Raw genomic sequence first — 230,686 nt, forward strand, 5'->3', positions numbered from 1 at the left:
CAGCCGGCGACCATAATTATTCTGACACTTATTGGCGCGAAAGTTACCTTACTCGTCCTTATTATCAAGAAGCTCAGCTTACTACTCCCGATCTCGATTATGACCGAGACTTTTCGACAGCCTATGAATTAGGTCATCGTGCACGTGCTGAATCGGAACAAGGCACTCAGTTTGAAGATGTCGAAGGCGGTTTGGAACAAAAATGGGAAGAACTCAAAGCTGAATCTCGCTTAAAATGGGAACATGCTAAACAAGCAATTAAAGATGCATGGAATGGAAGATAAGTTATTTATATAACATTCTCTTTTAGTCCAAATTAAGAGCTTATTTTCGATCGGCCCTCGGAAATAAGCTCTTTTTTTATATGTTACTATTTAGCTTTCTTTTTTCTTAAAATATTCAATAATTTCTTCTCCATTATTAACTGGTTTTACTGGAGACGAATGTATTTCTTCATAGGCGTAGTCAGATAAAGCAACTTTAGTCTGAATTGGCGGTAATTTTTCTTGTCCGCCTGTAGTAATTCTTTCAATAAAACCTGCAAGCCACAGCACAAATTCTTGTGTATTTTTACTCTTTGGAATAAGGCTTAAATCCACTTTAATTTTAGATTCCTGTAATGGTTTAATCAGTAATTCAGCAAAATCAATATAATTGTATAAAAGCTTAAGCTTTGTCCCCTTAAGCTCATGTCTGAGTTCAATCATCAAATTGTTAAGATCCTCCATAGGCTCATCTGTAAAGCCTTTTTTTTCTTTAACATTTTGATAGATTTTCTCAGCTATTCTTAAGTACTGGGGCATATCCTTACCTTTATAAAACTGTTATCACTAAAATGAATTTTGGATGAATATAAGTAACTTGTTGTGTTTATTTTATTAATTTTTTGAAACTATAATTTACTAGAAAAACAATTCATTAACAGCAAATTATCAAAAAGACAATACCAACTTAATCCATTGATTAATTTAATATTTTTATAAAATTATCTTTTTTATTGTGTTACATATTTTATAGAAAATAACGATAAGAAAACTCACGTAAAAGTGAGTTTTCTTAGATGAAATAATTATGAGTTTTTATTCATTTGTTGGGGAACGGTTGGATCATTAGAGCCATGTGTTCCATCATCATCTGTTGAATTTCGATCTTGGCAAGCACTCATACCCATCGCGATTGCAAATACCATACTCACTGCACAAAAAATTCTTAACATTGAGATCACCCTGATTAATCTTAAGATGTAAGCTTATGAATAACATTATCTTCTGTTGACCTACCGCAGTGGTTCTCTTAACTTTTGTAGATTATGCAAGCTTTTGTAAAAATCAAAATTAAATAAATGATCAAAAAATATCATTCTTGCAATTGATATTTTAATTAAATTTTGGCATTAGCTAATTAATTCAGATTGTCATATTCATGAAAGTAAAATTATTCATCCTTTCCGAGTTCGTGTTTTATTAAGTCAATGATTGCAAACAATATATAAATTAACAATTAATAAATATTTGATATATAAACATTAAAACTCAATTATTAAGATTAGGTATAATAATTAATCAATCGCTTAAATTCCAAATAATCAGTTATTTTATTAATAAAAATTTAAAAATATTAATATTTGTTTATATAAACCAATCTTTTATTTTTGCAATTGACCCGCTTTAATGCTCAGCTTATGATGCTCCGGCTGACCTATTTTGTCAGTCGGTTTTAGCAGACCGTCTACCTAAGAGCACTAAAAACACGTTTTTTGGTGTGGAGCCCCTCGTGCCTTTGACGGAGGAACGGGAGTGGGACACCTTCGGGTGTGCTGGTTTCTTAGGTATCAGTCTGCTAACCCTCTTTCGTTTCACCACCATAATTAATAGCAGTGATTGGGCGTAACTTCTTTTATCAAGGAGTCTCTAATGACTATTATTTTATATCATTTTATTTTTCTTAAAATTTATTATCTTATCGTTCAGCTTAAAACACTTTTAAAGAATTCCTACCATCTTTTTACCTATCCAAACTTTTATCTTTATACGGAAAAAATCTCAAGATTTAACGCCAATTAAAGATTAGAACATCTCTATACCAAATCGAACGATAACAACAACCAACTAAGAGCAATTATGATGTTTTTTTTATATCGTATTGTTTTAATGTGCATCCTATTAATAAGTTCTATAAGTTTATTAGGTTGCAGATCTATCAGTAAAAATGAATTTAACAGACATTGTGTTTGGGCAGGACGCGCACTTTCACAATGTAATTGTATTTATAACTCTTTAGAAGAACATTATTCGCCACAATTTGTAGAAAACTTACCTAAAGTAAGCTTACAAAATATTGATGCGGATATGCACTTTGTGGAAACGATGAATGAAACCATGCACCAATGTCAGTTAAGTGCCAGAAAAAACTTAATTAACTAATCTTTGCCTGCTCTACCAAGAAATCTAAAAATGCCCTTACGCGTTTAGGGACATATTTGTCATGCCCTATCCAAACAGCATGAAATTCTTCAGAAGCATTGATATTCCAGTCTTCAAGAATTTTAACCAATAGTTTCTGCTCTAGCGCTTTTCGGACTTGGAATTCATTAAGTTGTGCAACGCCAAGACCTGCAAGTGCTAACTGTAAGATTGCTTCTCCATGATTTACTCTCAGAACTTTAGTAGGTGCAAGCGTGATTTCTTGCTCGTCTCTTTTAAAGAACCATGTTTTATTCTGGCGCTGATAACTTACATCTAAAAGCTGGTGTTCATAAAGCTCTTCTGGGTGCTGCGGACAACCATACTTTTCAATATATGCAGGTGAACAGACGTAATGTTTCTGCGTGCTTCCGAGTGAGCGAGCAACCAAATTTGAGCTTTTTAAAGGCCCTGTACGAATTGCAACATCAATCCGTTGCTCAACTAAATTAATAACTTCATCACTCAAATGAGCCTCTAATTCAATTTGTGGATAACACTCGTTAAATAGCGAAATACAAGGCAATAAAAAATGCGTCCAATATGAAAGACTAGTATGAATTCTAATTCGCCCTTGCGGCATATGATTTGCAGTAACTGATTGTTCTAGTTCATCTAAGTTATTGAGTATGTGAATGCCTTGCTCATAAAACTGACATCCTTCACTGGTAAGCTGAAACTGGCGTGTTGAACGGTTCAATAACCTTACACCAAGTCTTTTTTCCAACCGAGAAATTAACTTACTGACCGCAGACGGCGTCATGTCACAAGCTCTTGCAACGGCAGAGAAACTCCCAAGCTCAACCACTCGAATAAAAATTGCCAACTCGCCAGACCGATTAATATCAAAATATGACATAACAAAAGCTATTTATGAATTTCATTCACAAATCTTATTCCGCTTATGTCGCTATAACAAGCCACCAATTTGTTTCAAGATAACTTTAATTCATTTTAAAGAGTTCACGAGATGAAACTTTATCAACCCGCCCTATTCTCTCTCGTTTTATTTACGAGCTTTGCACAAGCAGAAGTACAAAAGAGCGAATGGATTACCACTTGGGCAGCCAGCCCCCAAAAAGTCTGGAATAAAGATTTCGTTTTCCCGACCAATATTCCAGAGCAAATATCTAATCAGACCATCAAACAAATCAGCCAAATTAGTTTAGGTGGTGAAGCTGTTAGGCTTGTCTTTACAAATCAATATGGGAATCAACCGTTATCTATTGATAAAACAACTGTGGGAATATTCAAAGGACAAAGTCTAAAAGCTAAGAGTGCTTATCCTGTTTATTTTTCTGGGAAACTTAAAGCACAAATTTTACCTGGCAAACAACTGATTAGTGATCCAATCCAATTATCAGTTCCCGATCATGCGCAGTTAATGGTAAATAGCTTTATTCAAAAGCCGACTACATTTAAAACTTTTCATTGGGATGCGAAACAAACCAGTTGGATTATTGCTGGCAATCAGACCGCGAACTTAAATACGCCCAGCAGTGCCAAAACAACAACTGCACGGTTATTATTATCGGCTATTGAAGTAAAACCTAAGCATAAAACACATGTTGTTGCAGTCATTGGAGACTCCATTACCGACGGCGCAACTGCAACTTTAGATGCAAATACGAGATGGACTGATTTTTTAGCTAAGCGCTTATCGCCCCATCAAGTAGCGGTTATTAATAGTGGAATTTCAGGGAATCGGTTACTTACAGACGGTATGGGTGACAGTGCTTTAAAACGTTTAAACAGTGAAGTGTTCCAATACTCAGGTGTTAAAACTTTAATTGTTTTAGTTGGTATTAATGATATTTCATGGCCTGGTACTGCTTTTGCACCTAAACAACAAATACCGTCGTTTGAAGCCTTAACCGAAGGTTATAAACGTGTTGTAAAGGAAGCTCATGAGCAAGGCATTCAAGTGATTGGCGCGACGCTACTTCCATTTTCAGGTGCCTTACCCAATACCCCTTTAGATAATTATTACCAACCGAATAAAGATGAATTACGCCAGCGCATTAACCACTGGATGAAAACCAGTAAAACATTTGATGGTGTACTTGATCTTGAGCAAGGCTTAAAAGATTCAAAACATTCAGACCGATTAAATCCAATTTATGATTCGGGAGATCATTTACATCCTAATGATCGCGGTAATCAACAAATGGCAAATCTGGTTGATTTAAACCAGCTAGTTAATCAATAAAACGCCAGATGCAGGTAGGAATTTGCTCCCTACCTGTATCCATATGGATTAATTACCCTCTAACTCGGCGGTAAGTTTTGGTGTAATCGGCTGTTTTTCAGCTGCATAACTTCTTAGAACCATGACAGCGAAAAGCGCCAAAATTGCAGGAATTGCGATCATCACAAAATTCATTTTATGTGGCAATTCTAAACCCAATAACAAGCCCGTTAAGATTGGACCAACAATTGCCCCAATTCGACCAACACCAGAGGCACAGCCAATTCCAGTAGAACGCACACTTAATGGATAATATTGTGCAACGTAACTATAAAGAAGAATTGAAGTACCAATCGTTGCCGCTCCTGCAACAGTCACCAAACCATATAAAACATAGGCTGGTGACTTAAAGCCTAAACCGATTAATGCTAAAACTCCTGCTAGTAACATTCCCATAATTACAGGTTTTAGATGGAATTTATCAGACAAAATACCACCGCCAATTGAACCGATCATTGCACCAACATTTAGGGCAAGCAAGAATAAAATACTTTTGCCCAATGAATACCCTGCTGCCAGCATGAGTTTTGGTAACCAGCTACTTAACGCATACACCATGAGTAAGCACATGAAGAACACGAGCCAGAACATGAGTGTATTGAAAGCACGGCCTTGTTGAAATAATCCTTTTACAGAACTGCCTGTTGGAACATTATCTTCATTAAGCACTAATTGCGTATGTGTTGTTAGGGTTGGTTCAGATGAAATTTTTTGAATAATGCGCTGTGCCTGTTCAGTTTTTCCAGTTTTAACTAAAAAGGTTAAAGACTCGGGTAAAAACTTCCAGATTACAGGTAATAAAAATAATGGAATACCAGCAATTAAAAACATGATTTGCCACCCTTGACTTTCAACCAAATAGCTACCGATCAATGCTGAAAGAATTCCCCCAATTGCATAACCACTAAACATACTCCCCACCAGCGTACTTCTTATACGTTTAGGTGCATATTCTGATGTAAGTGCAACTAAATTTGGCATAACCCCACCAATGCCTAGTCCCGCCAAGAACCGAAGTATCCCAAACTCAAGTGGGCTTGATGCAAAAGCACCTAAAAAGGTGAAACCACTAAAAAAAGTCACACAGATTAAAATTACTTTTTTACGGCCTATTTTGTCTGCCAATGTTCCAAAGAACATTGCCCCAAACATCATTCCACATAGTGCCGTACTTGCTAACATCCCCGCTTGTACAGCTGTTAACGACCACTCTTGCATTAGCAAAGGCAGTACAACGCCATAAATCACCAGATCATAACCATCAAAAACAATAATTAATAAGCACCAAAGCAAAATGCTCCAGTGAAAAGGGGTAAATCGGGCCTGATCAATAACTTCATTTACATTTAATTTAGATGTTGTCATTTACTCACCTCCTCTGTGAGATAAATTCATATTTAATTTTTTAAAACGACATACTGTACCCTAAAGAAAAAACAGATTATTCAAGGTCTTGTTGAATAAATTAAAAGTCATAACTCGCCATCATATTGAAGCGGTTATCAATCCCGTTACGGCCATCAAAAGTTTCTCGTTCGCCATACACATATTCGACCCCCAAGGTAATTGGTTTGTATGGGTTATAAAGTGCATTCACCCAGCCCTGCCAAAGCTCTTTATTTTGGGTGGTGCTATTACGTTGTAATTCAGCAAAACGGTTATCATCTTTGGCTTTCATATAGCCATAAGCTAATGTTGAACGAATTTGTGGCGTAAATTGATGGGTAATACCGAAAGAAACAGTATCAAATTCATTGCTATGCATATTGTTTTGATCATCTATTGCATAGCCGCTGTTACTCCATAGTAGGAAACGCCCATCTCCTTTGACATGGTAATAATCCGCTTTGAGTAAGGTATCAGGCGTAATTTGATATTTACCGCCGAAGCCCACACCCCATGCGACTTGCTCATCATTATTAGTTCTTTTTTCAGCAACTAAACTACGGGCAGATAACATCGAACCATTGGCAAATTTATGATTTAAGCGTCCTACCAAAGCTGGTAAGCGCATTTTATTGTCAGGGTCAGTTGTTGCAGTATATTTCGGGTCTTCAACCGATATTGCAAAACTCGTATTGGCAGTTAAGTTATCGCTATAACGGACGAGCGGTGATCTTAATAATGCACTGCCTACAAATGTGCCTGCATCAATCGTTTCCGGATAATATTCAGGTGCGATAAATGTTGACCACGTTTGACCAATGAGCCATTTATCAAACGTTAAATAAGCATGGCGTATCCGAAACTGATCCCGAGTAGCAGCCCCAAAGAAGTCCATTTCCAGTTTCCCACCCACATCACCCACAGCCGTTGGGGTTTTAAAATTCAACCCAAAACGTGTCACATTAACGGTACTGTGTAATTGGTCTTTTTGAGCAGATTCTTCAGGCGTATTTTCGAGTGGAACCCCACTAATATTGTTATACATGGTAGATGCGCCCTTCATTTGATAAGAAGCATCTGCCCGTATATAACCGTATAAATTAAATTCTGCACCAGACTTAGTTAACACTTGTTTTGTAGGCTGAGCAGCTTGGGGCATTGCAGAAGTTGCTAGCTCTACTCTTTGTTGCGATAAAGATTTCTGAGCTTGCATGTTGGCTTGTAGCATAGCCCGTAGTTCTTTCACTTCTTGGCGAAGTTGTTCTATTTCAGAATCTGTTTGACCTGCAAAAGCAGAAGACACAAACAGGGTCACAGAAACTGCCAATAGGCTTTTTTTAACCGTTGTATTTAAAGCATTTATCATAAAACTTTCCTTTTTTGATCTTTAATTAGACTTAAAGATCTCGACATCCTTTTTGTTATGTACCTATCTAAAACAGGCTCTTAAACATCAGACTTTCTTCCTCTAGAAAGTCTTCCTCATATTTTTTAGACAAAACCTCCCTTAAGCAGCATTGAGGCCACTTTTTAATGTGTTATAGGTAAAGCTAGTTCTTCTAATTTTTTTCGTTTTTTATATTCTCATCCTCATTGAGAATATTTAGGTGTTAAGACAACATTCCTTTGTCTCTACTGACATTATTTTTTTGCAATAAAACCCTGATAAGTCAAAATTTGCGTATACGGCTGTACGCTCTCGAAACCAGTCTTTTGCAAAAGTTTGATATATCCTTCAGTGGTTAAGCTAAAAAAGTCTTGTGCCATACGCTCTAACATTTTCTGACATTGCTCTTCCGTTAAACCTTGAGCCAAGCATAAATAACGTAGTGCTTGAAGCTGCTGTGGGTTTACACACGTCATTAAATCGTAAGTAAGTAAAACCGCTTTTTCCTTTAAGCGAGCATAAATATCTTTAAAAAAAACAGGTTTTATCTCATCTGCAATAAAATGAGCCACGAGAATAGAAAGTGCAGCATCAAAGCAATTTTCCAGAGGCAAAGCCGAAGTTTCACCATGTACAAAGGTAACTTGTGAAGATTTATCTAAAAGTTCAACCTGTTCCTGAGCTTTTTGCAGCATGGTCAAAGATGGATCAACTGCTGTAAATTTCCAGTTCGGATGTCGTTTAAGTAAATATTCGAGTTCATAACCCGTACCACAGCCTACAATTAAAATATGAGCATTAGGTTTCAACACTGATTGCAAAATGGCATCCACCTGTTGATGGATCACTTCATAACCTGGAATTAATTTACGAATATGTTCGTCATATCCTTCGACTACTTTTGGGTTATTAAAGTCTTTTGCCATTTTGCTTATCCTCTATTTAAACTGCCTTTCAACTTATAGTTTGCTGCACTTTGAATGGGCTTACGACTTCTTTAGTCAAAAACATTTCCAGTTAAATTAAGTTCAGCTCGCATAATTTCCTGCAATTTAAACTTTTGCGCTTTGCCTGAAGCAGTCATTGGAAACTCATTAAAGAATCGGACATAACGCGGTACTTTATTATGAGAAATGTGCTCTTTGCAGAATTGGCGAATACTGTCTTCATCAATTTGATGATGTTCATGCAAAATAATACAAGCACAAAGTTCTTCACCATATCTCGCATCTGGTAAGCCAATCACTTGAACATCGCTTACATCTGGATGGGTATATAAAAAGTCTTCAATCTCTTTTGGAAACAGATTTTCCCCACCACGAATCACCACATCTTTAATACGACCTTTAATTTTAATAAAACCGTCTTGGTCCATTTCGGCAATATCACCCGTATGCATCCAGCCAGCCGCATCAATCACTTCACGGGTCTTTTCTTCTTCGCCCCAATAACCCGCCATCACGGAATAACCGCGGACGCATAGCTCACCCAAAGTCCCTTGCGGAACAATCTGCCCTTCTAAATCGACAATTTTAATTTCAACATGCGGATGAACATGCCCAACCGTGCTTACTCGTTTATCAATCGAATCATTTACCGAACTTTGTACACTTACTGGTGAGGTTTCAGTCATGCCATAACAAATGGTGATTTCAGACATATGCATACGGTCTATGACACGCTGCATAATTTCACGTGGACAAGGGCTACCTGCCATGATTCCTGTTCTTAAACTCGATAGATCAAACTCATTAAACTGTTCATGCTCTAAAGTGGCAATAAACATAGTAGGCACGCCATAAGCCGCCGTACAGCGTTCTTGATGAATCGCTTTTAAAGTTTCTAAAGGATTAAATACCGCCGATGGATATACCATGGTTGACCCATGTGTAACGCAGGCTAGATTCCCCATCACCATGCCAAAACAATGAAACAAAGGCACAGAAATACAGACTTTATCTTGAGGGGTTAAACGTATCCCTTCACCGACAAAATAACCATTATTTAAAATATTATGGTGGGTCAACATAGTCCCTTTAGGGTTACCTGTTGTGCCTGAGGTAAATTGAATATTAATGGTTTCATCAAACTGATGTTGCTTCGCTAATTGTTTTAATTGTTCTAGCTGTTCAGAAGTTGGTTTAGTGACTAAATCACTAAAACGATAAATACCCGTATGTTGTTGGTCATCAATTTTAATGACAAATTTTAAATGTGGCAGTCGCGCTGAACTGAGCACTTTATCTGAACTGTTGGTTAACTCAGGGGCAATTTTTGTGAGTAATTCTTGGTAATCAGTGGTTTTGAATTGAGAAGCAATAATCAATCCTTTGCATGAGACTTTATTCAACACATATTCAAGTTCATGGCTTTTATAAGCTGTATTCAGATTGACTAAAATAATCCCTGCTTTAAAAGCTGCAAATTGGGTTACCGTCCATTCCACACAGTTAGGTGACCAGATGGCTAATCGATCTCCTTTTTTTAATCCCAATTTTAAAAGGCTACACGCAAAAGCGTTTACTTCATCCTGCAAAGCTTTATAGGTTAATCGTCTGTTTTGGTGGAAACTGACGATTGCTTCCTTTTCAGAATATTGCCGACAGGCCTGATCAAATTGTTCACCAATAGTCATACCCAATAAGGGCTGTGTGCTTGGTCCCGAGGCGTAGCTTAACCGTTCTTGTTGCATTGAATCATTCTCCTTGATTCTTCTAATTCTCTTCTTACCTGATCTAATTGTTGTTACTGCAACTACTTTTCCAAACCGCCTACCTTGTAATGTTTATCCTTTATATGCCCTATTTCTTCTGCACAGCATCTACACAAAAGTCAGCAATCTGTTTTGAAAAATAGTCTTTGTGCGCATGATCAAACTTTGTATTTTGAGCTGGGTCTAGGGGTTCAACCACCACATAGGTCATGGCACCGACAACACAAAGTGCGGCTGTGTTTAAATCATCCAAGACAAACTCACCACTTGCATTTCCATCCGCAAGTATTTTTTTAATACTTTGTTTAATCAATTGCTTCACACGAAAACGCTCATGTTCAACCGTTGAATCGACGGGTTCAAACATGAGTGAATATGCAAGCTGAGGACTATTCAGTGCCCGTTTTACAAAGGTTGCCACCGCCTTGTGTAATTTCTGCTTTGCCGATAACTCACTTTCGGTAATCGAATCAATCACCAATAGTTCTGTATTAATAGCCTCGGACAAAACTTCAATTAGCACTTGGCTTTTATTATCAAAGTAGCGATAAACCAGTCCACTAGATACACCCGCTTGCTCTGCAATTGTTTGTATTTGCGCGTCTTTAAATCCTCCCTCTGAAATTATTTTTCTGGCTGAATTCAAAATCGATTTACGATTTTGCTCCATCCGCTCTTGCATTAAAGATGATCGTTTATAGCTCATAATTTATTCTCTAACAAATAAAATGAATTGTAAATCATTTTATGAATCTGTATTCACTTTTTCAAAAAATCATTGTATGTTACTTATCAAATACCCACAAAATATTTTATGGACAACAAATATAACCAATAGGATGAAAATATCATGAACCTACGCAGCTTGAATTTCGGTCTAGATGAAACTTTAATTGCGCTTCAAGATTCGGTAGCCGCATTTTGTGCAAAAGAAATTGCACCAATTGCCCAACAAGTTGATCAAGACAACAAATTCCCTGCACATCTCTGGAAAAAATTCGGAGATATGGGCCTTTTAGGCATGACGGTTTCTGAAGAATATGGCGGTGCCAATATGGGTTATTTAGCTCATATTATTGCCATGCAAGAAATTTCTCGTGCTTCGGCAGCCATTGGTTTGTCTTACGGTGCTCATTCTAATTTATGTGTAAACCAAATTAACCGTAACGGTAACGAGCAGCAAAAACAGAAATATTTACCAAAATTGATTTCCGGTGAATATGTTGGTGCCCTTGCGATGTCTGAACCAAATGCGGGTTCTGATGTCGTCAGCATGAAATTACGTGCAGAGCAAAAAGGTGATCACTTCATTTTAAACGGTTCAAAAATGTGGATCACTAACGGCGGTGATGCAGATGTATTGGTGGTTTACGCTAAAACTGATCCACAAGCTGGCGCGAAAGGCATGACCGCTTTCTTAATTGAAAAAGGCATGAAAGGCTTTAGTCACGGTAACCATTTAGACAAACTCGGTATGCGTGGCTCTAACACTTACCCGCTGTTCTTTGACAATGTAGAAGTACCTGCTGAAAACGTACTCGGTGGTGTTGGTAACGGCACAAAAGTACTGATGAGTGGTTTGGACTATGAACGTGCAGTTTTGAGTGCTGGGCCTTTAGGCATTATGGATGCCTGCCTAGATGTGGTAATTCCATACTTACACCAACGTGAACAGTTTGGCCAAGCTTTAGGTGAATTCCAGCTTATGCAAGGCAAACTTGCCGATATGTATTCAACTTGGTTGGCATGTAAAGCTCTTGTTTATGCTGTTGGCGCTGCATGTGATAAAGCTGACCATGACCGCAGCCTACGTAAAGATGCTGCAAGTGCCATTTTATATGCTGCCGAAAAAGCAACATGGATGGCTGGTGAAGCAATTCAAACTTTAGGCGGCAACGGTTATATCAATGAATTCCCTGCTGGCCGTTTATGGCGCGATGCAAAACTTTATGAAATTGGTGCAGGAACTTCTGAAATTCGCCGCATGCTGATTGGCCGCGAACTTTTCAATGAAACCAAATAATAATTATAAATAAGGACGCATCTTATGAACCAATTACAAAGCAAGATTAATGTTCGAAGTGAAGACTTCAAAACAAACCAGCAAGCCATGCAAACATTGGTCACAGATCTAAAACAAGTTGCCCAGCGTATTGCTTTAGGTGGTGGTGAAAATGCCCGTCAGAAACATTTGGCTCGAGGTAAACTTTTACCCCGTGAACGTATTGATCAACTCATTGATGTCGGCACGGCATTTTTAGAAATTGGTCAATTGGCAGCGTACAACGTTTATGAAGATGATGTTCCTGCCGCAGGTGTGATCGCGGGTATTGGTCAAGTCAACGGCATCACTTGCATGATCGTTGCCAACGATGCAACAGTTAAAGGCGGAACGTATTATCCCCTTACGGTTAAAAAGCATTTACGCGCACAAGAAATTGCTGAACAAAATCACTTGCCTTGTATTTATTTAGTGGATTCTGGCGGTGCTTATTTACCAATGCAAGATGAGGTTTTCCCAGACCGTGATCACTTTGGGCGTATTTTCTATAATCAGGCACGCATGTCGAGCCTAGGTATTGCCCAAATTGCTGTGGTGATGGGTAGCTGTACCGCAGGTGGTGCTTATGTACCTGCCATGTCGGATGAAACGATTATTGTCCGTAATCAAGGTACAATATTCTTAGGTGGCCCTCCTCTGGTAAAAGCTGCAACTGGCGAAGTGGTGAGCAGTGAAGACTTAGGCGGTGGTGATGTCCATACACGGCTTTCGGGTGTAGCTGACCATTTAGCTGAAAATGATGAACATGCGATTGCCATTGCACGAAACATTGTCGCTAACCTAAATAAAAAGCCAAATGACTTAAATAAACAAGTTGATGAACCATTGTTTGATGCATCAGAACTCTATGGCGTGGTGCCAAGTGATGCGCGTAAACCTTTCGATGTACGTGAAGTGATTGCCCGCATTGTAGATGGCTCTCGTTTTGATGAGTTCAAAGCACGCTTTGGTTCAACACTGATTACTGGTTTCGCTTCACTCTATGGTATGCCAGTCGGCATTATTGCCAATAACGGAATTTTATTTTCAGAGTCTGCACAAAAAGGTGCGCACTTTATTGAGTTATGCACCCAGCGCAATATTCCATTGTTATTCCTACAAAACATTACGGGCTTTATGGTTGGTCGCCAGTATGAAAATGAAGGGATTGCAAAAAACGGCGCCAAATTAGTGATGGCAGTTGCAACCGCAAATGTACCAAAACTTACCCTGATTATTGGTGGTTCGTTTGGTGCGGGTAACTACGGCATGTGTGGCCGTGCTTATTCACCACGCTTTTTATGGACTTGGCCGAACTCTCGTATTTCAGTGATGGGCGGCGAACAAGCAGCAAGCGTGCTGTCAACTTTAAAACGTGATCAGATTGAGCAAAAAGGTGCTGAGTGGTCAGCTCAACAAGAAGACGAGTTTAAACAACCAATTCGTGAACAGTACGAGCGCCAAGGCCATCCATATTATGCATCTGCCCGCCTTTGGGATGACGGTGTAATCGACCCAGCGCAAACTCGCCAAGTACTCGGTTTAAGTCTTGCATCTGCGATGAATGCTCCAATCCAGCCAACCAAATTTGGCGTATTCCGCATGTAAGAGGTGTATATGAGCTATCAATTTTTACAACTCGAACAACAAGGTCAGGTTGCCTATGTTTGGCTGAACCGCCCTGAATTGCACAATGCCTTTAATACGACAGTCATTGAAGAGCTGCATGCCTGCTTTAAACAAATCAATACACGTGATGATATTCGCGTTGTGGTTTTAGCAGGTCGCGGCAAAAGCTTTTCAGCAGGTGCTGACCTCAACTGGATGAAACAGGCAGGTCAAGCATCTTCAGCAGAAAATGAAGCAGATGCATTAAAACTTGCGCAAATGTTGGATGCACTTGCAACGCTAAAACAACCGACTATTGCTCGTGTACATGGCATAGCCTTTGGTGGTGGCATGGGTTTGGCATCGGCATGTGATATTTGCATTGCCAGCACTGATGCCAAGTTTGCAACCTCTGAAGTTCGTTTAGGACTTGCTCCATCTACCATTAGTCCTTATGTGATTCGTGCGATTGGTGCAAGACAAGCCTCTCGTTACTTCTTAACTGCCGAGCGAATTTCAGCACGTGAAGCTAAACACATTGGTTTGGCACACGAAGTAGCAGATGCCGAAGATTTAGATAAAAAAGTTCAAGAAATTATTGATGCTCTATTACTTGGTGGCCCGCACGCTCAAGCGGCTTCAAAACAACTCATTCAAATGGTGAGCAACCAGACCATGAGTAATGACTTGCTGCAACAGACAGCACATCATATTGCTCAAGTTCGTCAAGGTAGCGAGGCAAAAGAAGGTCTGAGTGCCTTTTTAAATAAACAACAGCCTGCTTGGGTTTCTAACTCGAATAACAACAATTAAGGACGATCATCATGTTTGAAAAGATTTTAATTGCGAACCGTGGCGAAATTGCCTGCCGTGTAATTCGCACAGCTAAAAAATTAGGTATTAGAACGGTTGCTGTTTACTCCGATGCAGACGCAAATGCACAACACGTCAAACTTGCAGATGAAGCGGTTTATATTGGTCAGTCCCCTGCAACACAAAGTTATTTGCAAGCCGACCGCATTATTCAAGCAGCGATTGATACAGGCAGCCAAGCAGTTCACCCAGGCTACGGTTTCCTTTCTGAAAATGACCAGTTTGCACTCGCTTGCCAACAACACAACATTTGCTTTATAGGCCCACCAGTGGATGCCATTTTAGCGATGGGCTTAAAAGCGACCTCGAAAGCTTTAATGGAAAAAGCTGGTGTCCCTTTAACACCGGGTTATCACGGAACCAACCAAGATGCCGACTTTTTAAAACAACAGGCAGACCGAATTGGCTATCCTGTTTTAATTAAAGCCAGTGCGGGCGGCGGTGGTAAAGGCATGAGTCTGGTTGAACGCAGTGAAGATTTTCTGCATGCCTTAGCCTCTTGTAAACGTGAAGCAAAATCAAGCTTTGGTAATGATGACGTCTTAATTGAGCGTTATGTGATTCAGCCTAGACATATTGAAGTTCAAGTGTTTGGCGATACACATGGCAACTATGTTCATTTGTTTGAACGCGACTGTTCTGTACAACGCCGCCACCAAAAAGTGTTAGAAGAAGCCCCTGCTCCACAAATGCCAAGCGAAAAGCTCGATGCAATGCGCCAAGCTGCAATTGATGCTGCACGTGCGGTAAATTACGTTGGTGCCGGTACGGTTGAGTTTATTGTGGAACAAGACGGTACGGCGTATTTCATGGAAATGAATACCCGCCTACAAGTTGAACACCCTGTCACTGAAATGATTACAGGTGAAGACTTGGTTGAATGGCAACTTCGTGTCGCTTATGGCGAACCTTTACCTAAATTACAAAATGAATTGCAAATTCACGGGCATGCGCTCGAAGCACGTATTTACGCCGAAGAACCTGAAAAAGGTTTTTTACCTGCGATCGGTAAAATTGACTATTTGCGTTACCCAACTCAAAACCAATATGTACGTGTAGACAGCGGTATTGTTGAAGGCGATGAAATCACGACCTATTACGACCCAATGATTGCCAAACTCATCGTATGGGGTAAAAACCGTGAAGCTGCGCTTATTCAAATGCAAAATGCTTTAAGCCAATTCCATGTCGATGGTTTAGGCAACAATATTGCTTTTCTTGAAAAAATTGTTCGTAGCGAATCATTTAAACAAGCCAAGCTTGATACCAACCTGATTCAACGTGAACAAAACTTCTTGTTTAGTCCTGAAGAGATCAAACCTGAACTTGTGGTAGCAGCGGCATTTATTGAGTTTCTAAGTAAACTTAATAACAATAGCTCAAGCCAAAAACAGCTTTGGCAGGCTCAACCACTTTGGCGTTTAAATATTGCTTATCAGCACAGCATTAAACTGAATTATTTAAACCAAAATATCCAAATCAAATTTGCCTCAAATGAAGATGGCTTCACCGCAGAATATAACGGTCAAAGCTACCCGATTTCTGGACAATTGATTGATGCGCATACGGCCTCTGTTCAAATTGCTGGGACTAAGCAAAAACTGTCTTTTAACCAAAGTCAGCAAGGCATTACCTTATTCCAAAATGGACAAAGCTATAAGTTTGCTTATATTCGCCAAGACTTTAACCAGGCAGATAGCCAAGCTGACGAAGGCCACCTAAAAGCACCAATGCCGGGTGTAGTCACACAAGTGCTAGTAAGTGCAAATCATAGCGTGAAGAAAGACGATATTTTAATGACGCTTGAAGCGATGAAAATGGAATACACCATCCGTGCCCCTAAAGATGGCGTGATTGTGGACTCCTATTTCCAAGTTGGCGATCAGGTTAAAGCTGGCGATGAGCTTGTAGAATTTCAGCCCGCTCAGGAGGAAGTTGCATGAGTGAGTTTGTCAAAATTGTGGAGGTCGGTCCGAGAGATGGCCTCCAAAATGAAAAGCAGGCTTTAACGGTTGAACAACGCTTAAACTTTATTAATGACTTGATAAATGCGGGCCTAAAATCAATTGAAGTGGGTTCATGCGTTTCGGCAAAATGGGTGCCGCAAATGGCTCAAAGTGACGAGCTATTTAAGCTGTTACCCCAAACAACCGATGTGCAATTTAGCCTGCTCACTCCCAATATCAAAGGTTTTGAAACTGCTCAAGCGGTAGGATGCAAAGAGGTTGCGGTGTTTACCGCAGCTTCTGAAAGCTTTACCCGTAAAAATATCAACTGCTCAATCGATGAAAGCTTTGAAAAATTTAGCGATGTTCTGAGCGCAGCAAAAGCACATAACATCCGTGTGCGTGGTTATGTCTCTTGTATAGTCGATTGTCCATATGAAGGCGCAATTGCTCCTGAACAAGTGGTAAAAGTTGTTAAACGGCTCTATGACATGGGCTGCTATGAAGTGTCTTTAGGTGAAACCATTGGCACCGCAACACCAGATCGCGTTCAAAAGGTTTGGCAAGCATGCCTCGCTGAACTCGACAGCAAGGTTTTGGCTGGGCATTTCCATAACACCTATGGCATGGCGATTGCCAATATTTATCAGTCTTTACAACAAGGCATTCGTGTTTTTGATTCGTCTCTTGCAGGACTTGGCGGTTGCCCTTATGCCAAAGGTGCTTCTGGCAATGTATCGACCGAAGATCTATTTTATTTGCTGTCACACATGGGCTTTGAAACTGGCATTGACTTAGAAAAGCTAATGCCAGCCAGCCAAAATATTAGCAATGTATTAAACCGAAAAAGCTTGTCGAATTATGCAAATGCTTATTGGCAAACCAAGTGTGCCTAGTCATCAATTAAAGTAGCTCAGCATCTGGTATAAGGCTTAATATTAGGCCGAGTACCAGATTATCACGTCTAATCTTTATCTCATTTCGTTCAAGAATTGGGACTAAATCCCTCATGTAATTTTTTTAAAATTTATCATTCATCTCTGTATTAAATGCCTCTCTCAACAGAAGCATTTTCTACCCTATTTTTATTCTAAATCCGTATTATTGTTCATCCTTTTCTATCTTAGTCCTTAAAAAATTTATCTCATTATTTATAAAAATAAGATGCATCCATTTCAATTCTTGGGGAAATATATTCTTCCACCCAATCTAACCATGCACGCGTTTTAGCATCAATAAAATGGCGTGAAGGCAATAAGGTATAAACTCCTATATCAGGCGAACGCCACTCTGGCAAGATATGACATAATCTTCCATTCTGAACTGCATCTAAAGCCGAAAACATCGGCAATAACGCCACGCCCATATCTTGTTGCACCACATCTAATAATAACTCAGGGTTATCTGCAATGAGTTGCCCGCCAGTATCAATTTGGTAAGACTCACCCTTTGCATTTAACAAGTGCCAATCTGGTGTAATAGATGGGTTTACTAAGCGTAAACAGGCATGGTTTTTTAAGTCTTCTGGGGACTTCGGCACACCATGTTTTTCTAAATATGCAGGTGATGCACATAAAACAGAAAAAATGGTCCCAATTCTGCGTGCAACAAACCGAGAATCTGTTAATGATTCAGTCAGATAAAGACTGACATCCACCCCTTTTGCCAATAGGTCTGGAACGTACTGTGAAGTCGTATATTCCACGGTTAGTTCAGGGTAATGCTTACAAAACTCGGCCATGACGGGAAAAACATAATGATGCCCAAAGCTTCCCATACTTAATACGCGTAAACGCCCTTTGGGTTTAGATGCCGTTCCTGTTACTTCTGATTCTGCTTCATCCACCATTGAAATGACTTGGCGACAGCGCTCTGCATAAGTCGCACCAATATCGGTCAGTGCCTGCTGGCGCGTTGAGCGTTGTATGAGTTTTGTACCTAAGCGTGTTTCTAGCTCGCTGATAAGACGTGAAACCTGTGCTGTGGTCAGATCCATCTGCTCAGCTGCTGCTGTGAAACTCCCGCTATCAATCACTTTCAGGAATGCATGCATTGCATGCAATAGTCCACCATCGAGATTTTTGCGCATAACGTAAATATGTTTTCCTAAATTACGGATTGTTGCACCAGTTTAGTTCAACCACAATGACTAAATGTACATACATTGGCACTAATTCTTTTTAAGAAGAGGAACCGATCTTTTTTTATTTCGTATGTCACTTGCTCCAAATATTCAACTGGATGTTGAAAAAGAAAGTAGTCCGAGCTACTAAAAATTCTAAGGAGATATAAATGAATATAGCTACAAAAGTCACTCCAAATATTATTGCAACAAAGGATGTGTCACTTGAAGATAAATATGTAAGTGATAACGGTACAGCATATATGACCGGCATTCAGGCACTTGTTCGCTTGCCTCTTGCCCAAACTCGCCGTGACGCGATTAATGGTTATCATACTGCTGGTTTTATTTCTGGTTATCGCGGTTCTCCTGTTGGTAACTATGATAGTTTCCTTTGGCAAGTTCAAGGATTACTTAAATCCCATAATGTCGTATTTCAACCTGGTGTAAACGAAGACTTGGCTGCTACCGCTATTTGGGGTACCCAACAAGTTAATCTTTCAGGCCAAGGCAAATATGATGGAGTGTCTTCATGGTGGTATGGTAAAGGCCCGGGTGTTGACCGTTCAGGCGATGTACTCCGCCATGCTAACTTAGCTGGTACCTCTGAACGTGGTGGTGTCGTTGCTTTATTTGGTGATGACCACTCATGTAAATCTTCTACAATCCCTCACCAGTCTGAACATGTCATGATTGGTTGCGGTATTCCAATTTTCTACCCAACATCCGTTCAACAAATTTTAGACTTTGGTGTTCACGCCATTGCAGTTTCACGTTTTTCAGGCCTTTGGTCTTCAATGAAGCTAGTCAGTGAAATTGTAGAAACTTCTGCTTCTGTACATGTTGACCTAGACCGAGTGACTCCGGTTATACCAGAAGATGTTAACTTTCCAGAGGGCGGCGTCAATATTCGTTGGCCAGATCATGGCATTCAGCAAGAAGAACGTCTTTATAAATATCGCTTACCTGCTGTTTTGGCCTATGCCCGCGCGAATAAAATCAACACCGTTACATGGCCTTGTGAAAATGCCCGTATTGGTATTGCTGCAAGTGGTAAAGGTTATTTAGATACCATTGAAGCACTACGTATTTTAGGTATTGAAGATGAAACTGCCCAACAGCTTGGGCTACGTGTTTATCAGGTCGGACTGATTTGGCCGTTAGAACCTCAAGGCGTTCGTGAATTTGCCGAAGGTTTACAAGAACTGATCGTTATTGAAGAAAAACGTCCAATTATTGAAACACAAATTAAAGATGAGCTGTACTCACTGCCTGATGGCAAACGTCCACATGTGATTGGTAAAGCAACTGACGGCAAAGGTGAATGGAGTACTTCTATTGAAGAAGCACCGCTCATTGGACACTATGAGTACCAGCCTGAACCTATTGCAAAAATGCTGGCTGCTCGCTTCTTAAAACTCGATATTCCAGAAAGTTTAAAAACACAAATCCAAAGCAGAATCGATTTACTGCTAAAAGCAGAGCAAGAATCAAAACGTGTTATTGATCTTGCTGAACGTAAACCGTATTTCTGTAGTGGTTGCCCACATAACTCTTCAACCGTAGTTCCTGAAGGTAGCCGTGCATTAGGCGGTATCGGTTGTCACTATATTGCAGTTTCACTTGACCGTGGTACCGAAACATTCTCGCAAATGGGCGGTGAAGGTGTAAGTTGGGTGGGTGCATCACCATTTACCAATGAAAAACATATTTTTGCGAACCTTGGTGACGGAACTTACTTCCACTCTGGTTACTTAGCAATCCGTCAGTCCATCGCTGCAAAAACTAATATTACCTATAAAATCCTCTACAACGATGCAGTCGCTATGACAGGTGGTCAGCATGTAGATGGTCATTTGAGCGTTGCACAGTTAACTCGTCAGCTCGCTGCTGAAGGTATTAAAAAACAAGTTATTGTTACTGATGAAGTTAAACTATTAAATGAAGAAGACGGCATTGCACCAGGTGTAGAAATTCGTCACCGTAATGAGCTCGATGCAGTTCAACGCGAGCTTCGTGAAGTTTCAGGTGTAACCGCTTTAATTTATGTCCAAACCTGTGCCAGTGAAAAACGCCGTCGCCGTAAACGTGATGCCTACCCTGACCCAGCTGAGCGTTTATACATTAACAGTGATATTTGCGAAGGCTGTGGCGACTGCTCGAAAAAATCAAACTGCTTATCGATTGAGCCAGTAGAGACTGCTTTAGGTACTAAACGTCAAATTAACCAAAGTAGCTGTAACAAAGACTTCACTTGTGCCGAAGGGTTCTGCCCTAGTTTTGTGACTGTTCATACACGTGATATGAAACGTCCTGCTAAATTTGAGGGTATTGGTGCAGGCTGGCCTACTTCACCTGTCATCCCTCAGTTATATGATGTTCCAAGTCGTATTATGGTTGGTGGTATTGGTGGTACAGGTGTTGTGACTATTGGTGCACTGCTTGGTATGGCGGCTCACCTCGAAGGTAAAGCAACACGTGTTATGGATATGGCAGGTCTTGCGCAAAAAGGCGGTACAGTTTATTCATACGTACAACTTGCAGCAACTGATGAACAAATTTCTTCTACCAAAATTCCGGCGGGTCAATGTGAATTATTGATTGGTGCCGATGCTGTAGTCGCTGGTGGTAGCGCTGCTCTTTCTCGCTTAAAAGATGATGCTTTGGTTATTGTGAATGAAGACAGCACACCTACTTCTGAGTTTATTAAATCTCGTGACTGGTATGCACCGATTAGCGATTTAATTGATCGTCTTCGTGGTCGTGTTCGTCAAGGACAACTGGTTTCTTTGCCAGCCGCTCGCATTGCAACACAACTCTTAGGTGATTCAATTTATACCAACCAGTTATTACTCGGTATGGCATGGCAATCTGGCCGTATTCCATTACTACGTGAAAGCATTGAAAAAGCAATTCGCCTAAATGGTACGGCTGTTGAAAAGAACCTCGAAGCTTTCCGTGTGGGTTGTCATCTTGCAAGTGATCCAACTTTAGCTGCACGTTTAGTTGCGGCAATGGCAAAAACTAAAACTCCGCAAACTTTGGCTGAACTTGTTGAAGACCGCTCTGCTCGTCTAACAGACTACTGGAATGAAGCTTATGCAGCTAAATACCGTACGCTTGTAGAGCTGGCTGCTAAAAAACTACCTGAAGAATTAACAGGTACGATTGCAACTCAGCTATACAGAGTCATGGCATATAAAGATGAATATGAAGTTGCTCGTCTTTTAACAGGTAAGAGCTTCAAAGAATCAATTGAAACCCAGTTCGGTAAAGGCTTACGTTTAACATATCATCTTGCTCCACCAGCGTTACTTGGTGGCCTGAAAAATGTTCGTAAACGTGCGTTTGGTTACTGGATGCGCTTCCCAATGATGATGCTTGCTCGCTTACAATGGCTTCGTGAAACTTTCCTTGATCCATTTGCACGTCAAGAAGAGCGTCAACACGAACAAGCATGGCGTGACCGTTACATCTCATTTGTTGAAGCACTTGTTGAAGCACCAGACAATCATAACTTGGCAGTTGCTGAACAAATTGCAAAATTACCAGCAGAAGTTCGTGGTTATGGGCACATCAAAATGAAAGCAATGGATGCTGCAAAACAGCGTTGGGATGAACTTACACCAACACTGCTAAAAGTCCGTAACTAAAAATTAAATCTCAAAATAAAAAAGTCATCCTTAGGGATGACTTTTTTATTGGCTTAAAATTTATTTAGCCATTTTACGTAAAGTTAAAATCTGCTCGCTTCGTCCAAATGGACCATACACATCATGTAAAACTGCACTAGTTAAACCAATACCATCTGAGCCATATTGCTGAACAGTTTCCAAACCTAACCATTTACCTTTCGGATAACGGTGCATGTGAACTTGTAAATCAAGATTTGGAAAGCCCCACGTAAATTCACCTGCTTGTCTGGGTACAATTCCGTTTGCGGTATCTATCATGCCAATCAAATGGGCAAAATCTGTCGTCGGCTGCCCTTCAACCATTTCTTTATCATTATTGAGCCAAACAATGCCTTTACCTGCGCGATGCTGATCATCAGTTTTAGTCACGAGTGTCTGGATAAAACCACCCGGCCATCTTTTCATACCAGTCCACTCAGTAAAGGTATCTGGATGATGAACTGGCTGATCCTCAAGCCCAGCAATATCGGAACTATCTTGAGTACACATGCGCCATGCTCTAGCCACAATGCAGGTTTTACCTTGTGCCTGCATTTCAGCTTCAATCAATTCAATGGTTTTGCCAGCGCGAATGACATGTGTCTTAACCGTAAATTCACCAAAAGCAATCAAACCAAAAATATCAAAACTAATTCGGCCAATTCGCATATCTTGTCGTGGTGAAAATTGCTCTAACTCTGCTGCGATTACGCCACTTGCAGGTGCCATGTGCTGTTCATGAGGGTTCCAAGCCCCTTGTGCATGGACAGTTGAGCAATAATGAGCAATAACTTCACCTTGAGGACCAATTGTTCTATTCAGTAATTGATAATAAGCATTCATGATTTTCTTTCCGTAGTCCTTATCCAACATCAATATTTGATGAAAATTCACATTTTAATGCTTATGTTAACCCTCTATTTATTTGGCTCAACTGGTTTTTCCTACCAAAAACTGATGAGTCTAAAATTACAAATTTAATCACCAGGTAAAATTTCGCATGTCAATTTCACCCAGTGATCTTAAAAATGCCTCTTCATTAAAATGCAAAAGCATCTGGATCGAGTTCCATGATCGATTCAGCGCCAGACTCAATAGAAGCAGCATGGCTCTGTGTACGATGTAAAAGTTTTTGATAGAAAAACTTAGCTGTCTTTAACTTTGCTTTATAAAAAGCTTCTTCTTGTGTACCCGATTCTAATTTTGCATGGGCAACTTGTGCCATTCGAGCCCACAAATAAGCGAATACGACGTAACTGGAAAAATAAAGATAATCCACCGAAGCTGCCCCTATTTCTTCAGCGTTGTGCTTGGCTTTCTCTGCAATCGTTTTAGTCAGTGACAGCCATTGTTGCTTAAGCTCAGCTAATTTTTCTAAATAAGGTTTTAAGACTTCATTTGATTGCTGTTGATTAATAAATTGATCAATTAGATCGGTCATATTTTTTAGAAGTTTGCCTTCTGACTTAAGGACTTTACGTGCAAGTAGATCTAAAGACTGGATTTCGGTTGTTCCCTCATACAATGTTGAGATACGCGCATCACGTACAATTTGCTCCATACCATGCTCAACAATAAAGCCATGACCGCCAAATACTTGAACACCATGCTTTGCAGATTCATTGCCTGATTCTGTTAAAAAAGCTTTAGCAATTGGTGTTAAAAAAGCCAGTAACTCATCAGAGTGTTTTTGCTGTTCCTGATCGTTTGAACTTTCGACAATATCGACATGCTGAGCTAGAAAGTAAGCCAGTGCACGACCACCTTCGGAAAAAGCTTTTTGCGTCAATAACATTGAGCGTACAGCGGGATGCACAATAATTGGGTCGGCATTTTTCTCAGGATATTGAGGACCTGATAACGATCGCATAGCAAGACGCTCTTTGGCATAACTTAATGCGCCCTGAAATGAAATTTCAGAAGCAGCAAGCCCTTGTACTGCCGTTCCAATACGTGCGGTATTCATAAAGGTAAACATACAATTAAGCCCGCGATTTTCAGGACCAATCAAATAACCTTTCGCACCATCAAAATTCAGTACACAGGTGGCATTGCCATGAATTCCCATTTTATGTTCAATCGCGCTACAAACGACTTTATTACGGTCCAGCACCTGACCGTCGTCACTCACATTAAATTTAGGCACAATAAATAAAGAAATACCTTTAGTCCCTGCGGGTGCCTGAGGCAGACGGGCTAAAACAATATGAATAATATTTTCAGAAAGATCATGCTCACCTGCCGAGATAAAAATCTTTTCACCCGTAATTGAGTAACTACCGTCTGGATTTGGCTCTGCTTTCGTTCTAATTAACCCAAGGTCCGAACCCGCATGAGATTCGGTTAAACACATCGTTCCGGTCCAGATACCACTAATGAGCTTAGTTAAAAACTTCTGTTTTTGTTGCTCGGTGCCATGGTGCTCAATGGTTCTCATTGCCCCATGAGACAAGCCCGGATACATTGCCCAAGCCCAATTAGAACCACATAACATTTCAGAAATAGCGATCCTCAATAAGGTCGGTAAGCCTTGCCCGCCATATTTGGGGTCAGCAGTTAATGAGGTAAACCCAAGCTCAGCATATTTTTGGTAGGCTTCTTTAAAACCTTTCGGAGTTGTGACTACGCCTTGATTTAAATGACAGCCTTCCTGATCGCCATTTTGGTTAATCGGTGCCAATTCATTTTCACAAAAATCTGCTCCTGCCTCTAAGTATTGATCAATTAATTCTCGATTTACGCTTTCCTGATATTTACTTAAACCTTGATAGTTCTGTTCTGTTTGAAGCATTTCATGCAGCACAAATTGCATATCGCGTAATGGAGCTTTGTATAATGGCATAGTTTTTTCCTTTCACCTCACTGCCTGTGTCATGGGCAGATATCATTTTTCCTTAAAATGGACTTTTATTGTTTCAATCTCACCAAAATATCAAAAAATTTCTTATAGCAAAATATATTTTCACTAATTTAATAAAATTATCATAACTTAACCATAGGAATAAAATATAAATATATGTTTTAAATACAGATATAAGATAAAAAGTTATTAGTCTCGTTTTAAATAGAATAAATTTATATTTTGTATTGCAAAATTTTATTCCGTAAAAATTCAATTTATAGTATGGTTAATAGACTGCTTAATCATCCAAGGACGATTCATGGAAAGCCCGAAATACACAGGTCTTGAGTTTTTAACCGCTTTAAAAAATGGTGAAGTTTCTCCATCACCTATGGCTCACACCATACCGATGGAACTTGTTGAAGTATCCAAAGGTAAAGCAACTTATAAAGTTACCCCTCGCAAAGAACATAGAAATATTCAAGGCGGTGTACACGGCGGCTTCTGCGCTACAGCTTTAGATACAGCTACTGGCAGTGCAGCTCATACATTGCTCGAACATGGCATCGGCTATGGAACCATTGATTTAAATGTAAAAATGATCCGCCCCATGCAGGTTGATACATCTTACTATGCGACAGCCGAGTTGATTAATGCGGGCCGCAATATTATTAGTACCGAAGGAAAAATCGTAGATGAAAACGGCAAAGTGTATGCCTTTGCCTCGGCAACCTTAATGATTATTCGCAAATAATAAAATATTGAAGCTCCTGTTTATGGAGCTTTTTCTTGCTTTGCAACCTTATTCATTTCATAAAAATCTAAGCGATCAATCATAAAACTTAATATTGCCATCGCTAAACCTAAAGCAGCACACGCTTCCCATCCCCAATGTTTCCATGCGTACACCGCAATAAAAGAACCCAAGGCGGCTCCACCAAAATATAAGGTCATATAAATTGAGTTAATACGCGAACGAGCCTCGGCCGAAATTCGATAGACCAGATTTTGATTAAGTACATGAAATGCCGACAAACCGAAATAAGCCATAACAACTCCAACAGCGTAGGCAACCAGAGACTGCTGTGCAAAAAATAGTGGTATCCATGCACTTATTAATAAGCCCATACAAATCACTGCAATTTTATTCTCAAGGCCTGCTGCAATTTTCTTACCTGCCCATGGAGTCGCAAATACACCTGCCAGTCCAACAATCCCAAATAAACCAATCTGGAAATCGTTAAAGTGATAAGGCTCATTCGCCAAAATAAAAGTCATAGTGGTAAAAATCAGAGCCAAAATTCCAAAGCCAATTCCCCCTGCCAAACCACGGCGCAGTAAATGAGGCTGATGAGCTGCTAATGAAAATAATGAACCATAAATCTGTAGAATATTGAGTTGATGAGACTTACGTGCAACTGGCAACTTCACCCACATTACCCAAGCAAATACCAAAATGACGATTCCGCTAATTAAATAAACCGCATGCCAAGACCAAACTGTAGAAAGTAAGCCTGCAATAGAACGCGCCAACAATATTCCCAAAAACAAACCACTCATGAGAGTACCTACAACTTGAGGGCTTTTTTTAGGACTAGCTAAACCTGCGGCGAAAGGAACTAAAACTTGAGTCGCAATCGAAAAGAATGTGGCTAAAAAGGTAAAGCCATATAAAGCTGGCAAGGTTTGACTTAAGGATAGTCCTACTTGGGCAAGGCCGGTACAACACATGAGCAAGCAAATATAACTTCGCTTTTCAAAGAAGTCGCCTAAAGGAACCAATATAAAAAGGCCAACTGCATATGACAGTTGGCTAATAACAATAGTTAAAGCAACTTGATCAGCATTAACTTTTAATGCTTCAGCAATCGAATAGATTAAGGGCTGGTTATAATAGTTTGAACCCGCACAAATTCCACATGTCATTGCCATGATAAAAATAAAGCTTTTTGACAGTATATTTTCTGCATTGGGCTCAACTATTTTTTCCATTTTTAACTACGCCCTATTTTAAAATTTATACATCGATACAAAGTTTACGCGTGATACATCAGCGGTTCTGCCATCAAATACTTCTCGTTTGCCTTGATGATATTCCATACCAATATCCATTTGCTCAATCGGTGAATAAAAGACGTTAGCTGCGTAGTCCGTTAAGCGTTTATTAGCATCTGGGTTGAGTTTGGCATAAGCCGTGTCGTCATCATAATCAAACATTGAAGCCGATAAGTTTGCACGCCATTGCTCATTGAATTTATATGAATAACCAATATTGATGCTATTCAACTTATTCATAACCAAATCTGTTTTGTCTTCGTTTAAGGAGAAATCTCCCGCAGCATTTAAACTTGTTGAATTTGCCAGTCCACTTTGAGTGGTGTACGGCATAAATTTTTGATCGCCGACAATATATTGATAATTTGCTTGTACCGATTGTTGTGGCGTGAGTTGATATTTTAAGCCGCCTCCAGCGCCCCAGCTTACTTTCTTAACCGTGGCAGTTGCGACATCTGCGGATTTTTCATTAATAAACCCTTGAGCAAGTGCCGTTACAGGCCCTTGTTTAAAGCTATAGCGACCCGTTAAAGTTGGAAATGCAGAGACTCTCGAACCTGTATATTCCAAAGCTACTTTTAAATCATTATTGGCATCAATTTTCCAGTCATAGCGAATTTGTGGAGTACGTGTATAAGAAGTTCCCACAAATTGGGTGTAATCGACAGCTTCGGTACGGGTTTCCATGTTAGACATGAGTGACCATGTTTGACCAAAAGTCCAATCTTTATAGGTAAAAAATGCATGGCGAATACGGAATTTACCATCGCCCGTTCCCATGTTAGAGCTATCAAAGAAATCGGCTTCAATATTTCCAGTCACAGCTTTATTAGGACTATTAAAATAAACACCTAGTCGGCTTGCATTAATCATGGCATCGGAACGTGCATGATTTGAACGCTTTTCACTTTCAAAAGGTGTTCGGTACAAACTACTGGTCGTTCTACCACCCGAATCAGGTGATGATTTAAAATCGACCGCTGCATCAATACGGGCAATACCGTAAACCTTAACGTTATCCGTCCAAGTGACCCACGAAGGAGCAACAGGCTTTTCTGTTACAGTCGCTTTAGTTTTTTCAATGTTCTCTTCGATCTTTACCTGTTTGACCTGTAAATTATTTTGAGTTTGTTTCTGAGCAGCAAGTTCTGCTTTTAATTTTTGCAGCTCGGTTTCTAGCAAATTGATTCTTTGTTCTGTGGTATCTGAAGAATTTGCAAAAATAGTCCCTGAAGCCGCAGCACAAGCTGCAGCTAAAATTAATTTTTTCATCTTTTAATCCTTAAAGAAGCGTTTTTTCCGTGTGTATTTAGGCTACACGTGCATCGATTAGTTCACAGTCAGTGACTGCCTGTAATTCATCAAAAGTTAAGCCGTCTACCATTTCCTTGACGTAAGCTTTTTGGTCCTTGAGTTCAATAATGCATAAATCAGTGTAAATACGGTTTACACACTGCTCACCCGTTATTGGATAACTCAGTTCTTTTACAATTTTGGGCTCACCTTTTTTAGTCACATGCTCCATATAGACATAAATCGTTTTTGCACCAACTGCCAAATCCATAGCACCGCCAACTGCAGGTACATCATCTGCTTTACCGGTATGCCAGTTTGCCAAGTCTCCATTGACCGCAACTTGGAATGCACCAATCACGCAAATGTCCAAATGACCGCCACGCATAATGTCAAACGAGTCACCATGATGCATAAAGCATCCACCATCTAACAAAGTGACAAGTTCTTTTCCGGCATTTACCAGATCTTCATCTTCCTCACCCGGTTGTGGTGGAGGCCCAAAAGCCAAAACACCATTTTCCGAATGTAAAAAAATTTCTTTGTCTTTTGGCAAGAATTTAGCAACGTTGGTCGGTAAGCCAATGCCTAAATTGACATAAGAACCTTCCGGAATGTCATTGGCAATGAGTTTGGCAATATCTTCACGAGAACGCTTTTGAACTGACATTAGATATCTCCTACTTTTACAACGTGCTGAACAAAAATTCCCGGTGTAATAATGCACTCTGGGTCAAGCGTTCCTAGCTCTACGGTGTCATTCACTTGAACAATCGTGGTCTTGGCGGCTTTTGCCATGATTGGACCAAAATTGCGGGCCGCTTTGCGATAAGTTAAATTGCCCCAGCGGTCGGCTTTATCGGCATAAATCAGTGCAAAATCAGCTTCAAGTGGATATTCAAGCACATAGTTTTTACCGTTGATGGTTCGGGTTTCTTTGCCTTCGGCAATTTTAGTGCCATAACCAGTCGGAGTAAAAATAGCACCCAAACCTGCCCCTGCGGCTTGAATACGACATGCCAAATTACCTTGCGGAACCAGTTCCAACTCAATTTTTCCCGCTCTATATAAGTCTTGAAAAACGGTTGATCCTGCAGATTTCGGAAATGAGCTAATCATTTTTTTGACACAACCGGCAATAATCAGCTTGGTTAGACCACGGTCACCCGAAGCTGCATTATTGTTTACAATGGTGAGTTCTTTTTTCCCTAAATCGATTAAGGCTTCAATTAATTCAGCAGGTTGCCCCGTCACACCAAACCCGCCTGTCATGATGGTTGCACCATCAGGAATAGCTTTTAAAATCGGTTCAATGTCACTGGTGATTTTATTTATCATCTCACTTGTCCCTTTTCATCCTTAATTTAAGGTGACAGATTGATCTGTCACTCTGCCTTTTGCGGGTTAAATAGTCGGTCTTTAATAAATAACAATGGGATTACCCCGCAGATAAAATAAGCCGCAGCCATCACCAAAAGCCCTAAGCCAATAGAACCATTTTGCGATAGAAAACCAATTGTTAATGGAGAGAAAATAGAAAGTACTTTGCCAATGTTATAAGCACCGCCTACTGCCGAACCTCGAATTGAAGTCGGGAAACTTTCCGTCATATAGGTGGCATTAATTGCGTATGGAATACCGTAAAGGAAACCGAAGAACAGCATCATCCATAAAATGTTGGTTGGTGTATTTAAATAGACAATGACCGGAATAAATAAGGCTGTACCAATGGTTCCGAAAGCGAATACAGCGCGGCGCCCTAATTTGTCGGCAACAATCCCTGCAATCACTTTGGCAAACATCATAATTAGGAAAGTACCGACCATATACATGGCCATTTCTTTAAATTTGATGCCAAGATCAGACTCTAAATAAGCTGGTAACCAGTTACTTACGCCGTAATAACCAAACTGCAATGCACCTGTACTAATGATCCAAAGTACAAACATGGTGCCGTGTTTCTTATCTCTTAAAATTTCAAGATATGGGTTTTGACGTTTTTTAGGCTGGCTACTTTGAGCGACTTCTAGCGCTTTTAATTGTCGCGCTTTTTTCCAAGACTCAGGTTCAGGTACACAAAAGTGCATTAAAATTGACAACACTACAGGCGTAATTGCAATCCAGTATAGGAAACGCCAGCCGTGTTCAGGAATAATATGTCCTGCTAATAAGGTCGCTAGCAAGGAACCTAAGGTATAACCCGTCATAAGGGTAGCCAAAACAGTCGAGCGATGTTTTGTTGGCACCATTTCTGACATTAAAATATTACAAGCAATATAGAGCGCACCTAAGCCCATCGCTCCAAAAGTTCTTAAAACTGCAAATTGCATATAAGAATCAGTAAAACCCAGTGCGCTGGTTAAAACTGAAGAATAAGCAATAAAGAATACGATAATGCGGACCCGCCCAAAACGGTCACAAGCCCAACCACCAATCAAGCCACCAATTGCTGAACCTAAAAGTGTTAAACTGCCTAATGTTCCGGCTTGTACACCCGTTAAATGAAATTCTGTTTTAAGACTGGTCAGGCTTAATGCCAAAAAACCTAAGTCTGCCCCATCACACAACAATGTTAAAAAAGCGAATATAAATGCGGTAATCCAAATCTTTTTTGGTGTCTGGATAGCTTCACTGCTAGCCGTATTTTGTGCAACTGTTTCTGTTGTCATGTCCATATCCTCAGAAGGAACATGAGGCATCCAATGCCTCATGGCATTTGTTTTTTATTAGGTAGTAGCTTCCCTAATCATGTTTTTGGCAATAATAATTTGTTGAACTTGCGTGGTTCCTTCATATAAACGGAACAAACGCACATCGCGATAAAAGCGCTCAATGGCATATTCACTGATATAACCCGCTCCACCGTGAATCTGTACACAGCGGTCAGCAACGCGTCCGCACATTTCAGTTGCAAACATTTTTGCGCAAGACGCTTCTGTACTAATGTTTTCGCCATTATCACGGCGGCGAGCTGCATCTAAAACCATACATTTAGCTGCATAAATCTCGGCCTTTGAGTCAGCAAGCATCGCTTGAATCAGCTGGAAATTCGCAATAGGCTGACCGAACTGTTTGCGCTCAATTGCATAGTTCAGTGCGTCGTTTAACATACGCTCAGAAACACCCACGCTATATGCACCGATGTGTAAGCGTCCTTTATCAAGCACTTTCATGGCCGTTTTAAAACCAACACCTTCTACCCCACCAATGAGTGCAGAAGCAGGTACACGGCAATTTTCAAAAATCACATCACAGGTGTGCGAACCCTTTTGCCCCATTTTTTGGTCAATTTTGCCCAATGTAATGCCTGGTGTATTGGCCTCAACTAAAAAAGCTGAAATGCCACCAGACCCTTTAATTTCAGGATTGGTTCGAGCCATTACAGTGAAAGTTGCAGCATGGGGCGCATTGGTAATAAAACGTTTGGTACCGTTTAACACATAAAAATCACCATCTTTTACTGCACTGGTTTTTAAAGAGGCAGCATCAGAACCAGATTCAGGCTCGGTTAAACAAAATGAACCAATAATTTCGCCACTTGCGTAACGAGGTAAATATTTTTGCTTTTGCTCTTCTGTGCCATCAATCAAAATTGCACTTGAGCCAATACCATTATTAGTGCCAATTAAAGAGCGAAAAGCCGGTGATGTTTGTCCAAGTTCAAATGCAACTCTGACTTCCTCTTCCATAGTAATGCCTAGGCCGCCATATTCTTCGGGAATTGTGAGACCGAACAAACCAAGCTCACGCATTTGCTGCACAATGTCATCTGGAATTTTGTCTTTCTCTACCACTTCGTTTTCACGAGGGATCAATTCATTTTTTACAAAATCTCGAATTGTTGAAAGTAACTGCTCCAACATCCCTTCATCACGGATCATCTGTGATCTCCCTTTTTATGTATTTCCATCGCACCCATCAGCCATCTCCAGCTTGTTTGGATACCATGTTTTAAATCTTGTTTACTGCGGATGTGTTTCATAGTACGAGAACGAAAATACAAATTTCAAGCTTTTTTGAAAATTAATTTCGTTAAACGAAATTTAAAAAATTACCATTACGTAATATCAATCACTTAGCTTATTTAATAAATCATAATTGCTCTAATGGACTAAATAAGACTTGAAATAAATTCCAAAATAAGCATCATAAAAGGAATATAGTTTTGATGTGCGAAACAAGGAATTCAAAAATGAGTGTATCAATAGGGAATAATTTCGTAGAAGTCGACTTTTCTAATCAAAAAATAGCGGTTGTTAAAATTAACCGACCTGAAGCAAAAAATGCATTGAATACAGAGGTTCGCAAACAACTAGCGCAAGCTTTTACCGAATTAAGTTTTAACGATGAGATCAATGCAGTTGTGCTCACAGGTGGTGAAGAAGTCTTTGCCGCAGGTGCAGATCTAAAAGAAATGGCAACCGCAACTTCCACAGAAATGTTATTGCGTCATACCGAACGTTATTGGAACGCGATTGCTCAGTGCCCTAAACCTGTGATTGCTGCTGTAAATGGTTATGCATTAGGTGGTGGCTGCGAACTTGCAATGCACGCTGACATTATTATTGCAGGTAAAGGCGCAACCTTTGGCCAGCCGGAAATTAAAGTTGGTTTAATGCCAGGTGCTGGTGGTACACAACGTTTATTCCGTGCTGTGGGTAAATTCCATGCTATGCGCATGATTATGACGGGTGCCATGGTGAAAGCCGAAGAAGCTTATACCATTGGGCTTGTTTCACAAGTCACAGAAGATGACCAAACTATTCCAACTGCGATTCAAATGGCGCAAAGCCTTGCAAAAATGCCTCCTATTGCCCTGCAACAAATTAAAGAAGTTGCGTTGATGAGCGAAGATGTTCCATTAAATGCAGGTTTAACTCTAGAACGAAAAGCATTCCAGTTACTGTTTTCTACCGAAGATAAAAATGAAGGCGTTCAAGCTTTTATTGAAAAGCGTAAACCATCTTATCAAGGTAAATAACTCAAAACCATAATAACAAAGGAATGAATATGACCAGAAAAGTATTAATTAGTGCAGGTGGTTCAGGGATTGGACGATGCATTGCTGAAGCATTTTTAAACAATCATAATGAAGTTTTTGTTTGCGATATTAATGCTAAAAGCCTAGAACAATTTCAACAAGATTATCCAAAGCTGCATATACATGCCTGTGATTTGGCTGACCATGAACAAATTAAACTCATGTTTAGCCAAGCAATTCAGAAACTTGGCGGTATTGATATTTTAGTCAATAACACAGGCATTTCAGGCCCGACCGTTGCAGCAGATGAGCTAAGTTTTGAAGACTGGAATACAGTTATTAATTTAAACCTGAATAGCACTTTTTTAATTACCCAGTTAGCCATTCCCTATTTAAAGCAAGCACAGGCAGGTGTGATTATTAATATGTCGTCTATTGCTGGCCGCTTAGGCTATCCATATCGATTGGCCTATTCCACTTCAAAATGGGGGTTGATCGGTTTTACCAAAACGCTCTCTATGGAACTGGGTGCAGATAACATTCGGGTTAACGCTATTCTTCCTGGAGCGGTAGATGGTGATCGAGTTCAACGCGTATTACAGGCCCGTGCCGATGTAGCGCATACCTCACTTGAAGAAGTGACCCAAAATGCACTGAAAAATCAGTCGCTCAAATATTTTGTCAATCCAAAGCATATTGCAGATTTATGCCTGTTTTTAGCATCAGACAGTGGTCGCTCAATTTCAGGTCAAATCTTACCGATTGATGGTGATAAACAATGCTTAAGCTAAATCACCAAACCCTATTTTTCCGTTTAATTTCAAATATTGATTAATCATCAGGATGATCGACATGACTTATGATATTAAAAGCATGGCTGTGATTGGTGTCGGTATTATGGGCAGCGGTATTGCTCAAATTGCTGCGCAGTCAGGTCATACCACTTATTTATATGATGCCAAAGCAGGTGCAGCGGAACAGGCTAAAGAAAAACTGGCTGCTACATTTCAAAAGTTAGTCGACAAAAATAAAATTACACCTGAGCAAGCAGCTCTGGCAAATAGCCATTTAGTTGTTGCTCATCAAATTGAAGATTTAAAAAATTGTGACCTCATTGTAGAAGCAATTGTTGAACGCCTCGATATCAAACAAAACTTGATGCAACAGCTTGAAGACATTGTTTCGGATAATACTATTTTAGCCTCAAACACCTCTTCTCTTTCTATTACAGCCATTGCGGCGAACTGCAAAAAACCTGAACGTGTTGTGGGCTATCACTTCTTTAATCCCGTTCCACTCATGAAAGTGGTCGAAGTCATTCGTGGTTTAAAAACAGATCCACTTATTATTGATGCTTTAAACGATTTATCTCGTGCATTTGGTCACCGCCCTGTTGTAGCGAAGGACACCCCTGGATTTATTATTAATCACGCGGGCCGAGCTTATGGCACCGAAGCACTCAAAATTTTAAATGAAAATGTCTGCGACATCAGTGAAATTGACCGAATTTTACGTGACGGCGTTGGTTTTAGAATGGGTCCTTTTGAATTACTCGATTTAACTGGTCTTGATGTTTCTCATCCAGTTATGGAGTCGATTTATCATCAGTACTATGAAGAAGCCCGCTACAAACCAAACCCGTTAACCAAGCAAATGCTTGATGCCAAACAACTTGGACGTAAAGTCAATCAAGGTTTTTATAACTATGAAACCGGTTCAAAAACAGGTGAACAACCTGCCAAATTTGTAGAGCGTTTAGCACAATATCCAAAAGTTTGGGTAGCTGCCGATTTCCCTGAAGATAAGAAACAACTCGAAGATTATTTAACTCAGCAAAATATTGCCCTAGACGCTAATCCTGAACCACAAACAGATAGCTTATGTTTACTTGCTTGTTACGGCGAAGACACAACCCAAGCGGCGACCCGCTTAGGAGTTAACCCTGAACATGCTGTTGCTATAGACATGCTTTATGGCATTACAAAGCATCGAACCTTAATGCCATCACTTATTACCAAACCTGAATACCGACAAGCCGCTCACTCTATTTTCAATCTAGATGGAAATCTGGTCAGCATGATTAATGAAAGTATTGGCTTTGTTGCTCAGCGTGTTTTAGCGATGGTGATTAATCTAGGCTGTGATATTGCCCAGCAAAATGTTGCAACAGTAGATGACATTAATGCCGCGGTTCGTCTTGGCTTAGGCTATCCATTTGGTCCAATTGAATGGGGCGATCAAGTCGGCAGCCAAAAAATCTTACTCATTCTGAACCGTATAACAGCGCTTACGCATGACCCACGTTACCGCCCTAGCCCGTGGTTACAGCGCCGTGTCGCACTTCATTTACCTCTTACTTTTACTCACGAGTCTTGAAAAGGAATTTCTCAATGTTAAATGCATATATCTATGATGGTTTACGTAGCCCATTTGGCCGTCATGCAGGTGAACTTGCCTCAATTCGCCCTGATGATTTAGCCGCAACTGTCATTCAAAAACTACTAGAAAAAACTGGTGTTCCGGGTGCTGATATTGAAGATGTGATTTTAGGTGATACCAATCAAGCAGGTGAAGACAGTCGTAATGTGGCGAGGAATGCTTTATTACTTGCGGGATTACCAGTCACTGTGCCAGGCCAGACAGTAAACCGCTTATGTGCTAGTGGTTTAGGTGCTGTGATTGACTCAGCACGTGCTATTACTTGTGGTGAAGGCGAACTCTATATCGCAGGTGGTGTAGAAAGTATGTCACGTGCTCCCTTTGTAATGGGCAAAGCCGAAAGTGCTTATAGCCGCGATGCAAAAATTTATGACACCACCATTGGCTCTCGTTTTCCAAATAAAAAAATTATTGCTCAGTACGGCGGCCATTCAATGCCTGAAACAGGTGATAACGTTGCAGCCGATTTTGGTATTAGTCGTGAGCAATCAGACTTATTTGCAGCTCAATCACAAGCCAAATATCAAAAAGCCAAAGAAGAAGGTTTCTTTGCTGATGAAATTACTCCAATTGAAGTTTTCCAAGGCAAAAAATTACCGCCCAAACTCGTTTCAGAAGATGAACACCCTCGCCCAAGCTCAACTGTTGAAGCACTCACAAAGTTAAAACCACTCTTTGAAGGTGGCGTGGTCACTGCTGGTAATGCCTCAGGTATTAATGATGGTGCAGCAGCCCTCTTGATTGGTTCAGAAGCAGCAGGTCAAAAATATGGCCTAAAACCAATGGCAAAAATCTTGTCAGCTGCGGCGGCTGGTATTGAACCACGCATTATGGGTGCAGGCCCTATTGAAGCCATTAAAAAAGCAGTTGCGCGTGCGGGGCTTACTTTAGATGACATGGATATTATTGAAATTAATGAAGCCTTTGCTTCACAAGTTTTATCTTGTTTAAAAGGCTTAAATGTTGATTTTAATGACCCGCGTGTGAACCCGAACGGTGGTGCAATTGCCGTTGGTCATCCACTTGGTGCCTCTGGCGCTCGTCTTAGCTTAACAGTAGCTCGCGAGTTAATTCGCCGTAAGAGGAAATATGCCGTGGTGAGTCTCTGTATTGGTGTAGGTCAAGGTCTTGCGATGGTGATTGAAAACGTTTCATAACCATTGATTCAGATATCCATTCATCACAACAGCGCAGTGATGAATGGATTTATTTTGCATAGCGAAATATAATGGCAAAACTATTTTGCTTTAATTATATTTGAGGATCGAATGTCTCAAAACACGGAAACTGAAAAACCAATAAATTTTGATGAGATACGTTTAGATCCTATTTCGCATATACATCGGGAAAATAACCCGCAATTTATTGCTTCTTTAGCGCGCGGTTTAGAACTTTTAAGATGCTTTTCTGCAAATAATCAGGTGCTAGGTAACCAAGAATTAGCAAAAATGACAGGTTTACCTAAACCGACCATTGCACGTATTACCAATACCCTTGTGTCATTAGGCTATTTAAAACAATTGCCTAACTCAACCAAATACACATTAGACATTGGTGTTTTATCTTTAGGATACGCAGCACTATCTAACATCTCGATTCGTAATATTGCTCATCAATATATGGAAGAGCTGAGTCAGTATGTTCAGGCCCCTGTGGCAATGGCAACGCGTGACCGATTAAATATGGTGTATATCGATGTTGTGCAAATTGAAACTGCATTAAATATGCGCCGTCCAATTGGTTCGACTTTACCACTGCATAGTAGTTCAATGGGGCGAGCATGCTTGGCTGCGACCCCTGAACGTGAACGCAACTTTCTACTTGATGCATTGAAACAAAAGAATCCCGAAAACTGGCCAGCTATAAAACGTTCTTTAGAACGAGCTTTCCGTGATTACCAAGATTATGGATATTGTTTGTCTTTAGGCGAGTGGCATAAAGAAGTAAACTCAGTAGCTGTACCTTTGGTTAGCTCTAAACACGGTCTTTATGTCTTTAACTGTGGTGCGCCAAGTTTTCATTTAAATCCGGAAAAACTTGAAGGTGAAATTGGACCACGTTTAATCCACATGGTGCACAATATTCAAGATGCCTTGAATGAAACGCACTAATGATGAATAAATTTATTCTATCGTCTTTATAGTATAAGCTTCTATAGTTTACTTTCCATGAGCTATCGAAATTTATAGTTATATGATGAGGCATAACCCAACTAAAATTAATAATTTGAGTTGGGTTTTTTATAAAATTAAATAGAACTAGGCTCTTTCCAAAACCAAAGCAGATTGAGTAATTATAAGAATTAATTAAATCTTATTTAATCGATTTATCTTCTATATAATTTTTTAGACTTTTTCAAAAACACACAACCACAAAAACACCCTTAATTCTTTAAATTTATTAATAACATTTACAAAGAAAATTAATTTAGTTAAATTTTTATCATTAAAAACAACTCCACTACAATGTGTTGTTAATAAAATTTAAAGAATACTTCCATAATAAAAAGCACACTTAAATTCAACTTAATATTTAATATAAATTAAAAATAAATCAAATACATTAACTTTATATAAAATATAAATATTCTATATAAATTACTTGCAATATTAAAAAAATAAAAGTATTTTGAGTAATCAAAAATCAACCCATATCATTACTAAAAGATTTATTCCTCAAGGAGACAGAATAAATATTTTTATTATTACAAAGTAAAACATTCAATAATCATTTCTTCATGTATTAGTTTGAAACATGGGGATTCTTAACAAATAAAGCTATTACATAGAGTATCTATAATGGTTAAACTTTATCAGGAAAAAATTAATAATACAGAACCTGCATTTCTTCCTATCCCAAGTACTATATTAAAAGATATACATCTTAAGGATCGCCAATGGTTTACTAAATTAGTCCATCTTGAGGAGGTTTATCCGTATCTAGGAATTATTTGGAAAAATTTATATTTTTTATTTTCAAAAGAAATTAAAACTAACCCTAACAACTTATCATATGCTCTTGCTGAAAGTCAGTTTACTACTGATAAAGATATACTAAAGCAACCAAGCGAATATATAAATATATTAAAAAACAAAGCTTATTATCAATTTTTTTATACTCAATTTAGTCCTTTATTTAAGACAATTGGTAGTTGGCTTACAGGTATCTCCTCTATTAATTATGCATGGAAAGAAGAAGGTGGAATACTACTTAAAATTCATGCAGACATGGTTGGGAATGGAAATATTTCTCATAGTTTATCCCATAAATTTGAGTTAGACGCCAGTACGGTAGACTTAATTTTCCCTGATGTATTTAATAATAGTTTTACACAAAATCTTAATATTCAAGATTATGCCTTTAATCTTCCAGTATTCTTACTTAGTATTTCCCAATTTCCTGAAAAACTATATCCAGAGTCTTTAGGTGTTAATTTGGCAATGGGTAGATACATAGATAACTTAAGTACAATTAATCAATATGATAAAAGTATTTTTAGCCATTTGAAACAGAAGGATTTTACTAGAAGGTCTATTTTAGCAATTAATCAATATATTAAAGATAATGATGCATTAGACAAGATTAATAATGGCTACAATACAACACTAAATATTATTAGAAAATTTGAAGATTCTATTTTTTCAGATTTAGTAGATCCTAAACAATTTAGTAATGATACAGCCATGTTATCTTTAATACAGAAGTTAGGAAAATATGGTCATGGATACCATAAACGTGGCAAGTTATCTGAAAAACCAATTGATGATTGGCTTATATCAGATAATTTTTCTCCGAAGCATCTTCTTAATGTATTAGCTTCTTCCAGATATGTATCACCTGGCCACCCCGAGAAAAGTACTTTTGTAAAACTTATCAAAAATCCTAAAGGTGCAATGTTTGGTGTATTTTCAGAACAAGACATTGACATAGTGGAAACATGGATTAGAGATTTAAACAATCAAGATACCGCTCAAAGTAATTTTTTTGCTAATAATTATAATAATAAAGATAATTCAACACCTATTAAAGATTTGGATAAACAAATAATAGAACAAGCAAATCTTAAAGCCTTAGATAAATATAGTAACTTCACTCTCCAAGAACTGTATCCATTATTTTTACATGCTGGATGTTATCCAGATGTACTACCTACAGCAAAACATTTTGCTCAAAATTGGCTTACAGCACATAAACAAGCTTTAAAACAAGAGGGACTACCATTTTATCCATATAGTCATGAACGACTAGATAACTGGCTAGATGTTCAACACTTACACCAGGTGAATAGTTATATTCCCTTAGAAGGAATACCAGAAGAAAGTCGAGAGGATATTATTAATGATGCCATAGGTTTAGCACCATTAACTCTAATTGATGGGGCATGGCTGCGTAATACCTCAATTCCTGCACGAGTCAATACATATATTGGAGCATTACAATACCGAACACTTCTTGATGAACTCGGAGGTGGAGATATAAATCTCCATCATGGAAATATCTATAAACAACTATTAAAAAGTATGGAAATAGATATTGGGAAATTTACTGATAAAAAATTTGCCACTTCTATCTTATTTAATGAAGAAAACCTCAAAGTTCCAACTTTTTGGCTGGCCATATCTTTATTTCCACATTCGTTTTTACCTGAGACTCTTGGTTTGAATCTAGCAATGGAGCTTTCTGGTGTGGGTGGAGAATATCGTCGATCGGGAGATATCCTAAGTTATTACGGTTTTAGCTCACTTTTCACCAGTCTTCACAACACTATCGACAATGTAGTAACAGGACATTCAGCTTGGGCTATAGATGCTATTAAGCATCACCTCGACAATATTTTTCAACAAGGTGGTGAACAAGCGAGAGAACAACACTGGGAACGTATATGGACAGGTTATCGTTCGCTTAACCATCCACCGAAAGACAATTGGTTCCGAAGCGGTATGAACCATCTTCTACATCGTACTCTCAAAAAAGCATTTAATGGAAAAGCACTTAATGAAAAGGATAAGTAATGAATTATAATTTTTTATCTTTTGTTCTCACAGCATTAGTAATTAATTTAGCACCCGGCCCTGCTATGTTTTATGTAATGAATCAATCATTAAAATATGGAGTAAAAGCAGGGTTAAAAGCAGCGGCAGGAGTTGAATTTGGCGTATTCTTCTATGTTTTGTTATCAGCATTTGGATTAATGTTTATCTTCCAACAAATTCCGTTGCTATACAAAATTATTCAATTCATTGGCGCTTTATATTTACTGTACTTAGCTTATGCATCTTGGCCCAAGCGTAAATCAGTAGAAAGTTCAAATGTTCTTTCACAAAACTCTACAGAATCAGGCCGCTACTCATTTAGCAAAGGTATGTTGATTAATCTATCTAATCCTAAGATAGGTCTATTCTTTGTTAGCTTATTACCACAATTTATACCTGCAGGCTCCCACCCAGCTTGGCTATATTTTCTCTTATATGGCCTAATTTTCAACTTCGGCGGTATCTGTATAAATATGACTGTTGGTGTGATGGCTCGCAAATTAAAGTCGATTATACAAAGAGCATCTTGGTTTGATTATATACCGCCCCTTCTATTCTTATCTATTGCTATTTTAACTATCACACGGGAGGGATTATGAGTTACATTCTAGGCATTTCCGCTTTTTATCATGATAGCGCTATTACCTTACTTAAAAATGGTGAGATTATATGTGCATTACAAGAAGAACGTTTTTCTCGCATTAAGCAAGACAATCGCTTTCCCCGCCAAGCATTACTTGCTTGTTTTAAGCAAGCTGGTATTACTCTTAAAGATATTTCTTATATTGCCTATTATGAAGATCCAGAAATCAAATTTGAACGTATATATACAACTTATAAAAAGAACTTTCCAAAAGGTGCATTAAGTTTTGCAAAACAATATAAACGTTTTATTGCTAAAAAAAATATTATTTCTCTCATAAAAAAAGAACTTACAGATATTTTTCAAGAAGATGTTTTACCTCCATTTTATATATGTCAACACCATCAGAGTCATGCTGCATCGGCGTTCTATCCCTCACCTTATGCTAATGCTGCTGTGCTATGTGTTGATGGTGTTGGAGAATGGTCAACAACTACAGCTTGGCATGGTTGTGGTACAGAGTTACGCTCTTTATTTGATATTCGTTTCCCACATTCTTTAGGACTTCTATATTCTGCCTTTACCTATTACTGCGGTTTCAAAGTGGATTCAGGTGAATATAAATTGATGGGACTTGCCCCCTATGGTACCCCACGCTATGTTGATATTATTTTAAAAAAACTAATAACAATCAATCAGGATGGCAGTTTTTACTTAAATCGTGAGTATTTTGATTATGAAGTCGGGAATCGGATGATCACCGATAAATTCGAAGTATTGTTTGGAGGAGCTGCCCGAGAACCTGAAAGTATTATTACAAATAAGGAAATGGATCTCGCTGCGTCAATACAAGTTGTTACTGAAGAAATTATGTTGATGCTAGCCAAAAAAATTAAGTCTCTTACTCAAGCTGAAAATCTTTGTCTGGCTGGCGGTGTTGCGCTTAACTGTGTAGCGAATGGCAAATTGCTACGTTCTGGTTTATTTAAGAATATTTTTGTTCAACCTGCATCTGGAGACTCAGGTGGATCTCTTGGAGCAGCATATCTATGCTACTACAAGCAAATGCAAGCAACTAGGAAAGTTGATGAGTTCAGTGACAATATGCAAGGTGCCTATCTTGGGAATGCCTATAAAAACTTTGAGATTCAAGAAGCCTTAAATCAATGGGGTGCTAAATATCAATATCTTGATGAGAATACATTACTACAAAAAACAGCAGAATTATTGGCAAATAATAAAGTAATTGGTTGGTTCCAAGGGAGAATGGAGTTTGGTCCTCGTGCATTGGGAGGACGTTCAATATTAGGAAATCCTCAATCTGAGACAATGCAAAGTGTTATGAACTTAAAGATTAAAAATCGTGAATCATTCCGTCCATTTGCACCTGCTGTACTAGCAGAAGCTGCAGAACAATGGTTTGACCTCAATTGTTCTTCTCCTTATATGCTCATAGTCGCTCCCATACATACCAATAAACGCAGAACAGTTAAGAATGAACAAAATTACTCCGGTATAGAGAAGTTAAAACTTACCCGTTCTGAGATTCCAGCTGTAACTCATGTTGATTTTTCAGCTAGGATTCAAACTGTAGATGGAAAACATAATTATCGCTTTAAACAATTGATAAGTAAGTTTTCTACAATTACAGGTTGCCCAATATTAATCAATACTTCGTTTAATGTCCGAGGGGAACCTATCGTTGAGAGCCCAACTGATGCATATCGTTGCTTTATGCGAACAGAAATGGATGGTTTGGTTATTGGTGACTTTCTTTTAATAAAAACTGAGCAACCTGAATGGCAAGAAAAAACCGATTGGAGAAAAGAATATGCGCTTGACTAATAAACCTATACTTGACCATAAACAAGCCGTTCAAGAAGTCTATCGTTGGACTCCACAAATTCGTGATTATGATAACTTTATGCACATAGGAGCCAGATGGGTCCCCTATACAATGTATTTTCATGAAAAAAACTTTCGCTCTGAAACAGTTAACACTGATTCATTAGGGTTTCGCTATAGCCTTTTAAATGGGAATCGTTTTTCTGTCGCTGAGCGTCCGTCAAATGGCCGTGTAAACTTATTGGTAGGTGGATCCACTGCATTAGGTGTTGGAGCTACTTGTGATGAAAATACAGTTGCATCGCGTTTGAGCGAGATTACTGGAGAACGATGGTTGACTTTCGCAGGCCGTGGCTATAATGCAACTCAAGAACTACTTTTATACTTAATGAATCAAGAACAAGTTGGAGAGATTGGTCATGTGGTCGTTTTTAGTGGTATGAATACCCTTGCTCTAGAAGGTATCCCAGATGAGTTTGCAAGTGAATATGGGCGCTATTATTATTCTTTCGAATTTCAGCATTACATGAATAAATTTAATGAGGATATGAAACGCAAAAAAGATTCTTTTGATACAGCAAATGGAGATTCATTTTTTCAACGTTGCAAAAAAGCATTTTCCAAAAGTAATCCAGCAGATGAGATTATTACAGATGCAGGTGTTTCATTAGATGACCGATTAATTCGTGCAGCAGATGCAATCACAATTGCTTTGCAGCAATGGAAACTGTTACTGGCAGCTCATGGAGCAACTCTAACATTTATTCTCCAACCATTATCACATTGGTGTCGAGATTTTCTTACTCCAGAGGAAGATGCTGTATTTCATGCTATAGAAAGTTGTCCAAATAATTTCTATCGATTATTCAGTGGGGTTTTGGGTAAAGAAGTTCACATCCCATTCTTTTCTCATATCCAGAATAGAGCTAATGGTATACCTTGTTTTGATATGAATGCACTATTAAGAGATTCTCCAGCTTTTAACGACACGATTTTTGTTGATCGTGTGCATTTTAATGATCTTGGTAATGACCAATTGGCCCAAATTATTTCAGCAAAACTATAAAATTATTTAAAAAGGAGAAAAAAATGAGAATCATCAAAAGTATTTTAAGTCTTTTTAAACGTAAGAAAAAGAAAAAAGGAGGTTCTATCTATCCATTACGTTAAAATAAACTTTATAAACTAAAAAAATAGCTAATCGAATTTATAAAATAATGCCCATTGAATTTATAAAATGGGCATTTTAACAATCCTAATTAAAATAAATAAAAATCCTATAAAAGCCCTAATAATCGACCACGAATAATGTCTTCTGCATCTTTAACAATTCGGCTAACCAGTTCATCGCATGTCGGAATATCATGAATCAAGCTTGCGACTAAACCGCATGACCATGCACCCGCATTAACATCGCCATCAATCATGACTTTTGGATAGACGCCAGCAACTTCTTCAATAATATCTTCAAATTTAATGTTATCGCCTAGCGCTTTTTCTTTTGCTACGATTTTTTCTACGGCCGCATTATTCATGACACGTTCTGTGTTTCGCAAAGCACGCATAATTAACCACGTATCTCGTTCGGTGGCATTCAAAATCGCCTGTTTCACATTTGCATGTACGGGAGCTTCCTGAGTCGCAATAAAGCGCGTTCCCATGTTAATTCCATCTGCTCCCATCGCTAAAGCAGCGGCGAGTGAGCGCCCATCTGCCATACCACCTGAAGCAACAAACGGGATTTCTAATGCATCGGCTGCTAAAGGCAATAAAATCATATTTGGTACATCATCCTCACCGGGGTGACCACCACACTCGAAACCATCTACAGAAACCGCATCGCACCCAATTTGCTGAGCTTTTAAGCTATGTCGAACCGAAGTACATTTGTGAATTACTTTAATGCCAGCAGCCTTTAAATATGGCATGACTTGTTCAGGATTACGCCCCGCTGTTTCTACAACCTTGACTCCACCTTTAATGATTGCTTCTACAAAACCCGGATAATCAGGGGTATTTACCGTAGGTAAAAAGGTTAAATTTACCCCAAAAGGCTTGTCGGTCATTTCCCGGCAACGTGCAATTTCTTTTGCCAGATTTTCAGGTGTACGCTGAGTTAAGCCAGTAATAATGCCTAACCCACCCGCGTTAGAAACCGCAGCAGCCAGCTCTGCAAAACCAACATAATGCATACCACCTTGAATAATTGGATGCTCGATTTCAAATAATTCTGTAATTTTGGTCTTCATATTATTTCCACTCACCGTTCTATAACTAGCTTCTCATTTCCTTAGCAGAGCTAGATGCTTATTTACGCATAAATTCTGTAATCATTTAATTGATTTAATGTTAAAATTTCACAATACAAAATTTTATACCACAATACAAAACAAAATAATTGATATCGGAATTGTTTTTCGATAGCATTCTTTTAATGAGTTTATTTTTTAGACGGAAAGTTATTTAAAGGAATGAATAATGCAGCAGGACAATAAAACCCAAAGCGAGCTTAAAACAGGCACAATTCAACAACATTTAGATAGAAATATACTAACGCTCACCATGAGCAATCCCACTAAAAAGAATGCAATTAATTATGAAATGTATACATCCCTAAGTCAGGCATTAAATCAAGCCGCAACTAATCAAAATGTTCATGTCGTTGTGCTTGCTGGTGAAGGTTCTTCGTTTACCAGTGGTAATGATGTCAATGCATTTGAAAAACGCGACGCATCAAGTTCAGAACCACCCGCTTCGATTGTTTTCTTAAAAAGCTTAGCAACGTTTCCAAAACCAATTATTGCTAAAGTAAATGGTGTAGCAATTGGTATTGGCAGTACTATGCTTCTACATTGTGACCTTGTATATGCAAGCCAAAACTCTATTTTCCAATTCCCCTTTGTGAATTTGGGGCTTGTACCTGAAGCGGGTTCAAGTTACATCTTGCCAAGACTATTGGGCTTTGCTCGCGCTTCGGAACTTATTTTACTCGGTGAAAAATTTTCGGCAGACCAAGCAAAGAATTATGGTCTGGTCAATGAAATATTTGAGGCAAATGAGCTGGATCAGGTGGTTGAAGATATCGCAATCAAACTCGCCCACAAGCCAAGCCAAGCCTTACAGCTGAGTAAAAAGTTACTAAGAGATATGCCAATCGATGATCTACTCAATCGTATTGATCATGAGTCGACTATTTTTTCACACTGTTTACAAGGTTCCGAGTTTAAAGAAGCATTAAGTGCTTTCAAAGAAAAACGGAAACCAAACTTTCACAACCAAACAGTCTAGATACACCTACTAAAAAGCCAGCATTGAAAATCAAAGCTGGCTTTTATAAGTAAATCAGATTGGTTTAGCTAATCTCAGTACGAATATTATTCACCATGTGTAAAAGACGCGGTGCAATATCTTCTTCGAGTTTTTCACGGTTCATAATAAAACTTGGGCCGCCACAGTTGAACACCAGCAAACCATGTTGTCCATGAATCAGTGGAACTGCAACTGAATTGACATCTTTATGCCATTCGCCGATTGAAAAACAGTATCCAAAATCTTGATAGTCTTTAAATGCCTTATCTAAATCACGGTTAATTTTGATCCAGTCTTCTTTGTGCTTGCTACGAATGGCATCAAGTAAAAACTCTCGTTCATCTTCAGGCATTGCAGCTAAACAGGCACGTCCCATCGAACTTAAATGGATCGGTAAATAGGTTCCAACTTGACGGCGCATGGTCATATTGCCTTTACCTTGTACCACATCAAGGTAAATCATATTCAGTCGATCACGTGTTGCCATTGCAACAGCAGCGCCCGCATAGTCTGCCAAATTTTTCATATATGGATGAGCAATAGAGCGAATCGACACGTTAGACAGCATGGAATAACCAAATGCAAGAACACCCACTGAAAGCTGGAATTTGCTTGAGTTAGGTACTTGTTTGATATAACCCAAACGCGACAAGGTATGTGTAAGGCGAGTAATGGTTGGTTTTGGCAAACCTGTCATTTGAGCAAGTTCTTGGTTGCCCAAATGCTGATGCTTAGGCGTAAAACAACGTAATAGCTCTAAACCACGTGCTAATGCAGTAATAAATTGGCGATCATTTTCATCCTGCATGTCTTCAATCGGATGTAATAATTCATGCCTTAATGGCGCTAATAATTTTTCTGTCGGTTCTGCATCAACTGCATCATTCATTGTCATACCAATCCATATTTTGTTTCGCACTGCGAAAATTATAATCTATTTTTTCTATAAATAGCAAAAGAGCAAACATCCGAGTCTGCATCTAAAAGATAACCTCATTTAACTCATTAAAGCGAAAGATTAAATATTTTATTTTCTGATTTTAAATATAATTTTAACCTTCCGCTTTTTAAATCAATTACCCAATTACGCCCTTTTCTTTGAGCTCGGCTAACTTGTCTGAAGAAACCACTCGACCTAAAACCACCTGCGTATGTTCACCCAACAACGGAGGAGCTGTTTTGTATTCAACTGGCGTTCTAGAAAGTTTGATTGGTGAGCCAATTACCTTCAACTTTTCACGTTGAGGATGGTTCATCTCGACTAACATTTCTCGGGCAATGACTTGTGGCTCTTGAAAAGCTTGTTCCAAGTTATTAATCACACCGACCGGAACTTTAGCCGCATAGATAGAATCTACCCATTCATCTGCTGTTTTTGTTAAAAAGTGAGTTTGTAAAATTCCGATAATTTCATCGCGATGCTTAATTCGGTCTGCATTTCGGGCAAAGCGAGCATCATTTGGTAAATCGGGTAAACCTATACTTCGACAGAGTTGTATAAACTGAGTGTCATTTCCACACGCGATAATAAAATCACGGTCAGAAGCTTTGAACACTTGATAAGGCACAATATTAGCGTGTGCATTGCCATAACGCTTAGGGATATTTCCTGATGAAAGATAGTTCATTCCCTGATTTGCCATTGTAGCAATTTGAACATCAAGCAAAGCCATATCAATGTATTGACCTAAACCTGTCACATGGCGGTTGAGTAAAGCAGCCTGTATGGCAATCGTAGAATAAAGTCCCGTGGCTAAATCGGAAAATGCGACCCCTACTTTTTGTGGTCCACCACTAGGCAAATCATCACGCTCACCTGTAACTGACATTAGTCCGCCCATGCCCTGAATAATAAAGTCATAACCGGGCTCTTCTGCTCTTGGGCCATTTTGACCAAAACCTGTAATTGAGCAATAAACCAGTTTAGGGTTAATCTCAGATAAAGACTCATAGTCCAAACCGTACTTTTTCAAAGAACCCGCTTTGTAGTTTTCAATCACGACATCGGTGTCTTGAATAAGGGCTTTAATCAATTCTTGGCCATCAGGACTCGCAATGTCGATAGCAACGGATAGTTTATTGCGGTTAGTGGACTGATAATAAGCAGCTTCTTGAGTATCTTGGCCTGAGTCATCTTTCATCCAAGGTGGCCCCCAAGAACGGGTGTCATCACCGACTTTCGGTCGTTCAATCTTGATTACTTCTGCGCCTAAATCGGCAAGAATCTGTCCACACCAAGGCCCAGCCAATACCCGACTTAAGTCAAGTACCCGAATTCCATTTAAAGCACCCATCTTCATCCCACTATATTTTGTGACTTATTTCCTATAGGAAAACTTATCCATTTAAAATTTCGCATAGCGATATATATTTTTAATATACACACCTCTTTTTAAAAATCAAACTTTAATTTTCCACTAAAAATAATGATTTTTTATAAGAAAATATAGCTTAAATAAATCAATAAATTAGCCAAATATAAATCAACAACAAAGTATCGCATTGCGAAATTAATTTTCAAAATATATTGTTTTGCGTTCATCCTTTGATTACTATCGCTTCAAATATTGGTGATTTTACGAACATCACATTGATGTTTTCTGCATGTAGTAAAAGGACGAGACTATGATTCGAGATCAGGAAACCTTAGATCAACTTGTTGATATGATTCGACAATTTGTTGAAGGTGTATTAATTCCTCATGAGAATGAAGTCGCTGAAACGGATGAAATTCCTCAAGATATTGTTGAGCAAATGAAAGCTCTCGGTTTATTTGGTTTAACCATTCCTGAAGAGTACGAAGGTCTTGGACTAACAATGGAAGAAGAGGTCTATGTGGCTTTTGAGTTAGGTCGTACCTCTCCTGCATTTCGCTCTCTCATTGGAACCAATAATGGCATTGGTTCAAGTGGCCTAATTATTGATGGGACCGAAGCACAAAAATCATTTTTCTTACCACGTTTAGCACGTGGTGAAGTGATCAGTTCTTTTTGCTTAACCGAACCAGATGCAGGTTCTGATGCTGCATCTTTAAAAACCAGCGCGGTAAAAGATGGAGACTTTTACATTTTAAATGGTACTAAACGCTTTATTACCAACGCTCCTCATGCTGGCGTATTTACAGTTATGGCTCGTACAAGCTTTGATATTAAAGGCGCTGGCGGTATTTCTGCGTTTATTGTCGATAGCCAAACTCCGGGCATTTTTCTTGGCAAACGCGATAAAAAAATGGGGCAAAAAGGCGCCCATACTTGTGACGTTATTTTTGAAAATTGTCGCATTCCAGCTTCAGCGCTCATTGGAGGTATTGAAGGTGTTGGTTTTAAAACTGCTATGAAAGTGCTGGATAAAGGCCGTTTGCATATTGCTGCTTTGAGTGTCGGTGCAGCAACACGAATGCTAGATGATTCTTTACATTACGCTATCGAACGTAAGCAATTTGGACAACCAATTGCAGAATTTCAACTCATCCAAGCCATGCTAGCTGACTCGAAAGCTGAAATTTATGCGGCCAAATGTATGGTCTTAGACGCTGCACACCTACGTGATGCAGGACAAAACGTTAGTACTGAAGCCTCATGCGCAAAAATGTTTGCAACCGAAATGTGTGGCCGCGTTGCTGATCGCTGCGTACAAATTCATGGCGGTGCGGGTTACATCAGTGAATATGCCATCGAACGTTTTTATCGAGATGTTCGTTTGTTCCGTCTCTATGAAGGGACTACTCAAATTCAACAAGTGATTATTGCCCGAAATATGATTCGCGCTGCGTCTTAATCAAATTTAAAGCACTTCAAAACGACTTGAAGTGCTTTTTATCAAATGTAGGTAATGGATTATGGCTACAAATTACAAAGAAGGTCTTTCTCGTATACAACCTCATACGTGGAAAATAGCTTTTATTTTTGCATTTCTAGCACTATTGGTAGATGGAGCAGATTTGATGCTGCTGTCTTATAGCTTAAATAGTATTAAGGCAGATTTTGGATTAAGTTCAGTACAAGCAGGTATGCTTGGCAGTTTTACATTGGCAGGTATGGCTGTTGGTGGAATTTTTGGGGGATGGGCGTGCGATAAATTTGGTCGTGTACGCATTGTTGTTATTTCTATTTTAATTTTCTCACTCCTCACCTGTGGCTTAGGTTTTACCCAGAGCTTTCTTCAATTTGGTATTTTAAGATTTTTTGCATCACTGGGTTTGGGTTCTCTTTATATTGCCTGTAATACGCTCATGGCCGAATATGTACCAACACGTTTCCGTACAACTGTACTCGGCACGCTACAAGCTGGCTGGACCGTAGGCTATATTGTTGCGACTTTGCTTGCAGGTTGGATTATTCCTGATCATGGCTGGCGCATGCTGTTTTATGTTGCGATTATTCCCGTTGTTATTGCTGTGCTCATGCATATTCTTGTACCAGAACCAGAAGCATGGCAAAAGTCTCGACTAAAACAACCTGTTGTGGCTCAGAATGCTCAAAAAACCTCGGCATTTAAGCTTATTTTCCAAGATAAACGAAACCGTAATATGTTTATCCTATGGGCGTTAACAGCAGGCTTTTTACAGTTTGGCTACTATGGTGTAAATAACTGGATGCCGTCATACCTTGAAAGTGAACTGGGCATGAAGTTTAAAGAAATGACTGCCTATATGGTAGGTACATATACCGCCATGATTTTAGGTAAAGTTCTTGCGGGCATGATGGCTGATAAATTAGGGCGTCGTTTTACCTATGCTTTTGGTGCAATTGGTACTGCTATTTTCCTACCACTCATCGTTTTTTATAACTCACCAAGCAACATTCTATATTTATTGGTCACCTTTGGTTTCCTCTACGGCATCCCTTATGGCGTAAATGCAACTTATATGACAGAAAGCTTTGCGACAGCCATCCGTGGTACAGCCATTGGTGGAGCTTATAATGTCGGACGTTTGGGCGCTGCATTAGCCCCTGCAACGATTGGATTCTTAGCCTCTGGCGGGTCTATTGGTTTAGGTTTTGTCGTCATGGGTGCTGCCTACCTGATTTGTGGTGTGATGCCCGCCCTATTCATTAAAGAAAAATTATATGACCCTCAAAAGTCATAAAAAGATCTATCACATAGGTCATAGACCTATATGGTTGATAGTTCTAATCATTTAAACAAGTGTTTTAGATGGTTAGCAGGAAATAAGGAATCTACTCATTAAAGTTACTCCTTATTTCCATATATGTAGAGTTTATTACTCTTCATTTTAATTTTTTAGGTAAGCTTAGCTCCCAAGGGAGCTAAGCTTAAAAATATATAGACCTAGACTTGGTTTAAGGTCGTTCCCCTTGCCCTAAACGGCGTTCAATATCATCTAAAACATTTGGCAAGTCAGCGACACTATCAATCACATAGTGAGCGCCCGACGCATTCATTTTTTGGTATGCCTTATCTTTTAGAATAATCTGTTCATCAGCCGATAATGCACTCCACTCTTCAAAGCTTAAACCGACTTCGTTACCGCTAATCGCAAGCCCTACCGTCCAGCATCCTGCGTTTAAACCTTCATCAATCCCCACCACAGTATCATCTACTTTTACAACAGTTTTGATATCAGATACATCAAGTTGAATTAAGTTTTTCCATAGCATTTCAGGATATGGACGGCCAAATTTCACGTCGCTGGCAGTAACGATACAGTCTGGACGGTAGCCTTGATCGGCAGCATCTCTAATCAATCGTCCAATCATCATGGATGCATAACCAGTGTTACTACCAATTTTTGCGCCACGCTTTTTAATATTTTCAAAAGTCGCCAATGCACCCGGAATTAAAGCCGAGCATGTTGGAATCGAATCTAATTGATAAGGAATAAAGTCCTTATATAAACGGTCAATATCTGCTTCTGTTGCCGCTTGACCATAAACTTCCTGCCATGCGGCAGCTACGCGCGGCATTTTTAAAACAGCGGCAATATGGTCACGTTTTTCTAAACCCATTGGAGCACGCGCTTCTTCAACCGTAATTTCAACTTTATTGTCTTTAAATAACGCCATAAAAGCTAAAATTGGTGCACGTGAACCAAAATCTACAGTTGTCCCTGCCCAGTCAAAAACAACAGCCTGAATTTGTGTATTGTTGGTCGTCATGGTGTATTTCCTTTAATTCAAATATTTTAATAAAAGTTATGCTGTTACAGCTTGATTTAGATCGCTTTTGTAGTAACTCTCAATCGCAGCAAGAAGCCCTTCAATGTCATGAATATAAACTTCGCCAATATTGCCAATACGGAAGCAGTTAAGATCTGTGACTTTGCCCGGATAAATTACGTAGCCTGATTTTTTCAGGGTTTCATAAAATGACTGGAAGCTAAATGTTTCAACTGTCGGGTAAAGGAATGTGGTAATAATTGGTGATTGCGGTGCTTGATTACCTAATACCAATTCAAAGCCCAGTTGTTGCATACCTTTAGATAAGGTTTGCTGGTTTTGTAAATAACGTTGATAACGTGCAGCTACTCCGCCCTCTGTCTCAAGCTCAAGCAATGCTTGATAAAATGCACGTACCACATGGGTTGGCGAGGTAAAACGCCATTTACCGTTATGCTGTTCCATGGTATGCCACTGGTCATACAAATCGAGGCTAACTGAACGAGCTAAACCTTTACATGCCTTTAGGCAATCACGCTTCGCCAAAATAAAACCAAAGCCCGGAACACCTTGAATACATTTATTTGCACTTGAAATTAGAAAATCAATTTCAAGCTCAGCCATATCCATTGGTACACCGCCAAATGAACTCATCGCATCTACAATCCAGCTTTTTCCTGCTGCTTTCACTAAACGACCAATGTCTTGAATCGGGTTTAAAATTCCTGTGGTGGTTTCACAGTGCACACAAGCGACATGGCTAATGGTTTGATCTTGTAAAACACGCTCAATTTCTTGTAAATCTGGTGTTTGGGTTTCTAAATAGTTCAGTTCTACAACTTCAATATTTAGGCAACGTGCCATTTGCACCATACGTGCACCATATGCGCCATTATTAATAATTAAGATTTTGCCATCACGCGGAATAGCTGACCCAAGTACAGACTCCACAGCAAAACTTCCACTGCCTTGCATTAACACAGCCGTATATTTTTCAGGTTGGCTGGTCGCCAAGTTGACCAGTCGATTACGAATATCCTGTACCAGCAAGTTATATTCTTGGTCCCAAGTACACCAGTCTTTTTGCATGGCACGGCGTACTGTTGTCGATGTTGATAATGGTCCTGGGGTAAGAAGCAAATACTTGTTTTCTAAATCCATATCGAGTTGGGGTTGCATGTTCATAATGTTGCTCATTTCTTTCGTGTTAATTTCAATATACATCAATCTGGTTTAAACCAGATGACAAATTAGTAAATATTTTGTTCTAATATTTCTTTCATAAATCCGGCCCCTGTGGTCATGCCTTTACCGGCAATCGCACTCACCAGAAAGATGTTTTTTTCAGCTTCAGTGACACAGGCCAACTCATGTTCATGGGTCAGGTAATAACCATTCCAACGTTTTTGAATTGGCGGTAAATTCAGGCCTAATTTTTCGTGGCAATACGTTTGAATAAACTCATTAATCTCTTCACGCTGCTCAAACTGAGGCGCTTCATTAATCGAATGATATTCGTGGCTATCACCTACGATGAGTTCACCAAATTCGTTTTGTTTAATCAGAATATGAATACCGAATTCTTTAATGAAACCTTGTTGTGACGCTTTAACCAACTCCGCATGACTTGGGCAAATTTCAAAAGCTGGATAACGTGAAATAGATAAGCCTGAATAAAGAGAAGCATTTAATTTTTGGTGAAACCGTTGAGTCAGGGCCATTTGTAAGCCACAGCGTTTCAGATTCAAGCTTTGTAAGAGATCTGGATATAAAACATCGATGATTTCACCGTGGCAGATCAAAACTTTATTTGCCCGATATGCCTCGCCACTTGCCAAGCGAACCTGACAAATTTCATGCTGATATTGGGTTTGAACGACACAAGCATTGGTATAAATCTTTACGCCTTTTCTTTCGGCATATGCCAATAGTCGCTGCCCAACCACATGCGGTTCGACCGAATAGTCTTCTTCAAAAACTAAGCCGCCTTGAAACTGCTGCGCGGGGTTTAAATAAGAAAATTGGGTGACCAGTTCCTCATGCTTTAGCAAATGAACTGGAATTTGATAGTTATTTGCACGCTCGGCAAACTCATTTAAAACCTGCCATTCAAGTGCAGTGTTTGCGAGATAAATACCTTGGCTTTGAGCAAACGAAATATCGTTTTCAGCTTGAATACGCTGATAAAAAGAACGCGTTTCAAGCGCGTACTTTCGCCACTGTTGCTCTGGATGGGTTAATGTCGAAGTTCCGACCATGCCGAAATTACGACGAGTTGCCCCCACAGGCTTGGCATTTTTCTCGAAGATACAAACTTTTAAGCCTTTTTCTTGCGCTTGTATGGCAGCGGATAGACCTAAAATACCGGCTCCGACAACAATTAGATCAAACTGTTCGTTATTCATAAGACTTCCAATTTGCGAAATTTAGGATGAACAGACCCTTGCCTTGTTGAACAAAGCATTTCGTTTCAGTCGGTTAAATAAAAATTGTGTTTAGCTAAAACTTAATGAGCGCTTTCGCGCCATTGCTGACTTCTTGCCATAATTTTTCGGGTAAATAACCAATGAATGAGTTTTACAACACATGAAGTGGTCAAAATCAAAATACTCATCGCAACAGCAGCAACCGTGTCTCCCGCATCATCCATATTTAAAACAGCTACCGCAGCTAAACTGGTGTCTGGTGAATAGAGGAAAATGGCAGCCGACACAGTGGTCATGGCATTGACAAAAACATAGACCGACACATCGCATAGCGCTGGAAAGCACATAGGCAAATACACTTTCCAAAAAGTTTTCCACTTCGATGTTCCTAGAGTTTCTGCTGCCTGATCGAGTTGTAGCGGAATTTGTTTAATGGCATTGGTTAAAGTGAGGTGTGGCACAGTGTAATAATGCACAATGGTTGAAATCACCAAAATGGTCATGGTTCCATACAGCACATTTAACGGGTTGCTTTGCTGGTTAAAAAACAAAATGTAGGCAATACCTAGAACTAGCCCCGGTACAGCAAGGGGTAATAAAACTAAAGCTTGCACATAATTTTTAATGACAGGATGTGCTTTAAAACGTTCGGTTAATAGCGCCACCATAAAAATGAGTGCCGTTCCAAAAACCGTACTAAAGAGTGCCATGCGAACCGAGTTAAAGTACGCAGCCCAACCGCCGCCATCGACATATTCAAAACTATAATGTGCTAAGGTTAAAGACAAATCATAAGGCCAAGACTGAATAAATGAAGCTAACACAGCCGTTAAGATAATGAGTAAAATCGCACTTGAAACCAAACCACAAAATAGGCTCAGAACGACTTCAAGTTTTTTATTCGATGTTGAGATATAAGGTTTAGCCTGAAAAGCTTGAAAACGTGCATGACGCTTACTTTGTATGCGATCGAAAATGAATACAAAAACTGCTGGTAGCAATAACAAGATGGAAATGACCGCACCCATGCTCATGTTCTGCTGACCAATAATCTGTTTATAGACATCAAGCGCCATCATGTTAAATGAACCGCCAATGACTTTTGGAATCCCAAAATCGGTCAGTACATAAATAAAAGCCACTAAACTTGCGCTGATGAGTCCATAGCGAATTGCAGGTAGCGTGACATGGTAATGTGTCTTCCAGATATTTTTGCCGAGCGACAAAGATGCTTCAATTAAACGCTGATCGACGCTGCGAAAAGACACCATCATCAACATCAAAATTGCTGGAAATAGCCAAAAACAGTAACTGATTAAAATACCGATTGGGCCATAAATTTGTATATCGGCCAGTAAAGGTTTTAATACACCTTGCTTACCAAACAAGTAAACCAGTGCCAAAGAGGGCAAAAGTGACGGCGCTAAAATGGGTAAAAAAGCGACCACTTTAAAGAAGCCTTTGCCTTTCATATTGACGTTGGTAAGTGCAAAAGCATAAATACTGGCAAGCAACACTGTAATGACAGTGGCAGCACAAGCAACCCACACCGAGTTAAATACAGAGCTGAGTAAAGCTGGACTTGAAAAATAGTTATAAAAATTTTCAAGGCCAACAAATTTTTGATTTTCATCAAAAAATGCAGTTTCAAATAGCATCATTAAAGGAGCGATAATCGCTAAAGTCAAAGCAATTGCGACGCTAGCCAAAGCAATATTTGATCTTAATGAATAGTCAGTTTTCCGACGCGGCTGTGTTTTTAAAACCGCTGAAGCAGCTTCATTTAACATAGTGCGTATCCTTGTTCGTCAAAGACATGAATGAGCTGATTAGGCACTTTTATAAACATGAGTTCTTGCAAAGATTTGAACTTGGTATTTTCAATTTCAATTTGCAAAAGGTGTTTTGCCTGCTCAATTCCATCGATATGAATAGTGCAAAACAAACGACGTTTTGCGCCTAAAAATTCAGTGCTTATTACTTTAACTGGCAAATACAACGACTCTTTATCACTACCAAAATCATCAACCAACTCGACAGCTTCGGGTCTAAAACCAATGCTGAAGTTTTGCCCTGCTTTAAGTTTTTGCTGCTCCAAATTTAAAGGAATAAAACCTAAAACCTCGAGCTGATTGGTGACTGAACAAGTAGCTTTTAAAAAGTTCATAGTGCCAATAAACTTTGCAACGAATTGGGTTTGAGGCTTGTAGTAAATATTGTGCGGCGTATCAATTTGTTCAATGACACCATGATTCATGACAACCACACGGTCAGAAATGCTTAAAGCTTCTTCTTGATCGTGTGTGACCATAATGGTTGGCAAATTAAGCTGTGATTGAATTGAGCGAATCTTTTGTCTTAAGTTCAGACGTACCTGAGCATCGAGTGCAGACAAGGGTTCATCGAGCAGTAAAATATCAGGATTCGGTGCAATTGCCCGAGCAAGCGCAACACGTTGCTGCTGCCCGCCCGACAATTGATTCGGATATTTCTTAGCAATATCGGGTAATTCAATGAGTTCTAATAACTGTTGAACCCTTTGGCTACGCTGTGCCTTATCCCACTTTTTTTTGTCTAAGCCAAATGCAATATTTTCTTCTACATTTAAGTTTGGAAATAACGCATAGTTCTGAAATACAATGCCACAGTGGCGCTTTTCAGCACTCAACAAGGTAATGTCTGTGCCCTTTTTTATGACTTTTCCATAATCAGGTTTTTCTAGACCCGCAATAATGCGTAGCAATGTGGTTTTACCACAACCTGAAGGCCCCAAAAAGCTTACAAACTCGCCAGCTTTAAGGTTTAAATTAATATGACTTAGGGCCTGAAAATGTTGGAACTTCTTTTGGATATCCACCACTTCTAAAACCGAAGGGCCATGTTCAGGATATTTATAAGTCGTTAATGTCGACAATAAATGCCCTGCTAACTCGCCCTTTTGGTTTTGACCCAGCAGCGATGATTGCAATGACGAAGGAATTTGCATAATGAGGCCCTTATCCAAAAGATCACTTTTCAAAACGCTTTGACCATTCAGCCAAAATACGTTCACGCTGCTCGGCCGCCCAATAAAAATCATTTTTTACGAGCATTTGGGGAAGGTTTTTCGGGAAGTCCATAGTGGTATTTTCAATGCCTTTATAGGCCACCATTGAAAAGTTATGAGCATAGGCTTCGTTTGCCGCTTTGCTTACCGACCAATTTATAAATTTCTGCGCACTATTTAATTTCTTGGTTCCTTTCACAATTGCTGAGGCTTCCATTTCCCAGCCTAAACCTTCAATTGGATAAACCACTTCTAAAGGTGTACCCTCTGCTTTTAATTTAAAGGCTGGATAACCGAAAGAAATTCCAATTGGGATTTCGCCCTGTGCAGCCATCTTGCAAGGTTTTGAACCCGAATGAGGATATTGTGAAATGTTTTTATCTAAAGCCTGCATATAGTGCCATGCCTGCTTTTCACCCCAGATCTGCATCCAAGCTGTCACATCTAAATACCCTGTGCCACTTGAGGCTGGGTTTGGCATGACAATCAGATTTTTATAAATCGGGTTGGTTAAATCTTTCCAAGTTTTTGGAATAGGTAATTTACGTTTTTCTAGTTCAACTTTATTGACACAAATTGCAGATTCCCATGCATCCATACCCGTCCAAGTCGGTACAGTTTTTTGGCTGACAAATTCTGGTTTTAAATTTTGGATGCCTTCTGGTTTAAAAGGCTCAAGCATGTCTTTCTTTTCCATGACCAGCAAACTGGTTAAAGCCACACCAAAAACTACATCCGCTTGAGGATTTTTCTGCTCTGCCAAAAGTTTAGCGGTAATCACACCTGTTGAATCACGTACCCATTTTACTTTGAGTTCAGGATAGGCTTTATGTAATTCCTCTTGGTATTGCTTAAGCTGGTCGGCTTCCACTGCCGTATAGACTGTAATTTCTTCTGATTGTTTTGATGTTGCTGATGAACATCCCATTTGAATAGCGACCACCACACCTAAAACTGATGCAGTGCCGAGTTTAATTGTCTGTTGAACATACTGTTTCATCTGCAAACCATCGAATGCAATTATTTGATGATTGTATTTCAACAGCTTTATATGACAGTTTGATTAATCTGGTTTAAACCAGATTGTATTTTTATGCTCGAGCTTCGAAGTGCAAATCTAGAACGTCGTGTAGCCAATATTCCTGGTCAACATCGGTAATCACGCCTTTTTCATTTCTGTTGCTACGACAAATATATAAACCGAGTGCGCCCGTATTTACATGCAATGCTTTAGCCTGTTGGTCAGATAAAGCTGTTGGATACAGGTTAATATCGGCTCTTGTGATATGGCAGTTATATTGATTTGCCATAAGTAAAGTAATGGATTGCTTGAGATCATGAGTTAAAAACTCAGGAAAAAGCTCAGCATTCACACGTAAATGTTCAACCAAAACAGGTCGTCCATTAATGCAACGACGTCGCCAAACTGAATAAATCGGATGCCCTTTTTCAACTTTTAAATGCTTGGCATCCCAAGAAGTGGCTTGTGTCAGTTCACTCGAAATCACTTCGGTCGAAGGTTCATAGCCTTGTTCAATCACAAACTGGTTAAAGTTTTTTGTCGATTGTGGGTGGTAAATAATACGAGGAGAACGAACATACCAACCACGGCGGTCCAAGCGATAAATCAAACCATCAGTTTCCAAAGCCAGTAAAGCTTCACGTGCAGCCACTCGAGTGGTTTGGAATTGTTCCGAAAGCACTCTTTCTGATGGGAGTTTTGCGTGGGCTTCTAATACACCAGATTCAATATCATGGGCAATTGCATCGCGGATAGGAATATATTTAGGTATGCGTGCTTGGTCCTGTTCCATACAAACTTAGAATTTATAAATAAAGAAATTAATAGCAATATACTGAAAAAATGTGACAAAAGCTTTTATTAATGCTGATCTTTTAAGCAAAACAATCTCTTAAACTATTACGTCCCACTTAAGTTTTTATATAAAAAAAGGACATTTTCATGCCCTTTTTATTTTTAACTAACCTTTAACTTGCGTGCTTAAAACTATCAATTTGCTTAATCTCATAAGGCAAACCGACATAGTTTTCAGCCAATGTGGTTTTACCCGCAATTGAGCCAAGTACATAACTTAACTCGGCTTGTTTAATTTTATGATCAAACTCACTTTCAGTTTCAAAGCGATGTAATAAATGAGTCATCCACCAAGAAAAACGCTCTGCTTTCCATACCCTTTGCAGGCATTTCTCTGAATATTCATCAATCCCTTGCTCGGAACCTTCGACATAATATTCAACAAGCGCACTTGATAAATAAGCGATATCAGAGGCAGCGAGATTTAGGCCTTTTGCTCCTGTCGGTGGAACAATATGCGCAGCATCACCTGCTAAAAATAATTTTCCAAAGCGCATTGGTTCGGTCACAAAGCTTCGTAACGGCGCAATACTTTTTTCAATAGAGGCCCCAGTTACTAGCTTTTCACGGCTTTCAGGATCTAGGCGATTTTTCAACTCATCCCAAAACTTTTCATCTGACCAGTCCTCTACGTGATCGGTTAGAGGGACTTGTAAATAATAACGGCTACGCGTTTCAGAACGCATACTGCATAAAGCAAATCCACGCTCTGACTGTACATAAATGAGTTCATCAGCTACAGGTGGAACATCTGCCAATACCCCTAACCAGCCAAACGGATAAACTTTTTCAAAGGTCTTAATTTTATCTTCTGGCACGCTGGCACGGCAGACACCGTGGTAGCCATCACACCCTGCTATAAAGTCACACTGAATTTGAAAAGATTTACCTTGGTACTCAAACTCAACTTTTGGTGCAGTGTAAAAATCTTTCACTTGTACATTTTGAGCTTCATAAAATGAAGTGAGCTGCTCCGCTTCACGCGCAGTCATTAAATCTTTGGTGACTTCGGTCTGACCGTATACGGTTACTTGTTTTCCACCCGTGAGTGCGGCTAAATCAACTCGATGCAATTCACCATTGGTTAAGATTTCAATGCCCGAATGCGGTAATCCTTTTTCTTTTAAGTTTTGGTCAACGCCTGCTTGTTTCAGTAAGTCGACTGAAACTTGCTCTAAAATTCCTGCACGAATCCGTGAAGCCACATATTCAGCACTACGTTGCTCAACAATAATATGGTCGATACCAGCTTTATATAGAAGTTGCCCAAGCAATAACCCTGCTGGTCCAGAACCAATAATTGCAACCTGTGTCTTTAAAATGTCCATAACTTCATCCTTGTTTCATCCTGACTTTTAAATTACTGGCTTTAAGTTTTGTGCACTATGTATCCAAGACGAAAATAACCGTTTATCATTTAGTTTGTCCGAATAGCGGACAGAAACAACCAAAATAACAGGAATGAAAGGATGCCTTCTCTCGATGCTTTTTTAGAGCACCCAAACTCGCATGAGAAAATTCGTCAAGAAGACTATATTGCAGGATTAGCAAAAGGCTTGGCTTTACTGGAAGCTTTTGGAACAGATCGACAACGGCTTAACGTCACTCAAGTGGCTGAGCGAACTGGTATTAGTCGTACCGCGGCAAGGCGGTATTTGAAAACTTTAAAATACTTAGGCTATTTAGAGACAGACGAACATTACTTTTGGCTCACTCATCGTGTGCTGCGCTTTTCGAGTTCTTATTTAAGCTCTGCCCACCTGCCTAAAGTTGCTCAATCCTTTTTAAATCTTTTGTGTGCGCAGACGTCTCTGACTTTTTCGATTGTAGTTTTGGATGATAACGAAGTCGTGCCGATTGCCCGTAGTTATTTACCGCAGCAAGATAATTTGCGCGTTAGTCCTTATGGCATGCATTTAGGAAACCGACTCCCTGCCCATGCCACGTCTACAGGTAAAGTATTGCTGGCAGCACTGCCCGAAGAAGCGCAGCACACATGGGTAAAAACTTATGGTTTAAAGCGCTTAACCCCTTTTACCATTGTAGATGAGTCAAAGTTTTTTGAAGTGCTTAAGGACATTACGTTATCGGATTATTGCCTTTCCAAAGAAGAACATGAGCTTGGCGTAATTGCGATTGCAGTTCCTGTATTTAACGCGCAAGGTCAAGCCATAGCGGCACTTAACTGCATGTCTCAAACTAACCGTGTACAAGAAGATTATTTGGTTCAGCAAATTTTGCCATTGCTACGCAACACGGCAAATGAACTTAGAAATGTGATTTAAATAGACTTAGAAACTCTTGTCTTCTAATCATGAATACAAGAGTTTCAGCTCATGATTTTAAATGGCGAATTCTTTGACTTGCTGATTTGCCAAATCTAAAGCATTGCTGCGATAAGCTTGCATATCTAAGCCTTCTGCATAAATAAATTCAACGCCATGAATACCCATTAGTCCTAACACCGCTTTGAGATAAGGCGTGACTGCCTCAGTTTCTTGGCCGACATGAATGCCGCCCCGACTACTTACGATCACAGCTTTTACCCCTTCAACCAACCCTTGAGGATAAGTTTCGGTGTAGCGGAATGTTTGTCTTGCTCTTGCCACCAAATCAAACCAGTTTTTGAGTTGAGTCGGGACATTTAAGTTGTACATGGGTGCGCCAATAATGAGTAAATCAGCACTTTTTAGTTCAGCAATTAATTCATCAGACAAAGCGACGATTTGTTTAATGTCTTGATTGTTATTTTCAGCCCCACGCAGCGCTTGGAAAATTTCCAAATCTAATATAGGCAGATTCATTTCCGCTAAATTGCGTATGGTGATGTCATCTTGCAAACCTTGGCCTTTACGGTGCTCAAGCATGACATCGATTAGGCGATTGGTCTGTGAACCCTCACCCATAATGCTGGATTTTAATACCAATATTTTAGCCATGACCATCTCCACATTTTTGATGAAACCATATTAACTCCACAATAAATTCAACAGTGGTGATATTATTTCTTTATATTGGTTCCTTTTAGGCAACAATCATGCAACATGAGCTAAGTGCAATTTCTATATTTGTGACTGTGGTTGAAGCTGGAAGTTTTGTAAAAGCTGCCGAGCAATTGCATTTAACCCGCTCAGCCATTAGTAAAAATATTGCTCGCCTTGAAGATCAGCTTGGTGTTGCTTTATTTAAAAGAACAACACGTTCGCTTAGTATGACTGACGAAGGTGCTTTGTTTTATGAGCATAGCCGCCGAGCGTTAAGTGAAATACAAAATGCAGCGGCTTTATTAGACCAAGGGAAAATTAATGCAACAGGCCGTTTACGAATGTCTGTGCCAGTGCTGTTCGGTCAACTCTTTGCTGCCCCGCTCATGGTTAAATTTGCTCAACAGCATTCGGACTTACAGCTAGAAATTTCATTTAATGATCGAACTGTAGACTTGGTCGAAGAAGGTTTTGATTTATGCATCCGAATCGGAACGTTACCTGACACCACGCAGTTGGTTGCCAAACTGATTGGTCAGCATCGAATGCTACTTTGTGCCTCACCTGACTATTTAAATGAATCAGGTCCCCTAGAACATATTGAAGACTTAGACCACCACGCCACAATTGCCGATCCGCATTTTGGTCAAATAAAAAAATGGCAACTTCAAAAGGAAAATAGCGAGCCTTTAGTTATTAAACCCAAAGCAAAGCTTCTTTTAAATGACTTGCAGGCCATTAAAAATACAGCGCTTGCTGGAGCTGGTATCGCTTGGCTGCCCGATTGGCTTATTCAAAATGAATTACAGGATGGTAAGCTAGTACAGGTGTTAGAAACCATGTCGAGCATTGCTTTTCCGATTCATTTGGTATGGCCTACGCTGCCTTTTATGCCACTGAAAACCCGCCTTGCAATTGATTATTTGGCGCAGCATTTACCACCTGAGCTGAACAAATAAGTTTAAAGTAAATAAGGCCTTGTCCATTTCATCAAGGTTTTTTTAATACACGAAGCCAAAGTTTATTGCTTATATTCAAACGCTTTGACCTTCTAATTAGCATTAAGAAAACAATCCAGCACCTTTTCCCGCTCATCTACTCCATCTGAGCTTAAAAGCTGAATAATTGCGCCTTCAATCATATATAAAAATAGTTTTGCATCCTGAAAAGTCTCATCGGTTTTTAGTTTTATAAGCTGGCTATAAATTTCATTGATGAGCCATGTTCGATACCTCACCGCGATTTGATAGGCTTTTGGATAGCTCAGTTTCGTTTCAAAAATAGCTTTAAATAATAGGTAGTACATCCCGTCTACATCGGTGTGTAAAAGATAAAGTTTCTTGAGTTTCTCCCCCACACTTTCGCCTTGATGGGACTCAGCAATTGAAACCACTTTTTCTTTTAATCGTTCTTTCTGCACAGTCAAACAGATTTCAATAAAACGCTCTTTCGAGTGAAAGTAGTTATAAAACGTCGCTTTTGGAATGTTTGACTCTTTCACAATTCTATCGACCCCAACAGTATGAAACCCAAAATGGTGAAATAAATGAATCGACGTATTAATGACTTGCATGGCACGTGCAGGGAGAACTAAATTTGGCATGGTTTTACCGTTATAAATTCTTGTTGTTTCTAAACGAGATACTTTTTTGGGAGAAAAAAAGGCACAGCAAAGCCTATAAAGACTGTGCTTGGCACATCTCAAGTTTTGTGTTGCTAAGTTTTAAATAAAAAAGTCTTAAAGCCTGAAAACCTTAGGGTGATCAAGCTGCTTTAAAAATTTTAAGCTGTATCGTTATAGCTTTTGGCATTGAAAGCCAAGAAATAATGGATGTGCAAAGCCAACTCCTTTTTATTTGGAGTTCTGCCGACATGAATAGAAATTATGGTGGCAGAACGGAAGAGGGTTCGCGGACTGGTTTCGACTCCAGCACACCCGAGGGTGTCCCTCTCCCGTCCTACCGCAACGGGAGGGAACGAGGAGATGCTCACACAAAACTATTCCTCAGAAGAAATAATCCTGATGTGGTCGAAAAAACCGGTCCGCGACGACCGTCTGGCAATGTGGCCAGCAGGCAAAGGATAGTGCCCAACCCTATTGCAGTCAAGCACGCAAAATGCCATTTGTTTTAAATTAAATCATTAAAAAAGTAAGGCTAAATAATGAGGGAGTTATTGTTAAGTGGGGAAATAAAAACAGCCTTGGGAGGCTGTCTTTATTTTTGGGGATAAATAAATGTTTAATATGAGTTTCAGGAAAATTTAAAGTCTATGTTTATACAATCATTCTTTCAAATACATTTCAGCTTGCTCTTCTAATTCAGCTTGTTTTTTTAAAAAACCTTTTTCTATCTCTTCTTGCTCTCTAAGGTGCCTTTCAACTTGCTGTTCTAATTCAGCTTGTTCTTTCTCTATCTCTTCTTGCTCTCTAAAATATCTTTCAATTTGCTCTTCTATATGAGCTTGTTCTTGTATATATCTTTCATTCTCTTCTTGATCTTGTATATATTTTTCAAATATATCTTGTTCTCTAATATATTCATCAATCGGTATATCTCGCCAGTCTTCATGTGTTTCAAAGGATTCTCTAAGGTATTTTCTTACACGTTCTGATTTTACTTTCTCTAAGGTATATTTTTTTCTCAACTTTTCTGCATGTTGAAACTGTAAATGTTTATCTTCTTCTAAAGAAAGTTTAATATTTTTCAGAGTATCTTCTTTTATTTTTATATTTAAATATTCATCAGTTTTCTTCATAAACTCTTCTATTTGATAAATTAAGAAATTTTTAACAGAAGCTTCCCTATAGAGTTCTCTTTTTAATTCCGGCCTTGCTCCTAAAACTTTTCTTCCTTCAAATTCTTCAACACTTCGCCAATCTTCTTTTATATCTTCAGAAATAAAAACAATATTTTTAATATTTTTTTCCTTAGAAAATTCAATAATCTGTTTAAAAATAATTAGATCCCCAAATTTACTTTTGTAACGCAATCCATCAAAGAAAAACTCTTCTTCTTTTAATATATCCTTATAGCCAGGAGGAATTCCATTTGCATAACGTCTTTCTCCCTCTTTATATAAATGATCTAATTTTTCTTGTGTATCAAATGTATTAAAACCAATCCTTTTGTCATGAAATAATTCGTCTATTTCTTTTCGAATAAAATCATCAGAATTAATAAAAATTTTATCTTTATCCAAAATTTCAACTTCATCTTTAATTTCTTGGAGATGTAATTTTAAGTTAATTTTCAACTCATCAAATAGCTTATTAATTTCAGAAAAAGTTGAATCTAACTTTTCTTGGACAGATTGATAATTCTTTTTTAAAGAGAAAAGATTTGAAATAGCAGTAAAAGGTTTTTTATCAAATTTTAATGTATCTATTAATTTATCAATATCTTTATTTAATTCATGGAAAGTATTCCTTCTTTTCTTTATTACAATTAGTCTGTTTTTTTGAAATTCCAATCCAACATGGAATGGAATCCATATACGATTTTCTATCTTAGATAAAATTTTAAAAAAGTCTTGACGACCTTCTGGTTGAAAGGAATATAAACTTAATAAAACATTAGTATCAAAAATGAAAACTGTCTCAGGATCTTCCCAAATATTTTTCAATTCAGTGTTTTCAGTTGGATGATAAAAACAAGAAAATTTATTTTGCATTGCTATAATGAATAAAATTATAATTTCTTAATTATACCTATTAATTAAACAAAAATCAGAGTTTTTCAAGCTTTTAGCCTTTATACTTAAAGAAAGCTTTTTAAATAATTAATACACTTCCTTTCCTACTAACTCTCTACTTTTTATTGTTTTTATTATTAGTTTATATTACACACTCTATAAGCAAAAAATTTCAGATGCCCCTTTGATAAGCTCTATCAATCTAAAGAATTCAACGGAATTAATATGAGTATTTTTCTCATCAGACATGCTGAAAGTAAAGCCAATATCAATGGAAAAGCCCTTTCACATGCTTCGATTGCTTTAAGTGAAAATGGGCATAAACAAGCCCAAGCACTCTGTTTAAAACTGCCTGAGATTGATCATGTGATTGTGTCTCAATATTTACGTACACATCAAACCGCCGCCCCACTATTAGAAAAATATCATCTCACTTTTGAAGTAGATGAGCATTTGCATGAATTTAGCTATTTGTCTGAGCGTAAATGTGCCAATACCAATATGGACGACCGTAAAGCTTGGGTAAATGCATATTGGGAAAAAATGGATTATCAGCATAAAGATGCCGACGATGCAGAATCTTTTGAAGATCTATATATGCGAGTTCAAGCTTTTCTTGAGAAGTTAAAAGCTTTGAATGAAAACTATGTCCAAAAGAATTTGGCTGTATTTAGCCACGGACAGTTTTTACAGCTTTTGATGATGCAAATACAACAACCTCAACCAATTTCCAAAGATTTAATGCGGCAATTTAGATACAATCTGGTTTATCAGCCAATTAGAAACACTCAGGTTTTTACTTATTGAACTGATAAATTTCATACAAGGTATATAATTTTAGAAATTCTTTAAAATAATGAATAGAGAACTTATGACTCAATTTCCCGATTTACTTAAGAAGTTACACCAACTAGATTTTGATTATGCTGATGGAGATGGCATTGATTTTGAGCCATACCAAGATTTCTTATCACCTGAAGAAACAGCTGGATTTTTAACAGCTTGGACTGGGAATCCTCAAGCTGATGCTAGTACATTATTATTTTTTGGCCAAGATGGTACAGGTGGGTGTGCTGCTTTTTGGATAGTAAATAAAGACAAAAATATATTAGATCAACCAATTGTATTCTTAGGATCAGAAGGAGAAATGGGAGTTGTAGCGAAAGATTTTAATGATTATCTTTGGTTGTTGTCACAGAATCATGGTCCATTTGAATCTATCGAATATCCTGAAGCTAACACTCAAATTAATAATGATTTTCTGACTTTTGCAAAACAGAATTCTAAATCTAATTCTAGATCAGTTACTGAAATTTTAAACGATGCTCAAAGTTCTTATCCTAACTTTAAGACTTGGATAGAAGATATGATTCGGTAATGAAATGCCTATTAATACAATGGGTATTAGATAAAATAAAAGCAGCCTATTGAGTTTAAGCATCGCTGCGCAAGCTCAATTCAGGCTCGTGAGGCTTAATGTTTAAAATAAAATGGGGCACCTCGCCCCATCTGATTATTTAGCACTCAATTGCATTAACAGCGAGGCCACCTTTTGAAGTTTCTTTATATTTCTCAGACATATCTCTGCCAGTTTCTTTCATGGTCTGAATGACTTTATCGAGCGTCACAAAATGCTCACCTTCATCATGAAGTGCCATTTGTGCAGCATTAATGGCTTTTACGGCTGCAATTGCATTTCGCTCAATGCAAGGAACTTGAACCAAGCCACCAATCGGGTCACACGTTAAACCTAAGTTATGTTCAAGGCCAATTTCAGCTGCATGTTCCACTTGTTCAGGTGATGCACCTAAAATCTCGGCTAAACCAGCCGAAGCCATCGCACAAGCTGAGCCTACTTCGCCCTGACATCCCACTTCTGCACCAGAAATAGAGGCATTGAGCTTACATAAAATGCCGACTGCTGCTGCACTCAAAAAGAAACGAACCACTTTGTCTTCGGAAAAATCTTTAGAAAAAGTCACGTAGTAATATAAGACCGCTGGAATGATTCCAGCTGCACCATTTGTAGGAGCTGTGACTACTCGGCCGCCAGCGGCATTTTCTTCATTTACCGCTAAAGCAAATAAATTGACCCACTCCATGGCATGAAAAGTCGTCACAATCAAGTTTGAATTTTTCTTATTTAATAACTTATCGTGAATTTTTTTAGCTCGACGTTTTACGTTTAATCCACCCGGTAATATTCCTTCATTAATTAACCCGTTGTGAATGCACTGTTGCATCACCTTCCAGATGTCCAGAATTTTGGTGCGAATCTCAGTTTCACTGCGCCAGCTTTTTTCGTTTTCAAGCATTAATTCACTGATTGATAAACGATGAGTTTTACATAAGCTTAAAAGTTCAGCTGCACTGTGAAATGGATATGGAACCTTAACGTCACTGGTTTCAGATTGGGTTTGTGTTAATTGTCTTTGACTAACAATAAAACCGCCACCAATCGAGTAATAGGTTTCTTCATATAAGATTTCTTCCGCCTCGTTATACGCAATCAACTCCATTGCATTTGGGTGATAAGGCAAAGATTCATCTAAAAAAAGCACATCACGTTTATAGTCAAAAGAAATACTCTTTTGCTGCTTAAGCTGGATAGCGTTATTTTCAAGAACATCTTCAATCAAGTTTGTAGTTGCTTGAGTATCGACATGTTCAGGGTCAAAGCCCATTAAGCCTAACAGAATAGCCTTGTCTGTCGCATGACCAACACCCGTTGCTGCAAGCGAACCGTATAACTTCACCTGAACTCTAAGCGTGTTTTGTAGATCATTTTGTTTCAATAAATCATCCACAAAACTGTATGCCGCTCGCATGGGTCCAACTGTATGGGAGCTAGATGGACCAATACCAATTTTAAAAAGATCAAATACACTAATAAACACGGGGTCCTACCTTCAATTCATTATTATTCGTATGTTCGTCGTTATTGTGTCCTTTCGGATAACTCTAAAATTATCATTAAGCCATCCATAAAGCACTGAAAATAAATGGGTCATTGCCTAAAAACAACACAATCAATTTCTAATTCAATATTTTCCAAAAAATGGAATTTTCCATTAATTTAAATGGTAAATTACTCAACAAATATTTAAGAATTGTTCTTTTTAACAAATAAAATAGCGAACCTTTCCCAATTTTTTATAAAAAAAATTTGGTTTTCAAGCTATTTACTTAGAATTTAAATTATTTAAACAAAATTAAAAACAATAACTTACTCAATATTCAGATCACTCTTCGCCATTAAATAGAATAAAAATTCCCCTATTTACCAATAACCATATATCGTATACGATATATGAAAGAACAATAGTTCTGTCGTTAAGGAAAACGTAATGACAAGTCAGTTTAAAAAGCAGTTATCTCTAATGGATCTTACATTCATTGGCTTAGGCGCCATTTTCGGTTCTGGATGGTTATTTTCAGCAAGTCATGTGGCCTCTCAAGCCGGCCCTGCAGGTATATTGTCATGGATTATTGGGGGCTTTGCCGTTTTAATTCTGGGAATTATTTATTGTGAGTTAGGTGCAGCCTTACCACGAGCAGGCGGTATTATCCGTTATCCCGTATTTTCACATGGTCCTTTACAAGGATATTTACTTGGTTCTGTGACCGTCATTGCCTTTTCAAGTTTAATTGCAATTGAAGTCGTTGCTGCTCGTGAATATGCAGCGGCATGGTTCCCTTCACTTACAGAAATACATGATGGCATCCGATCTCCAACTACCATTGGTTGGTTGTTTCAGTTTGCACTTTTATGCGTATTTTTTGCTTTGAATTATTACAGCGTAAAAACCTTTGCAATTGCCAACAACCTCATCAGTGCATTGAAGTTTGCGGTTCCAGTTTTAGTGATGGTTGCACTTCTCTATCACTTTAAACCAGCAAATTTTTCAATGACCGAGTTTGCCCCAATGGGTGCTCACGGCGTACAAGGTGCCGTCTCTGCTGGCGGTATTATTTTTGCGTACTTAGGCTTAACGCCGATTATTTCGGTAGCCAGTGAAGTAAAGCGTCCTCAATTTACCATTCCTTTTGCACTCATCTTATCTGTCGTTTTAGCAACGATTATTTATGTCGTGCTTCAAGTTGCTTTCTTAGGTGCTGTACCTACCGATATGTTAGCAAATGGTTGGTCAGGACTCAGTGACAAGTTCCCATTACCTTACCGCGACATTGCCATGTTATTAGGTTTGGGATGGTTAGCGCTTTTAGTTGTTTCAGACGCTATTATCTCTCCGTCTGGCTGCGGCAATATCTATATGGCTGCAACTCCACGTGTCATTTATGCATGGTCGAACAGTAATACGTTCTTCCGTATTTTTACTCGTGTAGATCCAAAATCAGGCATTCCACGTTATGCATTATGGTTAACATTTGCACTTTCTGTATTTTGGACTATGCCGTTTCCATCTTGGGATAAATTAATTTCTGTAGTTTCGGCAGCGTTAGTTTTAAGTTATGCCCTAGCTCCTGTTACAGTGGGTGCCTTACGTCGTAATGCTCCTGAGCTTGAACGTCCATTCTATGTAAAAGGTTTTACCGTTCTTGGCCCACTTGCCTTCGTGATTGCCTCTTTTATTGTCTATTGGTCTGGCTGGAATGTCATTTCATGGTTATTAGGCGCACAAATCGTATTGTTTGCACTCTATGTCATTTTTAAACGCTATGTGCCAACCCAAGAAGTCAGCCTAGCCCAACAATTAAAGTCATCAGCTTGGCTTCTTGTTTACTACATTTTAATGATTATTGTTTCTTACCTTGGCAGCTTTGGTGATGGTGCATCACACCTATTGGCAGCTCCGTTTGACACACTTTTAGTTATGGTGATTTCTCTTGGTTGTTACTACTGGGGAATACATTCAGGTTTACCAAAAGCACTCATTAAAAATGATGATGAAGCTTAGCAATCACTTGCTTAAACACATATAGGTTGGAGTTTTCTTTTGATTAATAACGTATACAAAATACTATATTTCTCAAAAGTAAAACCTAGGCTTCGATAATTCTCCAACGTCAGAAGAACTACTTTTGACGTTCACTCTAAAGTGAGGTTGATAATGTTAAATATTACTGGTCAAAATTTTATTGCAGGTCAACGTTCAAGTTCGGGCAGTAAATTTGTCTTAAGTTATGATGCTGCAACAGATGAAGCATTACCCTATCAATTTGCTCAAGCCACTCCTGAAGAAATTGATCAGGCAGCTCAAGCAGCTGCATTGGCTTATCCAGCTTTTAGACAGACTACACCAGAACAGCGCGCTGTTTTTCTAGAAACAATTGCCAATGAAATTGATACGCTTGATGACCAGTTTATTGCCACTGTCTGTCAAGAAACTGCTTTACCTGAAGCTCGTATTCGCGGTGAATGTGGGCGAACTACTGGCCAATTACGTCTGTTTGCTCAAGTATTACGCCGTGGTGATTATTTAGGTGCCCGTATTGATTTGGCTTTACCTGAGCGTCAACCACTTCCACGTCCAGATTTACGTCAATATAAAATCGGTGTTGGGCCAGTTGCTGTATTTGGCGCGAGTAATTTCCCTCTTGCCTTTTCTACTGCTGGTGGCGATACCGCTTCAGCACTTGCGGCTGGATGTCCTGTCATTGTGAAGGCGCATAGCGGCCACATGGCAACCGCCGAATCAATTGCAAATGCGATTTGTAGTGCAATTGAGAAATGCGCTATGCCAAAAGGCATCTTTAGCATGATTTATGGTCAAGGTGTCGGTGAACCCCTGGTAAAACACCCTGCAATTAAAGCAGTTGGATTTACAGGTTCACTCAAAGGTGGTCGTGCTCTCTGCGATTTAGCTGCTGCACGCCCTGAACCAATTCCTGTTTTTGCCGAAATGTCGAGCATTAACCCAATGGTTTTATTACCCGAAGCCCTAAAAGTGCGTGGTGATAAAATTGCAGCCGAACTTAGTGGTTCAGTGGTTTTAGGTTGCGGTCAGTTCTGTACCAATCCGGGTTTAATTATTGGAATTAAATCAGCTGAATTTAGCCAATTTCTTGAGCAGTTCACGGCTGCAATGGCTCAGCAGCCACCACAAACCATGCTTAACAAAGGCACTTTAAGAAGCTATGAACATGGCCTTAAAGCATTACTCGCACACGACAAAATTGAGCATTTAGCAGGTCAACCACAACAAGGCCAGCAAGCCTATCCTCAGCTCTTTAAAGCTGATGCAGCTCTTTTACTAGAGCAGGATGAGTTACTTCAAGAAGAAGTATTTGGCCCAACGACGATTGTGATTGAAGTTGAATCAGCAGAGCAACTTGCTCTAGCGTTAAACGGACTTCGTGGTCAGCTTACCGCATCATTAATTGCAGAGCTGCAAGATTTTGAGAACTTCTCTACCCTTATTCCATTACTTGAAGAAAAAGCAGGACGTTTACTTCTAAATGGCTATCCAACAGGTGTTGAAGTCTGTGATGCCATGGTACACGGAGGACCTTATCCTGCAACTTCAGATGCACGTGGTACTTCGGTAGGAACCTTAGCAATTGAGCGTTATTTACGACCAGTATGCTATCAAAACTATCCAGATCACTTACTGCCACTCGCCCTTCAAAATGCCAATCCGCTTGGTATTGCGCGTTTAGTAAATGGTGAAATGAGTAAAGCTGCTCTTTAATATTTTTAAAGGAGTTTATCTAAGTGATGAACTCCTTTTTATTTAGATCAAAACCTCACAACGTAACCGCACATTATTTAAATAAAAAAGTGCAAAAAATGAATAGCAAGATGCTCAAACAAATCATTGCGTAACATATTTTTTAATAAGGATATTGGTATATGACGACAACACTAAAAAAGGTAGTCGCGGCCTCTATGGTCGGCTCCGTAGCTGAATGGTATGAATTTTTCCTTTATGGAACCGCTTCTGCCCTTGTCTTTGGCGAACTTTTCTTTCAACAAACGGGCAACGCTATAGATGGTATTTTGGCGGCCTTTGCCCTATATGCCGTTGGCTTTTTAGCAAGACCGATTGGTGGCCTCGTATTTGGCCATTACGGCGATAAAATTGGACGTAAGAAATTATTGCAAATTAGCCTGATTATTGTTGGTATCACTACTTTTTTGATGGGCTGTATTCCGACCTTCCATCAAATTGGTTATTGGGCACCTACACTATTGGTTATGCTGCGTTTAATTCAAGGCTTTGCTTTTGGTGGTGAATGGGGCGGCGCAGTTATTTTGGTTTCAGAGCACAGTCCAGATGATCGCAGAGGCTATTGGGCAAGCTGGCCACAAACTGGTGTACCGCTCGGCAATTTAGTAGCCACACTGGTTTTATTACTACTTTCAAAAAACCTCTCACCCGAACAATTCCTAGATTGGGGATGGCGCTGTGCATTCTGGTTTTCGGCGGTCGTGGTACTGATTGGTTTATGGATTCGAAAAAATGTAGACGATGCCGAGGTGTTTAAAGAAGCACAGGCCAAACAACAGCTTCTTGCAAAACAACAACTCGGGATTATTGAGGTTTTAAAATATCATAAGAAATCTGTTATTGCGGGTATCGGTGCCCGATTCGCAGAAAATATTTTGTATTATATGGTGGTTACTTTTTCGATCAGTTATTTAAAGTTGGTCGTCCATAAAGATACTTCGCAGATCTTACTGCTTATGTTCGGCGCTCACCTGATCCATTTCTTTATTATTCCTGTTATGGGGCATTTAAGCGATATATTTGGCCGTAAACCAATTTACCTTATTGGAGCTGTACTCACTGCATTTTGGGGCTTTGTCGGCTTTCCTTTAATGGATACAGGCAATAACTGGCTCATCATGTTAGCGATTGTGCTCGGTCTATTTATTGAGTCGATGACCTACTCGCCTTACTCTGCTTTAATGACTGAGTTATTTCCAACTCACATTCGCTATACGGCACTTTCATTTTGTTATCAAGTCGCACCCATTATGGCAGGTTCACTCGCTCCATTAATTGCCTTAACCTTACTCAAAGAATTTAATAGCTCGGTTCCAATTTCTTTATATTTAGTTGCCGCAAGTCTGATTTCTATTGTCTCGATTTTGCTGGTGAAAGAAACCCAAGGCCGGTCATTGGCTTTCAAAGATTAGTCTTTAAGATATAAATTAAGCGCTTAACGATGATTGTGGGTTGTCCTAAACAACCCATTTTTTTCATCTAAATATTTTTGATAGAGGCACGATACAAGGTAGGTGACATCCCTGTATGCAGCTTAAACTGACGACAAAAAGCACTATGGTCGGTATAACCACAGCGCAAACCAATTTGAGTAATGGGTAAATCTGTGGCCAATAGTTCAGTTGCGACTTGAAGACGAATTTTGCTAATCATTTGCCGCGGCGTTAAATGGTATATTTTTTTGCAATAGCGTTCTAACTGAGCCACCGACACACCAGCAATTGCGGTCAAGTGTGCCAACGTAATCGTTTCGGCATAATTCTTTTTAATATATTCCTCAACCTGAACCATTTTATAAAAAGCAGGATGTGTATTTTCAGGCACATTTAAATCATTAGAAATACCCGCTATTCCTACTAACTTTCCATCCGCATCAAATAAAGGTTCTTTATAAGTCAAACACCAGCCCGACTGGTTCTTTGCATATAAATGCAGTTCTAATTGCTCTGTTAACTTTTTACCACGGCGAATGACTTGCAAGTCTTGAGATGTATATATTTTTCCAAGAGAGTGAGGAAAGACTTCTTCCGAGGTCTTTCCAAGTAACGCAGTTTTATCTTTTAGACCACAGCGATTTACCAATGTTTGATTAACAAAGACATAGCGTGCTTCAGTATTTTTGATGAAAAATACCACCGAAGATAAAGCATCAAATAATGGTTCAATACTTTCCAGATTTTTTAAGAAATCTTCCAAAGTTGTGGTTAGTTTCGGAATTTGAACCAAAGTCATGAGCTAGAGCGGACAAAGTAATAACTTGTCTACTCTAGAACATTTCATTTTTGATTTAAAGGAGAAGTAGACATCGCCATGAGGCTTTTTACACGGGTAGGCAGTAATGGCGGTCGAGAGTTAGGTAGCTGCCAATCAAACAGGCAGGCGGCAGCTGTTGCACAAGTGCTTCCCTGACATGCTCCCATTCCACAACGTGTATGTAATTTTGCATCAATCCAACTACTACGCTCGGCAACCTTATCAAAAGTCACATCTTCACATCGACAAAAAATAGTTTCTGGACGAGCAAGCGTTTTTAACTCCGTACGTAATTTGAAGCTTTTCTCAAGGAGATCTGCAAATAAACGATACCGTTGTCTGTGAGCAAATAATTGACTGGCTTTTTCATTTTGGCCTATAGCTGCATAACCTGCGATGCTACCTTCAACCATCGCCAGCTCACTTCCGCCAAAACCTGTACACTCACCTGCTGCCCAAACCTGCGGCTGTGATGTACGTTGATAGTCATCGACCGCAATCGCATTGTCCTTAATTTGACAACCCATTAACTGCCCTAATTGAGTATTCGGTACTAAACCAAACCCACAAGCGAGTCGATCACACTCGATTTCAACAATTCCTTTCGGCGTTTGTAGTCTTACTCGTTCAAGACGCTCCTGACCAATCGCTTCAATCACATAACTGTCAGGGTGATATAGACGATAAGGTAAAGATAACGCCTGTATTATTTTCGCAGGCCAGCGCCAAAGTTGTAGTGCAAATTTACGAACGGAAGATGAAGCTGCCTGTTCAGCAACATAGAGAACTTGAGCACCTGCTTTTTTTGCTGTGTCCGCACTTGCTAGGAGTAATGGTCCGGAACCAGCAATCACAACACGTTCATTTTTTACAGGTGTACCTGCTTTAATTAAAGCTTGTAAACCACCTGCACCCGTTACTCCAGATAAGGTCCACCCAGGAAAAGGTAAAAATAGTTCTCTTGCACCCGTACACAATATAAGCTGGCGATAAGACAAATTTAGGCTGTCATGAGGTCGCTCAACGAGTAATTGGCCTACAAAAGGTGCAGCGACAATCTTGGCACCAAACATAAATTCAATATTAGGATAAGCCTTGATTTGTTGATATTTCTGCTGCGCCATTTCAGGTACAGGAAAAATCGGTCCAGCACGCCAGATTTGACCGCCCGCCTGTGGGTTATTATCTAATATTAAAATTCGCCCACCACTCTCGGCGGCCGCAATAGCAGCTGATAACCCAGCAGGGCCTGCTCCTACAACTACTACATCGTATTGTTTTTCCATTATTGTGTTTCCACCTTCATGTCTTGCTGGCACAGCGTCTGACAAGCAAGCACTCTGAGTCCATTAATATTGACACGGCATTCCTGACAAACTCCCATTCCACAAAATGGAGTACGTTTTTCACCACAAACAGATAGACGACTGTAAGACTTTGCTTGTGCTAAAGCAGCAGCAACACTGGTGCCCTCAATCACAGAAACTGATTGTCCGTTAATAAAAAGCTGAATCATCTATGCAGCTCCTATAAAACGATGTGGTAAAAAAGGTTCAGGATCTATATCAAAATTTAATCCACATATGTGTGAGACAATAAGTCTTGCTGTACCTGTTGCTGTGGTTACACCTAATCCTTCGTGGCCTACCGCTAAATAAATCGATTGAAATGCAGGATGTCGTCCAATTACTGGAATACCATCTGGAGTGGCTGCACGAAAACCAGTCCATGCCCGAATAACATTAAGATCAGCCAAAGCTGGAAAATAATCAGCAGCCTCTTTAAGCACCCGCGTAAACACTTCTGGCTCTACGGTCGGATCAACCGTATTAAACTGACGAGATGACCCAATGAATAGCTGACCTGTCGGTCTAGGTTGAATATTACAAGCGACCGAAATTCCACTTGTCGCTTGAGTGCTAGCTGCATAAGCCAAAGCCACTAACGTATGTTTTACATTTAATTCGGGATAACGGTCGGTAATAGCCAAATGACCTTTTTTAGGTTCAATCGGTAACTCTGGAAAAAAATCTATCGCATGAATGCCATTAGCCAAAACGATATGCGCAGCTTCGAGCCATGCTCCATCACTTAACTGAACCCGATTTTCTTCAATATGAATAACTTTAACTTGTTGAACCTGAATCTTTTGCGGGAATTGTTTTAACAACCATTCAGCAGCACAGGGTGCATATAAAATGCCATCATCAAAAACTTCCAACCCACCGTAGAGACCATGCTTTAAGTGAGGTTCAAGCTGACGGATTTCCTCTGCATTTCGAAGTTGGCAACGGACACCTTGTGCAGTGAGACGTTGATATTTTTCCTCGGCAATCTGCATTTCTTCTGAGCTACTTGCCAGCCATAAAGTTGGCGTTTGGCGATAGGCACATTCTTCCGAAAGCTCGTGCCCTAATTCATGCCATAACTGAACTGACCAATGGCTAAGTTTCAATTCGGCTTCCAAGTCATCCATAATGACCAAATGCCCCATGCCCGCAGCTGTTGCCCCACCGATACGAGCATCCAAAACTTGTACATTTAACCCTTGCCGAGCCAATTCATAAGCACATGCCGCACCTACAATGCCTGCCCCAATGACGATGGCATCGGTTCTCATAGCTGAATACCCCAAGCAAATGGGTCATTTTTATCCATAAATAAAGTTGCTTCGGCACTCATGTAAGCTTCACCACGAATGGTTGGAATAACATATTCCCCTGCTTGCTCATACGAGGCAATAAACTGGCTACCGATAATGCTGGCTTGTTTCCATAACTTTCCTGGTTCAAGTTTGCCATCTGAAGCTAAGCAAGCAATTTTTGCACTGGTTCCAGTTCCACATGGTGAACGGTCATAGGCCTTGCCTGGGCAAAGTACGAAATTTTTACTGTCCGCTTCGGCGTCACTTGCAAATAACTCGATATGGTCAATTTCTTGTCCATCTTTACCAGTTATTCCTTGTGCCGTAAGTGCCTGTCTGACTGTCCACGCATAGTCAGTCAGTTGATCCAAATTATCACTTGCAACACGTTGACCATGGTCATTAATCAAGAAGAACCAGTTACCGCCCCATGCAATATCACCAGTAACTTTTCCATACTTTTCAACATCAACTTCGACCGCTTTTTTATAACGATATGCTGGTACATTTCGCACGCTAACTGAATGATCTTCATGCAATGTCGCCTCAACATCGCCGACTGGAGTTTCAATTAAATGTGTGCCTACTTGTATTTTTCCCAAATGTGCTAACGAAGCCACTAACCCAATCGTGCCATGACCACACATGCCGAGGTAACCTGTATTATTAAAGAAAATTACGCCTGCACTCGCTTTAGGATTCACTGGCTTACACAATAATGCGCCAACCAACACATCATTACCTCGCGGCTCTAACATGGTTGCTCTACGGAAATGGTCATATTGTTCTGATAATATTTTTCGGCGGCTTTCCATATCTCCTGTGCCTAAATCAGGAAAACCTTCAAGTACTAATCGTGTTGGTTCGCCACCAGTATGAGAGTCCAAAATTTTTACTGTTTTCATAGAAGTATCCTTACATTTTTTTCTAGGATGACTGATCTCAAAACAGCAAGCTTGATCGTTTTCTTATGAATCGATGACGAAATCAGCATAGTGAAAACTTGCTTCACCTAAACTAAAGACAAAAAAAATTAGGCCATTGGCCTAATTTAAATAACACTGAAATGATTAAGAATGGAGCGCTTATTTTTTCACATTTTTATGGTGAGGTAGATGTTCATAAAGTGATTGGCAAACACCATTAATATGCTCTTCAATTAATTTAACCGCTAAATCAACATCTTTGGCTTTGCAGGCTTTCACGATTTCTTTATGTTCATCATTTGCACGTGATTTGCCTTCTGAAACATTCATTTGTAATCTTAAATAGCGCTCAATTTTATCGTAAATAGAACGAATTAATCCAAGCATGTAAGGCCGTTGTGCTGGTTCATAAAGGCATGCATGTAACTGCCAATTGAGTGTGGTCCAGCTTCCAATATCCATGTTATCGATAAAGGCATTACAAATTTCATCTGCCTTTTTATAAGTTTCCTCCGTCATATTCGGCACGGCGAGCTGAATCAGCTTCGTTTCCAACATCACTCGGACTTCAAAAATCTGTGCCAACTCTTCTTCAGAGATGCGGGTCACAATTGCGCCACGATTTTTTATAAACTCAACCAAGCCTTCAGCTTCAAGTTGCTTTAAGGCTTCACGTACCGGAATTTTGCTGACATTAAAAAGTTTGGCAATTTCATCCTGACGAATCGGTTCGCCTTCAGCAATATGCCCTGCAATAATTGCTTCTCTAATATATTTGACAATAACTTCAGATACCGAAGGCATTGCACCAAGATTTGATACATTAAAAGATGGTAGCGTCACGAATATTCTCTTAACCTCAAAATATGACACAAATAAAAGGATGATAATTTTTATTCATCCGCCATAATGAAATCATTGCTTTTCAAGCATTATTTTCGGCACGGCTTACCTTTATTTTAATGCTGCTAAAACTCATTTTCTCTATTTATTAGAGCTAATAATTTTTAACTGCATTAATAGCTAAAGTATACTTTATACCATTTAATTCACAAAACTATTATTAGACTATGCTGAAATCGTCATCATTTTATTGTATCTAACCAAGCAAATCATAATAAATAGCAGCATACTACCCTGTTCTCTTGATGGGCAACTGTCAAAAAAGATTCCTATCCATTTAGCTGAGTTATTGCCTGCAAGATAAAATTTTTATCTTGTAAAAATCATGCTGCATAAAACTTTTAAAGTTTGAGTCACTTCATATGAGTACGCCAACAGAAGCAAAATTTTCCCTGAATTATTATACGGGTTTCTTATCTGTACTATTTGCTGCTTTTCTATGGGGTACGGCAGGTACAGCGGCATCTTTTGCAAAAGGCATTAGTCCACTTGTAATTGCTACCATTTCTGTTGGCTTCGGTGGATTAATTCATACGTTTTTAAGCTTAAAAGCCATTAAAAAAAATTACCAAAAACTATTTAACTATAAATCCCAAGTTTTTATTGCGGTCATTGTTTCAATTCTTTGTCCATTTGCATTTTATTCATCTGTCTCTTTGGCTGGTGTTTCTATTGGCACCGTGATTTCTATTGGTTGTGCGCCTTTGTTTTCAGTGCTTTTGGAATGGATTTTAGATAAACGAAAACTTTCTTTAAAATGGCTCATCAGTTTTATTCTCGGTTTTTTAGGAATTATTTTACTCTCTTATGCAGGTGATCATGCGCAGCACCAAATCGTACAATCTGATCGTATTTTAGGGGTATTTTTTGGCTTACTCTCTAGCCTGAGCTATGCAACATATTCTTGGATAATGAGAAACCTAATTCGCCAAGACGTCGACTCAAGAGCTGCCATGGGAGTGATTTTTGGTATCTCTGCAGTGCTTTTACTACCTACATTATTCATTACGGCACAAAACCTTTTTGTTTACCCAACTAACATTTGGGTTGCGATTTATATTCCGATTGTTCCTATGTTTTTAGGCTATTTATTTTTTAGCTTTGGTCTTAAACGAATTCCCGCAAGTCAGGCTATGACACTAGCTTTAGTTGAGATTCCAGTTGCAGCATTATTAGCAGTTGTTGTAGTGGGTGAAAGTTTAACAATGCATAGTTATTTAGGTTTAATTCTCATTTTCCTATGCGTTATTGTTTTGACCAAAAAGTAATCCATAGAAATAAAAAAAAGAGGCTGAATTGTTAGCCTCTTTTTTATGGATACTTACTTAGATTTCAGCTGACCAGTTACGGTACCACGTACGGAATAACTCATACTGAGTTTCAACATATTTACGTTGCGATTCGCTCAATGCATCAGTCTCATTAAAGTGTAAGGTATATTCTTTATCACCGTTAAGTACCATTAAGTATTTATAGTAAAGAACAAGATCCGTTCCTTCATCAAAAGAAGATAAAACTTCTAATGCACTTGATAACTCTTGTGCTAAGCGACGGGCTTTTGCATCACCTGCTGCAGCTTTCTTACTAAGGTCAACCAACAGTAAAACTTCTTTAGGTAAAGCATTACCAATCCCTGTAATCGCACCAGTTGCATTACAATTGACGAAGCCATGGAAAACTTGAGTGTCTACACCAGCCATTAAGGTAACTGAATCATCTTGTGAAGTAATGAACTCAGCTGCGTAACGCATATCGGCAGCGCCACCAAACTCTTTAAAACCAATTAAGTTTGGAAACTCACGGCGTAATTCAAAAAATAAATCTGCACGAGTTGCAAATCCATAATATGGACTATTGTAAATCACCGAAGGTAAGCTTGGAGCTGCTTTTAAAATGGCAGAAAAGTGAGCTTTTTGTGCAGCTGGTGATGCCCCGCGTGATAGTACACGTGGAATAACCATAAGCCCTTGTGCACCTACCTTTTCTGCATGAGCTGCATGAGAAACTGCTTCTTTTGAATTAACTGCACCAGTACCAACAATTGTTGGAATGCCAGCAGCAACAAGTCGTGCTACACCTTCTTGGCGTTGAGCTTCTGTCAATAAAGGCCAATCACCCATAGAACCACAATACACTACCGCACTCATGCCAGCTTCAATCAGCTCATGCCCTTTTTTCACAAGCGCGTCAAAATCTGGCTCACGGTTAGGAGTACATGGAGTCATTAGCGCCGGGATACATCCTGTGAAGATATTACTCATAATTATTCCTCAGTAATACAAATAAAACTCTTGGTAGTCGTACTTTCGAGTTAATCCATCTCAAAAGTTATGGAATGGGATTAATAGCTGCTTAATCATTCTTCATATATCGTATACGATATACAACAAAAAGAATAGTCTTCCTTTCCAAATTCTTTACCGACGAAAAAATTCATATAAAACAAATATTAATTTTAATAATCGAATTAAAAAGCAAAATTTAACTCATATTTTTTTAAAAATTGGATGTAAAAATTTATGGAATTTAAAAATTAGTGCTCAGAATAGAAACTAAATCTGAGTTTATAGGTGCTTAAGAAACGACCACGAAACATTAGCCATTAGTCGCACCTCCCTATTTTTATTCATTTTTGCTGGTAAAGTGCTTTACATGGTTTGATACAACCTACTTAACTCAGATGCATAATTCACCTGTTCTTGCATCTGATGTTTTTCTGCCTCTAGTCCGCTAGGGGCTTTTTTTTATTATTGATTTAAATGCTGATATATTAAATTTCTAGACATAATTAAAGACAAGAAAAATGGATCGAATTTTCAAATTAAGTATTTTTAGTTTTCCGGTTTTATTGTTAAGTGGTTGTATTGGCTGTTATAACCCGACAGGCTGTAACCGTGATACTTCGCCTTATTTCTATACAAAACAAATCACTCAAGTCAAAGGCGTAACAGTTCCTGTTGGAACAAAACTGGTTTATAAATCTCAAAAGTCCAAACAGAAAGATGAGCAAACTGCCCCCCTTAAAGAAGAACATATAACAGGAATAAAGTTACCAAAAGATAGCGCTATGCTTTGGGGAGGAATGCCCACCAATCATCTCCTTCAATTTGCTAACTCTGAAATGCAAGGATTTACAGCCTATCGAGCACAAGAAGCTCCCGCTGTATATTCCAATCAATTTTTAAAACTCTGGAAAGAATGTGATAGTGATTTAGATATCTCGATCAAAAATAAAAATGACTGGAGCTTTAATCCCGCAAATATGAAAATTATTGGATGTGGAATTAACTATCAAGAAAGAGCTTCATACAACACCAACAATCCAAGCCAAGATAAAGTTGATATTTTTCTCATCAAAATTAATCAGGCTTTGCAACAACTGCCTCAACAAAAAGAGTATCCAGTCATTCATTATTCCCAAAATTAAAGTCATAAAAAAGCCTGCTGAAATGCAGGCTTTTGTACTTCAAGATTTGGTTTAGCAAACTTTAATTAAACAAATTAACCACAAGTTGCCTGAGTAATTTTCTTAGAAGCAGGATCAATAGTAACTGTAACTCGGTTTGTACGATAATCCATTGTCATTGGTTGACCTGGAGCTACTGTGCGCACAATTTCTGATTTAGTTTTTTGTTTAATTTGATCATCAGTCAGGCCAGATTGCCCCACTAATTTTTGAGCTTCTTCTGCTACACAGTTCGCTTGGTTATCACGGAATAATTTCCATTCTTCAACGACTTGGCCATTTGGTAAATGACAATACCCAACCTGACCATTTGCTTCATTTCTAATTTCTAATTTCCCACCTTGTTCAACACAATATTGACTAGCTGGGTTTGGTGAACCAATTTTTGGTGGAGTTGAATCTTTATGTTGTACAGACGAACAAGCCGTTAACGAAACAAGCGCTAAGCCAAGAAAGATAGTTTTTTTCATAATTTTTTGCTTCTTACTAAAAAAACTAAAGATATCAAAAAAATTCATGTTTCATATGACTTGTTTACAATAAAAAACTCACTTGAATGTTATAGCAAAATAAATTTAATTTATTGGAAATTAAGATATTCCCAATTAAAAGCCATTTTTGAACTATTCTATTCAGGTCTTTCTAAAATTCGGGCCCCTGATCCGTCTTGTCCTAAAATATCTTCAGGATTTCTTAATGGACATTGCTCTAACGATAAACAACCGCAGCCAATGCACCAGTCCATCTCATCTCTTAACCGAGTTAACTTTTGAATTCGATCATCCAAATTTTCTCGCCAATGACTCGATAAATCCCTCCATTGCTTAGCTGTTAATTTGCTACCAATCGGATACTGACTCAAAGCTTCTTTAATCTCATTTAAAGGAATACCTACTCTTTGAGCAACTTTAATAATCGCAATATATCTTAAAATAATTAAGGGATAGCGACGTTGATTACCATTCGTTCTTATACTTTTTATAAGGCCTTTTGCTTCATAAAAATGAAGGGTTGAAACAGGAACCCCGCTCCTTTTTGCAACTTCACCCACAGTCAAAACGCGACTAGGGTCTGCTTTTTTATTTTCACTCATCACAATTGACCTCAACTTTACTTGAGGTTTATAAGAGTACGTCTTTGTTTTGTCAAATAAATAACACGGGTTTTGTTATATGTATGTGCCGCTTTTATCAAGCTATAGTTCTTATCTGTAAAAGCAAAAGACAAAAAATGTATCTGATGATTAATCCAGTTAGATCTATAAAATAACTTACTATCAATCAAATTTAAGAAATTAGTTTTGTAGAGTACACGGACATCCACAAATCCAAAACATGTTGTAAACGAAAGGCATTGGGGCGCCTAATGGATAGACTTTAATTTGCTCGATCTTATAAGTTTTTTTACGTGATTCAATGTGAAGTATATTATCGTGACGTGCAATCACAATTCCCTTTTTATATAATTTTTTCCTTTCATTCTTTGCATCAAATTTATATACCAAAAAGTAAACTTTTTCTCCTACGCTAATCTTTGAATGATTAACCATAATGTAACCGTTACAATACTTACATTGCCAATCTTTCATATCTCAAATTATCACACGCTTAAATTAAAAAAACACACTGAATTTTATAGTATAAATTTATTAAAGATATAAATCTAAAGAAATACTTTAATTGAAAAAATAAGGTTTATTTGTGACACATATCACAATAAAAACTTAAAATTATATTCAGATACATCAATCACTTATCAAAAATATTTAAGGTTTATTATTTTTTAATATATAAAATCCACCTATAATTTATTTAATCATATAGTATATTTAACAATAATTTTAAGGTTAATTATAAAGATGACTTCAATATTTGACACAATATTTATTTCATTATATTTAGCATAGTATTAAACATATTAATAGATAACATTAAATTAATTTCACAGTAAAATTGAAAACAATTCATTTCACATTATATAAAAAATAAATATATAATGAATTGCATTACAATTTAATTTTTTTATTATGTCAACTCAACGTTTAAAATTAGAACTCCCATCTGGACATGATCAATTATTACTTCACTCCTGTTGTGCTCCTTGTTCAGGAGAAGTTATGGAAGCATTGATTGAATCAGACATTAAATTTTCAATATTTTTTTATAATCCTAATATTCATCCAGTAAAAGAATATCTCATCCGTAAAGAAGAAAATATTCGTTTTGCCGAAAAGCATAATATTCCATTTATTGATGCAGACTATGACACTGACAATTGGTTTGCTCGAGCAAAAGGTATGGAAGATGAACCCGAACGTGGTATTCGTTGCACTATGTGCTTCGATATGCGATTTGAACGAACTGCCCTTTACGCATATGAACACGGCTTTAGTCTCATCAGTAGTTCGCTAGGAATTTCTCGCTGGAAAAATATGGCGCAAATCAATGACTGCGGAATTCGTGCTGCTGCACACTATCCTGAAATTCAGTACTGGGATTACAACTGGCGTAAAAACGGTGGCTCAAGCCGTATGATTGAAATCAGTAAACGAGAAGAGTTTTATCAACAAGAATATTGTGGCTGTGTATATTCTTTAAGAGATACTAATCGCTGGCGCATGGGTAATGGGCGTGATCGTATTAAACTGGGCGTTAAGTTTTATAGTAATGCCATGGAAGAAGATTAATTTTTATTTCTCTTTAAGAATTAATTAAGTTATTCGGAACTATATTTATTTTTGATAAAAAAACGGCCACATCTGGAGAATGTGGCCAAAAGGTGTACTAAATAAGCTTTGATGTAGTTAGATTAATTGTGCTAGCTTAAAATAATATTAATTAAAATTAATTTTTAAAAATTTTAATAATATCTCTATTTTCATATAACCAATTGATCATCATAGAAATTCGTATTTAAGCATTTAAAGAATGATTAAATTTATCTAAATAACAAAACTTAGGCTATTACTTTTCTTGTAAATATTGTGCAATTTTTTGAATATTTTCAATAATTTCATTAGGTGTGTGGGCCGCATAGCCAAAAAGTACCGCGCCCTTTTTGTTTGGCCTCTGACAATATCTTGATAATGGCTGAACAGCCAAGTTTAGAGCTGAACACGGATCAACAAATTCTTGCTCTGTCCACTTATCTTTTAACCAGCACACTGCATGGATACCTGAATCTGTGGGTTGAACACTAAGTACATCTGAAAGATGCTCATCAATCGCTTTAATTAAGGCTTGTTGGCGCTCATAGCAAGCTTTTCGAACTTTACGTACATGCCGAGCATAGTGACCTTTTTGTATAAATTGAGACAAAGCCACTTGCTCTAAATAAGAACTTCGAACATCGGTATAGTATTTAGCTGCACTAAACGTTTCGATCAATGCTTCAGGCACAACCATGAACCCTAAACGAAACTCTGGAAACATCATTTTGCTAAAAGTACCAGAGTAAATGACTCTTTGCTGCTGATCTAAACCTTGTAAAGCTTGAATAGGATGTGTGCCGTAGCGAAATTCACTATTATAGTCATCCTCAAAAATCCATTTCCCTTGTTGAGATGCCCAATCGAGTAACGAAAAACGGCGGGCGAGACTTAAGGTTCCACCTACAGGAAACTGATGTGAAGGCGCGGTATAGACCAGTTTGCTTTTTAAATAACGATGAATAATGTCAGAGACTTGCATTCCCTCTTCATCACTTTCAATTAAATTTACCTGTGCACCAAAACTTCGGAAAATGTTAAAAGCCGCATCATAACCCGGCTCATCTAGGCACACTTCATCATTTGCTTGAAGTAAAGCATAGGCCGTTAAATGAATAGCTTGCTGCGTCCCATTTACGATAATAATTTGCTCTTCGTTGCAGTTCAGCCCTCGGGTGGAGCGGACATATTCACAAATTGCCTGACGTAGAGGTAGATAACCACGCGGGTCGTGAAATTGACCAAGCTGATAATACGACTGTCGCCAAGCTTGATTTAATAACTTTCCCCAAAGTTGATGAGGAAATAAATCAACACAACCTACACCTACATGGAACATTTTTTTCTTTTGACTTGACCACGACTGCTCTCGCCATGAAGTTAATAATGCTTCCATATTCGGATTAATATTTAAGGATTGATGATTATTTTTAGACTTTTTTTCTGAATTTTCTTGGACATGTATTAAATGATCTGGCACAACCTCAGCAACATAGGTACCCGAACTTGGTTTGGTAAATAAATATCCCTCATCAAGTAATCGTTCAAGAGCTGCCAATACAGAATTTCTTGAAATTGACATCACCTCTGCTAGGGCACGACTTGAGGGTAATTTTGTTCCAGCAGATAGCCTTCCATCTAAAATAGCATCACGCAAAGCCGAATATAGCCCATCTTTAATCTGACCTTTTGGCAAAATCAAATGTGGGAAAGATGCCGAAATCGAAGCTGCCATAACAAACTGGTACTGTAAAAAATATCAAAAGTGTACCTTATAAAAATACCACTATCAAAACTACACTCTAGTTGTCCATTTTCCATTACTTTAAAATAGAGTGTAATTATTATGCAAAATCAAGATATTCAAATCATCCCTGTTCAACAGCAGGACTATTCACAATGGGAAAAATATTGGCTTGCTTATCAAAATTTTTATCAGGTAAATTTACCTCTTCATGTCACAAAAGTGACTTGGGAACGCTTTTTCGATGAAAATGAACCCGTTTATTGTGCTGTTGCCAAACAATGTGAGCAAGTTTTGGGAATTGTGCATTATGTTATTCATCGTTCAACATGGGCAGAAAATAATTATTGTTATTTAGAAGACCTCTATGTTTCACCCGAAGTTCGTGGACAACACATTGGTAAGCAACTTATTGAATATGTGCAGAAGCAAGCAATTGAACACAACTGTGACCGTTTATATTGGCATACTCAAGAAACCAATGTAACAGCACAAAAGCTTTATGACTGGATTGCACAAAAACCAGGGATTATTGAATATCGTATGTCCTTGAACTAAAAAAGTGAAAACACCAAAAGCTGGTGTGCTTTTGGTGTTTAAATTTTTGTACGAATAAGCTTAATCACTTTGTCATTAACAGTTAAACATTGGTTAAATGCTGCGAAACGTTTGAGCTCTTGATCTAGTTCAAAAAAGAAATGCTCTTTATCTTTGATTGTTTTTTCTAGATGCAAGCTAATCACTTCTAATTCTTTGATAGACCGATGAGCTTTACAATCTAGTCGGCCTACTAACTCATCTTGATAAAGAATAGGTAAGCAAAAATAACCATATACCCGTTTGGCTGCTGGTACATAGCATTCAATCCGATAATCAAATTCAAATAAAGAAGTTAAGCGGTCACGATGAATAAGCGAGTTATCAAAAGGCGAAAGTATTTTTAAACCAAAATCAGTCTCCACTTTTTGTTCTATTGCAGCTACATCCACATATAGGGTTTGACCATCGGCAAGTTTAACCACTGATACAACACCAGCATCAACCTGCTCTTTTAGCACAACATGCATAGCCTCTTTTAGATCATTTTTCTTTAAATGAACTAATTGTTTCCATGTAAATGCTCCATGTGCTCGAAGCGTATTATTAAATAAATACTGCGCATATTCATAAAGCGTGGGCATTCTTAAATCAATATTTTCAGGTAGGCAGCGTTCGGTCAAATCATAGACTTTTTCCATTCCATTACGCTCACAGATCATCAAGTCACCCTGCATATATAACTGCTCAAAAGCACGGCGACCTGGACCTGTATTCCACCAATTTCCCAAACTCTTTTTATTATTCTTATCAATATCACGGAGACGAATTTTTCCTTCGGCATGAACACGCGCCAAAATTTCATTCATAAGGTGTTGATCACCTCTATTGAAATAACGGCTTTCTCCGTTTCTGACAGACATCATAGCAGGCAATGCATAGCGATAATCTTTCATAGGAAGATAAGACGCCGCATGATACCAATATTCAAAAATCTGGCGCTCACGAACCAAACTATTTAAATGATTTAAATCATAGTCTGGCACTCGGCTCCACAATATATGGTGATGAGCTCGCTCTACAACCGATATGGTATCAATCTGTACATATCCTAAATGCTCAATCGCCTGTAAAGTGCCATCCACACCTTTTGTAAATCGACTGGTTTTTCCTAAGCCTTGATTAAATAAAGTGAGCTGTTTTAAAGAAGAAGTCATAGAAATCAAATATTGTTATATTCATTTAGAAGCGGAAAAATTTCAGTTCTATCCTATCACTATTTCCTAATTTGCTTGTGCTTTAGCATCAGTAATTCTTTATAAAAAGAATCTCGGCCAACTCAACATTTTACAGATTCATCTTAAAATAACTTTTGGGAGCCAATCTACTCACTAAAATAACAACCAATATCACACTGGCTAAATGAAAAAGCCATCCTGCTTTGTAAGCTCCCGTAAGATCATGCAAAATTGCAATAATCCACGGCGGAATTGCTGCCAGTAAAAAACCACCGCCTTGCATCAGTGCTGATAAAGCACCTGCATGAATGGGTTCATCAAAATGGTCTAATGCAACTATAAGCGTTAATGCAAAACATCCTCCTAAGCCAACGCCTAAACAAATTGCCCAAAGCATAGCGGCAAACTCAGGCATAAAAGCCATTCCTGAAAAACCAACCATTTGCATTACTAACGTAAACCATAGCCATGGACGTCGGTCTTTATATTTCCTAGCTAAAATAGGCAAAATGAGTGCTGAAGCTGCTTGGCTCAAGGCTAGAAAAGCAAGTAATTTCCCACTTTGTGCTGCGCTCCAACCGTGATCTTGAAAAGAAGGTGCTAACCAAGCCACGACTGATGAATAGCCACCATTTACAAGCCCAAAGCAAGTCATTAATAACCAAGTTCGAGGTTGCTTTAATAATTTTCTTACAGGCGCACGATGAATGGATGAACTAGCTTTTGTAGGTAAAAAAGCCAGCGCCAATATAAATGTAAACAAAGCTGGAATAGCAAAAAAAGCCAGTCCAATAGACCATAAGCCCGTTATATTTGAAACTACAGGCGCTAACCATGCTCCTAAGGCACCACCTCCCATAAGCATGGCTGAGTAAAGACCCATCATCGGACCAATATGTTGGCTAAATTCTCTTTTGATCATGCCGGGAAATGCCGCTTGTATCATCGCGACTCCGAATCCAATCACTATGGCACTAAGAATTAATCCTTCGGCAGTAGGAAATAAAAATCGGAAAGTACACCCCGCACAAATGGTCAGCAATGCACCAAGAATAGCCCTTCTTTCACCGACAAAGTTTTGCAATATTGGCCCAACAAATGCAACGATTCCCATAAGCATCATCGGTAACAAAGTGAGCAGTGCCACCCCTTCTAAGCTTAAGCCAGTGGCTGTACGAATATTGGCAATCAATGGTCCAATACTTGTGATAAATGGTCTTAAATTAAGGCCCACCAAAGCTACCGTTACAACAAGCATGGGACGAGTCAAAAAGACGCCAGACTGCTTCATTATTCTGAGCCTGAATGATTGGTTTGATAATTCTTCCAATGCGCATAAAGATCAGTGCGGTTTTCAACTCTGATCGGTATATATTGAATTTTCATTGATTGCTCAGCAAACGGCTTGGCAAGCTCAATATATATTTCGGCTGTAGACAGACCAAATGGTGTTCCGTCTTCATTAGAATAAGCATAGCTAACTGACTTTATACCGGCTAAACGCATTGCTGCCATACACATTGGACATGGATGACCACTTGCATACACAGAGCAGCCTTCTAGGTTGGCAGATCCTAAAATTCGACTGGCTGCACGAATCGCCAATAATTCAGCATGTGCAGTTGGGTCATTCGTTGTCAGAATCTGATTTACGCCTGAAGCAATAACTTCTCCATTCTTTACAATCACAGCGCCAAATGGCCTGCCACCTTTTTCAATATTGTTATAGGCAAGCTCAATCGCATTACGTAAAAACTGTTCACCTTTTTCCATCACATACTCTCACTTTCTATTTTGCACCAGCTGCAAGAAGTCTTCTTTCAATTTCGCGGTATTCTCTTGAACGCGCATGTTGTAAGGGAGTTATCCCGTCTTTATCTGCCAAGTTCGGATCAGCACCTGCTTTCAATAAAAGCTCTACAATGTGTTGATATTTAGGTTCTCCATTTCCCAAAATGATGGCCTCAAGTAATGCCGTCCACCCCAAATTATTGACATGATTAACATCTACACCAGCGGCAATTAATGTACGAACTGTTTCGACATGGCCTCGTTCCGCTGCTGGAATGAGCGCAGTCCCACCGTAACGGTTAATACTTTTTAAATCCGCACCATGCATGAGTGTCATTCTTAGAATTTTTAAATATCCCTGTGCACCAGCATATAAATATGGACTGTCTTGAATATTGTCTTTTACATTTACATCAGCGCCAGCCTCTATCAGCATATGGGCAGCATGTACATTATTTGCTCTTGTTGCGACCATCAAAGCAGTTGAACCAGTTTCATCTCGCTCATCAATTAAAGTCTTTTGCGATAAAATCTGTTTGATAGATTGAGTGTCATTATTTATCACTGCCTGATGTAAAGGATAATCACCCATTGCATTCGTCATATTTGTAAAACCTAAAGTCCCCAGTGCGACAATCAGATTCATCCATATCAGTGACTTACGCATGGTGGCCTCCCAATAGAAATTTATGGCAAAACATTTTGCAATTAGAATAAGCTTCACCAAAAGTATTTGGAAATTAAATTATTTAATCGATACTATTAAGATTATGAATACTTTTTTATCAGCTTTTAAGCGTGGCAGTACCTAATAATGTTTGATCCTCGCCTTTTACGTGCTTTCGTCACTATTTTTGAAACCGGCAGTTTTACCGCAGCTGCCGATCGATTACACCTGACTCAATCAACAATTAGTCAGCAGTTAGCGCGACTTGAAGAATCAGTGGGACATGCGCTTATAGATCGAACAGCACGACCTTTTAAATTGACGGTATCTGGAGAATATCTCATTGGTTATGCGCAAAGGATTTTGAGCCTTCAACAAGAAGCTGAAGCACTACTTAAAGATCCGGCAGGAAGCATTCCTATTCGTATTGGTTTACCAGAAGATATGATGAGTCCAGCAATGGCTGAAGTTTTTGGTATATTTGCCAAAGAGCATCGTTCCATTCGTTTAGACGTAACCTCTGGCTTGAGTCGCAACTTAACAGAACGTTATCGGAATGGTGAATTCGATATTATTATTGTCAAAGAACCTGCTGCCAGTGCTGATCACCACGCTACATTCCCAGAAGAAATGGCATGGTTTCAAAGTGAGAATTCAACAACGACATGGTCTGATCCCATGAGTTTAGTGACCTTTCCTCAAGGCGGACTTTATCGGGATGAGATGTTCGCAACGTTAGAGCGCGAACGGCGACGTTGGTATATTGCCTTTACGGGTAGTAGCCTAGAAAGCGTGTTAGTTAGTGTTGAAACTGGATTAGGATTATCTTTATTGCCTGTGGCAACAACCCGCGGACGTCGAGTACGTCGATATGATTCATTAGGGACTGCCCCCCCTATGGTTGTTTCAATTTATACATGGGAAAAAGCTGGGATCATTTCCCAGCTTGTAGACAAGATGACAACTGTTTTACAAGAACGTTTTCAATCGTCAATAAGTGTTTAACTTACTTCATTCAAACTTTCAGCGATCAGTTTTTCAGCCATTTCCTGTGTTTTTCTTAAGCCCGGCATACGGAACTCGGTATGGCCATAATCTTGAATAGATTTCCAACGTCCACCCCATGTAAGCCCAACCGATTCAGCAACTTGCCCATATAAACGATAGCCTTGCATAGCCCAAGGGTCTCTTTCAGAAATAACCACTTTTCCATTTCGTTTAAAGGCGACATCTGCTGCCAAACCAAATTGATGATAACTCTGATACCCTTTTGCTTTTGTCGTGTTCGGATTACCTGCCAACATATTCTGACGTACAGGACTACGATATCCCTCTAATAGAACCAACTCATAGCCATATTGTTCTTTCATGATTTTAAAAACCATGAGTAAACGTTGCTTATAACGGGGGTTCATTTTGCTCCATTTACGATCTACTAAACTGGTATCTAAAATAGCTCGCCCATCAAAACTCGTATTATCAATAGGTGAAGAATTAATGGTTCCACTATTTTGAGCAGAATATTGTTGCTCTAATTGTGTAGCCTCTACAATTGCGGCTTCAATTAGGCTTTCATCTACTTCTGGTGGCGGTGATAGTATTTCACCGTTCAAAAGCGCGTAGATTTGAGGATCTGTTTTTTTGAGATATTCAGCTTCAATTCGAGTTGAGCTAATAGGTCGAGTAAAAGCAAAAACTAATATACTGGCAAACAAGAAAAATCCTGCAATAACAATCCACCACTGCTGTAAATGCCAATGGGATTGCAGCTTTTCAGGCGCAGCCGCCTGATTCATTGTTTGAGCAAATTGTCTAACCTGATTAAGCTGTTTACGGCCTTGCGGCAGTAATGACAAAACAAAATCTTTGCTTCTCGTCCTTAGCTCATAAGACATTAAAAACGCTAAACCAATTGCTAAGCATGTAAAGCAAAAGAAAATGAGAAAAATCATCATTTGTTCATTAATTCACAGCAAAAGGACTTCGTGTAATTTTAATATCTACCGATGCTTTAGGTGGTTCAACCTCAGCTTCGGGTTCGGCTGGAGCTTTATTCTCAACAACAGGTTTAGCCTGTGCCACTTGTTGCTGCGGTGTTTTAGTCACTGGCTTTTGCTGAGCCGGCTGTACCTTCGGTTGAGCCGTTTTAGCTGCACCCGTCTGTGGTTGAGGCACAACCTGAACTTTCTTTTCACCCGTGAGCTGTTCGTCAAATGGAGAAACTCGCTGTTGATTGACAGTAGCAGGCTTATGCTGAGCAGGTTTAAAGATATTACTTAATTCATTATCTTTAGGTTGTTCAAAACCATCACGGCTCATTGAATCTGTTTCGTTGTCTTGACTGACAGCAACTTGATTTTGTTCATCAGAAGAATGAGCAGTTTCTTGATTTAAAATCTGTTCTTCTGTTGATTTACTCTCAATTGCTGTTGATTCTGACGAATGCGGTTGAGACAAGAACAGGAATAGCGAGATGCTGACAAACACCCCGGCAATAACACCAATGACAATATAAAGTATTGGTGATTTCGGCTTTTTTTTATTCGATTGTAAAACTCGAATAGAAGTTGGTTTTTCCTGAGCCATTTCGTACCATCATCAAGGTAAATAAATTGTAATATGTGCTTGCTCTTGAGGAGCAGAAATCACATTTTGATAATTAGATAATGCTTTATCATTTTGATTATTCAGCATAAATCTTAGCCCTGCAAAGGTAAGCAATGCAAAAATCAATAAAAAGATCAAAATCCAAAAGAAAGGTACTTCCCGATGAATAATATTTCGTATCTGATCGGGAATGGCCGAGAACGGCGAAAAGGCAACTTTTTTCCCTTTCAAATAGTCAATTTCGTCACCGACTCTTGATACTAAATGGTTGAGACTTTCCGTAGATTCGATTCGGTACTTACCCTGAAAACCTAATAAAAGGCAGTAATGAAATACTTCTAAAGCAGCTAGACGTTCTTTTCCACGGCTACGTAATTGCTCCAATATTTCAAAGAAGCGATAACCCGCTAACTGAGAACCAAACAAGCTCAATTGTAACGGGCTAATTAACCAAGCATTTTGCAAATTAAAATAACTTGGGTCTTGTTGCGTTACGATCGTTTCATCAATCAAAGCACAAAATGCATATTTAGCATCATGAATATCATCAGCTGAAAATTGTAACTTTTTAGCTTGCTGCTCAAATTGATTGAGTAAATTTAAGATTTTTTCACGAAACTGCTGAGCATCTGCTGGCACATACTGATTTCGAATCAAGAAAACCAAATAAAAGCCGTCATGCAATAAATCAATAAGATTGATTGCCTGTAGTTTTGCTTGAGACTGGCTATTATTGTTCCCACCCGTTCCAATCTGCCCATCATCAAATAAAGAAGGAGCACCTGTGGATTGTGACATTTTTCTCTCCTTTACCCTTAAGCGTTCATGACCGCAATCAGTTCAATACTGATATCTTGGAAACCAGCCGGAACATAAATACAAATCGTTTCTGAATCTAACATACGCTGATAAAGCTCATGATGTGGTTCAATCTCGAAATAACTCACACCAGAACGTACTGGTATTGCAGTTGGAACTTGAATTAAGTGATGCAATGGAATCGCAGGCAATGCCGCAACTACACGTTGTTCTACATCTAAAGTGCTACCGATCTTGAATCGTAAAGGCACAATCTGGATTAACTCATGTGTCTGCATTGCACTACTTGATACTGCAATATAAAGTCGAGTGTCTCGAGTAATCTTATCGGTCTCAAGACTTCCCACCCAATATGACGGTCGGATTTCTTTAAGCGCAATGCTGATATAACGACTCGAAATAATCGTATCGAGCAAATCACGTAGAATCGTGTCTAACTGCGAAAAACTTTCTTGTAAATTATGGTGTTTATAGGCAGGCAACTGATCGACATCATAAGCCGTCGAGAACGTTAATAATGAACCTGCTAAACGCAATAATTCGAAGAACAAACGCTCTGGATGAATTTGTGGATATTGCACAAAATGATTTAGACCAGCATGAGCTGTATTTAAGGCATTTACCAACCAGAACGAAACGATATCACCAGAACGGAATTCAATTAATTTCTGTTCATTTTCTCGGTTATTGGTTTGAATCGTCTTAATTTTTGCCTTAATAACGTTCAATGTTCTTTTTAAATTTGAAATAAGTGTTTCTGATGCATCCACATGCAAAATTGGTGGAATAAACTTTCGATCAATTTCAAAAGCGCCCGAACTTTGACGTTTAATCTTTCCAATCGGCAGATATAAGAAACCATCCAGATTATTGTCTGGATTACTATGTACATCTAATAATTTAAAAACAGCACGGCGGCGTAGCAAACTAATATCTGCTTCAGTAGCATTCGTAAATAGATCATGCGTTTCGACAAGATGTGATTGATATCTGCCCTTTTGTGCTTGATTTTGATCAATTAGATTTTGCTTATTTGCTTGTAAGAGTGGCAATGCTAAATAAATTAGCATCTCACCGCGTAAATTAAGATCATCCAATAAAATTGGCTCAGGCAATAGATCATATGCAGGCGCCTGATAAATTTCACCGTCTTGCCAGATCATCTCTACAGACTCAAGAGCAAGAATATGTGTGCTCAATTGAGCCTCATCGAAACTTAATTTCTGAATACCATATGAAAAAGGTACGACCGCACGAACCGTATGGTTCAAGCGTTGTTCATGATAAGTATCTTGAATTTGGAAATGTTGAGGTCTTAAAAATAAACCTTCGCCCCACAGGACTTTTTCAGCTTTAAACATATGTCTTTACCAATCTTTATTCGTATTCATTTTTAGGCTGCACACCTAACATTTCCTGAACCATTTGTAATGGATGCTCATCTTTAATGACTTGTGCTAGCCATTCATGTAACGGCATTTGACTCCATTTAATGGTTTTTTGAAGCATATAACTCACAGGACTATGAGGCTCGTTTGCCTGAAAGTAATCCGCAATTTCTTGCAGCACTTTCATTGCTTGCTCACGGTTCGCCAAGTGTGTTTGAGCTTGAGGCTGAAAAGCAGGCTGGTCTGAAACAACTTGTACAGGCACTTGATTTTCCATAGATGAACTCGTGATGACAGTCGCCTGCTCTTGGACTGGCGTAAGTCCAGTACCGAAAGCTTCTGCTTTATAAATCTTGCGTAATGTGCTGTGAATGGTTTCAAATGCTGAATCAATTGCACCAAAACTTGGTGAGTCGAGTCCCATTAAATGGTCAAGGGTTTGCTTTAAAACATCCCACTCGGTTAAGACTGAGCTAAAATCTTGATAATTAGAATATTGAAAAGTTTTAGACGTATTAAAAATAGCTTGATCGAACTGCTCTAACTCCGATGGTCCCGACTGACTATCGTACTCTTCAGTTTGCTTACGACGAATGTTCTCGTGATATAGAAAATTATCGTAATCAAGCAAATTATAAAAAGGAACAGTATTGGTTAAAGAGACTTTCTTCAACAAGCCAGGCAACTGATTAATTAAACCCTGTAATAAACCAATGCGTTGATCTAAGTCATCATCTTCAATAACAGGATGAATTTCCTGCCAGTATTGATTAAGCATGGTATGGCTTAAAGTTAAGCCTTTCGCCATACCTTCAAAACCGTAAAGATGAGTCCAAGCCTCTATGAGCCAAGTTAATAGACGAATATCTTTAGTATTCTCTGTTAGCAAAACACTCGTTTTATTTGATACAAAATCCCAGTCAGCTTGTTTTCGCTCAGCAACCCAATCGCCTTGATCTAGCAATAGATCATCTTGTGTTTTCGCCTTTTTGATTTCATGAAATTCATTAGAAAATGAAAAGTCATCACCACAAGGTAAGCTATCACTAATGGGTTCAAGGAGTTCAGAAATATCAATATTCATCTAATTTTAGCTCTATTCAATTTTAAACTTCTGACTTCAACTTTTTACTGGTCCTTTTTTTAGCAGCTTTTGCGACCGGATCTAGTAAATATTGAATTTCGTCATCTTTAGCATCAATCATGATAATTTTTGGCAACTTTTGCTCTGCTAAAGCCACTAAAATTTCTGTAGCCAATGCAGGTAACACCGTAGAATTTAAAATATTATCAACATTACGTGCACCACTATCGACTTCTGTACAGCGGCTTAAAAGCAGCTCTACCAAATCTTCAGAATACTGGACTTGTGTACCGTATTGTTTTTCAATTCTTGCTGTGATCTTGCCTAACTTATGTTTAATAATTCGTACAAGTAGATCGTCATGCAATGGGAAATATGGCACAACTCTCATCCGACCTAAAAATGCAGGCTTAAATTGCTTATATAAACTTGGTTTTAAATGGTCAATCAACTCTTCAGCTGTCGGCCAGTCTTCGACTGGTGTATTTAAGCAAGCTTGCATGATCGCGCTTGAGCCAGCATTAGAAGTCAACAAAATAGTGGTGTTTTTAAAGTCAATTACTCGTCCTTCGCCATCTTCTAAAGTACCTTTATCAAATACTTGATAGAACAGTTCCTGAACATCACTATGTGCTTTTTCAATTTCATCAAGCAACACAACACTGTAAGGGTTGCGGCGAACAGCTTCTGTTAAAACACCACCTTGACCATATCCCACATACCCAGGAGGTGCCCCTTTAAGCGAAGATACAGTATGTGCTTCTTGATATTCAGACATATTGATGGTGATTAAATGCTGCTCGCCACCATATAATTCATTTGCCAACGTTAATGCTGTTTCAGTTTTACCGACACCACTTGGTCCCACCAAAAGGAAAACACCTTGTGGCTTATTCGGATCTTCAAGTCTTGCTTTTGAAGTTTTAATGCCTTGAACTAATTGTGTAAGTGCATAATCTTGCCCCATTACACGCTCGCCCAATTTATCTTCAAGCGTTAATATCTGTTTAATTTCATCATTAACCATTTTTCCAACAGGAATTCCAGTCCAATCAGAAATAATTTCATTAATGATTTGAGAATTTACTCTTTCAAATACTAATGGTTGCTGGCCTTGAATTTCAGCAAGATCTTTACGCAGTAGATTAATCTGATCATAAGCTTCAGATTCATTAGAATGATTTTGTGCTTCTAATTCCTGAATTTTATGAACAAGTTCTAATTCTTTTTTCCACTGCTCTTCAGTTTCATGAATCTCTTTTTGCAAAGATTCTAAATTAGCTTTTAAAGTTTCTAATCGTTCATGATGAATTGGAATCTGACGATGTTCATTTTCTAAAATTTGCTGTTCAAGCTTTAAGTTGTGCTCTTGAGCCTTTAACTGATCAAGCTTTACAGGTTGGGCATTTTGGGTCAACGCAACACGTGCTGCTGCCGTATCAAGAACACTAACTGCTTTATCCGGGAGTTGACGACCACTAATATATCGATGTGAAGAGTGAACCGCTGTAACAATCGCCTCATCATCAATTTGTAATTTAAAATGCTGCTGCATGACAGGAATCATCGCACGCAACATATCTACGGCAACTTCTTCGGTTGGCTCTTCAACTTTTACCACCTGAAAACGTCGACTCAATGCAGCATCTTTTTCAAAATATTGTTTATATTCTGCCCAAGTAGTCGCAGCAATGGTACGCAACTCACCACGCGCAAGTGCTGGTTTTAAAAGATTTGCAGCATCATTTTGCCCAGCTTGTCCGCCTGCACCAATTAAAGTATGCGCTTCATCAATAAATAAGATAATAGGATGAGCAGAAGCTTGAACCTCTTGAATCACTTGTTTTAGACGATTTTCAAATTCTCCTTTAACACTTGCTCCAGCCTGTAAAAGTCCCATATCCAATACATGTAAATGCACGTTTTTTAAGGCGTTTGGTACTAAACCTTGAGCAATTTTTAAAGCTAAACCTTCGACCACAGCTGTTTTACCAACGCCTGGCTCTCCAGTTAAGATTGGGTTGTTTTGGCGTCTACGCATTAAAATATCGAGCATTAGGCGAATTTCATATTCACGCCCAATAACTGGATCTATACCGCCTTTTTTCGCTTTTTCAGTTAAATTAATCGTATATTGATCAAGTGCTGGTGTTTTAGCAGTTTTAGTATTTGGTACATTCGCGTCTGTTGCTTCAGCTTCACCTAAAGATGCTTTTGTTTCATCTTGTTGTTCAACACTCTTCTCACAAATTTCAAGAAACTTATGTTTCATTGAATCAATTGGTAAGAGATCAAATAAACTCGAAGCACGAGTCGCAATTTGATATAAATCAGGTGCAGTTAATAACGCAACTAATAAATGACCACTGCGAATAACTGGATTTTGCTCAGCCGAAGCCAATAACCATGCTTGTTCAAACAAACGAACAATAGATTTAGCAAAAATAGGAGTTCTTGAATTACCTTTCGGTAATTGAGAAATTGTTTCTTTTAAATCATCAGCCAAAGCTTCAGATGAAATTTTATATTTCTTTAATAAAATCTTTAAATCATTCTCTAAAGATTGATTAAGTAACTCTAAGAATAAATGCTCAATTTCAATTTCATAATTTTGTTGAATAACACAAGCATTAGCCGATTTTTCTAAAGCAGTTCGCGCAACTGTAGAAAGTTTTGTAATTAAAATTTTTAAATTACTCATCATTACTCTCAATATTTTTAAATAATTTAATGCTTAAAATCATAATGCCTGTATATTAACAAAATTCAGCTTTATCAGACAAACTACTCATCATTTCAAGCGTTAATATGTTTTGGTAGATATTTATATGTATATAAAAATATCTCGGCCCTTATCCTTGATTAACTAAACTCTGTTTTGGCAATAATTTACAGCCGCATGATAATGAATCATTTACACGCGCTGCTGATTTACCCATGACAAGCATATTCGGATCTCCAGATACAATCGTTGCAACTATTTTGTGTAACGGGCAAGTCGCCTTGTCTCCTACACAGGCAATTGCAATTCCATCAATTAAAAATGTACTGTTTCCTGAAATGACTTGCCCTCCACCAGTTGTTGGGCATCCAATCGTAATGTAAGGGCTAGCCATGTTCTTCTCCTTATATTTATAGAACAGTAAACTCAATTCGACGGTTTTTCTTTCTGCCTTCTGGAGAAGTATTATCTGCAACAGGCTTAGATGAACCTAAACCTTCCGCAGATAAATGGTCGGCAGGAATACTTTTACTAATCAAATAGTTTTTTACTGCTAACGCACGATCTTGGCTAAGTTTCAAATTTTTAGTCGCATCACCTGAACTATCTGTATGTCCTACGATTTTGACTTTTTTGCCTCCTACTTTATTCAAGGCAACAGCCATCTCGTCTAGAATTTTTTGACCCGCATCAGTTAAAACCGCACTACCAGATTCAAACTCAATAATTCGATTTTTAAGTGCGTCATCAATGATTTTCTGCTCAGCCTGATTGACTGATAACTGTGAATACAGTTGATATGGTGGCTGTACTAACCCTTGAAAAGATTGAATAGTAGGTTGAATATCTGCTGGATTCAGCATTTTTCCACTTAGCTCAAATCGAGTACCATTTACGCTTAATTTGCCTTGCGAAACTTTTTTTAAGTCAGGTGTAATAACTCGTGTAACAGAATCACTCCACCCATTTGGAGCAGCGACGGGTCTCACCTGTATTTTATCTACAACCTGATCAGCACCATAAACAGATTGCATTTTTAATAAGATAGCCTGTTTACTCGCCTCATTTGGAACCACACCTTCTACAACAATAGGCTGAGCCAAAGCATAATTAGCAATCGCATAGATAAAACAGCCTTTTATGAGCTGTGTAAGTTTAGTTTGATTTCGTTGATTCATTATTATTCACCCAAAAAAGTCTGTCTAAATAGTTTTAAGCCTTGATTTAAACTTAATTGGCGTTGGCATAATGATTGTTCTAGCGTAGCTAAACCAGCATTTTGCTCCAAATAAGTATCAATCCACTGAGCTTCTATTAAAGAAACCCAATGTTTACTATCCATATTCTGAGTAAAAATATCGCTCAGGGCTAAAATATCAGCCCCTTGAAAACCGAAGAACAATACGGGTTGCTCTCGATGTAACAAACCTATCAACACCTCAGTATTATGTTCCTTTAAAAAGCGACAAATAATACTGACCCAAAAGGCTGCTATTTCATAACTGTAAGCAGGATTATTAATAGGCAAAATTAAAACTTTATTTAAGCGACTAGTTCCATTTTGTAGAATTGGCTGAAGTAATAATCCTAGCCCAATCATACTTTGCGCTAACTCATAAATACTGAGTTTCATTAATTGAGCAAATGAATGCATCGTATGATTTTCATAGAAACCTACACACTCGCGTTCAGTTAAAACCTGAATTTGATTTTGTAAGTGACCTAATTTTCCAAGTAACAGATCGGAATCTTTAATTCCTTTTAAAGTACGATTGTTTTGAAATAAATCAACAAGTACATGTTTATAGCTATATGGCGCATATAGCAAATTATCATACGGTAAATCAATTTCTAATAAATGGCTGAGTACCATTGGAAAAGATCGACCCGAACTATCTTCACTTGCGAGAAGGTTCGCCGCTAAAAACATATTTTCTTTAGGATTCGCAATAAAGAAGTCGAGCGAAGGCAACGTGTTATAAGCTTCTTTAAAGCTGCCCGATTGCATTGCATATTCCAATGCTTCAGTAATCCACTGATCAAGCAACTGTATTAAAGCATTCTGACCTTTTGTTTTTAAGAAGTCGCCTCGTGCAGGACTTTTGCCGTAATACAAAGGAGTTGTTTTTAATGTTTGCATGATTGCTCCTCCTTTCGCATAGAGGTTATTTTCCATGTCATGGTTTAACTCCCGCAGAAGGCTGAGCAAGTGCTGAAACAGGATTTTCTGTTTTTGCTGGAGCTGCTGCTTGAGCTGGCGCCTGCTGAGCAGACACCACGCGAGCAGCTTTGTCGGCAGTGACTTTATCCACTAGTTGCATACCTGCATAACCACGGCTTGAGCCAATACTGCCTGAATTACTGCTGATCAGACGGAAATTCATTTTTACAACTAATGATGGGTCGGTTTTACTACGCCAAAGCATTTCAAATCCGCCATTTTGTTCTTTACGCTGAGCACTATCAATTAAGCGATTAATACCATATTCACCCGGCTCATCAAAAATCGTATGCGTTTGACCTTGTAAATCTACAGCGGTAATTCGAGCACCTGGAATACTGCCTTGATTTGGCCAAATGAAGTTCACCCACTGTTGCACACCATTCTCATAAGTCATGCGTTGACCATCAATATCCACGGTATATGAAAGCAATTGTGGATTTGGAATTGGGTAGAACTGGAAGTTAGATTGATTAGTTGCAGGCGCAGCAGGAGCTTGACTATTCAACTCACCTGTTGCCATACCATTAGATGGCGTAACGTATCTTTGGAAATTCATGACGAATTGAGGATTTAAACTAATTCCTAAATCCTTCCATGTCTTAGACGTTAATGTATAGCCACGACGAATCACAAATGGATCAAGATTTTCTTTTACAAAACGAGAAATGCTGCCGTTTTCACCTAAGATTTGTCCAATTTCACTACTTGTTGCCTGTAAAGAAGCTGATGAATTAAATGGATATTTCTTAGCAAGATTTGCTGTAAATGGCTGATAGGCTTGCATGACCCATAATTTATTAATTTCGTCTTGTGTTGGCGTAATTAAGCTCTCGAAAGCCTGTGTCAGTGGGCTAACTACTAATTTTTGTAGTAATCGCTGATCAATTTCACTAAAACCAACCGCCATTTTTTCATCTACAATTTTTTGCGTTTGGTTAAATACAGAAGTTTGCTCATTCAGGGTTTGCTTGACTAATGTCATCGCATTAGGCCCGACTTCACCTGCATTCTTAAGCTCATTAAACTTGCTACGAACAAGGGCTAAATTTGTCATATATTCATCAAGTAATGATTTACCTTGTTGATCATCACGTTTGCGAACCAACTGATAGAACATTTGGTATTCTTGAGAAATAGCGCCCTGAGCATTAGTTGCCACTTGATTAGCAGTCTTATCATCATGATTTAAAACCTTACGCTTAAACCATGCAATAAATCCTTTTTGTGGAGCCGCCAACTCAGCTTGTACAACTGGATTATCCCAGTTTGTTTCAATTGCCACTCTTTCAATTAATGTTCTAATTGGAGAGTTCTGCGGCTCACCTAAAACATCAATATTTTTTACTTGCTGAGCAAATTGGCCAGCTTTAGCATAATGAATACCACTTAAGAATTTTCTCCATTCCGCAATATATTCTTGCTTATAGAGCGCTGTCAGTTGCTTTCTAATTTGCTCTGGACTACCTGAGAAAGTTAAATCATCAGATTGACGGCTATTTAGCACCCAATCTTTACTATCTGTTGGCTTATCTGCCGCTTCTTCAATTGCTTTTTCTACATAGTCATTCCATGCCTTTTGGGTAAACACACCCGGTAATGCATAACTACCTAATACAACATTTTTATTAGCCTCACCCACAATCTGACTTACAGTCAACGCAGGGAAACGTACTGCTGCACGCATTTTTATTTCGTTATAAACACGATCACGCGCAGGCATTCCTCGAACAACAGAGAGCAATACTTGACGTGTTTGATCAACAATTTGAGAGTCAGCTTCTAAAATTGGGAACTGTTTATCATTTGCCAAAGTCATTGCGTACGACAAGATTTGTTCAGCTTCCTGAATCATATCTGCACGTGGCATTTGACCTTTATTTGCGTCTAACCAAGAACGCCAGAAACGCGTAACCTGATCACTCAGATGACTTGCATCCATGTATTGTGGATTACTCATCATTAAATACGCTTTTAATGCATTATAAGCATCTTGAGGATTGGTATCTGAAGGTTCTAAATATTGTTGAGACTGAGCAGTTTGCTTGATCTCCACATTCGTATGATTCGCTTTTAATGTCGCTTCATTATTTTTTACACGCTGCAAATATTGAGCAATATTTTGCTGTGTCGGTGTCAATACAATTTGCTTAACACCTTTTAAATATTCGGCTTTTAGCTTTTCACGAAGCTCATTGCCCTGATATAGACCAAAACTAAACTTAAGTGGTCTATTTTCATCAAACTCGTCTAACTGCTGTAGACGTCTTTGAAGAATCAGTAAAGCTTCTAATTGAGTAGACAGCTGCTGACCTGAAGCTCTTTCTAATTGAACAACCTTATTTAAATCAGCTTGAACTTCACCAATCAATTGTTGGTTATTACGATATGACCAAACCCATACGCCAAGAATAATGGAAACGCCCGCTAAAGCACCAATAAATGCAATGTAGCGTTGACGTTTTCTACCCGTATTTACATGCTGCTTAACAAGATCTTTATCTTTTAAAATAACATCTGAAAATAGACCATTTAAGAAATAGCCATGGTTAGGCGTAATTTTTGAATGATCTTTTAAATCACTTTGAGCAATTTGAGTGAGCTGGAATTCTTGTGCAATTTGTTCAGTCATTGGACTTTCAATGACACCTTCCTGCAAGGCACTGGTGAAGTAAAAACCACGGAAAACAGGTTGGAATTGATATGGATTATCTTCAAAAAGTGTACCAATAAAGCTTTTTAAAGCTGGTTTTAATGTTTTAAATTCTAATGGAAAAGTCATTACACTTGGTGAGATATTTTGCGAATGACGGCGACTTAAATGAGTCGAACTTACCCCTTTTAGACCATCATAAAGAATGGTGTAATGTTTTTCGAACAAATCTACCGCGTTATGAGAAGAACTCTGCTCATATGGAAGCGTTGCTCCCCAAGCTTGGTTATATTCTTGAGCTTCGTAAAATTCAAAAAACTCGGTAAAACCTGCAATCAAGTCCATCTTTGAAAAGACTAAATAAACAGGCACAACTACTTCTAAACGTTCGGTTAGATCTTGAATACGAGCACGTAAATTTTTAGCTAGCTTTAACGAGTTTTCAGGACTTTGACTAATTAACTCAGCAATACTAACAATTAAAATCAAACCATTAACGGGAGCTTTAGAACGGTTCTTTTTTAAAATATTTAAAAAACCTAACCACTCAGAATGATCTTCGCTATAAACAGAATAACGGCCCGCTGTATCGAGCAAAATACCTTCTGTAGAGAAAAACCAATCACAATTTCGAGTACCGCTTAAACCAGCAGATACCATTTTTTGATGCGTTTCTTCGAAAGGAAACTTTAAACCAGAATTATAAATAGCTGAACTTTTACCCGCGGCTGGGTTACCAATAACCATATACCAAGGAAGCTCATATAGTGCAGCATTCCCTTTTTTATCACCCAACTTAGATTTACGAATCAGTTGAATTGATTCTTTCATTTGTTGACTAACAAGCTGAAGCTCTTCTTTATCTTTATTTTTGCCATATTCAGCTTGGTTGTCTTTTTCAATTGCTTCAGCTAGCTCTTCGCCCTGAGCAGCATGCTTTCTTCGTTGAATAAGCCAATAGATACCATAAACAATAAGACCCAAAGCATAGGCAGTTGCTAAAGCCCAGAATATATGACGAGGAATTGAAGTATATGAAGACATCAATGCCACGAACAATGACAAGGCGATAATTGCTTTAGGATTCGTGATGTACTGCCACAAGTAGCCTAAAATTGTATGCATTCTATTCTCGTTCTAAGTCCAAAGTTTAAATTAGTTATTCAACACCATCACATCATCTTCTGAATTTTCAGTGACACTTTGCACAAATGTATGTGCTGACACTGTATTTTCACCAAAGACAAAAGGAATGATATGTTCAGGGAAATGCATGCTCAGCATAAAGCCATAAATATCAGCTAAATGTTGGGTATGCCCTAATGAAGATTTCACATAAATATAGTGATGTGGTTCTACAGGTGTTTGAAGAAAGTGCTGCTGCATTTTTTTCGAAACTTTTATATCGGTCTGATCTGACAATATCAACACATAAGGTTCCTCACCTTCATGCTGAGGTAAGTCATGAAATTCAAAATTAGTAAAAAGCTTTGCCGTATCTTGTTGGCCTACAACAACTTTTAGATTTTTTGTAGGTTCTAATTCTTGAATTTTTACTAAAGGATCAGCAAGTAAACAGCTTGCTGCAAATTCAGCAGGAATATAATCTTTAATCATCCAAGACTTTTCATCGACTAGATCCTGATCAATTTCGGAATCGGCTACGAGCAAAAAGAATATCTCGTGTTCTCTTTTATGAATACCCTTTAATAGGTGTATCAGCTCTTGATAAGCCAATTGCTCTCCAAAAAAATGATATTCAATATGGATCTTTTGAGCAGGAATGCCGATCTCAGCAAAAAACTCTAAAATTAATTCATTACTTTGTTCATCATTCCAGATATGTAATAAATCCTCCGAAAGAAGGATATGTAGATTTAAGCGATTTAAACGATAAACTTCGACTATCGGCATTTGAACATCATCATATTCAGACTCAGGATCAACCCATGCCGGGTGCATATGATATTCACGTGCTTGCTGCGACTCATAAAATAAAGTTGAACGTTTTAAATGCTCTGCTAGAAAATATAAGTTTTCTATATTTTGTTCTAATTGCTGTTTTATTAATGACATCATACGAACTTGTCGTGGAGATGCATACTCGCTCTCCTCATGATTATCTTCATCAAAGTCTTTAATTCGGTAAGATAAAAGAGGCAATCCGTAAGAATTTAACAGTTGATCATCCAGCTCTGGACTTTTAAAGTTTTGTAGCTGCTCAATAATGCTTTCATTCTCACCGAGTGCATGTACAGCAAAAGAAGAGTAAATATTAAAATCTAGCTGTTCGAGTGGTGCATCAGTTACCGCAGTTTGTTTTTGGTTAGCATCACCTTTATCTTGATTTATAGCTTGTTCTTTCTTTTCTTTATAATTTTTATAAGCGCTATAAACTAACCATGGGGATAAGATCACCAAGGTAATAATTGCTGGTAATAGCAGGAAATAAAGGAAAAAATCACCCTTATCAGGGTTATATTGAACATCACGCCAGTAGAAAATAATAAATCCACTAACTAATGCAAAAATAGCGATGAACGAGAGTAATATTTTTTTAATCATATTCGCTCTCCAATAAGGCTATAGCAAGTTTCATGACTATGTACTTTCGGTTCTCGTGATATAAGAAAAGAACCTTGCCCCAAACCATTCTCATTATCGTGAGTGAGACAAATAGGTTCTATTTCTGACTCATCCAATACGAGTCGAAGATCTATTGATAAAGTTGGACTGCACCAAGTTTCTACAATTTTTTTAAGCTTTAAACTTAATTCTTGATTTGGTAAAAAACTGAGATATTGCTGACGCTTTAATGGCCCAATTTGAATTTCAATTTTCCCATCAATTTGCTGAATAGTTTCGCCACAAAATGTATTAACACCAAGTAGGCTCGGCTGAGTTCCACCTAAAGTTGTTAATTGGTCACTCGCCAACTTAAAAGACTCTTGTATGAACTCCTTAATCGTAATTTCGTGTTTAAAAATACACGACAACATCGTTTTTAATGCATGAACTGTATTATTCTGGCCCTGCATTAATCCAGAAAACTCTGCAAAATAGTCATCAAGCTCTGTTTGCTGATGTTGCGACCGTACATAGCCATTTAACGCATGCAGAATATCCAGATAATCATTTTTATGCTCAATCTCATATCGAATCGGCAAATTATAGGTAATGCTCGACTCTACATATTGAGCAGTAAGCTTATGATTAAATAAGCTCAGAAACTCTTTAGTTACAGCTCTTTGCTGACGCGGGGCCTGCTTAATTTTATTCGTATATGTATAAGGTAAAGCGCCTTGTATGCCCGTGAGACCAACAATTAAATTCGTGATATAAATCCGCTCGTCCGTTAATTCTAAATTTTCAATTTCTGTAGCAGGAAAATTTAAATTAAAGGATGTCTCAAACTTAAAATGATCACTCCAAGATGTACCAGCTGTGCGACTTGAATCGTGTCTTAATAGCCGTGTTGCTTGGATAAATTCAAAAGACTTTGGCTTTGTAAAGAGCTCAGCTGTTATAGAAGAGTCTTGCCACCAACGTTCTGACTGCATTGGTATAACTCCTGCTGAGATGAATAATCCTTAACAACCAAATCAACGAAACTATTAATTTGAACCTTTAAATTAAAAACACGACTTAACAATTGGCTAAAAATGTATAGGCTATGCCCTCTAAATACAGATGAATCAATTTGCAATTCGGCCTTCACACCCCTTACAAACATTGGAAATGGCTTTCCATCTACAAGTTTGTGAGTAAGTGAAAATTCAAGATGCTTAATTGATTCAATAATTAAATAATTTTCTTTTGATAATGGTAAGTTGTATAACACAAGTAACTCTTTAATATGAGATACCGCATCACCTTTCATTAAAGCTAAACTATTCAATGAAAGGTGCGAAATAACACGCCACTGCTCGCTCTGACTTTGACCAAATTGATATGGTTTTGTAGGTCTTTTTAAAACAATAGCACGACGAGCCAAACTACTATCATTGAGGTTCAATATATTATTAGACTGGCCCAATGCTTCATGTGGTAAGTCACGATTTGAGCATAATAATTTTGTGCTAATAAAATCCGAACGTGTTGACGAAGGATTTAGATTTTTAGAAATAATTGAATATCCCATTTCGACGAAATTGGGCTGTAATTTTTGATAGTTCACTGAATAGAAAAAACGAGCCTTATCCGCATGGTAGTGACTCATCGCGAAAAAAGGTAGCACAGGAACATAGCTTTCTTCGTGACTAGTTTTTTCACGCACCATATTCATTTCAGTAATTGAATAGACTTGATAAAACTCAGGATGATGTGCGTCTGTAATCAGTGGGTACTCTAATTGCTTGTGTACAATTTTTTGAGGTTCAGCATATTTTTCAAATAAATTAATGACTGGTGTAGTAAACAATTTAAAATTAGCGATATTTAATTCAGAATAATTTCGGACTACAGCTTGATCATTTAAATTTAATTTAAAATGTATAAGCAGCTCAAAACCACTCTCTTCTAAAGATAGAAGCTTTAAAAAACTTAAATCAAGTTTTAGATAATTAAATTTTTCAGGAAAACAAAAATATTCCATCAGCAATCGATAGGCATGATGAGTATGCTGATCGAGAGGCAATAGACTTTCCTGCTCTGAAAAGCCAGTTAATTCAAATGGATTTTTATTAAGCTCAACAACTTTCTGCCCTATTTTAATAGCAAAAGTTGTTCCCTTCTTAAAAATGCTGTCTAGTACTTGAAGTGGAAAATTAGAAATTGCATCTAAATAAATAGGTAGTTTTTCATCTTTTAAACATAGATGAGCATTGTTAAAAATTTCGAATTTAAAATTTAAAGTCGCATTTTGACTTAAATGCATATGTGCACTAGGTGTGCTTTTAAACTCTAGCGCTTGCAAGCTTATCGGGAGTAATTTGACTTCTTGTGTAGTATTAAACTCACATTGAACCCCTTTAAAACTACGCGACTTCAAGACGGTGTGTGCAGGAACAATATGGGCTTCTGTGAGCTGCTTTATCTTATTTATATCTTCGAAACTGACCACCGAACAAGCAGGAAAGTGACGTAAGTATTGAGGAAACATCACCTCAAAGAGACAACGCGTAAATACGTCATAACTATCAGCAAGCTTTTTATCAATGCGGGCAGCAATTAATGAAAATGCCTGTATAAGACGCTCAATATGCGGATCATCAATTTGCTCTTGATTTAAAGATAAGCGCTGAGCAATTTTCGGATATTTTTGCGAAAATTCACGAGATTGCTGACCAAATTCTTGTAGTTGTTTTTCGTAAAACGGTAAAAGCTCTTCTATCACAACACACCCACTACGCTTAGGTTCTCGCTGAAATTACATATTGCTGCGTTGTCGGTTTTAGCAATGCATCAAAAACGACAGGTTCATACAGTGGATGAATATTAAGATAGGCCTGAATACTTAAACATAGTGCCCCCATATTATGTCCATCCAACAACATCTCTACCCGTATTTGTCTTAATCTAGGTTCATGAGCTGCTATTGATTGTTCAATGGATTGGCAAATCTTGTCTCGATCTAGCGGATTGGCTGTAGAAAGCCCCACAAAATCAATAATCCCGAACTGAAGTATAGATTTTTTAACTAGCGGATAATCATCAACCACATGATCCAATTTAGCGACTCGACTATTCAGCAAGTCTTCTAAATCTTTTGCTACCGATTCTCTTAACTGCTGAATAGAAAGACCCTTTGCATAATCTTCATTTTCAGGAATTAAGCGATCAAACAAAGTTGAACGAAATCCATATGGATAAAGCCGATCTAAATTCATTCGAGTTCACAACAAGCATGCTTAAAGACAGCAGAGGCTAACTTTATGTCAGCCTCCACCAAATATTCACTTAGATAATTATGCTGCGTAAGAAGCAGTATTATTAGAAAGTGACCATTTCTTAGTAACAGCACCTTTAGCAGTACCGTTAATATCTTGTTGGTTATAAGTCCACTCAACAGCTGCGTATTTCAAACCAAACGCTTCAGTTGGTACACCTTCTTCGTTAACAGTTGGAGTTACACTAGAAACTAGAACATGCTTCAATTTAATTTGTAAGTACTTGATACGTTTATCGCCATTTGCACGATAAAAATCAATTTGTACTTCATCAAATGTATAACCAGCTGAACATGCTTCCCATAATTTCGGGCTAGTTGCATCTAGGTCTTTAATAAAAAGCATATCTGAATGTTCAACACGTTCAGCAGTATGGCCACCAACACTACTTGAAGTAGCAGATTTAGGTTGGCGAATGTTGTGAGACCAAGAGTTAACTTCTAACCAGCCTTTGTGCTCAGAGTCACGAGACTCGCCATCAACTTTATATTTACCGCGAAACTCAACGTATATATCTTTCATTTAGAACTTTCCTATTTGTAATTTAAAGTTATTCTTTCGCTGACCTTTATTAATTTGAGGACTGAGGTAACTCAGTAACAAGTCGCAAAGAAACTGACAACTCATCCAGCTGGAAGTGTGGTCGCAAGAAAACCACAGATTTGTAGTGACCTGGTTGAGCAGGATCTTCTACAACTTTTACAGACGCTTCGCGCAGAGGGTACTGAGCTTTCGCTTCTTGAGAAGCGCCATCATCAAGTAATACATACTGTGACAACCACTCATTTAAGAATGCTTCAACATTTCCAGCAGAAGCAAAGCTACCCACTTTGTCTCTCATCATTGCTTTTAAATAATGAGCAATACGTGAAACGGCCATGATGTACTGAATTTGACTTGATAAAGCAGAGTTAGCATTTGCTGTATCATTGTCATATTTTTTAGGTTTTTGAGTTGATTGCGCGCCAAAGAAAGCAGCGTAATCGGTATTTTTACAATGCACTAAAGGAATAAAGCCCAAATCGCTTAATTCTTTTTCGCGGCGATCAGTAATCGCAATTTCTGTTGGGCACTTGAATACCACTTCGCCATCTTGTGTTTTAAACGTATGAACAGGTAAGCCTTCGACTAAACCACCGCCTTCAACACCACGAATTGCAGCACACCAACCATGCATATCAAATGCATTTGTTAAACGAGTACCGAAAGCATAAGCAGCATTCATCCACAAATATTCGTTGTGGTTTGCACCCGAAACATCTTCAGCAAAGTTAAACCCTTCTGTAGCAGTTCCTTCTTTTGGATGATAAGGAAGACGACCAAGCACATGCGGCAAGGTTAAAGCGACATAACGAGCATCTTCACTGTCACGGAATGAACGCCATTGAACATATTCAGCTGTTTCAAAGATTTTCGACACATCTCTAGGGCGGTCAATATCTGTAAATGATTCAAGACCAAGAATGCTTGGACTAGCCGCCGAAATAAACGGTGCATGAGCCGCTGCAGCAACATGAGAAATTTGCTCAAGCAAATACATATCAGAAGGCGTACGGTCAAATTCAAAATCACCAATCAGTGCCGAATATGGTGCACCACCAAAAGATCCATATTCTTCTTCATAGATTTTTTTGAACAAAGTACTTTGATCAAAGTCTGTAGCACCTTGAAAATCTTTGACCAACTCTTTTTTAGTCGTATTCAACATACGAATTTTAATGAGAGGATTAGAAGGTGTTTCTTGACAGAAGTAGTAAAGACCACGCCAAGTTGACTCAATCTTTTGGAATTGTTCATTGTGCATGATCTGACTTAATTGATTTGAAATCAGAGCATCAATTTCTGCAATACGTTTATCGATTGATAAAGTCATATTTTCAGAAACTGTAATTGTGCCTGCCATTACTTCTTTGGCAAGTTCACCGATTAAGCTTTTTGCACGCGAATGTTCTTCTTCATTTCGGGCAATACGGCTTTCTTCAACAATCGAGTCTAAAAGATTAACTTGTTCATTTTCAACAAGAGGCATTGCTGCCGATTGAGCATTATTCATGATCAGCCTCCGCACTTAATTTACGGATTTGATCAGTACTCTTAAGCACTTCATCAAGTAAGTCTTCTAAACGCTCACTGTTAGAAATCTTATTTCTTAGATCTGTTAAACGCTCACGTGCTTCAACAAGTTTTTTTAATGGGTCAACCTGTTGAACAACATTTTCTGGGCGAAAATCTTCCATTGATTTAAATGTTAAATCAACTGCAATTCTTCCACCCTCTTCAGTCAGCGTATTATCTACTTGAAAAGCAGCTCTTGGAGACAATGACTCCATAACTTCATCAATATTATCTAAATCGACATTAATGAATTTTTTATCTTTTAATTTTGTACGTTCAAGCTCAGAAGCTGCCGAAAAATCACCCATCACACCAACAACAAATGGTAGTTCCTTCGCTTCTTTTGCATCACCAATTTCGACATCATATGTAAGCTGAACACGTGGAGGTCGAATTCGCTGAAGCTTCTTTTGTACGCTTTCTCTCTTAGCCATAAGATTCTATTCCTGATTATTTAATTAAAGGGTCAAAAGGCGAACTTTTTGATTTATTAACATTGGCTACAGGGGCAGTTTTTGGTTTAACCGCAGTTGCTTTTGCTGGAGTTGCTACTCGTTTTGTTGCTGCTCTGGAAGCAGTAACTCTGTTGCGTGTTACAGTTTGTTTTTTATAACTTCTTCTTTCATTATCAACTGAGCCACCTTCTGTAGCCGCCTTAACATTTGAAGTATCTGGTGCAGGCATTGAAGTATGGATATTTTCAATTAATTGTTTAGCAGGTGGATAAGTTACATCGTTGCTTAAATAACGCATTTCCTGACTTCGCATTTGCTGCAAAGAGTTATTTGCAATGCTTACACCAGATAAAAATAAAACATCTGTTATTAATGAACCGCGTATATTTTGACTTTGCAATTGACTTGCTAAATTTAATGCTTTAACTGGTTGATTGGTTTGATAAAAACGCATAGCTGCTTTAGCTAATAAATCATTTTTTTGAGTCGTATTATCACTATCACAAACTTGTTTAAAAATATTCAATAGCTCAGGGTCATTCTGACCTTCTGCTAAAGGATTTTTTTTAATACAACTTTTTTTAAGTTTTACAGGCTCAAGTTCTGCTGCATGAGCACCTGATAGACCGATAATGTTTCCAGTCAGAGAAAGTATCAAAATACTTCGTTTCAACACAACTTTTATTCCTCTGTTTTCTTATTTATTCAAGGCTTTACTGAAAAGTTAATATTGATAAAACATTAAAAAATCAGTCTAAAAACCTTATATTCAAAAAATTTACGCGCAGTTTATCATATAAACAAACATATTTTATATAAAAATCATATCAACTTAAACTAAAAGTAAATAGTTAAGATGGTTATAAAATATAGCTTAATAAAGTTATTCTTATAAAAATATAATATTGTTATTTTTTGTAATTAAAAATAAGTTATTGATTGTTATGCATTAAATAAAAATTAAAACTAATTTATAAATTATTATAAATATCATTCATTTAGTTTTTATGAAACATTTGCTTAACAATATTTAAGTTTATATTAACTAGAAGGTATTTCTATTTGGTTATGAACACATCATCAAAACGTAAAGTAAAAATTAAAGTGCAAAAAACACAAAACTTGTCAAGACTAATCTGTCTATCTATTATACTTATTTATATAAATTTAATTTTCTAGCTAAAGGTTAAAAAGTGCCACACCCTGCTCTAAGCATGCTTTTTCTTCGACAAATTATCAAAAAATAGAAGAAAAAATTTAAGTTTGTTTTTTGTAAATACATCATTAAGAATTATAAATCCTCCTTTAACTACCCAATTGGTTCATATCTGATTCCCTCCCCAAAAGATCATCTAATCTATATTTCACTTATAAAATATCTGAATTCATTTTAATTTTTCATAAACTCTGATGACTATTCACTGAGTTGAATAACAAAACCGCTCTTTATATCTTTTATATCTCTTACTAAAATAGTTTTATCAATATTCAACGTAATGATTTCCAACAAAATGATGAAACAGAATATAGCTATTGTTTTATTTTCAAGCCTTGCTTTAAGTGCGTGTGCTAAATCTACTGAAACAAATCATAAGTCATCAAAGCCCTCACAAGAACTTCAACAAAAAATTCAAAAATTGGTTGAGAAAACCAAAAAGAATATGATCTTTGTTGAAGGTGGTAGCTACCTAATGGGTGACTTTGGACTAGTAACTCCAGAATTAGAAAAAATGGTTCCAAACAGTATGGCAGTGAAGAACCCGAAAGGTAATACTGAAAAACCTAGTAACCAACCATTCTCTCCAGGGGCCGATAATAAAACACTTCATAAAGTTTCCCTTAGTAGTTTTAATATGAATGCTTATAAGACCACCTTAGAGGATTTTAATACTTTTACTGAAGCTACTGGACAAGTTGCGAGTACGGATAATAAACGTTATGGTTCAAATATTGCTCACGAAGTAGCAACTGGTATGGCTTGGCAACAAGCCAAAGAATACTGTCAGTGGCTTGGGCAACAAGTAGGTACACCGATGGACTTACCTACTGAAGCGCAATGGGAATATGTAGCCCGAAATAAAGGACAATATACTTTATTTGCAACAAATACAGGTAAAGTAGAACCAAAGAAAAACCTATGGGGATTAGATCAATATGATAACTACAGACATTTACATGACTTACAAACTGTCGCGAATATTCCGGTTATAGGTCAAACACCACCAAACCCTTTAGGTTTTTATGATCTTGTTACTAATAATTATGAATGGATGAATGATTGGTACGATAAAGATTATTACAAACACTCACCTAGCAATAACCCAATAGGACCAAAAACAGGTACTGAAAAGGTTTTACGAGGTACTCTAGCAATGGGAGCCGATAACTTAATGATGGCTGATGGTTTTAATATAGCTAGAAGTAAAGCCTTACCTATTCCAAATGATGAAAGTAAATCAAAGTATCGCTTATATTCCGTTCGTTGTGTTGCCAATATCCAGCAACCGATTAAATAACTTTAAGCCATATATGAACCATCAGAGTTTTGTTGATAATTTGCTGCAATAAACAATTCTGCATCAGTACCATCGACTTCAAGTGATGGTACAGCTTCCGTATTTAAAGCAACTAAAGTATCCGCATTAACAATACTTGGGTCTTCAGCCATTTTCTCTCTTAACTTTTTCAACTCCCTTGGATTATTCATTGGTGCTTTTTCATGTAAAGGAATTGTTTTTACAACTTTTGAGCGTAATTTTTCATATTGCTCTAAATATTCACTTCCACGTCCAACTGTATCTGAATTAAAAGCATATTCTTTTACAATATCTGAGACCTGAGACCAAACACCATCATGTAAAAAAACCAAGAGTTGTTTTTCTAATTTTTTAATACTATTAGTTGATTTTGAACCATCAAAAGACATTCTTTGGAGAACATTTAACCATTCATTTTCTGTTGTAATAGTTTCAAAAATTGCAATAACAGCTTGCTTATGGCTAGGTAAATATGGAGACGTTAAAGATGTCGGGTAGTCAGCTAAATGAGTAACTTTATTGTGTCTAGTCATTTGGTAGATTAGCATTCCCTTGGCTTCAGGGGTTGCTTGTTTTAGCCACTCCGGTTGTCTTTTAATTTTATTGGCTAAATCAACTGAATTTTTCGCATCGGAATACTTACCATTAAAATTATCAAACTCCTCAGCAATGTCATTGAGAGTTTTAGCAGTTATAGAGTCATTACCCAGAGCAATTACAGCCAATTGACTTAAATTTCTAAAAGCATCTTCCGCAATAAAACCTAATATTGTGAATTGAGCGCGTATAAGCTGGTAGTGCACCCATTTCAACACTTCAAGTACCTGACTAAAATCAATAACGAAATCTAATGCACCTTTTGCCCCCAAACCAACACATAAGGCTGCTTTGGCCCTAAAACGGAATTGATTTTCTTTTGCCCAATAAAATAGTTTAAAATTAACTCCCGCTCCCAATCCAGCACTAGCAGCAAAATCCAATGCCAAACTCGCCAAAGCCTTGAAATCTTTAGCTTCCGGTGAAAGCCATTGAAATTCACCCGATGGTTTGATACCTGCCTCAGCGCCAGCAAATGCCTCAATTTGCCCCTCAGAACTTGCACCACTACCAGGAATAATGGTTTCATCTCGATCCATTGGGACAAATCTTGGGCGGTTTTCTCCCATATTATTGGCGAGTGAAGGATTTCGATTTCTTCTACCATTAGCAGCCAATTGTTGCTGCCCATTTTTACTATAGCTTATCTCTAAACCAATCCCTGCGGCCACTTTTGCACCTGCAAAGCCGTAGAGTTCCATGCCAATAATAAATCGAAATGCACCTAGATCAATGTCATCAAAGTTGAGCATCCAACCTTTATCACATGGAATTACATAGGTGGTTTTTGCCTTCCCTTCAAATAACACTAGTTTGCCTTGAGCATTAACATTCGCCTTAGCATTCACCTCACCACTTTCGGGTTTCCAGCTTGCACTTGTCGATAAGCCAGCGCCACCAACACATCTTAACCATTGTGATTGAATATCAACCGTTAAGCTGTCTGAAAGCTTAATTTGTTCGACAAAACCCGCACTAAAAGCAGAGAAATCCCAAACTTTAGTTCCCGTTTGCTTAGAATATTTCGCAAGATCTAAACTAACTTTTTTAAATTCATTATGGATAGTCTCTTGGTTAATTTTCTTAAAGTCTTGTTTTATATCTTTAAGTTTCTTTAACTCTGTTCCTAAAACCGTTACCTTAAAGCTCTCTTTGTTCTTTTTCTTTTGTTGTAACTGCATATATCGGTCAGTACGCAGATATCGACGTCTGAAATCAAACTCTTGCGTGTTGCCATTCGGATTTTTCTTTTGACGCGCTTCAAAAGTAATGACTTCTGTTAGATCAGCCGCTTTTTTAAAGTTTTTATTTAACTCCTCTTCGATCTTTTTCTCTGCTTCTTTTATTTCTTCTTCTGCTTTTTTAACATTAGAAACACTACCAGATTTTATTGCTTCTGCTAATTTATTTTTAGCATCAAAAGAGTTTCCAAATAATTTATCTAGTTTCGAACTTTCCTTTTCAAACTCAGCATAATCCTCTGCTGAAAGAACTATCATTTCCTCTCGATGCATATTTAAAATAACAGGCGGTTTTCCATTGCCCTGCAAAGTTACTGTCGTATTCTTATCTTGCTTTGTTATCTTCGCAACAGACTTCAACTGTACAGTGACATAATTCTTTTTACTCATAGTTGCAAAATGCTGTATGTCTTTTTTATCTGGTTGAGCAGACATATTTACGAATTTAAATTTTACGAATATAACTTCACCTTTTGGCGAATATAAAGGTGGAGTAAAACCATTCTTATCTACAACACTCATTTTTACATTAGGTAAACTAATTTTCTTTTCCTTACCCTCTTTGTCAAAAGTAAAAGTTTCAAATGGAATATTATCAGATAGTTTATTCCCCCTAAATCCTTCTATTTTATAGCGATAATATTGTTTGATTTGATATTCTATAGTAGTGATTCCTTGCTTTTCTTCTTTTATATGGAGACCTGAACTACCATTAATATTAATGGCTTTCTCCCACTCTGAATCCGTTCTTTTAATCCAAAGATCATACTCACCAGCTGGCAGATCCATTTCTTTAGTAAAACCTTTCATGTCAGTTTTAGCTTCTCGGTTCTGACTCAAGCTTGGACCTTCATGTACATCTTTATATCTCGCCATATTTTGGGCGATCGTCTGAGCTGGAATAGGTTTATTTTTATAAATGGAGTTAAAATCCAACGGCTGCACAAGAGGTTTAGGATTCTTTGCACTCCCAATAGCTATCGCAAGTTTATTTACCTGTCCTGGCCGTTTTCCCTTTTCAGTTACAGAATAATCCATTCCATGGCAAACAATCGTATCATTATCAGGCAATACATTAATAAATAGTTTTAATTTAATCTTATTCATCATTTATTCTTCTTCAAAAGTTACAAAACCATCATGAACGTGATCTTCTAAACTAATTTGGATTTGCTGAGGACCCTTGGTTGTGATCTTCTGTGTTTTACCTTGACCATCTGTCACACCACTGACCATTTCCCCATTCGGTAAAATCATTAAATATTTTTTATTTTTCAATGGATTTCCAGTTATATCTTTGGCTATATAAGTTAAATGGTAATCTGGCAACATTGCCAATTCTGGGTTTTTCGTTGCCACCTTGGCTCCCCCCATAAATAAATGCTGCCCTGCTTTCACCTCAAGCTTACCACCCGTAACAGGGAAAATACCCGAACCATTCAACTTAACTTGAGATCCACTTGCAGTCAGATTAATTTCAGTTGGGCTAGTAATAAAAACCGTGTCTTCAGTTGAAGTAATTTGTACACCCTTTCGAGCAATCACATCTAAGCCATCACCTTGTGCCTGAATTTCTACTTTACCTTGACCAGCAAAAAGTCGAGCACCCTCCTGAGCGGCAAACAGACTAATCTTTTGGCTCGCATGACCCACTATACTTTTTTGTGTACTGAGATTAATACTGTCACCAGCACTTTGAGTGAGCTGACCATTTGCACTGAGATAGATATCTTCATTACTACTTACAGCAATACTTTTTGGAGATGCCAAGAGCATCACTGCCGATTGAAACTCAGCAGCCTTTTTAGGGTCGTCTTGTTTAAGAACCTCTAAGAAAGTTTGAATGTTCTCAAGCATATCTAATGGATCAGTTTGCTGGTTTTTAGCAACTTCATTGAGTGCCTTAGCATTATTTAGGCTGCCTTCTATTTGTTTTTTTGCTTCGTTTGCATCTAGGTGTACACCTTGAGCTTGATCCTGCTTGTGGGTACTAAGGAGTAAACCACTGCCTGCTCTTACTGCACCCCATTGGTCTGTTCTGAGTTCGAAACCTTCACCACGGCCTTCGCTCTCCGCCTTATCTTTTGGATGGCTTAAGTTCCCCAAGTTTAGTTGGCTTACCGCATGGCTACTTTTTAGTTGGGCACTGATTTGCCCTGTGGTGTCATCAAAACGGAGTTGGTTAAAGCCTTTGCCGTTGACTTCTTCGGAGCGGATACCACTGAGCTTTTTAGTGTCGGGTAGTTGGCCTTTTTGGTCGAATTGCGTTGGGTGACGTTCAGCCTCATGAATACGACCCACCACAAACGGGCGGTCAATGTTACCGTCAAAGAAGTCGATGACAACGATTTCACCCACACGAGGTAAGAAACGTGCGCCATAACCCTCACCTGCCCATGCGGTTAATACATCGACCCAAGCCGAGTCGGTGTCATTGTCATTACTTCCTGCACCACCATCATGGCTATGGTCGTCAGTTCGGGTAAATAGGAAGCGAACTTTAATGCGCCCCCATTGGTCAACATGGATACTTTCGCCTTCCAAGCCCACCACTCTAGCGCGCTGCGGGTAAACTGCTGGTCGGTGCTCTAACGGATGGTACTCAGGAACAGTTTTAATATTTCTACGCGACAAAATGAGCTCATTACCCTGACGCTCAGTCTGGTCATTTGACCCTAATTGATTGTTTTGCCATTGGCTTTGACTAAAAAGTTGATTGATTTGCTGTTGCAAATCTTTAGGCAAATTATTTTGCAGATAGAAACTTTTCCCAACAATCAGAAACTCTTTGTCTGATCCACTATGCGTATCTATTTCAGGATGTTCATCCAATTCAAACCAATAGCCAACTTGCGCATCACGTACCGTAGTTTGTGCACGGAAATATTTTGATTGAAATGCATAATAATCAGATAGATTCTGATTGAGTTTTTCTAACTGCTGGTGACCCGATGCAGTGGCTTGGTCTTCCCCATTTAAGTCTTGCATCCAAGCAGGACTGACATGCCATGCATGTTCTAGACTTAAACTCGCATTATCCTGATTAGCACTATGACTATGCTTTGACTGAACACTACCCATGCCTTCTTCTTGACTTAAAGCATCAGCCTGCCAGCGTTGCACATGCACGGCTGTAGATTGCAAGCTTCGAGTTGGCACAAGGCTTGTCATACTGTCTTGTTGTTCAACAGCGCTACTACGGTGATAACGGATATTTCTTCGGTCTAATGCTAAATATGATTCATTATTATCAATTAAACGTAATTTTTGCGGTTGAATCTCAACTGAGCTATCAATGGCAAACAACGGAGCTTCATCAATTAACCAGTTAATGCCTTCACTACGCCAAAGTCGAGTTAAAAATTCATAATCCGTTTCATTACTTTGCATTATAAAAGGTCGAACATCGTAGTCTTCGGTTAGACCTTTTAAATCCAAAGTTAAACCAGAAGCAAACAACGGGCTTTTGTTCTGCCACTCAGTAAATAGAATTTCAGTAATGTCCCGTACACTTTTATTCATAAATACACGGCTATTTCGGCGTTTATGCCATAGCGCGGTCGGGTCTTGTAATCTCAGTTTATACAATGTTAATGAACCATCACTCTGCCCCTGACTGGCTTCTGTAATAATTCCTGTAGTTCTAAATAGCTGCCCCTGATCAGTTACTTGATCGACTGCAACCTGACAACCAATAAATTGTTTTAATGAAATATGGGCACTGGTAGAAAGACAAAATAAATCGGCAGTTAGTGCTTCATTTAGCTGATGCTGTCCTTCAATACTTTGTAAAAAGACTTGAGTATTCAACGATGGATTAGAAAACTGAACATGAAGCACGCGTTTTTGCGAGCTGATACCCAAATCTTCTAGAATTCTATGTATATGAGATAACATCTTTTTTTATGAAAACTTTGTCAGGATTGGCATTATTTTATAAAATACAGAAACATCTGTCTATTTTGTCAAGGGAAACTTAACCATATGAATACACGAATGAATGGGGATGCTATCCGTGATAAATATAAAAAAATGAATTAAACGCCCACAAGTATAAACACCATTATTGTTAGAATTATCTTCATCTAATAATTTTTGTCGAACTTTAGATTGACCACTTCGAGATCCTCCACCAATTTTACTATCTGCTAATTCTTGAGCAGTAGCATTATGACTATCTTTTAAGGCATATTTAGATGTTTTTTTCTTTACTAATCCTACTGGATTCGGTAAATAAGCATAAATATATATCCACCTAACACCCCAATCGGGTCTTTACTAATGAACCGATCTACATACGGCGAATAATAATGATAACGGTTGTAATGAAGCCCTGTTTCGCCATCAAAATACTGGCCTTGGAAGTGGATGTTTTTTGAAATAATTTCACTATTTTCGAAGAAATTAGATTTTGCTTTTTCTTCTTTGCCATTTCGAGCATAGTTCTTCGTGCAAAGCCTTGCTTTGTTGAAACGAACTATCCCAATCTTATATTAAGTTTTACAGATCATTTGACATGGGGAATCACTCATTTCCTGAGACGTATCCAAATGAAAAATATATTAGAGAAAAGCTATTAAATAATGATCTATCTGATTTAATAATATTTAGATATGGATATATCTAAAATTCTCAGACAACAGAGAATTCCAGATATATTTTAATGACTTTCTAATATTTTCTATCAAAACAAACAGAAATATCTTGAAATATCAAACCATTCAATTCCCCAGAAAAATTAAAATCACCATTTATTGATTTTATCAAAATACCATTCATTTAACTAATAATTAAAGATGATTTCTAACTTTTTCGACCACTCTATTAGATGATTAAAGATAACTTTCACAAGAGTTCTAATAATTTTACCCCACATCTTCAATAGAATTTATTTTTGCTATAATCTCATCTTTAGTAAGTGAAAATTCCCCCGCTTCGCCTGCATCCATTCCAATCAATTCATCAAGCAAATTTTGTAAATCCTCATTGAGTTCTAAATAATCCATATCAAGACGAATTAAATATGCTTCTCTAGCAACTATCCGATAATCAAATATTTCATTTTCTAAAATTAAATGAAGTTTATCTAATACTATTTTATCAATATTACGTAACATTATAGAGGACACCCTTTTTTTATAGCTCGCCCTGATGGAGTTGCTTTACCTTGATCTATATCTGCTTTTGTTGGTGGATAATGTGGAATATCCACAACCTCACCGTTTATCATCTTAGGATGTACCCTATTTACATTACCATTATGATCATATGTTTCCTCCCATACTCTAACGGTACCAGTTTTAGGATTAATTTCTGTAACATGGGATCTTCCTCGAGTTGGACCTTGAGTCTTAGCTAAAGCCTCTTTTTCATAATATCTTATTCTACCATCACTTAGCTCTCGTGTTTTAACAGCTTTATTTTGAGCAGACTCTACAGCCGATAATTTTCTTTTTAATTTTTTTTGGTCTGTCTCATTACTTAACCCCAAAGGATCAATCCACCCAATAGGACTAGGACCATATTGATAAAGGTTATATCCTCCCAACAATCCAATCGGGTCTTTACTAATAAATCGACCTACATACGGCGAATAATAACGATAACGGTTGTAATGAAGTCCTGTTTCCCCATCATAATACTGACCTTGGAAACGAATGTTATTACTAATAATTTCTGAATTTTCAAAGAAATCTGATTTAGCCTGTTCTACCTTGCACTCACCCCAAGCCTTATATTGAGCTTTCCAGACAATGGCGCCTGTCTGGTTACTCATTTCTTGCGGTGTGCCTAAATGGTCGCAGTGATAAAACCATACATCATCAAAACCTTGGCTTTGTTTTACGGTATTCCACAAAGGGTCTTTATAAATGCTATATGTTTTTTCTGTCCAGTCTTGGGTTTGGTGTAGCTCAATTGAGTGATGATACACCGCTTGCAACAAAGGCACGAAACTATCTTTTTCGTGGAAATAGTGTTTAGTTATATCAGCGCTAGATTCATAAGCTAAAGTATCACCATCCCAACCATAAATAATGTTCTGCTCTTGCCCTGTATGGTGATTTTTACTTCTTTTTTGAATACGTCGGCCTAAGGCATCATAACGATACTCTGCCGTATATTGATTATTTCGGCTACGAACAAGACGTCCCAACACATCCCACTCAAGATTTAAATCACCTTGTGATGACTTTTGTCGAATCAGTTGCCCAAAAGCATCATATTGATATTGTTGGTCAAGATATTCCTGCACAACGTTATTGACTAAGCGGTTATAGCTATAACCTTTTTCAGTGACAGTGGGTTGTGCGGATTGCTCTTTGGTACTGTTATATCGATCTAAAATATTACTTGCCGGGTCAAAATTAAAAGTCTCTTTCCCAAGTTTACTGGTCGCTTCTAATAAACGCCCAACAGGATCATATTTATAATGAATAGCCCCACGACGAGTATCCTTAATGAGCGTTAACTCACCTGTTTTATCATAGTGATATAAGCGTTCAATCAATTGGTTGGTATGCTGGATGGCATTATTTTGAGTTTGGGCCTGATAGCCTTTGTCATGCCCATTCAACATTAATTGCTGAGTTAAGCGCCCGACTTCATCATAACGTTGTTGTTGGCTAAGACCATTTGCATAGTGACGTAATGTCTCTCTATGTAAATCATCACGTTCAAAGCTAACAACATCTTCACCATTTAAAGCTACGCCATAGACATGTCCACTTCCATAAGTGAGCCAATCTACTTTCTGTCCATCTGGTCGGATGGTTGTAGTTCGATTATTTAATTCATCATAGACATGTTTCCACACAGCAGTTTTCTGAGTCACAACGTCTTGATGATGTTCTTTAACTAAATTGCCTGCTGCATCATAAAACCATTGCAAGTTAGTTTCTGCATTTTTAGCTTGAACTAAATGACCTAGGCCATCATAAGAAAATTCTTCTGTTTGCTTTTCTTCAAGCTCTTGCCCTTGATAACCATACCCTGCTGTACGTTGTTCTAAACGTCCCATGCTGTCAAAAATAAATTGCTGAATACGGTCTTTAGGTGCAGCACGATCTTTGAAATCTTGACCATAGGCAGAAGCGACCTCAATGCTACTAGTTAAACGACCATTATATTCATCGTACGTATAAACAGTTTCTTTGCCATCAAAATCAATTTCTTTTACTAATCTACCCGCCGCATCATAGACAAACTCGTAACTTGCGCCATTTTCATTAGTTAAACGTTTTAAGCGACTCAAGCGGTCCCATTGATATTTTAAGGTTTGATTTAATGGGTCAATACGCTTAGTAATTAAACCAGCCGCATCATATTCATAACGTGTCTGCTGGCCTTTAGGGTCAATATGAACTAATAATCGGCCTTCTTCATCATGAATAAAATGCTCTTCAGCTCCATCAGCGTGTTTAATTTTCTCGAGTTGTCCAAAAGCATTCAACGGTAAGCCTTTTGCTAGAGGCTGTCTTGGTTCAGCAGTTAATTCTGTATAGAAATATTCAACTTTTTGCTTTAAAGCATTTTCAATAAATTTGACACGCCCGCGGTCATCATAGCGCCAGTGCATTTCTTTACCGGAACAATCTGTATAAGTAACCAAGTTCCCTTGATCATCATATTTAAGTGTCTTTTTACCGCCTTTAGCATCTTTAATGGAGGTCACCAATCCCATCGCATTATAGGTATAGGCTGTTTCATGCTTCAGCGGATCAATTTCTTTAATTATATTTCCTGAAGCATCGTATTCTTTAAACCAACGCCCCTGTTCAGCGTCAACAAAACCAGTCAGATTATCTTTTTCGTCGTATTCATAATAGAAGGTTGAGCCATCGGCCTGAACCATACTTAAGACATTACCGCGTTCGTCGTAGGTATACGATGTTTCTGTTCCATCTGTAGCAATATGCGATGTTATATTTTTTGCTTGGTCTCTAAAGAACCATTCTTGCAAATTGTCTGGATAAATAATTCGATAGGTGTAACCCGTAATACCATAATAGTATTCAGTCACGTTACCATCGATATCCATGACTGAAGTTACTCGAACATTTTCATCCCAATCTAATTTAGTAGCGGAACTATAATCATCGGCCCATTCTTCAATCGCTTTTGAGCTAGGTAAAATGCCATCCCACTTTAAGTTCATTCCTCTTTGAGTAAGATCAGTATAACGAGTCAATAAGTGAGCTTGGTATTGATATTCATAAGAAGCAGCAAACTCATTAGTTGCCTTAATTAAATCGCCTTGCTCGTTATATTCATATGCTGATAGCTGTCTTAGAAGTTGACCATCTTCAACCAACCAAGCTGCAACAACTTTCTGCACATCATTAATCTGTAATGCTACATGCGCCAAAGTTTGTTGTTGCTGTTTAAATATAATGTCGGATAAATAGCTATCACCATTTTCTAATTCATAGTCGTAACGTAGTCCGATACTAAATCCATTTAGACGTTCTATGGAGACTAAACGAAACTCATTTTTATATTTTTGATAGAAGCGAGTTTCTGAAACACCATATGAAATTGCTCTAATTTCAGGTGAGACAACTGTATAAGTAAAAGTTTCTACTTCATCATAGTAACTCTGCCCAACTTTTAGCTCTGGTAAGCGAACAGGACGACCATCGCTGCCAATGTACTCCCAACCTTCTTGCTCAATCGGTTCTTTAGGTTCATTTATGTTGTAACTAGAACAACGAGCAATCTTGGTTGTAAAAGGTGTAATCCACCGCGCTCCGAAAATTGAGTGATCATACTGATATAAGTTTGATACATACGTTCTCGAAAATTGCTCTACCAATAATGGATGAATTTGTGCATCGGTATGGTTTAAAAACTCAGTACCCATGGCAAAAGTAATCGATCGTTTAGTCGCACCACCTTTACAGTTTTTACCTGCATTCGCATTATTAGTCGCTGCATGTTCAGTATTCGCCTTTTCTAATTTATTATTTTTCTTGTCATGTTTAACTTGTGTAGTTTGAGTTGGCTTAACTTGAGCTGCTTTCTTTTTCCTAAATTTAGAAGCACTTATTCTCAATACATCAAATAGCCACCCAATTGTTTGCGGCTGCGCTGCATTTCCCAAGCCTTTAATTTTAGTATTGGCAGTAATACCAATTTTATTAATCGTTGCACCTACATTTAATATCGGCTGCTTTAGATGTGCAGGAACTAAAGAAGTAACAACTTTAGCATTGGAGTTTGCTCCTGTTTTAATAAGAGCCTTCCCCCAATTTTCGGTCATGTAAACTAAATTTTTTCCAGCTCGCGTTAAGTCACCACTTTTTATTCCTTTAATAACACCAGCAGCTTGCTGCTGAGCTCGGTTTGCATTTGACCCTGCATTTGTAAATACTTGGCCTTTTGTTACAACTCGAACAATTCCGCCATTAATTTGTGTCGTGGCACTTTGGACGGTTCCACCACAAGTGGCCAAAATTGAATTTAGTTTATTTAACCCAGTTTTGCAGAATTTTTCTATGTCCCCTGCAACCTGATCATTTAAATGGTTAGAGATAACCACAATAACTGCTTCACCTAAAGCAGCTTTACCAACACGTTTAACTTCTTGACGGACTAGAAACAGGGCTGGACGAGCAGAAGTACGGATTGCTGTTGTTCCCGGAATAGGCGCAATCCCAATAAGGTCGATACCCATTGTGGTCCAATCCATAATATCGGCATTTTGAAAACCTTTATCGTAGATATAACAAATGTCGGAAACCACATCGATGGCAGCCATGACATTGCCAATAATTGGAATTGTTCCCATTACACTTGCAACCAAGTCTAACGTTACAATTTTATGCGTATGACTTTTTAACCAATTATCTATTTTTTGTTTTGAATGACTAACATCTTTAATAGCAACTTCTGATAATGGTTTAACAACTTCTGTTTTTCCAGACATTTTATTTCTCTACGAATTCTTTTTAAAAGGGCTTTGCAAATATTGAGGAAGAGCATTAGTTATCAAGCTACCGCCATCAACAGAACTTAATTTGCTGAAGTCATTTATTTTTTGAATTGATGCAAGATCAATGTTGTTCCCTATTTTTTGGCCTAGTTCTGAAATGGGTAAAAAGCTTTTCACTTGATCAGTCACTAATCCCTGCGCCTCTGTTTTTAACATTGGCATTAAAGCCTTTGCCCCTTCAGATTTTATACTTTGTGCAGTTTGAATATTTTTCATAATATTCGCAGGATTGGTTAATTGTTTAGATAATTCACCAAGCTTGGACTGGGCTGTTTTACTCATTTGTGCAATTAATGAATCTGATTGTTCAGTATCTGCATCATTCTTATTCGGCCACTCAACTGGACGTTTAAAGTCACTTGCTGCATCCCAAGGATCACGGTGATCTGGTTCAAAGAAGACTTTTACTGCACCTGTTGCCAAACCTGAAACACGAGCAAATCCGTTATCGTCCAACTTGCCAGTGACTTCTTTTCCTAAGTTGTCAACAACCGTATAACTTCCACCTTTAACAAACTCACCGTGCGCATAATCATGGATGAGCTCTAAATTTCCTGGGCTACGTTTGGGCGGAGGCGGTAGTGAAGAACTGAAATTCGCACTTCCGCCCCCCATAAACAAATGCTGCCCAGCTTTGACCTCAAACTTACCGCCAGTGACAGGGAAAATTCCTGAACCATTAATCTTGATTTGAGATCCGCCCGCCGTGATAACGATTTCTTTAGAAGCACTAATTTCAATTTTGTCTTCTGTTGAAATAATCTGAACAGCTTTACGGGCAATTAAATCTGCGCCATCGCCTTGTGCTTGTATCTCAACTTTGCCTTTGCCTGCATATAATCTCGCCCCTTCTTGAGCTGCAAAAAGGCTGATTTTATTTTGGGCGTGTGCAATCAGGTTCTTTTGAGTAGACAGGTTAATACTATCGCCCGCAGTTTGGCTTAACTGAGCATCTGCGCTGAGGTGAATGTCTTCATTACTGGCTATGGCAATGCTGTTAGGTGCAGTTAATATCATCAAGGCTTGCTTAAAAGCGGCAGCTTTGTCTTGATCTTTTTCTTCAATTTGTTCTATGAATGTTTTTAAGTTCTCAAGAACTTCCAATGGATCAGTTTGCTGATTTTTGGCAACTTCACTGAGTGCCTTGGCATTGTTGAGACCGCCTTCTATTTGTTGTTTGGCCTCATTTGCATCAAGGTGTACACCTTGAGCTTGGTCTTGTTTGTGAGTACTAACGAGTAAGCCACTGCCTGCTCTTACCGCTCCCCACTGGTCTGTTCTGAGTTCAAAACCTTCACCTCGGCCATCACTTTCCGCTTTGTCTTTTGGATGGCTTAAGTTACCCAAGTTGAGCTGGCTTGCTGCATGGCTACTTTGCAGCTGGGCACTGATTTGGCCTGTGGTATCATCAAAACGGAGTTGGTTAAAGCCTTTACCGTCGACTTCTTCTGAGCGGATGCCGCTGAGCTTTTTAGTATCAGGTAACTGCCCTTTCTGGTCAAACTGGGTTGGATGGCGTTCAGCTTCGTGAATACGGCCCACCACAAACGGGCGGTCAATGTTGCCGTCAAAGAAGTCGATCACAACAATCTCACCCACACGAGGCAAGAAGCGTGCACCATAACCTGCACCTGCCCATGGAGTCAGCACATCGACCCAAGCCGAGTCAGTGTCATTGTCGTTACTTCCTGCTCCACCATCATGGCTATGGTCGTCAGTTCGGGTAAACAAGAAGCGGACTTTAATACGACCCCACTGGTCGACATGAATACTTTCACCTTCCAACCCCACCACTTTAGCACGCTGTGGGTAAGCTGCTGGTCGGTGTTCTAACGGGCTATATTCAGGCACAGCTTTAATGTTGCGTCGAACAACGTTCAGTTCAGCAAAGTGGCGCTGCTCAGGGTTTTGGTTGTCGAGTTCGGCTGCGTTGAGCTTGTCTTTTGGTAATAGTCGCTCAAGTTGCTGTTGTAATTCTTTCGGTAAATTATTCTGGTTATAGTAATGCTTGCTTAAGATCAAGAACTCTTTATCAGCACTGTCATGTTGGTCGAGTTCAGGATGGTCATTCAGTGCAAACCAGTAACCGACCTGTGCATCACGGACGTTACCTGAAACGGTAAATTGTTTAGAACTTAGGTGATGGTAAGCATTGATATGCTGGTTAAGCTGTTCAATCTGGCTATTACCAGAAGCGGTGGCTTGGTCTTCACCGTTTAAGTCCTGCATCCAAGCTGGGCTAACGTGCCATGCATCTTCAAGGTTTAGGCTGGCATTGTCATAGTGTTCGCTGTGTTTCTGCGTGCCTTGTACGCTGCCACTGCCTTCTTCTTGCTGGAGGGCATCAGCTTGCCAGCGTTGCACATGAACCGAGGTTGGTTGTAAGCGGCGCTCAGCTTTAACTTGGGTAAGGGTATCGAACTGTTCTGTCGCACTGCTGCGTTGGTAGCGTAGGCTTCGACGTTCAAGGGCTTGATAGTTTTGGTTATCGTCAATTAAACGTAAGACTTGTGGCTGAATAGAAGCATTTGGGTCAGCGATCAAAAGCTGAGATTCATCGACTAGCCAGTTAATGCCTTCGCTACGCCACAGACGGGTTAAAAAGTCATAATCGCTTTCGTTTGACTGCATCACAAATGGACGCACATCATAATCTTTGGTTAAGCCAGATGTGTCGAGTGTTAAGCTTGCGGCAAATAACGGGCTTTTGCCCTGCCATTCCTTAAACAGAATTTCGCTAATATCGCGGACGCTTTTATTCATAAACACGCGGCTATTACGGCGTTTATGCCAGAGTGCAGTTGGATCTTTTAAGGTTAAGCTATAAATAGTCAATGAACCGTCGCTTTGCCCTTGGCTTGCTTCAGTAATAATGCCTGTGGTTCTAAAAAATTGGCCTGTGTCCGTCACTTGATCAACAGCAACCTGACAGCCAATAAATTGTTTTAATGCAATATGCGCGTTCGTCGACAGACACAGTAACTCAGCAACGCTACCTTGGTTGAGGGTATGTTCACCCTCAATGCGCTGTAAGAAGACTTGATTGTTTAATGATGGGTTGGAAAATTGCACATGAAGTACACGATTCTGTGCGACCAAACCTAAACTATCTAAAATTTGAAATATTTTATGGGACATCATTATTATAAAACTGAGTCATAATCATCGATATTTTATAAAAAACAGACAGAATTGTCTATTTATATAAATTAGCTTATCTTCCATGACTTAGATATTTTTTAGTTTAACTGAAAGAAAGATTGGCTATTAAATAATCTATAAATGCTCTCGTTTTGGCCGGTAAATTAGAAGTATGAGGATAAAGTAATTGAATGCTTTGTAGCGGTAACGAAAAATCAGGAAATAACCGAATTAGGCGATTTTGTTGAATATCTTCATCAACTAACCATGCAGGACAAATCGCCACACCTAAAGATGAAAGAGCCATTTGATGAATGGCTGTTACCGAGTTTGATTCATACTGACTTCGAATAAAAGGTAATGAATATTGCTCCCCTAAATTGTTTTGCAAAATATATTGTGAATCTTGCCAATTTAATAAGGTGTGGCCAATCCAAGGAACATTCGCTAAATCAGATATATTTTTTATAGGATGGTCTTTTATAAACTGCGGAGTAGCCACAAGATAAATTGGATATTCTCCGATTTTTCGAGTTTTTAGAGATGAGTTTTTTAAATTCCCTAGTCGAATAACCAGATCTAATTTTTCAGTCACTAAATCATCAAGCGATGAATTAAACGAATACTGTAAACGTAAATCTGGGTAAAGCCGACAAAACTCAGGAAGTAAAGGCAGAATGAAACGTTGGCCAAACTCATTGGTAGACGAAAACCGTAAAGTGCCTGTAATGCTTGTACCTAAGTGTTGGCTTCGTTCAAATGCCTCATCAATCTGAAGTTGGATTTGTTTAAAATCCTCATAAAAATGCTGACCGATTTCAGTTAATGCAATATTACGGGTGTTGCGAATTAATAGGCTTGTATTGAGCTGCTTTTCTAATTGTTTTATATCAATACTCACCATTGATCGGCTTAAGCCTAAAATTTCAGCCGCCTTGGTAAAAGAGCCGGAATCAACGACTTGTAAAAAACTGGTAATTTGTTTGAGGTTTTTTTGCACAATTAAGCCAATTGTTTAAAATTATCAAACAATGATTTTACTTCGCTTGCATCGACAATAAAAGAGCTGGATCTTACCCTGCCTGCACGGAGGTAGGTATGTCTTATCGATATAAAATAGCAACAGTGTTTTTACTTGGGTTCTTTATTGATTGCATCAACATTTTTATGTCTGCAATTGCATTACCTAATATTGCATCGTCATTTTCAGTTAGCCAATCCATGGTCGCTTGGGTAACAAATGCGTATATTCTCGGCCTCATTTTAATTATGCCTATAAGTTTATGGTTAGCCACCAAACTTGGGAACCAAAAATTATTGTGTTATTCAATGCTGTTATTTTCGATAAGCATTTGCTTTATTGGCTTTAGTGAATCGATTTATAGCTTAATTTTTTGGCGATTTATTCAAGGTGTAGCTGGAGGCTTATTAATTCCAGTCGGGCAAGCTATCGTATATGCCTTATTCCCGAACCAAGAACGCCAACGCATTTCTACCATGATTATGGCAATTGCACTGATTGCGCCAGCTTTTTCACCTGCGATTGGCGGCATGATTATTGATTCATTTGACTGGCGATGGGTATTTTTATCAAACCTTCCTTTTTCTTTACTGGCAGCAGCTCTGGCATGGTTATGGATTAAAAAAACAGAGAATGTATCGAGTGAAAAACCAGACATAAAAGGCTTGGTTATTTTTAATATAAGCCTATTATCTTTATTACTCTCCTTTTCATTTTATAGTGATTACCATAACGCCTTATTCGCTATAACGAGTTTTCTAATTTCAGTCGGAATGCTCATTTTTTATATTCGACATGCGAAAAAAATTTCCCATCCTGTTCTTAATCTTCAGTTATTAAAAAATAAAAATTTACGTAATGCATTTATTGTCTATTACGCTGTTCCGGGTATTTTTACTGGCGTTAACTTACTCAATATTTTTAATTTACAGCTTAACTTTGGCTTTAATGCAAAACAAACTGGTTTATTCATGTTGCTCTATGCAACTGGGGCACTCGCAGCCATGATTAGTGGTGGCCTGCTCTATCAACGGTTAGGTAAAAAGTCTCTTCTTATTATTGGAATAACCCTACATAGCCTTGGCATATTTCTTTTGTTTTGTATTTCAAGCACTAGTCCAATCAGCTTTTTAGTTGTTGCTTATTTATTGATGGGTATGGGTGGTGGTCTAAGTGCCAACATTGCCCAAATTAGCTCACTGATTGATTTTTCAGGCCAAGATTTATTACAAGGAAGTGTGCTCTGGAATATTAATCGACAAGTTTCATTTAGTGTCGGTACTGTTGTTCTCATTTCCATATATAACTTGATGTCTGGCTCAAGCGATCTGCTTCGCTATCAACATACTTTTTTAATTGCAGCTTTGCTCTGCTTACTTTCACTCATGCCCGTTTTAAAGGAGAAAACCCATGTCTAAACAAATGGATCAAGCCATTCAAAGTGTCATTGACCTACATGTTTTAATAGAAAATGTATTTACAGGAAAAAATGCAGAGCAAAGTCTGAGCCCGCTTTTAGATAGCTTTGATCAAAATTTTAAGATGGTAACGGTTCAAGGTCACAGCATTGGTTTCGCAGAAGTGAATAGTTTATTTAGTCAGAATATCGGAAAAAAACCTTCTTTAAAAATCGACATTATTAAGAGTACAGCTTTATACGAATTTGAAAATTATTGTTGGGTGCAATATCAGGAACATCAGCAAACTGATGAAACCGAGACAGTACGTACCTCTACAGCCTGCATTAAAGTATACGGCGAAAAATGTTATTGGGTTTATTTACATGAAACTTTAGTTCCCTCATCTTCTTAACTCATCTAAAGCACCTTAAAGATGGCACCTATTTTGCTTAACAATATTACGTTTTATGAAAATCGTAATACTGATCATAATGGGGAGCTCTCGATATGGGTTATGTTGCAAAGGAATTTACGCGAAAGAACAAGCTGATTCTCAGTATTTGTTCTTTCGTTATTCCAATATGTCTTTGGTGCGCAATCAGTTACTTACCTTTTGTTTGGCATCCTCAAGTACAAATCACGAGTTCGGGAAGTGTTTCTTACTTACAAGTAGGAAGTCGCATTGATAAAAATGTGTTCTATCTCGAAGCACAAAATGCAGTCAATCGAAATTCTGCACCACCACAAGGTCTTTTGGTCAATCCGATTTATTTACCTGCTCCCCATGAGGTCGCTAAGGCTTTAATCACCGCCTTTACCACGCCACCAGAACAACCTGATTCCCCGTGGTTTCACCAAAGTTTATGGCACAGTATCAAACTGGTTTTTTCAGCCTTTTTTATCTCTTCCCTGATTGGGATTCCACTGGGTATTTTGTGTGGTTTTTCTAAGCGAATATCACTCTTAACAGAACCTTTTGTTGAGTTTTTCCGTTACTTACCAGCTCCCGCCTTTGGAGCACTTGCAGTAGCAATTTTAGGGATTAATGATGCACCTAAAATTGCCATTATTGTGATTGGTACGCTATTTCAACAAATTCTCATTATTGCCAATACCACCCGTATGGTAGATCGAAGCTTAATTGAAGCTGGCTATACGCTTGGCACCAATAAGCTCAAAAGTTTATTTCATGTGGTGATTCCTGCTGCTCTACCTGATATTTACCGTGATTTACGTGTGTTACTCGGCTGGGCTTGGACCTACTTAATTGTTTCAGAGTTGATTGGTACGACCTCGGGTATTACGTGGTTTATTACCCAACAGGCTCGCTATCAAAACTTTGACAATGTCTATGCAGCTATTTTGATTATCGGGGTGATTGGTCTGGTCTGTGATTGGCTATTAATGAAGTTAGGTGAGCGGATGTTCACTTGGAAAGTAGGAGCAAAATAATGAACGATTCAACATTTAACGTGCATGAATACTTTCAAAAAATTTATGAACGCCCTGTTATTTTAGAAGCCAAACAACTGAGCCAAGTCTTTAAGCATGGTCACAGCGAACGCACTGTTTTAAATAAGCTCGATTTAAAAATTCATAAAAGAGAATTTATTTGTGTGATTGGTCCTTCTGGCTGCGGCAAATCGACACTGAGCCGTGTTATTGCAGGTTTAGACCCATACCATAGTGGAGAAGTTTTAGTAGACGGCGAATGCATTACGGGTCCATGTCCTGAACGCGGCATGGTGTTTCAGGGCTATACCCTTTTCCCTTGGAAAACTGTAAAAGAAAATGTGATGTTTGGTCCGCAAATGCGTGGGGCTAGCCAAATGACAGCCGAAGCTCAAGCACGCGAATGGATCAATATTATTGGTTTAGAAAAATATGAAAATCAGTATCCACATCAACTTTCTGGTGGCATGAAACAGCGGGTTGCGATTGCTAGAGCTTTGGTTAATCAACCTAAAATTTTGCTCATGGACGAACCTTTTGGTGCACTCGACCCACACACTCGTCAAAAAATGCAAAAGCACTTAATGGATTTATGGCAAAACATTGATATCACCATTATTTTTGTCACCCATGACATGGATGAAGCTATTTTACTGGCAGACCGAATTGTGGCGCTCAAAGCCAATCCCGGTGAAATTAAGGAAATTATTGAAGTTAATTTACCGCGTCCACGCTCACTCGACTTGATGAGCACACCTGAGTTCAAACAACTTCGGGCACGGGTAGATTATTTAGTTCACGCTGAAGAAGATGAGCTTGACCCTGCTTTACAAGACTTACCAAAAATTCCACGTATGACTCAGGTCAGTACAGAAAAATAAGTCAGACATAAAAAAGCCCAAGTTCATCTTGGGCTTTTTTATGTCTGGAGTTTATTTAAGTTGTTCTATGAGTGTTGGATAAATCAACCCATCTACATTTTGTTCAGTTTTATAAATACCGTTTTCAACGTTAAATTTATTGACGTGATAGCTAGAGCCATAAATTGAGTCAAAACCTTGAGATTTAGCAAATACTTTTTTATTGGCACTGATATCTAATAAATGCGTACCGCTGACCATCAACTCATATTGCTTTGGATCAACCCCTGAACGGTTTGCCATAATTTTAACCGCATCGGCATGGGTTATAGGGTCATTAATATATTTAACTGTTTTATCCCACACTTGAATGATTTTTTTCCATTCCTCTTGATGAGCAGTTAAGTGGCTCATGTTGACTGTTAAGGTGTCATAAATTAAACCCGGCTTGTCTTTAGAGGTATAGATAATTTTAGAGCCTGCCACTGCTTTTAATGCCTGACCTGCAACAGGTTGCCAAACAGCAATCGCGGAAATATCAGGGCTATTAAACACTTGAGGTAATTGGTTAGTGGCTGAGTTTACTAGCTTCACCTCATTCGCTTTAATGTTATGGTCGGTTAAAGCTGTCGCTAGTAAAAGATGATCAACCAAGCCTTTTTCAACACCGATTGATTTTCCTTTTAAATCTTGAATGGTATTAATGCCCTCCTTCGCAATAATGACATCATTGCCCGCAGAATAATCTGTTGCCATGATCATCATGCCTTGCGTACCGCCCGAAGCTGTTACCAAGTTATCGCCATTGGTGACCAACACAGCATCGAGCTGATTTGCCGAAAAGGCTGAAAGCGAAGCCGAATAATCAAACCATTTAAACTCTACATTTAACCCTGCTTCTTTTAACCAACCTTTTTCAATGGCTACTTGCCAAGCCACCCAGCCCGGCCAATCACTATATCCAATCGTAATTGGTTTTGTATTTGTGGATGCCTGAGTGTCTTGTTTAGCCTCGGGCACTTTAGCAGTATTGTCACACCCACCCAATACAACTGCCGATAAAATAGATACGGATAACAACGCTTTTTTAATCATATAGAAACTTCCCCAACATTTTTATTAACAACACTTTGAGCGGTTTGATTGAGTGACTGTATATAGGCTCGCCAGCCTCCAAAATGGCTAATATCGATTGCATCTTGAATGGCATAAGCTTCGCAAATAAAGCCTTTGACCCATGTACCATCTTTTAATTTGAGGTTCCCAATGCCAAGAGGTGCAGGTACTTCAGCCACAATGGCTCCAAAATTTGCTAAAGGAACATCCCATACTTCGACTTCAATTGATGTCCCTGCTGCATCGTATTGCAGGCCAGGTTTTGGTGGCGTGGTATTTTTTAAGGCAAAAAGTTTATAAGTGTCTGCTGTCTGGGTTTTCTTAAGCAAAGTGGCCTTGCGACTAGTCAGCTGAAAATTAAGCGGCATACCTGTTAAGTGTGCTCCCACAACAGCTAGCTGCACTGAATGATTCGACTGGATGTTTATACTTTTTTGATAATGTTGAGTTGATTTACCTAAACTCAGCGATGTTTCGGCTTGCCAAAGCTGCGCAAAATTAGCAAGTGCCTGATCGTGCCAAGCTGGTGCAATAAAGGTTACGCCGTTTGGTAGGCCGTCTTCACGAAGTAGATTAGGTAAAGCTAAAGCAGAAAGATCAGCAAAATTAACGAAGTTGGTATAGGCCCCCATGTGCGCGTTTTTAGTCAATGGGTCGGCTTCAACTTCGGCAATGGTGTAAATGGTTGGCGCTGTCGGCACCATCAAGGCATCAAAAGGTTGTAATGCCAAATTAATTTTTCGAGCTAATACGGCGCGGTTATATTCTGCTTGAAGTGCATCTGATGCCTTGAATTTATCTGCCTGCGCAATAATTTGAGCAATGACTGTATGAGCCTTTTCACGTGTTGTCATGCGTTCAACGGCGACTGTTCTTTCCGCCACCCAAGCATCGTTATACAGTGCGGCAGCAAGCTCATTAAACACGCTGAAATCAATACTCTCAACGTCATAGCCCAGTTTTTTTACACGCTCAATTGCAACAAAAAAAGCTTTTTCAGATTCCAGATCGCCATAAAACTCAAGTTGAGCTGGAATGGCAATTTTTCGTTTAGAAAACTGAGTCGGTACATTGGCTGGATGCATTCGTGAATATTCATCTGTTTCATCGTAACCCTGCATTAAACTGGCAACGGTCCAAGCGTCATCAATATGCAGTGCAAAAATAGAAATGACGTCAATAGTCCGACAGGCTGGAATTAAACCTATGGTAGAAAACCAGCCCTTTGTCGGCTTAAGACCCACAATATTGTTATGGCCCGCAGGAACACGGCCTGAACCCGCCGTGTCTGTACCTAGACTAAAAGGCACAATGCCGTTGGCAACCAGTACTGACGAACCCGAGCTTGAACCACCGCTAATATATTCAGGGTTAAAACTATTTTTTACTGCACCATATGGAGAGCGAACGCCAACCAGCCCCGTTGCAAACTGATCGAGATTAGTTTTACCAATCACAATCGCCCCTGCTTTTTTTAGCTTGGCAACTACGGCAGCGTCTTGCTTAGCTAAATATTGAATCCCTTTACAGGCAGCAGTCGTGTGAAAGCCAGCGACATCAATGTTGTCTTTAACTGCAAATGGCACACCGTATAGAGATAAGTCAGCAATACTCTGGTCTTGTAAAATATCAATTTGTGCCTGAATCTGCTCATTCGATGCAATTTCAATCCATGCATGGTCATCATTTTTAATTTCTGCAACATAACTAATCAGATCTCTAAGATGGATTTGCCCGTTTTGATATGCTGTTTTCCAGTCTTGGATAGTCCATAAATTTTTCAACACGCTACTCCTCATTTAGTCATTTTGCTGTATAGGTGGCATGACGGCATCCATCAGTTCTAAATGCCCTTTAATCACACCTTTAAGCACAATAAATTGCTGGCTAATTTGTCTGAGCTCAGAACTAGCCCCTTGCATTAACATGACTTGCAATATCTTTTGTTGGTCGAGCTGAATATGAAGTGAGCTAATTACCTGCGCTAAAAACTGTTGCTGCAAATCGACCAATTGATTACGCAAGGTCATTTGGCTAGCGTCATAAAGCAGCGTTAAGGTGCCCACCATGACTTCATTGGCCTGCGCCTGCTCTGCAATTAAGTGTTTATTAATCATATCGACAATAGCTTGCGAGCGACTTTCATAGTTCTGCTCGACAATTTTTTGATCGAGTGCATTGAGTGTCGTTTCAGGTACGGTAATACTGATTCGAGCCAACTTTTGTTTTGCCACAGTCTTATCCTTTTGTTTTAGGCGGCTGATTGTTTTGCTTGATATATACGCCTGCACGTACGCTAAGCAATTCGACTAAAAAGGCTTTTAAAGTTGGCTTTGGTTGAACCACAGGTTTTACATCGTTCATATCGCACCTCTAGCTTGGTATTACCAAATTCAGTTTTTGTATTACTGATAAGAGATGCAGAAAATGTGCCAGTTTTTAAGCATCGTTTTGCTGGGCTTTATGGGTATTTATGAGTGATTTTTGGGCAAAAAAAAGCCCCATGCACAGGGATGGGGCTAATTGAAGTGAGCATTAAAAAATCAATCTTTTATATTAATTATAATAATTGTGAATCGAACTTTTATTCTGAAACCTCAGATAGACTAATCAAACTATGAGCCCATATATATAAAGAATCTAAAACTGGCCTAAAAGTTTTTCCAAAATCTGTCATTTCATAGACAACTTTGATCGGTGCTTTTTCACCATAAACCGTTCTAGAGATTAAACCGCTTTGCTCTAACTGCTTGAGTTGAAGACTTAACGTCATTTCAGTAATTGTAGGAATGAGTTGCTTGATTTCATTAAAGCGTTTCGGCTTATCTTTTAAATAATACAAAATCACACATTTCCATTTTCCACCCACCAAGTCCATAGCCATACTAATATGACATGGATAAGTTTTTCCATTTACCGTGACTTCACATGTATTTTCAGTATTTGCCATTTTTAAACGCTACCTATCAACTTTGATAGTTATTGTACGCCAATACTATAAAAATTATAGTGACTATTATTTTTATAGTTTAAAGGCACTCTCATGGCTTTACTGATTTTAGCTCATCCCTACTACGCTCAATCGATTGCAAATAAAACGATTGTGAATGAACTCGTAAAAACCTATCCAGACCTTGAAGTCCGAGATATTTTCCAACTTTATCCAGACTACCAAATTGATGTGAGTGCTGAACAAGAAGCCTTGTTACGCCATGACACCATCATTCTGCAATATCCAATGTTCTGGTTTAATATGCCGGCAATTTTGAAATTATGGTTTGATGAAGTTTTTACTTATCAGTTTGCTTATGGCTCTCAGGGCGATAAATTAAAAGACAAAAAAGTCATTATTAGTATGACGGTCGGCCAAACAGAAGCCAACATGGTGAACGACCAAGAAAACTTAATCGATAGCTTTTTAAAAGCGGTTCAATATTCAATTCAATATACGCAAATGCAGTTAAGCGCCACTTACTTGCTTTATGACGTTTCGCCTTTATCAGGTAACCCAGAGTCGAAAATTAAATTAGAAGCGGTTGAACATGGTCATAAAGTATTAAAGCATTTGACCGAAGCATAATAAAAAAAGAGAGCATCAATATTGATGCTCTCTTTTGGTTTAAGCGACAGGTGCTAAGGTAAATAGCACTTGTCCTGTTTTTACGGTTTGCCCTTTTTCAATGGTAATGGTTTCTACCTTCATACGTTCCGGCGCAATAATTGGAATTTCAATTTTCATTGCCTCAATTACCGCAAGGGTTGCACCTTCTTCAACAATATCACCCGATGCACATTCGATTTTCCAGATTGACCCCGGCATGTGTGATTCGACTGTACAGCCTCCTTCAGGAATAACCACGGTTTGACCTTCATCAACCGCATCTAGGCTTTCAGAAATATATTCTTGCAGGCCTGCTTCGTGCCAACGGCGGCGTTCAGCCTCAAAGTTAGCTTGCTGTGTATCTTTAAAGGCTTGAATACTGTCTTGATGCGTCTTTAAAAACTCGTTGTATTCTTTTAAGTTGAGTACACCATCTTCAATACGAAGTTGTAGACGACCTGCCTTAAAGTCTTCACGCATTTGCAGAAGTTCAGCCTCAGAAACTTCATAAAACTTAACTTGGTCAAAAAAGCGTAATAACCACGGTTTGCCATCTTCGAAGTCGGCATTTTTACGATAACGACTCCACATTTGAGTGGTACGACCAACGAATTGATAGCCGCCCGGCCCTTCCATACCGTACACACACATATACGCACCGCCAATACCTACAGCATTTTCAGGTGTCCAAGTTCGCGCAGGGTTATATTTTGTGGTGACTAGACGTTGGCGTGGGTCGAGTGGTGTTGCAACGGGCGCACCTAAATACACATCGCCTAAACCCATCACCAAATAGTTTGCGCTATAGACCACATCTTTAACTGCTTGCTTGGAAGCCAATCCATTAATACGGCGGATAAACTCGACGTTATCTGGGCACCACGGCGCATCTGGCCGAACAATTTGTGTGTAGCGCTCGGTGGCAAGTTGAGTTTGTGAATCTTCCCAAGCCAAAGGCAAATAGACAGTACGTGAGGGCACCTGCATATTTTGAATGTCAGGTAACTCGGCTTCTGCTTGCTGAAGTTTCTGTAAAAGCTCAAGTTGATCGAGCTGGATTGAATCAAAATGAATTTGTAGTGAACGGATGCCTGGTGTTAGGTCGATAATGCCCTGAATGTTTTGATCTTTGACCCATTGCATGAGCGCATGAATACGGAAGCGTAAATTTAGATCGAGTACTAACTCGCCATATTCCACCAATAAATTGCTATTTCCAGCTGGTCGATAGGTCACGCTTGGTAAATCAGTTTCACCTTCTAAAGTGGCCAAAACAGCATCTTTTAAAGTGTCGGGTTCTGCTTGAATGGCTGGGTTGAAATCGATCTGAGTTGTATCGGTCGCGGTTAAGCTTTGATGATAATTTTGGTCGAGTGCTTTTGCTTGCGCATAACTCACAGGCACAAATTTGACTTTATCACCTGCTTTTAATTGCCCGATTTTCCAAAGCTCGGAATGAATGACTACCGCAGGGCAAACAAAGCCGCCTAAGCTCGGACCATCCGGTCCCAGAATAATTGGCATATCGCCCGTAAAATCAATTGCCCCAATGGCATAAGCATTGTCGTGAATATTGGAAGGATGTAAGCCTGCCTCACCACCGTCTTCACGTGCCCACTCAGGTTTTGGTCCAATTAAACGAATGCCTGTACGGCTTGAGTTATAGTGAATTTCAAACTCATTGGCAAAGAAGGTATCAATATCTTGTTTGGTGAAAAAGTCTGGTGCGCCATGTGGCCCATACATGACTGCAATTTCCCAGTTTTGGGTAAAGCTAGGAATTTGCGCTTGAGCTAAGGCGATGGTCGATTGAGCGGAATATTCAGTAATCGGCAGCATATCACCAATTAATAAATTACGGCCCGCGTGTCCACCAAATTGACCCAAAGTAAAAGTCGCCTGTGACCCTAAATAGTCAGGAACATCGAAACCACCTTTAACACCAATATAGCTACGGCAACCTGAACGGATAAGCCCACATTTTAAAACTTGGCCTTTTTTTACATTGATGGTTTGCCACATCGGCACAAGTTCACCATCAAGTTTTGAAGGCATATCACCGCCTGTAATGACAATTTGGCTGTCGCAGTGAAACTTTAAGGTCGGCCCTTGTAAGGTGCATTCAAGCCCTGCGGTATTTGGTTCATTGGCTAAAAGCTGGTTTGCCACAGTTAAACTGAGTGGATCAATAGCACCTGATGGCGGTACACCGACATCCCAATAACCTAATCGACCTGTTACGTCTTGAATGGCAGTTTGAATACCAGACTGCAATACTTCAATTTTTTGAGTTTTCCATTCAAACGTATTTAAAAATCGGGTGGTTTGAGTACCCAAAGCAAACACATCGCAAGCAATAATGTTTTGCAAATATTCCAGATTGGTTTCGATGCCTGCGACTTGCGTATTTGCAAGACTAGCACTCATTGCCTCTATGGCTTGGTGCCGTGTTGCAGCAGTTACAATGATTTTGGCAATCATTGGGTCATAAAAAGACGACACCGTTGAACCTGTTTCTACCCATGTTTCGACTCGGGCTTGCGGGTCAAATTTAACATGTGTGAGTAGACCTGCACTCGGCTGGAACTGTTTAATCGGGTCCTCGGCATAAAGACGAACCTGAATGGAATGTCCTGTTGGCTCTAACTTTTCAGTGGGTGCTGACCAGTCGCCACTTGCCAAAGTAACCATCCATTCGACTAAGTCGACACAAAATACTTGCTCGGTCACACCGTGCTCGACTTGCAAACGCGTGTTGACCTCTAAGAAATAAAATTCTTGGGTTTCGGTGTCCATGACAAACTCAACCGTGCCTGCCGAGCGGTAGTTCACCGACTGCATGAGTTGAATCGCAACTTTTTGTAAATACTCACGTTGCTGTTCATTTAAGTGTGGCGCGGGTGTTTCTTCAATGACTTTCTGATTACGGCGTTGTACCGAACAATCACGCTCACCCAACGCTAAAACTTGCCCTTGCCCATCACCAAAAATTTGAACTTCGATATGGCGCGCATGTTGTACAAATTTTTCTAAATATAAACCTGCATCTTTAAAATTGACTTGCGCTAAATAAGATACGGTTTGATAAGCATCTTTTAACTCGGTTTCATTCCAGACCAGACGCATACCAATACCACCACCGCCCGCGGTACTTTTCAGCATGACCGGATAGCCAATACGTGCTGCTTCGGTTAAGGCCTCAGCTTCATCTGCAAGTAGTGAACTGCCCGGAAGTAAAGGCACATTGCTTTGAATTGCGAGTTCACGTGCAGTATGTTTTAAACCAAAATCGAGCATTTGGCTTGAAGTAGGCCCAATAAACGCAATACCTTGGCTTTCGCACAAATCACAAAACTCGGCATTTTCAGATAAAAAACCATAACCGGGATGGATGGCTTCTGCTCCCGAGTGTTTTGCAACCTCAAGGATTTTTTCAATATTTAAATAACTTTGATGTGCAGGCGCAGGACCAATCAAGAAAGCTTCATCGGCTAAAGTCACATGTAATGAATCTCGGTCGGCTTCCGAATAAACAGCCACCGAAGCGATCCCAAGTTTTTTAAGGGTGCGAATGACGCGACAGGCAATTGCACCGCGGTTAGCAATTAGAACTTTTTTAAACATGCTTACACCCCTTCCGCTTCACGGACAACCAGTTGAATTTTGGTTGGGTTATAGGCATTACATGGGTTATTGAGCTGAGGACAATTGGAAATTAAAACAATTAAATCCATTTCTGCCCGAACTTCGACATATTTCCCCGGACCTGAAATTCCATCATCAAATTTAAGCTGACCGTCTGGCGTAACGGGCACATTCATAAAAAAGTTAATGTTTGGACCGATATGACGGACATTTAAACCATGCTTTTTTGCAATCGGGTGTTTTGCCAAGGCATACATAAAGTTGTTACGGCAACTATGCATAGAATACGTTTCATGTGCATAGCGAACTGTATTACTTTCACATGAACAAGCACCGCCAATAGTGTCATGGCGACCACAGTTATCATCATGAATAACGGCTATTGGACGGCCAAAGTTACTGTAGAGCTTGGTGCCCTTTTCTAAATAGATTTGTTGGTTGATGGCCAAAGTATCCATTGCGCTATAACGCTCAGTTGGGTTTTCGGCGCTCATAAACAAAGTATCGACGGCTTGGTTTCCTTCAAGGTCAATAATTCGAAAATATTGGCCCTTTTTAACCTCGCACATCCACGCTTCACCCGCAGGACAAACTTCATTTAAAACTGCTTTTTCAAATGATTGTAAAACTGTCATGATGCTTCTCCTGATTTAAATATTGCTAAGCGCGTAGTAGCGGGCTGTGTTTTGAAACGCGCGCTGATTTTGCGAACATGCATCACGACAAATATCGCTGTCTGTTAGAGAATTTGCTTTAAATAAACTAAGTTGAATATCGGCAGGTTGATAGCTTGGGCTGGTTTCTAAACCATGCGGTGCAGCAGATAAAAATATTAAGCAGTCCATTTCAAAGCGCAGTTCAATGCTTTGATCGGTGTTGTCAGAACTGACATAAGACAAAGCACCGTTTTCATCTGGCACAACTTTAGAAAATAGATTAATGGCAGCACTCAGGTCTTGGCTGGCAAGTCCGTATTTACACATTTCAATGAGTAAACTGTCTAAGCCATTTTGGTACATATCATTGCGGGCATCTTGAAATGTACGCTCACCGAATTGCTTTTCAATTTGCTCAGGTCGGCTTGGGCCACAAAGCGCATCATTCCAACCATGATCGTCATGAACAATGGAAGCCATCACACGGCCTAGGTCTGAATACAGTACATTGGAAGCTTTTAAATAAGCGGTATGTTGTCCTTTTAAACTGTCGGGCATGTTAAAACGTTCAAGCACATCGGCAGCATTTACACAAAACAAAGAAACATTTGCCTGAGCGCCAAGCGAAGTAAATCTAAGAATGGTTCCTTTTTGAATACGACCTGACCAGTGATGTCCTCCGGGTAAAAGTTCGGTCCAAATTGCCTGATTGTTATGATAACTTGCAGTGTTCATAGCTACTCCTGTCGGATAGTTTTAGACTTCCTCCCGGGCTTTTATCCCTCCGTGTAGTTCGCTAGGAACCGTGAACTCTCGGTCCAGACATACTGTAAGTATCGGAACCCTAGATCACTTTTAATTAATTATGACTATGCAAAGGACATGCCAGCTTAGTATTACGATTTTGATTAAAAGTAATACTAAACTTGAGCTGTTTGGGTGCGGTTTAAGTCCAAAAATAAAAAACTGCACTCAAAATTGTGCATCTTGAAAATAAAAAAGCCCCTTTCATTAAGAGGCTTAAAACTAAATTATAAGATTGAGAATCTTAAGGAAGCAGAATTACCTTACGGCAGTCCTCTTCTCTTTCATTAAAAATGCGATATCCCTCTGCGGCATCTTCTAATTTCATTCGATGGGTAATAATCGTTTCAGGTGACAAATCACCACGCTCAATCAATTCCAAGAGTTGCGGCAAATATTGATGTACATGGGTTTGGCCCATTTTAAAAGTTAGTCCTTTATCAAAAGCATCGCCAAATAAGAAACCATGAATCGGGCCTGCATATACACCTGGTACGCTGACCACACCACCACGGCGAACAGCAGCAATACATTGACGCAGTGCTGCACCACTTGAACCTTCAAGCTTTAAATTGGTCAGGACTGTTTCAATCACACTGCCTTTTGCCTCGAAACCAATTGCATCAATCACCGCATCGACACCGTGATAATTGTCGGTATGTTGAATAATAAATTCAGCCGCATCGACTTCATCAAAATTAACTGGAATGGCACCGTATGTTGCCGCTGCATAGTTCAATCGATAGTCATTGTGATCGACCATAAATATCTTTTCTGCACCAAGCATCTTGGCACAAGCGGCACTTAATAGTCCGACTGGCCCTGCACCATAAATTGCAACGGTTGAGCCACGTTTCACTTGGGCATTGGTCACGGCTTGCCAAGCAGTCGGTAAAATATCAGTCAAGAAAAGTACTTTTTCATCTGACAGTGAAGTTGGCACTTTAAAAGGGCCTTTATTGGCTTTTGGCACACGCACATATTCCGCTTGCCCGCCCGGTACACCGCCGTAAAGATGACTATAACCAAACAAAGCTGCGCCTGGTGGAATCTGCTTTTTATTAATAATTGCGCCGCGCCCTGTATTCGTGGTTTCGCAGGCAGCGGTCAGGTCTAGTTGGCAAAAGAAACATTCGCCACAGGCAATCACAAAAGGAACAATCACTCGATCACCCTTTTTGACTGCGGTGACGGCTGGGCCGACTTCTTCAACCACACCCATAAACTCGTGCCCAAAGATATCGCCTTGTTCGGTTCTAGGGATTTTGCCTCGATATAAATGTAAATCAGAACCACATATCACTGTGGCAGTCACTCGTAAAATAATGTCATCCGGTTCTTGAATAATAGGGTCTGCTACTGTTTCTACTCGAACATCTTCTGCACCGTGGTAAGTAAGAGCGCGCATATTGTTATTCCTCTATTTTCTATGATGTCCTTTGATTATGAGGAGGCTTTCTTTACGGTTTGCAACGATTCTTACTCTTCACGTAAGACATATAGTTCAAGTGCAACGCGATAGGAATTTCAGTAACATTTAATGTATGTAGGATTATTTCAGCTAGGCATGTTTTTGTTATTTGGCCCATTAAAAAGCCAATCATCCCTGCAATAAAATGATTGGCTCTACTCTAAGAGTTTGAATTAATCTAACTTAAGTTGCTGTCTAAGCTTTAAGATATCGACCAGACCTTTATCTCTGGTTTGATATAAATCGATATTTTTATATTGGGTTAAAAGCTGGTTGGTTTCTGCTTCCAACAACTCTGTTGTCTCATCTGAATGTTGAAATGCATGCATATCGTTCCACCATTCTATCATTGGTGGGCCTAAATGATGAATTGCCTCTTTAAACCCCTTTTGGTTGGCAAGCTGCATATTAATGTAGGGACCAAATAACGCCCATCTTAAACCTGGGCCACTAGTAATCGCGACATCGACATCTTCGGCAGAGCACACGCCTTGTTCAACCAATGAAAAAGCTTCTCGCCATAGTGCAGCCTGCAAACGATTTGCGACATGCCCTTTTACTTCTTTATTTAAAATGATTGGATTTTTGCCCAGCTGTTTATAGAACTCAGAAGCCTGTTTCAAAATTTGGGGATCTGTCAAATTACCGCCAACGATCTCGACCAAAGGTAAAAGATGAGGCGGATTAAAAGGATGACCTAATAAAATACGTTCAGGATGTTGCGCCTCTTTTTGAAAATCAGACACTTTTAAGCCCGATGAGCTTGAAGCAATAATAGTATGTTCAGGGCAATACGCTGTGATTTCTTGATATAAGTTTTGTTTTATATCGAGACGTTCAGGGGCATTTTCTTGAATAAAATCTACATCTGAAACAGCATCTTTTAAATTATTAAAAATTTCCAGATGAAGCAGCACATCTGATAAAGAATGAGTGTATTCAGCGTTCTGATCTAAAGCCAATAAATCATTTAAATTTGCAGATATTCTATTTTTAAAGACCGCTTCATCTATAGGATACGGGTCGTAAACCTTAACTTTAAATCCTTTATATAAAAATAAGGCCGTCCAACTTGCACCTATTACACCTGCTCCAACAACACCAACCGTTTTAATGACTTCCATATTTTCCTCGTAAAAATGTTGTTTTATTCGAAATTTCTTTACTCAATTGAATGCTAAATAAACATAGCAGATTCAACCAATCAATAAATTTAATTGTTTATATTTTATATAATTTGTCCTATATTCCTTAGCTTGAAAATTGATTCCTTTCATTAGTACAGCTTAATCTTTTACCATTTTTTAACCGTTATTTACTGAATTTTATGTCAAAAAATCTAGCAACATTGATTGGTTTAAGCGCCATTCTCATGTGGGCATCTCTGGTCGGTCTGATGAAGCAAGTCAGCGCCGCCCTTGGACCTGAGCTAGGTGTTACGCTTATTTATTCTTTAAGTGCGCTACTGTTGCTTGCCATTTTCAGAGTTCCAGACTTTAAACAGATCTCTAAAAAATACTTAATATTTGGCACAATCCTGTTCGTGGCTTATGAAGTGTGCTTTTCATTTGCGATTGCTTATTCTCAGACAGCGCGACAAGCAATTGAAATTAGTATTGTTAACTATTTGTGGCCGAGTTTAACGGTTTTGGCTTTCGTTATTTTTAAGGAATTAAAGTTTAATTTTCTTATTATTCTTGGCTTACTTATTTCAATTTCTGGCATAATTTTTATTCAAACTGGAAGCGGTGATTTTAGTCTAAATAGTCTTGTCGATAATTTTCACAGCAACCCACTCAGCTATATTTTGGCATTTACAGGTGCCATCATCTGGGCTTTTTACTGTGTAATCACTAAAAAAATGAGCAATGGGCAAAACCCAATTTCCATTTTCTTTGTTGGTGTCGCTCTCACTCTCTGGCTCAAGCTGCTTGTCTCGGGGCAATTCGCCATTCCATCAATGGATATTCCAGCTCTCCTCACCCTTTTAGTGGCATCTGCTGCCATGGGTTTTGGTTATGCTGCTTGGAACATTGGCATCATTCATGGAAACATTACCATACTTGTGGTGGCCTCTTATTTCACCCCGATTATCTCGTCTATTTTGGCTATGTTTGTTTTACAAACTCAATTATCGATGAGCTTTTGGCAAGGAACAGCAATGGTAACGACGGGTTCCTTTATTTGCTGGGTTTCAACCAATTGGTCTGTGATTCAGCCCTTCTTTAAAAAATTAAGAAAAGACCAAAAAGCATTGTAAATTTATCGCAATGCTTTTTTCGGACTTAAGATAACTCCGACGAAGAAGAATTCCCCCATTACCCAAAGCATGCTAATATCCAAATTCTGACAATCGTCCATGTCAAAAGAATTTACAGAGGGAATAAGATGTTAAAAACTCAAAAAATCAACATCGTACAAGAATTTGATGCACCCGTAGACAAAGTCTTTGCAACCTTAAGTGAGCATGAAAACTTAAGCAAACTTTTCGCTCCTGCTAAAGTGACTCGTATTAGCAACGGCAAAGACGCCCGTAATGGTGTTGGCTCTGCTCGTAAAATGTCTATTCCACTGACTCCTTCATTTGTAGAAACAAATTTAGTCTACAAAGAAAATGAACTTATTGAGTACGCGATCACGAGCGGTATTAGTCCAATTAAGGGTCACCGTGGTGTAATGAAATTTACTGACTTGGGAAATAATCGTACTCGTTTGGATTACACCATTAGCTTTAAAGGTCGCGTTCCTTTTATTGGCCCGATTATTAAAGCAGCCTTACAAAATGGCGTGAGTCGTGGGCTTAAAAAACTCAAGTTTTAATTAAGATATAAAATAAAAGCCCTTTATCGGGCTTTTATTTTTAAGTAGATGTATGGATGAACTGCTGCATCAATTTCTACAAATAGGAAATTTGAGGACCTAACCACAAAAACAAAAGCCGACTCGTTAAAGTCAGCTGAATACAACAGTTTGAGAAAATTGCTTAAATAGTTTTTGTTCGTGGCAATCTTCTATCTATTTTCTTTTTCTAAAATTAATTTAACCCTTAATTATGACTATTTGATTAAAAAGAAATCAAAAATCTTTAGTAAAAAGTAAAATAAATCACTATATGTAAAATTAGTGCAATTTAAATCACATTTATCAAAAGTAATGTATATCAACTAGATCTTTAGAAACTTTCTAAAGTTTAGTATGCTAAAAATAACTTACTAATTAATAGAAAATAATCAATCCAATGGAACATCAAAGTTTGTTAAAGGAATTAAATTCACTTATTGAATATTATTCCAAAAGAACAGATTGTCCGCCTACCCGAATTCGCATAGGTTACAGAGCCTATGCAAAACTCATGCAAAATCCAAAGTTTGCTGATGAAGTGTCAAACTCTGCTTTAGACCCAAACAAACGTAAATATAAAAAATTGAAAATTAAAGTCACTAAAGATGACGATCAGCTTGAACTCGAATAAATAAAAAGCCCTGTTACGGGCTTTTTTCCTTTTAGAAAGTGTTTGAATTTATCGCTAAGACAGCATTATTAAAAAATATTCGAGTAGTTTGTCTCGCTCATCTACACTGTTTTCACTTAAAAGCTGAACCATTGCCCCATCAATCACAAACAAAAACATGTGAGCGTCATTCATTGAAGCCGTAGTTTTGATGGTTAAAAGTAGTTTATAAATTTCTTTGATTAGCCAAGTTCTATACTCAATCACCACGCTGTAGGCTTTTGGGTAGAGCTTTTCAATTTCAAAAATTGCTTTAAAGGGTAAACGATAAAAGCCATTTAAATCGGCATGTAGAAGGTAAATCTGTTTGAGTTTATCAAGCACCATTTCTTCACGGTAAGATTTGAGAATTGAAAACACTTTTACTTTGAGCGCGTCTTTTTGAAAAGTGAGACACATTTCGATGAGTCGTGCTTTTGAGTGAAAGTCGTTATAGAAAGTAGCTTTGGGAATTTTGGCTTCTGCAATAATCCGGTCGACACCAACTTTATTAAAACCATCCTGATTAAATAGATCTTTTGCTACGTGAAGCACGCGCAGTGCTCTAAATGAAGATTCTAAATTTTTCATGTATACCACTTAAAATAATTTTTTGTTGTATCTAAAAGAGATAGAAATGCCGTCACTCTTAAAATGAGTGCTAAAAACAAGCATGCAAAAGCGGCACAAGAGGTGTGCTCGCCTATCTCAGTTTTATTGTTGCTATGTTTTAGTCGTAATGATGTTTAGGCGTAAAAACCTAGGGTCGGTTAAACCTATTTATAAACTGTTTAAATGGCATAAATAGAGAGACTTTGGCAAAGGCCAAAAATTGAGAAGAATTAGTACGCATAGCGGACTCCTTTGTTAACAAAAGAAATCCTACCGATCACTGCTAAATGATGGTGGCAGGACGAAAGAGGGTTAGCAGACTGGCAACAAAGAAACCAGCACACCCGAAGGTGTCCCCCTTCCGCCCTACCGTAGAGAAAAAGGGGGCGAACGAGTTCACGATACACAAAACTAGGTTTCGAATATCGTCTTTGTTAAATAGGGTCTGCTAAAACCCGCTAGCAATGTAGGCTAGCCCGCAAAGGATAGTATTCGCTTTTGTTGTCGTCAAGCGTGTGAAATGACAATCGTATTAAAATAGATCATTAAAAAGTTAGGATAAATAATTCAAATTTTTGTTAAAAATTGGTTTATAAAACAAAGAAATTGACCATCAAAAATGGACTGATATTTATAAAAAAAGAATATAGCTTTCATGCTTTATTAATTTAATAGCTCTACATAGCAAACCATAGATTAGCTTTAGAGATGAATTATGTATTGGCTTATTTTAAACATAAGTCTTTTTAGCGTAACGAGAATAGTAAAAAGGGATATACTTTAAAAAAAAACTAGCCCTTATTAGAGCTAGTTTTTCAATCTTCACACAAATAAAAACTTATCAGCCTACCAGATCATTTACCCCTAGATGGGCAAATTTACCATTTATGGTACGACCATCATCTAACTGCACATTTTTAAATTCAATGGTTCCTTCTGATTCATTGACAGTTACACCGGTACAATGATCATTTGTCAATTTACAATTCCATTTCAAATGAATATTTACATTCAATTGATCCTTTTTAGGTCTTTGATACGCTACATTTGCTTTTTTAGTAATAGTATCGTATTTCACCGTAAACTCGAGATCAGATTTATGATCTCTACTCATAAAACGAAAATATTTACTTTCATTTTCTGCATATGCAGCTGCCGCAACTGTCTCATCAATTTTAAAAACTTCACTTCCTACTGTAACTTGCCCATAAGGAATTTTTTTCTCGAAACCACCTGAGACCTTTAACTCTGGAGATGCAACATATTCAATAGGGTTAGTAAATGAATTATTGATAAATTTAAAGGTAGTTAGTCCATTTTCATAATCTGTATTTAATGTAAAATCCCGATTAAAATATCCTTTGTATATATAAACTTCTTTAGGCTGTTCATTACTAAAATAATTTCCCTCTGTTAATATGAACCTATCATGTTCAAGATCCAGAGGATTAGAAAAGTTAAAATAATATTCTTTATCTGTGTTAAAAGTTAAGACAGAACTGGTTGTCCAATTCATAAATCTTTGTATTGTCGCCAGCTTACCATTAACGACTAAATCTGATTTAGCTGGATATTCATTAAAACGTTTCGTGTTCCATACTGGCCAATCAGAATTCACTTCGAATTTAATAGAGCCTTTAATTTTGGCAGTCGAAGCAAAGTCAATATTATTTAAACGCCCTGATACAGCACCATTTGCGATTATAATAAAGTAAGTTTTACCATCACTTTGTTTTTCGAACTTATAAGAGAATGTATCACTACATGAGTTTCGGCATTGGACAGCCAAATGCCCTTTATCATTCTCTGAATAGCTGAAAACCCCAACTTTATCACTTTTGGGATAAAAATAAAGACCAGCCAAATTGTTAATATGCGCAGATAAATCATTACTTGGAGTAAGAATCTCTAAATCCCACATACTATTATTTGAAGCGGATGCCTCAATTACACTGTTTGTATGAAATGGTGAGAACTTAATAGTTGAGTTATTAGTAACTCCTGAATTTTCAATTTCAAAAGAGCCATGTGCCAAATCTGGGCTTAATACAGACGCTTCTACAATAGGTTTCGGTATAGGTGTATCTGATGTCGCTGAACTACCCCCACCACCTCCACCACATCCAGCTAAAAGAATAGAAAAAAGTGCTAAGGGTAATAATTTTGTTTGATTATGAAGCATATAAATCCTTATTAAAAAATAAAAAACTAACTATTTATTTTACAAAGTTAATGTTTAGTTATTTTTATATACTTTAAGATTATTCCGCAAGGTATAAGTGCTTACTTATTGTACTAATAAAAACTTTTAATAATAAAGATTAGAGCGCTGAAATTATTTTATTCTCAATATAGATACAATATTATTTATATACCATGGCTGACAAAGTGGTGAAAAGTCAGCTTTAAAAATATCTAACTCTCTAAAATTAAAATTTTCATCAATCAGAAAAGTAATATTAACAGGGATATGATCAATATCTTGATAGTTGATCTATATACCACCTGCTTTCAGTAAGACCTCCCTATTTGAATCCTCATATAATATTTTTATTGAGCCCATACCTCCCATCATCTGTCGCTTCACAATAAAGATCAGTTAAGGGCTTTAGCAGCCTAACAGGCAAATTAGATTGACCTATTAATTTGTTAATAATATACATTTGTTGTTCTGTTAATTTTCTCATATTTGAATTAACTCTTAATCTACAATTTCTCGGCTAGATGCCAATGAATATTATATAAATTCAACTCATCAAGATAAGTAAATTAGCTTTTTTACTATGATACAACCCACGATAATTTTATAGTTTTAAGAGTCATGTACATCTTTACTCTTTGATAATTTGTGCGGTTGCCCGCAATGAGAGCATTGTTTTCTGAAGATAAAACTTAGCCCATTAACAAAAGAACCTAGATCATTCATGAAAAAACCACATTTACACCAAGGGCATATATCGTTAGCTAGCAGCTTAAACATCAAAAATAATATGATAGGAATCATGGTTATCGGAAAATAAATAGATAAGTACTTTTCATCTACTCTTGCTAGCATCAATACAATAATAACAACTGATGGAAATACTAATACTGAGAATACAAAGTTTCTACGTAAACGCATTAATCGCAAGTATTTCTGCATTTTCTCATCGACAAATTGCTTTTCCATTTATATTCTCAATTATTTTTTACTTCTAGGGTCATTAGGACTAAATTGGCAGGTATCTTTTTGATGATCCCATGCCCCTCCAGAGTCAGCACATGCATCTTTCGTAGCTGCATTGTCAAAGAATTTATTTGCAATAAATTCGATCATACCGAACAAGATAACAAACATTAGAAATAGGACAAGAAGCCATTTAAGTATTTTTAATATTGTTTTTATTATTTTCATTTCAATCACCAGTTACAGATAGAATAATTCAAATTCAATTACTTAAAACTTATTTTCATTACTTAATCTAAGCAAAAAAACACCTACCAATATTCCAACAAAATATGGTCTATAGAAATACACCCAATTTTCGTCAGAGATAACCAAAGAAAAGACATTGCCCCATAGCGCGAATAGGAAAACAGAAGCTATTGCAAAAAGCATCGAAACTATTGAAAGGAAAGGATTAGTTAGAAGGCCTTTAAGAAGTATATAAACTTTATCATATAAAAAGACAAAGACTGGTCTATAGTAGCGCCCAAAAATAGCACCTGAAAAAGCACCTAACAAAACGATCATAGGAATGGACTCAATCATTTTACTGTTCCAAATGAGAGAAGACTTAGCTCTTTAATACAAATATTAGATTGTCTAAGATTTTTTAATCTAAATAATTTACATGACATCATGTCGAATAGCCCATGCAACCAAAACTAAAATAAAAGTAATAAGTAAACTTAAAGATGAAGATATTAATAAATACAGAAGTGCTAAGTGATTAGGACCACCTATAGTAAAAAATTGTGCATTGGTCCAATCTTTAGGAAATAAAATTGCTAAAATAAATAGAGTGATAATAAAAAATGATAAAAACCATATTGGCGCTAAATAGCGAAGCTTCCACCGTGCTTTAACTACAAAATAGCCAATGCCATATACGAATATAAAAAAAATAGCAAAACCCAATATAGACATAGTACCTTCTTTTAAATAATAACTTACTTGTCAAAACGTTAATTTAGAAAACCTTATTACGAATACTCCACACTACAATAACTAGTAGTAATGTTAATAAAGTTGAAGACATACCTGCCACAAAAAACAAATCTACTGCTCGCCAATTCAAAGATATCCTTCCATCCACAAAAAATTGGACATATCTTCCTTTAAAATAAAGTAGTAATAAAAAACCCAACCAAACAATTATAAATGTTGTAATAAAAGATAGGGCAGCCAAATGCCGAATCTTCCATTTAGTTTTAGCTATAAAGTATCCAATGACATGTGAAATTATAAAAAAAATAGCGAAACCTAATATAGACATAGCACCCTCTTTAAGATTATTTTTTATATTAACTACTTATCCCTTATTTAAAATTATTATCTTCTGGATGAAATCCAAAAAATATTGCTCCGACTACCCATCCAGATAAATATATAAGCTTACCCAGTTCTGTTATTCCACCACTAAGAATGTGCCACAACATCAATCCTCCTGTTAAATAGATAGAGAAAAAGAGAAAGCAAAAAACAATTGAAAGTAAAAGAACTAAATATTTATTTAAAAATTTATTAACAACATATAAAAAAACAGATAAAGACTTTTCAATTAAAAAAATAGTGTATCGCCCAACAAGCAAACCCACAAAAAACGTAAGTATTAGAATAAATATTGGCACAGTTTAAGTTATTCCTTTTTTAATATTAAAATAATTTTCTATTTCTCATTATAGTTCCCAACAAGAGATAGAACTTCATTTCTTTTCATTTGCTTATCAATTTTTATTAAGCATTTAATATGCCAATTTTTATCATTGTTATAAAAAAAAGAGAGTTAATAGGAGTTAAGCAATTTGAAAACACTCAACTCCTTACAAAGCCTTAATCAATCCATCAGCTTTTTACGGCGATATAATCCACAATCCCCTGAAAATAGCGCTGCTAATAAACAAGTAATGATGGCATAAGTGGCAACATTCATTCCAAATAGCTCAACAGCTAAAATAATAGACGTTAATGGTGCCTTACTTGCCCCTGAAAACAGACTCACCAAACCTAAGCCCGCAAGTAATGAAAGTGGTAAGTTTAAAACCGCCCCTAAAGCATTACCTAATGTCGCGCCAACATAAAACAACGGCGTAATTTCACCACCTTTAAAGCCTGAACCTAAAGTAATGGCGGTAAAAACGGTTTTGTTAAAAAAGTCGTAAAACTCAATCGGCACATAAAAAGATGCAATGATTTTATCTGTACCCAAACCATTGTATTGCTGATGTGCAGTGAACAACGTAAGTAGCATAATGACAATACCACCGACCATGGTTCTTAATGGTAAATAGCGAATGTATTTATAAAAGACGTCACTCGCCAAATGAATAGCAGCAATAAAGAAACGTGCAGCTAAACCAAAAACTAACCCTGCCGCAATTAAACTCATGAGCGTGCCAAAATGAATGGCTGGAAACTCACTAATGACATAATAAATATGCGGATGAACAATATCGAATAGTTCAGGGATGGTCGATGCAATAAGCGCCGACACAAAGCACGGAAAAATGGCTGAGTATCGTAAGTTACCTAAAGCAGTAATTTCTAAACCATAGATTGCACCTGCCAGAGGCAAGCCAAACACCCCAGCAAAGCCAGCACCAATACTCGCGATTAAACAGATTTTTCGGTTGTCTTCCGAGATTTTTAATATATGGCTTAAGTGGTCAATTAAGGCACCCGAAAGCTGAACCGCTGGTGCTTCACGCCCTGCCGAACCACCAAATAACTGGGTTAAAATTGAAGTAATAAAAATGATGGGGCTCATTCGCTTTGGAATGAACGACTTCGGTTGGTGAATTTCATCAATCAGTAAATGAGTTCCCCGTTCAATCGGCGAACCATATTTTTTAATGAGATAACCAATGCCAAACCCAATAAAAGGTAAGAAATAGATGAGCCAGTGATGCAGACTTCTGACTTTGTTTGAAATATCAAAGGCAACAAAAATTAAAGTCGAGGCTAACCCTGCCACGACTCCAATCACAATCGAGATGACGAGCCAATAGACACTGTATTTTAGAATTTGATCATATTCAGATGAAGGTAGAATTTTCATTCGCGTTCTTCAATTAGCCTTTAAAATGGATGATAAATTCTCAATTTTTTTATGCAGCCAGCTCATTAAGTGAGAAATGCTTAAACTGGGCTAAAAATTAAAGCTCGCACAAGCGAGCTTTCAATACAGTGATTAATTTTGATATCACCAAACAGGGCGAAATATCTCATAACCCTTTCTGGCTTTCAAGTTGAAAATGGTTAACGAGACTGTGAAAATAGCGGACTGAGTTAATAAATAAGCATTTGATTTGACCCGATCAAACTAAAAACAAAATCAGGCCAAATCATTTATTCAAAACTTAATTAATGCTACCAATGACAGTTTCTGCATGGCAGGTCGTGCCTTTCTCTGCACTAATCTGAATAACGCCACTGCGATGTGCCAGTACCTGCACTTCCATTTTCATGGCTTCCATAATGGCAACCACTTGGCCTTCGGTAACTTGCTCACCATTTTCGACTTTCCAAGCACTAATCACACCATTAATTGGAGCAAGTAAATGCTCGGCACTCACTTCTGGCTCGGCTGTTTGGGCTGGAGCTGCGGTTGCTGGGCCTTGTGCAAACATACCCGCAGGTAAACCTAAACGATGTAACTTGCCATCAATTTCAATATAACTGAGCAACATCGGTTGCTGATGGTTTGGAATGCCGCGTTTAGTCGGTTTCAACTCTTGTTTAAAGTCGTTTTCGATCCAACGCGTGTGTACATTAAACTCATCTGTAAAGTCAGGTTCATTAAGTACCGCACGGTGAAAGTCTAAAACTGATGCCACGCCTTCAATTTTGAATTGCTTCAAAGCACGTTTGGCACGGGCAATTGCAATTTCACGGGTTGGGCCAGTTACAATCAGCTTTGCCATAAGTGAGTCAAAATGGCTAGACACTAATGATCCAGTGCGAACACCTGTGTCCACTCGTACACCGTTACCAAATGGTGCTTCAAATAAACTCAACACACCAAACGCCGGAATAAAACCACGTGCTGGGTCTTCGGCATTAATTCGAAACTCAATGGCGTGGCCTTGGGCTTTTGGTGTTTCTTTAATAGAAAGCACTTCACCTTGCGCAACACGAATTTGCTCAACCACCAAATCGACTTTTGAGGTTTCTTCGGTCACTGGGTGTTCAACTTGCAAACGCGTGTTTACTTCTAAGAATGAAAGCTTACCATCACGACTCAGTAAATATTCAACTGTTCCTGCACCTACATAGTTTGCAGCCTGACAAATGTTTTTTGCCGAGCTTAAAATTTGCTGGTAAATCTCATCGCTAATAAATGGCGCCGGTGCTTCTTCAACTAACTTTTGGTTACGGCGTTGCAATGAACAATCTCGTGTACCAAGCACCACAATATTGCCATGTTGGTCAGCAATCACTTGCGCTTCTACATGGCGCGGTTTATCAAGATATTGCTCGACAAAACATTCACCACGACCAAAGGCAGCTTTTGCTTCACGTACTGCCGACTCATAAAGCTCTTGAACTTCTTCGAGTTTCCACGCAACTTTTAAGCCGCGGCCACCGCCACCAAACGCAGCTTTAATGGCAATTGGTAAACCATATTGTTTAGCAAACGCTAAAGCTTCCTCTGCATTATTAAGTGGGTCTTGTGTACCTTGAACCAACGGCGCACCGACCGAAGCAGCAATTTTACGCGCTTCGATTTTATCACCTAATTTTTCAATGGCACTTGGTGATGGTCCTACCCATTTTAAGCCTGCATCAATTACGGCTTGGGCAAACTCAGCACGTTCAGATAAAAAGCCATACCCCGGATGAACCATAGTTGCTTTCGATTTTTTTGCAATTTCGATAATCGCAGGAATATTTAGGTAAGTCTCGCTAGCGGTTGCACCAGCCAAGCCCCATGCTTCATCTGCAAGTTCGACATGCATGCTGCCAATATCATCATCTGCATATAATGCGACCGAAGCAATTCCCATGTCACGGCAAGCATGAATAATACGAACGGCAATTTCACCACGATTAGCAATCAATAATTTTTCTGTATTCATCATTCATTCTCAAAATCTGTAAATTCGGCAATTTTTTTAAATTTGATGCGGCAACCTGCTGGAATCTGTGCCACCAAGTCCCAATGGTGTTTAGCAACAGAGCCAATGACCGGATATCCGCCCGTTAAAGGGTGATCATTCATAAACAAAACGGGTTGGCCGCTCGGTGGAATCTGTAAAGCACCAATGCATGTGCCTTCACTTTCTAGTTCATGGGTAATTTTGCGAGTTAAAGGCTGTCCACCTGAAAGTCTGAGACCAACTCGGTTGCTTTCATTGGTCACAAGCCACTCTTGCTGACAGAGCAACTCAATACTGTCTTGTTCAAACCAGTCTGTACGTGGGCCCATCACAATATCTAGTTCGACCACTTCGCCAGCTCGTGGCAAATCGCTTTTGCCCACTTCATTTAGGCTAATGTTGGCTGCTTGAACCTGTCCTTGGTAAATGGTATCTCCGAGCTTTAAAGGCTCTGGCCCTAATACCGCCAAGCTGTCAAACGAAGCACTATTGAGTATTGGTTCAACGTCTATACCACCGCGAACTGCCAGATAGTTTCTTAAGCCTGCTGTTGGTGGCTGAATTTGAAATTCATCGCCTTCATCCAAATCAATCGGTTGATAGCTTGCAAAATCAGTGGTTTGACCGTCAGCGAATTTCACACGAATGTTTGAAATGGCACCTGCAACTGCAATAACGCCTGCATGCTGCATTTTGGCTTTTAGGCCGCCATTTAAAACTTCAATAACCGGTGTATCGGTTGGGTTACCTACAATACGGTTAGCACTATGCATGGCAGATAAATCCATTGCACCTGCAACCCCAACACCAATATTGGTCTGATTTAAGCGTCCTTCGTCTTGAATGAGCATCTGTAAACTTGGCGCAGTGATCGTAAATAGTGGCAGAGATTGTTTCGGCTCAACCTTACGTGTGATTTGCTGCGGTACAGTCACAGTCGTTGGACGATGTGTGACATCTTCAAAATGAACGGTCATACCCGGTAACAGCAATGCAGGATTTTTACGCTCTAAATCCCACATTTTTTCTGATGTTGTACCAATCAACTGCCAGCCACCCGGACTGTCTTTGGGGTAAATTCCAGAGTATTTTCCAGCTAAGCCCAAAGAGCCTGATGGTATTTTTTTACGCGGAACCGTTAAACGTGGAATATCGGTAAAAGGCTTATCAGGACTGCTCATATAAGCAAAGCCCGGCGCAAAACCAATAAAAGCGACATTCCACACGCTTTGGTAATGTTTTCTAATTACATCAGCTACAGACAGCCCTTGTAGTTCGGCAACTTGCGCAAGGTCTTCGCCATCGTAACGAATCGGCACAATTACTTCTTGGCTGCTACGCTCAAATCTAGAATCAATTTTGAGACTCTGAATTGAAGCAACCAGCGTTTTAAAGTTGGTTTCGATCTCATTAAAGAAAACCAAAATTGTTTTTGCAGCAGGGACTAAGTCTTTAATTCCATTCAATTGCGTATTTTGCAATTTATTGTACAACGCCAATGTTTCTTCGAGGCTTGCAAGCTCAATCAGAAAACAATCGGCGTTTACCGATAAAAAACGCATTTGCTTATCCTTTTAATTCTTCTTTAGTCCAATTAGCCAATCCAAGCGCGGTCAGGAATGTCGGTAATAAACATGTGACCTGGTGCATGACTAATAGCAAAAGGAATTTTCGAGTTCATAACGGCGGCTTGCGGTGTTACCCCACACGCCCAAAACACTGGAATTTCACCTTCTTCAATACGAGAAGCGTCGCCAAAGTCTGGCTTATTTACATCCGAAATTCCTAAGCTTTCAGGGTGCCCAATATGTACAGGTGCACCATGCACACTTGGCATACGTGCGGTAATTTTTACCGCTTCACTAATTTGATGCGATGGAATTGGTCGCATGGAAACCACCATATTTCCTGAAATACGCCCTGCTGGTTCACACTTGATATTGCTCAAATACATCGGCACATTGGTATCGTCATGAATATGGCGAACTTCAATACCCGCTTCTTGCAGAGCGGTTTCAAACGAAAAACTACAGCCAATTAAGAAAGTCACCAAATCAGGATGCGCGTTATAAATCTCGCTCGCATCGGTCACTTCATCGACCATTTCGCCATCTTTCCAAATGCGATAACGTGGGAAGTCGGTTCGGATGTCTGAGTCTGCCGCAAGCTTAGTTGCATAAATGCCTTCTTCGAGCACATCAAGCACTGGGCAGCTTTGCGGGTTACGGTGTGCGTAAAGCAAAAAGTCATATGCCCACTCTTTTGGCACCGAAATCATGTTGACCTGCGTCATGCCCGCAGCCATGCCTGCTGTCGGTTTATCAAAACCTGCACGGATTTTTAAACGCGCATCTAATGCGGCTTCAAGCTGAGCTGGGTCGACTTTAATATCCTTATACATGGTGCTCATCCTTATGCTTTGTTTACAAACGGGCGGATTTCAATATTATTTTTTACAAGCTCGGCTTTAATGGCTGCTGACATCTCTAATGCACCGTCGGTGTCACCATGTAGGCAAATGGTGTCGGCCTGAATTGGAGTAAATACCCCATCAATTGACTCGACCCCACCATTTTTAAGCATTGAAACCACACGGCTCGCAACAAATGCAGAGTCGTGTAAAACCGCACCTTCGAGACGACGAGACACCAGTGAACCATCGCTGTTATAAGCGCGGTCTGCAAATGCTTCAGATACCACTTTTAAGCCAGCAGCTCGTGCCTGCTCGACTAAGTTCGATCCCGCCAAAGCCACTAAAACCAATTCAGGGTTATACATTTTAATCGCATCAATCACTGCGGCTGCCTGAGCTTGGTCATGGGCAATAGTGTTATAAAGCGCGCCATGTGGTTTAACGTACTGCACTTTTGAGCCTGCCACTTTCGCCAAACCATCGAGTGCAGAAATTTGATAAAGCACATCGGCAATAAGCTCATCACGTGACAAATCCATATTACGGCGACCAAAACCAACAAGGTCTGGATAAGACACGTGAGCACCAATGGTCACACCAAGCTCCACTGCTTTACGAACCGTTTTTAAAATACCGAGCGGGTCGCCAGCATGGAAGCCACACGCAATATTGGCACTGGTCACGACAGGTAAGATCTGATCATCATTACCCATTTTCCATGAACCAAAGCTTTCACCCAAATCACTATTTAAATCTACAAACATGGCATTATTCCTTTATCACTTAACAAAGTCTGACTTAAAGCTTGGTCAAATAGTTAAATACTGTCGTAAATGACATATAGCCCATCCACCATGTCAACAGACATGTTAACCCACCCAAAATAAGCAACCATTTTGGATAGTTGTAATTACCCATTAAATCTTTACGGCATGCAGCAACATACACAAAAATTGTAAGACCAATTGGCAACACCAATCCGTTAAAACCACCTACAAAAATGAGTAGACCTGCTGGAGTTGCACCCAATAACACATAGAGCAATAAAGCTAATGCAATGAAGGTAATGGTTGTATAGTTGGTTTGTTTTGGTGTTAAGTTCTTTTTAAACGCAGTAAAGAATGACACTGAAGTATATGCTGCGCCAATGGTGCTACTAATGCCGGCTGCCCAGAAAATTAAACCAAATAATTTAAAACCAAATGTACCCGCTGCATATTGGAATGCTTGAGCTGCTGGATTGGCGTCATGGCTGGCTAAATCAATCGTTGCGCCACTCACCACCACACCTAAAAACGCTAAAAACAACACGTAGCGCATGATGCCGACAACAATAATGCCCTTGGTTGCAGCTTTAGCGACTTCATCAATATTTTCAGGGCCAACAGCACCTTTATCGAGTAAACGATGGGCACCTGCATAGCAGATGTAGCCACCAACCGTACCGCCAACAATAGTGGTAATAATGGCAAAGTCGATCTGATCTGGAGCAAAGGTTTGATGTACAGCTTGCCCAACTGGAGGCATTACAATAACGGCAACAATAATAATCAGGAGGATTTTAAGCAATCCCAACACGATCATGCTTTTATCCATAGCAAGCGTTGCTTTTCTTGATGCAAAAATCAAAATGGCTAACGCACCACTTAAAATACCGCCCCATTTTGTGTCTAGGCCAAAAAGTGCATTTAAACCTAAAGCTGCACCTGCAATGTTACCGACACTAAAGAAAAAACCACCCAAAATCACCAGAAACGCCAGTAAATAACCACTACCCGGTAATGCTTTATTGGCAATGTCTGATGCACGCATTTGAGTAAGTGTGACCACTCGCCAAATATTTTGTTGAACCACATAATCAATCAGAATGGAAACTAAAATGGCAAAGCCAAATGCCGCCCCTAACTTCACTGTAAATACAGCAGTTTGGGTTAAAAATCCGGGCCCCATTGCAGAGGTCGCCATCATAAAGATTGAGGCTACAATGGCCCATTGGCGATCTGATAAAAAAGAAGATTTCAGTAAAGACATATTAATGCGTTCCTCATCCATTTGAGCTTAACAACGCTATTTTCAGGTTGAACCAAGAACATCATTTTTCCCAAACAATATTCTTTAATCCTTTAAAATGACAAAGATTCCCTGTTCCCCAATCAACACAATCGGTGATCAAATCTTGTATCTAAAATAAAAACATAGCTAGACCCTACGGACAATAAGACTTTTTACATAAAATCAAAAACCCAAGTATTTGATTTTAAATGGTTTATATTTTATTAAAAAAGCAGGATAAGTTTTACTTATTGAACGAGATAAGCTGCTTTTATGACTTTGTATGCAAGCAGCTTATTTAAAATAAGAAAAAATATTTTATGTGAAATAAAAGTATCGCTTATTTTTGGATTTTCTCATTGAGGCTTTTCATGGCACTTTCCGACACCCTAACGGCAACTTCGGTTAGTTTTTCTTTCAAAGCAACATCATTTCCTTGAATGTAGATTGAGGTGAAATGAAACGTCTTTAACTGAATGGGTGTATTTAATATTTCTAGTCGTCCGTCGGTAATTTCTTTTAGCGCCGTTAAGGTCGGCACGACAGCAATACCTAGGCCCTGCTCGGCTAGACGCAATAAAGTCGCTAATGAATAACTGGTAATTGAGAGTGGTTCATCAATTCCTTGTTCTTTCATTCTGGCTTTCAATTCTTTATAGGGATAGGTAATTTTGGGGTAAGTTAAAATGGTATGTGACATTAAAGTTTTAAAAGACATTTGAGCTACACCACCTTTAAAGGAAGGTGACGCCAAGAAACTTAATTCAAAGTCACACAATGCTTGTTCAATACACTCAAAAGCCAATGTTGGTCCAAGCAAAAAAGCCATGTCCAAGTCGCCTGTTCGAACGCCCTCTTGTAAGTTAGGTGTCAGGTCCACCACAATTTCGACTGAAATTTTTGGAAACTCTTGTTGAACCTTTTCGATATATTCAACTAACCACGTATAAACAATAGTTTCGGAAACCCCTAAACGAATAGTGCCAGTCAGGTGCTGATTTTCAGTCAGTTCAGCCACCAGATCTGTTTCTAGGCGCATAAATTTTTCGGCATACTTAAATAAAGTTAAGCCTTTATGAGTCGGTTTAAACTGCCGATAGTTTCGATCTAAAACTTTAAAGCCCAATTCATTTTCAAGAGATGTGATTTTTTGAGATACTGCAGGCTGGGTAGTTTGTAATTTAGTCGCAGCCTTATTGAAGCTATTTAAAGTCACAACCCAATAAAATGCTTCAAGATTCTTTAAATTCACGTTTCATCCTGTCTTAAAAATTCCTTTACTTTTATAGTATGTAAGTTCTTAGCCTGATTAGGCTAGCCATTTATTCATTTTTATTTAAATCGATTTAAATCTTTATCATTAATATCAAGCTCAGTACTAATCAACTATTGCACCAGCGGTCATGTTTACCACGGTTGCTGTCATTGAGTTCGCATGCTCCGAGGCAAGAAAAGCGACAGTTTCTGCAACTTGTGAAAGTGTCGGTAACCGTTTTAGCATAGTGCCCTGAGCCGCACCTTCAAGCCATTGTCCTATGCTGAGTCCCATTGCCTGTGCTTTTGACTCAAATAATTCACGCGTGTAGGAACCAGCTTGAACAGCATCAACAATTGCATGTGAGCGAACACCCAGTACTCGTATATTCTTAGGGCCTAACTCACTAGCCAGTGCTTTAATAAAAGCTTCGATTCCGGCACAGCCCACAATATGCCCCAGATGGCCCGGTATTGCCATCCGAGCTGAAGGTGCCACAATTGAAATCATTGTTCCGCCACGATCCCCCCCCATAAAAGGCACCACAGCTTTAGAGATATTAAACTGAGCTGTAAGAAATGGGTTTATTCCCCCAACGAACTCATCAAGGTTTAATTCCAAAATTTCTTTGCCTTGATTATGTATAAAACTGGTCGCATTGATGACTAAATCGAGCCCACCTGTATCTTGAGTAATTTGAGCCACGGTATTATTTATTGACTGACTGTCTAACACATCAACGTTGGCCGTATGAACCGCACCTCCAAGTTGATGAAGTTGTGCCGCAATATTTTGAAGTTTATTTAAATCTCTTGCACACAAATAAACACGTGCACCTTCACGAATAAAGACCTTCGCAATTGCAGTGCCAATTGCTCCACTGCCTCCAAAAATGACAGCCACTTTTCCCTTAAGTAACATTGCGACATCCTCTTGTTATTATGTGCCATCATTAAGTTATGTCACATAATCAAGAGTGATGCAATTTTATACAGTTTAGAGTTTGTATGAGCTTATCTAACTTTGACAAAAATAATATCTAGGTCTTTTTTAGGTACAAACTTGGTTTTAGTCATTTGAAATTGAGTTGGGCTAATCTTTTTGACTTGCCCATCCCAACAAAATGAAACCAGTTCGTCTTTATCGCGCTCAATGGTGAGCTTAAAGTTTTCAATCGGCTTTGCCCAATTTGCACCCGTCGTCAAAATATAGCCCAGTGCACTAAACGGCGAATTTTCTGAACTGGCTTTTTTTAAGCCCTGCTTAAATTGTTTATCCATACAAAATTGCTGGTTATATTCATCTGGATAGAGAGCAACAGAGCCACCCACCAACGGTTTATATTCATGCTGAATTTTAGTCAAACTATTGGCTTTAAAGGTCTGCTTCCAACTATAGATCACTTGAGATGACCACGGAATCACGTCATCTTTTTTAAAATTGGCTAAAATTTTCTGTATTTGTGGCTTATTACACTTCTTTAACTTATCTACATAATACTCATAATCATAGTTAGTACGAGTCCACGGATTAAGCATGTCTTTTTCATTAAAACCACACTGCTTAAACTCATCCGTTACATCAATCAGCTGTGATTTTTCATCTTTTTGAATAAACGTTCGCACGTGCATTTCTGGTTTAATATTTTTACCATCCACCACAATCTTAAAACTTTTTAGAAGCTCTTCGGTGTGAGCAAAGTCAGACTCAAAGAAATTATCAATGCGTGGTAGCGGAAATAAAATCGTTTCAGTGACGTCTTTATTACTTAGGTTTTTATAGAAGTAGTCGACTTTAATTCGTTTTTTACTAATAAATAGATCTTCGCTTTGCATGGCAATCTGCGAATTTTTGAGATATTGAATTCCACCTGTACCAACGTAACCCGTAGAATCATTGGCTAAGCCATAGGTGGATAGTTGAACCAAAACAGCAAAGGTTATTGTAAGCTTTTTCATTTTAAAGTGCTCTATGTCATTTTCTAATTATGAAATGTCGATCTGCAATAAAGTATAAGCCAGACCTAGTCTAAACCTTTTTTAATTAAGCGCTTTTAGAAGCCACTCCAGACATCATAAGTTCAATCGCTGCTTTACTGTATTGTTTAAGAAATTTTGAGTCTTGATTCGCCAATAAAAATTGCAAGGCACCCGCAATAATCATTCCTACAACTGCATGACCTGTCATTTGTGTATCTAAGTCAGATTTTAAATAACCTCGATCTATTCCATTTTGTAGATAGTTTGCCGTAAAAAGTCCACCTACTTGCAGAAGGTTACTAATTTGAGCATTCATCTCTTTATCGATAGAAGTAGCTTCCAACAAAATTAAACGGAGTGTATTCGGATTTTCTATCGCAAACTCTTGAAACTTTAAAGAAATCCTTTCGCATTGAGCGATATAGTCATCAAGTGTAGATACTGCATTAGGTGCATTTTCATCAGCTAATAAAGCAGTAATTTTTAACATGGTATCGCTAATTACATTATCAAGAATATCCCTTTTATTCTCAAAATGACGATAAAAAGTTCCATGCCCTATCCCTAACCTTTTTGCAATGTCAGAAATCGCAGTTTGATGATAACCGCGTTCAGAAAATTCAAGAAAGGCAGCTTCAATAATTTCTGCTTGTAATTGAAGGCGTTGGCGTTCAGCACGCGAAAGAGTTGTTTGATTATTCATATCAAAAATTTTATCAGAACTTTATGGAAAAAACGATAGAACGTTAAAATCAAAAATTGACACTTCATTCCGATAGTGACATTATGTTCCGAACTGGTGTTTTTTTGACTAAGAAAAGGAACAAAAATGAGCAAGAAACCAGCTTTTTCGAACAAGGTTGTTTTGATTACAGGTGGCGGACGTGGCATAGGATTAGCTACAGCATTCGCTTTTAGGAAATTGGGTGCAAAGGTTGCTATAGGAGATATTGATTTAGAATTAGCAAAACAAGCTGCTTTTAAAGTTCAAGGTTATGGAGGTTACCTTGATGTACGCTTACAAAAATCGTTTCATGAATTTGTAGAGCAAGTAGAAAAAGAATTAGGTCCTATAGATATTCTTATAAATAATGCCGGCATCATGCCTATGGGCGCCATGATTGAAGAAACTCAAGCCATTACGGATGCGCAAATCGATATTAATTTACGAGGTGTGATTCATGGCATGAAAGCAGTTTTACCTAAAATGCTTGAGCGTCAAACTGGTCATATTGTGAATGTTGCATCTTTAGCTGGTAAATACCCTATTCCTGGAGCAAGCATTTATTGTGCGACCAAATTTGCTGTAGTGGGTTTAACCTCGGCGATGCAACAAGAATTAAGAGATACACCTATTGGTCTTTCCGCCGTTTTACCTTCAAAAGTGACAACAGAATTATCATCGGGCACAGGAGACGGATTACCCATTCCCACAGTTGAGCCTCAAGATGTAGCTGATGCAATTATCAAAGCTGTTGAACATAAAATTTCTGAAATTGCTGTCCCGAATTACCTGACCCACACACCTAAAGCATATGGCCTCATTCCATTCTGGCTTAATACAGGTTTCCGCAAGTTAATTGGTGATGACCGTATTTTGAAAGGATTAGACCAAAACGACAGAAAATCTTATATCCAACGCCTAAATCAACTCTCTCAAACAAAATAAGGATAAATACTATGAATCAAGTTGAAAAATTCCAAGTCGTTGTTATTGGTGCTGGTTTTGCAGGTATTGGTGCCGTAATCAAACTAAAGGAAGCTGGTTTTACTGATCTTGTCGTATTAGAAAAAGCAAATGAAATTGGTGGCGTGTGGAGAGCAAATACTTATCCTGGCTGCGCATGTGATGTACCTTCTGCCTTATATTCTTACTCATTTGCACCCAACCCAAAATGGAGTCGTGTATTTGCACAGCAACAAGAAATTAAAGAATATATTCAAGATGTAGCTAAAAAATTTGATGTCGAAAAGTATGTCCGCTTCGGGTATGAGATGCTTGAAAGTGCTTGGGACACTCAAGCTAAACATTGGGTTATAAAAACAAATCACGGGCCTATTTATGCCCAGTTTGTGATTATGGCAGGCGGTCCAATGCATGAGCCAGTACTTCCAAAAATTGAGGGTATTAAAACGTTTAAAGGCGTTAGTTTCCACTCTGCTAAATGGAACCACAGTTTTGATTTAACTGGAAAAAAGGTAGCAGTTATTGGTGCAGGTGCTTCAGCAATTCAATTTGTACCAGAAATACAGTCTAAAGTTGAAAAGCTAGTTTTGTTTCAACGTACACCTCAATGGGTACTCCCAAAGATGGACCAAAGTCTGCCAAAACTAACACACACCTTATTTAAACTTATTCCGATTACTCAACGACTTACTCGATATGGAGTGTACGGCATTTTTGAATCTCTTAATTCAAGCATGCATCACCCTAAACTTATTGAGCAAATTGAAAAATTAGCAAAATGGAATATTAAATTAGGAGTTAAAGATCCTGTTCTACGTGAACAACTCGTACCCAACTTTACTATCGGCTGTAAACGAATTTTACAGTCAAATCAATGGTATCCGGCATTAGCTCAACCGAATGTAAATGTGTTGCCTTGTGGAGTAAAAGAAATTGTTGGAAACACTCTAATTGCAAGTGACGGTACAAAACATGAAGTCGATGCCATTATTTTTGGTACAGGATTTGAAGTCAGTAACCCACCAATTGCAAAAAAAATCCGAAATAAAAATGGGAAAACTATGGATGAAGTATGGCAAGGAAGTGCTAAAGGTTATTTGGGAACAGTTGTAGAGAGTTGTCCAAATGCCTTTGTCATGTTTGGACCAAATATTGCGGTTAGCTCATCGGCTCTCATCATTATTGAGGCACAACTGGCCTATATCATTGACACACTTAAAAAAGTCTGTAAAGACGAGATTACAAGCATCGAAATTCGCAAAGAAGTTTTAGATAGATATAACGATGAAGTACAAGCCGCATTGAAAAATACGGTTTGGAATACGGGTGGTTGTCGTAGTTATTTCATTGATAAAAATGGGAAAAACAGTACTTTATGGCCATGGACCACATTTGAAATGAGATCGCGTTTGGCTAAATGTAATCTTGAAGATTACATAGTCTCATTTAAAAGCAATTCTCAATTTAATAGCAATCAAAAAGCAAGTTAAAAACTGGGAAAGGAAAATATCATGGAACAGAATATATTTGATCAAATATCTGAATCTTTAGTAAAAACTAGTTTACGAGTAAGTTTCAAACTAGCTAGCGGTCTACCTTTACCATTGCCTATTTTACGGGGCGCAATGGAAGTAGGCTCAACAATTTTTAAACCTAGAACTGATGTAAAAATAAATAAAATCAAAATTAAAAATTCCCAAACCTTTAATGAGATTAAGGCCGAAGTTGCAACACCCAATACACCAGTTCAAGGAGTATTACTACATTGTCATGGAGGCGCTTTTTTCGCTGGCTCCTCAAGAACACATAGAGCGTTATCTTCTGAGTTTGCAGCAAGAGCGAATGTAAAAGTTTATATGCTTGACTATCGACGTGCTCCTGAACACCCCTATCCTGCTGCATTAGATGACGTGAAATCTTTTTATCAATATTTAATAAATGAAGGATGGAAGGCTAAACAGATTTTTCTTGGAGGAGATTCGGGTGGATGTGCCTTAGCGCTAGCTTTGGCAATTGAGCTTCGAGATCGCGGGCAGAAGCTGCCAGCAGGAATGATTATGATATCACCATATGTTGATATCACCTTAAGTTCGCCTTCTATACATAATAATATCGACCGCGACCCTATGATAAAAAGCTATGCATTAAAACGTGGCGGAGAAGGCTATCGTGGAAAATTTAAAGCAAATGATCCACGTATTTCTCCACTTTTTGCCAATCTTAAAAATCTTCCACCCTTGTTAATTCAAGCAGGTAGTGAAGAAATTTTAGTTGATGACGCAATTAAGCTGGCTAAGCGTGCGCAAGAGTTCTATGTCACCACAGAACTCTCTATCTATGAAAATATGTGGCATAACTTTCAAATGTTCAATCGCTTTATTAAAAAGTCAGATCAAGCTTTAGATGAGATTGGTCACTTTATTAATAAAATATTAGCCACCACAAAAATTCATTAAATTGCTTATTTCTATTTTAAAACGGTTCTTTAAAAATTAATTAAAACTCAATTTCTGCTTCGTCATCTTTTTAGGCACACTAATTTTTCCAATAAAGTTCGTTAGCCATAAAATGCATTCATCACGGTGTTCAAAGTGAGGAATCAAACTAAGGTCAATTTTTATATCTCGATCTGCTAAAGGTAAGCTCAAGCAATATTCAAAATCGATCGATTTATATTTCAACTTTAGGTCTTTTTCTTCGGCCTGCTTTTTGATTTCCGCCATAATGCGGTTAAGGTTAACAATCAAATTATTGGAAACTTGGTTATTTTCATAGACCCGTTCATAGACGTTTTCAGCAACGTCTATATATTTTATAAGCTCTGCATTTTCATTCATATCATTCATCTCTCTTTTTTTAAAGATTATGAACAGCTAAATGTTTAATTGCGTTACTAGACACATGGCTTATGTGAAAAGTGTATATTTCTCTTTATTAAAGAATACAGCCAATATATTGTTATTTATAAAAATTAGTTAATCTTGAGTATATTTATATACATTTAATATTGTCAAAAATATGCCTTTACTCAAAAAGAAAAGTTAACTCAGTCTTTATTTTTGAGTAAAAAAAACCGCCCCAGAAGGCGGTCGCTGAACTTTAAAACCAGCAGTATATAGAAGCAAGGTGGACGTTCACTTCTATATTCTTTTATGAAGGAGTTTTATTAGTTTTAATAAAATCCTCAGATTTAAAATAATTGATGATCATGTCAGCATGCTCTTCTTTTACAGGAGCAACAGTCACAGGAAACGCATCTTTCGACATCTTAAAACCTGGTGGCAAAAAATGCGAAATTGGTGGTAATTTAGGTTTTCCCCCTTCTGTGATTCGCTCGATAAAACCAGCTAACCAAAGAAGATACTCACCTTCATTTGCGAACTTCGGCATAACACTCAAATCAATCTGGACCTTGCACTCACTTAACGGTTTCGTTAAGTTTTCTTCAAAGTCTATATAGTTGAACTTGAGCTTAAACTCCGTTCCTTTAATGGCTTTTCGAATCTGACTAATTAAACAGTTAAGGTTCTGAGTAATGTCATCAGTGAATAAGCTATCTTTTTTAATATTTTTATAAACCTTTTCGGCTACAGCTAGATACTTTGGCATTAACCTCTCTCCGTACTATTGTTATAAAGTGCTGATCTATGAATGTTTTCTGTCTTTGATTATGCTTAAAGTAGTGTAATTAAAGGTATCCTTATTGGAGTGCTTTGTAAGTAATTAGAACTTTATGTAAAGTGCACCATAAAAATACCTAAAAAAATTATGGTTTTGATAACTCATCCGCAAAAATGAATGGTTGAATAGAGATAATTAGAAACATTTATTTTCATATTATTTTGACCGTTTGGTAAAATTAATATGTTTTCATCTGTTTATCTCGCGTCACTAAACCTAAAACGGCTCTACGTACTCGTATTTCTTCTTCAGAAAAAGGTAACTGTTCAATGAGTTCCTGAATTGAAAGAAAGTTATTTTCGATCAAGAAGCAGTCTTGCTCTGTGGTCCAAGTGGAAGTGGTTGATTGAGTTGGTTTTAAATAACGTTTCATATTTCCTAGCAGATTTGCCTGCACATATAAAAAGCCTGCCTTTAGAGCAAGCTTAGATTTTACTTTGATCATTATTATAGCAGTTTATAGATCATATGTTCAGTTGATCTTGTAGACACCCCAAATAGGCTTCATAAAAAAGCCCACAGTTTGTGGGCTTTCGAGTAGTTATTTTGCAGCATTTACCCCAACAATAAATTGACTACAATTAGAACCTTCAGATGCGTTACCTAATTGCTTTTCAGAGAATTTGAATTTGGATGCAACTGACTCATAATCTTTTTTAAGGCTTTGACCTGTTAGCTCACCTAGCTCTTTCACTTGTTCTGGCTTCAAGATGCCATGTTCAACTGCTTGGTTTACCATGACACAGGCTGTAGTCATTGCGTCATAACGTGCAGCAGTTTTAGAGTAAACAAGAGCGCCTATTACACCACCAACAATTAAACCAATAATGACCGCTAAAGTTACGTGCATTTTATTCATTTTTTAAATACCTAAAAATCTAACGAAAAAACGAACACTTCAAAAGGATGTGCTCAAGTTCAATTAGGATAGTCGTATTTACATGATATAAAAAGTTAGATTCTGTCACATTTATTGATAGGTTTAGATGCACATAAGCCATTAAGGTAAAAAAGGCTGTGTTAGAAATACAAATCCGACAGAGAAAAAAGCATTATTGTGATGAGACATTTGGTTGCCATAACTCGCGTTTAATTGCACAAGGTCTTTATAGACCATGTATCGAAAACCTGTTTGGTAAAAGGCATCATTTCGGTCATTACCATATACTTCGGCAGTGAGCGTTAATGGATGAGCAAGTTGTGTTCCGGTTCCAATTCCCCACGTAGTTTGATTTTTATGCGTAGTATTTTCACGTAACCAACCAAGGTTGGCATGTATTAAAAACTTATCATCCAATGTAGAAACACTTAAAGGAACGTTGACCGTCCAATCTTTTTTTGAAGAATCTTTAGTATTGATTTGTGTGCCAAAAGAAAAACCAACTCCCCAATCATTCGTTTCTAAAGGTTTTAATAAGGTTTTACCTTGTAAAGTTGCATAACTGACGTGCTCAGCATCATCGTTTAATCTTCCCACACCTACAGCAAATTCAAAATTCCCACCAAAATTACAGGCTGGTGTTGCCCAATATTCTTTGCTGTCAGGGTTATGCTGTGCCCATGTTTCTAGCTGACAAGTTTTTGGCGAAACAAGAGCGGCATCGTCAACAACCATAGGTCGTCCACTATGGCTAGCGTTAGATAATGCGAATAAACAGAAACCAGAAATAAGTGAGCGTTTCTTTAAAGTAAATAACACTGGCATCACTCCCATAAGTCACGGAGCACATGCAAGTACTGCAACCTGTCATGAATAAATGATGGGTTCATAATAGAAATGAAAAGATGGAAATAAAAAACCTCTTCTTGCATCCACAAAAAGAGGTCTGTCAGGACTTCAGTGGATACTTAGACTATTACCGATCGACTACTGTCACTCGAGCAAGTACTCACATTGAAGCTCCTAAAAATTTGTTGGGCGGATTCTAAAATTACCGTTGTTAAATATCAAGTTAAAATTTCATGACAATCTAAGCTATAGAAAACTGCTTATTTTTGCTCGGTAAGATGCTGAGTTACCGCATTAAAAAATAAACTTTTTTCATTATCAAGTTCAGCAGATGGCATTGCAGTTTCCCATGTACTCCACTGCATCATGACAATGTTGTCTTTAGGGTTAATGGCTAACATCTGTCCAAAAATACCCAGTCCCCAGAAAGTTTCATCAGAATTTTGTGTGCTTAATGGCGAACCTTTTTTGGCATGTGAATTCCACCATTGAAAACCATATATGCCTTTTGGGTAGTTTTCTGAGACAGAGCCTTTCGCTTGATTCCATTTGGTCGCTTGGGCTGTCCAACCATCGGGTAACATCTTGTCTCCATTAGAAACACGTCCTTCATTCAATATAAATTGTCCGAAACGCGCATAATCACGTAACGTTGCATTAAACCCATGTCCACCCATGTCAACTTGATTACGGGTATAAGATTGCCAAACACCTTCTCGCTCCATACCTACCCGTTTCCAGACGTTATCTTCTAGGTATTTAGCAATATTTTCATGTGTAGCAGCTTCTAACACTTTACCCACCAGATATGCCCCACCTGTGCTATATGACCATACCGTTCCCGGTTCATATTTCGCTTTAAGGTTTTTCACATTTTTATAGACACAAGCATCTGGATTATTAGCTGCCTCACAGTAAGTCATTTTTGCAAAATCTGAATTTGGATCTTTATAGTTTTCATTCCATTCAACGCCTGATGTATGCTGCAAAAGCTGTTTTAAGGATACTTTTTCCCAAGCAGTTCCTTTTAAATCTGGTAAGTATTGAATGATTGGATCATCTACCGATTTGATTTTACCTTGTTGAATAGCAACTCCAATTAATGTTGCTACAATAGACTTTGCCACTGAACGAGAAGTCCATAAAGTCGTTTCATTGTTCCCTTGTCCGTAATATTCATAAGCAATTTTGCCATCTTTTAATACAATCAGACCTGCAACACTTTGATTTTTTAAGTAGTCATTTAAATTATAATTTTTGCCATCTACCGAGTAATGGATATCCTTATTTTTAATGCTGTTGTTTAGTTTTGGAAGTGCAAGTATGTTCTTCTTATCAGGGTGAAAAACACTGCCATCATAACTACGGAATGTATTTCGAAAACCAATCACCCTTTGTTGTTGTGTCCATGTCAACATATCATGTGGGTCAGGTAATTTTTTATCCACGGTCGTTGGACAGTCCTTTAGTTCCAACTGCTGACAGCTATATTCAGCACAAGCGACACTACTGACGAATAGACCAGTGAACAGTAGGCTCATTTTTGTAATCTTCATCTTTTTTTCCCTTAGTAGAGCTTAATTTGAGTGACTAAACCGACAATCACATTGCTATTGAAGGCTTTTCCTGTAGAGCGGTAGTAGTTATCCGGATTCCAGATGTATTGTACGAATGGGCTTAGAGTCAGACGTTTGTAATTAATATCGGTATCTAAAGAAAGAAAAGAGGTTGTTCTATTATTATTACCATTAATTTTTTCTGTCATTAAAACATAATCATCATTGAGTTGAGACTGACCGAACTTCACACCTAAATGATTTTTACCTTGATTGATTTTGTAGCTTAACCCAAGCTCCCAATAATTTTTATAAGGCTGGTTTTTCTCATCAATATATGAGTAAGCACCAAATACAGTTGGAATATTTTGATTATTAAAATCATGATTAAATCTAAAATTTAATCCATCCGTACCATCATATTTTTCTTGAGTATATGCATTACGATATTCAGAATTATTATAAAAATATAATAACTCTGCTTTAGTATTTTTATCTTTATATCCCATACCATATACTTGGCTGTAACCTAGCTGATGATGAAAGGAAAAATCTAGTCCTTTTTTCTTATAGACATAATCATCTGTGTTGACCTCAAAAACTCCCGCATGCATATAGATATGGTCTGATAAATTATATTTGGCATAACCACCCCAATACGCATAGTTAGTCGGCAATGAACCCATTGCCCCTTTGATCGGGTCAGTACATAACAGGATATTTTGACAATTGTTATAGAGGAAATACCGTCTTAGGTTAGTACGCCCAACGGAAGTATAGAGTTTCTTATCATTCCAATACTTATCCCAAGTCAGCAAACTGAGTTGGGATGAAGCCAAATCATTGGCAGCAATAGCTCCACCAACATAACTTCCTACTCCGCCAAACCAATTGTTTGAGGTATTTAGCTGTGCATCATCATTTAAACCATTAAACACATATTGTGCTTTTAAAACCCCAAAATCCTGACTTTCATTCGCTAATTTAATTTCAGTATTTAAAAACAAACCTGCTGAATTAGTAAAATTGTCATCTACATTACTTTCTTGGCTATACATCGCTAAATCAATAAAATTAGCTGTGAACTTAAAATTATCTTTTAGGCTAATTTCTGCATTTGCACTCATCGTATATAAAAGCACGAGTGTACCTATACATCCTTGTTTAGATATATACATAGAATTCTTTCCTTTAAATATAATTAATCACCTTCCTAGTTTTATATTTTTATAATTAAAAACTTGGCTTAATGATTTTTTCTAGCTCAATATAATATTTATTAACTCTGATAGTTTTTGAATCTCCTCCACCACAAATTAATAAATTATATTTAATAAATATCGATAACTTTAGGCTTACTCATTTATTTCAGTCCCATTTGATAAATCTGATTTCAACATATTTATATTGGCTTGACTTGTGTGCTAATGACATCAATTTTGTCTAAAAATGACATATACCCCTTAAACACTTAGGCTATTAAATAATCAAAAAAATTACCCAAACCCCAACAAAAAATACTCAAGTAACCGCTCTCTTTCATCTGGTTTGTTAGGGTCTAAAAGCTGAACCATTGCCCCATCAATCACAAACAAAAACATGTGTGCATCTTGTTTCGAAGCATTTTCATTCGTTGTTAAAAGCAGATTATAGATTTCATTAATAAACCAATTTCGGTAGTCAACGACCACCTGATAGGCCTTTGGATGCGTTTTCGCAATTTCAAAAATAGCTTTAAAAGGTAAATGGTAAAGCCCTTCTAAGTCGGCATGTAAAAAGTAAAGCTTGCGCAGTTTTTCAACTAGGGTTAATTCTTTTTGAATATGAATGATTGAAATCACTTCTTGTTTAAGGCCATCTGTTTGAAAGGTTAAGCTCATTTGAATTAGCCTTTCTTTTGAGTGAAAGTAGTTATAAAAAGTCGCTTTTGGGATTTTTGCCGACTCAACAATTCGGTCTACCCCAACATTGTGAAAGCCGTATTTATTAAAAAGATAGCGGGAAGTGTGTAGTACGCTTAAAGCACGAAATGGGAGATCTGAATGTGGCATATTTTTACCGTTATAAAAAATTATTGTTGTATATAAATGAGATATAAAAAACCGTTGCCATTTTCGGGAGAAAAAAAGGCATAGCAAAGCCCGTAAAGACTGTGCTTGGCACATCTCAAGTTTTATTGTTGATTAAGTTTTTTGGTTAAGACGATTTAAAGCCTGAAAAGCTTATTAGCGATCAAACTGCTTTAAATGTTTAAGTTGTGTCGTTATAGCTTTTGGCAAAGGTTGCCAAGAAATAATGGATGTGCAAAGCCAACTCCTTTTTATTGGGAGTTCTGCCAGACATTAAATTTATGGTGGCAGAACGGAAGAGGGTTAGCAGACTGGTGAAAGATATAACCAGCACACCCGAAGGTGTCCCTCTCCCGTCCTACCGCTACGGGAGGAGACTAGGAGTTTACACATAAGAGTATCCCTCAGACGGAATAACTCTGATGCGATCTTTCATCACGGTCTGCTAAAACCGACTGGCAATGTGGCCAGCAGGCAAAGGATAGTGCCCAACCTTTTTACAGTCAAGCACGCAAAATGACATTTGTTTTAAAAATAGATCATTAAAAAGTAAGGATAAATAATGAATAAGATATTGTTAAAGTTTGGTTTATAAATGGGTATTTTCTGTCTAAAGCAATATTGTTCTTTCAATAAAATGAGCAAATTCCGCTTAAATAATAAAAGCCCATTAACGGGCTTTTATTAAATGAATAGTAGTAATTTTATAATTTCATTTTAAAGAAATCAGCAAGTACGTCCGAAGCTTCATTTACATATTTAGGAATGTCATATAACTCCATGTGGTTTGAACCTTCAACAATATGTAAAGTTTTATCCTGACTTGCAGCGCGCTGAATTAGGTCTTCACTCATCCATTTACTACCTGCAACACTTCCAGCAATTGCAATTAATGGTTGAGTTAAGAAAGCTTCGGCTTTGTTATAAGCATCGTAAGTAATAATTTGAGTTAAGCTACGGGCGGTTGCAACCCCTGGTGAGTTAGGGTGCTCAGCTCTTGGCGTATGGTAATATTCCCACGCCTGACGAAGCTCTTCATTTGGTGCATCTTCTTCTTTTAAAGGTGCAAGCGGAATGGTTGCAACATTTCCACTATTTGCATCTGCTGTACGCGCATCTGAACCCGCTTGGATGTATGGAATAGCATCTGCATCTTTAACTGTGTTTTCCCAACCATTTCTGAACATAGAACCGATATTCACTGCGCTTACCGTACCTACTGCTTTAATACGGCGGTCATTGATTGCAGCATTTGCGGCATAACCACCGCCCGCGCAAATACCCATCGCCCCAATACGGTTTTCATCGACATAGCTTAATGTGGTTAAATAATCAATCACGGCACTAATGTCTTCTGTGCGAATGTAAGGGTTTTCTAACTGGCGAGGTAAACCTGTGCTTTCGCCCTGAAAACTTGCATCAAATGCAATTGCAATAAAACCTTGTTCAGCAAGCTTGGACGCATACAAACCTGCGGTCTGCTCTTTTACGCCTCCACCCGGATGAGCAACAACAATTGCTACGTACTTTTGTGTTTCATCAAAGTTTGATGGATAGTGAATATTCGCTGCAATGGTAATATCTTGACCATTTGAATTTTGAAATTTAACTGTATTCATGGTTAGCTCCTTTATAGGCTTAACTTAGATATTCTTTTGAAAAAATGGGATGAGTTTTGCTAATGCTTGTGCCACTGGTTCAGGTTTGTCATATAAATCGTAGTGAGACCAACCTTCTACAATCACAAGCTCTTTATTTTGCGAACGTGCTCGACCATAGATTTCCAAACTGTCTCGATATGAACCAAAACCACCAACCTTATCACCTGCAATCAGTAATAAAGGCTGTGTAAGTAATACTTCAGCTAGGTGAAATGCATCCCAACCGATTGCCACAGCCGAATGCGAAAATAATGTTTTAGCAACACCATTTGGTTGATAGCCACGATCTGTTTTGTAATAGTCAGTTGCTTCTAGTACATCAATGTCTGTTATTCCAGCCGCTTTGGCTTCTTCAACTGCACTTGGCAGTAAATCATCAACTCTTCTTGTTTCTCCGCGAGCTTCGGCAGTACGTTGTTTTGCAATAAGCTCTAATTTCTCTAAAGGATTCCAGTTGCTAAAGCCTTCTCTGGATAAGCGACCAAAATTTACGGCGTCTACTGTAGCAACTGCCTTAATCCGTTTTTCAGTCATGGCAACATTGAGTGCATAGCCACCGCCGCCGCAAATTCCTAATACGCCAATTCGGTTTTCATCGACATAGTTAAGCGTCATCAAATAATCAGTCACTAAACGGAAGTCTTCTACACGAAGTACCGGATTTTCTGTTGAACGTGGTTCACCGCCACTTTCACCCTGAAAACTTGCATCAAATGCAATCACAATAAAGCCAGCTTTTGCTAATGCTGCACCGTATACATTTCCAGAGGTTTGTTCTTTACAGCTTCCGATTGGGTGTCCACTAATAATTGCTGGGTATTGAATACTTTCATCAAAATTTTCTGGGAAATGAAGATTTGCTGCGATTTCCCAATAAGGTGCTTTGATTTTTACATTTTTCATTGTTGACTCACCTGTGTTGAACTTCATGAAAAACATAGTAACAAGCAAAGATTAGTCTGATTAGATGCTATAATCTGATCGTAACTATTAGTAGAACTTATGAATCATGAAAATTAATCTGAATGATTTAAAAACATTTTCTGAAGTAGTAAAAACTAAAAATTTTACGAAAGCTGCGGCATATATGGGTGTTACCCAATCGGCTGTAAGCCAGAGTATTAATAATCTTGAAGCACAGTTAGGAATAAAGTTATTAAACCGTTCTACCCGTAGTCTCACCCTTACAGAAGCAGGTTCGCGCCTTATTGAGCTTGTTGGTCAAAATATTGAAAATATCGACTTAGGCATAGAACAAATTAGCTCGATGAAAGACCTGCCAAGTGGTCATGTGCGTATTTCTGCCGATGCATTTACCATTAAGTATTATTTATGGCCAAAGCTTAAAAAGCTTGTAAAACAATATCCCGATATATCTTTGGAACTGACTTCCGAAAACAGACGAATTGATATTGCAAAAGAAGGATATGATGCTGGGGTACGTGTTGGAAACTTGGTAGAAAAAGATTTAATTGCGGTTCCAATTAGTAAAGAAATTCCCTTCCGATTGGTCGCTTCACCTGAATATTTAGAAAAGTACGGAACGCCGCAATCTATAGACGATCTAAAAAAGCACAAAGGCATCTATATCCGTCTTTTAACAGATAACTCTTTAATGGCATGGGAATTTAAAGATAAAAATAAAAGTGTATTTTTTAGAGGCCCCGTTCAACTGGTCATGACCAGTTTAGATGAAATGCTTGATGCTGTACTTGATGGTTGCGCAGTAGCTTATTTGCCCTACTTTCTAGTGAAACCAGCTTTAGAAGAAAAAAAGTTAGTAAGTTTATTAGACCAACACGCTGTTACCTTACCTCCTTTTTACTTGTTTTATACGAGCCGTCGGTTAATGTCCCCTGCCTTTAAAATTGTTAAAGATACGTTGAGTGAAATATAAAGCTTAAAATCCTTAAGGAGTAAGTGTAAATCTAACTTTGCCATTTACTCCGCCCTATTTTACTACCGTCATTGTTCAGTACTAAAACTCAACTTATAACACCGTAAATTTAAAGCTAAAGAACATCGCTTTGATGAGAAGAAAATTGAAGTTATTAAAAATACCATGTACTTACATATGAATGGCTATATAGATGATTCTGAACCAACAAAAATCCTAGGTTCGATTAATTAAAAACTCAATATAAGGCAGATCTCTTATATTTGGAGTTCTGTTATTACACTACGGATCAGATAAATGCTTAATTAATTAAGCATTTACAACATATTGATCTAGATTTTTTAATGCAAAATGAATCACATGAGAAAGCTCTTCTTGCGAATATCCATCTCTTGCTTGAACAGATAGCCCATGAAGAACAAGCGCGTAATATTGCCCTAAAGTTTTAGGGTCTGCATCTGTGACCAATTGACCGTCTGATTTTGCCTGAACAAATCGGTCGACCAGACTTTGGCCCCGTGCAATACGTTGTGCTTTCATCCAGTCTAAAACAGCTTGGTTTTCTTCACCTAGCACACTGGCTGCCGACACGACCATGCACCCATAGGAATGGTTGGTTTGCGTGTAAAGCGTTAGTGCATCTTGAAATAATTGGTTGATTGCATCCTTAATATTTTTTTGCTTTAAAGCATTTAGCGCGAAATTACCTTCGTTCTTTTCATAGTGATTTACGGCTTCTCTAAACAAGGCCTCTTTTGAGCCAAACGCTTTATAAATTCGAGCTGAGGCAATCCCCAAAATCTCAACTAAATCTGACATGGATGTGCCTTCATAGCCGTGAAGCCAGAAAAAATCTCTCGCTTTTACGAGGGCTTCTTCTCGATCAAACTCTCTTGGTCTGCCAGCCATAATGACCCTTTATCAAACTTAGTACGTGTTTTCATTATTATTCGAAAAAAATATTTTCACAAATAAATCAATGAGATTTATTCAAAATAGTCCTGTTTTATTTTGATTTTCAAATAAAAAGTTGTTTTTATCAAAAATTAAGCCTATTGTTTGTCGATCGACAACCAATTAGGTTTTATTATGAAAACCATCAAAGGCCCAAGTATTCATCTTGCTCAATTTAGTGATGATGTTTTCCCGTTTAACCGTCTAGAAGATATTGCTGCTTGGGTAGCAAACCAAGGCTTTGAAGCGGTACAACTTCCTGCTTGGGATAAGCGTTTATTTGATGTCAATTTGGCAGCAGAAAGCCAAGATTATTGCGATGAAATATTAGGTACTTTAAACAATCATGGCTTAAAAATTAGTGAGTTAACGACTCATATTTTTGGGCAATTAATGGCTGTGCACCCTGCTTATGACTCAATGTGCGATAACTTTGCCCCCTCTCATTTGCATGGTAATTCAGCAGCTAGAACCGAGTGGGCAAAACAACAAATGCTCGCTTCAATTCAGGCATCTGCACGCTTAGGTCTTAAAGATATGGGGACATTTTCAGGCTCTTTGGCTTGGCCTTATGTATTTCCATTTCCTCAAAGACCGTCAGGACTCATCGAAACGGCGTTTGATGAATTGGCGCGTCGTTGGCTTCCTATTTTGAATGCTTGTGATGAACAAGACGTAAACCTTTGCTACGAAATTCACCCCGGTGAAGATTTGCATGACGGCATTACATTTGAAATGTTTTTAGAGCGGACTCACAACCACCCACGTTGCCATATTCTTTTTGACCCAAGCCATTTTGTTTTGCAGCAACTGAACTATCTGGAATATATCGATATCTATAAAGATTTCATTCGCATGTTTCATGTTAAAGATGCTGAATTTAATCCAACAGGCCGCCAAGGGATGTACAGCGGCTATCAAAGCTGGGGAAATCGAGCGGGTCGATTCCGTTCTACGGGTGATGGTCAAGTTGACTTTAAAGCGATTTTTTCCAAGTTAGCGCATTACGACTACGAAGGCTGGGCAACGTTGGAGTGGGAATGCTGCCTGAAAAATAAAGATGATGGCGCACGCGAAGGTGCCGAGTTTATTAAGCAAAATATTATTCATGTTACCGATAAAGTGTTTGATGACTTTGCTGCTGCCCCTGTGAATCAGACTCAAATTAATCAGTTATTAGGTATTTAAGGAATCGTAAGAGAACTCAACATGAAAACTCAATTATTCAATGAAAACTCACATAACGAATTCCAACATCATTACATTTACATCGAGAGTAAAAAATTACACTACGTGACCTTAGGGGAAGGTCCAGTTGTATTACTGATTCCGGGTTGGCCGCAAACATGGTACGCGTGGCACAAAGTCATGCTTGAACTGGCAAAACAAGGTTATCAAGCCATCGCTGTTGATTTACCCGGAACAGGAAATTCAGCTCCACTGGATGGAAGTTACGATACGGGGCGCATCGCTAAAATTTTATCGATGCTCATGACTCAACTTGAATATCCAACTTATTCGGTTGTTGGTCATGATATTGGGATGTGGGTTGCCTATGCACTTGCATCTGACTTTCCTGAGTCAGTGACTCGTCTTGCGGTAACAGAAGCAGTGATTCCCGGTTTAGCGCCCGCACCTCCTATTTTTGTTGAGCCGAGTGAAAATATCTTTCTTTGGCACTTCATGTTTAACCAAACCCTTGACTTACCCGAAGCCTTAATCGCGGGCCGCGAAGATACTTATTTAAATTATATGTTTGATAAATGGTCGTGGCACAAAGATAAAGTGGCAACTGAAACTTATATTGAAGCCTATAAAATTCCAGGTCGTTTAACGGCGGGTTTTAATTATTATCGCTCTATTCCCGAGACCATACGTCAAAATAAAATCAGAGAAACGAAAAGTTTAGACATGCCAGTTTTAGCCATAGGCGCTGAACATGCCACAAACAATGCGCCTTATGAAACCATGAAAAAGGTTTCACCGCATTTAACCAGTGCGATTGTAAAAGACTGCGGTCATTTCATTATGGAAGAACAGTCAGAAATATTCAGTTCACTCATTTTAGATTTTTTGCAGCAGGAAAAAAGCGATGCCTCTACTTGCTGAAATTGAAAGCTGGCTTAAGTCCAGACCAACCACACAGGCTGTAAATTCGTTAAAAGAACTTAGGGAGCAAGTAAACAAAGACATTATTGATCAGCAAGGCATTCAGCATGATGCAAGCTATCAACAAAGTTTTCATGTTGCTGTTTCAGATGGTGCCGAAATTGAAGTGCGTGTTTATGTTCCCTATTCACTCGAAAACACTGAGCAACGGCCTGCTTTAGTTTTTGCACATGGTGGAGGTTGGTGTCTGGGAAGTTTAGACGCATGGAATCGCTCATGTCGGTTATTAGCAGAATCAACTCAACAGGTTGTATTTTCTGTGGACTATCGCTTGGCTCCAGAGTTTAAGTTTCCAACTCCTCTAAATGATTTTTTTACAACATTACGCTATATCCATGAACATGCTTCACTATTTGGAATTGACTCAAACCGTATAGCTGTAGGCGGAGATAGTGCAGGCGCAAACATAGCTGCCGCTGCATGTCTAATGGCAAAACAACACCCAGAAATTAAGGTAAGCCATCAACTTCTTTTCTACCCAGCCTTAGATGCCACGATGAGTAGCAAATCTTATGACCAATACACTGAAGGTTATGGTTTGGAGTCATCCACAATGGTTTATTGTTGGGATCAATATGTGCAAGATGAAAGTGAAAAACAGAATGAACTTGTAAGTCCGTTACTCGCTCAGTCTTTAGATGGACTGCCAGATGCAACGATTTTTGTGTGTGAATATGACCCTGTTCGGGAGGATGGTGAAAGATATGCTCAAAAACTGTGGGATGCGGGTATTCAGGTGAACTTTCATGTGTTAGAAGGAATGATTCACGGTGCGATTCACATGCTGGCAATTAGCCCCGAAAAGGTAAAATCGATCTATCGTAAAGTTCAGATATAGATAGATTTATTTCCATTATTTAAGCATTTCGGTTAGTCGGACCACTCTTCAAAATTGTTTAATTAAACATTTGGAGTGGCCCAACTTACTTTTAACTATGGATATTGGTTATCCAAGTTCTGCTTATGACACCGTAAACTTAACGCTATTATTTTGATAAATTGGCGTTATATCTTTGCCATTAAGTGTCACTTTTTTATAGGTGCCTTGGACTTTTTTAGCAGATAACACCGTATAAGTTCCCGCCGCTAAATTGTCTTTTGTGACGAGCTGCAATGTTCCATTTAAAGTAAGCGTATTTGCCACCTGAACTGCTGGAAGTACATTCGATTTAAACGTGATGTTGAATGTGGTTCCTGCAAGCTGAGTTAAATTACCCGCAATAGTAACTGTTTTAGCTGAGTTGGTTTTTAATAGGCTATTTTCATGCATGTAAATATCGCCTTGACCAGCACCATGTTCAGACAATATTTCTAAACCACCCTGCTTTAAATCAATACCGCCAGTAAATGTGTTATTTCCTGTCAGTGCTAAAGTTCCTGTACCTGATTTGGTCAGTTTCCCAGCACCCGTAATATCATTACTCCACTGATCATATTGATTAAAGCCACCTAAACTCGCATCCATGGTCAGATTAACATCGCCATCAAAACTGCCATAACCTGCACCCGCTCTAAACAAGTTTAAACGGCCATAACCTTCTACGTCATCCATGACTGGGTAACCCGAGGCAAGTGCAGTTGATTTCAAAACCACACGGCGCTGGTCGGCTGTTAAATAAGGAAGTCGAGTTTCCAACAAAACCTCTGCACCTTTAGGCACTGTTGCTATTTTTGTTTTATCGCCAATTTGGTTAAAACCATAGGTCATCCAGTGATTCACCTGCTGTTTTAATTTTTCAAGATCGGCGAAACGGTCATTTGTGTCATAAGGTGTTTTGGCCAAACTATAAAATGATTCAAACGTTGAACTATTGGTCTCTTTCATGAGCTGTGTTTGAGCTTGTAGATAAGCTTCTTTTCGTTGCTCGGCAGTCATGGCATTTAAGTTTGCAACATCTGCGGCAATTGATTGAAGTCGTCCGCCAATCACGTCCATCGCTGAATGCATGCCCGCAATAATACGTGAATCACCAAGGTCCATACCGCGAGCAACCAGTTCCTGATAACGCTGCGGCACTAAATACGCCATCGCAATTGCATTTCGGCCAGCTTCGGCGGTGTGCCCACTTGGGAAACCGCCGTCAGTTGCAGGAGTACTACTTTTAGCAGATTCTAAGCTAGGTACAACAATGACTTCTGAACTCCAGCGCCACGGACGAGCATATTTATAAAAACGTTTTGCTGACTCTGTCGATGAGTTATTCCCCATCGCTTGAACAAACTCAACGACTTTTCCAAAGTTAGCATTGCCATCTTCCGTGGTTAGTCCACTATTATTGCCTTTGTCATCGTATTTTACTTGTGCAGCATCGGCTGGCACCGAATTAATTGTGGTGGTCTGCCCAGTGAGTTTTCTCCACGGATCGGTTAGCGCTCCCATCCCTGTCGTTACGCTATAACTTTTTCCGCGTCTATCATCTAAATAGGCCCGAATAGCTTCTTCATCTGTACGTTTCTGCGTAGTTTGAATTGAATAATTAATGTTGTAGTTCAATACATCTACATTCTTTTTTGTACCGTCCGTACTGTCGCCGGGTAAACCTGTCCAGTTTGATGCGACTACTGCCGGAAAACCATCTCTTGCCTCAGCAGATTGGCCTGCATCGACAAATAAACTCGAAGGCGTCCATACATCTAAAAAGCCGCTCAGCACACGTACGCCAGCATTTGTTTCAACCGTGGCATATCTTGCATCACCACGTTGATTGGTCATCCACGAATCTACAATGGTGGTGATATTCGATGGAACTGGAGCAGTATCTTCAAAACCTACGCCTTTGGGTGCTGCGGGTATTTCTTGGTTTGCTGTCGAATTATCATCTGAGCTATTACTGTCATTACACCCCGTAAAAAAGACCGAACAAGAAATAAGAGAAAGTAAAAGTGTATTTATTTTAAAGCTTGACATGGTGTGATCCGTTTAATAAATATCCATATCTTTCACCATGAATGTTTAGCTGTTATTACATATTTGAAATTAATTTAAATTTTTCTAAACAATCCTAACTCTCTTTTTACTTTCTATACTTAACTGCTGAAATAGTTGTTTTGCCTATTTTTTGAAGTAGGCTATCTGTTTTAAGAAGTCATTTAACGGCATCGGACATCCCCATAAATAACCTTGAAACTCAGTACATCCATTGTTTTTAAAAGCACTAAATTGTTCAGTCGTCTCAATGCCTTCGACTAAAACTCGAAGGTTCAAATCTAGTCCAATTTTAATAATGCCAGTTACGAGTTTATTGCTACGTTTATCATCCAAAGCTGCCTGCACAAAGCTACGATCAATTTTGATTTGGCTGATGGGCATTTTTTGTAAATAGCTTAAAGATGAATAACCTGTACCAAAATCATCAAGGGAAAGCTGAATTCCATTTTTTGACAGGAAATGCATTCTTTCGATCATGCTTACACAATTATTTAAAGCAATATTTTCAGTGATTTCTAAAATGAGCCGCGATGGATTTATTTGATATTTTTGAACCATTCCAATTACGGTTTGCTCAAAGCTAGCTTGCATAAAATGATCAGCACTAATATTGATTGAAAGCGTAAGATCTTTGGTCTCGGCTTTTTTGCTCCAATCTTGTAAAACTTTGCAGCCTTGAGCTAACACCCACTCCCCAATCTCTGGCATTAATCCAAACGTTTCAGCCGCTGGAATGAAATCTTTTGTAGGAACATAACCTAAAGTAGGATGTTGCCATCTTAATAAAGCTTCTGCGCCAATCAACGTTTCAGATGAATTGATTTGTGGCTGATAAAAAAGCTCAAATTGTTGTTTAGCAAGAGCTAAGCGTAAGTCTTTCACCATGCTGTTTTCTATTTGTATCTCTAATTGCATGGTATAAATTGAAATACAAATCATTAATGTGGCAGCACAAGTTGCAATCCATCCGCCATGATTACGAATATCTTCAGATAGCGGTATAGCACTCTCAAGATTAAAAGAGCTTCCACTAAAAAATATAAAACACCCAATCGACAATAAAATTAAAATGAATTGTAAATAGCTTGGGTCTCTGCGGTAATTCAAATACCCCAATATCGCTCCAGCAGGTAAAAATAAATGAGCTACCTGCGGACGATCAACGGTAGCTATATCAAAAAATAGGCAGAACACCACTGGAAAAACCAGCAGTACGACCTGTGAAAGAAGAATACCCGCTGAAATTCGATTTATATAAATAAGAAAAAGGCTAAATATGGAGATCAATGTAAAAAAGATATCCATGTAAACAATCAACCACATTTGTGCAAATGCAAAATATATGGTCCAGAACAAGCAAAAAATGATGCAAATAAAGATATTTGCTTTGGCTGCAATTGTAAGCTGCTGGTCCTTTACGCTGCGGTAATTTTTCTTGTGTTTCTTAAAAAAAGACGAAGCGAACATAAATAAATCAACCATAAAATATTTCTTCATAGACCCCCATCTGGATCATTGATACCCCACTTCAAGATTCACCAATAAAACAAAATGTTTTATTCCTTGTTATTTATACGACTCATCTTGAGAACGTTGTTGTTTTATCGTGGTGGTATAGTTTGGTTGTTTAATTGAACGATGTTGCTTATCAAACACCTTATAATTTTAAAGGATCATCCCCTAACGATACATGTGTCTGCGACTAAGGTACAGGCTCTAAATAGCGAAAAATTAGAACATTATTGTTTCTAGAATATATTGCCCCAATGATTGATATTAATAATAATTATCATTACTATTTAAGAATAATTTAAATGTGTGTTTAATTGCGCTACTCAGTGCCAATTTGTGGACTTCACTGCTATGAACCTCGATGTAGACAAACAGGTATGGTTTAGCCAAATTTACCGTTCTCAGCAAACTACGCTTTTATCATGGTTTAAACACAAACTTCAGCACCATCATCAATCTGAAGACCTAAGCCAGGAAGTGTTTTATCGTGCTTTAAAAAGTGAATATTGTTTTCAAAAAATTAAGGAACCACAGGCATGGCTTATGGGTATCGCCAAGCATGTCATGATTGACTATTGGCGCCGTCAGCATATTGAAAACCTTTATCTAGATGCTCTACAGCATCTTCCAGAAGAATATTATCCCTCCGCTGAACATGAAGTTTATATTCAAGAAACTTTATATCAGGTTCATTTAATATTAGAAAAACTACCTACCCGCACGGCTCAGGTCTTTTTGATGTCTCAACTAGACGGTATGACTTATCGAGAAATTAGTGAAAAAATGAATATTTCTGAAGCCACTGTGAAAAGAGATATGAAACAAGCTTTTTTAGCTTGTATAGACCTCTATAATTAACCTTGTTAGCTGCGCTTAATTTGTTACCTTATGTCAGATATTACTAAAATCCCTCCTCATGTTTTAGATGCAGCCGCAGACTGGTTGGTAATCTTACATTCGGGTGAAATGACCGCATTACAGCAACAACAATTTGAGCAATGGAAAGTCGAAAAAAAAGAACACCAGCTAGCACTCCAGCAAATGGAAAAATTTAGCCATGGTTTATCAAACCTTGCAGGTAACTTCCCTTCCGAGGCTTTAGTTCAGTCTAATCAAAAATTTAATCTTGCTGCAAAACGCAATATGCTGTTAAGCCTTTCAGGTTTAATGATCGTTGGTTTGTCTACCTACTTAATACCTTGGGAAAAATGGCAGTCGGACTACCACACTAAAGTGGGTGAAATTAAAAAAGTATCGTTAAAGGATGGTTCTCAACTGATTATGGCCAGTGATTGCTATGTCGATGTAAATTTCACGCAAGAGACACGTCAGATAAAACTGATTGATGGAGAAATTTATATTGAAACGGCAAAGGATGCTCAACATCGACCATTTATTGTCGAAACCAAGAATGGTTCAGTAGAAGCCTTAGGTACTCAATTTACGGTTCGCCAAGAAAATAGCGAACAGACCAAAGTCAAAGTCTATAAACATGCGGTCGCAATTGAACCCGAGAACTCATCTAAACGCCAAATATTAAAACAAGGTCAGCGTGCTTTTTTTGATGAAAAATATATTTCAAAATCTCTGCCTCTCGATAACGATCAACCGTATTGGACCCAACAACTTTTGGTTGTAGATCAATGGCCACTTCAAAAAGTGCTGGATGAGTTATTCCGTTATAAAAAAGGAACTTACCATCTCGATGCGGAATTGAAAAATATAAAAATTTCTGGCGTATTTTCTCTAAAAAATCCTGAGCAAAGCTTAGAAACTTTAGCCTATAGCCATCAACTTGAACTGAATTATTACAGTCCCTATTTGTTAAATATTAAAAAAAGATAAAAAAATGTGACCCTTTTTTTGATCTGGTTCGACTTATAGAGAAATACACTCCCTGTCGAGAAGACCACATGAAGGATTATCAAGCAAAAAGTAAATTGGCTTTGGCTATACGTGCAGTGCTATGGAGTACGCCATTGGTGGTCACGGCGCTTACCTCAACTTCTATTTACGCTGCGCAAACTTATAGTATTTCAATTCGCCAGAGCACGCTTGATCAGGCCATTAAACAACTGGCTATTCAAACAGGCACAACCATTAGCTACGATAATGCCAGTCTTTCAAAAACAAAAAGCAAAGTGCTTCAAGGCAATTACGCTGTTGAAGATGCTTTAAGTCTGTTATTAAAAAACCATCCATTTGAAGCCGTTAAAGTAAACAACGGTGGTTACAGCATCCGAGTGAAGTCTCCACCCGCTCCAATTGAACCCAAAGTTTTCCAGTTAGAAGCCATTAAAACAAAAGCGAATAACAATAATGAAATTGATACGGCAGGCAGTGAAACAGGTACGGCTCATTTAGCAACAATTCATATCAATGCTGATCATGGAGAAAATTTAACAACCGAAGGTTCCGGTTTATATACGGCGAAAGCGACCACCGCTTCTAATGGCTTAGCTTTAAGTTTGCGAGAAACACCTCAGCTGGTCAGTGTAATCACCAACCAACAAATGAAAGATCAGAACCTCACCCAATTAACCGATGTTGTCAGTCAAGCAGCAGGACTCTCTATTAAACAAGGCGGCAATATTGGTAGTGATAATTCACCTATTTACGCTCGCGGCAAAGAAGTAGATAGTTATTTACTCGATGGCGTGAAGCTCATGAGTTCATATGCAAGTATTTTCCAGAGTCAGGACATGGCTTTATTTGACCGAGTCGAAGTCGTGCGCGGTGCAAATGGCTTAATGACAGGTGCTGGCAGTGCAAGCGCAAGTATTAATCTGGTCCGAAAAAAACCATTACAGGACTTTAAAGCGTCGGTGAGTGCTGACATTGGTTCTTGGGATTCTTACCGTACCGATATTGATGTTTCCACACCCCTTAATGAGTCTGGAAGTATCCGTGGTCGTACTCTTTTTGCCTACCAAAAGTCAGACTCTTATATCGAACGCTACAATGAAGAACGTAAAGTGGCTTATGCCGTAGTAGAAGCTGATTTAACAGACCAAACCAAAGCAAGTTTAGGTGCAAGTTACCAGCAAATTGATTTGACTGGTGTGGCTAGAGGTGGTTTATCAAGCTTTTATACAGATGGCACACTCATTAATTGGTCCCGTTCAGATTCAGCGGCAGCAAGTTGGACGGGTTCAGATCGCTCAACGACATCTTACTTTGCCGACATTGAACACCAGTTTAATGACCGCTGGAAATTAAAAGGTGTAGTATCTAGAACCATTACAGATTCAGATGAAATCGTAGGTTATACCTACTCAAGTGAAGGAATTGATAAAGTCACTGGCAGCGGGGCGATGTTATACGCAACCCGTTGGGATTATCGTCCAACTCAAGACTTATTCAATTTAACCTTAAACGGTTCATTTGATTTATTTAATCAAACTCATGACGTAGTGTTGGGCACGACTTACACAAAAAGTAAAAATAAACGCCCTACCTATTCTGGCTGGAATAATGGGATGACATGGGATGGAACTCTAAAAAATATTTTTGCTTGGGATGGCAGTACACCTAACCGCCCCGAAACCAAAATAGATGGTTGGTACAGTGGAGATGATCGTAGCCAATCTATTTTTGGTGCTGTTCGTCTTAAAGCAACCGACAATCTTGCAGTCATTTTAGGCACTCGAATTGAAGACTGGGAACGCGTAACTGGCAACCATTCAGATGCTGATAATAAGACCACCTACACAACACAAGAAGAAAGTGGCAAGGTGATTCCTTATGTGGGCATTACCTATGATTTCACTGACAACTGGACTGCGTATGCAAGCTACACCAATATTTTTTCACCACAAGATAAGAAAGCTGTTACAGGCGAATACATAGACCCATTAATAGGTAATAGTACCGAGCTGGGTATTAAGGGTGAGTTTTTTGATAATCAATTAAATGTTGGCGCTGCTATTTATCAAACTAAAGAGGACAATACAGCGATTGCATTAGCAGATGTATTTGCCCCAGATGGTTCCCAAGCCTATCGTACAGAATCTGGTACCAAAAGTCGCGGCTTTGAAATTGAAGCAACAGGTAAGTTAACTGATTTATGGCAAGTTTCTACAAGCTTTAGCCGTAATCTATCAAAAGATAGCCAAGACAACCGATTAAATACTGGGGTGCCAAATAACACAGCCAAACTGTTTACCACCTATACCCTGCCTTATCTTGATGAAGCCCTCACCATTGGTGGCGGTGTGCGTTGGCAAAGCGAAATTTATGAAAAAAATGCAGTCTCTGCAACAGGTCGATTTACTCAAGAAAGTTACGCTTTGGTCGACTTAATGGCACGTTATAAGGTCAACAATAATCTTATGCTCAACTTTAATGTTAATAACTTATTTAATGAAAAATACCATTTAGCCACCACAAATAGCTACTACGGCGCTCCGACTAATTTTCGAGTGGGTGTTAAATATGAGTGGTAAATAAATTACTCGTCATTTAAAGACCTTACTTCAGAGGAAAATAATGTTCTTCTGAAGTAAGACTAAACTGGCTTAATCAATTGGAATGGAATATTTTTTGGCTAAGCTCAGGCTATAATATTAGACATGCTCTATTATTTTATTTAACTCTCCTATGAAGAATGCGTTTTCTGACAGCAAACAAATTAGACAAGTGTCTAGTTTCCCTGAACTTGTAAATACAAAGTTCCAAGAAGAGACAAATGCGATTTGCTGGCACAGAAATTTGGTTGGCGACTTTAAAGAGATTGTGAATAAACTTCATTTAAAAGAAAATATTACAGAGGTTTCTGTTGAAGACCTTTTAGCGCTACAACTTTCAGAAAAAGGCAATCTGGCAAGAAAAACTATTTTAGAAGATATCGAGCAGTTAACTGATTTTGGCGCATCGCCCGTACTTAACTTACTTAAACATTATGAACGCGATGAAGAGCTAGATTTCATTTCAACAGATGTATATTCATTTCATGTTGACCGCTCTCCCATTGAAACCGATACATTCTTATGTACCTATCACGGCGCTGCCAGTGATATTGTTTCCAATAATCAGGTTGAACAAAAAGTTTTAATTCCAGAAATTAGAGAAAAGCTCAAAGAATTACATGACGGCTCTGATGTTGAGTTTGAAGCCTTCTTGGCAGAGTATTTTTTTGATTTGCATTATCAGCCCAAACCCAATGCTCAACCTGTAAATTTAGGCACGGGTCATATTTGGCGTTTAGCAGTAGATCATCCAACTCAAAAGGTTTTACCTTGTGTTCATCGAGCACCTGTTGAAAAAGATGGTGAATATCGATTGCTTTTGATTTGTTAGGGATTATAGCCTAACCACTTACAGAGTTTTTAAAAGAAGAAAATCATCGCAGTGTTACCAGAGTGGTGCCACCACCCGTTCAAGTGACTTTACTTTATCCACATCAGCATTTCACTTGGCACAATAACCGTTCTATAAGCTTCCCCCACCATCAACATTTAGAACTTGACCAGTAATAAAGCCTGCATGATCTGAGAGTAAAAAAGATACCGCATGTGCAACATCTTTAGGCGTTCCAATCCTTCCTAATGGAATACTATCCAATATTGCTTTCTCGGCTAAACTACCGATTGGTCTAGTTTTTCTAAAAAGTTCCGTTTCAATTGGTCCTGGTGAAACACAGTTGACTGTTATTCCAAATTCAGCCAACTCAAGTGCCCAAGTTTTTGTACAACCCACCAATGCACTTTTTGCTGCTGAATAAGCTGTTCTATCTTTTGCCCCGTAAATCGCCCTACTACCAATATTAATAATTCGACCAAATCGTTGTTCTTTAAGTTGTTCAATAAAGTGTTGAGTCACTTGTATAGCAGCTCTTACATTTAAGCTCCAAACTTCGTCTAAGGCAGGAAATGTAATCTTGCCTAAAGGTTGAGGTAGACTAATTCCTGAGTTATTCACTATTCCGTGTATAACATGAGATTTAGAGATTAAAGCTAAGGTTTCTTCAGTTTGTTCTATATTTGATAGATCACAACTAAAAAGCTCTCCAGAAAAGTTTATATCCTTAATATTTCTAGCAATTCCAATTACGTGATGCCCCTGTAAAGACAATTCATCGCTAATTGCTTTTCCAATACCTTTTGTAGCGCCTGTAACTAAATAAGTGTTTTTCATAGCTAATCCTAAATAATAAAATAGTTTCTGGTTCGCTCTCCCTCGTTAACTACAAAAATAATAAAACGCTAACTATGATTTTTTATGACGATAAACAGATTTATATAAATTAAAGAAAACTATAATCAATATCCCCCAAATGGACATGACTTAATTTTGATTTACTTATTTCAAATTAAGAAGTAGCTATATTTCTATAAGTTAAAAAATTGTTATAGTCATTCAGCTTTAACTTGCCTTCTAAAAGATTATTTTAAACAGCTAGATGGAATTGTTTAAGTTTCAGTAAATGCATTAAAAAGAGTACCGAATAATGAAAACCTCTGTAGATGAGAAAAGAAAAATTTTCCGTGATCTCCATAAAGACGGATGTTTTATTTTACCTAATCCTTGGGATGCAGGCAGCGCAAAGGTACTCGAGCAACTTGGCTATAAAGCACTTGCAACAACAAGCTCAGGCTATGCATGGTCTTGTGGAAAAGCAGATGGTCAACTCGACAGAGATGAAACATTGGCACATTTACGTTACATGGTTCAGTCGACCAATCTTCCTATTAATGCTGATTTTGAAAGTGGTTTTTCAGATACTACTCAAGGCGTTATTGAGAATGTTCTGATGGCAATTGATACAGGTATAGCGGGTATTTCTATTGAAGATTCGACTGGAAATAGTGAAAAGCCGCTTCGTGATATTCCTGATGCTGTTGAAAGAATACGAGCAGCTCGCTTAGCAATCGATCAAAGTGGAACGAATACAATGCTTATCGGCCGTGCTGAAAACTTTTTTGTTGGTGTGCCAGATTTAGAAGATACGATTAACAGATTAAAAGCATATTCAGAAGCTGGTGCTGACTGCCTGTATGCACCGGGTATCAAAACACGTGAACAAATCATTGCTGTCGTTAATGCTGTTGCACCAAAACCCGTGAACGTTTTAATTGGCTGGGATAGTGATTTAACAGCGGCAGAACTTGCAGACTTGGGTGTAAGACGTATTAGCCTTGGTGGTGCATTAGCACGTTCAGCTTGGGATGGTTTTATTAAAACAGCAAGTGCGATTGCCAAGTCAGGCAATTTTCATTCGCTCAATACTTCGGTTTCAAGTGGTGATCTAAATAGTCGATTTAAATAAGATTTAGATAAATCTCTTTATTTGGTAACTTTCAGACAGGACCTCTGTTATGACCCCAAACATCATACTTTCAAGTGATCGTATTCGGTTACGCCTTTTAAAGATTGAAGATTCAAGAGATTTAGTCGCCGCTGCATCAGACGGAGAACTATGGAACCTTCCTTTCACTGTCGTACCTTCAGCAGAAACAATAGATGACTATATTCACCTTGCGCTAGAAGGTTATCAAGCAGGTACAGTTCTTCCTTTTGTTGTTGAAGATATCGCTACAGGAAAGATCATTGGATCTACGAGATTTTGGAAAATAGATAGAAAAAATTTAAAGTTAGAAATTGGAAGTACTTGGTATTCGAAATCTTGGCAGCGAACATACGCAAATACGGAAGCAAAATATTTGCTTCTTAAATATGCCTTTGAGGAATTAAATTGCGTCAGAGTTCAGCTTACAACAGATGTGCTCAATGAAAAATCACAGAATGCGATTTTAAGACTCGGTGCCCAGAAGGAAGGTGTTGTAAGAAATGAGAGAATTATGCCTGATGGAAGAAAAAGGAATTCTGTCAGATTTAGTATCATTGATGAAGAGTGGCCAAAAATAAAAGAGAATCTTATTAAAAAGTTAAATTGTTATTAATTTTTCTTCTCTTTTATTCCTCTTTAAAAACATTGCAAATGAGTCTCATTTATATATACTTTACACACTTTTTTTGAGTCTAGTCGGCTCTCTTGCTCGCTTGAATAGTCGCTCTTTTTTAGCCTTTCACGATGTTTATATCACTTAGGTATACGTATGTTTTCTTTCTCCCCGCGTAAAAATTTAATTACTGTTGAAATTTTAAAACATAGTAGCCCCTTGCTTTTATCCCTCATCCCTATTATGTCTTGGGCAGAAACAACTGCGATCCCACCAGCGCAGCTAGAGACTATTAAAGTTCAGGCGGAAGCGAACTCAAGCTATATCGAAAATCAAACGGCATCGACCTTACGAGGCAATCAAAAAAATCTAGAAAGCCCACAAACCGTAAATGTCGTTTCTAAGCAATATATGAAAGACTATTTACCTGCAAATCTGGACAATGCACTGACCCAAGTCAGCGGCATTACGCAGGGTAATACTTTAGGCGGTACGCAAGATACAGTAATGAAGCGTGGTTTTGGTGATAACCGTGACGGTTCAATTACCGTAAATGGTATGCCGATTGTGCAAGGCCGAACCATGAATGCGGCTGTTGAACAAGTTGAAGTTTTAAAAGGCCCGTCTTCGTTACTCTATGGCATTATGGACCCGGGCGGTGTGGTTAATGTCATTACAAAGAAACCTGAGGCTACTCAGAAAACTGAACTTTCAATATATGGTTCAAGCTTTGCTGCGGGCAAAAATGGTTTAGGCGCAAGCATCGATACCACGGGCGCGATTAGTGATAGTAACTTTTCCTATCGCTTTATTGCCGATCACTCAGATGCAGACTATTGGCGTAATTTTGGTAACCTCAAACAGTCACTAATTGCTCCATCTTTAGCGTGGGATAATGGTCAAACTAAAGTGAACCTGAGCTATCAATACCGCCACTTTGATGTACCTTTTGATCGCTCTACCGTTTTTGATCCAAAAACAAACAAAGCCCTACCCATCTCTAAATATCAACGTCTAGATGAAGCTTTTAACCAAATGAAAGGTGAAGATCATTTAGCTCAACTGTTGGTAGATCACCAAATTAATGATAATTGGTCGGCTCACTTTGGTTATACCTACAACTACGAAACCTATGATGCCAATCAGTTACGTGTAACCAAGTTAGATACAGCCAATCATACGGTTACACGCCGTACCGATGCGACTTTAAATGCAGAAAGTATAGACAGTAACGCCCAAGCGTATATCAATGGTTCAACCAACTTATTTGGTTTAAAGCATGATATTCAGTTCGGTTCAGACATCGAATATCGCAAATATTTCCGTCCAGATATGGTTCGTGGTGATACCTCAACCTTAGATTATTTAAATCCAAGTTTTGGAACTGTTGAACCATCTCAAAATGTTGTCGCATCAGATAGCGACCAAACTGATAAACTACATACCTATGGTTTTTATGTTCAAGATGCCATTCATTTAAATGAAAAATGGATTGCTGTACTTGGTGGTCGTTACCTTAACTATGAGCAAACTGCTGGACGTGGCAGACCATTTAAGGAAAATACCAACACCAACGATGATGCTTGGCTCCCACACGCAGGTTTAGTCTATCAATGGAATGACCAACTTTCATTCTATGGTAGTTATACCGAGTCACTTAAGCCATCTTCTTCAATTGCTCCTTTAGGCGGCGACGCTGTTATTAATGCAGATGTTCAACCTGAACAAGCTAAGTCTTATGAAGTTGGTGCAAAATATGAGTTAAATGACCGTATTAAAGCCAATTTTGCAATCTACGATATTAAAAAACGTAATGTTTTAGCCAAAATTACCAACTCATCTACTAATGAAGTTGAACTGCATACAACGGGTGCTGTTCGCTCTAAAGGTGCTGAACTCGACCTGACAGGCCGTCTAACAGATCAGCTTGATGCGACCCTCACCTATGCCTATACAGATGCTAAAGTGACTGAAGATGAAAGTGGTCTAGAAGGCAACCGCCTAAACAATGTAGCGCGTAATACAGCTTCTCTGGCATTGGCCTATAATTATGGGCAGCTTTACAACGGTAACTTACGTTTAGGCTTGAGCGGTAATTATGTAGGAAAACGTGCTGGTGATTCGGAAAATACCTTTGACCTACCTGACTATACGCTGGCTAACGCCTTTGTGAGTTATGACACCACCATTGCTAAACAAGCAGTTACTTTCCAATTTAATTTAAATAATATCTTTGACACGACTTACTACACAGCTAGTGTCAATAATTTGGCCGTATCTCAAGGTGACTCTCGTCAAGCAGTATTACGCGCAACCTTTAAATTTTAAAACACAGGATCAGAGCAGTGTTAAATCACTGCTCTTTCGAGAACAATATGAAAAAGCTTCTTTCTACGGTGGTGTTAATTGGCACACTGTTTAGTTCTTCTGTTTACGCCCAAACACGAATTGCCCTGATTTCACAGATCAAGGGTTCATCTGCCAGTACAGATGTCGCTATTCAAAAATACTTGCAGAGTAAAGGCTATCAAGTTGAAGTATTAGATCAATCTGTTTCACCGAATAATTTGAAGAACACAGATTTAGTCATTATTTCTTCTACAGTTGCTTCTAAAAATCTTCAATCGGGTTGGCGCCAACTCGCTATTCCACTGATGACGTGGGAAAACGATTATCTTGATGATTTGGCTATGACAGGTAAACGAATTAATAGCGATTTTGGGGAAGTCGAGAAAGAACGTTATTTGTGGTTGGTCAATGCGCCACATCCACTCTCTGCGCATCTTTCTGCGGGAACTCACAATGTGTATAAAGCGCAAGCGCCTATGAGTTGGGGCAAACCTGGTTTAGGTGCCACCATTATCGCGACTGTGTATGGGCAACCTGAAAAAGTGGCGATTTGGGGTTATGAGAAAGGTGCAACCATGGATTATGAGTCTCTGGCACCTGCAAAAAGACTCATGTTTTTTCTTAACAATGATACATTTACCAATCTATCTGACGATGGATTAAAACTGTTTGATGCCTCAATTCAATGGTTGAGCAATAAATAAAATCATTTATGTAGCTCAAGAAGGTTCTACTCATCGCACCTTGTTGAGCTGCAAAAGAATTTGATATCAAATTATAGTGATTAAAATATTGGCCTTTCAGCTTTACAGCAGAAGCGCTTTATTTATTATTCTTTTATTAATATATAACGTTCACACGGACCCAATCTTCATACTTGGTCGCCTGAACATTGGTACTTGATGTAATTGCCCCATGAATAGGAATATTTTCTTTCATCCCTGTGGCAACTCCTGAATATATTTTACTTCCCTGGCCTCCCCAAATTTGAGTATGACCAGCATCTTGATAAAGTACATATGCAACAGATGCTGGGCTAGCAGCAGATTTAAGTTCAAAGTTATTGTCTGAAGTTACCGCCAATTGATACGGGGTATTTTGGCTACATTGCACAGATACATCCGTTCTTGCAGCAGCAACTGGCTGAGAACGAACCACTGAACCAAAATCTAAATTTCCTTGTGTAGAAACTTCACACGTTTCAATAATCGTTAAACTGACTCTTAATGATGTAGATGCATTTCCAGCATCTGCACTATTTATTGTCAGTATACTCATAAGAGAAAATAAAGTGTATTTAAGGACTTTCATTTCTTCTCCTTAACTTTTTGTTCTAATGTCTATTCATCTTTATATTGTGTTTTTTCTGTTCTCGTTAAAGAAACAGCTTCAGGATCTTTTAGTTATAAAACTTAATATTGCACACTGTCAATAAATACTAAACACATGATTTGAATGTTATTTTTAAAATCTGTGACGTACTACACGCAATCTAACTATTTTTAAAATTAGTTGAGATTTTTATTGCTCTTAAGAGCATTTTAATTTTCCTTTAACTTCATTTTCCGAAATATTTTAGAAAACCATTGTTTAATCTTGCCCCAATATTCCTTACCTAGTAGTGCAATTGCAATTAAAAAGAGAATCTCACCTACGATCATAAGCCCTGTAATAACTGCTGCTTTATAGGGAATATCTAAAATAGGAAGAATAGGAAAAGAGATCCAATACAAAGCTACAAATCCTAATAAGACTAAGCCAATTTTCTTTTTGAGATTCAATTTTGGTTTTGGCATCAACTGTATTTCACTTTAAAAATTCATAAATTCCATTATTCATTCCTTTGTGTAAAGAACGTTTAAGAAGTGTGTAAAGAGCATGGAGAGTTAAAATATTTTTAATCATTAAATCTGTCAGTTCATGTTTAATCTTTAAAAGATGAATAATTCTGTCCATTCTCGCAATTGCATAAATAAATTGATCAAAATAATATCCATACAAATAGATTATAACTTTACATATTGTTTAGTTTATAGATTCAATACTAAGAAAACTGTGAAGTTAAATTTAAAATGAATAATTCAGACCTTTAAAACCATCCATTTTTAATTTGAGAAATGCTTGATATGAAAAAATATTTACTCTTACTTTTACTTAGCTTTTATTCGATTCACTCATTTGCCTCGGACAAACTACATGGCAGTGTTTGGAAAACAATTGATGATGCAACCAATCAACCGAGAGCACTAGTAAGATTTAGCGAAGATAAAAATGGCAATTTGTCTGCGAACATCGAAAAAATACTTGTTCCAAATGAAGCCAACAAATGTACGATGTGTGAAGGTACCTACAAGAACAAATCTTTGATTGGCCTAACCATTGTCAAAAATTTAAAAAGTGTTGGTCAAAATAAATATGACAAGGGATCTATCCTCGACCCTCAGTCAGATAAAACTTATAAATTTAGTGTCACCGTATCACCAGATGGTGAAAAACTTATTGCTCGCGGATACATTGGTATTTCTGCAATTGGCCGAAACCAAACGTGGTATCGAATTAAATAAGCTCCTAAATCGTTAAAAGCCCTACTTATAAATTGCATGGTTTTTTGAAGTGATCATTTACCTCAAAAGCCATGTAATTTTTTGAATATTCTTAATTTAATTAATAATTTTAATCATGCGCTAACCTATAAATAAATAATTTTTAAAAGCTCTTATTTTTTTCATGCATCGATTTTAGCTCAAAATATAACTACCAATTTTAAGTGATAAATAATTCTTTTTTAATGATAAATATAAACTCATCTTTGCATATATCCATTCCACTTTTTCATATTTTTATTAATCATAAATTTTCACTAAGATCGAATAAATTTCGAAACTTACTGGAAATATAATGTTGTTTGCAACACGTTTTCACTTAAAAAACGCTGTCTTATCAGTAGGGGTTCTCAGCTTTGCACTTTTAACTGGTTGTGGAAATAATTCACAGCAAAATAATGAAACTAAGGCAGAAGCTTCTCAAACTGCGGCTGCCGCTGAACTGCCTAAAGAAGTACGTTTTGCTTGGGGTGGTGGTCCACGAGTTTGGGTTCTTGGTAAGGCTGATGGAGATTTTGAAAAAGCTTTAGGTACAAAAATTAAGTGGGTTGAATTTGCTTCAGGTGCTGATGTAATTAATTACTTCGCCTCAAATGAAATTGATATTGCTCGTTTTGGCTCCAGCCCGGCTGTTGCAGGTATTACTCGCGGATTACCAATTGAAATCATTGGTTTGGAAGGTCTAATTTCTGGTGCAGAACGTTTAATTGTTCGTCCTGATATTAAAAATCTGCAAGGTCTAGTTGGTAAAAAAGTTGCCTTCCCTGCTAACTCCACCGCGCAATATGCTTTAGAACAAGCGCTTGCATTAAATAAAATTGATAAATCAAAAATCAAATTAATTCCACTTAAGCCCGCTGAAATTGTTTCTGCATGGACACGTGGTGATATTGATGCAGCTTATGTTTGGGGACCATTTACTCAACAGCTAGAGAAAGAAGGCGGTAAAGAAATTTATCGTACAACGACGCTGAATGAAAAAGGTATTTTGGTTTATAACAACTTCGCTGTCCGTAAAGAGTTTGCAGAAAAACACCCTGACCTTGTAATTAAGTTCTTGAAGGCTTACCAAGATCAAGTTGATGAATATAAACGTGATCCTAAAGCTGCTTCTGAAAAAATCTCTAAATACTTAAGTCTTCCATATGACCAAGTCGAAACCACACTTGCTGGTATCGAATATATTCCACTGAAAGACCAAGCCTCTGAAAAATATTTAGGTGCAACATCAAACGATGAAAACTCTGGCTTGGCTAAAGCAACTCAAGATATTGCTAAATTTTTAGTCAGTATTGGCGAGTTGAAACAATCTGATGTTCCAAAGAGTTATGCGCCTAATATCGACAGTAAATACCTTATTGAAGCGACAAAATAAGGTTATGAAATGATTCAGTTGAACCCGTTTAAAGTAAAAGTGATTAGTACATTATCGCTAATCACTTTTGTGATTATTTGGCAGCTTGTGTGTACATTTAAACTTGTCTCACCAATTTTGTTGCCTTCTCCTCTACAGATTTTAGATACAGTTTTAGATTTATTTAAAAACGGTTACCGAGATGCTCCCTTTTATCAACACATTTTAGTCAGCACGGCGCGTGCCTTCTTTGCATTCTTCGTTGCAATCGTTATTGGTGTGCCTTTGGGATTATTAATGGGCCGTAGTCCTGTACTTAATGCCATTTTAGATCCATTTGTACAATTCTTACGTCCTATTCCCAAAATTGCCCTCATTCCATTGGTTGTTGTTTGGCTAGGAATTGGTGAGGAATCTAAATTTTTCCTTATTTTTATTGCGACTTTACTGAGTGTCATTGTGGGTGCAACCGCAGCAAGCCAAAACGTTCCATATGGTTTGATTCAAGCAGCACAAACGATGGGCTTAGGAAAAACAGCAATCTTATTCCGCATCATTTTACCCTCTTCGCTTCCTGAAATTTTCACCACCATTCGTTTATCTATTGGTATTGGTTGGACATCATTAATTGCAGCGGAAATGGTTGCAGCGACTTCTGGTTTAGGCTGGATGATTATTAATGCCGGTTCTTATTTACGAACAGATGTTGTGATTGTCGGGATTATTTTACTTGGAACAATTGGCTTTATTTTAGATTGGCTCATTGTGAAAGCACAGCAAAAATGGGCCCCTTGGACAGGAAAAGCATAATGACTCAACCATTTATTGAGCTAAATAATGTTCAGAAAATATTTAAACAAAACAAGACAGAAAATACGGTCTTAGAAGATATTAATCTTAAAATTCCTGAAGGTCAGTTTGTTTGCTTACTTGGGCCTTCTGGCTGCGGTAAATCAACTATTTTGAACTTGCTTGCTGGTTTTGAAAAACCAACTTTAGGTGAGATTTATGTAGATGGTCAAACTATCTCAGCACCGGGCATTGACCGAGCTGTTGTATTTCAACAAGCTCAGTTATTTCCTTGGCTCACAGTCAAAGAAAATATTCAATTTCCACTTAAGCAATCAAAAGCTGAAGCTAAATATATTGCTGAACAAACTGAATATTACTTAGAAAAAACGGGTTTAAAGAAGTTTGAAAATCATCGAATTTGGCAAATCTCAGGGGGGATGAAACAACGTGTTGCCCTTGCCCGTGCGTGGGTCATGAAGCCAAAGATTTTATTGATGGATGAGCCTTTCGGGGCTTTAGATGCTCAAACACGTATTTTAATGCAGGAAACACTGACTCAGCTTTGGCAAGACAATAAAACTACCGTTTTATTTGTTACTCACGATATTGATGAATCTCTACTTTTAGCAGATCGCATTATTTTAATGGCAGGCCATCCCGGACGCATTGCCGAAGATATTCAAGTGAATTTACCTCGTGCGCGTAGTATTGAAAATATTGCGCCACAGCAAGAGTTTATTGAAACCAAAAAACATATTTTAGAAATTATGCGCAAAGAAGTAAGTCGCATGATTGATTACATACATTAAATTTTAGGACATTATTATGTTATTAAGTCATTTGCCACGCGTTCAACTGGTTCATGCGCCTACTCCTCTAGAGTTTTTACCTAACTTAACTAAAGCGTTAAATGGTCCCCAGATTTACATCAAACGAGACGATGCTACGGGCCTTGCTACAGGTGGTAATAAAACTCGCAAATTAGAGTTTTTAATTGGTGATGCACTTGCAAAAGGTGCCACCCATGTACTCACTCAAGGTGCAACTCAATCTAACCATGTTCGCCAAACGATTGCAGCAGCAAACAAGTTTGGTTTAAAGGCATCTGTTTTACTCGAACAACGCGTTAGTGACGGTACAGATGAATATTACAACAATGGAAACTTATTGCTCGACGAGATTTTAGGCGCAACATCAATTGAGGTTGTTCCGGGTGGTACCGACATGGTGGCGGCTTTAGAAGCCAAAGCAAAAGAATTAGAACTACAAGGTGAACGTCCGTACATTATTCCGGGCGGTGGCTCAAACGCTATTGGTGCTTTAGGGTATGTATCAACAGCAATTGAATTAATTAACCAACTTAACCAGATTCAGCTAGCTCCGACTCATCTTGTACATGCAACAGGTAGCACAGGTACTCAAGCTGGCCTTTTAGCGGGTATTGCGGCAACTCACTCAAACTTACCAGTACTCGGTATTAGCGTTCGTGCTGAAAAATCCAAACAAGAAGAAAATGTTTATAAACTTACTCGTGCAACATTAGAACATCTTGGTTTAAGCGCAGACCTTATTGCTCGTGAAAAAGTGATTGCGAATAGTGACTATGTTGGCGATGGCTACGGTATTCCAACTGATAGTATGGTTGAAGCTGTTGAATTGCTGGCTCGAACTGAAGGTATTTTGCTTGACCCTGTTTACTCAGGTAAAGGTTTTGCAGGCTTAGTCGACCTCATCCGTCAGGGTCATTTCACTAAAGATGACAAAGTGATCTTCCTTCATACAGGCGGTGCCGTAGGCTTATTCGGTTATCGTAAAACCTTCTCTAACAAAGATGCATACCGTTTGTAAGATGACAGAATTTTCACAACTCCCCACCCTTGGAATTTTGGGTGGTATGGGACCGGGCGCTGCTGTTGATTTTCAACAGCGTCTGCTCGATGCAAGCCCTGCCACGAAAGATCAGGAACATATTCCAACAATTGCTTGGAATCACGGCGGTATTCCTGACCGACAACTTGCACTTAAAAACCTAGGTGAAAGTCCTTTAAGTGCCATGTTACATGGACTAAAAATTTTAGAACGTAGCGGTGTCTCTAAAATCGCTATTCCATGTAATACCGCACACTTCTGGCATTCTGACTTACAGCAACACACCCCTATTGAAATCTTAAATATGGTTGAAATTACGGTGCAACAGATTTTAAAGAATTATCAATCTGGTGATAAAGTCGGAATATTGGCAACCAAAGGCGCCCTTTCTACTCAGTTGTATCAACTTGAGTTAAGCAAGCACGACATTCCTTTTGTCATTAATTCGGATCAAGAAATTGAACAGGAATTTATGCCCGCTGTTTATGCTGTAAAACGTAATGAATCGGCACAAGCGGGTATCGTTTTTCAAGAGTTAAGCCAAAGGCTCATAGATAAAGGTGCTGGTTCGATTATTTTAGCTTGTACAGAAATTCCAATTGGGTTACATGCTATCCAATCTCCAATTTTAGATGTGAGCTTTGATACCACACAAATTTTGGCAGATGCTTGTGTAAATTGGTTTTATCGAAATACATAACTCTAAAATAATGTTCCAACAGTGCTTTAGGTTCTAATCTACCTAATGCACTGTCTATATATTCTGAGTGAGTGCTTCAAACTCTAAAGTCGAATAACTCTCTCAATCCACACTCTTCTTTTCATTATCTCTATTTGACTCAGTAGAAGAACCTAAAGCCATACTTGAGAATACGCCATCTCGATAAACCCATGCATGTAATAATGCAGCAGACAGATGACCAATAACGACAGCAAATAGTAGCCAAGCTAAAATTCCGTGTAGAGTACGAAACCAAGCATAGAGCGTAGAGTTGGTTGGAGCGATTGGTGGAAGGTCCCAACCCGGAAATAACGTTACAGGCCAATTACCTGCCGATAGCGTTGCCCATCCGAGCAATGGCAAACTAAACATCAAAATATAAAGTAACCAATGTGATGCATGGGCAATAAACGCCTGCCAGCGCGGTACAGTCAGCGGCAAAGGTGGAATTGGATAATAGAGTCGATTTATTAATCTAATGATGACCAGTAATAAGATTGCGATTCCTAAAGGACGATGGATATCGATTAACCACGGACGCCAAGTGATTGAGGTTGTCATTCCTACACCAATAAATAGCATAGCCAAAATTGCTACCGCCATAGCCCAATGTAGTATTCGAGCAGTCAAATTAAAATGACGTGGAGCATTATTGTTAGATTTATTTTGCATGGCTGATCTCTCCTATTTACCCACGGCATCCGTTGCTTTTCCAAATCCAATTTCACGTAAGCGAGCATTGTAAGACTGTGCATAGATACCCGCTCGTGCGGCGAGTACTGGATCATCTGATAACTCAATTCCGGGTGGAACCAATGTTGGGTCAAAGTTAATATCACGGCAAACGCCATTTACCTGTTCAGTTACATTTTTGACTTCCAATGTTCCCGCTATAACTTCTTTACGCTCTTTTGGCCAAGGTTGAGATGGATCATTCACTGGGTCTCCTGGCTCGGCAAGTTGCAAAACTAAATCCCAATATAGCGGCCCTTCAGCCAAACGTTTTTTTATGTCTTTAAATAAGAAATCATGGTCAGCTTGATCACGTTGTTCTTTGGTCAGACTAATAAATTTTGAATGAGGTCGCATAGACCAACGGACTGGCTGTTCTTGTCCATTGGCCGCCCGCAATATAAAAGCATTTACGACATAAAATTCTGCACCACTAAAACTACCGGTTAATGGCATCTTTGCCTTTTGTTCAATAGACTTACGCGCTTCGGGATATTCTTTTAGAAAAGCCTCAACAAGGTCTGGATCAGGTTTGCCAGTAGCTGGAACTGGTTTAAATGCTTTTTGCTGCGCCAAAAAACCTTCAGCATTTCGCGTAGGGAAATAAGGAAAGTTGTTTAATTTCATGCGCCATTGTGAATGATCAGCTGCGGAAAGTAATAAAGCCATACTCACTGTTGCTGTAGAATTATCTGCCGCATGCGGGTTACCGCTCCCAATAGAAAATCGACCAATTGCTGGTATATCAGACTTGGTAAATACAGTCGCTTTAGAGAGTGCCGCCGCCGCACCATTACTGTGGTAAGTGCCATCAAAACAAATACCCTTACCGTGTGCACGTCGATATCCGGGATCAAATTTACTTAATGAGTCTCCCAAAAATGTTTTGCTTGTTGTTCGATGTCCAAATAGACCAGCAACCCAAGCAAATGCCAATACTAAGGAGCCCGCGATTACAGCAATACCCAAGAATCTCAACCAATACTTCTTTAGAGTTTTAAAATTCAAATTATTCATTCTTCATCCTGTGTAAATTGTATGGCTGCATCCCTAAAGAAGATTTTGATCATGTAAAAAGAGTTTTTCTTAGATTGATGGAACCAAATTCAACCTTAGCTGAGTAAATAAAATCCTGAAATATTCTGGATCCAATAGAGATAAGCCTTAATATAATATTTATTTCCCGATCATATAAGGTACGCACCTCGGGGTTAGTATTAATCTTATTAACATTTGAGTGGAGATAAATAAAGCATGGGAACAAAGAATCTAGAAGCTCCCACATTGACCGAAAGAGTCCGAAGAGGTGATCTTTTTAAAAGCGAGCTCGTTAACTAGTGATGATTGATCATAGAGATGAGAAAACAATCCAACACCCTTTCTCTCTCATCTGCCTGACCCGAACTTAAAAGCTGAATAATTGCGCCTTCAATCATATATAAAAATAGTTTTGCGTCCTGAAAAGTCGTATCCGTTTTGAATACTCTAAGCTGACTATAGATTTCATTGATTAGCCATGTACGGTATTTAATTGCGACTTGATAGGCTTTTGAATAGGTCAATTTTATTTCAAAAATGGCTTTAAATAATAAATAGTACAGCCCCTCTAAATCGGTATGTAAGAAATAAAGTTTCTTAAGTTTATCGGTGGCACTTTTGCTTTGGTCGTACTCAACAATTGAAACCACTTTTTCTTTTAAACGTTCTTTCTGCACAGTCAAACAGATTTCAACAAATCGTTCTTTAGAGTGAAAGTAATTATAAAAAGTCGCTTTTGGAATTTTGGACTCTTTTACGATTCTGTCGATTCCAACCGTATGAAAGCCATGATGGTGAAATAAATCAATCGACCTATTAATGACTTGAATGGCGCGTGTAGGGAGAACTAACTTTCGCATTGTTTTACCGTTATAAAAAATTATTGTTGTTTCTAAATGAGATACTTTTTTGGGAGAAAAAAAGGCACAGCAAAGCCTATAAAGACTGTGCTTGGCACATCTCAAGTTTTGTTGTTCAAATAAGTTTTTTGAGCCGTAATGACTTAAAGCCTGAGAACCTTAGGGTGATCAAGCTGCTTTAAATTTTTAAGCTGTGTTGTTATAGCTTTTGGCATTGAGAGCCAAGAAATAATGGATATGCAAAGCCAACTCCTTTTTATTGGGAGTTCTGCCAGAAATTAAAATTATGGTGGCAGAACGAAAGAGGGTTGACGGACTGGTCATAGAGCCAGCACACCCGAAGGTGTCCCCCTCCCGTTCCACCGTAGAGGGGGCACGAGGGGCTAGACACTAAAGATATAAAACCTTTAATGCTTCTATGATACGGTCCGTCAAAACCGACTGGCGATGTAGGCCAGCAGGCAAAGGATAGTGTCCAACCCTCTTACAGTCAAGCACACGAAATGACATTTGTTTTAAAATAGATCATTAAAAAGTAAGGATAAATAATCAGCAACTTATTGTTAAATTGGGATTTATAAAGAGGCTTTTATCTGCTTAAAGTAGGAGGCAAAATCCATTAACGACTATATAGCGGATCTTCCTCAACAAAAAACACCTCACCCGATGAGGGTAAAACCCATTGATAAGTTCCTTCTATTTTCTGCATCTTTTCTTTAAAAATATCATATATCGCTATAAGGTTATGTTTTTCATCATATTCCCCTACATAGCCAAGTTCCTTTTCTTCATGAAAATCTCTAAACATTTTATGCATTTTTACGGCTCTAAGTTCCATGTCTTTTGTCCTTTTTATTATTAATATAATTATTATGATCTCTTTCTTTACTTTAAATATCAGAGAAATGTACCAAAATATATCTCATTGATATATAAAACAAAAAAAGCACCTGATGTGCTTTTTTTGTTCTAATTATATTATTGAACAACAATATTAATAGCAGAAGGACCTTTTTGTCCTTGAGCTATATTAAAACTAACACGTTGACCTTCATATAAGGTTTTAAAACCTGAACTACTAATTTCTTTAAAATGTGCAAAAACATCTGGACCTGCATCTTGTTGAATAAAACCAAAACCTTTAGTTTCATTAAACCATTTCACTGTACCAATTGCTGTATTAGACATAATATATCCTTTGATTTTTAATAATATAAAGCCATATTTTATGACTCATTGAACTTTGAAAATAATAACAAATTGAGTTTAAGATCTTAAAAAACGAAGGATTATGAATAAAACTACGATACTAAAAGAGGATTTACTAATAAGTCTATTTTTCTAGTTAAATCGAGTATACGCTGAATAAATATTTATACAACAAATTTAAAAAATATTTATTTTATTTATTGTTGCACCACACTTTTAAAAATAATAACTTCTAGACACAGAAATACTTTTTATAAAACTTACCAACCAGAGAATAAATTCATGTTCATTCTCAAAATTAGGGAGAAGGCTTAAATCAATTTTAACAATACGCTCTTTCATTGGCCTGTTTAAACAGCTTTCAAAATCAATAACGCTATATTTTAACTTTAAATTGTTTGTCGCAGCTTCTTTTTTAATTTCAACTAATAGTCTATTTAGGCAATCAACTAAATCTTTAGAAGACTGATTTTTAAAGTGAATATTATTGTAAACACTTTCAGCCACATCAAAATATTTTTTCATTTCAGCATCCATATTTATCTCATTTTTTAATTAATTTGATTGAGTATGCATGTAAAACTGTATCTTTATGTTGTATAAATATATTTATAGATCACCCCCTCCTTCAATAAAAACAATTACTTCTAATTAATGAATTAAAAATAATATGTTTAGATAAATTATAATTATTGAGAAAACATTAAAAACAATAGCTATTTAACTATATGTTAACTCTTGTATTTGATTAACATATCTTTCCAGTTATATATCAACAATCTAATTGATACAAAGAAACATTATGTCGAGAATTAAGCACTTTTAGGCACATATCTCTACATAGAGTTCTCATAATCACCGCAATGTAACTGAATTAAATACCTACTATAAAGCTTCCTTACTATTATTAAGAAGTTTAAAATGTCTGATTTCAAAGAATTTTCAAAAAAAACCACACAAAATCAAAATGACTCTAATGCTCAACCTACTGAGGATAAAACTGAAAACCCCGAACAAGTCCCTGAAGCAGAAAAAAATCCTACAGAAAATAATAATGAAGAAAAAAAGGAATAAACAATTTATTAACTCAAAAGCTCTATATTAAATAGAGCTTTTGTTTCACATCATATTAATTATAAAATATTTAATTTAAAATTTTTATATTAAAAATTATCTAAAATGGTACATATATTTTTTAAACAAGTCCAAATCTTGCACTTAATATTAATTCAACTCTTTTTTGCGCAGCAAAAAAATCAATATCTTCACTTATCCAAAACGTATGAAGCTGCCCATGTAAATGAAAATGCTCTTTATTATATTCAGAACCATGATCAGAATAATGACTATCTACTCTGAAATGATTTTGATCATCCTTTCTTTTCTTCCCATCAAGTATACCGCCAATACAGATATCCATTTTAATACCAATAATTAATCGAAATTGACTATAACACATAGGCCACTGTGGCTTTAAAAAGAGTTGTTACTAATATTTTTTACAGCATAATAAAATATTGCCATTTGGAGTGTATCTACTTAAATTTACAAGGAATAAATATATATTTTTCATATCTAAAATACTTTGATATGTAATATGAATATTGATTTATCTAGAATTTATAACATTTTCAAAATAATTCTTCTTAGCGGAGTTAAATCTCTATATGCTGTATGTACCTCTTAGAGAAATTATTCCAATGTCCCAGCAGCCCCTGCTACAAGAATTAAACTCCAGAATCGACTATTACTCTACAAGAACAGACTACCCACTACGAAGAATTTTGATAGGTTACAGAGCATACGCAAAATTGATGCTATGTTCATCTTTCTCTGATGAGGTTATAAATTCTGCAATTGATCCAAACAAACGGAAATATAAAAAGTTAAAAATCAAAGTCACTAAAGATGACAATCAACTTGATCTTGAATAAATTAATTCGTTCATTAGTTTTATAGACAACTGATTTAATTATATAAAAAATTAAAATCCTTCTTGAAATATAACCGTTTTTAACTCTCAAAATGATTAGAAAATAACAAATGGGCTTTTTCTTTTGCTCATTTACAATTTCAATGACCCTAAGATGATAATGACCAATACTGGCAATATTGTCGTAAACATCCAGATAGTGATGCCCTGCTGCTAACGATTTGAACCAAGAAAATAATTTGCTCTTAAACTTATTTTTTCACAGGCAGTAGTAAAACGGGATCTTCAATGTCATAACCAGTTTCTTCTGGAACCCCCAGATATTTAACGACAACTAGTCTCTTATTGTGTTTAGGCACACTATAATTTTGGGAAATTTTTATTGCTTTGGTGTAATGAACCGCAATGTGCGTCTTACTTTGTAAAGACGGCGATTTTACAACATATTCTGTTTTATATTGCGTGATCTTCCCTGAAGGATCAAACCAAGATGATACTTGATTCTGATGCGTTTTTAAGGTCTGAATTTTTACAGTCTTACTATTACTTACGATCAAAGGAGTTAAATTCCTTTTAATTTTTTTAAGCGCTTTATCAAACGCTGTACTATCTTGATCATAATCAATCTTATGTGTTTTTGGATTGATATAGAGAGATTTAACTTCAATAAGTTTGTCAGGCGATTTACTATTTAATAGATAATAATATAGTTGTGGTAGGCGTCCTCGACCATCTTCGTAGTGTCGTAATACATAAAGTTTCTTCTCTTTTTGCTGATAACCCAATACTTCAATTTTTTGTCCACCACCCACTGTCGCATAACTATGCGCAGATAACGTAAGAATCGTGCTAAAAGTTAAAAATTTTAGAAATTTCATGAGTTCATATCCGGGTGATCTGGTAATTATATTGTATAAATATCAATCAGATTAAAATGATACTTGAGTAAGTGATACTTGCTGTTTTTATATTCTTTTTGTACAGAGACAGCCTTTTTATGGGGGCTTATTATTTATCCCCCTTCAAAACGACTCATCCAGCTTTAGATATATGCCATCATAGACAAATGGGCTTATGCAGTATTACGTTTATAGGAGAAATAAGAACATCCTGCACACGATGCCATAATAATTGTTATTCCAATAATCTGAAAATGATTTAATCGTTCATCTAAAATCAGCCATCCAGCCAAAGCACTCACCGCTGGTGATGCGCTCACTAATATTCCAAAAACACGTGGATGCAACTTTTTCATAGCAACCATATCTAATATAAATGGAATCGCACTCGCTAACATCGCCATGAGTAAGCATGTAAAAAGAATCTTATAACTATCAAAAATATGAATAATGTGAGATGCACCTAAAGGCGTTGCAAACAAAGCCGCCAAGAACATTCCAGTTGCAACAGAGCTTCCGCCACCTTGTGCAACTTTAGAGCCATAAATAATATACAGTCCCCAACCCACGGCAGCCACAAGCGCATACGTCATACCAATAAAACTAAAGTTATTGTTTGAATTGCCCATAGGTAAAAAAAGCAAACCAATAAGAGATAATGCTCCCCAAAAATAATCTAATTTATTTTTAGACATTAAAATAGCAACCGTAAGCGGTCCCAACACTTCGATGGAAATAGCGATCCCAACAGACATATAAGAAAATGCTTTATAAATTAAAGTATTCATTAAAGTCAGGATGGCCCCATAAATAATGAGATTTTTCCAATTGGTCTGTCTGTTCCAGTCTCTCCAAGGTTTATAAACAATCCATAAGAAACATGCTGCTAAAGCAAGTCGAGTTAAGGTCACTCCTTCTGCACTCAGAATTGGAAAAAGGGCTTTTCCTATTGATGCTCCTATTTGCACAGAAACTAAAGATAGAAATGCGGCTGCAAATGCAATGCCTTGCTTGGAGTTTGTCTCAATCATCATATTTACCACTCTGGGAATGATTGAAATTTTAATTCTATGTAATCAATATATTTCTTCTATTTCCCTCAATAAAACGATTAAATAACTCTATATTTAAAGCTTAATGAGAGATTTACTCATGTCAGATATTTCTTTAGATAATTTTGATTATGCAATCTTAAGAATACTGCAAAAAGACAATAAAACTTCGCATCGAGAAATTTCTGAAAAAATTGGCCTATCGGCTGCTTCCGTTCAAAGACGTATATCACGTATGGAAGAAAAGGAAATTATTTTAAAAAATTGCGCTATCTTAAATCCGCTTAAATTTGGAGAAAAAATTACTTCTATTATTGAAGTCCGACTTAGCGAAGACCGCTCTGTAGTGATGGACAGAGCGAAGCAATACTTTGCTTCTGTTGATGAAATTCAACAGTGCTATTTTGTAAATGGTGGTGTCTCTTTTATCATTATCATGCTGAGCAACAACTTATCTCATTTTGAAAGTTTAGTTAGAAAACATTTTGCGGATAATGAAGATGTAAAAACATATCGAACCTTAATTGTTTTAGACCGTGTAAAAGTAAACTTTGAGTTAAATATTTAAACTTTTCTATTTTGGCTTCTAAACTTTTTAGTCGTTTTATAAAACTTAAAAAGAGGCCGAAGCCTCTTTATTTTTATCGCACTAAAAATCAGTCATCAATCATGGCAAACTCTTGTTCAGGCGTGCCTTTCACCAAATGATGACGGCTGTATAACAAGTAATAGAGTATAAATCCGACATAAATCAGCGCAGCTAACAACCAAACTTTTGGGTTCACCATTAAACCTGCAACTACAGCAACAGCAGCGAGAATCAAGGCAATGCAAGACGTCCATATTCCACCAGGAGTTTTATAAGGGCGTGGTAATTCAGGGCGAGACAAGCGCAATTTGATATGTGAAAGCATCATCAACACATAAGAAATGGTTGCACCGAATACTGCCATTAAAATGAGTAAGTCACCCTCACCTGTTAAAGAAAGTAAGAAGCCAATAATGCCCGGAATGATAATGGCCCAATACGGCGCTTTATTTTCATTGGTGAGCGATAGGTTTTTTGGTAAATATCCCGCACGTGACAATGCAAAAATCTGGCGCGAATAGGCATAAATAATTGAGAAGAAACTTGCGACAAGACCCGCAAGACCTACAAAGTTAACAAAGCTTGCCAACCATGTGTGCTGACCATATACCGCAATGAGTGCATCTACTAAAGGTGCTCCTGAATTTTTTAAAGCATTTGAACCCGCTGCGCCTGCTCCTAAAAATAAAATTAAAAGTGCAAACGACGCCAATATCAACATTGAACCAATCAAGCCTCGTGGCAATGAACGTACTGGATCTTTTGCTTCTTCGGCTGCCAGTGGTACCCCTTCAACTGCAAGAAAAAACCAGATGGCATACGGTACTGCGGCCCATATTCCCATATAGCCAAACGGTAAAAAGCTACTCGCACCTGCATGAGAACTGACTGGAATATCAAACAAACGGGCACTGTCAAAATGTGGAAGCATCGCGACAATGAATACGACCAGTGCAATACAAGCAACGGCGGTAATTCCAAACATGATTTTAAGCGCTTCACCTGCACCTTTGAGATGAATGCCCATGAAAACTAAATAGCAAACTAAATAAACTGCCCAGCCGCCAACTCCAAAGAGTGATTGGCAATATGAACCGATAAATACGGCAATCGCGGCAGGTGCAATTGCGTATTCAATTAAAATCGCAGTCCCTGTGAGGTATCCACCAAAAGGACCAAATGCAACGCGGGCAAAACTATAGCCACCACCAGCAGTAGGCAACATCGTTGACATCTCAGACATTACAAAGCTCATACAGAGATACATAAATGCGACGATGACTGTTGCAATAAAGAGTCCTCCCCAGCCGCCTTGTGCCAACCCAAAATTCCAACCCGCAAAGTCACCCGAAATAACGTAAGAGACACCTAATCCCACTAAAAGTAACCAACCTACTGCCCCCTTTTTTAACTGACGTTTTGCAAAATACTCTGCGTCCTGTTGTAAAGCACCAACATCTACGCTTAATTCAGATTCTTTCATTGTCGTATGCCTTATCGACTAAATTTACACCACCAATAGTTGCGCAAAAGATATTCATAAAACTTGACAGCAAAACATCTCCCCAACCACTTGAAGTCAAGTTGATTCATTTTTTCTTTTATAAGATCGACGGCATCTCAACACGAAACGTGTTTAAAAATTAAATTGAGGAGATGGGTTATGTCTGTAGAACAAAATGAATTTTTAAGCCAAGTTCAATTACAAATACTGGCAGAACAAGCAATTAAGCAGTATCCATCAGACTATCAAGGACAGGTCAAACTACTGTGTCAGTCTGAAAATGCAACCTATCAAGTTTCGACTGGATCTGCCCGCTATGCACTTCGAATTCACCGTCCGAACTATCACAGCAAACTCGATATACAAAGTGAGCTTGAATGGTTAGATGCATTAAATGCGAGTGGAATCCAAGTTCCTGTTGCGATTGCAGATCAATCGGGTGAACGCGTCATTACCTTGAAACTATCGAATGATATTTATCGTTATGCAGTTCTTTTCAACTGGGTTGAGGGCGACATGCCGACTGTTGAAGTTGACCCCACTGCATTTGAACAATTAGGACAAATTACCGCAAAGTTGCACGTACATAGTAAGACATGGCAAGCGCCTGAAAACTTTCAACGCATTGTATGGAACCATGAAACCATGGTCGGTGCAGATGGTCACTGGGGAAACTGGAAAAATGCACCTCATTTAAGACCACAAGATCACGGCGTAATTGAAGAAGCGATTGCACAGATTTCGAAAGATTTACATTTCTTTGGCAAAACTCAGGAACGTTATGGCCTGATTCATGCCGATTTGCGTTTAACCAATTTATTACTACAACAAGAACGTATCGGTGTGATCGACTTTGATGACTGCGGCATGAGCTGGTTTATGCATGATCTCGCCGCTGCAATTAGCTTCAATGAACATTATGCAAATGCGCCTCATTGGGTTGATTACTGGTTAAAAGGCTACGAGCGCGTAGGTCATATTCAGTCTGAAGAATATGAAATGATCCCGACTTTTATCATGCAACGCCGCATTCAAATGATGGCTTGGAATGGTTCTCACGCACAAACAGAAATGGCTCAAAGTCTTGGAGATCAATGGTCCAATGAAACTGTGCGTCTCTGTAAAAAATATCTAAACGGAAAAATGCCTGTCGGAATTTGAAAAGTGATTTAGATCGCTTTTCCTCTTTTTCAATTTTTAGTTTTTAAATTTTATAGAATTTAAAGGAAGGGTTTATGCAAGCTACCCATCAACTGAGCAAAGTTGCCAAAGCACTATTACTCACCAGTAGTCTGGCAAGTATGATTGCTCTAAGCGCATGTAATTACAACCCTATACAAAGTACATCTCCCGCAGTCGCTATTCCCAAAAAGGAATATATCCAAAAAGGTCAATGGGACGCTTTTAACTTTGACCAACTTAACCAATTGATTGCTAGCTATGGAAAAGATAGCCCTAACTATAATCCTGACAAACGCCCGTATATAGTCACTGACTTTGACAATACCTCGGTATTTTTAGACATCGAAGAAGCAACTTTAATTTATCAGCTTGAACACTTAGCGTTTAATGTCACGCCAGAACAGCTTAATCAGATTATTCGTAAAGGAATTAGCTCGCAAAATTTTGAAGCAGCCTACAATAACCAGCAAGGCCAAGCCGTCAATATTGATAAAATTGCCCCAGATATTATTGCCAGCTACTCATGGCTTTATCACCACTATAGCGGTCTGAAAGGTAAGCAAAGTCTGGATCAAATTAAACAAGATCCGCATTATATCGATTTCATTACTAAAATGAGATACCTATATGCGGCAATTGGAGACACATTTGATCATGAAGTTGCATATCCGTGGGTCACTTATTTATTTACCGGGCTTACCGAACAAGAAGTCCGTAATTTGGTGAAAGCAACGGTGGCTTGGCAAATGCAGCAACCGATTGGACCTGTAACATGGAGTTCTCCCGTAGCACTTTCGGGCCAAGCAGGCGTTGTGAAAACCACTTGGGAAAATGGTTTAAGGCCATACCGTGAAATGCAAAATCTATTTAAGGCCTTTCAGGACAATGGCATTGATGTCTATGTCTGCTCGGCATCTTTTATTGATGTAATTAAGGAAATTATTTCTAATCCAGAGATCGGCTACAACATTAATGAAAAAAATGCCTACGCGATGGAGTTAGAACGAGATGCACAAAATCGAATTTTACCTGAGTTTCGTCATGGCTATGCGCAAACTCAAGGTAAAGGCAAAACTGCAACCATCCAGCGTTTTTTAGTCTCTAAATATGGTTACGGACCAATTTTTATCGCAGGTGACAGTGAAGGCGATCAAAATATGATGCAAGATTTTGCGGCGACTCAGAAGGTTCTGATTATCAACCGATTGCGCAGTCCAAGTTCAGATATTGGAAAATTTTCTCAGCAGGCTGTGCAAAGCTATGGTCAAGCCAATACTAAGTTCTTACTACAGGGCCGCGATGCCAATACAGGTCAATTTAGACCCTCAATGGCCAGTTTAAGTTATGGCGCGCAAACGGCAAAAACTACAAAAAATTAATATTTCACTTATTTTCTCATGCCTACAATACATGTTGTATGCATGAGAAGCCGCTTAATTTCTTGTTTTAGTTCTGCCCTGTTTGCCTATCTCTAATGCATTTTCTGCCTTCTTTTAGTTCGCTACCCAACCTTAAATACAACTCTTGATCTCTTCTTAAAGAATCAAGCCTGAAACTTAAAACAGCAAAACATAAGTTATTATTTTATAAAAACTTTTAACAAAACAAAATCATGGACGCAAGCAAAAACTGGTATGGCTTTTGCTTAATATAAGAATAGTTAGGAATAAATATCATGAGACTTGACATGTTACATCTCAACCCAGCTCATCTTGTCGATTCAAATATGTGTAATCAAGGTGTATTGTCTGCAGCTGCCTCTGGATTAAGCGAGTTTATTCGTCAAAAAGGTGCAGATGTTGATCGCGTTTTAGGTATTAGTGGTATTAATCCTGAACTTTTAATTAGCCCAACGTTGAGCTTACAACTGCCCAATTATTGCAAAGTGCTAGAACAGGCGGCACTGGTTTCTGGTTGTGATAATTTTGGCCTACATTATGGTCAACAGTTTCAACCCAAATCATTAGGGCTGATTGGATACATTGGTCTTTGTTCAAACACATTAGAGTCTGCACTCATGAACATGACCAATAATTTTTATTTGCATCAGAAAGATACGCTTAATCGAATGGTCGATTTAGGAGATAGCTGGCGTATAGATTATCAGGTTCAACACGGCGCAATTTTAACTCGCCGCCAAGATGCAGAACTGACCATGGGCATGTTTATGAACGTGATTCGTGAAGTGATGGGCCCTCATTATTCACCTCGCGCGATTCACTTTGAGCATACTCGACCTGAATTCTGGCAAGAACACAGCAAATTATTTAACGCGCCTGTTTATTTTGATCAGCCTTTTAACTCCATCATCATTTCAAAAAAAGACGTCCAGCATACTATGCCGGGGCATGATTCTATTTTATTAACAGTAATTTTAGATACGCTGCTGTTACTCAATCGCTCTTCTCAAAGCCAAAGTCTTGCAGATCAGGTTCGCTCTCACATCCAACTTGAACTGAGTGAAGGTGAACCAAACCTTGAAAAAATCGCTCACGATATTGGTTTAACGAGTTGCACCCTTACCCGCCGTTTAAAAAATGAAGGACTGACCTTTACCCATTTGGTCGATCAGGTCCGTTGTGAGTTGGCCGAGCATTATATTAAACAAAAAAATATTCCAATTTCAGAAATGGCATTCTTGTTAGGTTACTCAGAAGTAAGTGCTTTATCTCGTGCATTTAAGCGCTGGTTTGGTGTTACACCACGTCAATTAAGACACTAAAACCTTGCAAATACAGGCCTTGAATAAAGGCCTTTTTATTATTTAAGTAATTCGAAATAACTTTTACAGCCACAAAATAATTGAACAACAAAATACCCTTCAAATTAGATTTAAAATCCAACTTGAAGGGTATTTTTTATATTTAAAGTGACTTATTTTAATTTTGTTAAGGCTTGATCCAAAGCACCAACTAACCAATCGATATCTTTTATTTGGAAAGCCAAAGGTGGGCGCAGTTTTAATACATTGCCATAAGGACCTGCAACCGAGGTTAAAACTCGATGAGTATTTCTGAGCTCTTCAATAAGGTTCAAAGCCAATGCTTTATTCGGTTCTTTTGTCGCTCTATCTTTGACCAGTTCAAACCCTATAAACAGACCTGCGCCACGTACGTCACCCACCATCTCATGTTTGTCCATAAGTTTAGTGAGTTCTTTGAGAAGTAGCCCTCCCACATATTTACTATGGGTTTGCAATTCTTCTTCCTGAATGACTTTAAGTACAGCCTGTGCCGCCGCCATAGAAACAGGATTACCACCAAAGGTATTAAAATATGGAATTTTATCGCTAAAAGCAGCGAGGACTTCACTCTTGGCTAAAAGCCCTGACACTGGAACTCCGTTACCCATTGGCTTACCTGTGGTAATGATATCAGGCACAACATTGTGACGACCAAAGCCCCAGAAAGAATCACCAGTGCGCGCGAAACCCGGTTGTACTTCATCGGCAATAAAGATACCGCCATTTGCATGGACGACATCAACCGCTTTTTGTAAGAACCCAACAGGATTAGGCATTACACCGTCAGAAGAGAATATTGAGTCCGCTAAAAAACCTGCAAACTTGATCCCTTTTGCATTCATATCATCAATTTGTTGCTGGATCTGCTGCGCGAACCAAGTGCCTAAATCATCAGTTTGAATTCGATAATAATCAGGTGCCGGAACTAGACGAGTTGTCGCATCTAAAGGCTGCTCAGTTCCAAGCGCTGGAGAGCATCCTGAGGTTAAGCTACTGGTTCCATGATACGACTCTTGAGATACAATAATTCCTGTACCGCCGCTATATTCACGTGCAATACGAATCGCTAAATCATTCGCTTCTGAGCCAGTACACATATACATGGCGCGGTCAATTTCATCGGGAGTGGTTTGTAAGAGTTCTTCGGTATAATCCAAAATATTTTCATGTAAATAACGGGTATGGGTATTAAGCATTTTCATTTGCTCATTTACCGCTTCAATCACAGCAGGATGACAATGACCAATACTGGCAACATTGTTGTAAACATCCAGATATTGATGACCTGCTGCATCCCATAAATATTGCCCCTGTCCTTTCACCAGATGCACGGGATTACGATAAAACAAGCGATAGGATTCACCTAAAATTTTATTTCTTTTATCGGTCAGTTTGCGGGTAGCATGGTCCAGCTCAGCAGCATGTTCTGGACGAAAGCTATTGGTATCCATAATGGTTGAACGCGTACCCATGAATGACTCCTCTATTTATATTCAGCATACTTTTGCGCGAGACGATGACTGACGTAAGCAACTCATACGCTGATTCGAAATATTTCAGTATTTGATTGAAGTTACGCAAACCATATTGCTTAAGTATCTTTAAAAAAACTTGACCTCAGACCACTTAAGCCACGATTTGAAGTCAACTTATTGGTCTGATATTGCAATACTCAACTATTCTTTTTTTATGGTTATTTTTAAATCTTTTTTTATTTAAAGCTGCCTTAGGTTTTTTTAAGACATATTCAAGCGTGGCTAACAACCAGACTTTTGTGCTAACCATTAGACATCCATTTACAGCAGCAAGAATCAAGAGATACGGGGAACTAACACTTTTTAAAATATTCCCTAGGCGTTACACCAAAAGCTTTTTTGAATGCATGGCTAAAATGTGAAAAATCAGTAAACCCATAATCTAATGCCACTTCTGAAATGCTAGCCACCCGACCACTTTTTAGTGCATCACGACTCGCTATTAAACGTTCACACCAAATGACTGACATTACTGTCTTTTGATGTCTCGCAAATGCCCTACTCAATGTACGTGTTGATACACAATGTGCCTGTGCAATCTTCTCTAGGTTAAGTTCAGGATTTTGTAAATTTCTCAAAATAAAACTCATCGCTTTACTATATAAATCCCGTTCAATATTTACTTTAGCAATATCCTGTACTTCTAAACTTAATACCAATAACTCTAAAGCTGATTTAGCAAAGCGTTCAGCAAAATCCATGTTAGTAAAATCAAATTTATCGTCTACTGATTGGCGTAGCATTTCACGCAAAGGAATAATTCCCGGTCGCGTTTCATCTAAAACTTGAGCAGTTAAATGTTCAATGTTAGGCACACGATTGATTAATAAATGACGAGGAATTCGGATTAAGTGATTTTTGTTGCCTGCTAAATTGAACTGAAAGGTTTGTGCTGCATCGTATAGCATGAGGCTATTATTTTGGTATTGGGTTGCTCTACCACCTTGGGCTATTTGTCCACAGCCATCTTCCATAAAGCCAAGCCATAAGTCATCATTTGGCCCAAACCGTAGATGCTTTTCGGTGCGTTCCCAAAAGTGCATAGTGGATGAAACGGTGCATATATCTATCAAACCAAGCTGACGTACACTTAATTCACCATTAAAATTTTTTTCATCTTCAGGCTTACTTTGAGCTGGAATACAGTGCCGAAGAACAACATCATTCCAATATTCGAAACGTTCGGATGCACTTATATCTTGAGTTGAATAATGAATCGGATTTAATGACTGATAATGATTCATGGCAATTTAATCCCTTATACGACTACGCAAGATGTCAAAAAATATGGCCTTGCTTTCATCAAGCAACTTTCATACCACTACTCTTCTGTTATCTCTATGCATAGTTGAAGCCTTTTCCATAAGACTCATCTGTTCTATTTATCTACTTATACTTTTATATGCTGATCGAGCAATCCTGCATCATCAACAGCTCACTATAAATTAAACGATATATTTTTTTTGATCAAATTAAAACCTGTCTTTTTTAAACAAGAGATTGTCCATTCTGACCAAGTTTCATTTTATGCCTTGCGTAATATCAATATAACAACGGGGCTCCAGAACATAGATAACCGTTAAAGCAATACAAATTTTGCGATAGAAACCGCTGCAACAAGAGATGTAGGAGAAAGAAAATGGAATCAGCAATCGACAAACATCTAAAATGCCCTCGCACACTTAGCCGACGAATTCATGATGAATATGAACCACCATTTGCTATGTGGGTAGCACGTGCTGATGAAGATCTCGAGCAAGTTGTGATGGCTTATTTGGGGATACAGTTTAAACCTGATCAAAAAGCTGCTGCTATAAAAGCGATGCAACATATTGTGAAAAGTTTTGGTTTGGAAAATGGGCCATTAAACCATGATATAACCCATCATACTGATAATCAGAACTATGAAAATTATATTGTGGTTGGTTACTGGCGTGACCCAGCTGCTTACTGTCAATGGGCACGTTTAGCAGAGGTCAATGACTGGTGGAGTTCAGATGATCGACTAAATGATGGTATCGGTTATTTTCGTGAAATTGTTTCACCGCGGGCTGAACAATTTGAAACCTTATACGCATTTAAAGAAGATTTGCCGGGTGTTGGTGCAGTCATGGATCGTATCAGCGATGATATTCAAGAACATGGATATTGGGGATCAGCTCGAGAACGCTTTCCGATTTCACAGACAGATCGCATGTTAGCCAATGGCGAATTAACTATACTTTCAGGTGACCCTCAAAAAGGTGGACGTGTGGTCATACAAGGCCATGACAATATTACGTTAATTCGTTCTGGTCAGGACTGGGTCAATGCAGATGAGCAAGAAAGAGCATTATATTTTAATGAAATGCTGCCTTCATTGCAGGATGGTATGGATTTCCTTCGTGATGAAGGCCAATCTGTAGGATGCTATAGCAACCGTTTTGTTCGAAATGTTGATCTTGAAGGTAACTTACTTGATATCGCTTACGATATAGGCTACTGGCGCTCATTAGATAAACTAGAACGTTGGGCAGAATCACATCCTACCCATCTCAGAATTTTTACTACTTTCTTCAAAGTTGTTACCGGCTTACAAAACTTGCGTCTTTATCATGAAGTTTCAGTCAGTGATGCCAAACATCAAATATTTGAATACATCAATTGCCATTCCCAAACAGGCATGATGCGCGACGCACAAACCACCTAAATACCCCCAAATTATTTTATTTCACCAGAACACAAGCACAGTCTAACTGTGCTCATGGCTGGCTATTGCCTAAAGGAAATGAAAATGAATTCAAAATATTATAAATATTACATGATGTTAATAGCTCTACTGGCTGCATATGCTGAAACACACGGGGCTGAAGTTATGCCGGGTGATTATGAACAAGCTCCTGGAGGCCTAACTCTCGGTGCAATCTATTATCACCATGCCACGACCGATGCACTCTATAGCAATGGTTCAACCGCTGCAAAAGATATGAAAGTCGAATCAAACATAGGAATCGCAAGGATGATCCATGTATTCGAACTCAGTGATCGCGTCACAATTGAGCCACAGTTCTTATTACCCTTTGGTCGCGTTGAAGGCAAAGACAATGCCAGCGGACTGGGTAGCACCTCTGGTATAGGGGATCTTATTTTAACTGCGCCTGTCCGCTACCGTCTAAATGATGCCAAAGATGTTCTTGCAGGAACGCTTTATATTAATGCTCCGACCGGAGATTACGACAATGATAAGGCATTAAATTTGGGGAGTAATCGCTGGAAATTTGATTTACAGGGTGCATATGTTAAGCATTTCACACCAAAATGGGCATTAGATCTGGTGGGTGATGTGGTGTTTTACACCAATAACGATAATTACGGGACAAATTCTGACACCCTTAAACAAGATACTTCATTTGAAACACAAGTCATGGGACGTTATATGCCAAATGCCACAACTTCGGTGGGATTAGGTATCGGCCATAACTGGGGTGGCGAAACCAAAATTAATAATGTTTCACAGGATAACTCCACCGAAACCACCAACATTCGCTTTGCTATTAGCAAGTTTATGACGCCTAAAGACCAATTCGTCGTGCAGCTGGGACGTGATCTTTCAGTTGAAAATGGTCTCAAAGAAGATTTTCGTCTGAACTTGCGTTATTTACGCATTTTTTAAAAGTTAGCCGATATCAGGATAACTACTCATGTTGTCCTTTTCGAACAAATGTCTGGCGCTTTAAATCAAGTTTTCAAGAAAAAAACAGACTAATTTAAAGAATATCTTCAGTCAGAATAACAAGTGACGGGTAAAAAATTATGGCGATTCAAAGACCAACTATCGATGATTTAAAACAGATTGCAAGCAACCTGCACATGCAGTTGACTGACTTAGAAGCCAAAGAATATCTAAATATTATGCAGGCTAATTTTGATGCTTATGATTTGATTGATGAACTGGCAGATGAAATTCCGGAAGTTCATTACTCACGTACAGAACCTTATCGACCAGATATCACCGAAAATCAACTAAATGCATGGTATTACAAAACTGAAGTCAAAGGTGCCCCAACTGGAAAACTCTCAGGGAAAACCGTTGCTCTCAAAGATAATGTATCACTTGCTCAAGTTCCAATGATGAATGGCTCATCGACCTTGGAAGGTTTCGTTCCAGATTATGATGCCACTGTCGTTACTCGAATGCTTGATGAAGGCGCTACGATTTTAGGTAAGGCGACCTGTGAACATTTTTGTCTATCAGGTGGCAGCCATACCTCAGACCCTGCCCCAGTACACAACCCCTATCGTCACGGTTATTGTGCAGGTGGTTCATCATCTGGCAGTGCTGCACTTGTTTCAAACGGCGATGTTGATTTAGCAATTGCCTGTGATCAAGGCGGTTCGATCCGTATTCCCGCTGCTTTTTGTGGTGTTTATGGGATGAAACCAACCCATGGATTGGTTCCCTATAGCGGGATTATGCCTATTGAAAATACTATTGATCATGCAGGGCCAATAAGTCGTTCGGTTCAAGATAATGCGCTACTGCTTGAAGTCATCGCAGGTAAAGATGGGCTAGACCCACGTCAGTATGGTGTTCATGTTGAAAACTATACAAGTTATTTAAATCGCGGTGTGAAGGGTTTAAAAATCGGTGTTGTAAAGGAAGGCTTTGCTCTACCTAACATGGATCAACGAGTGGCAGAAAAAGTCCGCCAAGCCGCAGCCGAGTTTGAAAAACTCGGTGCCATTGTTGAAGAAATCTCTTTGCCTGAACATCAACTGGCAGGTGCATTATGGACACCGATAGGCTGTGAAGGTCTGACTGCACAAATGATGCACGGGAATGGCATGGGCTTCAATTGGTCAGGCTTATACGATGTCAAACTACTCGATAAACACAAAGACTGGCGTCAAAAAGCCGATCAGCTTTCTCCTACATTAAAAGTCTGTATGTTTGTGGGCGAATACGGCATTCGAAACTATTCAGGTCGTTACTACGCTAAAGCACAAAATATTGTAAGACGTGCCCGCGCAGGTTATGACCAAAAATTAGCTGAATACGATCTTCTATTAATGCCAACTTTGCCAATTGTTGCTCAACCTCTGCCTGACTCAGACAGTTCATTGACGGAATACATTACCCGTGCCTTTGAAATGATTGGAAATACAGCCCCACAAGATATTACAGGTCATCCAGCAATGAGTGTGCCATGTGGGCTAGTAGATGATTTACCCGTTGGCATGATGCTCATCGGCCGTCACTTTGACGAAGGCACGATCTATCAAGCAGCAGCCGCTTTTGAAGCAGCCGTTGACTGGAAAACTTTTTAAGTTAAACAAAACCCAAAACGTTCAATCAATCAAACCATTTCTTCATGAATATGGTTCGTTGAAACTCATCTCTACCAAGGAGTCTTACACGTGAGTACATCTGTTTCTAAAACATCAAACTCCACCCCAGGCGAGAGAGCATGGGCATTACACACAGTCCTTAGCAATAAAGGATTAATACCTGAAGGATTTATCGAAGGTTTAACTGACTTGCTTGCCAATAAGTTTGATCCTGCTAACGGCGCTCGTGTTGTTGCGAAAGCTTGGACTGACCCAGCCTATCGTGAGTTGTTATTACGTGATGGTACGGCAGCCTGTGAAATGTTTGGTTATACCGGCCCACAGGGTGAATATATTGTTGCCCTTGAAGATACACCAACAATCAAAAATGTGATTGTTTGTAGTCTTTGTTCTTGCACTAACTGGCCCGTTTTAGGCTTGCCGCCAGAATGGTACAAGAGCTTTGAATTTCGAGCACGATTAGTACGTGAAGGCCGCACGGTACTAAAAGAACTAGGCACGGAACTACCTGAAGATATCAAAATCAAAGTATGGGATACCTCTGCCGAAACACGCTATCTGGTCTTACCAATGCGCCCAGAAGGAACTGAACATATGACTGAAGAAGAGCTTCAACAGCTCATCACCAAGGACGTACTTATTGGTGTTGCATTGCCAAAATTACCTTAGTTTTTGAGCACACTTTTTAGCAACGATATAGTGGAGTAAACATAATGGATGGTTTTCATGATTTAGGTGGTAAGCAAGGTTTTGGCGCAATTGATCACCAAATTAACAGTAAGAGCTATAAACCTGTATTTAAAAAAGACTGGGAACACCTCGCCTATACATTAATGTTTTTAGGCGCAGGACATCTCAATAAATTTAACATTGATCAGATTCGTCATGCTGTTGAGCGTATTGGATTACGGCAACATGTTGGGACTGAATATTACGAGCGTTATGTGATTGCAACAGCCACTTTGCTTACAGAGACTGGTGTAATTACGCAAGAAGAACTCGATGAAGCTTTAGGATCTCATTTTCAACTCGCGACCCCAAATCATTCAAATGGCCGCGAAGCAATTTCAGGACGTCCACCATTTGAAGTTGGAGACGTGGTTACAGTCCGTGATGAATCGATTTCCGGTCATATTCGTGTACCCGCCTATGTAAGAGGAAAAACAGGCGTTGTCCTTCACCGCACCACGGAAAAATGGCCATTCCCGGATGCTGCCGGCCATGGTCATGCAGATGCATTACCCCAACCCACTTATCATGTTGAATTTTCAACACAGGAATTATGGGGAGATGCAGGTCTTGAAGGTTCGGTAGTCGTTGATTTATTTGAAAGCTATTTAGATAAAGCTCAGACCTCTTAACCTGATTTTCTATATTAACTATCACGAACTATGAGGTCATGCATGACAGCAATATCATTAAAATCAGAATTTGAACTTAATTCGTCTCGTATTCCTGTGACTGTTTTATCTGGCTTTTTAGGTTCAGGTAAAACGACCCTACTTAACTATATTCTGAATCATCAGCAGAATATGAAAGTAGCAGTAATCGTCAATGATATGAGTGAAATTAATATTGATGTTGAAGATGTGCGCCGTCATGTAGATCTCAGTCGTGGTACTGATCAATTAATTGAAATGAGCAACGGATGTATCTGCTGCACCTTAAGGGCCGATTTACTCGAACAAATTAGTACAATCGCGCAGAAGTCACAGTTTGATTATATTTTAATAGAATCTACAGGTATTTCAGAACCCATGCCTGTTGCTGAAACATTTGCTTTTCTTGATCAAAATGGTTTTAGCTTAAGTGAGCTAGCTCGTTTAGATACTCTAGTCACTGTAGTAAATGGCGAAAACTTTGCTCAAATGATTCAATCCAATGACAAAGTAGAGACAGCCCATCAAGATGAACAGTTGTCGACAACACGTCCTCTCTCGGATCTTCTGATTGAACAAGTTGAATACGCTAATGTTATTTTAGTTAGTCGTGTTGATGTGATTGGGCAAGAACAATACTCTCAATTGCAATCACTGCTCAATGAACTGAACCCCGCAGCAGAAATTTTACCCATGGTCTTTGGGGAAATTGATTTGGAAAAAGTTCTAAATACTCACAAATTTAATTTACCTGATTTAGTGAAATCCCCAGGATGGATGAAACAGATGGATCCGAATGAAGAGATCCATTCTGAATCTGAAAATTATGGTATTTCTTCTTGGGTATATAGTGAGCGTCTACCCTTTCACCCTCAGCGTTTTCAGAACTTTTTACAGCAAGCATGGAGTAACGGTGCTTTATTACGCTGTAAAGGATATATCTGGTTTGCCAATCGTTATCAGGATATTGCGATGCTGGTGCAAACAGGAAATCAATTTGCTTGGGAATACGTCGGAAAATGGTGGAATTTCATTCATCAGGCTGATTGGCCTCAAGATGTTTATCGTCGTAATAGTATTTTTGAAAAATGGGATGAACATACAGGTGACTGTCGACAAGAAATTGTTTTT

At 38.3% G+C, this 230,686-nt stretch carries 203 protein-coding genes, 4 pseudogenes and 1 riboswitch (2 of these 208 running past the window's edge); of the genes and pseudogenes, 78 read left to right on the plus strand and 129 right to left on the minus strand.

Features of this window, described 5'->3' with window-relative positions; genetic code table 11:
* On the plus strand, positions 1–284 hold the 3' portion of the coding sequence (locus tag K6I41_RS11365; RefSeq protein WP_004793048.1) for a hypothetical protein. Its footprint begins 34 nt before the window's first position; the window shows 284 of its 318 coding nt (coding positions 35–318); the start codon falls outside the window, past its left edge; it ends in the stop codon at positions 282–284.
* A gap of 90 nt (positions 285–374) precedes the next feature.
* On the opposite strand, the gene K6I41_RS11370 is transcribed toward K6I41_RS11365, so the two are convergent.
* Positions 375–803 (minus strand): hypothetical protein, encoded by a 429-nt coding sequence (locus K6I41_RS11370; RefSeq protein ID WP_250374324.1) that lies wholly within the window; start codon positions 801–803, stop codon positions 375–377.
* 266 nt (positions 804–1,069) lie between these two features.
* Positions 1,070–1,216 carry a hypothetical protein gene (locus K6I41_RS11375; RefSeq protein WP_032052225.1) on the minus strand — a complete coding sequence of 49 codons (147 nt, stop codon included), beginning with the start codon at positions 1,214–1,216 and terminating at the stop codon, positions 1,070–1,072.
* Between the two features lie 904 nt (positions 1,217–2,120).
* On the opposite strand from K6I41_RS11375, the gene K6I41_RS11380 reads away from it, so the two are divergent.
* Positions 2,121–2,423: a hypothetical protein gene (locus K6I41_RS11380; protein ID WP_004793054.1), complete on the plus strand. Its 303-nt coding sequence runs from the start codon at positions 2,121–2,123 to the stop codon at positions 2,421–2,423.
* Here K6I41_RS11380 and K6I41_RS11385 read toward each other — a convergent pair.
* Complete coding sequence (locus K6I41_RS11385) at positions 2,416–3,321, minus strand: LysR family transcriptional regulator (RefSeq protein WP_250374325.1); 906 nt, start codon at positions 3,319–3,321, stop codon at positions 2,416–2,418. The genes K6I41_RS11380 and K6I41_RS11385 overlap by 8 nt on opposite strands.
* 111 nt (positions 3,322–3,432) lie before the next feature.
* Here K6I41_RS11385 and K6I41_RS11390 point away from each other — a divergent pair, with 111 nt between their 5' ends.
* Positions 3,433–4,671 (plus strand): SGNH/GDSL hydrolase family protein, encoded by a 1,239-nt coding sequence (locus K6I41_RS11390; protein ID WP_199987172.1) that lies wholly within the window; start codon positions 3,433–3,435, stop codon positions 4,669–4,671.
* A gap of 48 nt (positions 4,672–4,719) precedes the next feature.
* Here K6I41_RS11390 and K6I41_RS11395 read toward each other — a convergent pair whose 3' ends face one another.
* From K6I41_RS11395 to K6I41_RS11415, 5 genes are all read right to left on the minus strand, one after another.
* Positions 4,720–6,075: an MFS transporter gene (locus tag K6I41_RS11395; RefSeq protein WP_250374326.1), complete on the minus strand. Its 1,356-nt coding sequence runs from the start codon at positions 6,073–6,075 to the stop codon at positions 4,720–4,722.
* Positions 6,076–6,175: 100 nt separating this feature from the next.
* Positions 6,176–7,459 carry a DcaP family trimeric outer membrane transporter gene (locus tag K6I41_RS11400; RefSeq protein WP_192833745.1) on the minus strand — a complete coding sequence of 428 codons (1,284 nt, stop codon included), beginning with the start codon at positions 7,457–7,459 and terminating at the stop codon, positions 6,176–6,178.
* A 278-nt stretch (positions 7,460–7,737) separates the two neighbouring features.
* Positions 7,738–8,409: a class I SAM-dependent methyltransferase gene (locus tag K6I41_RS11405; RefSeq protein WP_250374327.1), complete on the minus strand. Its 672-nt coding sequence runs from the start codon at positions 8,407–8,409 to the stop codon at positions 7,738–7,740.
* A gap of 71 nt (positions 8,410–8,480) precedes the next feature.
* The gene (locus K6I41_RS11410; protein ID WP_250374328.1) at positions 8,481–10,175 is read right to left on the minus strand and encodes an AMP-binding protein; all 1,695 of its coding nucleotides are present in this window, start codon (positions 10,173–10,175) and stop codon (positions 8,481–8,483) included.
* A gap of 109 nt (positions 10,176–10,284) precedes the next feature.
* Positions 10,285–10,902 carry a TetR/AcrR family transcriptional regulator gene (locus K6I41_RS11415; protein WP_004793061.1) on the minus strand — a complete coding sequence of 206 codons (618 nt, stop codon included), beginning with the start codon at positions 10,900–10,902 and terminating at the stop codon, positions 10,285–10,287.
* Between the two features lie 144 nt (positions 10,903–11,046).
* On the opposite strand from K6I41_RS11415, the gene K6I41_RS11420 reads away from it, so the two are divergent.
* From K6I41_RS11420 to K6I41_RS11440, 5 genes are read left to right on the plus strand one after another with little or no spacing between them, the layout of a single operon-like run.
* Complete coding sequence (locus K6I41_RS11420) at positions 11,047–12,219, plus strand: isovaleryl-CoA dehydrogenase (RefSeq protein ID WP_039252507.1); 1,173 nt, start codon at positions 11,047–11,049, stop codon at positions 12,217–12,219.
* Between the two features lie 24 nt (positions 12,220–12,243).
* Complete coding sequence (locus K6I41_RS11425) at positions 12,244–13,845, plus strand: carboxyl transferase domain-containing protein (RefSeq protein WP_250374329.1); 1,602 nt, start codon at positions 12,244–12,246, stop codon at positions 13,843–13,845.
* A 9-nt stretch (positions 13,846–13,854) separates the two neighbouring features.
* Complete coding sequence (locus tag K6I41_RS11430) at positions 13,855–14,658, plus strand: enoyl-CoA hydratase/isomerase family protein (protein WP_077165861.1); 804 nt, start codon at positions 13,855–13,857, stop codon at positions 14,656–14,658.
* Positions 14,659–14,669: 11 nt separating this feature from the next.
* Complete coding sequence (locus tag K6I41_RS11435) at positions 14,670–16,661, plus strand: acetyl/propionyl/methylcrotonyl-CoA carboxylase subunit alpha (protein WP_250374330.1); 1,992 nt, start codon at positions 14,670–14,672, stop codon at positions 16,659–16,661.
* Entirely contained in the window at positions 16,658–17,560 is a 903-nt protein-coding gene (locus tag K6I41_RS11440) for a hydroxymethylglutaryl-CoA lyase (RefSeq protein ID WP_250374331.1), read from the plus strand. The genes K6I41_RS11435 and K6I41_RS11440 overlap by 4 nt, the downstream gene beginning before the upstream one ends.
* A 251-nt stretch (positions 17,561–17,811) precedes the next feature.
* On the opposite strand, the gene K6I41_RS11445 is transcribed toward K6I41_RS11440, so the two are convergent.
* On the minus strand, positions 17,812–18,753 hold the full coding sequence (locus tag K6I41_RS11445; RefSeq protein ID WP_005304208.1) for a LysR family transcriptional regulator: 942 nt from the start codon (positions 18,751–18,753) through the stop codon (positions 17,812–17,814).
* A gap of 203 nt (positions 18,754–18,956) precedes the next feature.
* Between K6I41_RS11445 and K6I41_RS11450 the strand changes: the two genes are divergently transcribed.
* Positions 18,957–22,439, plus strand: coding sequence for an indolepyruvate ferredoxin oxidoreductase family protein (locus K6I41_RS11450; protein ID WP_250374332.1), 3,483 nt, complete (start codon positions 18,957–18,959; stop codon positions 22,437–22,439).
* Positions 22,440–22,499: 60 nt separating this feature from the next.
* Here the strand turns inward: K6I41_RS11450 and K6I41_RS11455 are convergent, their stop codons facing one another.
* Positions 22,500–23,303 carry a thioesterase family protein gene (locus K6I41_RS11455; protein WP_250374333.1) on the minus strand — a complete coding sequence of 268 codons (804 nt, stop codon included), beginning with the start codon at positions 23,301–23,303 and terminating at the stop codon, positions 22,500–22,502.
* 196 nt (positions 23,304–23,499) lie between these two features.
* Positions 23,500–25,302, minus strand: coding sequence for an acyl-CoA dehydrogenase C-terminal domain-containing protein (locus tag K6I41_RS11460; RefSeq protein ID WP_250374334.1), 1,803 nt, complete (start codon positions 25,300–25,302; stop codon positions 23,500–23,502).
* A 304-nt stretch (positions 25,303–25,606) separates the two neighbouring features.
* Here K6I41_RS11460 and K6I41_RS11465 point away from each other — a divergent pair, with 304 nt between their 5' ends.
* Positions 25,607–26,056, plus strand: a complete 450-nt coding sequence (locus tag K6I41_RS11465) for a PaaI family thioesterase (RefSeq protein ID WP_250375782.1) — start codon at positions 25,607–25,609, stop codon at positions 26,054–26,056.
* A gap of 20 nt (positions 26,057–26,076) precedes the next feature.
* Here the strand turns inward: K6I41_RS11465 and K6I41_RS11470 are convergent, their stop codons facing one another.
* The 6 genes from K6I41_RS11470 to K6I41_RS11495 are packed head-to-tail and all read right to left on the minus strand — an operon-like array spanning position 26,077 to position 32,531.
* A complete protein-coding gene (locus K6I41_RS11470) occupies positions 26,077–27,294 on the minus strand; it encodes an MFS transporter (RefSeq protein WP_250374335.1) in 1,218 nt (405 codons plus the stop codon).
* An 18-nt stretch (positions 27,295–27,312) separates the two neighbouring features.
* On the minus strand, positions 27,313–28,629 hold the full coding sequence (dcaP, locus tag K6I41_RS11475) for an outer membrane trimeric porin-like protein DcaP (protein ID WP_250374336.1): 1,317 nt from the start codon (positions 28,627–28,629) through the stop codon (positions 27,313–27,315).
* Between the two features lie 37 nt (positions 28,630–28,666).
* Entirely contained in the window at positions 28,667–29,320 is a 654-nt protein-coding gene (locus K6I41_RS11480) for a 3-oxoacid CoA-transferase subunit B (protein WP_000116037.1), read from the minus strand.
* On the minus strand, positions 29,320–29,988 hold the full coding sequence (locus K6I41_RS11485; RefSeq protein ID WP_002048307.1) for a 3-oxoacid CoA-transferase subunit A: 669 nt from the start codon (positions 29,986–29,988) through the stop codon (positions 29,320–29,322). Before K6I41_RS11485 ends, K6I41_RS11480 begins: the two co-directional genes overlap by 1 nt.
* A 47-nt stretch (positions 29,989–30,035) precedes the next feature.
* Positions 30,036–31,319, minus strand: coding sequence for an MFS transporter (locus K6I41_RS11490; RefSeq protein ID WP_250374337.1), 1,284 nt, complete (start codon positions 31,317–31,319; stop codon positions 30,036–30,038).
* A 57-nt stretch (positions 31,320–31,376) separates the two neighbouring features.
* Positions 31,377–32,531: an acyl-CoA dehydrogenase family protein gene (locus tag K6I41_RS11495; RefSeq protein WP_019457643.1), complete on the minus strand. Its 1,155-nt coding sequence runs from the start codon at positions 32,529–32,531 to the stop codon at positions 31,377–31,379.
* A gap of 311 nt (positions 32,532–32,842) precedes the next feature.
* Between K6I41_RS11495 and K6I41_RS11500 the strand changes: the two genes are divergently transcribed.
* From K6I41_RS11500 to K6I41_RS11540, 9 genes are all read left to right on the plus strand, one after another.
* On the plus strand, positions 32,843–33,631 hold the full coding sequence (locus K6I41_RS11500; protein ID WP_250374338.1) for an enoyl-CoA hydratase: 789 nt from the start codon (positions 32,843–32,845) through the stop codon (positions 33,629–33,631).
* A 29-nt stretch (positions 33,632–33,660) separates the two neighbouring features.
* Positions 33,661–34,422 (plus strand): SDR family oxidoreductase, encoded by a 762-nt coding sequence (locus K6I41_RS11505; RefSeq protein WP_250374339.1) that lies wholly within the window; start codon positions 33,661–33,663, stop codon positions 34,420–34,422.
* 61 nt (positions 34,423–34,483) lie between these two features.
* Positions 34,484–36,007 carry a 3-hydroxyacyl-CoA dehydrogenase gene (locus K6I41_RS11510; protein ID WP_192454766.1) on the plus strand — a complete coding sequence of 508 codons (1,524 nt, stop codon included), beginning with the start codon at positions 34,484–34,486 and terminating at the stop codon, positions 36,005–36,007.
* Positions 36,008–36,021: 14 nt separating this feature from the next.
* Positions 36,022–37,227 (plus strand): 3-oxoadipyl-CoA thiolase, encoded by a 1,206-nt coding sequence (locus K6I41_RS11515; protein WP_192454767.1) that lies wholly within the window; start codon positions 36,022–36,024, stop codon positions 37,225–37,227.
* A gap of 111 nt (positions 37,228–37,338) precedes the next feature.
* Complete coding sequence (locus K6I41_RS11520; RefSeq protein WP_009391028.1) at positions 37,339–38,181, plus strand: IclR family transcriptional regulator; 843 nt, start codon at positions 37,339–37,341, stop codon at positions 38,179–38,181.
* Positions 38,182–38,868: 687 nt separating this feature from the next.
* Complete coding sequence (locus K6I41_RS11525; RefSeq protein WP_250374340.1) at positions 38,869–41,082, plus strand: iron-containing redox enzyme family protein; 2,214 nt, start codon at positions 38,869–38,871, stop codon at positions 41,080–41,082.
* Positions 41,082–41,702 (plus strand): LysE family translocator, encoded by a 621-nt coding sequence (locus K6I41_RS11530; protein WP_250374341.1) that lies wholly within the window; start codon positions 41,082–41,084, stop codon positions 41,700–41,702. The genes K6I41_RS11525 and K6I41_RS11530 overlap by 1 nt, the downstream gene beginning before the upstream one ends.
* On the plus strand, positions 41,699–43,531 hold the full coding sequence (locus K6I41_RS11535; RefSeq protein WP_250374342.1) for a carbamoyltransferase family protein: 1,833 nt from the start codon (positions 41,699–41,701) through the stop codon (positions 43,529–43,531). Before K6I41_RS11530 ends, K6I41_RS11535 begins: the two co-directional genes overlap by 4 nt.
* Positions 43,518–44,597, plus strand: a complete 1,080-nt coding sequence (locus K6I41_RS11540; RefSeq protein WP_250374343.1) for an SGNH/GDSL hydrolase family protein — start codon at positions 43,518–43,520, stop codon at positions 44,595–44,597. The genes K6I41_RS11535 and K6I41_RS11540 overlap by 14 nt, the downstream gene beginning before the upstream one ends.
* A gap of 211 nt (positions 44,598–44,808) precedes the next feature.
* On the opposite strand, the gene K6I41_RS11545 is transcribed toward K6I41_RS11540, so the two are convergent.
* Positions 44,809–45,780, minus strand: a complete 972-nt coding sequence (locus K6I41_RS11545) for an NAD(P)H-dependent flavin oxidoreductase (protein WP_250374344.1) — start codon at positions 45,778–45,780, stop codon at positions 44,809–44,811.
* Between the two features lie 229 nt (positions 45,781–46,009).
* Between K6I41_RS11545 and K6I41_RS11550 the strand changes: the two genes are divergently transcribed.
* Positions 46,010–46,819: an enoyl-CoA hydratase gene (locus K6I41_RS11550; protein ID WP_111854952.1), complete on the plus strand. Its 810-nt coding sequence runs from the start codon at positions 46,010–46,012 to the stop codon at positions 46,817–46,819.
* 64 nt (positions 46,820–46,883) lie between these two features.
* Here the strand turns inward: K6I41_RS11550 and K6I41_RS11555 are convergent, their stop codons facing one another.
* Both K6I41_RS11555 and K6I41_RS11560 read right to left on the minus strand, forming a co-directional pair.
* Complete coding sequence (locus K6I41_RS11555) at positions 46,884–47,729, minus strand: IclR family transcriptional regulator (protein WP_250375783.1); 846 nt, start codon at positions 47,727–47,729, stop codon at positions 46,884–46,886.
* 187 nt (positions 47,730–47,916) lie between these two features.
* A complete protein-coding gene (locus K6I41_RS11560) occupies positions 47,917–49,134 on the minus strand; it encodes a CaiB/BaiF CoA transferase family protein (RefSeq protein ID WP_250374345.1) in 1,218 nt (405 codons plus the stop codon).
* Positions 49,135–49,465: 331 nt separating this feature from the next.
* On the opposite strand from K6I41_RS11560, the gene K6I41_RS11565 reads away from it, so the two are divergent.
* A complete protein-coding gene (locus K6I41_RS11565; RefSeq protein WP_250374346.1) occupies positions 49,466–50,617 on the plus strand; it encodes an acyl-CoA dehydrogenase family protein in 1,152 nt (383 codons plus the stop codon).
* Between the two features lie 61 nt (positions 50,618–50,678).
* Positions 50,679–51,929, plus strand: a complete 1,251-nt coding sequence (locus K6I41_RS11570; protein WP_250374347.1) for an MFS transporter — start codon at positions 50,679–50,681, stop codon at positions 51,927–51,929.
* Positions 51,930–52,143: 214 nt separating this feature from the next.
* On the opposite strand, the gene phnX is transcribed toward K6I41_RS11570, so the two are convergent.
* The 8 genes from phnX to pobA all read right to left on the minus strand — a co-directional run bounded on the left by phnX (position 52,144) and on the right by pobA (position 61,635).
* Positions 52,144–52,959, minus strand: coding sequence for a phosphonoacetaldehyde hydrolase (gene phnX, locus K6I41_RS11575; RefSeq protein WP_250374348.1), 816 nt, complete (start codon positions 52,957–52,959; stop codon positions 52,144–52,146).
* A 36-nt stretch (positions 52,960–52,995) separates the two neighbouring features.
* Positions 52,996–54,183, minus strand: a complete 1,188-nt coding sequence (phnW, locus tag K6I41_RS11580) for a 2-aminoethylphosphonate--pyruvate transaminase (protein ID WP_250374349.1) — start codon at positions 54,181–54,183, stop codon at positions 52,996–52,998.
* Between the two features lie 26 nt (positions 54,184–54,209).
* Entirely contained in the window at positions 54,210–55,364 is a 1,155-nt protein-coding gene (locus K6I41_RS11585; RefSeq protein ID WP_250374350.1) for a TIGR03364 family FAD-dependent oxidoreductase, read from the minus strand.
* Between the two features lie 101 nt (positions 55,365–55,465).
* Positions 55,466–57,175 (minus strand): putative 2-aminoethylphosphonate ABC transporter permease subunit, encoded by a 1,710-nt coding sequence (locus tag K6I41_RS11590; protein WP_250374351.1) that lies wholly within the window; start codon positions 57,173–57,175, stop codon positions 55,466–55,468.
* Positions 57,169–58,371: an ABC transporter ATP-binding protein gene (locus K6I41_RS11595; protein WP_250374352.1), complete on the minus strand. Its 1,203-nt coding sequence runs from the start codon at positions 58,369–58,371 to the stop codon at positions 57,169–57,171. Before K6I41_RS11595 ends, K6I41_RS11590 begins: the two co-directional genes overlap by 7 nt.
* A gap of 22 nt (positions 58,372–58,393) precedes the next feature.
* Positions 58,394–59,431, minus strand: coding sequence for a putative 2-aminoethylphosphonate ABC transporter substrate-binding protein (locus K6I41_RS11600; RefSeq protein ID WP_250374353.1), 1,038 nt, complete (start codon positions 59,429–59,431; stop codon positions 58,394–58,396).
* A gap of 91 nt (positions 59,432–59,522) precedes the next feature.
* Positions 59,523–60,245, minus strand: coding sequence for a UTRA domain-containing protein (locus tag K6I41_RS11605; RefSeq protein WP_192454780.1), 723 nt, complete (start codon positions 60,243–60,245; stop codon positions 59,523–59,525).
* Between the two features lie 175 nt (positions 60,246–60,420).
* Positions 60,421–61,635: a 4-hydroxybenzoate 3-monooxygenase gene (gene pobA, locus K6I41_RS11610; protein WP_250374354.1), complete on the minus strand. Its 1,215-nt coding sequence runs from the start codon at positions 61,633–61,635 to the stop codon at positions 60,421–60,423.
* Between the two features lie 141 nt (positions 61,636–61,776).
* On the opposite strand from pobA, the gene pobR reads away from it, so the two are divergent.
* Positions 61,777–62,592, plus strand: a complete 816-nt coding sequence (gene pobR / locus K6I41_RS11615; protein WP_250374355.1) for an IclR family transcriptional regulator PobR — start codon at positions 61,777–61,779, stop codon at positions 62,590–62,592.
* 57 nt (positions 62,593–62,649) lie between these two features.
* Here the strand turns inward: pobR and K6I41_RS11620 are convergent, their stop codons facing one another.
* Positions 62,650–63,246: an NAD(P)H-dependent oxidoreductase gene (locus K6I41_RS11620; protein ID WP_250374356.1), complete on the minus strand. Its 597-nt coding sequence runs from the start codon at positions 63,244–63,246 to the stop codon at positions 62,650–62,652.
* 98 nt (positions 63,247–63,344) lie between these two features.
* Between K6I41_RS11620 and K6I41_RS11625 the strand changes: the two genes are divergently transcribed.
* On the plus strand, positions 63,345–64,250 hold the full coding sequence (locus K6I41_RS11625; protein WP_250374357.1) for a LysR family transcriptional regulator: 906 nt from the start codon (positions 63,345–63,347) through the stop codon (positions 64,248–64,250).
* 92 nt (positions 64,251–64,342) lie between these two features.
* Here K6I41_RS11625 and K6I41_RS11630 read toward each other — a convergent pair whose 3' ends face one another.
* On the minus strand, positions 64,343–64,894 hold the full coding sequence (locus K6I41_RS11630) for a TetR/AcrR family transcriptional regulator (RefSeq protein WP_250374358.1): 552 nt from the start codon (positions 64,892–64,894) through the stop codon (positions 64,343–64,345).
* Between the two features lie 680 nt (positions 64,895–65,574).
* Positions 65,575–66,963, minus strand: coding sequence for a PIN-like domain-containing protein (locus K6I41_RS11635; RefSeq protein ID WP_250374359.1), 1,389 nt, complete (start codon positions 66,961–66,963; stop codon positions 65,575–65,577).
* Between the two features lie 246 nt (positions 66,964–67,209).
* Between K6I41_RS11635 and K6I41_RS11640 the strand changes: the two genes are divergently transcribed.
* Positions 67,210–67,791, plus strand: a complete 582-nt coding sequence (locus tag K6I41_RS11640; protein ID WP_250374360.1) for a histidine phosphatase family protein — start codon at positions 67,210–67,212, stop codon at positions 67,789–67,791.
* Between the two features lie 64 nt (positions 67,792–67,855).
* The gene (locus K6I41_RS11645; protein WP_182917387.1) at positions 67,856–68,362 is read left to right on the plus strand and encodes an SMI1/KNR4 family protein; all 507 of its coding nucleotides are present in this window, start codon (positions 67,856–67,858) and stop codon (positions 68,360–68,362) included.
* Positions 68,363–68,501: 139 nt separating this feature from the next.
* Here the strand turns inward: K6I41_RS11645 and K6I41_RS11650 are convergent, their stop codons facing one another.
* Positions 68,502–69,881 (minus strand): L-serine ammonia-lyase, encoded by a 1,380-nt coding sequence (locus tag K6I41_RS11650; RefSeq protein WP_250374361.1) that lies wholly within the window; start codon positions 69,879–69,881, stop codon positions 68,502–68,504.
* 450 nt (positions 69,882–70,331) lie between these two features.
* Between K6I41_RS11650 and K6I41_RS11655 the strand changes: the two genes are divergently transcribed.
* The 3 genes from K6I41_RS11655 (at position 70,332) to abaF (ending at position 75,088) form a co-directional block, all read left to right on the plus strand.
* On the plus strand, positions 70,332–71,903 hold the full coding sequence (locus K6I41_RS11655) for an APC family permease (RefSeq protein ID WP_013198264.1): 1,572 nt from the start codon (positions 70,332–70,334) through the stop codon (positions 71,901–71,903).
* A gap of 153 nt (positions 71,904–72,056) precedes the next feature.
* On the plus strand, positions 72,057–73,637 hold the full coding sequence (locus K6I41_RS11660) for an aldehyde dehydrogenase (NADP(+)) (protein ID WP_250374362.1): 1,581 nt from the start codon (positions 72,057–72,059) through the stop codon (positions 73,635–73,637).
* A 161-nt stretch (positions 73,638–73,798) separates the two neighbouring features.
* Positions 73,799–75,088, plus strand: a complete 1,290-nt coding sequence (abaF, locus tag K6I41_RS11665; RefSeq protein WP_250374363.1) for a fosfomycin efflux MFS transporter AbaF — start codon at positions 73,799–73,801, stop codon at positions 75,086–75,088.
* Between the two features lie 67 nt (positions 75,089–75,155).
* Here the strand turns inward: abaF and K6I41_RS11670 are convergent, their stop codons facing one another.
* The 6 genes from K6I41_RS11670 to K6I41_RS11695 all read right to left on the minus strand — a co-directional run bounded on the left by K6I41_RS11670 (position 75,156) and on the right by K6I41_RS11695 (position 80,342).
* Positions 75,156–75,908 carry an AraC family transcriptional regulator gene (locus K6I41_RS11670; protein WP_151767353.1) on the minus strand — a complete coding sequence of 251 codons (753 nt, stop codon included), beginning with the start codon at positions 75,906–75,908 and terminating at the stop codon, positions 75,156–75,158.
* A gap of 44 nt (positions 75,909–75,952) precedes the next feature.
* Positions 75,953–77,215 carry an FAD-dependent oxidoreductase gene (locus K6I41_RS11675; RefSeq protein WP_250374364.1) on the minus strand — a complete coding sequence of 421 codons (1,263 nt, stop codon included), beginning with the start codon at positions 77,213–77,215 and terminating at the stop codon, positions 75,953–75,955.
* Positions 77,215–77,445 (minus strand): (2Fe-2S)-binding protein, encoded by a 231-nt coding sequence (locus K6I41_RS11680; RefSeq protein WP_000615330.1) that lies wholly within the window; start codon positions 77,443–77,445, stop codon positions 77,215–77,217. The genes K6I41_RS11675 and K6I41_RS11680 overlap by 1 nt, the downstream gene beginning before the upstream one ends.
* Positions 77,446–78,549 carry an NAD(P)/FAD-dependent oxidoreductase gene (locus K6I41_RS11685; RefSeq protein WP_250374365.1) on the minus strand — a complete coding sequence of 368 codons (1,104 nt, stop codon included), beginning with the start codon at positions 78,547–78,549 and terminating at the stop codon, positions 77,446–77,448.
* Entirely contained in the window at positions 78,546–79,478 is a 933-nt protein-coding gene (locus tag K6I41_RS11690) for a 4-hydroxyproline epimerase (protein WP_250374366.1), read from the minus strand. The genes K6I41_RS11685 and K6I41_RS11690 overlap by 4 nt, the downstream gene beginning before the upstream one ends.
* Before the next feature lie 180 nt (positions 79,479–79,658).
* A complete protein-coding gene (locus tag K6I41_RS11695; protein WP_000174668.1) occupies positions 79,659–80,342 on the minus strand; it encodes a GntR family transcriptional regulator in 684 nt (227 codons plus the stop codon).
* A 422-nt stretch (positions 80,343–80,764) separates the two neighbouring features.
* Between K6I41_RS11695 and K6I41_RS11700 the strand changes: the two genes are divergently transcribed.
* Entirely contained in the window at positions 80,765–81,670 is a 906-nt protein-coding gene (locus K6I41_RS11700; protein ID WP_013198269.1) for a DMT family transporter, read from the plus strand.
* A 57-nt stretch (positions 81,671–81,727) separates the two neighbouring features.
* Here K6I41_RS11700 and K6I41_RS11705 read toward each other — a convergent pair whose 3' ends face one another.
* Positions 81,728–82,663, minus strand: a complete 936-nt coding sequence (locus K6I41_RS11705) for a dihydrodipicolinate synthase family protein (RefSeq protein ID WP_013198270.1) — start codon at positions 82,661–82,663, stop codon at positions 81,728–81,730.
* 542 nt (positions 82,664–83,205) lie between these two features.
* Here K6I41_RS11705 and K6I41_RS11710 point away from each other — a divergent pair.
* The gene (locus K6I41_RS11710) at positions 83,206–83,829 is read left to right on the plus strand and encodes a hypothetical protein (protein WP_250374367.1); all 624 of its coding nucleotides are present in this window, start codon (positions 83,206–83,208) and stop codon (positions 83,827–83,829) included.
* Positions 83,830–83,903: 74 nt separating this feature from the next.
* Here the strand turns inward: K6I41_RS11710 and K6I41_RS11715 are convergent, their stop codons facing one another.
* From K6I41_RS11715 to K6I41_RS11725, 3 genes are all read right to left on the minus strand, one after another.
* On the minus strand, positions 83,904–84,338 hold the full coding sequence (locus K6I41_RS11715) for an I78 family peptidase inhibitor (protein ID WP_013198272.1): 435 nt from the start codon (positions 84,336–84,338) through the stop codon (positions 83,904–83,906).
* Between the two features lie 158 nt (positions 84,339–84,496).
* Entirely contained in the window at positions 84,497–84,964 is a 468-nt protein-coding gene (gene soxR / locus K6I41_RS11720; protein ID WP_081402138.1) for a redox-sensitive transcriptional activator SoxR, read from the minus strand.
* Positions 84,965–85,162: 198 nt separating this feature from the next.
* Entirely contained in the window at positions 85,163–85,456 is a 294-nt protein-coding gene (locus K6I41_RS11725; protein ID WP_013198273.1) for a hypothetical protein, read from the minus strand.
* 438 nt (positions 85,457–85,894) lie between these two features.
* Between K6I41_RS11725 and K6I41_RS11730 the strand changes: the two genes are divergently transcribed.
* Positions 85,895–86,554, plus strand: a complete 660-nt coding sequence (locus K6I41_RS11730; protein ID WP_111854934.1) for an epoxyqueuosine reductase QueH — start codon at positions 85,895–85,897, stop codon at positions 86,552–86,554.
* Positions 86,555–86,831: 277 nt separating this feature from the next.
* On the opposite strand, the gene pdxR is transcribed toward K6I41_RS11730, so the two are convergent.
* Positions 86,832–88,310: a MocR-like pyridoxine biosynthesis transcription factor PdxR gene (gene pdxR, locus K6I41_RS11735; RefSeq protein WP_250374368.1), complete on the minus strand. Its 1,479-nt coding sequence runs from the start codon at positions 88,308–88,310 to the stop codon at positions 86,832–86,834.
* Positions 88,311–88,421: 111 nt separating this feature from the next.
* Here pdxR and K6I41_RS11740 point away from each other — a divergent pair, with 111 nt between their 5' ends.
* Positions 88,422–88,877, plus strand: a complete 456-nt coding sequence (locus K6I41_RS11740; protein WP_250374369.1) for a GNAT family N-acetyltransferase — start codon at positions 88,422–88,424, stop codon at positions 88,875–88,877.
* A gap of 38 nt (positions 88,878–88,915) precedes the next feature.
* Here K6I41_RS11740 and K6I41_RS11745 read toward each other — a convergent pair whose 3' ends face one another.
* The 4 genes from K6I41_RS11745 to K6I41_RS11760 form a co-directional block, all read right to left on the minus strand.
* Positions 88,916–90,073, minus strand: coding sequence for a winged helix-turn-helix domain-containing protein (locus K6I41_RS11745; RefSeq protein ID WP_250374370.1), 1,158 nt, complete (start codon positions 90,071–90,073; stop codon positions 88,916–88,918).
* 130 nt (positions 90,074–90,203) lie between these two features.
* The gene (locus K6I41_RS11750; RefSeq protein WP_250374371.1) at positions 90,204–91,385 is read right to left on the minus strand and encodes a cyanate transporter; all 1,182 of its coding nucleotides are present in this window, start codon (positions 91,383–91,385) and stop codon (positions 90,204–90,206) included.
* On the minus strand, positions 91,385–91,867 hold the full coding sequence (locus K6I41_RS11755) for a nucleoside deaminase (RefSeq protein WP_250374372.1): 483 nt from the start codon (positions 91,865–91,867) through the stop codon (positions 91,385–91,387). The genes K6I41_RS11750 and K6I41_RS11755 overlap by 1 nt, the downstream gene beginning before the upstream one ends.
* 16 nt (positions 91,868–91,883) lie before the next feature.
* Entirely contained in the window at positions 91,884–92,552 is a 669-nt protein-coding gene (locus K6I41_RS11760) for an ankyrin repeat domain-containing protein (protein ID WP_198307625.1), read from the minus strand.
* 147 nt (positions 92,553–92,699) lie between these two features.
* On the opposite strand from K6I41_RS11760, the gene K6I41_RS11765 reads away from it, so the two are divergent.
* On the plus strand, positions 92,700–93,557 hold the full coding sequence (locus K6I41_RS11765) for a LysR family transcriptional regulator (protein ID WP_250374373.1): 858 nt from the start codon (positions 92,700–92,702) through the stop codon (positions 93,555–93,557).
* Here the strand turns inward: K6I41_RS11765 and K6I41_RS11770 are convergent.
* The 18 genes from K6I41_RS11770 to K6I41_RS11860 form a co-directional block, all read right to left on the minus strand.
* Positions 93,554–94,507: a M15 family metallopeptidase gene (locus tag K6I41_RS11770; RefSeq protein WP_005304046.1), complete on the minus strand. Its 954-nt coding sequence runs from the start codon at positions 94,505–94,507 to the stop codon at positions 93,554–93,556. The two genes, K6I41_RS11765 and K6I41_RS11770, sit on opposite strands and share 4 nt — an antisense overlap.
* 7 nt (positions 94,508–94,514) lie before the next feature.
* Positions 94,515–95,138, minus strand: coding sequence for a hypothetical protein (locus K6I41_RS11775; RefSeq protein ID WP_250374374.1), 624 nt, complete (start codon positions 95,136–95,138; stop codon positions 94,515–94,517).
* A gap of 12 nt (positions 95,139–95,150) precedes the next feature.
* Positions 95,151–95,957 carry a type IVB secretion system protein IcmH/DotU gene (icmH, locus tag K6I41_RS11780; RefSeq protein ID WP_004793176.1) on the minus strand — a complete coding sequence of 269 codons (807 nt, stop codon included), beginning with the start codon at positions 95,955–95,957 and terminating at the stop codon, positions 95,151–95,153.
* Between the two features lie 17 nt (positions 95,958–95,974).
* Positions 95,975–97,339, minus strand: coding sequence for a type VI secretion system baseplate subunit TssK (gene tssK, locus K6I41_RS11785; RefSeq protein ID WP_151827700.1), 1,365 nt, complete (start codon positions 97,337–97,339; stop codon positions 95,975–95,977).
* Between the two features lie 16 nt (positions 97,340–97,355).
* Complete coding sequence (gene tssA / locus K6I41_RS11790; RefSeq protein WP_250374375.1) at positions 97,356–98,450, minus strand: type VI secretion system protein TssA; 1,095 nt, start codon at positions 98,448–98,450, stop codon at positions 97,356–97,358.
* A 22-nt stretch (positions 98,451–98,472) separates the two neighbouring features.
* Positions 98,473–101,154, minus strand: coding sequence for a type VI secretion system ATPase TssH (tssH, locus tag K6I41_RS11795; protein WP_250374376.1), 2,682 nt, complete (start codon positions 101,152–101,154; stop codon positions 98,473–98,475).
* A gap of 148 nt (positions 101,155–101,302) precedes the next feature.
* On the minus strand, positions 101,303–101,566 hold the full coding sequence (locus K6I41_RS11800) for a PAAR domain-containing protein (protein WP_005304032.1): 264 nt from the start codon (positions 101,564–101,566) through the stop codon (positions 101,303–101,305).
* A gap of 16 nt (positions 101,567–101,582) precedes the next feature.
* A complete protein-coding gene (locus K6I41_RS11810; RefSeq protein ID WP_005304028.1) occupies positions 101,583–102,350 on the minus strand; it encodes an OmpA family protein in 768 nt (255 codons plus the stop codon).
* Positions 102,351–102,352: 2 nt separating this feature from the next.
* The gene (gene tagF / locus K6I41_RS11815; protein WP_004793188.1) at positions 102,353–103,312 is read right to left on the minus strand and encodes a type VI secretion system-associated protein TagF; all 960 of its coding nucleotides are present in this window, start codon (positions 103,310–103,312) and stop codon (positions 102,353–102,355) included.
* A 37-nt stretch (positions 103,313–103,349) separates the two neighbouring features.
* Entirely contained in the window at positions 103,350–107,171 is a 3,822-nt protein-coding gene (gene tssM, locus K6I41_RS11820; RefSeq protein WP_151987649.1) for a type VI secretion system membrane subunit TssM, read from the minus strand.
* A 30-nt stretch (positions 107,172–107,201) separates the two neighbouring features.
* On the minus strand, positions 107,202–108,611 hold the full coding sequence (locus K6I41_RS11825) for a hypothetical protein (protein ID WP_250374377.1): 1,410 nt from the start codon (positions 108,609–108,611) through the stop codon (positions 107,202–107,204).
* The gene (gene tssG / locus K6I41_RS11830; RefSeq protein WP_250374378.1) at positions 108,608–109,606 is read right to left on the minus strand and encodes a type VI secretion system baseplate subunit TssG; all 999 of its coding nucleotides are present in this window, start codon (positions 109,604–109,606) and stop codon (positions 108,608–108,610) included. Before tssG ends, K6I41_RS11825 begins: the two co-directional genes overlap by 4 nt.
* Positions 109,570–111,381: a type VI secretion system baseplate subunit TssF gene (gene tssF, locus K6I41_RS11835; RefSeq protein WP_250374379.1), complete on the minus strand. Its 1,812-nt coding sequence runs from the start codon at positions 111,379–111,381 to the stop codon at positions 109,570–109,572. The genes tssG and tssF overlap by 37 nt, the downstream gene beginning before the upstream one ends.
* Positions 111,382–111,397: 16 nt before the next feature.
* Complete coding sequence (gene tssE, locus K6I41_RS11840) at positions 111,398–111,874, minus strand: type VI secretion system baseplate subunit TssE (RefSeq protein ID WP_250374380.1); 477 nt, start codon at positions 111,872–111,874, stop codon at positions 111,398–111,400.
* 78 nt (positions 111,875–111,952) lie between these two features.
* A complete protein-coding gene (locus K6I41_RS11845) occupies positions 111,953–112,456 on the minus strand; it encodes an Hcp family type VI secretion system effector (RefSeq protein WP_003651052.1) in 504 nt (167 codons plus the stop codon).
* Between the two features lie 49 nt (positions 112,457–112,505).
* Positions 112,506–113,987 (minus strand): type VI secretion system contractile sheath large subunit, encoded by a 1,482-nt coding sequence (tssC, locus tag K6I41_RS11850; RefSeq protein WP_013198291.1) that lies wholly within the window; start codon positions 113,985–113,987, stop codon positions 112,506–112,508.
* Positions 113,980–114,483, minus strand: a complete 504-nt coding sequence (gene tssB / locus K6I41_RS11855) for a type VI secretion system contractile sheath small subunit (protein WP_003651049.1) — start codon at positions 114,481–114,483, stop codon at positions 113,980–113,982. The genes tssC and tssB overlap by 8 nt, the downstream gene beginning before the upstream one ends.
* A 16-nt stretch (positions 114,484–114,499) precedes the next feature.
* Positions 114,500–115,189 (minus strand): hypothetical protein, encoded by a 690-nt coding sequence (locus K6I41_RS11860; protein ID WP_151822129.1) that lies wholly within the window; start codon positions 115,187–115,189, stop codon positions 114,500–114,502.
* A gap of 826 nt (positions 115,190–116,015) precedes the next feature.
* On the opposite strand from K6I41_RS11860, the gene K6I41_RS11865 reads away from it, so the two are divergent.
* Positions 116,016–117,020: a formylglycine-generating enzyme family protein gene (locus K6I41_RS11865; protein ID WP_250374381.1), complete on the plus strand. Its 1,005-nt coding sequence runs from the start codon at positions 116,016–116,018 to the stop codon at positions 117,018–117,020.
* 2 nt (positions 117,021–117,022) lie between these two features.
* Here K6I41_RS11865 and K6I41_RS11870 read toward each other — a convergent pair whose 3' ends face one another.
* The 7 genes and pseudogenes from K6I41_RS11870 to K6I41_RS11900 all read right to left on the minus strand — a co-directional run bounded on the left by K6I41_RS11870 (position 117,023) and on the right by K6I41_RS11900 (position 133,011).
* Positions 117,023–119,989: an ATPase gene (locus K6I41_RS11870; RefSeq protein ID WP_250374382.1), complete on the minus strand. Its 2,967-nt coding sequence runs from the start codon at positions 119,987–119,989 to the stop codon at positions 117,023–117,025.
* Positions 119,990–122,776, minus strand: a complete 2,787-nt coding sequence (locus K6I41_RS11875) for a DUF2345 domain-containing protein (protein WP_250374383.1) — start codon at positions 122,774–122,776, stop codon at positions 119,990–119,992. It abuts the gene before it with no gap.
* 317 nt (positions 122,777–123,093) lie between these two features.
* Positions 123,094–123,306 (minus strand): annotated as a pseudogene (locus K6I41_RS19200) (RHS repeat-associated core domain-containing protein); the annotation flags it as partial.
* Between the two features lie 438 nt (positions 123,307–123,744).
* A complete protein-coding gene (locus tag K6I41_RS11885) occupies positions 123,745–123,996 on the minus strand; it encodes a hypothetical protein (RefSeq protein WP_250374384.1) in 252 nt (83 codons plus the stop codon).
* A complete protein-coding gene (locus K6I41_RS11890; RefSeq protein WP_250374385.1) occupies positions 123,996–128,804 on the minus strand; it encodes an RHS repeat-associated core domain-containing protein in 4,809 nt (1,602 codons plus the stop codon). The genes K6I41_RS11885 and K6I41_RS11890 overlap by 1 nt, the downstream gene beginning before the upstream one ends.
* 9 nt (positions 128,805–128,813) lie before the next feature.
* A complete protein-coding gene (locus tag K6I41_RS11895) occupies positions 128,814–132,011 on the minus strand; it encodes a type VI secretion system Vgr family protein (protein WP_250374386.1) in 3,198 nt (1,065 codons plus the stop codon).
* A gap of 103 nt (positions 132,012–132,114) precedes the next feature.
* Positions 132,115–133,011, minus strand: a complete 897-nt coding sequence (locus K6I41_RS11900) for a LysR family transcriptional regulator (RefSeq protein ID WP_250374387.1) — start codon at positions 133,009–133,011, stop codon at positions 132,115–132,117.
* A 98-nt stretch (positions 133,012–133,109) separates the two neighbouring features.
* Here K6I41_RS11900 and K6I41_RS11905 point away from each other — a divergent pair, with 98 nt between their 5' ends.
* From K6I41_RS11905 to K6I41_RS11920, 4 genes are all read left to right on the plus strand, one after another.
* Complete coding sequence (locus tag K6I41_RS11905; protein ID WP_250374388.1) at positions 133,110–134,450, plus strand: MFS transporter; 1,341 nt, start codon at positions 133,110–133,112, stop codon at positions 134,448–134,450.
* Positions 134,443–134,844 carry a hypothetical protein gene (locus tag K6I41_RS11910; RefSeq protein ID WP_250374389.1) on the plus strand — a complete coding sequence of 134 codons (402 nt, stop codon included), beginning with the start codon at positions 134,443–134,445 and terminating at the stop codon, positions 134,842–134,844. The genes K6I41_RS11905 and K6I41_RS11910 overlap by 8 nt, the downstream gene beginning before the upstream one ends.
* Before the next feature lie 95 nt (positions 134,845–134,939).
* Entirely contained in the window at positions 134,940–135,884 is a 945-nt protein-coding gene (locus K6I41_RS11915; protein ID WP_250374390.1) for an ABC transporter permease, read from the plus strand.
* A complete protein-coding gene (locus K6I41_RS11920) occupies positions 135,884–136,765 on the plus strand; it encodes an ABC transporter ATP-binding protein (protein ID WP_250374391.1) in 882 nt (293 codons plus the stop codon). The genes K6I41_RS11915 and K6I41_RS11920 overlap by 1 nt, the downstream gene beginning before the upstream one ends.
* Before the next feature lie 51 nt (positions 136,766–136,816).
* Here K6I41_RS11920 and K6I41_RS11925 read toward each other — a convergent pair whose 3' ends face one another.
* From K6I41_RS11925 to K6I41_RS11945, 5 genes are all read right to left on the minus strand, one after another.
* A complete protein-coding gene (locus K6I41_RS11925) occupies positions 136,817–137,839 on the minus strand; it encodes an ABC transporter substrate-binding protein (RefSeq protein ID WP_250374392.1) in 1,023 nt (340 codons plus the stop codon).
* Positions 137,836–139,647, minus strand: coding sequence for an allophanate hydrolase (gene atzF / locus K6I41_RS11930; RefSeq protein ID WP_250374393.1), 1,812 nt, complete (start codon positions 139,645–139,647; stop codon positions 137,836–137,838). The genes K6I41_RS11925 and atzF overlap by 4 nt, the downstream gene beginning before the upstream one ends.
* A gap of 12 nt (positions 139,648–139,659) precedes the next feature.
* Complete coding sequence (locus tag K6I41_RS11935; RefSeq protein WP_001118705.1) at positions 139,660–140,094, minus strand: CopG family ribbon-helix-helix protein; 435 nt, start codon at positions 140,092–140,094, stop codon at positions 139,660–139,662.
* 4 nt (positions 140,095–140,098) lie between these two features.
* Entirely contained in the window at positions 140,099–140,224 is a 126-nt protein-coding gene (locus tag K6I41_RS11940) for a hypothetical protein (protein ID WP_001000625.1), read from the minus strand.
* 220 nt (positions 140,225–140,444) lie between these two features.
* Positions 140,445–140,810, minus strand: coding sequence for a winged helix-turn-helix transcriptional regulator (locus tag K6I41_RS11945; protein ID WP_250374394.1), 366 nt, complete (start codon positions 140,808–140,810; stop codon positions 140,445–140,447).
* Positions 140,811–140,903: 93 nt separating this feature from the next.
* On the opposite strand from K6I41_RS11945, the gene K6I41_RS11950 reads away from it, so the two are divergent.
* The gene (locus K6I41_RS11950; protein ID WP_009388792.1) at positions 140,904–141,440 is read left to right on the plus strand and encodes an NAD(P)H-dependent oxidoreductase; all 537 of its coding nucleotides are present in this window, start codon (positions 140,904–140,906) and stop codon (positions 141,438–141,440) included.
* 39 nt (positions 141,441–141,479) lie between these two features.
* Here the strand turns inward: K6I41_RS11950 and uca are convergent, their stop codons facing one another.
* From uca to K6I41_RS11975, 5 genes are all read right to left on the minus strand, one after another.
* Positions 141,480–145,085, minus strand: coding sequence for an urea carboxylase (gene uca / locus K6I41_RS11955; RefSeq protein ID WP_250374395.1), 3,606 nt, complete (start codon positions 145,083–145,085; stop codon positions 141,480–141,482).
* A 2-nt stretch (positions 145,086–145,087) separates the two neighbouring features.
* The gene (locus tag K6I41_RS11960; protein ID WP_250374396.1) at positions 145,088–145,741 is read right to left on the minus strand and encodes an urea amidolyase associated protein UAAP2; all 654 of its coding nucleotides are present in this window, start codon (positions 145,739–145,741) and stop codon (positions 145,088–145,090) included.
* Between the two features lie 15 nt (positions 145,742–145,756).
* Positions 145,757–146,497, minus strand: coding sequence for an urea amidolyase associated protein UAAP1 (locus tag K6I41_RS11965; protein ID WP_250374397.1), 741 nt, complete (start codon positions 146,495–146,497; stop codon positions 145,757–145,759).
* Positions 146,498–146,525: 28 nt separating this feature from the next.
* A riboswitch (guanidine-I (ykkC/yxkD leader) is annotated at positions 146,526–146,621 on the minus strand.
* Between the two features lie 189 nt (positions 146,622–146,810).
* Positions 146,811–147,974, minus strand: a complete 1,164-nt coding sequence (locus K6I41_RS11970) for a zinc-dependent alcohol dehydrogenase (RefSeq protein ID WP_250374398.1) — start codon at positions 147,972–147,974, stop codon at positions 146,811–146,813.
* Positions 147,975–148,210: 236 nt separating this feature from the next.
* A complete protein-coding gene (locus tag K6I41_RS11975) occupies positions 148,211–149,161 on the minus strand; it encodes a 3-hydroxyacyl-CoA dehydrogenase NAD-binding domain-containing protein (RefSeq protein WP_250374399.1) in 951 nt (316 codons plus the stop codon).
* 203 nt (positions 149,162–149,364) lie between these two features.
* Between K6I41_RS11975 and yddG the strand changes: the two genes are divergently transcribed.
* From yddG to K6I41_RS11990, 3 genes are all read left to right on the plus strand, one after another.
* The gene (gene yddG / locus K6I41_RS11980) at positions 149,365–150,297 is read left to right on the plus strand and encodes an aromatic amino acid DMT transporter YddG (protein WP_250374400.1); all 933 of its coding nucleotides are present in this window, start codon (positions 149,365–149,367) and stop codon (positions 150,295–150,297) included.
* A 128-nt stretch (positions 150,298–150,425) separates the two neighbouring features.
* Positions 150,426–150,857, plus strand: a complete 432-nt coding sequence (locus K6I41_RS11985; protein WP_002114206.1) for an SRPBCC family protein — start codon at positions 150,426–150,428, stop codon at positions 150,855–150,857.
* A gap of 418 nt (positions 150,858–151,275) precedes the next feature.
* Entirely contained in the window at positions 151,276–151,509 is a 234-nt protein-coding gene (locus K6I41_RS11990; RefSeq protein WP_004793244.1) for a hypothetical protein, read from the plus strand.
* Between the two features lie 54 nt (positions 151,510–151,563).
* On the opposite strand, the gene K6I41_RS11995 is transcribed toward K6I41_RS11990, so the two are convergent.
* The 19 genes from K6I41_RS11995 to K6I41_RS12080 form a co-directional block, all read right to left on the minus strand.
* On the minus strand, positions 151,564–152,118 hold the full coding sequence (locus tag K6I41_RS11995; protein WP_005303921.1) for a TetR/AcrR family transcriptional regulator: 555 nt from the start codon (positions 152,116–152,118) through the stop codon (positions 151,564–151,566).
* An 862-nt stretch (positions 152,119–152,980) separates the two neighbouring features.
* On the minus strand, positions 152,981–154,321 hold the full coding sequence (locus K6I41_RS12000; RefSeq protein ID WP_250374401.1) for a hypothetical protein: 1,341 nt from the start codon (positions 154,319–154,321) through the stop codon (positions 152,981–152,983).
* A 153-nt stretch (positions 154,322–154,474) separates the two neighbouring features.
* Positions 154,475–154,633, minus strand: coding sequence for a DUF6984 family protein (locus tag K6I41_RS19230; RefSeq protein ID WP_502800637.1), 159 nt, complete (start codon positions 154,631–154,633; stop codon positions 154,475–154,477).
* Between the two features lie 318 nt (positions 154,634–154,951).
* Entirely contained in the window at positions 154,952–155,308 is a 357-nt protein-coding gene (locus K6I41_RS12005) for a hypothetical protein (RefSeq protein WP_250374402.1), read from the minus strand.
* 12 nt (positions 155,309–155,320) lie between these two features.
* Complete coding sequence (locus K6I41_RS12010) at positions 155,321–155,533, minus strand: hypothetical protein (RefSeq protein ID WP_250374403.1); 213 nt, start codon at positions 155,531–155,533, stop codon at positions 155,321–155,323.
* 42 nt (positions 155,534–155,575) lie between these two features.
* Positions 155,576–155,890, minus strand: a complete 315-nt coding sequence (locus K6I41_RS12015) for a hypothetical protein (RefSeq protein WP_250374404.1) — start codon at positions 155,888–155,890, stop codon at positions 155,576–155,578.
* A 78-nt stretch (positions 155,891–155,968) separates the two neighbouring features.
* A complete protein-coding gene (locus K6I41_RS12020) occupies positions 155,969–156,268 on the minus strand; it encodes a hypothetical protein (protein ID WP_250374405.1) in 300 nt (99 codons plus the stop codon).
* Positions 156,269–156,311: 43 nt separating this feature from the next.
* Positions 156,312–156,617: a hypothetical protein gene (locus tag K6I41_RS12025; RefSeq protein ID WP_250374406.1), complete on the minus strand. Its 306-nt coding sequence runs from the start codon at positions 156,615–156,617 to the stop codon at positions 156,312–156,314.
* Positions 156,618–156,660: 43 nt separating this feature from the next.
* On the minus strand, positions 156,661–156,972 hold the full coding sequence (locus K6I41_RS12030) for a hypothetical protein (protein WP_250374407.1): 312 nt from the start codon (positions 156,970–156,972) through the stop codon (positions 156,661–156,663).
* 206 nt (positions 156,973–157,178) lie between these two features.
* A complete protein-coding gene (locus K6I41_RS12035; RefSeq protein ID WP_250374408.1) occupies positions 157,179–158,399 on the minus strand; it encodes a chloride channel protein in 1,221 nt (406 codons plus the stop codon).
* 301 nt (positions 158,400–158,700) lie between these two features.
* Positions 158,701–160,419: an acetyl/propionyl/methylcrotonyl-CoA carboxylase subunit alpha gene (locus K6I41_RS12040; RefSeq protein ID WP_250375785.1), complete on the minus strand. Its 1,719-nt coding sequence runs from the start codon at positions 160,417–160,419 to the stop codon at positions 158,701–158,703.
* Complete coding sequence (locus tag K6I41_RS12045) at positions 160,419–162,002, minus strand: 5-oxoprolinase subunit B/C family protein (protein ID WP_250374409.1); 1,584 nt, start codon at positions 162,000–162,002, stop codon at positions 160,419–160,421. The genes K6I41_RS12040 and K6I41_RS12045 overlap by 1 nt, the downstream gene beginning before the upstream one ends.
* A gap of 32 nt (positions 162,003–162,034) precedes the next feature.
* Positions 162,035–162,850 carry a putative hydro-lyase gene (locus K6I41_RS12050; RefSeq protein WP_250374410.1) on the minus strand — a complete coding sequence of 272 codons (816 nt, stop codon included), beginning with the start codon at positions 162,848–162,850 and terminating at the stop codon, positions 162,035–162,037.
* A 2-nt stretch (positions 162,851–162,852) separates the two neighbouring features.
* The gene (locus K6I41_RS12055) at positions 162,853–163,617 is read right to left on the minus strand and encodes a LamB/YcsF family protein (RefSeq protein WP_000496072.1); all 765 of its coding nucleotides are present in this window, start codon (positions 163,615–163,617) and stop codon (positions 162,853–162,855) included.
* 34 nt (positions 163,618–163,651) lie between these two features.
* Positions 163,652–164,905, minus strand: a complete 1,254-nt coding sequence (locus tag K6I41_RS12060) for an NRAMP family divalent metal transporter (protein WP_081399177.1) — start codon at positions 164,903–164,905, stop codon at positions 163,652–163,654.
* Positions 164,906–165,245: 340 nt separating this feature from the next.
* Complete coding sequence (mumR, locus tag K6I41_RS12065; protein WP_005303905.1) at positions 165,246–166,157, minus strand: LysR family transcriptional regulator MumR; 912 nt, start codon at positions 166,155–166,157, stop codon at positions 165,246–165,248.
* Between the two features lie 126 nt (positions 166,158–166,283).
* Positions 166,284–167,081: an SDR family NAD(P)-dependent oxidoreductase gene (locus tag K6I41_RS12070; RefSeq protein ID WP_250374411.1), complete on the minus strand. Its 798-nt coding sequence runs from the start codon at positions 167,079–167,081 to the stop codon at positions 166,284–166,286.
* Between the two features lie 92 nt (positions 167,082–167,173).
* On the minus strand, positions 167,174–168,118 hold the full coding sequence (locus K6I41_RS12075) for a DUF4424 family protein (protein WP_250374412.1): 945 nt from the start codon (positions 168,116–168,118) through the stop codon (positions 167,174–167,176).
* Between the two features lie 85 nt (positions 168,119–168,203).
* Positions 168,204–168,842 carry a TetR/AcrR family transcriptional regulator gene (locus K6I41_RS12080; RefSeq protein ID WP_250374413.1) on the minus strand — a complete coding sequence of 213 codons (639 nt, stop codon included), beginning with the start codon at positions 168,840–168,842 and terminating at the stop codon, positions 168,204–168,206.
* Between the two features lie 126 nt (positions 168,843–168,968).
* Here K6I41_RS12080 and K6I41_RS12085 point away from each other — a divergent pair, with 126 nt between their 5' ends.
* Genes K6I41_RS12085 through K6I41_RS12095 form a run of 3 tightly spaced genes read left to right on the plus strand, consistent with a single transcriptional unit; the run spans position 168,969 to position 172,282 of the window.
* Positions 168,969–169,808: an SDR family oxidoreductase gene (locus K6I41_RS12085; protein ID WP_250374414.1), complete on the plus strand. Its 840-nt coding sequence runs from the start codon at positions 168,969–168,971 to the stop codon at positions 169,806–169,808.
* A gap of 11 nt (positions 169,809–169,819) precedes the next feature.
* A complete protein-coding gene (locus tag K6I41_RS12090) occupies positions 169,820–171,316 on the plus strand; it encodes a flavin-containing monooxygenase (protein WP_250374415.1) in 1,497 nt (498 codons plus the stop codon).
* 21 nt (positions 171,317–171,337) lie between these two features.
* Positions 171,338–172,282: an alpha/beta hydrolase gene (locus K6I41_RS12095; RefSeq protein ID WP_250374416.1), complete on the plus strand. Its 945-nt coding sequence runs from the start codon at positions 171,338–171,340 to the stop codon at positions 172,280–172,282.
* Positions 172,283–172,318: 36 nt separating this feature from the next.
* Here K6I41_RS12095 and K6I41_RS12100 read toward each other — a convergent pair whose 3' ends face one another.
* From K6I41_RS12100 to K6I41_RS12150, 10 genes are all read right to left on the minus strand, one after another.
* Entirely contained in the window at positions 172,319–172,663 is a 345-nt protein-coding gene (locus K6I41_RS12100) for a hypothetical protein (protein ID WP_005303900.1), read from the minus strand.
* A gap of 313 nt (positions 172,664–172,976) precedes the next feature.
* Positions 172,977–173,435 carry a hypothetical protein gene (locus K6I41_RS12105; protein ID WP_005303898.1) on the minus strand — a complete coding sequence of 153 codons (459 nt, stop codon included), beginning with the start codon at positions 173,433–173,435 and terminating at the stop codon, positions 172,977–172,979.
* A gap of 250 nt (positions 173,436–173,685) precedes the next feature.
* Positions 173,686–173,880, minus strand: coding sequence for a hypothetical protein (locus K6I41_RS12110; protein WP_250374417.1), 195 nt, complete (start codon positions 173,878–173,880; stop codon positions 173,686–173,688).
* A gap of 168 nt (positions 173,881–174,048) precedes the next feature.
* The gene (locus K6I41_RS12115) at positions 174,049–174,366 is read right to left on the minus strand and encodes a hypothetical protein (protein ID WP_250374418.1); all 318 of its coding nucleotides are present in this window, start codon (positions 174,364–174,366) and stop codon (positions 174,049–174,051) included.
* Positions 174,367–174,507: 141 nt separating this feature from the next.
* Positions 174,508–175,212 carry a PA4824 family protein gene (locus K6I41_RS12120; protein WP_250374419.1) on the minus strand — a complete coding sequence of 235 codons (705 nt, stop codon included), beginning with the start codon at positions 175,210–175,212 and terminating at the stop codon, positions 174,508–174,510.
* Positions 175,213–175,496: 284 nt separating this feature from the next.
* Positions 175,497–176,792, minus strand: coding sequence for a serine hydrolase domain-containing protein (locus K6I41_RS12125; protein WP_250374420.1), 1,296 nt, complete (start codon positions 176,790–176,792; stop codon positions 175,497–175,499).
* An 11-nt stretch (positions 176,793–176,803) separates the two neighbouring features.
* A complete protein-coding gene (locus tag K6I41_RS12130; RefSeq protein WP_250374421.1) occupies positions 176,804–177,970 on the minus strand; it encodes a carbohydrate porin in 1,167 nt (388 codons plus the stop codon).
* Between the two features lie 318 nt (positions 177,971–178,288).
* Entirely contained in the window at positions 178,289–178,843 is a 555-nt protein-coding gene (locus tag K6I41_RS12135) for a TetR/AcrR family transcriptional regulator (RefSeq protein ID WP_250374422.1), read from the minus strand.
* A 722-nt stretch (positions 178,844–179,565) separates the two neighbouring features.
* Positions 179,566–180,480 (minus strand): alpha/beta hydrolase, encoded by a 915-nt coding sequence (locus K6I41_RS12145; RefSeq protein WP_250374423.1) that lies wholly within the window; start codon positions 180,478–180,480, stop codon positions 179,566–179,568.
* A gap of 24 nt (positions 180,481–180,504) precedes the next feature.
* Positions 180,505–181,425 carry an alpha/beta hydrolase gene (locus tag K6I41_RS12150; RefSeq protein WP_250374424.1) on the minus strand — a complete coding sequence of 307 codons (921 nt, stop codon included), beginning with the start codon at positions 181,423–181,425 and terminating at the stop codon, positions 180,505–180,507.
* Positions 181,426–181,531: 106 nt separating this feature from the next.
* Here K6I41_RS12150 and K6I41_RS12155 point away from each other — a divergent pair, with 106 nt between their 5' ends.
* The gene (locus K6I41_RS12155; protein WP_191106587.1) at positions 181,532–182,419 is read left to right on the plus strand and encodes a LysR family transcriptional regulator; all 888 of its coding nucleotides are present in this window, start codon (positions 181,532–181,534) and stop codon (positions 182,417–182,419) included.
* Between the two features lie 105 nt (positions 182,420–182,524).
* Positions 182,525–182,635: pseudogene (locus tag K6I41_RS12160) on the plus strand (HD domain-containing protein); the annotation flags it as partial.
* A gap of 93 nt (positions 182,636–182,728) precedes the next feature.
* On the opposite strand, the gene K6I41_RS12165 reads toward K6I41_RS12160, so the two are convergent.
* Complete coding sequence (locus K6I41_RS12165) at positions 182,729–183,328, minus strand: TetR/AcrR family transcriptional regulator (protein WP_250374425.1); 600 nt, start codon at positions 183,326–183,328, stop codon at positions 182,729–182,731.
* 180 nt (positions 183,329–183,508) lie between these two features.
* On the opposite strand from K6I41_RS12165, the gene K6I41_RS12170 reads away from it, so the two are divergent.
* From K6I41_RS12170 to K6I41_RS12180, 3 genes are read left to right on the plus strand one after another with little or no spacing between them, the layout of a single operon-like run.
* Positions 183,509–184,561: a sugar phosphate isomerase/epimerase family protein gene (locus tag K6I41_RS12170; protein ID WP_224971317.1), complete on the plus strand. Its 1,053-nt coding sequence runs from the start codon at positions 183,509–183,511 to the stop codon at positions 184,559–184,561.
* Between the two features lie 21 nt (positions 184,562–184,582).
* On the plus strand, positions 184,583–185,482 hold the full coding sequence (locus K6I41_RS12175) for an alpha/beta fold hydrolase (protein ID WP_250374426.1): 900 nt from the start codon (positions 184,583–184,585) through the stop codon (positions 185,480–185,482).
* On the plus strand, positions 185,466–186,380 hold the full coding sequence (locus tag K6I41_RS12180; protein WP_250374427.1) for an alpha/beta hydrolase: 915 nt from the start codon (positions 185,466–185,468) through the stop codon (positions 186,378–186,380). The genes K6I41_RS12175 and K6I41_RS12180 overlap by 17 nt, the downstream gene beginning before the upstream one ends.
* Positions 186,381–186,503: 123 nt before the next feature.
* Here K6I41_RS12180 and K6I41_RS12185 read toward each other — a convergent pair whose 3' ends face one another.
* Positions 186,504–188,450 carry an acid phosphatase gene (locus K6I41_RS12185; protein ID WP_250374428.1) on the minus strand — a complete coding sequence of 649 codons (1,947 nt, stop codon included), beginning with the start codon at positions 188,448–188,450 and terminating at the stop codon, positions 186,504–186,506.
* Positions 188,451–188,594: 144 nt separating this feature from the next.
* Positions 188,595–189,968 (minus strand): putative bifunctional diguanylate cyclase/phosphodiesterase, encoded by a 1,374-nt coding sequence (locus K6I41_RS12190; protein ID WP_250374429.1) that lies wholly within the window; start codon positions 189,966–189,968, stop codon positions 188,595–188,597.
* Between the two features lie 366 nt (positions 189,969–190,334).
* Here K6I41_RS12190 and K6I41_RS12195 point away from each other — a divergent pair, with 366 nt between their 5' ends.
* The 4 genes and pseudogenes from K6I41_RS12195 to K6I41_RS12210 all read left to right on the plus strand — a co-directional run bounded on the left by K6I41_RS12195 (position 190,335) and on the right by K6I41_RS12210 (position 195,281).
* Positions 190,335–190,841 (plus strand): sigma-70 family RNA polymerase sigma factor, encoded by a 507-nt coding sequence (locus K6I41_RS12195; RefSeq protein WP_013198357.1) that lies wholly within the window; start codon positions 190,335–190,337, stop codon positions 190,839–190,841.
* Between the two features lie 30 nt (positions 190,842–190,871).
* Positions 190,872–191,838: pseudogene (locus K6I41_RS12200) on the plus strand (FecR domain-containing protein).
* Between the two features lie 58 nt (positions 191,839–191,896).
* Positions 191,897–194,428 carry a TonB-dependent siderophore receptor gene (locus K6I41_RS12205; protein WP_250374431.1) on the plus strand — a complete coding sequence of 844 codons (2,532 nt, stop codon included), beginning with the start codon at positions 191,897–191,899 and terminating at the stop codon, positions 194,426–194,428.
* 154 nt (positions 194,429–194,582) lie between these two features.
* The gene (locus tag K6I41_RS12210) at positions 194,583–195,281 is read left to right on the plus strand and encodes a DUF1826 domain-containing protein (RefSeq protein WP_250374432.1); all 699 of its coding nucleotides are present in this window, start codon (positions 194,583–194,585) and stop codon (positions 195,279–195,281) included.
* A 132-nt stretch (positions 195,282–195,413) separates the two neighbouring features.
* Here the strand turns inward: K6I41_RS12210 and K6I41_RS12215 are convergent, their stop codons facing one another.
* On the minus strand, positions 195,414–196,118 hold the full coding sequence (locus K6I41_RS12215; protein WP_199987078.1) for an SDR family oxidoreductase: 705 nt from the start codon (positions 196,116–196,118) through the stop codon (positions 195,414–195,416).
* Positions 196,119–196,431: 313 nt separating this feature from the next.
* Here K6I41_RS12215 and K6I41_RS12220 point away from each other — a divergent pair, with 313 nt between their 5' ends.
* The 4 genes from K6I41_RS12220 to K6I41_RS12235 all read left to right on the plus strand — a co-directional run bounded on the left by K6I41_RS12220 (position 196,432) and on the right by K6I41_RS12235 (position 200,937).
* Entirely contained in the window at positions 196,432–197,250 is an 819-nt protein-coding gene (locus K6I41_RS12220; RefSeq protein ID WP_250374433.1) for an isocitrate lyase/PEP mutase family protein, read from the plus strand.
* Between the two features lie 49 nt (positions 197,251–197,299).
* Positions 197,300–197,884, plus strand: coding sequence for a GNAT family N-acetyltransferase (locus K6I41_RS12225; RefSeq protein ID WP_198307280.1), 585 nt, complete (start codon positions 197,300–197,302; stop codon positions 197,882–197,884).
* A 156-nt stretch (positions 197,885–198,040) separates the two neighbouring features.
* Positions 198,041–200,212, plus strand: a complete 2,172-nt coding sequence (locus K6I41_RS12230; protein WP_250374434.1) for a TonB-dependent siderophore receptor — start codon at positions 198,041–198,043, stop codon at positions 200,210–200,212.
* Between the two features lie 47 nt (positions 200,213–200,259).
* Positions 200,260–200,937 (plus strand): hypothetical protein, encoded by a 678-nt coding sequence (locus K6I41_RS12235; RefSeq protein ID WP_151987525.1) that lies wholly within the window; start codon positions 200,260–200,262, stop codon positions 200,935–200,937.
* Positions 200,938–201,073: 136 nt separating this feature from the next.
* Here the strand turns inward: K6I41_RS12235 and K6I41_RS12240 are convergent, their stop codons facing one another.
* Both K6I41_RS12240 and K6I41_RS12245 read right to left on the minus strand, forming a co-directional pair.
* Positions 201,074–201,544, minus strand: a complete 471-nt coding sequence (locus K6I41_RS12240) for a Csu type fimbrial protein (protein WP_250374435.1) — start codon at positions 201,542–201,544, stop codon at positions 201,074–201,076.
* Positions 201,545–201,774: 230 nt separating this feature from the next.
* Positions 201,775–202,029: a transporter suffix domain-containing protein gene (locus K6I41_RS12245; RefSeq protein ID WP_151823204.1), complete on the minus strand. Its 255-nt coding sequence runs from the start codon at positions 202,027–202,029 to the stop codon at positions 201,775–201,777.
* 330 nt (positions 202,030–202,359) lie between these two features.
* Here K6I41_RS12245 and K6I41_RS12250 point away from each other — a divergent pair, with 330 nt between their 5' ends.
* The 6 genes from K6I41_RS12250 to cuyB all read left to right on the plus strand — a co-directional run bounded on the left by K6I41_RS12250 (position 202,360) and on the right by cuyB (position 207,551).
* Positions 202,360–202,797, plus strand: coding sequence for a DUF2147 domain-containing protein (locus tag K6I41_RS12250; protein ID WP_013198366.1), 438 nt, complete (start codon positions 202,360–202,362; stop codon positions 202,795–202,797).
* A 334-nt stretch (positions 202,798–203,131) separates the two neighbouring features.
* A complete protein-coding gene (locus tag K6I41_RS12255; protein ID WP_192833651.1) occupies positions 203,132–204,211 on the plus strand; it encodes a taurine ABC transporter substrate-binding protein in 1,080 nt (359 codons plus the stop codon).
* A gap of 9 nt (positions 204,212–204,220) precedes the next feature.
* Positions 204,221–205,000: an ABC transporter permease gene (locus tag K6I41_RS12260; protein ID WP_250374436.1), complete on the plus strand. Its 780-nt coding sequence runs from the start codon at positions 204,221–204,223 to the stop codon at positions 204,998–205,000.
* Complete coding sequence (locus tag K6I41_RS12265) at positions 205,000–205,791, plus strand: ABC transporter ATP-binding protein (RefSeq protein WP_049836291.1); 792 nt, start codon at positions 205,000–205,002, stop codon at positions 205,789–205,791. The genes K6I41_RS12260 and K6I41_RS12265 overlap by 1 nt, the downstream gene beginning before the upstream one ends.
* A 16-nt stretch (positions 205,792–205,807) precedes the next feature.
* On the plus strand, positions 205,808–206,830 hold the full coding sequence (gene cuyA / locus K6I41_RS12270; RefSeq protein WP_049836290.1) for a D-cysteate sulfo-lyase: 1,023 nt from the start codon (positions 205,808–205,810) through the stop codon (positions 206,828–206,830).
* Position 206,831: 1 nt separating this feature from the next.
* Positions 206,832–207,551, plus strand: a complete 720-nt coding sequence (gene cuyB / locus K6I41_RS12275) for a cysteate racemase (RefSeq protein ID WP_250374437.1) — start codon at positions 206,832–206,834, stop codon at positions 207,549–207,551.
* Between the two features lie 102 nt (positions 207,552–207,653).
* On the opposite strand, the gene K6I41_RS12280 is transcribed toward cuyB, so the two are convergent.
* The 6 genes from K6I41_RS12280 to K6I41_RS12305 form a co-directional block, all read right to left on the minus strand.
* Positions 207,654–208,244: a cytochrome b gene (locus K6I41_RS12280; protein ID WP_250374438.1), complete on the minus strand. Its 591-nt coding sequence runs from the start codon at positions 208,242–208,244 to the stop codon at positions 207,654–207,656.
* A gap of 12 nt (positions 208,245–208,256) precedes the next feature.
* Complete coding sequence (locus K6I41_RS12285; protein ID WP_250374439.1) at positions 208,257–209,321, minus strand: catalase family peroxidase; 1,065 nt, start codon at positions 209,319–209,321, stop codon at positions 208,257–208,259.
* A 317-nt stretch (positions 209,322–209,638) separates the two neighbouring features.
* Positions 209,639–210,202, minus strand: a complete 564-nt coding sequence (locus tag K6I41_RS12290) for a TetR/AcrR family transcriptional regulator (protein WP_250374440.1) — start codon at positions 210,200–210,202, stop codon at positions 209,639–209,641.
* Positions 210,203–210,821: 619 nt separating this feature from the next.
* The gene (locus K6I41_RS12295; protein WP_081309099.1) at positions 210,822–211,010 is read right to left on the minus strand and encodes a hypothetical protein; all 189 of its coding nucleotides are present in this window, start codon (positions 211,008–211,010) and stop codon (positions 210,822–210,824) included.
* A gap of 170 nt (positions 211,011–211,180) precedes the next feature.
* Complete coding sequence (locus tag K6I41_RS12300) at positions 211,181–211,390, minus strand: cold-shock protein (RefSeq protein WP_013198382.1); 210 nt, start codon at positions 211,388–211,390, stop codon at positions 211,181–211,183.
* A gap of 237 nt (positions 211,391–211,627) precedes the next feature.
* Positions 211,628–211,948, minus strand: coding sequence for a hypothetical protein (locus tag K6I41_RS12305; protein WP_199942367.1), 321 nt, complete (start codon positions 211,946–211,948; stop codon positions 211,628–211,630).
* Positions 211,949–212,332: 384 nt separating this feature from the next.
* Between K6I41_RS12305 and K6I41_RS12310 the strand changes: the two genes are divergently transcribed.
* From K6I41_RS12310 to K6I41_RS12320, 3 genes are all read left to right on the plus strand, one after another.
* Positions 212,333–212,485: a hypothetical protein gene (locus tag K6I41_RS12310; RefSeq protein WP_250374441.1), complete on the plus strand. Its 153-nt coding sequence runs from the start codon at positions 212,333–212,335 to the stop codon at positions 212,483–212,485.
* A 153-nt stretch (positions 212,486–212,638) separates the two neighbouring features.
* On the plus strand, positions 212,639–212,770 hold the full coding sequence (locus K6I41_RS12315) for a hypothetical protein (RefSeq protein ID WP_250375786.1): 132 nt from the start codon (positions 212,639–212,641) through the stop codon (positions 212,768–212,770).
* A 341-nt stretch (positions 212,771–213,111) separates the two neighbouring features.
* Complete coding sequence (locus K6I41_RS12320; protein WP_192836716.1) at positions 213,112–213,345, plus strand: hypothetical protein; 234 nt, start codon at positions 213,112–213,114, stop codon at positions 213,343–213,345.
* 117 nt (positions 213,346–213,462) lie between these two features.
* Here K6I41_RS12320 and K6I41_RS19235 read toward each other — a convergent pair.
* From K6I41_RS19235 to K6I41_RS12330, 3 genes and pseudogenes are all read right to left on the minus strand, one after another.
* A pseudogene (locus K6I41_RS19235) lies at positions 213,463–213,558 on the minus strand (aminotransferase); the annotation flags it as partial.
* Positions 213,559–213,595: 37 nt separating this feature from the next.
* Complete coding sequence (locus K6I41_RS12325; protein ID WP_250374442.1) at positions 213,596–214,222, minus strand: hypothetical protein; 627 nt, start codon at positions 214,220–214,222, stop codon at positions 213,596–213,598.
* Between the two features lie 194 nt (positions 214,223–214,416).
* Positions 214,417–215,277 carry an EamA family transporter gene (locus K6I41_RS12330; RefSeq protein WP_250374443.1) on the minus strand — a complete coding sequence of 287 codons (861 nt, stop codon included), beginning with the start codon at positions 215,275–215,277 and terminating at the stop codon, positions 214,417–214,419.
* A 118-nt stretch (positions 215,278–215,395) separates the two neighbouring features.
* On the opposite strand from K6I41_RS12330, the gene K6I41_RS12335 reads away from it, so the two are divergent.
* Positions 215,396–215,863, plus strand: a complete 468-nt coding sequence (locus K6I41_RS12335) for an Lrp/AsnC family transcriptional regulator (protein WP_250374444.1) — start codon at positions 215,396–215,398, stop codon at positions 215,861–215,863.
* Positions 215,864–215,951: 88 nt separating this feature from the next.
* On the opposite strand, the gene eat is transcribed toward K6I41_RS12335, so the two are convergent.
* Positions 215,952–217,367, minus strand: coding sequence for an ethanolamine permease (eat, locus tag K6I41_RS12340; protein WP_250374445.1), 1,416 nt, complete (start codon positions 217,365–217,367; stop codon positions 215,952–215,954).
* A gap of 180 nt (positions 217,368–217,547) precedes the next feature.
* Here eat and K6I41_RS12345 point away from each other — a divergent pair, with 180 nt between their 5' ends.
* The 3 genes from K6I41_RS12345 to qhpR all read left to right on the plus strand — a co-directional run bounded on the left by K6I41_RS12345 (position 217,548) and on the right by qhpR (position 221,292).
* The gene (locus K6I41_RS12345) at positions 217,548–218,549 is read left to right on the plus strand and encodes a phosphotransferase enzyme family protein (protein ID WP_250374446.1); all 1,002 of its coding nucleotides are present in this window, start codon (positions 217,548–217,550) and stop codon (positions 218,547–218,549) included.
* Between the two features lie 74 nt (positions 218,550–218,623).
* The gene (locus K6I41_RS12350; RefSeq protein ID WP_250374447.1) at positions 218,624–219,949 is read left to right on the plus strand and encodes an HAD family hydrolase; all 1,326 of its coding nucleotides are present in this window, start codon (positions 218,624–218,626) and stop codon (positions 219,947–219,949) included.
* Between the two features lie 308 nt (positions 219,950–220,257).
* Entirely contained in the window at positions 220,258–221,292 is a 1,035-nt protein-coding gene (qhpR, locus tag K6I41_RS12355; protein ID WP_151685946.1) for an AraC-like transcriptional regulator QhpR, read from the plus strand.
* A gap of 152 nt (positions 221,293–221,444) precedes the next feature.
* Here the strand turns inward: qhpR and K6I41_RS12360 are convergent, their stop codons facing one another.
* Both K6I41_RS12360 and K6I41_RS12365 read right to left on the minus strand, forming a co-directional pair.
* Positions 221,445–222,785 (minus strand): aspartate aminotransferase family protein, encoded by a 1,341-nt coding sequence (locus K6I41_RS12360; RefSeq protein ID WP_002157177.1) that lies wholly within the window; start codon positions 222,783–222,785, stop codon positions 221,445–221,447.
* Between the two features lie 356 nt (positions 222,786–223,141).
* Positions 223,142–224,092, minus strand: a complete 951-nt coding sequence (locus K6I41_RS12365) for a helix-turn-helix domain-containing protein (RefSeq protein WP_250374448.1) — start codon at positions 224,090–224,092, stop codon at positions 223,142–223,144.
* Positions 224,093–224,487: 395 nt separating this feature from the next.
* Here K6I41_RS12365 and oxdA point away from each other — a divergent pair, with 395 nt between their 5' ends.
* The 6 genes from oxdA to K6I41_RS12395 form a co-directional block, all read left to right on the plus strand.
* Positions 224,488–225,537 carry an aliphatic aldoxime dehydratase gene (gene oxdA, locus K6I41_RS12370; protein ID WP_250374449.1) on the plus strand — a complete coding sequence of 350 codons (1,050 nt, stop codon included), beginning with the start codon at positions 224,488–224,490 and terminating at the stop codon, positions 225,535–225,537.
* 84 nt (positions 225,538–225,621) lie between these two features.
* Entirely contained in the window at positions 225,622–226,500 is an 879-nt protein-coding gene (locus tag K6I41_RS12375) for a transporter (RefSeq protein WP_250374450.1), read from the plus strand.
* Between the two features lie 140 nt (positions 226,501–226,640).
* Positions 226,641–228,155: an amidase gene (locus K6I41_RS12380; protein ID WP_250374451.1), complete on the plus strand. Its 1,515-nt coding sequence runs from the start codon at positions 226,641–226,643 to the stop codon at positions 228,153–228,155.
* A 90-nt stretch (positions 228,156–228,245) separates the two neighbouring features.
* Positions 228,246–228,845 (plus strand): nitrile hydratase subunit alpha, encoded by a 600-nt coding sequence (nthA, locus tag K6I41_RS12385; RefSeq protein WP_199942375.1) that lies wholly within the window; start codon positions 228,246–228,248, stop codon positions 228,843–228,845.
* Between the two features lie 44 nt (positions 228,846–228,889).
* Complete coding sequence (gene nthB / locus K6I41_RS12390) at positions 228,890–229,537, plus strand: nitrile hydratase subunit beta (protein WP_192454872.1); 648 nt, start codon at positions 228,890–228,892, stop codon at positions 229,535–229,537.
* A gap of 42 nt (positions 229,538–229,579) precedes the next feature.
* Positions 229,580–230,686, plus strand: partial view of a GTP-binding protein gene (locus tag K6I41_RS12395; RefSeq protein ID WP_250374452.1) — the 5' portion only. Its footprint extends 105 nt past the window's final position; the window shows 1,107 of its 1,212 coding nt (coding positions 1–1,107); its start codon is at positions 229,580–229,582; its stop codon lies beyond the right edge, outside the window.

Source organism: Acinetobacter sp. AS23, assembly GCF_023612055.1.
GTDB lineage: Bacteria > Pseudomonadota > Gammaproteobacteria > Pseudomonadales > Moraxellaceae > Acinetobacter > Acinetobacter oleivorans.

Coding starts and splice junctions, on each gene's coding strand:
- K6I41_RS11370 (WP_250374324.1), bottom strand. CDS start 803: ATGCCCCAGTACTTAAGAATAGCTGAGAAAATCTATCAAAATGTTAAA.
- K6I41_RS11375 (WP_032052225.1), bottom strand. CDS start 1,216: ATGTTAAGAATTTTTTGTGCAGTGAGTATGGTATTTGCAATCGCGATG.
- K6I41_RS11380 (WP_004793054.1), top strand. CDS start 2,121: ATGATGTTTTTTTTATATCGTATTGTTTTAATGTGCATCCTATTAATA.
- K6I41_RS11385 (WP_250374325.1), bottom strand. CDS start 3,321: ATGTCATATTTTGATATTAATCGGTCTGGCGAGTTGGCAATTTTTATT.
- K6I41_RS11390 (WP_199987172.1), top strand. CDS start 3,433: ATGAAACTTTATCAACCCGCCCTATTCTCTCTCGTTTTATTTACGAGC.
- K6I41_RS11395 (WP_250374326.1), bottom strand. CDS start 6,075: ATGACAACATCTAAATTAAATGTAAATGAAGTTATTGATCAGGCCCGA.
- K6I41_RS11405 (WP_250374327.1), bottom strand. CDS start 8,409: ATGGCAAAAGACTTTAATAACCCAAAAGTAGTCGAAGGATATGACGAA.
- K6I41_RS11410 (WP_250374328.1), bottom strand. CDS start 10,175: ATGCAACAAGAACGGTTAAGCTACGCCTCGGGACCAAGCACACAGCCC.
- K6I41_RS11415 (WP_004793061.1), bottom strand. CDS start 10,902: ATGAGCTATAAACGATCATCTTTAATGCAAGAGCGGATGGAGCAAAAT.
- K6I41_RS11420 (WP_039252507.1), top strand. CDS start 11,047: ATGAACCTACGCAGCTTGAATTTCGGTCTAGATGAAACTTTAATTGCG.
- K6I41_RS11425 (WP_250374329.1), top strand. CDS start 12,244: ATGAACCAATTACAAAGCAAGATTAATGTTCGAAGTGAAGACTTCAAA.
- K6I41_RS11430 (WP_077165861.1), top strand. CDS start 13,855: ATGAGCTATCAATTTTTACAACTCGAACAACAAGGTCAGGTTGCCTAT.
- K6I41_RS11435 (WP_250374330.1), top strand. CDS start 14,670: ATGTTTGAAAAGATTTTAATTGCGAACCGTGGCGAAATTGCCTGCCGT.
- K6I41_RS11440 (WP_250374331.1), top strand. CDS start 16,658: ATGAGTGAGTTTGTCAAAATTGTGGAGGTCGGTCCGAGAGATGGCCTC.
- K6I41_RS11445 (WP_005304208.1), bottom strand. CDS start 18,753: ATGCGCAAAAATCTCGATGGTGGACTATTGCATGCAATGCATGCATTC.
- K6I41_RS11450 (WP_250374332.1), top strand. CDS start 18,957: ATGAATATAGCTACAAAAGTCACTCCAAATATTATTGCAACAAAGGAT.
- K6I41_RS11455 (WP_250374333.1), bottom strand. CDS start 23,303: ATGAATGCTTATTATCAATTACTGAATAGAACAATTGGTCCTCAAGGT.
- K6I41_RS11460 (WP_250374334.1), bottom strand. CDS start 25,302: ATGCCATTATACAAAGCTCCATTACGCGATATGCAATTTGTGCTGCAT.
- K6I41_RS11470 (WP_250374335.1), bottom strand. CDS start 27,294: ATGGAAAAAATAGTTGAGCCCAATGCAGAAAATATACTGTCAAAAAGC.
- dcaP (WP_250374336.1), bottom strand. CDS start 28,629: ATGAAAAAATTAATTTTAGCTGCAGCTTGTGCTGCGGCTTCAGGGACT.
- K6I41_RS11480 (WP_000116037.1), bottom strand. CDS start 29,320: ATGTCAGTTCAAAAGCGTTCTCGTGAAGATATTGCCAAACTCATTGCC.
- K6I41_RS11485 (WP_002048307.1), bottom strand. CDS start 29,988: ATGATAAATAAAATCACCAGTGACATTGAACCGATTTTAAAAGCTATT.
- K6I41_RS11490 (WP_250374337.1), bottom strand. CDS start 31,319: ATGACAACAGAAACAGTTGCACAAAATACGGCTAGCAGTGAAGCTATC.
- K6I41_RS11495 (WP_019457643.1), bottom strand. CDS start 32,531: ATGATCCGTGATGAAGGGATGTTGGAGCAGTTACTTTCAACAATTCGA.
- K6I41_RS11500 (WP_250374338.1), top strand. CDS start 32,843: ATGAGTGTATCAATAGGGAATAATTTCGTAGAAGTCGACTTTTCTAAT.
- K6I41_RS11505 (WP_250374339.1), top strand. CDS start 33,661: ATGACCAGAAAAGTATTAATTAGTGCAGGTGGTTCAGGGATTGGACGA.
- K6I41_RS11510 (WP_192454766.1), top strand. CDS start 34,484: ATGACTTATGATATTAAAAGCATGGCTGTGATTGGTGTCGGTATTATG.
- K6I41_RS11515 (WP_192454767.1), top strand. CDS start 36,022: ATGTTAAATGCATATATCTATGATGGTTTACGTAGCCCATTTGGCCGT.
- K6I41_RS11520 (WP_009391028.1), top strand. CDS start 37,339: ATGTCTCAAAACACGGAAACTGAAAAACCAATAAATTTTGATGAGATA.
- K6I41_RS11525 (WP_250374340.1), top strand. CDS start 38,869: ATGGTTAAACTTTATCAGGAAAAAATTAATAATACAGAACCTGCATTT.
- K6I41_RS11530 (WP_250374341.1), top strand. CDS start 41,082: ATGAATTATAATTTTTTATCTTTTGTTCTCACAGCATTAGTAATTAAT.
- K6I41_RS11535 (WP_250374342.1), top strand. CDS start 41,699: ATGAGTTACATTCTAGGCATTTCCGCTTTTTATCATGATAGCGCTATT.
- K6I41_RS11540 (WP_250374343.1), top strand. CDS start 43,518: ATGCGCTTGACTAATAAACCTATACTTGACCATAAACAAGCCGTTCAA.
- K6I41_RS11545 (WP_250374344.1), bottom strand. CDS start 45,780: ATGAAGACCAAAATTACAGAATTATTTGAAATCGAGCATCCAATTATT.
- K6I41_RS11550 (WP_111854952.1), top strand. CDS start 46,010: ATGCAGCAGGACAATAAAACCCAAAGCGAGCTTAAAACAGGCACAATT.
- K6I41_RS11555 (WP_250375783.1), bottom strand. CDS start 47,729: ATGAATGATGCAGTTGATGCAGAACCGACAGAAAAATTATTAGCGCCA.
- K6I41_RS11560 (WP_250374345.1), bottom strand. CDS start 49,134: ATGGGTGCTTTAAATGGAATTCGGGTACTTGACTTAAGTCGGGTATTG.
- K6I41_RS11565 (WP_250374346.1), top strand. CDS start 49,466: ATGATTCGAGATCAGGAAACCTTAGATCAACTTGTTGATATGATTCGA.
- K6I41_RS11570 (WP_250374347.1), top strand. CDS start 50,679: ATGGCTACAAATTACAAAGAAGGTCTTTCTCGTATACAACCTCATACG.
- phnX (WP_250374348.1), bottom strand. CDS start 52,959: ATGACGACCAACAATACACAAATTCAGGCTGTTGTTTTTGACTGGGCA.
- phnW (WP_250374349.1), bottom strand. CDS start 54,183: ATGTATATTGAAATTAACACGAAAGAAATGAGCAACATTATGAACATG.
- K6I41_RS11585 (WP_250374350.1), bottom strand. CDS start 55,364: ATGAATAACGAACAGTTTGATCTAATTGTTGTCGGAGCCGGTATTTTA.
- K6I41_RS11590 (WP_250374351.1), bottom strand. CDS start 57,175: ATGTTAAATGAAGCTGCTTCAGCGGTTTTAAAAACACAGCCGCGTCGG.
- K6I41_RS11595 (WP_250374352.1), bottom strand. CDS start 58,371: ATGCAAATTCCTTCGTCATTGCAATCATCGCTGCTGGGTCAAAACCAA.
- K6I41_RS11600 (WP_250374353.1), bottom strand. CDS start 59,431: ATGAAACAGTATGTTCAACAGACAATTAAACTCGGCACTGCATCAGTT.
- K6I41_RS11605 (WP_192454780.1), bottom strand. CDS start 60,245: ATGGAACAGGACCAAGCACGCATACCTAAATATATTCCTATCCGCGAT.
- pobA (WP_250374354.1), bottom strand. CDS start 61,635: ATGGACATTTTAAAGACACAGGTTGCAATTATTGGTTCTGGACCAGCA.
- pobR (WP_250374355.1), top strand. CDS start 61,777: ATGCCTTCTCTCGATGCTTTTTTAGAGCACCCAAACTCGCATGAGAAA.
- K6I41_RS11620 (WP_250374356.1), bottom strand. CDS start 63,246: ATGGCTAAAATATTGGTATTAAAATCCAGCATTATGGGTGAGGGTTCA.
- K6I41_RS11625 (WP_250374357.1), top strand. CDS start 63,345: ATGCAACATGAGCTAAGTGCAATTTCTATATTTGTGACTGTGGTTGAA.
- K6I41_RS11630 (WP_250374358.1), bottom strand. CDS start 64,894: ATGCCAAATTTAGTTCTCCCTGCACGTGCCATGCAAGTCATTAATACG.
- K6I41_RS11635 (WP_250374359.1), bottom strand. CDS start 66,963: ATGCAAAATAAATTTTCTTGTTTTTATCATCCAACTGAAAACACTGAA.
- K6I41_RS11640 (WP_250374360.1), top strand. CDS start 67,210: ATGAGTATTTTTCTCATCAGACATGCTGAAAGTAAAGCCAATATCAAT.
- K6I41_RS11645 (WP_182917387.1), top strand. CDS start 67,856: ATGACTCAATTTCCCGATTTACTTAAGAAGTTACACCAACTAGATTTT.
- K6I41_RS11655 (WP_013198264.1), top strand. CDS start 70,332: ATGACAAGTCAGTTTAAAAAGCAGTTATCTCTAATGGATCTTACATTC.
- K6I41_RS11660 (WP_250374362.1), top strand. CDS start 72,057: ATGTTAAATATTACTGGTCAAAATTTTATTGCAGGTCAACGTTCAAGT.
- abaF (WP_250374363.1), top strand. CDS start 73,799: ATGACGACAACACTAAAAAAGGTAGTCGCGGCCTCTATGGTCGGCTCC.
- K6I41_RS11670 (WP_151767353.1), bottom strand. CDS start 75,908: ATGACTTTGGTTCAAATTCCGAAACTAACCACAACTTTGGAAGATTTC.
- K6I41_RS11675 (WP_250374364.1), bottom strand. CDS start 77,215: ATGGAAAAACAATACGATGTAGTAGTTGTAGGAGCAGGCCCTGCTGGG.
- K6I41_RS11680 (WP_000615330.1), bottom strand. CDS start 77,445: ATGATTCAGCTTTTTATTAACGGACAATCAGTTTCTGTGATTGAGGGC.
- K6I41_RS11685 (WP_250374365.1), bottom strand. CDS start 78,549: ATGAGAACCGATGCCATCGTCATTGGGGCAGGCATTGTAGGTGCGGCA.
- K6I41_RS11690 (WP_250374366.1), bottom strand. CDS start 79,478: ATGAAAACAGTAAAAATTTTGGACTCTCATACTGGTGGCGAACCAACA.
- K6I41_RS11700 (WP_013198269.1), top strand. CDS start 80,765: ATGAGTACGCCAACAGAAGCAAAATTTTCCCTGAATTATTATACGGGT.
- K6I41_RS11705 (WP_013198270.1), bottom strand. CDS start 82,663: ATGAGTAATATCTTCACAGGATGTATCCCGGCGCTAATGACTCCATGT.
- K6I41_RS11710 (WP_250374367.1), top strand. CDS start 83,206: ATGGATCGAATTTTCAAATTAAGTATTTTTAGTTTTCCGGTTTTATTG.
- K6I41_RS11715 (WP_013198272.1), bottom strand. CDS start 84,338: ATGAAAAAAACTATCTTTCTTGGCTTAGCGCTTGTTTCGTTAACGGCT.
- K6I41_RS11725 (WP_013198273.1), bottom strand. CDS start 85,456: ATGAAAGATTGGCAATGTAAGTATTGTAACGGTTACATTATGGTTAAT.
- K6I41_RS11730 (WP_111854934.1), top strand. CDS start 85,895: ATGTCAACTCAACGTTTAAAATTAGAACTCCCATCTGGACATGATCAA.
- pdxR (WP_250374368.1), bottom strand. CDS start 88,310: ATGGCAGCTTCGATTTCGGCATCTTTCCCACATTTGATTTTGCCAAAA.
- K6I41_RS11740 (WP_250374369.1), top strand. CDS start 88,422: ATGCAAAATCAAGATATTCAAATCATCCCTGTTCAACAGCAGGACTAT.
- K6I41_RS11745 (WP_250374370.1), bottom strand. CDS start 90,073: ATGACTTCTTCTTTAAAACAGCTCACTTTATTTAATCAAGGCTTAGGA.
- K6I41_RS11750 (WP_250374371.1), bottom strand. CDS start 91,385: ATGAAGCAGTCTGGCGTCTTTTTGACTCGTCCCATGCTTGTTGTAACG.
- K6I41_RS11755 (WP_250374372.1), bottom strand. CDS start 91,867: ATGGAAAAAGGTGAACAGTTTTTACGTAATGCGATTGAGCTTGCCTAT.
- K6I41_RS11760 (WP_198307625.1), bottom strand. CDS start 92,552: ATGCGTAAGTCACTGATATGGATGAATCTGATTGTCGCACTGGGGACT.
- K6I41_RS11765 (WP_250374373.1), top strand. CDS start 92,700: ATGTTTGATCCTCGCCTTTTACGTGCTTTCGTCACTATTTTTGAAACC.
- K6I41_RS11770 (WP_005304046.1), bottom strand. CDS start 94,507: ATGATGATTTTTCTCATTTTCTTTTGCTTTACATGCTTAGCAATTGGT.
- K6I41_RS11775 (WP_250374374.1), bottom strand. CDS start 95,138: ATGGCTCAGGAAAAACCAACTTCTATTCGAGTTTTACAATCGAATAAA.
- icmH (WP_004793176.1), bottom strand. CDS start 95,957: ATGTCACAATCCACAGGTGCTCCTTCTTTATTTGATGATGGGCAGATT.
- tssK (WP_151827700.1), bottom strand. CDS start 97,339: ATGTTTAAAGCTGAAAAAGTCCTGTGGGGCGAAGGTTTATTTTTAAGA.
- tssA (WP_250374375.1), bottom strand. CDS start 98,450: ATGAATATTGATATTTCTGAACTCCTTGAACCCATTAGTGATAGCTTA.
- tssH (WP_250374376.1), bottom strand. CDS start 101,154: ATGATGAGTAATTTAAAAATTTTAATTACAAAACTTTCTACAGTTGCG.
- K6I41_RS11800 (WP_005304032.1), bottom strand. CDS start 101,566: ATGGCTAGCCCTTACATTACGATTGGATGCCCAACAACTGGTGGAGGG.
- K6I41_RS11810 (WP_005304028.1), bottom strand. CDS start 102,350: ATGAATCAACGAAATCAAACTAAACTTACACAGCTCATAAAAGGCTGT.
- tagF (WP_004793188.1), bottom strand. CDS start 103,312: ATGCAAACATTAAAAACAACTCCTTTGTATTACGGCAAAAGTCCTGCA.
- tssM (WP_151987649.1), bottom strand. CDS start 107,171: ATGCATACAATTTTAGGCTACTTGTGGCAGTACATCACGAATCCTAAA.
- K6I41_RS11825 (WP_250374377.1), bottom strand. CDS start 108,611: ATGATTAAAAAAATATTACTCTCGTTCATCGCTATTTTTGCATTAGTT.
- tssG (WP_250374378.1), bottom strand. CDS start 109,606: ATGCAGTCAGAACGTTGGTGGCAAGACTCTTCTATAACAGCTGAGCTC.
- tssE (WP_250374380.1), bottom strand. CDS start 111,874: ATGAATTTAGATCGGCTTTATCCATATGGATTTCGTTCAACTTTGTTT.
- K6I41_RS11845 (WP_003651052.1), bottom strand. CDS start 112,456: ATGAAAGATATATACGTTGAGTTTCGCGGTAAATATAAAGTTGATGGC.
- tssC (WP_013198291.1), bottom strand. CDS start 113,987: ATGAATAATGCTCAATCGGCAGCAATGCCTCTTGTTGAAAATGAACAA.
- tssB (WP_003651049.1), bottom strand. CDS start 114,483: ATGGCTAAGAGAGAAAGCGTACAAAAGAAGCTTCAGCGAATTCGACCT.
- K6I41_RS11865 (WP_250374381.1), top strand. CDS start 116,016: ATGATGAAACAGAATATAGCTATTGTTTTATTTTCAAGCCTTGCTTTA.
- K6I41_RS11870 (WP_250374382.1), bottom strand. CDS start 119,989: ATGATGAATAAGATTAAATTAAAACTATTTATTAATGTATTGCCTGAT.
- K6I41_RS11875 (WP_250374383.1), bottom strand. CDS start 122,776: ATGTTATCTCATATACATAGAATTCTAGAAGATTTGGGTATCAGCTCG.
- K6I41_RS11885 (WP_250374384.1), bottom strand. CDS start 123,996: ATGTTACGTAATATTGATAAAATAGTATTAGATAAACTTCATTTAATT.
- K6I41_RS11890 (WP_250374385.1), bottom strand. CDS start 128,804: ATGTCTGGAAAAACAGAAGTTGTTAAACCATTATCAGAAGTTGCTATT.
- K6I41_RS11895 (WP_250374386.1), bottom strand. CDS start 132,011: ATGATGTCCCATAAAATATTTCAAATTTTAGATAGTTTAGGTTTGGTC.
- K6I41_RS11905 (WP_250374388.1), top strand. CDS start 133,110: ATGTCTTATCGATATAAAATAGCAACAGTGTTTTTACTTGGGTTCTTT.
- K6I41_RS11910 (WP_250374389.1), top strand. CDS start 134,443: ATGTCTAAACAAATGGATCAAGCCATTCAAAGTGTCATTGACCTACAT.
- K6I41_RS11915 (WP_250374390.1), top strand. CDS start 134,940: ATGGGTTATGTTGCAAAGGAATTTACGCGAAAGAACAAGCTGATTCTC.
- K6I41_RS11920 (WP_250374391.1), top strand. CDS start 135,884: ATGAACGATTCAACATTTAACGTGCATGAATACTTTCAAAAAATTTAT.
- K6I41_RS11925 (WP_250374392.1), bottom strand. CDS start 137,839: ATGATTAAAAAAGCGTTGTTATCCGTATCTATTTTATCGGCAGTTGTA.
- K6I41_RS11940 (WP_001000625.1), bottom strand. CDS start 140,224: ATGAACGATGTAAAACCTGTGGTTCAACCAAAGCCAACTTTAAAAGCC.
- K6I41_RS11945 (WP_250374394.1), bottom strand. CDS start 140,810: ATGGCAAATACTGAAAATACATGTGAAGTCACGGTAAATGGAAAAACT.
- K6I41_RS11950 (WP_009388792.1), top strand. CDS start 140,904: ATGGCTTTACTGATTTTAGCTCATCCCTACTACGCTCAATCGATTGCA.
- uca (WP_250374395.1), bottom strand. CDS start 145,085: ATGTTTAAAAAAGTTCTAATTGCTAACCGCGGTGCAATTGCCTGTCGC.
- K6I41_RS11960 (WP_250374396.1), bottom strand. CDS start 145,741: ATGACAGTTTTACAATCATTTGAAAAAGCAGTTTTAAATGAAGTTTGT.
- K6I41_RS11965 (WP_250374397.1), bottom strand. CDS start 146,497: ATGAACACTGCAAGTTATCATAACAATCAGGCAATTTGGACCGAACTT.
- K6I41_RS11970 (WP_250374398.1), bottom strand. CDS start 147,974: ATGCGCGCTCTTACTTACCACGGTGCAGAAGATGTTCGAGTAGAAACA.
- K6I41_RS11975 (WP_250374399.1), bottom strand. CDS start 149,161: ATGGAAGTCATTAAAACGGTTGGTGTTGTTGGAGCAGGTGTAATAGGT.
- yddG (WP_250374400.1), top strand. CDS start 149,365: ATGTCAAAAAATCTAGCAACATTGATTGGTTTAAGCGCCATTCTCATG.
- K6I41_RS11985 (WP_002114206.1), top strand. CDS start 150,426: ATGTTAAAAACTCAAAAAATCAACATCGTACAAGAATTTGATGCACCC.
- K6I41_RS11990 (WP_004793244.1), top strand. CDS start 151,276: ATGGAACATCAAAGTTTGTTAAAGGAATTAAATTCACTTATTGAATAT.
- K6I41_RS11995 (WP_005303921.1), bottom strand. CDS start 152,118: ATGAAAAATTTAGAATCTTCATTTAGAGCACTGCGCGTGCTTCACGTA.
- K6I41_RS12000 (WP_250374401.1), bottom strand. CDS start 154,321: ATGCTTCATAATCAAACAAAATTATTACCCTTAGCACTTTTTTCTATT.
- K6I41_RS12005 (WP_250374402.1), bottom strand. CDS start 155,308: ATGGAAAAGCAATTTGTCGATGAGAAAATGCAGAAATACTTGCGATTA.
- K6I41_RS12010 (WP_250374403.1), bottom strand. CDS start 155,533: ATGAAAATAATAAAAACAATATTAAAAATACTTAAATGGCTTCTTGTC.
- K6I41_RS12015 (WP_250374404.1), bottom strand. CDS start 155,890: ATGATTGAGTCCATTCCTATGATCGTTTTGTTAGGTGCTTTTTCAGGT.
- K6I41_RS12020 (WP_250374405.1), bottom strand. CDS start 156,268: ATGTCTATATTGGGTTTTGCTATTTTTTTTATATTCGTATATGGCATT.
- K6I41_RS12025 (WP_250374406.1), bottom strand. CDS start 156,617: ATGTCTATATTAGGTTTCGCTATTTTTTTTATAATTTCACATGTCATT.
- K6I41_RS12035 (WP_250374408.1), bottom strand. CDS start 158,399: ATGAAAATTCTACCTTCATCTGAATATGATCAAATTCTAAAATACAGT.
- K6I41_RS12040 (WP_250375785.1), bottom strand. CDS start 160,419: ATGAATACAGAAAAATTATTGATTGCTAATCGTGGTGAAATTGCCGTT.
- K6I41_RS12045 (WP_250374409.1), bottom strand. CDS start 162,002: ATGCGTTTTTTATCGGTAAACGCCGATTGTTTTCTGATTGAGCTTGCA.
- K6I41_RS12050 (WP_250374410.1), bottom strand. CDS start 162,850: ATGAGCACCATGTATAAGGATATTAAAGTCGACCCAGCTCAGCTTGAA.
- K6I41_RS12055 (WP_000496072.1), bottom strand. CDS start 163,617: ATGTTTGTAGATTTAAATAGTGATTTGGGTGAAAGCTTTGGTTCATGG.
- K6I41_RS12060 (WP_081399177.1), bottom strand. CDS start 164,905: ATGGATGAGGAACGCATTAATATGTCTTTACTGAAATCTTCTTTTTTA.
- K6I41_RS12070 (WP_250374411.1), bottom strand. CDS start 167,081: ATGTTACTTAAGGGAAAAGTGGCTGTCATTTTTGGAGGCAGTGGAGCA.
- K6I41_RS12075 (WP_250374412.1), bottom strand. CDS start 168,118: ATGAAAAAGCTTACAATAACCTTTGCTGTTTTGGTTCAACTATCCACC.
- K6I41_RS12080 (WP_250374413.1), bottom strand. CDS start 168,842: ATGAATAATCAAACAACTCTTTCGCGTGCTGAACGCCAACGCCTTCAA.
- K6I41_RS12085 (WP_250374414.1), top strand. CDS start 168,969: ATGAGCAAGAAACCAGCTTTTTCGAACAAGGTTGTTTTGATTACAGGT.
- K6I41_RS12090 (WP_250374415.1), top strand. CDS start 169,820: ATGAATCAAGTTGAAAAATTCCAAGTCGTTGTTATTGGTGCTGGTTTT.
- K6I41_RS12095 (WP_250374416.1), top strand. CDS start 171,338: ATGGAACAGAATATATTTGATCAAATATCTGAATCTTTAGTAAAAACT.
- K6I41_RS12100 (WP_005303900.1), bottom strand. CDS start 172,663: ATGAATGAAAATGCAGAGCTTATAAAATATATAGACGTTGCTGAAAAC.
- K6I41_RS12105 (WP_005303898.1), bottom strand. CDS start 173,435: ATGCCAAAGTATCTAGCTGTAGCCGAAAAGGTTTATAAAAATATTAAA.
- K6I41_RS12110 (WP_250374417.1), bottom strand. CDS start 173,880: ATGAAACGTTATTTAAAACCAACTCAATCAACCACTTCCACTTGGACC.
- K6I41_RS12115 (WP_250374418.1), bottom strand. CDS start 174,366: ATGAATAAAATGCACGTAACTTTAGCGGTCATTATTGGTTTAATTGTT.
- K6I41_RS12120 (WP_250374419.1), bottom strand. CDS start 175,212: ATGCCAGTGTTATTTACTTTAAAGAAACGCTCACTTATTTCTGGTTTC.
- K6I41_RS12125 (WP_250374420.1), bottom strand. CDS start 176,792: ATGAAGATTACAAAAATGAGCCTACTGTTCACTGGTCTATTCGTCAGT.
- K6I41_RS12130 (WP_250374421.1), bottom strand. CDS start 177,970: ATGTATATATCTAAACAAGGATGTATAGGTACACTCGTGCTTTTATAT.
- K6I41_RS12135 (WP_250374422.1), bottom strand. CDS start 178,843: ATGCCACATTCAGATCTCCCATTTCGTGCTTTAAGCGTACTACACACT.
- K6I41_RS12145 (WP_250374423.1), bottom strand. CDS start 180,480: ATGAATACAGTTAAATTTCAAAATTCAAATGGTCAAGATATTACCATT.
- K6I41_RS12150 (WP_250374424.1), bottom strand. CDS start 181,425: ATGAAAAATGTAAAAATCAAAGCACCTTATTGGGAAATCGCAGCAAAT.
- K6I41_RS12155 (WP_191106587.1), top strand. CDS start 181,532: ATGAAAATTAATCTGAATGATTTAAAAACATTTTCTGAAGTAGTAAAA.
- K6I41_RS12165 (WP_250374425.1), bottom strand. CDS start 183,328: ATGGCTGGCAGACCAAGAGAGTTTGATCGAGAAGAAGCCCTCGTAAAA.
- K6I41_RS12170 (WP_224971317.1), top strand. CDS start 183,509: ATGAAAACCATCAAAGGCCCAAGTATTCATCTTGCTCAATTTAGTGAT.
- K6I41_RS12175 (WP_250374426.1), top strand. CDS start 184,583: ATGAAAACTCAATTATTCAATGAAAACTCACATAACGAATTCCAACAT.
- K6I41_RS12180 (WP_250374427.1), top strand. CDS start 185,466: ATGCCTCTACTTGCTGAAATTGAAAGCTGGCTTAAGTCCAGACCAACC.
- K6I41_RS12185 (WP_250374428.1), bottom strand. CDS start 188,450: ATGTCAAGCTTTAAAATAAATACACTTTTACTTTCTCTTATTTCTTGT.
- K6I41_RS12190 (WP_250374429.1), bottom strand. CDS start 189,968: ATGAAGAAATATTTTATGGTTGATTTATTTATGTTCGCTTCGTCTTTT.
- K6I41_RS12195 (WP_013198357.1), top strand. CDS start 190,335: ATGAACCTCGATGTAGACAAACAGGTATGGTTTAGCCAAATTTACCGT.
- K6I41_RS12205 (WP_250374431.1), top strand. CDS start 191,897: ATGAAGGATTATCAAGCAAAAAGTAAATTGGCTTTGGCTATACGTGCA.
- K6I41_RS12210 (WP_250374432.1), top strand. CDS start 194,583: ATGAAGAATGCGTTTTCTGACAGCAAACAAATTAGACAAGTGTCTAGT.
- K6I41_RS12215 (WP_199987078.1), bottom strand. CDS start 196,118: ATGAAAAACACTTATTTAGTTACAGGCGCTACAAAAGGTATTGGAAAA.
- K6I41_RS12220 (WP_250374433.1), top strand. CDS start 196,432: ATGAAAACCTCTGTAGATGAGAAAAGAAAAATTTTCCGTGATCTCCAT.
- K6I41_RS12225 (WP_198307280.1), top strand. CDS start 197,300: ATGACCCCAAACATCATACTTTCAAGTGATCGTATTCGGTTACGCCTT.
- K6I41_RS12230 (WP_250374434.1), top strand. CDS start 198,041: ATGTTTTCTTTCTCCCCGCGTAAAAATTTAATTACTGTTGAAATTTTA.
- K6I41_RS12235 (WP_151987525.1), top strand. CDS start 200,260: ATGAAAAAGCTTCTTTCTACGGTGGTGTTAATTGGCACACTGTTTAGT.
- K6I41_RS12240 (WP_250374435.1), bottom strand. CDS start 201,544: ATGAAAGTCCTTAAATACACTTTATTTTCTCTTATGAGTATACTGACA.
- K6I41_RS12245 (WP_151823204.1), bottom strand. CDS start 202,029: ATGCCAAAACCAAAATTGAATCTCAAAAAGAAAATTGGCTTAGTCTTA.
- K6I41_RS12250 (WP_013198366.1), top strand. CDS start 202,360: ATGAAAAAATATTTACTCTTACTTTTACTTAGCTTTTATTCGATTCAC.
- K6I41_RS12255 (WP_192833651.1), top strand. CDS start 203,132: ATGTTGTTTGCAACACGTTTTCACTTAAAAAACGCTGTCTTATCAGTA.
- K6I41_RS12260 (WP_250374436.1), top strand. CDS start 204,221: ATGATTCAGTTGAACCCGTTTAAAGTAAAAGTGATTAGTACATTATCG.
- K6I41_RS12265 (WP_049836291.1), top strand. CDS start 205,000: ATGACTCAACCATTTATTGAGCTAAATAATGTTCAGAAAATATTTAAA.
- cuyA (WP_049836290.1), top strand. CDS start 205,808: ATGTTATTAAGTCATTTGCCACGCGTTCAACTGGTTCATGCGCCTACT.
- cuyB (WP_250374437.1), top strand. CDS start 206,832: ATGACAGAATTTTCACAACTCCCCACCCTTGGAATTTTGGGTGGTATG.
- K6I41_RS12280 (WP_250374438.1), bottom strand. CDS start 208,244: ATGCAAAATAAATCTAACAATAATGCTCCACGTCATTTTAATTTGACT.
- K6I41_RS12285 (WP_250374439.1), bottom strand. CDS start 209,321: ATGAATAATTTGAATTTTAAAACTCTAAAGAAGTATTGGTTGAGATTC.
- K6I41_RS12290 (WP_250374440.1), bottom strand. CDS start 210,202: ATGCGAAAGTTAGTTCTCCCTACACGCGCCATTCAAGTCATTAATAGG.
- K6I41_RS12295 (WP_081309099.1), bottom strand. CDS start 211,010: ATGTTTAGAGATTTTCATGAAGAAAAGGAACTTGGCTATGTAGGGGAA.
- K6I41_RS12300 (WP_013198382.1), bottom strand. CDS start 211,390: ATGTCTAATACAGCAATTGGTACAGTGAAATGGTTTAATGAAACTAAA.
- K6I41_RS12305 (WP_199942367.1), bottom strand. CDS start 211,948: ATGGATGCTGAAATGAAAAAATATTTTGATGTGGCTGAAAGTGTTTAC.
- K6I41_RS12310 (WP_250374441.1), top strand. CDS start 212,333: ATGTCTGATTTCAAAGAATTTTCAAAAAAAACCACACAAAATCAAAAT.
- K6I41_RS12320 (WP_192836716.1), top strand. CDS start 213,112: ATGTCCCAGCAGCCCCTGCTACAAGAATTAAACTCCAGAATCGACTAT.
- K6I41_RS12325 (WP_250374442.1), bottom strand. CDS start 214,222: ATGAAATTTCTAAAATTTTTAACTTTTAGCACGATTCTTACGTTATCT.
- K6I41_RS12330 (WP_250374443.1), bottom strand. CDS start 215,277: ATGATGATTGAGACAAACTCCAAGCAAGGCATTGCATTTGCAGCCGCA.
- K6I41_RS12335 (WP_250374444.1), top strand. CDS start 215,396: ATGTCAGATATTTCTTTAGATAATTTTGATTATGCAATCTTAAGAATA.
- eat (WP_250374445.1), bottom strand. CDS start 217,367: ATGAAAGAATCTGAATTAAGCGTAGATGTTGGTGCTTTACAACAGGAC.
- K6I41_RS12345 (WP_250374446.1), top strand. CDS start 217,548: ATGTCTGTAGAACAAAATGAATTTTTAAGCCAAGTTCAATTACAAATA.
- K6I41_RS12350 (WP_250374447.1), top strand. CDS start 218,624: ATGCAAGCTACCCATCAACTGAGCAAAGTTGCCAAAGCACTATTACTC.
- qhpR (WP_151685946.1), top strand. CDS start 220,258: ATGTTACATCTCAACCCAGCTCATCTTGTCGATTCAAATATGTGTAAT.
- K6I41_RS12360 (WP_002157177.1), bottom strand. CDS start 222,785: ATGGGTACGCGTTCAACCATTATGGATACCAATAGCTTTCGTCCAGAA.
- K6I41_RS12365 (WP_250374448.1), bottom strand. CDS start 224,092: ATGAATCATTATCAGTCATTAAATCCGATTCATTATTCAACTCAAGAT.
- oxdA (WP_250374449.1), top strand. CDS start 224,488: ATGGAATCAGCAATCGACAAACATCTAAAATGCCCTCGCACACTTAGC.
- K6I41_RS12375 (WP_250374450.1), top strand. CDS start 225,622: ATGAATTCAAAATATTATAAATATTACATGATGTTAATAGCTCTACTG.
- K6I41_RS12380 (WP_250374451.1), top strand. CDS start 226,641: ATGGCGATTCAAAGACCAACTATCGATGATTTAAAACAGATTGCAAGC.
- nthB (WP_192454872.1), top strand. CDS start 228,890: ATGGATGGTTTTCATGATTTAGGTGGTAAGCAAGGTTTTGGCGCAATT.